Annotated in this window: 234 protein-coding genes, 4 tRNA genes and 5 pseudogenes (2 of these 243 cut by a window edge); 104 read left to right on the plus strand and 139 right to left on the minus strand. The window is 59.3% G+C overall.

Annotated features, from left to right (window positions below):
* The 6 genes from alaS to V3390_RS08220 all read right to left on the minus strand — a co-directional run.
* Positions 1 to 1,962: the 5' portion of an alanine--tRNA ligase gene (gene alaS, locus V3390_RS08195; protein WP_331704062.1), read on the minus strand. Its footprint begins 678 nt before the window's first position; the window shows 1,962 of its 2,640 coding nt (coding positions 1-1,962); the start codon lies at positions 1,960 to 1,962; the stop codon falls past the left edge of the window.
* A gap of 66 nt (positions 1,963 to 2,028) precedes the next feature.
* Positions 2,029 to 2,502, minus strand: coding sequence for a regulatory protein RecX (locus V3390_RS08200; protein ID WP_331704063.1), 474 nt, complete (start codon positions 2,500 to 2,502; stop codon positions 2,029 to 2,031).
* Between the two features lie 2 nt (positions 2,503 to 2,504).
* Positions 2,505 to 3,548: a recombinase RecA gene (gene recA, locus V3390_RS08205; protein ID WP_331688819.1), complete on the minus strand. Its 1,044-nt coding sequence runs from the start codon at positions 3,546 to 3,548 to the stop codon at positions 2,505 to 2,507.
* Positions 3,549 to 3,631: 83 nt separating this feature from the next.
* Complete coding sequence (locus tag V3390_RS08210) at positions 3,632 to 3,766, minus strand: hypothetical protein (RefSeq protein WP_331688820.1); 135 nt, start codon at positions 3,764 to 3,766, stop codon at positions 3,632 to 3,634.
* 43 nt (positions 3,767 to 3,809) lie between these two features.
* Complete coding sequence (lexA, locus tag V3390_RS08215) at positions 3,810 to 4,502, minus strand: transcriptional repressor LexA (RefSeq protein WP_331688821.1); 693 nt, start codon at positions 4,500 to 4,502, stop codon at positions 3,810 to 3,812.
* 60 nt (positions 4,503 to 4,562) lie between these two features.
* Positions 4,563 to 5,072 carry a CinA family protein gene (locus tag V3390_RS08220; protein WP_406805105.1) on the minus strand — a complete coding sequence of 170 codons (510 nt, stop codon included), beginning with the start codon at positions 5,070 to 5,072 and terminating at the stop codon, positions 4,563 to 4,565.
* Positions 5,073 to 5,114: 42 nt separating this feature from the next.
* Here V3390_RS08220 and arsC point away from each other — a divergent pair, with 42 nt between their 5' ends.
* On the plus strand, positions 5,115 to 5,528 hold the full coding sequence (arsC, locus tag V3390_RS08225) for an arsenate reductase (glutaredoxin) (protein WP_331688823.1): 414 nt from the start codon (positions 5,115 to 5,117) through the stop codon (positions 5,526 to 5,528).
* Here arsC and V3390_RS08230 read toward each other — a convergent pair.
* From V3390_RS08230 to V3390_RS08245, 4 genes are all read right to left on the minus strand, one after another.
* Positions 5,525 to 5,734: a type II toxin-antitoxin system antitoxin gene (locus tag V3390_RS08230; protein WP_331688824.1), complete on the minus strand. Its 210-nt coding sequence runs from the start codon at positions 5,732 to 5,734 to the stop codon at positions 5,525 to 5,527. The two genes, arsC and V3390_RS08230, sit on opposite strands and share 4 nt — an antisense overlap.
* A 19-nt stretch (positions 5,735 to 5,753) precedes the next feature.
* On the minus strand, positions 5,754 to 6,665 hold the full coding sequence (locus V3390_RS08235) for an SPFH domain-containing protein (protein ID WP_331704064.1): 912 nt from the start codon (positions 6,663 to 6,665) through the stop codon (positions 5,754 to 5,756).
* Positions 6,666 to 6,865: 200 nt separating this feature from the next.
* Positions 6,866 to 7,945 (minus strand): alkene reductase, encoded by a 1,080-nt coding sequence (locus V3390_RS08240; RefSeq protein ID WP_331688826.1) that lies wholly within the window; start codon positions 7,943 to 7,945, stop codon positions 6,866 to 6,868.
* 196 nt (positions 7,946 to 8,141) lie between these two features.
* Positions 8,142 to 8,474 carry a hypothetical protein gene (locus V3390_RS08245; RefSeq protein ID WP_331704065.1) on the minus strand — a complete coding sequence of 111 codons (333 nt, stop codon included), beginning with the start codon at positions 8,472 to 8,474 and terminating at the stop codon, positions 8,142 to 8,144.
* Positions 8,475 to 8,817: 343 nt separating this feature from the next.
* Here V3390_RS08245 and mutS point away from each other — a divergent pair, with 343 nt between their 5' ends.
* A complete protein-coding gene (gene mutS / locus V3390_RS08250; protein ID WP_425493029.1) occupies positions 8,818 to 11,466 on the plus strand; it encodes a DNA mismatch repair protein MutS in 2,649 nt (882 codons plus the stop codon).
* Between the two features lie 71 nt (positions 11,467 to 11,537).
* Positions 11,538 to 12,164, plus strand: a complete 627-nt coding sequence (locus V3390_RS08255; protein WP_331704066.1) for a DUF937 domain-containing protein — start codon at positions 11,538 to 11,540, stop codon at positions 12,162 to 12,164.
* A 38-nt stretch (positions 12,165 to 12,202) separates the two neighbouring features.
* Here the strand turns inward: V3390_RS08255 and V3390_RS08260 are convergent, their stop codons facing one another.
* From V3390_RS08260 to ffh, 6 genes are all read right to left on the minus strand, one after another.
* A complete protein-coding gene (locus V3390_RS08260) occupies positions 12,203 to 12,604 on the minus strand; it encodes an RNA-binding S4 domain-containing protein (protein WP_331688829.1) in 402 nt (133 codons plus the stop codon).
* Positions 12,605 to 12,687: 83 nt separating this feature from the next.
* Positions 12,688 to 13,098, minus strand: coding sequence for a 50S ribosomal protein L19 (rplS, locus tag V3390_RS08265; protein ID WP_331688830.1), 411 nt, complete (start codon positions 13,096 to 13,098; stop codon positions 12,688 to 12,690).
* 132 nt (positions 13,099 to 13,230) lie between these two features.
* Positions 13,231 to 13,980: a tRNA (guanosine(37)-N1)-methyltransferase TrmD gene (gene trmD / locus V3390_RS08270; RefSeq protein ID WP_331688831.1), complete on the minus strand. Its 750-nt coding sequence runs from the start codon at positions 13,978 to 13,980 to the stop codon at positions 13,231 to 13,233.
* 4 nt (positions 13,981 to 13,984) lie between these two features.
* Positions 13,985 to 14,572, minus strand: coding sequence for a ribosome maturation factor RimM (rimM, locus tag V3390_RS08275; RefSeq protein ID WP_331704067.1), 588 nt, complete (start codon positions 14,570 to 14,572; stop codon positions 13,985 to 13,987).
* A 17-nt stretch (positions 14,573 to 14,589) separates the two neighbouring features.
* Positions 14,590 to 14,853 (minus strand): 30S ribosomal protein S16, encoded by a 264-nt coding sequence (rpsP, locus tag V3390_RS08280; RefSeq protein WP_331688833.1) that lies wholly within the window; start codon positions 14,851 to 14,853, stop codon positions 14,590 to 14,592.
* Between the two features lie 99 nt (positions 14,854 to 14,952).
* Positions 14,953 to 16,326, minus strand: a complete 1,374-nt coding sequence (gene ffh / locus V3390_RS08285) for a signal recognition particle protein (RefSeq protein ID WP_331688834.1) — start codon at positions 16,324 to 16,326, stop codon at positions 14,953 to 14,955.
* Positions 16,327 to 16,398: 72 nt separating this feature from the next.
* On the opposite strand from ffh, the gene V3390_RS08290 reads away from it, so the two are divergent.
* Entirely contained in the window at positions 16,399 to 17,223 is an 825-nt protein-coding gene (locus tag V3390_RS08290; protein ID WP_331704068.1) for a cytochrome C assembly family protein, read from the plus strand.
* Positions 17,224 to 17,282: 59 nt separating this feature from the next.
* Here the strand turns inward: V3390_RS08290 and radA are convergent, their stop codons facing one another.
* Positions 17,283 to 18,680 carry a DNA repair protein RadA gene (gene radA / locus V3390_RS08295; protein ID WP_331704069.1) on the minus strand — a complete coding sequence of 466 codons (1,398 nt, stop codon included), beginning with the start codon at positions 18,678 to 18,680 and terminating at the stop codon, positions 17,283 to 17,285.
* Between the two features lie 77 nt (positions 18,681 to 18,757).
* Here radA and V3390_RS08300 point away from each other — a divergent pair, with 77 nt between their 5' ends.
* The gene (locus tag V3390_RS08300; protein WP_331704070.1) at positions 18,758 to 19,204 is read left to right on the plus strand and encodes a GNAT family N-acetyltransferase; all 447 of its coding nucleotides are present in this window, start codon (positions 18,758 to 18,760) and stop codon (positions 19,202 to 19,204) included.
* Here V3390_RS08300 and V3390_RS08305 read toward each other — a convergent pair.
* Genes V3390_RS08305 through V3390_RS08315 form a run of 3 tightly spaced genes read right to left on the minus strand, consistent with a single transcriptional unit; the run spans position 19,201 to position 21,526 of the window.
* The gene (locus V3390_RS08305; protein ID WP_331704071.1) at positions 19,201 to 19,431 is read right to left on the minus strand and encodes a DUF6587 family protein; all 231 of its coding nucleotides are present in this window, start codon (positions 19,429 to 19,431) and stop codon (positions 19,201 to 19,203) included. The two genes, V3390_RS08300 and V3390_RS08305, sit on opposite strands and share 4 nt — an antisense overlap.
* Positions 19,431 to 21,290: a ferrous iron transporter B gene (gene feoB / locus V3390_RS08310; protein WP_331704072.1), complete on the minus strand. Its 1,860-nt coding sequence runs from the start codon at positions 21,288 to 21,290 to the stop codon at positions 19,431 to 19,433. Before feoB ends, V3390_RS08305 begins: the two co-directional genes overlap by 1 nt.
* Positions 21,287 to 21,526 (minus strand): FeoA family protein, encoded by a 240-nt coding sequence (locus V3390_RS08315; protein ID WP_406805107.1) that lies wholly within the window; start codon positions 21,524 to 21,526, stop codon positions 21,287 to 21,289. Before V3390_RS08315 ends, feoB begins: the two co-directional genes overlap by 4 nt.
* Before the next feature lie 99 nt (positions 21,527 to 21,625).
* Between V3390_RS08315 and V3390_RS08320 the strand changes: the two genes are divergently transcribed.
* The 5 genes from V3390_RS08320 to efpL are packed head-to-tail and all read left to right on the plus strand — an operon-like array spanning position 21,626 to position 26,677.
* On the plus strand, positions 21,626 to 22,408 hold the full coding sequence (locus V3390_RS08320; RefSeq protein ID WP_331704073.1) for an enoyl-CoA hydratase-related protein: 783 nt from the start codon (positions 21,626 to 21,628) through the stop codon (positions 22,406 to 22,408).
* Positions 22,408 to 24,396: an acetyl/propionyl/methylcrotonyl-CoA carboxylase subunit alpha gene (locus V3390_RS08325; protein WP_331704074.1), complete on the plus strand. Its 1,989-nt coding sequence runs from the start codon at positions 22,408 to 22,410 to the stop codon at positions 24,394 to 24,396. The genes V3390_RS08320 and V3390_RS08325 overlap by 1 nt, the downstream gene beginning before the upstream one ends.
* Positions 24,393 to 25,301, plus strand: coding sequence for a hydroxymethylglutaryl-CoA lyase (locus V3390_RS08330; RefSeq protein WP_331704075.1), 909 nt, complete (start codon positions 24,393 to 24,395; stop codon positions 25,299 to 25,301). The genes V3390_RS08325 and V3390_RS08330 overlap by 4 nt, the downstream gene beginning before the upstream one ends.
* Positions 25,302 to 25,319: 18 nt before the next feature.
* Positions 25,320 to 26,090 carry an SDR family NAD(P)-dependent oxidoreductase gene (locus V3390_RS08335; RefSeq protein ID WP_331704076.1) on the plus strand — a complete coding sequence of 257 codons (771 nt, stop codon included), beginning with the start codon at positions 25,320 to 25,322 and terminating at the stop codon, positions 26,088 to 26,090.
* A gap of 20 nt (positions 26,091 to 26,110) precedes the next feature.
* Positions 26,111 to 26,677 (plus strand): elongation factor P-like protein EfpL, encoded by a 567-nt coding sequence (gene efpL, locus V3390_RS08340; protein ID WP_331688844.1) that lies wholly within the window; start codon positions 26,111 to 26,113, stop codon positions 26,675 to 26,677.
* A gap of 52 nt (positions 26,678 to 26,729) precedes the next feature.
* On the opposite strand, the gene V3390_RS08345 is transcribed toward efpL, so the two are convergent.
* Positions 26,730 to 27,308: an NUDIX hydrolase gene (locus V3390_RS08345; protein ID WP_331704077.1), complete on the minus strand. Its 579-nt coding sequence runs from the start codon at positions 27,306 to 27,308 to the stop codon at positions 26,730 to 26,732.
* A gap of 117 nt (positions 27,309 to 27,425) precedes the next feature.
* Here V3390_RS08345 and V3390_RS08350 point away from each other — a divergent pair, with 117 nt between their 5' ends.
* From V3390_RS08350 to mtnC, 4 genes are all read left to right on the plus strand, one after another.
* Positions 27,426 to 28,979: an amino acid permease gene (locus V3390_RS08350; protein WP_331704078.1), complete on the plus strand. Its 1,554-nt coding sequence runs from the start codon at positions 27,426 to 27,428 to the stop codon at positions 28,977 to 28,979.
* Between the two features lie 89 nt (positions 28,980 to 29,068).
* Positions 29,069 to 29,713: a methylthioribulose 1-phosphate dehydratase gene (locus V3390_RS08355; RefSeq protein WP_331688847.1), complete on the plus strand. Its 645-nt coding sequence runs from the start codon at positions 29,069 to 29,071 to the stop codon at positions 29,711 to 29,713.
* On the plus strand, positions 29,710 to 30,267 hold the full coding sequence (locus V3390_RS08360) for a 1,2-dihydroxy-3-keto-5-methylthiopentene dioxygenase (protein ID WP_331688848.1): 558 nt from the start codon (positions 29,710 to 29,712) through the stop codon (positions 30,265 to 30,267). Before V3390_RS08355 ends, V3390_RS08360 begins: the two co-directional genes overlap by 4 nt.
* Positions 30,264 to 30,953 carry an acireductone synthase gene (mtnC, locus tag V3390_RS08365; protein ID WP_331704079.1) on the plus strand — a complete coding sequence of 230 codons (690 nt, stop codon included), beginning with the start codon at positions 30,264 to 30,266 and terminating at the stop codon, positions 30,951 to 30,953. The genes V3390_RS08360 and mtnC overlap by 4 nt, the downstream gene beginning before the upstream one ends.
* 18 nt (positions 30,954 to 30,971) lie before the next feature.
* Here mtnC and V3390_RS08370 read toward each other — a convergent pair whose 3' ends face one another.
* A complete protein-coding gene (locus V3390_RS08370) occupies positions 30,972 to 32,867 on the minus strand; it encodes an HAL/PAL/TAL family ammonia-lyase (protein ID WP_331704080.1) in 1,896 nt (631 codons plus the stop codon).
* A complete protein-coding gene (gene hisS, locus V3390_RS08375; protein WP_331688851.1) occupies positions 32,864 to 34,222 on the minus strand; it encodes a histidine--tRNA ligase in 1,359 nt (452 codons plus the stop codon). The genes V3390_RS08370 and hisS overlap by 4 nt, the downstream gene beginning before the upstream one ends.
* Positions 34,223 to 34,317: 95 nt before the next feature.
* Between hisS and V3390_RS08380 the strand changes: the two genes are divergently transcribed.
* The gene (locus V3390_RS08380; RefSeq protein WP_331704081.1) at positions 34,318 to 35,571 is read left to right on the plus strand and encodes an esterase-like activity of phytase family protein; all 1,254 of its coding nucleotides are present in this window, start codon (positions 34,318 to 34,320) and stop codon (positions 35,569 to 35,571) included.
* Here V3390_RS08380 and V3390_RS08385 read toward each other — a convergent pair.
* The 7 genes from V3390_RS08385 to V3390_RS08415 form a co-directional block, all read right to left on the minus strand.
* Entirely contained in the window at positions 35,542 to 36,852 is a 1,311-nt protein-coding gene (locus V3390_RS08385; protein ID WP_331704082.1) for an argininosuccinate lyase, read from the minus strand. The two genes, V3390_RS08380 and V3390_RS08385, sit on opposite strands and share 30 nt — an antisense overlap.
* Complete coding sequence (argC, locus tag V3390_RS08390; protein ID WP_331704083.1) at positions 36,849 to 37,802, minus strand: N-acetyl-gamma-glutamyl-phosphate reductase; 954 nt, start codon at positions 37,800 to 37,802, stop codon at positions 36,849 to 36,851. Before argC ends, V3390_RS08385 begins: the two co-directional genes overlap by 4 nt.
* Complete coding sequence (locus tag V3390_RS08395) at positions 37,799 to 39,163, minus strand: acetylglutamate kinase (protein ID WP_331704340.1); 1,365 nt, start codon at positions 39,161 to 39,163, stop codon at positions 37,799 to 37,801. Before V3390_RS08395 ends, argC begins: the two co-directional genes overlap by 4 nt.
* A 5-nt stretch (positions 39,164 to 39,168) precedes the next feature.
* The gene (locus V3390_RS08400; protein ID WP_425493048.1) at positions 39,169 to 40,269 is read right to left on the minus strand and encodes an acetylornithine deacetylase; all 1,101 of its coding nucleotides are present in this window, start codon (positions 40,267 to 40,269) and stop codon (positions 39,169 to 39,171) included.
* The gene (locus tag V3390_RS08405; RefSeq protein WP_331704084.1) at positions 40,262 to 41,458 is read right to left on the minus strand and encodes an argininosuccinate synthase; all 1,197 of its coding nucleotides are present in this window, start codon (positions 41,456 to 41,458) and stop codon (positions 40,262 to 40,264) included. The genes V3390_RS08400 and V3390_RS08405 overlap by 8 nt, the downstream gene beginning before the upstream one ends.
* A 35-nt stretch (positions 41,459 to 41,493) precedes the next feature.
* Positions 41,494 to 42,498, minus strand: coding sequence for an N-acetylornithine carbamoyltransferase (locus tag V3390_RS08410; protein WP_331688856.1), 1,005 nt, complete (start codon positions 42,496 to 42,498; stop codon positions 41,494 to 41,496).
* Positions 42,499 to 42,753: 255 nt separating this feature from the next.
* On the minus strand, positions 42,754 to 43,221 hold the full coding sequence (locus V3390_RS08415; RefSeq protein WP_331704085.1) for a hypothetical protein: 468 nt from the start codon (positions 43,219 to 43,221) through the stop codon (positions 42,754 to 42,756).
* A gap of 97 nt (positions 43,222 to 43,318) precedes the next feature.
* Between V3390_RS08415 and cysS the strand changes: the two genes are divergently transcribed.
* From cysS to V3390_RS08430, 3 genes are read left to right on the plus strand one after another with little or no spacing between them, the layout of a single operon-like run.
* Positions 43,319 to 44,728: a cysteine--tRNA ligase gene (gene cysS / locus V3390_RS08420; RefSeq protein ID WP_331704342.1), complete on the plus strand. Its 1,410-nt coding sequence runs from the start codon at positions 43,319 to 43,321 to the stop codon at positions 44,726 to 44,728.
* Positions 44,725 to 45,165 carry a SufE family protein gene (locus V3390_RS08425; protein WP_331688858.1) on the plus strand — a complete coding sequence of 147 codons (441 nt, stop codon included), beginning with the start codon at positions 44,725 to 44,727 and terminating at the stop codon, positions 45,163 to 45,165. The genes cysS and V3390_RS08425 overlap by 4 nt, the downstream gene beginning before the upstream one ends.
* Positions 45,158 to 46,414 (plus strand): MFS transporter, encoded by a 1,257-nt coding sequence (locus V3390_RS08430; protein ID WP_331704086.1) that lies wholly within the window; start codon positions 45,158 to 45,160, stop codon positions 46,412 to 46,414. Before V3390_RS08425 ends, V3390_RS08430 begins: the two co-directional genes overlap by 8 nt.
* A gap of 54 nt (positions 46,415 to 46,468) precedes the next feature.
* Here the strand turns inward: V3390_RS08430 and dksA are convergent, their stop codons facing one another.
* Complete coding sequence (dksA, locus tag V3390_RS08435) at positions 46,469 to 47,728, minus strand: RNA polymerase-binding protein DksA (RefSeq protein ID WP_331704087.1); 1,260 nt, start codon at positions 47,726 to 47,728, stop codon at positions 46,469 to 46,471.
* 116 nt (positions 47,729 to 47,844) lie between these two features.
* On the opposite strand from dksA, the gene yidD reads away from it, so the two are divergent.
* Genes yidD through V3390_RS08450 form a run of 3 tightly spaced genes read left to right on the plus strand, consistent with a single transcriptional unit; the run spans position 47,845 to position 50,266 of the window.
* Positions 47,845 to 48,099 (plus strand): membrane protein insertion efficiency factor YidD, encoded by a 255-nt coding sequence (gene yidD / locus V3390_RS08440; RefSeq protein ID WP_331688861.1) that lies wholly within the window; start codon positions 47,845 to 47,847, stop codon positions 48,097 to 48,099.
* Complete coding sequence (locus tag V3390_RS08445; protein WP_331704088.1) at positions 48,096 to 49,445, plus strand: dihydroorotase; 1,350 nt, start codon at positions 48,096 to 48,098, stop codon at positions 49,443 to 49,445. Before yidD ends, V3390_RS08445 begins: the two co-directional genes overlap by 4 nt.
* A complete protein-coding gene (locus tag V3390_RS08450; RefSeq protein WP_331704089.1) occupies positions 49,445 to 50,266 on the plus strand; it encodes a M23 family metallopeptidase in 822 nt (273 codons plus the stop codon). The genes V3390_RS08445 and V3390_RS08450 overlap by 1 nt, the downstream gene beginning before the upstream one ends.
* Positions 50,267 to 50,278: 12 nt before the next feature.
* Here the strand turns inward: V3390_RS08450 and folE2 are convergent, their stop codons facing one another.
* Genes folE2 through efp form a run of 6 tightly spaced genes read right to left on the minus strand, consistent with a single transcriptional unit; the run spans position 50,279 to position 55,087 of the window.
* Positions 50,279 to 51,196, minus strand: a complete 918-nt coding sequence (folE2, locus tag V3390_RS08455) for a GTP cyclohydrolase FolE2 (RefSeq protein WP_331704090.1) — start codon at positions 51,194 to 51,196, stop codon at positions 50,279 to 50,281.
* On the minus strand, positions 51,196 to 51,798 hold the full coding sequence (locus V3390_RS08460; RefSeq protein WP_331704091.1) for a hypothetical protein: 603 nt from the start codon (positions 51,796 to 51,798) through the stop codon (positions 51,196 to 51,198). The genes folE2 and V3390_RS08460 overlap by 1 nt, the downstream gene beginning before the upstream one ends.
* Entirely contained in the window at positions 51,783 to 52,448 is a 666-nt protein-coding gene (gene gph, locus V3390_RS08465) for a phosphoglycolate phosphatase (RefSeq protein WP_331704092.1), read from the minus strand. Before gph ends, V3390_RS08460 begins: the two co-directional genes overlap by 16 nt.
* Positions 52,445 to 53,149, minus strand: a complete 705-nt coding sequence (gene ubiG / locus V3390_RS08470; RefSeq protein ID WP_331688867.1) for a bifunctional 2-polyprenyl-6-hydroxyphenol methylase/3-demethylubiquinol 3-O-methyltransferase UbiG — start codon at positions 53,147 to 53,149, stop codon at positions 52,445 to 52,447. Before ubiG ends, gph begins: the two co-directional genes overlap by 4 nt.
* A 15-nt stretch (positions 53,150 to 53,164) precedes the next feature.
* Complete coding sequence (locus V3390_RS08475) at positions 53,165 to 54,502, minus strand: TRZ/ATZ family hydrolase (protein WP_331704093.1); 1,338 nt, start codon at positions 54,500 to 54,502, stop codon at positions 53,165 to 53,167.
* 18 nt (positions 54,503 to 54,520) lie between these two features.
* Positions 54,521 to 55,087, minus strand: coding sequence for an elongation factor P (gene efp / locus V3390_RS08480; protein ID WP_331688869.1), 567 nt, complete (start codon positions 55,085 to 55,087; stop codon positions 54,521 to 54,523).
* Positions 55,088 to 55,122: 35 nt separating this feature from the next.
* Here efp and epmB point away from each other — a divergent pair, with 35 nt between their 5' ends.
* Positions 55,123 to 56,142 (plus strand): EF-P beta-lysylation protein EpmB, encoded by a 1,020-nt coding sequence (epmB, locus tag V3390_RS08485; RefSeq protein ID WP_331704094.1) that lies wholly within the window; start codon positions 55,123 to 55,125, stop codon positions 56,140 to 56,142.
* A gap of 30 nt (positions 56,143 to 56,172) precedes the next feature.
* On the opposite strand, the gene htpX is transcribed toward epmB, so the two are convergent.
* Complete coding sequence (htpX, locus tag V3390_RS08490) at positions 56,173 to 57,042, minus strand: protease HtpX (protein WP_331688871.1); 870 nt, start codon at positions 57,040 to 57,042, stop codon at positions 56,173 to 56,175.
* A 125-nt stretch (positions 57,043 to 57,167) separates the two neighbouring features.
* Here htpX and gluQRS point away from each other — a divergent pair, with 125 nt between their 5' ends.
* The 3 genes from gluQRS (at position 57,168) to phaR (ending at position 59,484) form a co-directional block, all read left to right on the plus strand.
* A complete protein-coding gene (gluQRS, locus tag V3390_RS08495; protein ID WP_331704095.1) occupies positions 57,168 to 58,028 on the plus strand; it encodes a tRNA glutamyl-Q(34) synthetase GluQRS in 861 nt (286 codons plus the stop codon).
* 116 nt (positions 58,029 to 58,144) lie between these two features.
* Positions 58,145 to 58,885, plus strand: coding sequence for an acetoacetyl-CoA reductase (phbB, locus tag V3390_RS08500; protein WP_331704096.1), 741 nt, complete (start codon positions 58,145 to 58,147; stop codon positions 58,883 to 58,885).
* 77 nt (positions 58,886 to 58,962) lie between these two features.
* Positions 58,963 to 59,484, plus strand: coding sequence for a polyhydroxyalkanoate synthesis repressor PhaR (gene phaR / locus V3390_RS08505; protein ID WP_331704097.1), 522 nt, complete (start codon positions 58,963 to 58,965; stop codon positions 59,482 to 59,484).
* 86 nt (positions 59,485 to 59,570) lie between these two features.
* Here phaR and V3390_RS08510 read toward each other — a convergent pair whose 3' ends face one another.
* The 3 genes from V3390_RS08510 to V3390_RS08520 form a co-directional block, all read right to left on the minus strand.
* A complete protein-coding gene (locus V3390_RS08510; RefSeq protein ID WP_331704098.1) occupies positions 59,571 to 60,515 on the minus strand; it encodes a M48 family metallopeptidase in 945 nt (314 codons plus the stop codon).
* 84 nt (positions 60,516 to 60,599) lie between these two features.
* A complete protein-coding gene (locus tag V3390_RS08515) occupies positions 60,600 to 62,456 on the minus strand; it encodes a formylglycine-generating enzyme family protein (protein ID WP_331704099.1) in 1,857 nt (618 codons plus the stop codon).
* A gap of 74 nt (positions 62,457 to 62,530) precedes the next feature.
* Positions 62,531 to 62,606 (minus strand) — tRNA-Thr (locus V3390_RS08520).
* Positions 62,607 to 62,742: 136 nt separating this feature from the next.
* Between V3390_RS08520 and V3390_RS08525 the strand changes: the two genes are divergently transcribed.
* On the plus strand, positions 62,743 to 62,985 hold the full coding sequence (locus tag V3390_RS08525; RefSeq protein WP_331704100.1) for a hypothetical protein: 243 nt from the start codon (positions 62,743 to 62,745) through the stop codon (positions 62,983 to 62,985).
* Here V3390_RS08525 and V3390_RS08530 read toward each other — a convergent pair.
* Genes V3390_RS08530 through murJ form a run of 6 tightly spaced genes read right to left on the minus strand, consistent with a single transcriptional unit; the run spans position 62,945 to position 71,011 of the window.
* Positions 62,945 to 64,063, minus strand: a complete 1,119-nt coding sequence (locus V3390_RS08530) for a ribonuclease D (RefSeq protein WP_331704101.1) — start codon at positions 64,061 to 64,063, stop codon at positions 62,945 to 62,947. The genes V3390_RS08525 and V3390_RS08530 overlap by 41 nt on opposite strands.
* A 3-nt stretch (positions 64,064 to 64,066) precedes the next feature.
* Complete coding sequence (gene ispH, locus V3390_RS08535) at positions 64,067 to 65,020, minus strand: 4-hydroxy-3-methylbut-2-enyl diphosphate reductase (protein WP_331704102.1); 954 nt, start codon at positions 65,018 to 65,020, stop codon at positions 64,067 to 64,069.
* Between the two features lie 11 nt (positions 65,021 to 65,031).
* Positions 65,032 to 65,520 carry a signal peptidase II gene (lspA, locus tag V3390_RS08540; protein ID WP_331704103.1) on the minus strand — a complete coding sequence of 163 codons (489 nt, stop codon included), beginning with the start codon at positions 65,518 to 65,520 and terminating at the stop codon, positions 65,032 to 65,034.
* A gap of 26 nt (positions 65,521 to 65,546) precedes the next feature.
* On the minus strand, positions 65,547 to 68,348 hold the full coding sequence (gene ileS / locus V3390_RS08545) for an isoleucine--tRNA ligase (protein ID WP_331704343.1): 2,802 nt from the start codon (positions 68,346 to 68,348) through the stop codon (positions 65,547 to 65,549).
* 59 nt (positions 68,349 to 68,407) lie between these two features.
* A complete protein-coding gene (locus tag V3390_RS08550; protein WP_331704104.1) occupies positions 68,408 to 69,367 on the minus strand; it encodes a bifunctional riboflavin kinase/FAD synthetase in 960 nt (319 codons plus the stop codon).
* A 27-nt stretch (positions 69,368 to 69,394) separates the two neighbouring features.
* Positions 69,395 to 71,011 carry a murein biosynthesis integral membrane protein MurJ gene (gene murJ / locus V3390_RS08555; protein WP_331704105.1) on the minus strand — a complete coding sequence of 539 codons (1,617 nt, stop codon included), beginning with the start codon at positions 71,009 to 71,011 and terminating at the stop codon, positions 69,395 to 69,397.
* Between the two features lie 109 nt (positions 71,012 to 71,120).
* Between murJ and rpsT the strand changes: the two genes are divergently transcribed.
* A complete protein-coding gene (gene rpsT / locus V3390_RS08560; protein WP_331688894.1) occupies positions 71,121 to 71,393 on the plus strand; it encodes a 30S ribosomal protein S20 in 273 nt (90 codons plus the stop codon).
* Between the two features lie 80 nt (positions 71,394 to 71,473).
* Here the strand turns inward: rpsT and V3390_RS08565 are convergent, their stop codons facing one another.
* The 4 genes from V3390_RS08565 to rplU all read right to left on the minus strand — a co-directional run bounded on the left by V3390_RS08565 (position 71,474) and on the right by rplU (position 73,689).
* Positions 71,474 to 71,836: a DUF1428 domain-containing protein gene (locus V3390_RS08565; RefSeq protein ID WP_331688895.1), complete on the minus strand. Its 363-nt coding sequence runs from the start codon at positions 71,834 to 71,836 to the stop codon at positions 71,474 to 71,476.
* 67 nt (positions 71,837 to 71,903) lie between these two features.
* Positions 71,904 to 72,968, minus strand: coding sequence for an Obg family GTPase CgtA (gene cgtA, locus V3390_RS08570; RefSeq protein WP_331688896.1), 1,065 nt, complete (start codon positions 72,966 to 72,968; stop codon positions 71,904 to 71,906).
* A gap of 121 nt (positions 72,969 to 73,089) precedes the next feature.
* The gene (rpmA, locus tag V3390_RS08575; protein WP_331688897.1) at positions 73,090 to 73,347 is read right to left on the minus strand and encodes a 50S ribosomal protein L27; all 258 of its coding nucleotides are present in this window, start codon (positions 73,345 to 73,347) and stop codon (positions 73,090 to 73,092) included.
* Positions 73,348 to 73,368: 21 nt separating this feature from the next.
* A complete protein-coding gene (gene rplU, locus V3390_RS08580) occupies positions 73,369 to 73,689 on the minus strand; it encodes a 50S ribosomal protein L21 (protein WP_331688898.1) in 321 nt (106 codons plus the stop codon).
* A 268-nt stretch (positions 73,690 to 73,957) separates the two neighbouring features.
* On the opposite strand from rplU, the gene V3390_RS08585 reads away from it, so the two are divergent.
* From V3390_RS08585 to V3390_RS08595, 3 genes and pseudogenes are all read left to right on the plus strand, one after another.
* Positions 73,958 to 75,130, plus strand: coding sequence for an OmpA family protein (locus V3390_RS08585; protein WP_331704106.1), 1,173 nt, complete (start codon positions 73,958 to 73,960; stop codon positions 75,128 to 75,130).
* A 109-nt stretch (positions 75,131 to 75,239) separates the two neighbouring features.
* Positions 75,240 to 78,131: pseudogene (gene uvrA, locus V3390_RS08590) on the plus strand (excinuclease ABC subunit UvrA); the annotation flags it as partial.
* Positions 78,132 to 78,142: 11 nt separating this feature from the next.
* Positions 78,143 to 78,541, plus strand: a complete 399-nt coding sequence (locus V3390_RS08595) for an acyl-CoA thioesterase (RefSeq protein ID WP_331704107.1) — start codon at positions 78,143 to 78,145, stop codon at positions 78,539 to 78,541.
* Positions 78,542 to 78,577: 36 nt separating this feature from the next.
* On the opposite strand, the gene V3390_RS08600 is transcribed toward V3390_RS08595, so the two are convergent.
* From V3390_RS08600 to V3390_RS08615, 5 genes and pseudogenes are all read right to left on the minus strand, one after another.
* A complete protein-coding gene (locus tag V3390_RS08600; RefSeq protein WP_331704108.1) occupies positions 78,578 to 79,045 on the minus strand; it encodes a copper chaperone PCu(A)C in 468 nt (155 codons plus the stop codon).
* The gene (locus tag V3390_RS08605) at positions 79,045 to 79,914 is read right to left on the minus strand and encodes a sulfurtransferase (protein WP_331704109.1); all 870 of its coding nucleotides are present in this window, start codon (positions 79,912 to 79,914) and stop codon (positions 79,045 to 79,047) included. The genes V3390_RS08600 and V3390_RS08605 overlap by 1 nt, the downstream gene beginning before the upstream one ends.
* A complete protein-coding gene (locus V3390_RS08610; RefSeq protein WP_331704110.1) occupies positions 79,911 to 80,579 on the minus strand; it encodes a CoA pyrophosphatase in 669 nt (222 codons plus the stop codon). The genes V3390_RS08605 and V3390_RS08610 overlap by 4 nt, the downstream gene beginning before the upstream one ends.
* A pseudogene (locus tag V3390_RS10240) lies at positions 80,580 to 80,717 on the minus strand (DUF1289 domain-containing protein); the annotation flags it as partial.
* Positions 80,718 to 80,791: 74 nt separating this feature from the next.
* Positions 80,792 to 81,472: an FKBP-type peptidyl-prolyl cis-trans isomerase N-terminal domain-containing protein gene (locus tag V3390_RS08615; RefSeq protein ID WP_331688904.1), complete on the minus strand. Its 681-nt coding sequence runs from the start codon at positions 81,470 to 81,472 to the stop codon at positions 80,792 to 80,794.
* Positions 81,473 to 81,664: 192 nt separating this feature from the next.
* On the opposite strand from V3390_RS08615, the gene V3390_RS08620 reads away from it, so the two are divergent.
* The 13 genes from V3390_RS08620 to V3390_RS08680 all read left to right on the plus strand — a co-directional run bounded on the left by V3390_RS08620 (position 81,665) and on the right by V3390_RS08680 (position 92,483).
* On the plus strand, positions 81,665 to 82,447 hold the full coding sequence (locus tag V3390_RS08620; RefSeq protein WP_331704111.1) for an enoyl-CoA hydratase/isomerase family protein: 783 nt from the start codon (positions 81,665 to 81,667) through the stop codon (positions 82,445 to 82,447).
* Between the two features lie 8 nt (positions 82,448 to 82,455).
* On the plus strand, positions 82,456 to 82,809 hold the full coding sequence (locus V3390_RS08625; RefSeq protein WP_331688906.1) for a hypothetical protein: 354 nt from the start codon (positions 82,456 to 82,458) through the stop codon (positions 82,807 to 82,809).
* 20 nt (positions 82,810 to 82,829) lie between these two features.
* Positions 82,830 to 83,549 carry an endonuclease III gene (gene nth, locus V3390_RS08630; RefSeq protein WP_331688907.1) on the plus strand — a complete coding sequence of 240 codons (720 nt, stop codon included), beginning with the start codon at positions 82,830 to 82,832 and terminating at the stop codon, positions 83,547 to 83,549.
* An 82-nt stretch (positions 83,550 to 83,631) separates the two neighbouring features.
* On the plus strand, positions 83,632 to 84,825 hold the full coding sequence (locus V3390_RS08635) for an OprO/OprP family phosphate-selective porin (protein ID WP_331704112.1): 1,194 nt from the start codon (positions 83,632 to 83,634) through the stop codon (positions 84,823 to 84,825).
* Positions 84,826 to 84,887: 62 nt separating this feature from the next.
* Positions 84,888 to 85,904 (plus strand): phosphate ABC transporter substrate-binding protein PstS, encoded by a 1,017-nt coding sequence (gene pstS / locus V3390_RS08640; RefSeq protein WP_331704113.1) that lies wholly within the window; start codon positions 84,888 to 84,890, stop codon positions 85,902 to 85,904.
* Positions 85,905 to 86,129: 225 nt separating this feature from the next.
* The gene (gene pstS / locus V3390_RS08645; protein WP_331704114.1) at positions 86,130 to 87,215 is read left to right on the plus strand and encodes a phosphate ABC transporter substrate-binding protein PstS; all 1,086 of its coding nucleotides are present in this window, start codon (positions 86,130 to 86,132) and stop codon (positions 87,213 to 87,215) included.
* A gap of 85 nt (positions 87,216 to 87,300) precedes the next feature.
* Positions 87,301 to 88,269, plus strand: coding sequence for a phosphate ABC transporter permease subunit PstC (pstC, locus tag V3390_RS08650; RefSeq protein ID WP_331704115.1), 969 nt, complete (start codon positions 87,301 to 87,303; stop codon positions 88,267 to 88,269).
* Positions 88,269 to 89,120, plus strand: a complete 852-nt coding sequence (gene pstA / locus V3390_RS08655) for a phosphate ABC transporter permease PstA (RefSeq protein WP_331688912.1) — start codon at positions 88,269 to 88,271, stop codon at positions 89,118 to 89,120. Before pstC ends, pstA begins: the two co-directional genes overlap by 1 nt.
* 77 nt (positions 89,121 to 89,197) lie before the next feature.
* Positions 89,198 to 89,962: a phosphate ABC transporter ATP-binding protein PstB gene (pstB, locus tag V3390_RS08660; protein ID WP_331704344.1), complete on the plus strand. Its 765-nt coding sequence runs from the start codon at positions 89,198 to 89,200 to the stop codon at positions 89,960 to 89,962.
* Between the two features lie 19 nt (positions 89,963 to 89,981).
* On the plus strand, positions 89,982 to 90,689 hold the full coding sequence (gene phoU, locus V3390_RS08665) for a phosphate signaling complex protein PhoU (protein ID WP_331704116.1): 708 nt from the start codon (positions 89,982 to 89,984) through the stop codon (positions 90,687 to 90,689).
* 71 nt (positions 90,690 to 90,760) lie between these two features.
* Positions 90,761 to 91,093 carry an EF-hand domain-containing protein gene (locus V3390_RS08670; protein ID WP_331688915.1) on the plus strand — a complete coding sequence of 111 codons (333 nt, stop codon included), beginning with the start codon at positions 90,761 to 90,763 and terminating at the stop codon, positions 91,091 to 91,093.
* Positions 91,094 to 91,110: 17 nt separating this feature from the next.
* Complete coding sequence (locus V3390_RS08675) at positions 91,111 to 91,956, plus strand: MbnB/TglH/ChrH family RiPP precursor modification enzyme (RefSeq protein WP_331704117.1); 846 nt, start codon at positions 91,111 to 91,113, stop codon at positions 91,954 to 91,956.
* Positions 91,953 to 92,483 carry an HvfC/BufC family peptide modification chaperone gene (locus V3390_RS08680; protein WP_331704118.1) on the plus strand — a complete coding sequence of 177 codons (531 nt, stop codon included), beginning with the start codon at positions 91,953 to 91,955 and terminating at the stop codon, positions 92,481 to 92,483. Before V3390_RS08675 ends, V3390_RS08680 begins: the two co-directional genes overlap by 4 nt.
* Positions 92,484 to 92,521: 38 nt before the next feature.
* Here V3390_RS08680 and rnt read toward each other — a convergent pair.
* The 3 genes and pseudogenes from rnt to rnr form a co-directional block, all read right to left on the minus strand.
* Positions 92,522 to 93,124 (minus strand): annotated as a pseudogene (gene rnt / locus V3390_RS08685) (ribonuclease T); the annotation flags it as partial.
* A 13-nt stretch (positions 93,125 to 93,137) separates the two neighbouring features.
* Positions 93,138 to 93,887 carry a 23S rRNA (guanosine(2251)-2'-O)-methyltransferase RlmB gene (gene rlmB / locus V3390_RS08690; RefSeq protein ID WP_331704119.1) on the minus strand — a complete coding sequence of 250 codons (750 nt, stop codon included), beginning with the start codon at positions 93,885 to 93,887 and terminating at the stop codon, positions 93,138 to 93,140.
* Complete coding sequence (rnr, locus tag V3390_RS08695; RefSeq protein ID WP_331704120.1) at positions 93,884 to 96,325, minus strand: ribonuclease R; 2,442 nt, start codon at positions 96,323 to 96,325, stop codon at positions 93,884 to 93,886. Before rnr ends, rlmB begins: the two co-directional genes overlap by 4 nt.
* A 123-nt stretch (positions 96,326 to 96,448) precedes the next feature.
* Here rnr and V3390_RS08700 point away from each other — a divergent pair.
* Positions 96,449 to 96,533, plus strand: a tRNA-Leu gene (locus V3390_RS08700).
* Positions 96,534 to 96,660: 127 nt separating this feature from the next.
* Positions 96,661 to 98,913 (plus strand): DNA topoisomerase IV subunit A, encoded by a 2,253-nt coding sequence (gene parC, locus V3390_RS08705; RefSeq protein WP_331704345.1) that lies wholly within the window; start codon positions 96,661 to 96,663, stop codon positions 98,911 to 98,913.
* A 29-nt stretch (positions 98,914 to 98,942) separates the two neighbouring features.
* On the opposite strand, the gene dapE is transcribed toward parC, so the two are convergent.
* The 5 genes from dapE to map are packed head-to-tail and all read right to left on the minus strand — an operon-like array spanning position 98,943 to position 104,597.
* A complete protein-coding gene (gene dapE / locus V3390_RS08710; RefSeq protein WP_331688920.1) occupies positions 98,943 to 100,061 on the minus strand; it encodes a succinyl-diaminopimelate desuccinylase in 1,119 nt (372 codons plus the stop codon).
* Positions 100,054 to 100,359: an ArsC/Spx/MgsR family protein gene (locus V3390_RS08715; RefSeq protein ID WP_331704121.1), complete on the minus strand. Its 306-nt coding sequence runs from the start codon at positions 100,357 to 100,359 to the stop codon at positions 100,054 to 100,056. Before V3390_RS08715 ends, dapE begins: the two co-directional genes overlap by 8 nt.
* 4 nt (positions 100,360 to 100,363) lie before the next feature.
* On the minus strand, positions 100,364 to 101,194 hold the full coding sequence (gene dapD / locus V3390_RS08720; RefSeq protein ID WP_331688922.1) for a 2,3,4,5-tetrahydropyridine-2,6-dicarboxylate N-succinyltransferase: 831 nt from the start codon (positions 101,192 to 101,194) through the stop codon (positions 100,364 to 100,366).
* Positions 101,191 to 103,824: a [protein-PII] uridylyltransferase gene (glnD, locus tag V3390_RS08725; protein WP_331704122.1), complete on the minus strand. Its 2,634-nt coding sequence runs from the start codon at positions 103,822 to 103,824 to the stop codon at positions 101,191 to 101,193. Before glnD ends, dapD begins: the two co-directional genes overlap by 4 nt.
* Positions 103,821 to 104,597: a type I methionyl aminopeptidase gene (gene map, locus V3390_RS08730; RefSeq protein ID WP_331704123.1), complete on the minus strand. Its 777-nt coding sequence runs from the start codon at positions 104,595 to 104,597 to the stop codon at positions 103,821 to 103,823. Before map ends, glnD begins: the two co-directional genes overlap by 4 nt.
* Before the next feature lie 298 nt (positions 104,598 to 104,895).
* Here map and rpsB point away from each other — a divergent pair, with 298 nt between their 5' ends.
* The 3 genes from rpsB to V3390_RS08745 all read left to right on the plus strand — a co-directional run bounded on the left by rpsB (position 104,896) and on the right by V3390_RS08745 (position 107,796).
* Positions 104,896 to 105,663: a 30S ribosomal protein S2 gene (gene rpsB / locus V3390_RS08735; protein WP_331688925.1), complete on the plus strand. Its 768-nt coding sequence runs from the start codon at positions 104,896 to 104,898 to the stop codon at positions 105,661 to 105,663.
* Between the two features lie 25 nt (positions 105,664 to 105,688).
* Positions 105,689 to 106,567 carry a translation elongation factor Ts gene (gene tsf / locus V3390_RS08740; protein WP_331688926.1) on the plus strand — a complete coding sequence of 293 codons (879 nt, stop codon included), beginning with the start codon at positions 105,689 to 105,691 and terminating at the stop codon, positions 106,565 to 106,567.
* Between the two features lie 137 nt (positions 106,568 to 106,704).
* Positions 106,705 to 107,796 carry a PA0069 family radical SAM protein gene (locus V3390_RS08745; protein WP_331688927.1) on the plus strand — a complete coding sequence of 364 codons (1,092 nt, stop codon included), beginning with the start codon at positions 106,705 to 106,707 and terminating at the stop codon, positions 107,794 to 107,796.
* A gap of 150 nt (positions 107,797 to 107,946) precedes the next feature.
* Here V3390_RS08745 and V3390_RS08750 read toward each other — a convergent pair whose 3' ends face one another.
* Complete coding sequence (locus V3390_RS08750; protein ID WP_331704124.1) at positions 107,947 to 110,997, minus strand: TonB-dependent receptor; 3,051 nt, start codon at positions 110,995 to 110,997, stop codon at positions 107,947 to 107,949.
* A gap of 283 nt (positions 110,998 to 111,280) precedes the next feature.
* Between V3390_RS08750 and pyrH the strand changes: the two genes are divergently transcribed.
* The 17 genes from pyrH to V3390_RS08835 all read left to right on the plus strand — a co-directional run bounded on the left by pyrH (position 111,281) and on the right by V3390_RS08835 (position 130,391).
* Positions 111,281 to 111,997 (plus strand): UMP kinase, encoded by a 717-nt coding sequence (gene pyrH, locus V3390_RS08755; RefSeq protein WP_331704125.1) that lies wholly within the window; start codon positions 111,281 to 111,283, stop codon positions 111,995 to 111,997.
* 75 nt (positions 111,998 to 112,072) lie between these two features.
* Entirely contained in the window at positions 112,073 to 112,630 is a 558-nt protein-coding gene (gene frr / locus V3390_RS08760; RefSeq protein ID WP_331688930.1) for a ribosome recycling factor, read from the plus strand.
* 19 nt (positions 112,631 to 112,649) lie between these two features.
* Complete coding sequence (uppS, locus tag V3390_RS08765; protein WP_331688931.1) at positions 112,650 to 113,393, plus strand: polyprenyl diphosphate synthase; 744 nt, start codon at positions 112,650 to 112,652, stop codon at positions 113,391 to 113,393.
* A gap of 10 nt (positions 113,394 to 113,403) precedes the next feature.
* The gene (locus tag V3390_RS08770; RefSeq protein ID WP_331704126.1) at positions 113,404 to 114,237 is read left to right on the plus strand and encodes a phosphatidate cytidylyltransferase; all 834 of its coding nucleotides are present in this window, start codon (positions 113,404 to 113,406) and stop codon (positions 114,235 to 114,237) included.
* Positions 114,238 to 114,239: 2 nt separating this feature from the next.
* Positions 114,240 to 115,421, plus strand: coding sequence for a 1-deoxy-D-xylulose-5-phosphate reductoisomerase (dxr, locus tag V3390_RS08775; RefSeq protein WP_331704127.1), 1,182 nt, complete (start codon positions 114,240 to 114,242; stop codon positions 115,419 to 115,421).
* A gap of 70 nt (positions 115,422 to 115,491) precedes the next feature.
* Positions 115,492 to 116,796, plus strand: a complete 1,305-nt coding sequence (gene rseP, locus V3390_RS08780) for an RIP metalloprotease RseP (RefSeq protein WP_331704128.1) — start codon at positions 115,492 to 115,494, stop codon at positions 116,794 to 116,796.
* A 34-nt stretch (positions 116,797 to 116,830) separates the two neighbouring features.
* Positions 116,831 to 119,287 (plus strand): outer membrane protein assembly factor BamA, encoded by a 2,457-nt coding sequence (gene bamA, locus V3390_RS08785; RefSeq protein WP_425493031.1) that lies wholly within the window; start codon positions 116,831 to 116,833, stop codon positions 119,285 to 119,287.
* A 3-nt stretch (positions 119,288 to 119,290) separates the two neighbouring features.
* A complete protein-coding gene (gene lpxD / locus V3390_RS08790; RefSeq protein WP_425493032.1) occupies positions 119,291 to 120,349 on the plus strand; it encodes a UDP-3-O-(3-hydroxymyristoyl)glucosamine N-acyltransferase in 1,059 nt (352 codons plus the stop codon).
* A gap of 39 nt (positions 120,350 to 120,388) precedes the next feature.
* On the plus strand, positions 120,389 to 120,862 hold the full coding sequence (gene fabZ, locus V3390_RS08795) for a 3-hydroxyacyl-ACP dehydratase FabZ (RefSeq protein ID WP_331688936.1): 474 nt from the start codon (positions 120,389 to 120,391) through the stop codon (positions 120,860 to 120,862).
* A 2-nt stretch (positions 120,863 to 120,864) separates the two neighbouring features.
* Positions 120,865 to 121,653 carry an acyl-ACP--UDP-N-acetylglucosamine O-acyltransferase gene (gene lpxA, locus V3390_RS08800; protein WP_331704129.1) on the plus strand — a complete coding sequence of 263 codons (789 nt, stop codon included), beginning with the start codon at positions 120,865 to 120,867 and terminating at the stop codon, positions 121,651 to 121,653.
* Positions 121,650 to 122,831: a lipid-A-disaccharide synthase gene (gene lpxB, locus V3390_RS08805; protein WP_331704130.1), complete on the plus strand. Its 1,182-nt coding sequence runs from the start codon at positions 121,650 to 121,652 to the stop codon at positions 122,829 to 122,831. The genes lpxA and lpxB overlap by 4 nt, the downstream gene beginning before the upstream one ends.
* Positions 122,828 to 123,430 carry a ribonuclease HII gene (locus V3390_RS08810; protein WP_331688939.1) on the plus strand — a complete coding sequence of 201 codons (603 nt, stop codon included), beginning with the start codon at positions 122,828 to 122,830 and terminating at the stop codon, positions 123,428 to 123,430. Before lpxB ends, V3390_RS08810 begins: the two co-directional genes overlap by 4 nt.
* A 23-nt stretch (positions 123,431 to 123,453) precedes the next feature.
* On the plus strand, positions 123,454 to 126,990 hold the full coding sequence (dnaE, locus tag V3390_RS08815; RefSeq protein ID WP_331704131.1) for a DNA polymerase III subunit alpha: 3,537 nt from the start codon (positions 123,454 to 123,456) through the stop codon (positions 126,988 to 126,990).
* A gap of 59 nt (positions 126,991 to 127,049) precedes the next feature.
* A complete protein-coding gene (locus V3390_RS08820) occupies positions 127,050 to 128,000 on the plus strand; it encodes an acetyl-CoA carboxylase carboxyltransferase subunit alpha (RefSeq protein WP_331688941.1) in 951 nt (316 codons plus the stop codon).
* Complete coding sequence (gene tilS, locus V3390_RS08825; RefSeq protein WP_331704348.1) at positions 127,921 to 129,258, plus strand: tRNA lysidine(34) synthetase TilS; 1,338 nt, start codon at positions 127,921 to 127,923, stop codon at positions 129,256 to 129,258. The genes V3390_RS08820 and tilS overlap by 80 nt, the downstream gene beginning before the upstream one ends.
* 4 nt (positions 129,259 to 129,262) lie before the next feature.
* Positions 129,263 to 129,502 carry an exodeoxyribonuclease VII small subunit gene (locus V3390_RS08830; protein WP_331688943.1) on the plus strand — a complete coding sequence of 80 codons (240 nt, stop codon included), beginning with the start codon at positions 129,263 to 129,265 and terminating at the stop codon, positions 129,500 to 129,502.
* 7 nt (positions 129,503 to 129,509) lie between these two features.
* Positions 129,510 to 130,391 (plus strand): polyprenyl synthetase family protein, encoded by an 882-nt coding sequence (locus V3390_RS08835; protein ID WP_331704349.1) that lies wholly within the window; start codon positions 129,510 to 129,512, stop codon positions 130,389 to 130,391.
* Here V3390_RS08835 and V3390_RS08840 read toward each other — a convergent pair whose 3' ends face one another.
* Together V3390_RS08840 and pmbA are read right to left on the minus strand one after the other, a co-directional pair.
* Positions 130,392 to 130,838 (minus strand): DUF4870 domain-containing protein, encoded by a 447-nt coding sequence (locus tag V3390_RS08840; RefSeq protein ID WP_331688944.1) that lies wholly within the window; start codon positions 130,836 to 130,838, stop codon positions 130,392 to 130,394. It lies immediately after the preceding gene.
* Positions 130,839 to 130,944: 106 nt separating this feature from the next.
* Positions 130,945 to 132,258 (minus strand): metalloprotease PmbA, encoded by a 1,314-nt coding sequence (pmbA, locus tag V3390_RS08845; RefSeq protein WP_406805115.1) that lies wholly within the window; start codon positions 132,256 to 132,258, stop codon positions 130,945 to 130,947.
* Between the two features lie 112 nt (positions 132,259 to 132,370).
* On the opposite strand from pmbA, the gene yjgA reads away from it, so the two are divergent.
* On the plus strand, positions 132,371 to 132,964 hold the full coding sequence (gene yjgA, locus V3390_RS08850; protein WP_331688946.1) for a ribosome biogenesis factor YjgA: 594 nt from the start codon (positions 132,371 to 132,373) through the stop codon (positions 132,962 to 132,964).
* On the opposite strand, the gene tldD is transcribed toward yjgA, so the two are convergent.
* Genes tldD through V3390_RS08870 form a run of 4 tightly spaced genes read right to left on the minus strand, consistent with a single transcriptional unit; the run spans position 132,955 to position 140,345 of the window.
* Complete coding sequence (gene tldD / locus V3390_RS08855) at positions 132,955 to 134,400, minus strand: metalloprotease TldD (RefSeq protein ID WP_331688947.1); 1,446 nt, start codon at positions 134,398 to 134,400, stop codon at positions 132,955 to 132,957. The genes yjgA and tldD overlap by 10 nt on opposite strands.
* Positions 134,401 to 134,446: 46 nt before the next feature.
* Positions 134,447 to 138,283: a YhdP family protein gene (locus tag V3390_RS08860; RefSeq protein WP_331704132.1), complete on the minus strand. Its 3,837-nt coding sequence runs from the start codon at positions 138,281 to 138,283 to the stop codon at positions 134,447 to 134,449.
* Between the two features lie 2 nt (positions 138,284 to 138,285).
* Positions 138,286 to 139,779 (minus strand): ribonuclease G, encoded by a 1,494-nt coding sequence (gene rng / locus V3390_RS08865; RefSeq protein WP_331704133.1) that lies wholly within the window; start codon positions 139,777 to 139,779, stop codon positions 138,286 to 138,288.
* Positions 139,776 to 140,345 (minus strand): Maf family protein, encoded by a 570-nt coding sequence (locus V3390_RS08870; RefSeq protein ID WP_331704134.1) that lies wholly within the window; start codon positions 140,343 to 140,345, stop codon positions 139,776 to 139,778. The genes rng and V3390_RS08870 overlap by 4 nt, the downstream gene beginning before the upstream one ends.
* A gap of 143 nt (positions 140,346 to 140,488) precedes the next feature.
* Between V3390_RS08870 and V3390_RS08875 the strand changes: the two genes are divergently transcribed.
* Positions 140,489 to 141,235: an SIMPL domain-containing protein gene (locus V3390_RS08875; protein WP_331704135.1), complete on the plus strand. Its 747-nt coding sequence runs from the start codon at positions 140,489 to 140,491 to the stop codon at positions 141,233 to 141,235.
* Positions 141,236 to 141,302: 67 nt separating this feature from the next.
* On the opposite strand, the gene rlmH is transcribed toward V3390_RS08875, so the two are convergent.
* The 7 genes from rlmH to V3390_RS08910 form a co-directional block, all read right to left on the minus strand.
* Positions 141,303 to 141,773: a 23S rRNA (pseudouridine(1915)-N(3))-methyltransferase RlmH gene (gene rlmH / locus V3390_RS08880; protein WP_331704136.1), complete on the minus strand. Its 471-nt coding sequence runs from the start codon at positions 141,771 to 141,773 to the stop codon at positions 141,303 to 141,305.
* Positions 141,774 to 141,782: 9 nt separating this feature from the next.
* The gene (gene rsfS, locus V3390_RS08885) at positions 141,783 to 142,199 is read right to left on the minus strand and encodes a ribosome silencing factor (protein ID WP_331689979.1); all 417 of its coding nucleotides are present in this window, start codon (positions 142,197 to 142,199) and stop codon (positions 141,783 to 141,785) included.
* Positions 142,200 to 142,227: 28 nt separating this feature from the next.
* Complete coding sequence (gene nadD, locus V3390_RS08890; RefSeq protein WP_331704137.1) at positions 142,228 to 142,905, minus strand: nicotinate-nucleotide adenylyltransferase; 678 nt, start codon at positions 142,903 to 142,905, stop codon at positions 142,228 to 142,230.
* Positions 142,902 to 143,975 carry a DNA polymerase III subunit delta gene (gene holA / locus V3390_RS08895; protein ID WP_331704138.1) on the minus strand — a complete coding sequence of 358 codons (1,074 nt, stop codon included), beginning with the start codon at positions 143,973 to 143,975 and terminating at the stop codon, positions 142,902 to 142,904. The genes nadD and holA overlap by 4 nt, the downstream gene beginning before the upstream one ends.
* Positions 143,976 to 143,980: 5 nt before the next feature.
* The gene (locus V3390_RS08900; RefSeq protein WP_331704139.1) at positions 143,981 to 144,565 is read right to left on the minus strand and encodes an LPS-assembly lipoprotein LptE; all 585 of its coding nucleotides are present in this window, start codon (positions 144,563 to 144,565) and stop codon (positions 143,981 to 143,983) included.
* A gap of 65 nt (positions 144,566 to 144,630) precedes the next feature.
* Positions 144,631 to 147,267, minus strand: a complete 2,637-nt coding sequence (leuS, locus tag V3390_RS08905) for a leucine--tRNA ligase (protein ID WP_331704140.1) — start codon at positions 147,265 to 147,267, stop codon at positions 144,631 to 144,633.
* A complete protein-coding gene (locus tag V3390_RS08910; protein ID WP_331704141.1) occupies positions 147,264 to 147,893 on the minus strand; it encodes a hypothetical protein in 630 nt (209 codons plus the stop codon). Before V3390_RS08910 ends, leuS begins: the two co-directional genes overlap by 4 nt.
* Positions 147,894 to 147,927: 34 nt before the next feature.
* On the opposite strand from V3390_RS08910, the gene trxA reads away from it, so the two are divergent.
* Together trxA and V3390_RS08920 are read left to right on the plus strand one after the other, a co-directional pair.
* Positions 147,928 to 148,788, plus strand: coding sequence for a thioredoxin (trxA, locus tag V3390_RS08915; protein WP_331704142.1), 861 nt, complete (start codon positions 147,928 to 147,930; stop codon positions 148,786 to 148,788).
* A 15-nt stretch (positions 148,789 to 148,803) separates the two neighbouring features.
* Positions 148,804 to 149,499, plus strand: a complete 696-nt coding sequence (locus V3390_RS08920; protein ID WP_331704143.1) for a DUF502 domain-containing protein — start codon at positions 148,804 to 148,806, stop codon at positions 149,497 to 149,499.
* On the opposite strand, the gene V3390_RS08925 is transcribed toward V3390_RS08920, so the two are convergent.
* Positions 149,496 to 150,872 carry an MBL fold metallo-hydrolase gene (locus V3390_RS08925; protein WP_331704144.1) on the minus strand — a complete coding sequence of 459 codons (1,377 nt, stop codon included), beginning with the start codon at positions 150,870 to 150,872 and terminating at the stop codon, positions 149,496 to 149,498. The genes V3390_RS08920 and V3390_RS08925 overlap by 4 nt on opposite strands.
* 139 nt (positions 150,873 to 151,011) lie before the next feature.
* On the opposite strand from V3390_RS08925, the gene V3390_RS08930 reads away from it, so the two are divergent.
* Both V3390_RS08930 and V3390_RS08935 read left to right on the plus strand, forming a co-directional pair.
* On the plus strand, positions 151,012 to 153,108 hold the full coding sequence (locus V3390_RS08930) for a M13 family metallopeptidase (RefSeq protein WP_331704145.1): 2,097 nt from the start codon (positions 151,012 to 151,014) through the stop codon (positions 153,106 to 153,108).
* A 117-nt stretch (positions 153,109 to 153,225) separates the two neighbouring features.
* Entirely contained in the window at positions 153,226 to 155,289 is a 2,064-nt protein-coding gene (locus V3390_RS08935; RefSeq protein WP_331704146.1) for a M13 family metallopeptidase, read from the plus strand.
* Between the two features lie 58 nt (positions 155,290 to 155,347).
* Here V3390_RS08935 and V3390_RS08940 read toward each other — a convergent pair whose 3' ends face one another.
* Both V3390_RS08940 and V3390_RS08945 read right to left on the minus strand, forming a co-directional pair.
* Positions 155,348 to 155,965, minus strand: coding sequence for a rhomboid family intramembrane serine protease (locus V3390_RS08940; RefSeq protein ID WP_331689968.1), 618 nt, complete (start codon positions 155,963 to 155,965; stop codon positions 155,348 to 155,350).
* Between the two features lie 63 nt (positions 155,966 to 156,028).
* A complete protein-coding gene (locus V3390_RS08945; protein WP_331689967.1) occupies positions 156,029 to 156,361 on the minus strand; it encodes an MGMT family protein in 333 nt (110 codons plus the stop codon).
* A 32-nt stretch (positions 156,362 to 156,393) separates the two neighbouring features.
* Here V3390_RS08945 and V3390_RS08950 point away from each other — a divergent pair, with 32 nt between their 5' ends.
* The gene (locus tag V3390_RS08950) at positions 156,394 to 157,707 is read left to right on the plus strand and encodes a hemolysin family protein (RefSeq protein WP_331689966.1); all 1,314 of its coding nucleotides are present in this window, start codon (positions 156,394 to 156,396) and stop codon (positions 157,705 to 157,707) included.
* A gap of 9 nt (positions 157,708 to 157,716) precedes the next feature.
* Entirely contained in the window at positions 157,717 to 158,346 is a 630-nt protein-coding gene (locus V3390_RS08955) for an exopolysaccharide biosynthesis protein (RefSeq protein ID WP_331689965.1), read from the plus strand.
* Between the two features lie 8 nt (positions 158,347 to 158,354).
* On the opposite strand, the gene V3390_RS08960 is transcribed toward V3390_RS08955, so the two are convergent.
* Positions 158,355 to 159,137 carry an RNA methyltransferase gene (locus tag V3390_RS08960; RefSeq protein ID WP_331704147.1) on the minus strand — a complete coding sequence of 261 codons (783 nt, stop codon included), beginning with the start codon at positions 159,135 to 159,137 and terminating at the stop codon, positions 158,355 to 158,357.
* Positions 159,138 to 159,225: 88 nt separating this feature from the next.
* On the opposite strand from V3390_RS08960, the gene V3390_RS08965 reads away from it, so the two are divergent.
* Complete coding sequence (locus V3390_RS08965; RefSeq protein ID WP_331704148.1) at positions 159,226 to 160,050, plus strand: inositol monophosphatase family protein; 825 nt, start codon at positions 159,226 to 159,228, stop codon at positions 160,048 to 160,050.
* A gap of 67 nt (positions 160,051 to 160,117) precedes the next feature.
* Here V3390_RS08965 and secF read toward each other — a convergent pair whose 3' ends face one another.
* From secF to queA, 5 genes are all read right to left on the minus strand, one after another.
* The gene (secF, locus tag V3390_RS08970; RefSeq protein WP_331689962.1) at positions 160,118 to 161,080 is read right to left on the minus strand and encodes a protein translocase subunit SecF; all 963 of its coding nucleotides are present in this window, start codon (positions 161,078 to 161,080) and stop codon (positions 160,118 to 160,120) included.
* A gap of 18 nt (positions 161,081 to 161,098) precedes the next feature.
* Positions 161,099 to 162,964: a protein translocase subunit SecD gene (gene secD / locus V3390_RS08975; RefSeq protein WP_331704149.1), complete on the minus strand. Its 1,866-nt coding sequence runs from the start codon at positions 162,962 to 162,964 to the stop codon at positions 161,099 to 161,101.
* Positions 162,965 to 163,021: 57 nt separating this feature from the next.
* Positions 163,022 to 163,366, minus strand: coding sequence for a preprotein translocase subunit YajC (gene yajC / locus V3390_RS08980; RefSeq protein WP_331704150.1), 345 nt, complete (start codon positions 163,364 to 163,366; stop codon positions 163,022 to 163,024).
* A gap of 80 nt (positions 163,367 to 163,446) precedes the next feature.
* On the minus strand, positions 163,447 to 164,589 hold the full coding sequence (tgt, locus tag V3390_RS08985) for a tRNA guanosine(34) transglycosylase Tgt (RefSeq protein ID WP_331704151.1): 1,143 nt from the start codon (positions 164,587 to 164,589) through the stop codon (positions 163,447 to 163,449).
* On the minus strand, positions 164,586 to 165,659 hold the full coding sequence (gene queA, locus V3390_RS08990; RefSeq protein ID WP_331704152.1) for a tRNA preQ1(34) S-adenosylmethionine ribosyltransferase-isomerase QueA: 1,074 nt from the start codon (positions 165,657 to 165,659) through the stop codon (positions 164,586 to 164,588). The genes tgt and queA overlap by 4 nt, the downstream gene beginning before the upstream one ends.
* A gap of 100 nt (positions 165,660 to 165,759) precedes the next feature.
* Here queA and V3390_RS08995 point away from each other — a divergent pair, with 100 nt between their 5' ends.
* Positions 165,760 to 167,271 carry an aminotransferase class III-fold pyridoxal phosphate-dependent enzyme gene (locus V3390_RS08995; RefSeq protein ID WP_331704153.1) on the plus strand — a complete coding sequence of 504 codons (1,512 nt, stop codon included), beginning with the start codon at positions 165,760 to 165,762 and terminating at the stop codon, positions 167,269 to 167,271.
* A 39-nt stretch (positions 167,272 to 167,310) separates the two neighbouring features.
* On the opposite strand, the gene V3390_RS09000 is transcribed toward V3390_RS08995, so the two are convergent.
* From V3390_RS09000 to rsmD, 7 genes are all read right to left on the minus strand, one after another.
* Positions 167,311 to 168,093: a hypothetical protein gene (locus V3390_RS09000; RefSeq protein ID WP_331704154.1), complete on the minus strand. Its 783-nt coding sequence runs from the start codon at positions 168,091 to 168,093 to the stop codon at positions 167,311 to 167,313.
* The gene (locus tag V3390_RS09005; protein WP_331704155.1) at positions 168,090 to 168,971 is read right to left on the minus strand and encodes an MBL fold metallo-hydrolase; all 882 of its coding nucleotides are present in this window, start codon (positions 168,969 to 168,971) and stop codon (positions 168,090 to 168,092) included. The genes V3390_RS09000 and V3390_RS09005 overlap by 4 nt, the downstream gene beginning before the upstream one ends.
* Positions 168,971 to 170,671 carry a gamma-glutamyltransferase gene (gene ggt, locus V3390_RS09010; RefSeq protein WP_331704350.1) on the minus strand — a complete coding sequence of 567 codons (1,701 nt, stop codon included), beginning with the start codon at positions 170,669 to 170,671 and terminating at the stop codon, positions 168,971 to 168,973. The genes V3390_RS09005 and ggt overlap by 1 nt, the downstream gene beginning before the upstream one ends.
* A 108-nt stretch (positions 170,672 to 170,779) precedes the next feature.
* Positions 170,780 to 171,064 carry a YfhL family 4Fe-4S dicluster ferredoxin gene (locus V3390_RS09015; RefSeq protein ID WP_331689954.1) on the minus strand — a complete coding sequence of 95 codons (285 nt, stop codon included), beginning with the start codon at positions 171,062 to 171,064 and terminating at the stop codon, positions 170,780 to 170,782.
* A gap of 89 nt (positions 171,065 to 171,153) precedes the next feature.
* Positions 171,154 to 171,654 (minus strand): hypothetical protein, encoded by a 501-nt coding sequence (locus V3390_RS09020; RefSeq protein ID WP_331689953.1) that lies wholly within the window; start codon positions 171,652 to 171,654, stop codon positions 171,154 to 171,156.
* Positions 171,655 to 171,697: 43 nt separating this feature from the next.
* Positions 171,698 to 172,195 (minus strand): pantetheine-phosphate adenylyltransferase, encoded by a 498-nt coding sequence (gene coaD / locus V3390_RS09025; protein WP_331689952.1) that lies wholly within the window; start codon positions 172,193 to 172,195, stop codon positions 171,698 to 171,700.
* A 40-nt stretch (positions 172,196 to 172,235) separates the two neighbouring features.
* Complete coding sequence (rsmD, locus tag V3390_RS09030) at positions 172,236 to 172,832, minus strand: 16S rRNA (guanine(966)-N(2))-methyltransferase RsmD (RefSeq protein WP_331704156.1); 597 nt, start codon at positions 172,830 to 172,832, stop codon at positions 172,236 to 172,238.
* A gap of 120 nt (positions 172,833 to 172,952) precedes the next feature.
* Between rsmD and ftsY the strand changes: the two are divergent.
* The 3 genes and pseudogenes from ftsY to V3390_RS09045 form a co-directional block, all read left to right on the plus strand.
* Positions 172,953 to 173,876: pseudogene (gene ftsY / locus V3390_RS09035) on the plus strand (signal recognition particle-docking protein FtsY); the annotation flags it as partial.
* Complete coding sequence (mutY, locus tag V3390_RS09040) at positions 173,863 to 174,924, plus strand: A/G-specific adenine glycosylase (RefSeq protein ID WP_331704157.1); 1,062 nt, start codon at positions 173,863 to 173,865, stop codon at positions 174,922 to 174,924. The pseudogene ftsY and the gene mutY, both read left to right, overlap by 14 nt.
* Complete coding sequence (locus V3390_RS09045; protein WP_331704158.1) at positions 174,921 to 175,190, plus strand: oxidative damage protection protein; 270 nt, start codon at positions 174,921 to 174,923, stop codon at positions 175,188 to 175,190. Before mutY ends, V3390_RS09045 begins: the two co-directional genes overlap by 4 nt.
* A gap of 5 nt (positions 175,191 to 175,195) precedes the next feature.
* Here the strand turns inward: V3390_RS09045 and V3390_RS09050 are convergent, their stop codons facing one another.
* Complete coding sequence (locus tag V3390_RS09050) at positions 175,196 to 176,107, minus strand: pirin family protein (protein ID WP_331704159.1); 912 nt, start codon at positions 176,105 to 176,107, stop codon at positions 175,196 to 175,198.
* 144 nt (positions 176,108 to 176,251) lie between these two features.
* A complete protein-coding gene (locus V3390_RS09055; protein WP_331704160.1) occupies positions 176,252 to 177,160 on the minus strand; it encodes a LysR family transcriptional regulator in 909 nt (302 codons plus the stop codon).
* Positions 177,161 to 177,297: 137 nt separating this feature from the next.
* Here V3390_RS09055 and V3390_RS09060 point away from each other — a divergent pair, with 137 nt between their 5' ends.
* The 3 genes from V3390_RS09060 to V3390_RS09070 all read left to right on the plus strand — a co-directional run bounded on the left by V3390_RS09060 (position 177,298) and on the right by V3390_RS09070 (position 179,355).
* Entirely contained in the window at positions 177,298 to 177,501 is a 204-nt protein-coding gene (locus V3390_RS09060; RefSeq protein ID WP_331704161.1) for a tautomerase family protein, read from the plus strand.
* Positions 177,502 to 177,790: 289 nt separating this feature from the next.
* Positions 177,791 to 178,810 (plus strand): hypothetical protein, encoded by a 1,020-nt coding sequence (locus V3390_RS09065; RefSeq protein ID WP_331704162.1) that lies wholly within the window; start codon positions 177,791 to 177,793, stop codon positions 178,808 to 178,810.
* 332 nt (positions 178,811 to 179,142) lie between these two features.
* Entirely contained in the window at positions 179,143 to 179,355 is a 213-nt protein-coding gene (locus V3390_RS09070) for a hypothetical protein (RefSeq protein WP_331704163.1), read from the plus strand.
* Here V3390_RS09070 and V3390_RS09075 read toward each other — a convergent pair whose 3' ends face one another.
* Positions 179,356 to 179,547 carry a site-specific integrase gene (locus tag V3390_RS09075; protein ID WP_331704164.1) on the minus strand — a complete coding sequence of 64 codons (192 nt, stop codon included), beginning with the start codon at positions 179,545 to 179,547 and terminating at the stop codon, positions 179,356 to 179,358.
* A gap of 239 nt (positions 179,548 to 179,786) precedes the next feature.
* Between V3390_RS09075 and V3390_RS09080 the strand changes: the two genes are divergently transcribed.
* Positions 179,787 to 180,299 (plus strand): hypothetical protein, encoded by a 513-nt coding sequence (locus V3390_RS09080; protein WP_331704165.1) that lies wholly within the window; start codon positions 179,787 to 179,789, stop codon positions 180,297 to 180,299.
* A 403-nt stretch (positions 180,300 to 180,702) separates the two neighbouring features.
* On the opposite strand, the gene V3390_RS09085 is transcribed toward V3390_RS09080, so the two are convergent.
* Entirely contained in the window at positions 180,703 to 181,278 is a 576-nt protein-coding gene (locus tag V3390_RS09085; protein ID WP_331704166.1) for a site-specific integrase, read from the minus strand.
* 78 nt (positions 181,279 to 181,356) lie between these two features.
* On the opposite strand from V3390_RS09085, the gene V3390_RS09090 reads away from it, so the two are divergent.
* From V3390_RS09090 to V3390_RS09100, 3 genes and pseudogenes are all read left to right on the plus strand, one after another.
* The gene (locus tag V3390_RS09090; RefSeq protein WP_331704167.1) at positions 181,357 to 181,671 is read left to right on the plus strand and encodes a transposase; all 315 of its coding nucleotides are present in this window, start codon (positions 181,357 to 181,359) and stop codon (positions 181,669 to 181,671) included.
* Positions 181,668 to 182,489, plus strand: a complete 822-nt coding sequence (locus tag V3390_RS09095) for an IS3 family transposase (RefSeq protein ID WP_331704168.1) — start codon at positions 181,668 to 181,670, stop codon at positions 182,487 to 182,489. The genes V3390_RS09090 and V3390_RS09095 overlap by 4 nt, the downstream gene beginning before the upstream one ends.
* 21 nt (positions 182,490 to 182,510) lie before the next feature.
* Positions 182,511 to 182,774, plus strand: a pseudogene (locus V3390_RS09100) (integrase core domain-containing protein); the annotation flags it as partial.
* Between the two features lie 161 nt (positions 182,775 to 182,935).
* Here the strand turns inward: V3390_RS09100 and V3390_RS09105 are convergent.
* The 3 genes from V3390_RS09105 to V3390_RS09115 form a co-directional block, all read right to left on the minus strand.
* On the minus strand, positions 182,936 to 183,751 hold the full coding sequence (locus V3390_RS09105; RefSeq protein WP_331704169.1) for a class I SAM-dependent methyltransferase: 816 nt from the start codon (positions 183,749 to 183,751) through the stop codon (positions 182,936 to 182,938).
* Positions 183,752 to 183,782: 31 nt separating this feature from the next.
* Positions 183,783 to 184,760 carry a hypothetical protein gene (locus V3390_RS09110; protein WP_331704170.1) on the minus strand — a complete coding sequence of 326 codons (978 nt, stop codon included), beginning with the start codon at positions 184,758 to 184,760 and terminating at the stop codon, positions 183,783 to 183,785.
* 213 nt (positions 184,761 to 184,973) lie between these two features.
* Positions 184,974 to 185,049, minus strand: a tRNA-Phe gene (locus tag V3390_RS09115).
* Between the two features lie 189 nt (positions 185,050 to 185,238).
* Here V3390_RS09115 and V3390_RS09120 point away from each other — a divergent pair.
* Positions 185,239 to 185,688, plus strand: coding sequence for a DUF6491 family protein (locus tag V3390_RS09120; RefSeq protein WP_331704171.1), 450 nt, complete (start codon positions 185,239 to 185,241; stop codon positions 185,686 to 185,688).
* Positions 185,689 to 185,727: 39 nt separating this feature from the next.
* The gene (locus V3390_RS09125; protein ID WP_331704172.1) at positions 185,728 to 186,162 is read left to right on the plus strand and encodes a DUF6491 family protein; all 435 of its coding nucleotides are present in this window, start codon (positions 185,728 to 185,730) and stop codon (positions 186,160 to 186,162) included.
* A gap of 67 nt (positions 186,163 to 186,229) precedes the next feature.
* Here V3390_RS09125 and V3390_RS09130 read toward each other — a convergent pair whose 3' ends face one another.
* The gene (locus V3390_RS09130) at positions 186,230 to 186,970 is read right to left on the minus strand and encodes a DUF2800 domain-containing protein (protein ID WP_331704173.1); all 741 of its coding nucleotides are present in this window, start codon (positions 186,968 to 186,970) and stop codon (positions 186,230 to 186,232) included.
* Positions 186,971 to 187,015: 45 nt separating this feature from the next.
* Between V3390_RS09130 and V3390_RS09135 the strand changes: the two genes are divergently transcribed.
* The 4 genes from V3390_RS09135 (at position 187,016) to dxs (ending at position 192,052) form a co-directional block, all read left to right on the plus strand.
* Positions 187,016 to 187,486 (plus strand): hypothetical protein, encoded by a 471-nt coding sequence (locus V3390_RS09135; protein WP_331704174.1) that lies wholly within the window; start codon positions 187,016 to 187,018, stop codon positions 187,484 to 187,486.
* A 72-nt stretch (positions 187,487 to 187,558) separates the two neighbouring features.
* Positions 187,559 to 189,355: an acyl-CoA dehydrogenase C-terminal domain-containing protein gene (locus tag V3390_RS09140; protein WP_331704175.1), complete on the plus strand. Its 1,797-nt coding sequence runs from the start codon at positions 187,559 to 187,561 to the stop codon at positions 189,353 to 189,355.
* Between the two features lie 46 nt (positions 189,356 to 189,401).
* Complete coding sequence (locus V3390_RS09145) at positions 189,402 to 190,097, plus strand: HNH endonuclease (RefSeq protein WP_331689940.1); 696 nt, start codon at positions 189,402 to 189,404, stop codon at positions 190,095 to 190,097.
* Between the two features lie 68 nt (positions 190,098 to 190,165).
* A complete protein-coding gene (dxs, locus tag V3390_RS09150) occupies positions 190,166 to 192,052 on the plus strand; it encodes a 1-deoxy-D-xylulose-5-phosphate synthase (protein WP_331704176.1) in 1,887 nt (628 codons plus the stop codon).
* Here the strand turns inward: dxs and V3390_RS09155 are convergent.
* The 35 genes from V3390_RS09155 to V3390_RS09325 all read right to left on the minus strand — a co-directional run bounded on the left by V3390_RS09155 (position 192,049) and on the right by V3390_RS09325 (position 218,313).
* A complete protein-coding gene (locus V3390_RS09155) occupies positions 192,049 to 192,927 on the minus strand; it encodes a DUF2608 domain-containing protein (protein ID WP_331689938.1) in 879 nt (292 codons plus the stop codon). The genes dxs and V3390_RS09155 overlap by 4 nt on opposite strands.
* Positions 192,928 to 193,374: 447 nt before the next feature.
* Positions 193,375 to 194,958 (minus strand): glycosyl hydrolase family 28-related protein, encoded by a 1,584-nt coding sequence (locus tag V3390_RS09160; protein ID WP_331704177.1) that lies wholly within the window; start codon positions 194,956 to 194,958, stop codon positions 193,375 to 193,377.
* 192 nt (positions 194,959 to 195,150) lie between these two features.
* Entirely contained in the window at positions 195,151 to 196,767 is a 1,617-nt protein-coding gene (locus V3390_RS09165; protein ID WP_331704178.1) for a hypothetical protein, read from the minus strand.
* Entirely contained in the window at positions 196,767 to 198,482 is a 1,716-nt protein-coding gene (locus tag V3390_RS09170; RefSeq protein ID WP_331704179.1) for a hypothetical protein, read from the minus strand. Before V3390_RS09170 ends, V3390_RS09165 begins: the two co-directional genes overlap by 1 nt.
* Entirely contained in the window at positions 198,483 to 199,394 is a 912-nt protein-coding gene (locus V3390_RS09175) for a hypothetical protein (protein WP_331704180.1), read from the minus strand. It abuts the gene before it with no gap.
* On the minus strand, positions 199,395 to 199,835 hold the full coding sequence (locus tag V3390_RS09180) for a GNAT family N-acetyltransferase (RefSeq protein WP_331704181.1): 441 nt from the start codon (positions 199,833 to 199,835) through the stop codon (positions 199,395 to 199,397).
* The gene (locus V3390_RS09185) at positions 199,832 to 200,932 is read right to left on the minus strand and encodes a hypothetical protein (protein WP_331704182.1); all 1,101 of its coding nucleotides are present in this window, start codon (positions 200,930 to 200,932) and stop codon (positions 199,832 to 199,834) included. Before V3390_RS09185 ends, V3390_RS09180 begins: the two co-directional genes overlap by 4 nt.
* On the minus strand, positions 200,929 to 202,323 hold the full coding sequence (locus V3390_RS09190; RefSeq protein ID WP_331704183.1) for a hypothetical protein: 1,395 nt from the start codon (positions 202,321 to 202,323) through the stop codon (positions 200,929 to 200,931). Before V3390_RS09190 ends, V3390_RS09185 begins: the two co-directional genes overlap by 4 nt.
* Complete coding sequence (locus V3390_RS09195; RefSeq protein WP_484463099.1) at positions 202,320 to 202,883, minus strand: phage adaptor protein; 564 nt, start codon at positions 202,881 to 202,883, stop codon at positions 202,320 to 202,322. The genes V3390_RS09190 and V3390_RS09195 overlap by 4 nt, the downstream gene beginning before the upstream one ends.
* Positions 202,880 to 203,182 carry a hypothetical protein gene (locus V3390_RS09200; protein ID WP_331704185.1) on the minus strand — a complete coding sequence of 101 codons (303 nt, stop codon included), beginning with the start codon at positions 203,180 to 203,182 and terminating at the stop codon, positions 202,880 to 202,882. Before V3390_RS09200 ends, V3390_RS09195 begins: the two co-directional genes overlap by 4 nt.
* 65 nt (positions 203,183 to 203,247) lie before the next feature.
* A complete protein-coding gene (locus V3390_RS09205) occupies positions 203,248 to 204,216 on the minus strand; it encodes an SU10 major capsid protein (RefSeq protein ID WP_331704186.1) in 969 nt (322 codons plus the stop codon).
* 12 nt (positions 204,217 to 204,228) lie between these two features.
* Positions 204,229 to 205,152 carry a hypothetical protein gene (locus tag V3390_RS09210; protein WP_331704187.1) on the minus strand — a complete coding sequence of 308 codons (924 nt, stop codon included), beginning with the start codon at positions 205,150 to 205,152 and terminating at the stop codon, positions 204,229 to 204,231.
* Positions 205,153 to 205,170: 18 nt separating this feature from the next.
* A complete protein-coding gene (locus V3390_RS09215; protein WP_331704188.1) occupies positions 205,171 to 205,329 on the minus strand; it encodes a hypothetical protein in 159 nt (52 codons plus the stop codon).
* Positions 205,326 to 205,580, minus strand: a complete 255-nt coding sequence (locus V3390_RS09220; RefSeq protein WP_331704189.1) for a hypothetical protein — start codon at positions 205,578 to 205,580, stop codon at positions 205,326 to 205,328. The genes V3390_RS09215 and V3390_RS09220 overlap by 4 nt, the downstream gene beginning before the upstream one ends.
* Positions 205,577 to 207,688, minus strand: a complete 2,112-nt coding sequence (locus tag V3390_RS09225; RefSeq protein ID WP_331704190.1) for a portal protein — start codon at positions 207,686 to 207,688, stop codon at positions 205,577 to 205,579. The genes V3390_RS09220 and V3390_RS09225 overlap by 4 nt, the downstream gene beginning before the upstream one ends.
* On the minus strand, positions 207,689 to 209,002 hold the full coding sequence (locus V3390_RS09230) for a PBSX family phage terminase large subunit (RefSeq protein WP_331704191.1): 1,314 nt from the start codon (positions 209,000 to 209,002) through the stop codon (positions 207,689 to 207,691). It abuts the gene before it with no gap.
* The gene (locus V3390_RS09235; protein ID WP_331704192.1) at positions 208,980 to 209,327 is read right to left on the minus strand and encodes a DUF5681 domain-containing protein; all 348 of its coding nucleotides are present in this window, start codon (positions 209,325 to 209,327) and stop codon (positions 208,980 to 208,982) included. The genes V3390_RS09230 and V3390_RS09235 overlap by 23 nt, the downstream gene beginning before the upstream one ends.
* 72 nt (positions 209,328 to 209,399) lie before the next feature.
* Complete coding sequence (locus tag V3390_RS09240; protein WP_331704193.1) at positions 209,400 to 209,687, minus strand: hypothetical protein; 288 nt, start codon at positions 209,685 to 209,687, stop codon at positions 209,400 to 209,402.
* Positions 209,684 to 210,181 carry a hypothetical protein gene (locus tag V3390_RS09245; protein WP_331704194.1) on the minus strand — a complete coding sequence of 166 codons (498 nt, stop codon included), beginning with the start codon at positions 210,179 to 210,181 and terminating at the stop codon, positions 209,684 to 209,686. The genes V3390_RS09240 and V3390_RS09245 overlap by 4 nt, the downstream gene beginning before the upstream one ends.
* Positions 210,178 to 210,438, minus strand: a complete 261-nt coding sequence (locus tag V3390_RS09250; RefSeq protein WP_331704195.1) for a hypothetical protein — start codon at positions 210,436 to 210,438, stop codon at positions 210,178 to 210,180. Before V3390_RS09250 ends, V3390_RS09245 begins: the two co-directional genes overlap by 4 nt.
* The gene (locus V3390_RS09255) at positions 210,435 to 210,890 is read right to left on the minus strand and encodes a hypothetical protein (RefSeq protein WP_331704196.1); all 456 of its coding nucleotides are present in this window, start codon (positions 210,888 to 210,890) and stop codon (positions 210,435 to 210,437) included. The genes V3390_RS09250 and V3390_RS09255 overlap by 4 nt, the downstream gene beginning before the upstream one ends.
* 11 nt (positions 210,891 to 210,901) lie before the next feature.
* Positions 210,902 to 211,399 carry a lysozyme gene (locus V3390_RS09260; protein WP_331704197.1) on the minus strand — a complete coding sequence of 166 codons (498 nt, stop codon included), beginning with the start codon at positions 211,397 to 211,399 and terminating at the stop codon, positions 210,902 to 210,904.
* A 45-nt stretch (positions 211,400 to 211,444) separates the two neighbouring features.
* Positions 211,445 to 211,520: transfer RNA gene (locus tag V3390_RS09265), tRNA-Gly, on the minus strand.
* Positions 211,521 to 211,635: 115 nt separating this feature from the next.
* Positions 211,636 to 212,322 (minus strand): hypothetical protein, encoded by a 687-nt coding sequence (locus tag V3390_RS09270; protein WP_331704198.1) that lies wholly within the window; start codon positions 212,320 to 212,322, stop codon positions 211,636 to 211,638.
* A gap of 4 nt (positions 212,323 to 212,326) precedes the next feature.
* Positions 212,327 to 212,776 carry a hypothetical protein gene (locus tag V3390_RS09275; protein ID WP_331704199.1) on the minus strand — a complete coding sequence of 150 codons (450 nt, stop codon included), beginning with the start codon at positions 212,774 to 212,776 and terminating at the stop codon, positions 212,327 to 212,329.
* A gap of 99 nt (positions 212,777 to 212,875) precedes the next feature.
* On the minus strand, positions 212,876 to 213,355 hold the full coding sequence (locus tag V3390_RS09280; protein WP_331704200.1) for a hypothetical protein: 480 nt from the start codon (positions 213,353 to 213,355) through the stop codon (positions 212,876 to 212,878).
* Positions 213,352 to 213,696, minus strand: coding sequence for a Ref family recombination enhancement nuclease (locus tag V3390_RS09285; RefSeq protein WP_331704201.1), 345 nt, complete (start codon positions 213,694 to 213,696; stop codon positions 213,352 to 213,354). Before V3390_RS09285 ends, V3390_RS09280 begins: the two co-directional genes overlap by 4 nt.
* Positions 213,693 to 214,121, minus strand: coding sequence for a NinB/YbcN family protein (locus V3390_RS09290; RefSeq protein WP_331704202.1), 429 nt, complete (start codon positions 214,119 to 214,121; stop codon positions 213,693 to 213,695). Before V3390_RS09290 ends, V3390_RS09285 begins: the two co-directional genes overlap by 4 nt.
* Positions 214,118 to 214,954, minus strand: a complete 837-nt coding sequence (locus V3390_RS09295) for a DNA adenine methylase (protein WP_331704203.1) — start codon at positions 214,952 to 214,954, stop codon at positions 214,118 to 214,120. The genes V3390_RS09290 and V3390_RS09295 overlap by 4 nt, the downstream gene beginning before the upstream one ends.
* Positions 214,954 to 215,172 carry a hypothetical protein gene (locus V3390_RS09300; protein WP_331704204.1) on the minus strand — a complete coding sequence of 73 codons (219 nt, stop codon included), beginning with the start codon at positions 215,170 to 215,172 and terminating at the stop codon, positions 214,954 to 214,956. Before V3390_RS09300 ends, V3390_RS09295 begins: the two co-directional genes overlap by 1 nt.
* Positions 215,169 to 216,488 carry a replicative DNA helicase gene (locus tag V3390_RS09305; protein WP_331704205.1) on the minus strand — a complete coding sequence of 440 codons (1,320 nt, stop codon included), beginning with the start codon at positions 216,486 to 216,488 and terminating at the stop codon, positions 215,169 to 215,171. Before V3390_RS09305 ends, V3390_RS09300 begins: the two co-directional genes overlap by 4 nt.
* Positions 216,472 to 217,281 carry a hypothetical protein gene (locus V3390_RS09310; RefSeq protein ID WP_331704206.1) on the minus strand — a complete coding sequence of 270 codons (810 nt, stop codon included), beginning with the start codon at positions 217,279 to 217,281 and terminating at the stop codon, positions 216,472 to 216,474. The genes V3390_RS09305 and V3390_RS09310 overlap by 17 nt, the downstream gene beginning before the upstream one ends.
* Positions 217,278 to 217,826: an HNH endonuclease gene (locus V3390_RS09315; protein WP_331704207.1), complete on the minus strand. Its 549-nt coding sequence runs from the start codon at positions 217,824 to 217,826 to the stop codon at positions 217,278 to 217,280. Before V3390_RS09315 ends, V3390_RS09310 begins: the two co-directional genes overlap by 4 nt.
* Entirely contained in the window at positions 217,823 to 218,005 is a 183-nt protein-coding gene (locus tag V3390_RS09320; RefSeq protein WP_331704208.1) for a hypothetical protein, read from the minus strand. Before V3390_RS09320 ends, V3390_RS09315 begins: the two co-directional genes overlap by 4 nt.
* Positions 218,002 to 218,313, minus strand: coding sequence for a hypothetical protein (locus V3390_RS09325; RefSeq protein ID WP_331704209.1), 312 nt, complete (start codon positions 218,311 to 218,313; stop codon positions 218,002 to 218,004). The genes V3390_RS09320 and V3390_RS09325 overlap by 4 nt, the downstream gene beginning before the upstream one ends.
* A 114-nt stretch (positions 218,314 to 218,427) precedes the next feature.
* Here V3390_RS09325 and V3390_RS09330 point away from each other — a divergent pair, with 114 nt between their 5' ends.
* Complete coding sequence (locus V3390_RS09330) at positions 218,428 to 218,667, plus strand: hypothetical protein (RefSeq protein ID WP_331704210.1); 240 nt, start codon at positions 218,428 to 218,430, stop codon at positions 218,665 to 218,667.
* Positions 218,668 to 218,781: 114 nt separating this feature from the next.
* On the opposite strand, the gene V3390_RS09335 is transcribed toward V3390_RS09330, so the two are convergent.
* Both V3390_RS09335 and V3390_RS10245 read right to left on the minus strand, forming a co-directional pair.
* Positions 218,782 to 219,171 (minus strand): hypothetical protein, encoded by a 390-nt coding sequence (locus V3390_RS09335; protein WP_331704211.1) that lies wholly within the window; start codon positions 219,169 to 219,171, stop codon positions 218,782 to 218,784.
* Positions 219,172 to 219,268: 97 nt separating this feature from the next.
* Positions 219,269 to 219,493 (minus strand): transcriptional regulator, encoded by a 225-nt coding sequence (locus V3390_RS10245; RefSeq protein ID WP_425493034.1) that lies wholly within the window; start codon positions 219,491 to 219,493, stop codon positions 219,269 to 219,271.
* Between the two features lie 123 nt (positions 219,494 to 219,616).
* Here V3390_RS10245 and V3390_RS10250 point away from each other — a divergent pair, with 123 nt between their 5' ends.
* The 12 genes from V3390_RS10250 to V3390_RS09395 form a co-directional block, all read left to right on the plus strand.
* A complete protein-coding gene (locus tag V3390_RS10250; RefSeq protein WP_425493049.1) occupies positions 219,617 to 220,255 on the plus strand; it encodes a LexA family transcriptional regulator in 639 nt (212 codons plus the stop codon).
* Positions 220,231 to 220,944 (plus strand): hypothetical protein, encoded by a 714-nt coding sequence (locus V3390_RS09345; RefSeq protein ID WP_331704213.1) that lies wholly within the window; start codon positions 220,231 to 220,233, stop codon positions 220,942 to 220,944. The genes V3390_RS10250 and V3390_RS09345 overlap by 25 nt, the downstream gene beginning before the upstream one ends.
* Positions 220,945 to 221,027: 83 nt before the next feature.
* Positions 221,028 to 221,882 (plus strand): ATP-dependent Clp protease proteolytic subunit, encoded by an 855-nt coding sequence (locus tag V3390_RS09350; RefSeq protein ID WP_331704214.1) that lies wholly within the window; start codon positions 221,028 to 221,030, stop codon positions 221,880 to 221,882.
* A gap of 337 nt (positions 221,883 to 222,219) precedes the next feature.
* The gene (locus V3390_RS09355) at positions 222,220 to 222,543 is read left to right on the plus strand and encodes a hypothetical protein (protein ID WP_331704215.1); all 324 of its coding nucleotides are present in this window, start codon (positions 222,220 to 222,222) and stop codon (positions 222,541 to 222,543) included.
* Entirely contained in the window at positions 222,540 to 222,716 is a 177-nt protein-coding gene (locus tag V3390_RS09360) for a hypothetical protein (protein WP_331704216.1), read from the plus strand. The genes V3390_RS09355 and V3390_RS09360 overlap by 4 nt, the downstream gene beginning before the upstream one ends.
* Before the next feature lies 1 nt (position 222,717).
* Complete coding sequence (locus tag V3390_RS09365) at positions 222,718 to 222,870, plus strand: hypothetical protein (RefSeq protein WP_331704217.1); 153 nt, start codon at positions 222,718 to 222,720, stop codon at positions 222,868 to 222,870.
* 175 nt (positions 222,871 to 223,045) lie between these two features.
* A complete protein-coding gene (gene bet, locus V3390_RS09370) occupies positions 223,046 to 223,921 on the plus strand; it encodes a phage recombination protein Bet (protein ID WP_331704218.1) in 876 nt (291 codons plus the stop codon).
* The gene (locus tag V3390_RS09375) at positions 223,918 to 224,505 is read left to right on the plus strand and encodes a PD-(D/E)XK nuclease family protein (protein WP_331704219.1); all 588 of its coding nucleotides are present in this window, start codon (positions 223,918 to 223,920) and stop codon (positions 224,503 to 224,505) included. Before bet ends, V3390_RS09375 begins: the two co-directional genes overlap by 4 nt.
* Positions 224,502 to 225,257: a hypothetical protein gene (locus V3390_RS09380; RefSeq protein ID WP_331704220.1), complete on the plus strand. Its 756-nt coding sequence runs from the start codon at positions 224,502 to 224,504 to the stop codon at positions 225,255 to 225,257. The genes V3390_RS09375 and V3390_RS09380 overlap by 4 nt, the downstream gene beginning before the upstream one ends.
* 78 nt (positions 225,258 to 225,335) lie before the next feature.
* A complete protein-coding gene (locus tag V3390_RS09385) occupies positions 225,336 to 225,542 on the plus strand; it encodes a hypothetical protein (RefSeq protein ID WP_331704221.1) in 207 nt (68 codons plus the stop codon).
* 84 nt (positions 225,543 to 225,626) lie between these two features.
* Positions 225,627 to 226,040, plus strand: a complete 414-nt coding sequence (locus V3390_RS09390; RefSeq protein ID WP_331704222.1) for a hypothetical protein — start codon at positions 225,627 to 225,629, stop codon at positions 226,038 to 226,040.
* A gap of 94 nt (positions 226,041 to 226,134) precedes the next feature.
* Positions 226,135 to 226,515, plus strand: partial view of a hypothetical protein gene (locus V3390_RS09395; protein ID WP_331704223.1) — the 5' portion only. It continues 429 nt past the right edge of the window; the window shows 381 of its 810 coding nt (coding positions 1-381); the start codon lies at positions 226,135 to 226,137; the stop codon falls past the right edge of the window.

The following is a 226,515-nucleotide window of genomic DNA, read 5'->3' on the forward strand; positions in this document are numbered from 1 at the left end:
TTCGTCACCGTATTTTTCACCAAACAGGGCCATGGCGCCGGCGGCCTTGGCATCGTTCATGGTCATGTGGCGGACTTGGGTGGCGGTGTTGGCGAGCACTTCGTCATTGACGATGCGCTCCACCTGCGCAATCTGCTCGCGCGTGACGGGCTGGTTGTGCGAGAAGTCAAAACGCAGACGATCCGGAGCGACCAGCGAGCCCTTTTGGACGACGTGTTCGCCCAGAACTCGACGAAGCGCCTCATGCATCAGATGGGTGGCACTGTGATTGCGCACCACACGCTGACGGCGATCGGTATCCACTTCGGCACTGAGTTGCATGCCTTTTTGCACCACGCCGCCGGTCACCTGACCCGAATGGCCATGGAACTGGCCGGCCAGCTTGATCGTCGCATCCGTGTCGAAGCGCACGCCGCCACCGGACAACACACCGGCATCGCCGATTTGGCCGCCGCTCTCGGCATAGAACGGGGTGCGGTCGAGAATGATCACGCCCTGTTCGCCTTCGCTCAAGGTATCGACCTCCTGGCCATCGCGCAAAATCGCGACGACCGTCAGGTCAGAGGCAGACAGTTGTTCGTAGCCCAGGAACTGCGTCGGCTGCAACGCTGCCGCCAGCTCTGCAGAGATCGTGACGCCACCACCGAACTTGCCGGCCGCGCGAGCCTTGCTGCGTTGTTCTTGCATCGCGGCATCAAAACCGGCGACGTCAATTTCGAGATTGCGTTCACGCGCGATGTCCTGCGTCAGGTCGAGCGGGAATCCGTAGGTGTCGTACAACTTGAATGCATCGGCGCCGGCCAACACGCCGTTAGGCGCACCCGCGGCCATGTCGTCGAAAATCTTCATGCCCGATTCAAGCGTTTCAGCAAAGCGCTCTTCCTCGGTCTTGAGTGCGCTCATGACGGCATCTTGCTTGGCTGCCAGCTCCGGATACGCCTCGCCCATCAGTGACACCAGTGTCGGCACCAGCTGATGGAAGAACGGGCGCTTTTGGCCGAGCATGTAGCCATGGCGCAGCGCACGACGGATGATTCGACGCAGCACGTAGCCACGGCCCTCGTTGCTCGGCAGAATGCCATCAACCACCAGGAACGAGCAGGCGCGGATGTGATCGGCAATCACGCGCAGGGACTTGTTGTCGAGATCCGTGGTGCCGGTCAGTTCAGCTGCCTTGGCGATCAGGGCGCGAAACAGGTCAATGTCATAGTTGCCGTGCACGCCCTGCAGCACTGCAGCGATACGCTCCAGGCCCATGCCGGTATCCACACATGGTGCCGGCAGTGGCAGCAGCGTGCCGTCGGGCTGACGGTCAAACTGCATGAACACGTTGTTCCAGATTTCGATGTATCGGTCGCCGTCTTCATCGGGCGAGCCCGGCGGGCCACCAGCGATATGTTCACCGTGGTCGTAGAAAATCTCGGTGCACGGACCGCAAGGACCGGTATCGGCCATCTGCCAGAAGTTGTCCGATGCAAACGGCGCCCCCTTGTTATCGCCGATGCGGATGATGCGCTCGGCCGGCAGTCCGATCACCTGATTCCAGATGTCGAAGGATTCGTCATCGGTGTGATAGATAGTGACCAGCAGACGCTCGGCAGGCAATTTCCAGACGCCCGTCAGCAGTTCCCACGCCCACTCAATCGCCTCGCGCTTGAAATAGTCGCCAAACGACCAGTTGCCCAGCATCTCAAAGAACGTGTGGTGACGGGCGGTATAACCGACTTGATCCAAGTCGTTGTGCTTCCCACCCGCACGAAGGCAGCGCTGCACGTCAGCCGCGCGGACATACGGGAGTTTCTCGGAACCCAGGAATACGTTCTTGAATTGCACCATGCCCGAATTGGTGAACAGCAAGGTCGGGTCATTGGCGGGAATCAGCGGTGCGGAAGGCACAATCGTGTGCCCGCGCTCGCGGAAGAAATTAAGAAAGTCGCTGCGGATTTCGCTGGTGGTTTTCATGGAATCTTTGGGCTGGCCGCAAATGCGCGGCGAATCGCTCCAGAATACCAGTTTAAGCGCTTGAATTTAAGCGATTTCTGTCTCTGCAGCCGCCCGGAGGGCATTGTGCATGACCCCGACCTCAAAGCCCCGGCGCAGCAGAAAATCACCGGCTTTGCGGCGCATGGCATGATCGGCGGCAAACTCCGCTCCGCCACCGTAACGCCGCACTACCCACTCGGTGGCAATGTCTGTCCAGCGCGGCCCGTAGGGATCCAGGATCTGATCGGCCATGCGATCGCCTAAACCATGCTTTGAGAGTTCATGCCGTATCCGCAGCGGGCCGTAGCCCGACACTGCCCGCATTCGTACCAGCGCCTGGGCGAAACGGGTGTCATCTTGCCAGCCCTCGGCCACTAGCCGATCGAGCGCGGTGCCGACCTCGGACGTCTCATAGCCGCAATCAATCAGCCGACGCGAGAGCTCCTGACGAGAGTACTCGCGCCGGCTGAGATAGGCGATGCCCTGCTGCAGAGCAGTGCGGCGACGACCGACCGACATTATTAGTCGTCCAGTTCGTCCGCTCTATCCGCTGCGGCTGGTACGGGCTCAATCGGCGTGAACAGCTTTTCGCGAACGGCAGCCTCGAGACGATCACGCATTGCGCGATTGTCCTTTAGGAACTGACGGGCATTTTCCTTGCCTTGGCCGATGCGTTCGCCATCGTAGCTGTACCAAGAACCGGACTTTTCAACCAGCTTGGCGTCTGCGCCAAGCTCCAGCAGTTCACCCTCACGGGAGATGCCCTCGCCGTACAGAATTTCCGTAACGACTTGCTTGAACGGAGGTGCCATCTTGTTCTTAACGACCTTGATGCGGGTCTGGTTACCGATGATCTCGTCGCCCTTTTTGATGGCACCGATGCGGCGGATATCCAGACGGACCGATGCGTAGAACTTGAGGGCATTACCACCGGTAGTGGTTTCCGGGCTTTGACCAGGCATCATGACGCCGATCTTCATACGCAGTTGGTTGATGAAGATGACCAGGCAGTTGGAACGCTTGATGTTACCGGTCAGCTTGCGCAGAGCCTGGCTCATCAGACGGGCTTGCAGGCCCGGCAGCTGATCGCCCATTTCGCCCTCAATTTCAGCGCGTGGCGTCAGTGCGGCGACCGAGTCGACCACCACCATGTCAACGGCATTGGAACGCACCAGCATGTCGGCAATTTCCAGCGCCTGTTCACCGGTGTCGGGTTGCGAGACCAGCAGGTCATCAATATTGACGCCGAGCTTGGTGGCGTAAATCGGATCCAGGGCATGTTCGGCGTCGATAAAGGCGCAGGTGCCGCCGGTCTTTTGGCATTCTGCAATGGCTTGCAGGGTCAGCGTGGTCTTGCCCGAGGACTCAGGACCGTAGATTTCTACGACACGGCCCTTGGGCAGGCCGCCAATGCCGAGGGCGACATCGAGCATGATCGAACCGGTACCGATGACCTCGGCAGCCTCGACAATGCGATCACCCATACGGATGACAGAGCCCTTGCCGAACTGCTTTTCAATCTGACCGAGGGCGGCGGTCAGTGCGCGTTTCTTGTTGTCATCCATCTTTGTGTTCCTTAAGAAAAATAGGGTTGAAACCGGGGACTGAAATCCATGCTACGGGGTGTGCGTCTCATGGAATGAAACAGTCAGTCGGCAATCCAGCGTGCCGCGCGGGCACTGCGAACGCGATCGGAAAACCACTCGGCAGTGACTAGGACGGCACCGAGCAGAACATTGCTCAAGCGGACTTGCTGGGGATTATGGCGATAGGAAGAATTCATGCGTGTACTCTCCAATTCAATTTCTGTCTGTAAAAGCGAACTATCAGGCCGCTTGGCCGTTGGGACGAATCAGGCCGCAATACAAGCCCTCGATCGCGAAATCGGCGTCGACCGGCACCTCGATCGGTTCGTAGTCGGGATTGCGCGGCAGCAGGTAGATGCGATCTTTAGTGCGCTTGAGCAACTTGACGGTGATTTCATCCTCGATACGGGCGATGACGATCTGACCGTTACGGGCCTCAGTAGTACGGTGCACGCCGATGAGGTCGCCGTCGAAGATGCCCTCGTCAATCATGGAGTCGCCTTTGACGCGCAGCAGGTAGTCCGGCATCAGCGAGAACAGCACGCGGTCGAACAGCAGCTGTTCGTCACTGTGCACATCGGCGCCGATTGGCACGCCGGCAGCAACCCGCCCCAGCACCGGCAGCATCAGGCCGTGGGCCGCCAGGCTGCGCTCAATGGTGGTGACTACGGGACCGAGGAAATCGGAGTCCACGCTCGTGTCTCGACCCAGCATGGCAAAGCCAGTGGAAGTGACGCGTAGGCCGCGTGCCTTGCCGGGGATCTTGTAGACGGCACCTTGGGCCTCGAGCGCCTCTAGGTGGTATTGGGCGGCGCGAACGCCGGCAAAGCCCATAGCTTGGGCAATTTCGGCCTGGCTCGGCGGGAGACCATCTTGACTGATGCGGTCCGCAACTAGAGCGAGGATCTGCAATTGGGTTTCGGTCGTGTCCATGGTTAGTAGTAATACTACTAACTTTTGACTAACGCAAGTGTCTCGTGAAAAAAATTTTGCCTAGGCCGACAACAGTCGGTGCAGGCCGCGCAGAGCCTGGCTCACAGCCTGGCGACGAACGGCGTCACGATCGCCTTCGAAATGGAACATCTCGGCGGTGGTGTAGCTGCCGCGGGATTTCCAGGCGACCCAGACGGTGCCAACGGGCTTGTCCGCAGTGCCCCCGCCCGGCCCTGCGATACCGGTCACGGCCACGGCCAAGGTACCCCCGCTCCGCGAGATCGCGCCGGAGACCATCTCCATCACGGTTTCGCGCGAGACGGCGCCATGGGCCTCCAGCGTTTCGGGACGGACACCGAGCAGCGCCTGTTTCGCCTCGTACGAATAGACCGCCACGCCCGACTCGAACCAGGCCGAGGAACCGGCGACATCGGTCAGACATTTAGCAATCCAGCCGGCGGTGCAGCTTTCGGCCGTTACCAGCATGTGGTGTTTGTCACGCGCGAGCTCGCCGATTTGGCGCGAGAGGGTCTGGAGCTCGTCGTCAGAAGGCGGTGTCGGCATGGTCATCGCTACACTATAGCGGTTCCTTTGCTTGTCCACGAGCGACTTATGAGCGTCACGATTTATCACAATCCCAAATGCAGCACGTCGCGTAACACGCTGGCTCTGGTGCGTCATCTTGGCGAAGAGCCGACCGTCATCGAATACCTTCATGAGGTGCCCGACCCCGCCACGCTCAAGGATCTGGTGGCGCGTGCAGGTCTGCAGGTGCGTGATGTCCTGCGGCGGAAAGAAGCCGTGTATAGCGAGCTGGGGCTGGACGATCCTTCGCTCAGTGACGATGAGTTACTGGCCGCGGTGCAGCTGCATCCGATTCTGCTGGAGCGCCCGGTGCTAGTGACCGAACGCGGCGTGCGCTGGTGCCGCCCGATTGAGACCGCACTGGAGATTCTGCCGCCGATGAGCGAGCCCTTCTGCAAAGAGAACGGGGATCGACTCGTTGCAGATGTTAAGGGAAATTAATTCCCTCCGTCCCCATTTTTTTTGCGGCCGCGTTTGAGGGTGAGCGGGGGCGCGAGCTTGACGCCCCGGCGCTCGAGGGCCTCGCGTAACAGGACCTCGATCTGGGCGTTGACGCTGCGCAGATCCGTCGCGGCACTGCGTTCCAGTGCCGCATGCAGGGACGGATCCAGGCGCAGGGCAAACGCTTTGCGCGCGCTGTCGTTCACGGCAGTGACTGCCTGACCATTACTGGTACAGCGAACCGGCGTTGACGATCGGCTGCGTGTCGCGCTCGCCGCACAGCACCACCATCAGGTTGGAGACCATGGCGGCGCGGCGCTCGTCGTCGAGTTCGACGACATTCTTGGCCGACAGTTGTTCCAGGGCCATTTCGACCATGCCGACCGCGCCCTCGACCAGGGTGTGGCGGGCCGCGACGACGGCTTGCGCCTGCTGGCGGCGGAGCATCGCACCGGCGATTTCCTGTGCGTAGGCCAAGTGCGTCAGGCGGGTTTCGTCAATGATGACACCGGCGGCGCGCACGCGTTCCTGCAGTTCGGCGGCCATTTCGTTGGCGACGTGATCGCCGTCGCCGCGAAGGGTCAGCTCATCGTGGTCGAAATCATCGTAGGGATACTTGGACCCGATGGCGCGCACGGCCGATTCGATCTGGATGTTGACGAACTCGCGGTAGTCATCCACGTCGAACAGTGCCTGTGCGGTGTCGTCGACGCGCCAGACGACGTTAGCCGCGATTTCGACGGGGTTGCCGCGCTTGTCGTTGACCTTGAGACGCTCAGACGTCACGTTGTGAATGCGTACCGAGATCTTGCGCTTGGACAGCCACGGCCAAGTCCAGCGCAGACCGGTGTTGCGGTCAGTACCCTGATAGGCACCAAACAGCTGGATCGCTGCCGCCTGGTTGGGCTGCAGCAGGAAGAAGCCCTTGGCGATCAACGCCACAAGGACTGGCCCCAGGATGCGCGGCACAACCTGAGCCAATGAAGGATCACCGTCGAACTGGGACAGACTGACGATGCCATAGATACTGGCCGCTGCCACGGCTAACAGCACGACCAGCAGAATGTAGCCGCTGAAAGTCCGTGCCGGCGTTTCGCGGTTCAGCACCAGGCGGTTGTCACGTGGTTTGGATTCCATCTGTTGCGCTCCTTCACAAGGGGTGTAAATTGATGATATCACTTTTATATCATCTCACCCTGCCGCCGCGAAAAAAAACACACCAGCCCGCCCGCCGCCAAAAAAAACACACCCGACGGATGCCGGGTGTGTTGGGTGGTAGCTATTCCCAAATGGATTCGAAGCGGCTGCGGGCGCGTGGCCGAATCAGTCTGCCGCGCTTAGTCCATCGGCGGGTAGTCGATATACCCTTCGGCGCCCTGGCCGTACAAAGTTGCCGGGTTGAAGTTGACCAGTTCAGCCCCCGTACGCAGACGTTCGACCAGATCCGGGTTGCCGATAAAGGGACGACCGAAAGCAATCAGGTCGGCCGTGCCGGCGTCCAGATGCTCGTTGGCCATCTCCAGTGTGTAACCGTTGTTGGCCATGTAGGTGTTCTTGAACTTGCTGCGCAGGGCATCGAAGTCAAACGGTGCGACGTCGCGCGGACCGCCGGTGGCGCCTTCGACGACGTGCAGATAGACCAGGTTCAAGTCGCTCAGCTTTTCAACGATGTAATTGAACTGGGCTTGCGGATCGCCGGTGGAAACACCGTTGGCCGGCGAGACCGGCGAGATGCGGATACCGGTGCGTTCGGCGCCGATTTCGTTGACGATGGCTTCGGCCACTTCGAGCATCAGGCGCGCGCGGTTTTCGATCGAGCCGCCGTAGGCATCGGTACGCACGTTGGCGCCATCCTTTGCGAACTGATCCAGCAGGTAGCCGTTGGCACCGTGAATTTCGACACCATCAAAACCGGCCGCAATTGCATTGGCTGCCGCCTGGCGGAAGTCATTGATGATGCCCGGCAGTTCATCGAGTTCGAGTGCGCGCGGCTCGGACACATCAACGAACGTGTTGTTGACATAGGTCTTTGCCTCGGCCCTGATGGCCGATGGCGCCACCGGGGCACCACCTTGCGGCTGCAGGTCCACGTGCGAGATGCGGCCGACGTGCCACAGTTGCAGAAAGATCCTGCCGCCCTTGGCGTGCACGGCATCGGTGACTTCGCGCCAGCCGTCAATCTGTGCCTGAGTGTAGATGCCAGGGGTGTCCTGATAGCCCTGGCCCTGCTGCGAGATCTGCGTGGCTTCGGCGATGATCAGACCGGCGCCGGCACGTTGGCTGTAATACTCGGCAGCGAATTCGCTGGGAACGAAGCCTTTGCCGGCACGGTTGCGGGTCAGAGGGGCCATCACGACGCGATTGGACAGCGTGATGTCACCGAGGGTATAGGGTTCAAACAGTTTTGAAGCGGTCATGCGTTGTTCCCATAGCGGGGATTGAGTACTGAAAGAACTGGGGCGCTCCCGGCGCACATTCAAGTGCCCTACCCTGTGCATACGATCGTCATGCATCAGAACGCAAGCCTAGCCCGTCACTGAGACGCAAGAAGGCCCCGACGAGTGCCGGGGCCTGTTCGAGCAACAGATGACGCTACAGTAGTACCGCTAGCGCTTAGCGGCCGTCGTTATCGGCATCGCCCGGCATTGCCCTTTCGAGACGATCCCAACCGGCACGAACGGCATCCTTGGCTTGTTCCCAGGCCATGCGGCTTTCACCCTTGGCCTTGTCCCAACCCTGTTCCAGTTCGCTCTTCACTTCTTCCCACTTGCGACCGGTTGCTGACGCATACTGGTCATAACCGTACTTATAGGCCGGCTCGTAGTCTTGCCAGGATTGGCCGTCACGGTAATACGGGGCCTTTTCGTACGACTGCTGGAACTCCTGCTGATAGCGATCGTAAGGGATGCTGGCGTTTGCGCGAGCTTCTTCGAGACGCTGATTCATGTGAATTCTCCTGTTCGGTGGTTTTATTTCGAATTGCCCTAAGGCATAGCCAGTGTCTCCCGCGCCCCTGTAAGGAACTGTTCAAAACACGCAGGCGAACGTATACAGTCGCTTTACATCCGCCACAAAACCCCTGAAAACAAGGGCTTTTCTGCACCCAAACCGTTCGAAGCGCAATCAGCGGGCGTTCAGATCCGCAGCCAATTGCTGTAAATGTTCCCCTTGCTCTTCGACTTTCCGGTGCGCAACGGAATCTCGACGGAAGGTGCCGGTCAGGCGATACTTGCAGTATCCGGTTCGCCGCCGCGCTCCAGCCGGTGATCCCACCGTTTTTGAGTCCGCAATGCACGAATCCGAGTCCACTTCGCCCGCTGAAACCGCAACGAGCCGCGCCAAAACAGGCGCTGCCACCGGAACGCCTGAGCATACCCCGCTCATGAAGCAGTTCTTTGCGGCCAAGGCGGACCATCCCGATGTGCTGGTGTTCTTTCGCATGGGCGACTTCTACGAATTGTTCTATGACGACGCGCGCAAGGCGGCCAAACTCCTCGATATTACGCTGACACAGCGCGGGTCCTCGGCGGGAGCGCCGATTCCGATGGCCGGTGTTCCGTACCACGCTGCCGAAGGCTATCTGGCGCGGCTGGTGGCCCTGGGTGAATCCGTGGCCATATGCGAACAGATTGGTGATCCCGCCCAGTCGAAAGGACTGGTCGAGCGCAAAGTCGTGCGGATCGTGACACCGGGCACCGTCACCGACGAGGCCCTGCTCCCCGACCGTCGTGACAACTTGCTGCTGGCGATCTCGCGCGGCAAACAGGGCTACGGTCTGGCCTGGGCCGAACTGTCGGCCGGACGGTTTCTGGCCGCCGAGGTCGCAGGGACCGATCAGCTCGAGACCGAGCTGGCACGCCTGCAACCCGCCGAACTGTTGATTCCCGATGACGGCGACTGGCCCGAATGGTTGACCGCGCAGCGCGGCGCCCGTTTGCGCGCGCCGTGGCTATTTGACAGCGATAGCGGTCGCGGACAGATCGAACGCTTCTTTGGCCTGCATGACTTGCAGCCGTTCGGTCTGCAGGACAAGCCCTTGGCGATCGGTGCGGCGGCCGGTCTGCTCGCCTATCTGCAGGAGACGCAAAAACAGAGCCTGCCGCACTTGCGTTCGATCGTGGTGGAAACGGGCGACGATGCCATCGCCATGAATGCGGCAACGCGTCGGCATCTGGAACTGGACACGCGCGCCGATGGCGAAGTGCGCCACACCCTTCTCGGCATTCTCGATCGCACGCGCTCGCCGATGGGGGCACGCATGTTGCGTCGGTGGTTGCATCGCCCCTTGCGCGATCAGTCCACGGTGCGGCAACGCACACAGGCGGTCCAAGCCCTGCTCGATGCCAACGCTCCGGAATCGCTACGCTCACCGCTGAGCGGTTTGGGCGACGTGGAACGCATCCTGTCGCGCATTGCCCTTCGTTCTGCACGGCCTAAAGACCTGACGACGCTACGCGATGCCTTGCACACCCTGCCCGAGCTGGCTACCGCGCTGCAGGGAATCGACTCGCCGCGCCTGCAGGCACTACGCGCTCCATTAGATGGCCAACACGCCGAACTCGCTGCGCATTTGCAGGCTGCGTTGGTACCCATCGCCCCGTTGACGGTCCGCGATGGAGGCGTCTTCGCCGATGGTTTTGATGCCGAGCTCGATGAGCTCAAGATGCTGTCGTCGAATGCGGATCAGTTTCTGGTCGATCTCGAAGTGCGCGAACGCGAGCAGTCCGGAATTTCCGGTCTCAAGGTTGGCTATAACCGGGTGCACGGCTACTACATCGAAATCACCAAGGCGCAGGCGGTGGGTGCGACGATTCCGGTGCATTACACGCGGCGCCAGACGCTGGCCAATGCCGAGCGCTACATTACCGAAGAACTTAAATCGTTCGAAGACAAGGTCCTCTCGGCACGTGAGCGGGCCCTGAGTCGCGAGAAGTTTCTGTACGAGCAGTTGCTGGATCGGCTGCAGGTGGAGCTGGATGCCTTGCGCGAGTGCGCGTTGGCCCTGGCCGAGCTCGATGTGCTCGGCACGTTTGCGACAGTGGCCGAGGCCAATGACTGGCGTGCGGCGCAATTGCGCGACGAACCCGGACTGCAGATTGTGGCCGGCCGTCACCCGGTGGTCGAGGCCGTGCGCGACGAACCCTTCGAACCGAACGATCTGGTCCTTGGCGATGACGAGGCGCAGTTGCAGCGCCGTCTGCTGATCATTACCGGTCCGAATATGGGTGGTAAATCGACCTTTATGCGGCAGAACGCCCTGATTGTGCTGTTGGCGCATATCGGCAGTTTCGTGCCGGCAACGCAGGCGGTCATCGGCCCCATCGACCGTATCCTGACGCGGATCGGCGCCGGCGATGACTTGGCCAAGGGCCAGTCCACCTTCATGGTAGAGATGTCGGAAACGGCGTACATCCTGCACCATGCCACCGATCAGTCCCTGGTGCTGATGGATGAGATTGGCCGCGGCACTTCAACCTACGACGGCCTGGCACTGGCCGAAGCGAGCGCCCTGCATCTGGCCCAGCACAATCGGGCCTACACGCTGTTCGCAACCCACTATTTTGAGCTGACGACCTTAGCCAACGACGTGCCCGGTGTCGCCAACGTGCACTTGGACGCCGTGGAACATGGCGACGGACTCGTGTTCATGCATGCCGTCAAGGAAGGCCCTGCCTCGCGCTCATACGGTCTGCAGGTGGCAGCGCTCGCCGGCCTGCCGAAGACCGTGCTGGCCGCCGCACGCGGTCGCCTGGCCGAGCTGGAATCGGCGCCTTCGTCCACGGCTCCACTGACTCCGATGCAACTCGATGCGCCGCGACAGTTCGGCCTGTTCGAGGCCGAAGATGCCCTGCGCAAGGCCATGCGCAGTCTGGATCCCGACGAGCTGACACCCAAGCAAGCGCTCGAAGCTCTCTACAGGCTGAAGAGTCTCAGCTGATCTTGGTGCCGTTTTAACGAATTGCATGCGACGATGGTGTCTGTCTTTCAACTCGCAAAGGATGCCATTCCATGAATCTCGTTAATGATCTGCTGGGCCAACTCAGCGGTGCCCCGGTGCAACAAGTCAGCCAGCAACTCGGAGTGGATCCCGGCACGGCCGAATCGGCGATCCAAGCCGCTCTGCCAATGCTGATCGGCGCACTGGGCCAAAACGCGCAACAACCGCAAGGCGCAGAGGCACTGTTCGGTGCGCTGCAGAATGATCACCAGGGTCTGGATATCGGTTCGGTGCTCGGCGCCGTTCTCGGCGGCGGCAACAGCAGCGCCGGTCTGAGCCCGCAAGCCGGCATGGCCGCCGCCGCAGCGCCCGCCATTCTCGGCCACATTTTCGGTGGCAAGCAGCAGGCCGCAGAACAGACTCTGGGCAGCGCCACGGGCCTCAATTCGCCGCAAACGCGCATGCTGATGCAAATCCTGGCACCGATTGTGATGGCCTATCTGGCCAAGCGTTTCTTTGGCGGCCAGCAAGCCGCTTCGCCGACGCAGCTGCAGTCGGTGCTGGGTCAGGAACAGGAACAAATCCGTCAGCAACCGGGCGCGGGCGGTTTGCTCGGCAATCTGCTGGATCAAGATGGCGATGGCCAACTCGGCATCGGCGACGCGCTCTCGGCTGCATCGCGTTTTCTGAAATCCTAAATCGCTGAGGTGCTAGGCGCTTAACTGCGGTTAGGCGCTTACAGCATTTCCAAGTCGCCGAGCGCACGAATCAGGCGGCGGGCCCGTTTATCCGGTTTCGTTTCCGGGGCGCGGTAACCCGTCGCCTGAGCGCGTTGTTCGGCACGTGCTTTTTCTCGCGCAGCGACAGACTCTTCGGTTTCCGAGTAGTGCTGCACGGCCTGTGCGTATGCCACGCGCTGATCCAGCAAGCCGGTCACGGTGACGTAAAAGGTCTCAATGCCACGGCGAATCACCAGCGCATCGCCGAGTTTCACCTGCCGCGAGGCCTTCGGCCGCTCGCCGGCGATTTCGACCTTGCCCGTTTCAATGGCCTGCTTGGCCAAGGCGCGCGTCTTAAAAAAGCGCGTGGCCCATAACCATAGGTCGAGTCGGACTTTGAGTTCTTGCGTCGGTTCCAATTTCAGTTCCGGAGTTCAGAAACAGGAACGGCCGCCAGAGGCGACCGTCCTTGTGCTTAAAAGCAGTTGCCGGGGCTTGCGCCTTACTCGGCAGCAGCTTCCTTCTTGGCAGCAGCGGCAGCAGCCTTGGCCTTGGCACCGGCGGCCAAGTCTTCGGTGATGCGTGCCTTGCGGCCTTCGAGACCACGCAGGTAGTACAGCTTGGCAGCGCGGACTTTACCGCGACGCTTCAGGCTGACCGAGTCGATGGTCGGGCTATGGGTTTGGAACACGCGTTCCACGCCGTAGCCGTGCGAAATCTTGCGGACGGTGAACGAAGAGTTCAGACCGGCATTCTTGATCGCGATCACAACGCCTTCGTAGGCCTGGACGCGTTCACGGTTGCCTTCCTTAACTTTGACGTTGACGACAACGGTGTCGCCTTGGCTGAATTCCGGCAGTTGGCGGGTAGCTTGGCCGGCTTCGAATTCTTGCAGCAGGGTATGAATGGACATGGTGTTTTGCCTGTTTTAAATGTTGTCGGTCCCGAATGCCGAAGATCCAGACCTGGGCTTAATGGTTTTGGGGTACAGCGAGCCCAATATTATGCATGCGTTTTCTTATGAAAACAAGCACTTACGGGGTTTTTACTTGTTCTTGTCCGTCTGTGCGCGGAGCCGGTCAAGAAATTGGCGGTCTGCGGGGCTTAACGGTGCCGATTTCAGCAGGTCCGGGCGCCGCTCAAAAGTGCGTTGCAGCTGCTGCTGACGGCGCCATTGCGCGATTTGCGCATGATTGCCGCCCAGCAGGACCGCAGGAATGTCGCCCCACTCGTCGCTATTGGGCTTGGTGAAATGCGGATGATCCAGCAGCCCGTCTTCGAAGCTATCGAGGCGCGCACTGTCCATATCGGACATCGCTCCCTCCTGCACACGCGTCACGGCATCGATCAGTACTGCGGCGGGCAACTCACCGCCGCTGAGCACGAAATCACCGAGTGAGATTTCTTCGTCAACGGCATTTGCAATGAAGCGCTCGTCCACGCCCTCGTAGCGACCGCAGATCAGAACCAGATGCGGCATGGCCGCCAGTTCACGGACCCGTGCCTGCGTCAGCGGTTTGCCTTGCGGTGAGAAATACACCACGTGCGAAGTGACCTCGGCCGCTTCGACTTTGACAGCCTGCAGACATTGGCGCAACGGCTCGAGCATCATCACCATACCGGCACCGCCGCCGGCGGTGCGGTCATCAACGCGGCGATAGTTGCCGACGGCATAGTCGCGCGGATTCCAGGTCTGCGTTTGCACCAGGGCGCGCTCGTGTGCACGACCGACGATCCCGGCTGAGGCCGCGGCCTGAATCAGTTCCGGGAACAAGGTGATGCAATCAATGCGCATGGGTCTAGAACTCAGGGTCCCAATCGACCGTGATCAAGCCTTGCTCGAACTCAATATCGGTAACGAACTGAGGCCGCACAAACGGGATCAGTCGTTCGCGCGAATCATCGCGGACTGCGATCACATCGTTGGCACCCGTACCGAACAAATGGGATACGGTACCCAAGTCTGCGCCCTCGAGATTGACGACGCGCAGGCCTTCGAGATCGATCCAGTAGAACTCGCCCTCGGCCGGTGGTGGCAGCTGAGAACGCTCGACGTAGATGTCCAGACCGACGACCGCCTCGGCTGCGTTGCGATCGGAAACACCCGGAAGACGCGCCGCCAGATGCTTGCCCTGCTCGCGCCCTTTGACGCCCTGCAAGGAGGCCACACCGTACTGCATCAGATCGGTAGAGAAATCAGCCTGCACCTGCGCCAATGTGTTGGGCGAGCGCTCATTGCGCTTTAAAGTCCAGGGCTGGTAACGGAAGATGGCATGACGAGGGTCGGTAAACGACTCGATTTTCACGTCGCCCTTAAGACCAAGGGCGCCTAAAACCCTGCCGAGCAGGATCAGACGCCCTTGATTTGCGGTTTCCGAAGAAGACATCAGAAACGGCGAAAGGATTAGGCTACGGCTTCAGTGCCGGCCTTGTTCGCTTCCTTGAACAGCACCGCAACCTTTTCGGTCATTTGAGCACCGTTGGAAACCCAATGATTCACGCGATCGATGTTCAGTTCGACGCGCTTTTCATTGCCGCGAGCAACCGGGTTGTAGAAACCCACGCGCTCGATGTTGCGACCGTCACGGGCCGAACGGCTGTCGGTGACGATGATGTGGTAGAACGGACGCTTTTTAGCGCCGCCGCGGGTCAGTCGAATCTTGACCATGGTACAGATTTCCTTGATAGGACCAGCCGCCGGAATGACGGGGTAAGCCGAATATTATAACTGGTTGTTTTTCAAAAGAAAACCCCCAGCCCGAGGCATTCAGAAGGGCATTTTGCCGCGCATACCCATCAGGGAATTCATGCCCTTCATGCCGCGCATCAGGCCCTTCATGCCGCCGCCGGAGAACTTGGCCATCATGGTTTCCATCTGCTGGTACTGCTTGAGCAGGCGGTTCACATCGGCCGGGGTCTGGCCCGAACCTAGCGCCACGCGCTTGCGTCGCGAGCCGTTCAGAATGCCCGGATTGCGGCGCTCTTTTTCGGTCATCGAGTTGATGATGGCAATCATGCGCGGCACTTCCTTGCCGGAGATCTGACCCTTGACGTTATCGGGGATCTTGCCCATGCCGGGCAGCTTGTCCATCAGACCGTGCAAGCCCCCCATGTTCTGCATCTGCTCGAGCTGATCACGCATGTCGTTCAGATTGAACTTTTTGCCCTTGGCGACCTTATCGGCCAGCTTGGCGGCCTTTTCCTTGTCAACCTTGTCGTGCACTTCTTCGACCAGTGACAGCACGTCGCCCATGTCGAGAATGCGTCCGGCAATGCGATCGGGATGGAAGACATCCAGGCCATCAGGCTTTTCGCCGATACCGACAAACTTAACCGGCCGCTCGGTAATGTAACGGACCGACAGCGCCGCACCACCGCGCGCATCACCATCGAGCTTGGTCAGCACCACACCGGTCAGCGGCAGCGCCTCACGGAAAGCCTTGGCGGTGTTGGCCGCATCCTGACCGGTCATGGCATCAACCACGAACAGGGTTTCGACCGGATCAATGGCAGCATGAAGCGCCTTGATCTCAGCCATCATCGCCGTATCAATGGCAAGACGACCGGCGGTATCGACCAGCACCACATCGGCATAGGTCTTACGCGCATGTTCGATGGCCGCACGGGCGATCGCGATCGGCGACTGATCCGTAGAACTTGGGAAGAACTCGACACCCACCTGCTTAGCCAGGGTTTCGAGCTGGGCGATGGCGGCGGGACGATACACGTCGGCCGACACCACTAGCACCTTTTTGCGATGCTTTTCCTTCAGGAACTTGCCGAGCTTGCCTACCGTGGTGGTCTTACCGGCACCTTGCAGGCCGGCCATCAGAATTACGGCCGGTGCCGGCACGTTGAGATTGAGCTGGCTCGCCTCGGAGCCCATGACTGCCGTCATCTCATCCTTAACGATCTTGATTAGCGACTGACCCGGAGTCAGTGAGGCCAGAACCTCCTGCCCGACAGCGCGTTCCTTGATGCGACGGATCAGCTCGATGACGACGGGCAACGCAACGTCAGCCTCCAACAGCGCGACACGCACTTCGCGCAATGCATCGCTGATGTTTTCTTCGGTCAGGCGGCCACGGCCGCGCAGGCGGTCGATAGTTCCGGTGAGGCGTTGTGTAAGGGACTCGAACATGAAACTTCTGCAAAGGAGCGAACTCCCTATTATAGAGTCCGCCTGCAACCGCTGGGCTATACTTGAACGCTTATGATTCTGCCGTTTCTCGCCTTTGTCTGGTACTGGCTCGCCACGTTCGCGCTGGTGATGAGCCTGCACGGCCGCCCTGCCCAAGCCACGGATGCCACTCTGCCGCCCCTGCCCCGCACCACACGCTGGTGGCCGTGGTTCGCCGGTCTGGCGGTGTTTCTGCACGCTGCGGCTCACGCCTGGGTTGCCCGTTTGCTGGGCGCGCCGGACATGCATTTCTTTGCGGCCATCTCATTGGTGACGCTTGGCATGGCCGGCATGACGCTGGCTCTAAAGCGCCAAGGCCGCATGACCAGTGCCGGGCTCGTCGTGTTCCCCCTGGCCTCGCTGGCGGTGCTCGCGTACCAAAAGGCCGGCCACACGCCGACCACTACTCCGCAGAGCTGGCCGTTGCAACTGCACGCCTGGATCGCATTGCTGTCGGCTGCAGCGCTGGCTTTGGCCGCCGTGTTTGCATTGATGCTCTGGCTTCAGGAGCGCGCCCTGCGTACGCGTCAGCGCAGCCATCTGCTGTTGGGCTTGCCGCCTTTGGTCACGATCGAGACCATGCTGTTCCGGACTATCAAACTCGGCTTTGCGCTGCTGACACTGACGCTGGTCACCGGCCTGCTCTTTGTCAGCGATCTGTTTGCGCAGCATCTGGCACACAAAACCATTTTGAGTATTGTCTCGTGGCTGATCTTTGGCGGCCTGCTGCTGGGCCGCTGGAAATACGGCTGGCGCGGCGTGCGTGCCGCCAAATGGACACTAGTGGCATTTGCGTTTCTGGCCTTGGCGTTCTTTGGGGTGACGTACATCCTGGAACAGCGCTACGGCCCGAACTGAGGACTTTGCGCCTGCGACGCAGGTCAAAGCACCGGTCTAAGCGCCGGTCACATCTCAGATCACAACGCGTCCAGCGCCTCGGCCAGAGTGCCGACACCAATCACTTGCAACTCCCCGATGCGACCTGCCTTGGGTGCATTGGCACGCGGCACGATGGCCTTTTTGAACCCGTGCGTCGCCGCCTCGCGTAGGCGGTCCTCGCCGCCGGGTACCGGTCGCAACTCACCCGATAAACCCACCTCGCCAAAGGCCAGCAGATTGGCCGGCAATGGCGTATCACGCAGTGACGAGTGAATTGCCAGAAGGACCGGCAAATCGGCCGCGGTCTCCTGCAGACGGATACCGCCGACAATGTTGACGAAGACATCCTGATCGCCCATGACGATACCCGCATGCCGATGCAAGACCGCCAACAGCATGGCCAGGCGATTGCCATCCAAACCTACCGCCACACGCCGCGGATTGCTGAGCGAACTGTCATCGACTAGCGATTGCACCTCGACCAGTAGTGGACGTGTGCCCTCGCGCGTGACAGTGACGCAGCTCCCCGGCTGATCGCCGGTGGCGCCCGACAGAAACATAGCCGACGGGTTGGGCACCTCGCGCAGGCCACGCTCGGCCATGGCGAACACGCCCAACTCATTGATGGCACCGAAGCGGTTCTTGAACGCGCGCAGCAGGCGCAGGCGACCACCGCTTTCGCCCTCGAAATACAGCACCGCATCAACCATGTGCTCGAGCACGCGCGGACCGGCAATGCCGCCCTCTTTGGTCACGTGCCCGACCAGGAACACCGCGATGCCCGACTCTTTGGCAAAGCGCACCAGACGCGCGGCTGACTCTCGAACTTGCGAGACGCTACCGGGAGCCGCGGTCAGCTCATCGGTCCAGATGGTTTGAATAGAGTCGATGACCAGCACCCGCGGCTTGAGCGTAGTGGCCTGATCAATGATCCGATCAATATGGGTCTCGGCCAATGCCTGCACCCCGGTCGAAGGCAACCCGAGCCGCGCCGCCCGACCGGCGACCTGACTGAGCGATTCCTCACCGGTGACATAGAGCGAACTGACCGCCGGTGCCATTTTGACGACCGCCTGCAGCAGCAAGGTCGATTTACCGATGCCCGGATCGCCGCCGACTAACACCACTGCGCCATCAACCAGTCCACCACCGAGCACCCGATCGAGTTCGGCAATGCCGGTGGAGAGCCGCGTGGACTCTTGCGTGGGCACGCTCTCGAGCGCTTGAGCGACCGCGCCGCCCTCGCCACTCCAACCTGCCCGCCGTGCCGGCGTAACTGCAGATGCACCCGGACGCGGCGGTGCCAGCGTGATTTCAGTAATGGTGTTCCAGCCACCGCATTCACCGCACTGACCTGCCCACTTACCGGACTCGGCGCCGCATTCATTGCAAACGAAAGCAGTTTGGCGTTTGCCCGATTTTTTAACGCTGGCCACTAAGCAGACTCCGGAAAAGGCGCGAGGAAAAGATACGTTTCGTATAGTAACGAATTGCCTTCGCATGACTTGAGACAATGCCACTAACGTTCCGCCGCCTGCAGACCTCCGGCACCGACTTGCAACAGGAGTACCACCTGCGCGACACGATCCTGCGCATCCCGCTCGGATTGGTCTTTCATCTGACGCCGGAGCAGATTCGCGATGAGGAGTCCGACTTCCACTTCGGCCTGTTCGACGGTGACAACCTTTGTGCCTGCGTGATTGCCACGCCGTACGGTCCGGGCCAATACAAGATTCGTCAGATGGCCGTGCGCGAGGATCTGCAGCAACAGGGCCTGGGCCGCCAATTGATGCTGCAGACCGAACAGGCCTTACGCGATGCCGGCGCCAATGAACTGACCTTGCATGCGCGCGATATCGCCACCGGCTTCTACGAAAAACTCGGCTATTTAGCCGTTGGCGACTGGTTTACCGAAGTGGGCATCCCCCACTTGAAGATGTGCAAGGCGCTGACCGACTAATCGCAGCCGTTGCAGTCCTCGCAGCCGCCCGCTTTGGATCCGGTTGAAGGCGGTGCAATCCGCTGACCCAAGCGGCGGCGCCAGGCAGGACCGGGTTGTCGCAGCAAGGCGATGGCCAATGCTTGCCGTTGCCTCTTAATCCAAGCCGGAAAATATTTACGGATAACGAACTGCAGTGCCAGTACGACAGCCACCGCCACGATGATCCATTGCAGTAGCGGACTCATTAGTTCCAGCCCAAGGCCTTAGCCACCTGGAACGTCACCATTGACGCGCCATAGGCCAAGGCGAACAGATACACCGTGGCAGCAAACATCTTGCGCCACGAATGGGTCTCGCGTTTGATCGTCGCCAGGGTTGATATGCACTGGGGCGCATAGATATACCAGACCAGCAATGACAAGGCCGTCGCCAGACTCCATTGCTCACTAATGATTGGCGTCAGCAAACGAATGGTGGAATCGTCATCGGCACCGGCCATCGAGTAAATCGTACCGAGCGAAGACACCATCACCTCGCGCGCGGCCATGCCCGGAATCAGCGCAATGGCGATTTGCCAATTAAACCCAAGCGGTGCAAACAGATGCTGCAGCCAATGACCCAACTGCCCGGCAAAGCTGTAATCAATGGCCGGAAGCGTGGCGTTAGCCGGTGGCCCCGGGAATGTCAGCAGGAACCACAGCAACACGGTCATGGCCAGAATGATGCCGCCGACGCGTTTAATAAAGATCATCGCGCGTTCCCACAGGCCAATCAGCAAATCGCGCAGATTGGGCCAACGGTAGGCAGGCAATTCTAAAATCAGTGCGTGTTCAGCCCGGTCGCGACGCCATTTCTTCAGGAACCACGACACGATCAGCGCACTGAAAATGCCGGCAAAATACAGCCCGAACAGGACTAAACCCTGCAGGTTGACCGGTCCCCAGATATCGCGCTTAGGGATGAACGCACCAATCAGCAAGGTATAAACCGGCAAGCGCGCCGAACACGTCATCAGCGGCGCGACCAGAATCGTGGCGAAGCGATCGCGCGGATCCGGAATACTCCGCGTCGCCATAATTCCGGGCACGGCGCAGGCAAAGCTCGACAGCAAGGGAATAAACGAACGACCCGACAGCCCTGCTGCGCCCATCAGCCGATCCAGCAGGAAGGCAGCGCGCGGCAGATAACCCGATTCCTCGAGCACCAGAATGAAAGCGAACAGAATCAGAATCTGCGGCAGGAATACCAGCACGCCACCGGCACCGGCGATGATGCCATCTGCAATCAGGCTACGCAGCGGACCTGCAGGCAACTGCGAACCGATGAACTCACCCAACGAGCCGAACAGCGACTCGATGCCATCCATCATCGGCGTGGCCCAGGCATAGACCGCCTGGAACATAAAGAACATCAGCACCATCAGCGTCAGCAGGCCAACGATCGGATGCAGCAGCCACGCGTCGAGACGATCATCAAGCCGTTCCCGTTGCGAAGGCATGCGCACAAATCGTCCGAACCAGTTCGAAGCAAGAACCGTGGCCGACTCAATATCCGCGCCTTCCATCGGTGTATCCCCGCGCGTTGGCATGGCAGAAGGAACCGGCGCATCGAGCTGTGCGAGCACTTGCTGCACGCCATCATTGCGGACCGCCACTGAGGTCACCACCGGAATTCCTAAGGCCGCGGACAGTCCGTTGGTGTCAATCTGAATGCCGGCCTTGGAGGCCGCATCGTGCATATTGAGGACCAGAACGGTTGGCAGACCTTGTGCCAACACCTCGGCAACCAGGCGCAAATGCATTTGCAGGTTGGTGCTATCAACAACGCACAGAATCAGATCCGGTCGCGGCTCACCCGGATAAAAGCCCCGCAAGACGTCACGCGTAACGGCCTCGTCGAGTGAGGCCGGCACCAGCGAATACGCACCGGGCAGATCCAGCAGGCGGATGCGACGGCCCTGCGACGTGGTCAGCTGGCCCTCTTTGCGCTCGACAGTCACGCCGGCGTAGTTGGCCACCTTTTGCCGACTGCCGGTCAGACGATTAAATAGCGCCGTCTTGCCGCAATTGGGCATTCCGGCCAGCGCAACACGTAACTCACTCATTCGCGATCCACCAGCACGCGGGCGGCTTCGCTGCGACGCAAGGCAAAACGACTGTCGCCGATCTGCACCATCAGCGGATCCTTACCGAACGGACCCCATGCGCGAATCACTACAGTCCGGCCTTCGACAAAACCGAGTTCACGCAGGCGCCGGGAAATCGGATCCCCCTCGTGTCGGTCTTCGACGTGGTGGACTTTGGCGAAGGCGCCTTTGGCCAGTTGATGCAGCGGACTCACGGTTGCGGTTCTGCAAATGGGAATGAATCTCAATAGTACCATTAATCCCTCCGGCAGCTTGTTAGAATGGGCGTTTGACCTGCCCGGATGCGTTTGCCGATGTCCCAAGCCCTTCTGATTGAATCCGGCAACGGCGTTTTACGTCTGCGCATGAACCGGCCGGCCGTTCACAATGCCTTCGACGATGCCTTGATTGCCGAGCTGACGGCCGCCTTGCAGGCTGCAGCCATGGGACCGGAGCGCGTGGTCGTACTCGAAAGCGAGGGCGCCTCGTTCTCGGCCGGCGCGGATTTGAATTGGATGCGCAGCCTGATCGGCGCCGATGAGCAGACCAATGTGGCAGATGCCTCGCGTCTGGCGTTGCTGATGCGAACCCTCAATGAGCTGCCCAAGCCGACTATCGCCAAGGTCCAAGGGGCTGCATTTGGCGGCGGCGTCGGGCTGATTGCCTGTTGCGATATGGCCATCGGCGCCTCGACTGCACTGTTTGCACTCAGCGAAGCCAAACTCGGTTTGTTGCCTGCTGTCATTTCGCCGTATGTGATTGAGGCCATCGGCGCCCGTCAGGCGCGTCGTTACTTTGCAAGCGCGGAACGCTTTGATGCCGGCAAGGCGCTGCAGATGGGCTTGCTGCACGACGTCGTAGCGCCCGAAGAACTGGATGCAACCGTCGAGGTGCTGATCAAGACTTTACTTTCAGCCGGCCCGGTTGCCAGTGGCAGCGCCAAGCAACTGATTCGCGACGTGCTCGCCGCCGAAGACACCACCACGCAAGATGCACTGACGGCGGCGCGGATTGCAGCGCTTCGCGTCTCCCCTGAAGGTCAGGAGGGCTTAACGGCCTTCCTTGAAAAACGCAAACCGACCTGGATGTCCTTTTGATGTTGACCAAGATTCTGATCGCCAATCGCGGCGAAATCGCCTGCCGCATCATTCGCACCGCTAAGCGTCTGGGCATTCGAACGGTGGCGGTGTACTCCACAGCCGACGCCATGGCGCAGCATGTGCTGCAAGCCGACGAAGCCTATCCGATCGGCGGTGATGCGCCGTCCGAATCGTATCTGCGTGGCGATGTAATTCTGGATGTCGCATTGCGTAGCGGCGCGCAGGCGATTCACCCGGGTTATGGCTTTCTGTCGGAGAACGCCGACTTTGCCGAGGCCGTGCAGCAGGCCGGTCTGACGTTCATCGGTCCGCGCGCCGAATCGATGCGCAAGATGGGCTCCAAAGCCGGCGCTAAGGATCTGATGCAGGCCGCCGGCGTGCCGGTCGTGCCCGGTTACACCGGTCCCAATCAGGATCCTGAGTTCCTGCAGACCCAGGCCGATGCCATCGGTTATCCGCTGATGATTAAGGCGGCCCACGGCGGTGGTGGCAAAGGTATGCGTATTGTCCGCGCGGCCGCTGAGTTTGCCGCCGCGCTGGAGAGTTGCCGTCGCGAAGCGCTCAATGCGTTTGGCCGCGACCGCGTCCTGCTGGAACGATTTATTGAATCGCCGCGCCATATCGAGATGCAGATTTTCGGCGACACGCATGGCAATGTCGTGCATCTGTTCGAACGCGAATGCAGCGCGCAGCGTCGCTATCAGAAAGTGCTCGAAGAGTCGCCCTCGCCGTTCCTGACCCCGGCCTTGCGCCAGGCCATGGGCGAAGCGGCCGTGATGGCCGGCCAAGCCATCGACTACGTCAACGCCGGCACAGTCGAGTTTATTGTCGGTACCGATGGCGGGTTCTATTTCATGGAGATCAACACACGCCTGCAGGTAGAGCATCCGGTCACCGAAATGGTGCTGGGCCAAGACCTGGTCGAATGGCAACTCCGTGTTGCCGCCGGCGAGCCGCTGCCGCCAATTCCTGCCAAGCAGACGGGGCATGCCATCGAAGTGCGCCTGTACGCCGAAGATCCGTCCGCGAACTTCCTGCCGTCCTCGGGTACCTTGAACGTGCTGCGTCTGCCCTCTCCGAGCCGTCATGTCCGTATTGACAGCGGTGTGGTTCAAGGCGATCGCGTCACGATTTACTACGACCCGATGATCGCCAAGCTCATCGTCTGGGATACCGATCGTCCTGCCGCACTGCAACGCCTGCGCGAGGCCTTGGCCCAGTGCGAAATCGTCGGACCCAAGTCGAACATTGAGTTTCTTGAGCGACTGGTGGGACATCCTTCGGTGGTTAACGCCACGATTGATACCTCGTATCTCGATCGCCACCTGACCGAGGTGCTGCCCGCAGCGGCCAGCGCACCGACTGCGGTCCGCACAGCGGCGGCCTTATGGTCCGCGTTCGCAACAAATACTGCAGCGGCCTCGGCGAACTCGCCATGGGATGCCGGCGACGGTTGGCGTACCGCTGCACCTTCCGTGCGCATTGGACTGTTTCAGGATCCGCACGACGCCGCACCAATGACCTTGCAGGTTACCGGAACACGCACCGCGGCTGCCGTTGCTTTGGACGGCCGTTCTGTAGCGGTCAGCAACGTGCGCGTCGATGCCGACAGCATCAGCTGGGTCGAAGACGATCGTCGCCATCAATACCGCATCCTCGCGTCGTCACCGCAGCTGGTTCTGCACGATGGCGAGACCCGCTTCGCGCTGCAACCGCTGTCACGTTGGCAATCCGACACCGATGCTGCCGGTTCTGCCGGTGACCGCATTACGGCGCCGATGCCGGGCCGTGTCGTGGTGTGTTCAGTGCACGAAGGCGATACGGTTCTCGCCGGCACCGAAGTCATGGTGATCGAAGCCATGAAGATGGAACTCAGCCTCAAGGCGCCGCGCGATGGCGTGATCGCTTCGATCCACGCGCAAGCCGGCCAATTCGTAGAAGCCGATACGGTGCTGGTCAGTCTGCAAACAGGAGATGCCGCATGAGTGATTACGTTCGCCTCGTCGAGATGTCCGCGCGTGATGGGCTGCAGAACGAATCGGCGCCCATCAACACTGCCGACAAAATCGAGCTGATCAATCGCCTCTCGGAAACAGGACTGCCTTCGATCGAAGCAACCGCGTTCGTGAGCCCGAAATGGGTTCCGCAAATGGCCGATGCCACCGAAGTCCTGACCGGCATCCGCCGCAAGCCCGGCGTCGACTACCCGGTCCTTACACCCAATCTGCAGGGCTATCAGCGCGCGATCGAAGCCGGCGCTCGCGAAGTGGCTGTGTTTACCGCCGCATCGGAAGGGTTCTCGCTGAAAAATACCAATGCCAGCATTGCGCAGACATTGGAGCGCTTCGCCCCCATCATGGAAGCCGCACGCGCTGACAACGTCAAGGTTCGCGGTTATGTTTCAACCGTGCTGGGCTGTCCGATTCAAGGCGAGGTTGCCGTGAGTGAAGTGGTGCGCGTCGCCACCGCGATGCATGAACTCGGCTGTTACGAAATTTCGCTGGGCGACACCATCGGTGTCGGCACACCGGCCAAAGCGCGCGCAATGCTGCGTGCGGTTGCACAGCAAGTACCGGTCGAGCGCCTCGCTCTGCATTTCCACGACACCTATGGTCAGGCCCTGGCCAATATCCTGGTCTGCCTTGAAGAAGGTGCTCGCGTGATCGACGCCTCAGCGGCCGGTACCGGCGGCTGTCCTTACGCCAAGGGCGCCACCGGCAACGTCGCCACCGAAGACGTGATCTATTTCCTGCATGGCCAAGGCCTGCGCACCGGTGTGGATCTGGATGCCCTGACCGACGTCGGGCATTGGCTGTCTGAACGCTTAGGCCGCGCTTCGCAAAGCCGTGCCGGACGCGCCCTCTACGTCAAACGTCATTCCTCTAATTAGTCACTCGGAGTTTTATCAATGCAACTATCAAACGCACGGGCCGTCATCACCGGCGGCGTCAGCGGACTGGGTCTGGCTGTTGCGCAATACCTGGTCGCTAACGGCGGCAAGGTCGCACTGTTTGACGTCAATGCCGACAAAGGTGCGAGCGCAGTAGCCGAATTGGGCGAAGGCAATGCCCGCTTCTGGTCCACTGACGTCACCGACGAGGCCGCAGTCGTTGCCAATGTCAACGAAGCCAAGGAGTTTCTCGGCGGTCTGAACGTCGTCATGAACTGCGCCGGCATTCTCGGTGCAGGTCGTGTACTGGGCAAGGAAGGCGCGATGCCTTTGGCCAATTTCCGCAATACCGTGTTGGTGAACCTGGTCGGCAGCTTCAACGTCGCCAAGGCCGGCGCCGCACTGATGCAAACCAACGAGACCGGCACCGACGGCGAACGCGGCGTCATTATCAATACCGCCTCGGTCGCAGCGTACGAAGGCCAGATCGGTCAGGCCGCCTATTCCGCATCGAAAGGTGGCGTGGTCGGCATGACATTGCCGATGGCGCGTGAACTGTCGCGTTTCGGCATCCGTGTCATGACCATTGCACCGGGCGTGTTCTGGACACCGATGGTGGACAGCATGCCGCCGCAAGTGCAGGAATCGCTGGCGGCTACGATCCCCTTCCCGTCGCGTCTGGGCAAGCCGGAAGATTTTGCCGCCCTAGTCGGCACGATTCTCACCAACACCTACCTCAACGGCGAAACCATCCGTCTCGATGGCGCCACCCGTCTCACCGCTAAATAAGTCCAACGGAACACTCTCCAATGAAAGCCTACGACATGAAGAAAGGCACGGTTGTCGAACACAACGGCCAGGCCTACCAGATTCGCGATATCGAACGCAGCTCGCCGCAGGGCCGTGGCGGTAACGTGAACTACCGCTTCACCATGTACTCCGTGCCCGGAGGTACCAAGATCGATCTTTCGCTCAAGGCCGAAGATGAACTGCGTGAAGTCGAGCTGCAGCGCCGACTGGCCACCTTCTCGTATATGGACGGCGATGAGTTCGTGTTCTTGGATGACGAGGACTACACGTCGTACAGCTTGAAGCCCGAGTCCGTGGGTGACAACGCGCCGTACGTGCTGCCCGATCTGCAGGGCTATTACGTGCAGATTATCGACGACCAACCGGTTGGCGTGCAGGTGCCGCAGAACATCACGGTCGAAGTTACCGAAACCCCGCCGGAACTCAAGGGCGGTACGGCTACCAAGCGTCCTAAACCCGCCACACTGAGCAACGGCATGGAAATCATGGTGCCGGAATATATTGCCGGCGGCGAGCGCATCATCATCAATACGACCACGGGCGAATTTGCCGGCCGCGCCGACTAATCTCCCCCGCGGTTCCGCACTCTGAAAAAGCACTGCATTTGCAGTGCTTTTTTTACATCCACCGATCGCGAAGGCCAAGCCATCGCTGTGCCATCCGCAGCATTGATGCATCGCCGCTGCGGTCCGCGGCCAGCTCGGTGATGTCGCACCAGGCCAGATCGAGGGATTCCTCGGACACGGTGGGTGTCAGCGAGCCCATCGCCACGATGACGTAACGCACGTCGAAATGATCGTGCTCAGGTTCGGCGCCGCGTGCGGGAATGGTGTGCCGGTCCACATCAAAGATGCCGGGCAGCACCTGCAGATCCGACAGGCCGGATTCCTCTTCGGCCTCCTTCAGTGCCGCCAAGGCCAAATCGGATTCGCCGTCGGCATGGCCACCGAGCTGCAGCCAGCGGTCCAGTTTGCGGTGATGGGTCAGCAGCACGCGCTCACCCTTAGGCTCCACTAGCCAGCACGAAGCGGTGAAATGCCCTGACAGTCGCTCCCGTACAAACGGATTGAGCGGATCGCGCAGCAAGGCCGTGAATTCTTCGATCGCATCACGTTGCTGCGGAAAAGAATCGGCAAAGGCATGCAGCTCTGCCGTTAGGCGGCTGGTCTCGGTGACGTGCGATTGCGTATGGATCATGGGGTGGCGGTGCGGCGCTTGTATTTACGGAGAGTTAACGATAAGGTCAGGAACAGGCTATTGCTACACGTCGGTCCCTGACCGGCACCCTTCCATTTTAGACTCGGAGCCGATTACATGCTCTTTCAGCGCGTCAAACCGCTCGACCAGATTCTGGCCACTGCCGAAAAGAAATCCTTAAAACGACAACTCGGTGCATTCCAGCTCACCATGCTGGGAATCGGGGCGATCATCGGCACCGGCATCTTTGTTCTGACTGCCGAGGCCGGCCAAAAAGCCGGTCCGGGCATGATGTACGCCTTTGTTATCGCCGCCGTGGTTTGCGCCCTGGCGGCGTTGTGCTATTCAGAGCTGGCTTCAATGATCCCGGTCTCGGGTTCGGCCTATACCTACTCCTACGGTGTGATGGGCGAAACCATCGCCTGGATTGTGGGTTGGGCTCTCGTCCTTGAATACGCGGTGGCTGCAGGTGCGGTTTCAGTGGGCTGGTCAGGCTACGTCAACGGCTTGCTCAAGAGCACGGGCGTCGGGTTACCGCAGTTCCTGCAGACAGGACCGTTCGATGGCGGCGGCTTCAACCTGCTCGCCTTCTTGGTCGCTCTGGTTGTCACCTGTCTGCTGGTCCTTGGTACTTCCAAGTCGGCCAAGGTCAATGCCGTCATGGTGTGCATCAAGGTCGCTGCCCTGATCGCCTTCATCGTCGTGGCCCTGCCCGCAGTGAACAAGGTCAATTTCGAGGACTTCACCCCGACCGGCTGGGGCTCGCCCATGGGTGGTATCGGCGTTCTGGGTGCTGCCGCTTCAATCTTCTTTGCATACGTTGGCTTTGATGCGGTTTCAACTGCCGCCGAAGAAACCAAGAACCCCAACCGCAATATCCCGATCGGTCTGATCGGCTCGCTGCTGGTTTGTACGGTGTTCTATCTGCTGGTCAGCTATGGTGCTGTGGGTGCCATCGGTGCCAAGCCGCTCATGGATTCCGCCGGCAACGCATTGGCTACCGGCAGCCAGGCCCTGGCCGCCGCGTGCGCATCACCTGCACACATCAACGACCTGGTCTGCTCCAAGGAGCCGCTGGCACACGTCATCCGCGAACTGAAGTTCCCGTGGTTGGCCGGCGCCATCGGTATGGCCGCCTCGCTGGCCCTGCCTTCGGTCATTCTGATGATGATCTACGGTCAGACCCGCATCTTCTTCACCATGTCGCGCGACGGCCTGCTGCCCGAAGCCTTCTCCCGCGTCCATCCCAAGTTCCACACGCCGCACGTCATTACGCTGATCACCGGTGTGTTCGTGTCGCTGTTTGCGGCGCTGTTCCCGGTCGGCATCCTGGCCGACATTTCCAATGCCGGCACGCTGTTCGCCTTTATCGCCGTGTCTGTCGGTGTGATGGTGCTGCGAATCAAGGATCCGGGTCGCAAGCGCAGCTTCCGCGCCCCGCTGATCTGGCTGGTGGGTCCGCTGGCCGTGGCCGGCTGTCTGCTGCTGTTCGCTAACCTGTCGGGCAAGACCCTGATGGTCTTTGTGGTCTGGGCACTGATCGGCCTGGTGTTCTACTTTGCCTACGGTTATCGCAAGAGCCACATGAACCCGGCCAATGCGCACATGCTGGAACCGATTCCTGCGGCAATGCCTGCAGAACCTAAGTTCCACGAGGGTCCGCAGGCCTAACTGCGACTCAGCTGCACCCGAGAACGGCGTCCTGAGTGACGCCGTTTCTTTTAGTTATTCCTAACTTCGGATTCGTTACACTAGTGCCCATGACTGACCAACTTCCTTACGATTACAAGCGGTTCTCGCACTCTGCCGGCGAGATCATCGTTAATGTTCGCGAGCTGTCCGATCTGGGCTGGACTCCCGCAACCAGCTCCAACTTTTCCGAACGAATTGATGCGAACCACATCGCCATTACGGTTAGTGGCCGCAACAAGGGCCGCCTCACCGAAAACGAAATCATGGTGATTGATCTCGACGGGAATCCCGTCGAAACCGATGCCGACAAGAAGTCCTCTGCCGAGACGCTTTTGCACACTATGCTCTACCGTCGCTTCGACGACGTGCAATGCGTGCTGCACACCCACTCCGTGAATCAGACGGTGGCCTCGCGCTTTTTTGCTGCTCAAGGATATGTGCGTCTCGAGGGCTATGAACTGCTTAAGGCCTTTGCCGGTCAAGCCACGCACGAAACGATGATCGATGTACCGGTCTTCCCCAATACACAGGACATGACGTCGCTTGCCGCACAGGTCAATGCACAGCTCGATAAGGGTCCGATGTGGGGCTACCTGATCGATGGCCACGGTCTGTACGCGTGGGGCCGCTCCATGAATGAGGCACGCCGCCATCTCGAGGCCTTTGAAACCCTGCTCACCTGCGAGCTCGAAATGAGGAAGCTGCAAAAATGAGCCGACTGCGTATTTTTGACGAGGGCCAACCGGACCAGCCGATCCTGAACACGGCCGACGCGGCATCCATAGCCGCCGAACTCGATCGCATTGGCGTGCGCTTCGAACAGTGGCAACCGCGCGCGGACGTGCAGCCGGGCGCCTCGCAGGAGGAGATCTTTGCCGCGTTCCGCGAGGACATTGATCGCGTGGTAGCAGAGCACGGCTTCACCACGGTCGATGTCGCCTCCATTGCCCCCGACAATCCGAACCGCGAAGCCGCCCGCGCAAAATTCCTTGACGAGCACTTCCATATCGAGGACGAGGTCCGACTGTTTGTGGCAGGCGCCGGTCAGTTCACGCTGCATGTCGAAGGCCGCGTCTACGAGGTACTGTGCACCAAGGGCGATTACATCGCCGTGCCGGATCGTACCCTGCACTGGTTCGATATGGGCCCCGAGCCGGCCTTCGTAGCGATTCGTTTCTTTAAGGATCCCGAGGGCTGGGTCGGTCATTTCACCGGCACCGACTGGGCCGCTAGGTTCCCGCGTTACGAGCCCGAGTCTGCGGCGTGACCCAGGTCATTCTTACCGATATCGAAGGCACGACCAGTAGTATTACGTTCGTAAAGGACGTGCTGTTTCCCTATGCACACCAGGCGATGGATCCGTTTATCCGCGCCAATGCGCAGGATCCGCAGGTGCGCGAGCGTCTCGATGCCGTGGCGCTGGAATCAGGCGTCCCTGCCGACGACCTGACCGGTCTGATCGAGGTGCTGCGCCGCTGGATTGATGAAGACCGCAAGCAAGGCGATCTGAAAGCGATACAGGGCCGCATCTGGGAGTCCGGCTATCGCAACGGCGATTTCACAGCACCCGTTTACGACGATGCCTTAGAGATGCTGCGCCAATGGCACGCTGAAGGCGTTGCACTGTATGTGTATTCTTCAGGATCGGTGCCCGCGCAGAAGCTGCTGTTTGGCCATACCCAGGCCGGTGACCTGCAGCCCCTGTTCTCGGGTTGGTTTGACACCGATGTCGGCGGCAAGCGCGAGGTCAGTTCATACCAGGTCATCACCTCGGCCATTGATGTGCCTGCCAATGAAATCCTGTTCCTGTCGGACATCGTGGCAGAACTCGATGCAGCCCGTGAGGCCGGTCTCGATACCGTTCTGCTGGATCGGCCGCAGGACTACCCGACGCCGCGGACCGGTGAGCAATGTAACGGTCATCGCCGCGTCACGGCGTTTACTGAAATCTGATGAGTTGAAACCGGCGGCCTAAGGGCCGCCGGTCACTTGTGCCTTTACTGCTGCGAGCACTTTACCCTCGCGCTCCATGCGGACTGCGGCCTGCACATCGCCATCGAGTGCGCGATCGCGATGCAGGAATGCAATCTCCTGCCGCACTGCACTCAATGCGGCTTGCACGGCAGGCGCCGGTGCTACGGTACGCAGTTGTGCCAGCTCGTCGCGCAGTGCATCGACCTCTTCCAGGAACTTGGACCAACTGTCACTGCCGGGCAGCGGCTTGCGTCGGAACTTGGTGGCGAAGCCTTCGGCATCCACAGTGCGAGCCAGCTCGCACGCCGATTCGATCATGGTCCGGCGCCAGTCCAGAGCTTGCGCGGCCGTCATCATTTCCAGACCCAGAACCTTACCCAAGTCCTCGGCCATGGAGAGCACATGACGGCCTTCGTTGGCACCCATAGAGACGTGGTCTTCGGCATTGGCGCTGGTCGGCACCGAATACACCGAGGCCGGATGCGCACGCGTCGCCAGATCGTTGACGATGGCCGCGGCGGTGTACTGCACGATCATGTAGCCGGATTCAGTCGCATCCTCATTGCCGCACAGGAAGGCCGGCAAGCCATCGTTCGTGGCAGGATCGACCAGCTTGTTCAAGCGGCGCTCTGATATCGAAGCGAGCACCGGAATCGCCGCCTTGAGGTAGCTCAGCGCCAGCGCCAACGGCATGCCATGGAAATGGCCGGCGGAGATCACCTTGTCTTCAACGTGCGGTTTGTCCGCATCGGGGAAGATAATCGGATTGTCGGTCAGCGAGTTCAGTTCAATGTCAAACACGCGTGCCGCCTGTGCGAGCGCATCGCGGAAGGCGCCGTGCACTTGCGGAGTGCAGCGCAAGGAGTAACTGTCCTGCGGCTGGTGCTTTTTGCCGCCAAGGAACGGCTTAAAGCGCGTATAGAACTTTTCACGACCGTGGCGCTGATCGGTCGGAATCCACCACCAGCTGATGTCAAACGTGGACTTAGCCAACTCCGCCGTGGGCCAGCTATCGGGCGCCCAACCTGCAAACGTCGGCACGCGGTGATACGGAATGTCGACCAATTCACTACCGGCCAGCAGTTGGCGCAGATGTGCAGCGGCCTCGACTTGGCCCGGATGCGGGCGCAGTGCGTGAACCTCCTCGGCAAAGGCGCCGGTGCGGCCGGCAAAGGCTTCGATGGTCATGGCTGCAGCGATGTCGGCCGTATCGGCAATGTCCTGCAGGCGCTGCAGAGCGAGTACACCGGTTGCCAGCATCTGCGCAGTGCCGTTGTTGAGGGCCAGGCCTTCCTTGTAGCTCAGACGGACAGGTTGCAGGCCGCGACGCTTCAAGGCCTCGGCCCCGTTCACTCGCTCGCCATCGACGAAGGCTTCACCGCCGCCGAGCAGCACAATCGCGAGGTGCGACAACGGTGCCAAATCACCGCTGGCACCGACCGAGCCCAATTGCGGGATCACCGGCACGACATCGGCATTGAGCAGGTCGACCAGCGACTGCAGCGTGGAGACGCGAATACCGGAGTGACCGCGCAGCAAAGTATTGATGCGGATGGCCATCATGGCGCGCACAACGTCGGACGCAAACGGCTCGCCCACGCAAACGGCATGCGTCACGATCAGATTGTTCTGCAGCTCCTCGTGCAGTTTCAGTCCTGCCATATCGCGGTCGGCTCGAACCGGATGGGCACCCAGCAGACGATTGGCATTGCTGCCAAAGCCGGTGGTCACGCCGTAGATGGGCTCTTGCAGCGCAACTTGCTCTGCAATAAAGTCCGCGGCTTTCTGGACCGCATCCCATTGTGCAGATGCCACCTCGACGCGCGCGCCACGGGCAATGGCAACGAGGGATTCACGGGTTAGCGAATGGCCATCGAGCGTAATCGTGCTCATGCTTGCACCGCCGTCTGAAGATACGTCACCAATTGCGATTCCTGCACTTGTGTCTGTTCCTGTGTCTGAAGGTCTTTTAGGGTCACGGTGCCGTCAGCGCGCTCTTCGTCACCGACGACGGCGACAAAGCGAATGCCCGCCTTATCCGCATATTTAAACTGTTTTGCCAGCTTGCCGAACTCAAACACCGTCTCGGTGTTGATGCCCGCATCGCGCAGGATCGAAGCCAGTCGCAGGTTGTAGGCGGCCGATTCGGGGCGCTCGTCCATTAACGCCAGTAGCACCTGTGTACTCGAGCCGGAGGGAGGCAGCAAGCCGGCTTCGCGTAGCTGATAGAACAAGCGAGTCAGACCTATCGAGATACCGACACCCGGCAATTTGGACTTGGTGTAATAGCCGGCCAGATCCTCGTAACGACCGCCGGAGCAGATCGATCCGATGCCGGGATGATCATCGAGCAAGGTCTCGTACACGGTGCCGGTGTAGTAATCCAGACCGCGAGCGATCGAGAAATTGAGTGCGTAATCGGACTCCGGCACACCCAGCATATTCAACTGCTCGATCACCAGCTTGAGTTCGGCAATGCCTTCGTCGAGTTCGGCATCTTGGCCCTGTAGCGATTGCAGTTGCTGCAGAGCCTGCTCACGCGAGGTCGAACGGAAGCCGACAAAGTCCATGATGGTCTGCACGGTAGTCGCCGGCAGCCCGAAGGACTCGCCGGTCAAGGTCGCCATCACGGCCTCAGCGCCGCGTTTGTCCAACTTATCGATCTCGCGCAGGATCAGGGCCTGCTGTTCCGAATCCGACAGATTCAGAGAATTGAAAAAGCCGCGCAGCAGCTTGCGGTTGTTCAACTGAATCGTAAAGGAACCGATCTCCAGTGCTTTAAACACCGCGTGGATTACTGCGGGCAACTCGGCATCGTAACGAACGCTCAGCTGATCCTTGCCGATGATGTCAATGTCGCACTGATAGAACTCGCGGAAGCGACCGCGCTGTTGGCGCTCACCGCGGTATACGCGCTGCATCTGATAACGGCGGAACGGAAATGCCAGTTCGCGTTCGTGCTCGGCCACGTATCGAGCCAGGGGCACGGTCAGATCAAACCGAAGTGCCAGTTCGGGAGTCTTGCCTTCGGCCAAAGCGCCCGTGGATTGCACAAAGTACACCTGCCGCTCGGTCTCGCCGCCGCTCTTGGTCAGCAGCGTGTCGGTGAGTTCAAAAACCGGCGTTTCGATCGGTGCAAAGCCAAAGCGTTCAAACGTACTGCGAATGCGGTCGAGCAGGCGCTGAAACGTCATTTGCTCGGCGGGCAGCAGTTCCATCACACCGGCAGGAGTACGAGGCTTGATCAAGTTCAGGTCCCGGAAATTGGAATAGATGCCCATTCTAAAGGCCCTAGCCATTTTTTTCCTGTTCTACAATCGGATTGGATTACCGGAGTCACGTAATGTCCCGATTTACTCTGCTTTTGCTGCTGCTTTCTCCTTTCATGGCATCCGCTGCCGAGCCGGTACAAGGCAAGCTGGTGGGGCTAGCGCTGCTCAACCGCAATGCGACCCTGAGTCTGCCGACCGACGTACCGCAGGAATTCCGGTTCAGCGGCAAATACACCAGCGGAGCACGCACAGAGCGCATTCACTCGGTCGAAGGCAAGTCCAAGGGCCGACGTACCGGTGCCTTCGTCCCGCTTCCGGGGCAGCCGCTGCAGGGCATCAGCGATGCGCAATGGATGGCGGACGGTACGGTATGGACCATCACCGATAACGGCTTTGGCGCCAAGACCAATTCGCGCGACGCGATGTTGTCGCTGACTCGACTGCGACCGAATTTTGCCAGAGGAAACGTGGCACGCGTGGAGACACTGTATCTGCGCGATCCGGATCGTGTCCTGCCCCTAGAGCACGCTGTGCAATCAAAAGAAGGATGGCTCAGTGGAGCCGATTTGGATCCCGAATCATTCCGCTTTGCCGGTGACCGTCTGTGGATTGGCGATGAGTTTGGTCCGTATGTGCTGGAGTTCACTACCGATGGCCGAGCCATTGCCGCCCACCCCGCCGTGCATGACGGTCAACGGATCTGCGCACCCGACACTACCGCGAGCGACTGCGCGATTGTCATCGGACGCTCCAAGGGCTTTGAAGGTCTGGCAGTGAGCCGCGGCGGTCACACCTTGTACGCCATGCTTGAGGCGCCGCTGCCCGGCGACCACAATCTCACGATTCTGGAATTCGATCTGCGGCAACGACGCTGGACCGGTCGTCACTGGTCGTACACGCCGCTGCGCAAAGGCAGTGCCGTGGGTGCATTGACCTGGAGCGCCGATCACGAGTTACTGCTAATCGAACGCGACGATGGCGAAGGCCTGCTCGTGCCGCCCTGCCCGCCGGAGGCGCCGGATGCTGTCTGCTTTCGCGATCCCGCCCTGCACAAACAGCTAGTGCGCGTGCGCCTGACCGCTCAGGGGCGCGCCGAACCTCTGCGCACCATGGATCTGCTCCACGTCAGCAACCCACGACGCCTCGGCGGCTTAGGCACCGAATATGCCATGCCGTTCTGGACCATCGAGACCGTGACACGCGTCGGCCGCAGCCAAGTGCTGATCGCCAATGACAACAACTTCCCGTTCTCGGCCAGTCGCCATCCGAACCGGCAGGACGACACCGAATTCGCGTTAATCGAGGCGCGCGAGCTGTTCCGCTAAGTTGTCCAGTCGGGCTTGCAACGTTTCCAGCTGCAGGTTCCCTGCACCACCCGGCGATACGCGCGCACTCAAACTCGCTTCGGGAGTACGACCCGACCAAGTCGAAGGATCAGCAGCCGCCTTATACGCATCGCGGAAGGGAGTACCTGCGGCGGCCATCTCCATGGCCACGTCCGTGGCGTACAGGCCGTCGTCGAGCACTTCGACCATTCGCTCGCCATTCCACTCGAGATTACGCAACAGATCGGGCACCAGGGCCAGGGCACCGAGTCCGCGACCAAAGCCATGACTGATGGAGCCCTTTGTGAACTGCAGATCGCGGTGGTAGCCGCTGGGCAAACTGACGGTCTGTTCAATCTCGACTCGTGCCGCGGCAACCGCCGCATAGCTGGCACGCATCAGTTCAATCACGTCGGGATTGCGTTTATTGGGCATCAGTGACGAACCGGTGGTGTACTGCGCCGGCAGCTTAACGTAACCGTATTCGTGGCTGGCAAACAGACTCAGATCCCAGGCCAGACGCCGCAAATCAAGAACCGATGCACCCAGTGCATCGAGTGCCGCCAGTTCAAACTTACCGCGCGAGAGCTGCGCATACGTGGCAATCAGTTGCGTACGATTAAAGCCTAAACGCTCACTGGCTGCATCGCGATCAAAACGCACATTGACGCCATAACCCGATGCCGATCCCAGCGGATTGCTGTTGATCCACTGCAACGTGTCGAGAGCGCGCTGCGTGTTATCAATGAAGCCCTCAGCCCAGGCGCCCCACCACATGCCCAGCGACGAGACCATCGCCCGCTGCAGATGGGTGAAGCCGGCAATCGGCTGCATCGCCTCGGATTCGGCACGGCGCAGGGCCACCTCGGCAATCTCAATGGCAATACGGGCGGTCTGCTGCAACCGATCGCGCAACCACAATCGGCTAGCGACCAGCACCTGATCATTACGACTGCGGCCGGTGTGAATCTTGCGTCCGGTATCGCCCAGACGCTCGGTCAAATACGACTCGATGGCGGAGTGCATGTCCTCATAGCGCGCATCGAGAATAAATTCCCCGGCGACGAACGCCGCGTCCAGATCCGTCAACGCCGCGTCAATGTCAGCCAGCTCGTGATCCGTCAGAATGCCAAGCTCCTGCAGCGATTGCGCCTGCGACTTGCTGGCACGGATGTCATAGCGCATCAGCTCGCGATCCAGCAACACATCGTCGCCGGCCAGAAAGGTCTGAATTTCAGCATCGACACTAACGCCGGGTTTTTGCCAAAGCAGTGCGGTCATTTTGTAGTCCTTTCAAAGCGCGGGATGCCGGTGAGTTCCTCGTGGCCCAGCGCCAAATTGATGTTTTGCATGGCTTGCGTAGCGGCACCCTTCAGCAGGTTGTCCAAGGTGGAGTGGATCACCACCCGACGGCCATTTTCGCTCACGACAATGCCACCGATGCGCGCACCGTGGGCGCCGGCGATATCACGCACCCACGGCGCCGTCTCGGTCAGCTCAAGTAGCGGCTCATCGGCGTAGGCCGCGGTCAACAGCTCGTGAACCTGTGCGGCCGTGCGTGGTGCATTGAGATGCGCGTTCACCGTCATGGTGATTCCGCTGAAAAATTCGGCGACATTCGGCATGAACTCGATGGCAGTACCCAACTGTCGCGACACTTCGCGCTCGTGCACATGGCCGATCGAGGCGTATGGCATCAGGTTGTCATGCAACAGTTCAAGGTTGTTCTTATCCGATGGCGTCGTACCTGCCCCCGAGTAACCCGACACCCCAAAGCACTGCGGCGGAAAGCTCGCGTCTAACCAGCCCGCCCGTGCCAGCGGCACCAATGCCAGTTGCATGGCGGTGGCATAGCAGCCCGGGTTGCTGATCAGGCGCGCGCCACGCAAAGCCTCGCGATGATGCTCCGGCAATCCGTATACCCATCGCTCATCGAAGCGATGATCAGCCGACAGATCAACAATGACCGCGATCGGTTGCGCCGCGGAAAACGCTTCGGCGTACATTGCAGCCTTGCCGTTGGGAACGGCGAGAAGCACCGCATCCACCGGGATCGCCGCAAGCGCCTGCGGATCGTGATCCACGTAGCGCAGGTCAAAGCCGTCCACCGATTGACCCAGACGCTCACGCGAGCTGATGAAGGCCAGCTCCAGCTGCGGATGGGCCGCAATCAGTTTCAGTAACTCCGCACCGGTGTAACCGCGTGCGCCGACTAGACCGACTCGTTTCATGCCGCACCCGTGACCGGTATCGGATCTTCGAGATTGGGGCGACGCTCGGCCGCGTCACGAACACAGGCCTCGATCTGCGAGAACTCGCCCAGACCGCACCAGAACACGCGCCAGATGCCGTGCACCATGCTGCCGTCCGACACAGAGTTGTAGAACGCATTGATCGGATTGGACGCACGGGAACGCCAATAGACCTGCGGGAACTGTTCATCCATGACGTTCCAAACCGCGCGACCCAGGCCTTCGCCCTGCGCATCGTCGGTCACGGCAAACTTATCGAGATAGGTAATGCCATCGACACCCTGAGTCAGGATGATGGCAGCCCGGTAGCTCTCGGACACATAGGCACGAGCCAGTGGTGTGCGCTCAAAGTAATCGCTAGCCAGACGCCGTTCGAAGGCCGATTCAATCAGCTGACGCATGCGCGGCAAATCGAGATCTTCCCAACGGTCGAACGACAGCACGCGTTCACCGCGGCGCACCAGGGTGCCCGAACCGGTATGCGTGAACAGTTCCTTGGCCAACTCCGACGGCTTGGTAATGGAGACCGACGTGGACAACGGCAACTCCATCAGCAGATCGTGGATCTGCGTTATTTTCAGACGCATCCCTCCATTGATCCACTCGGCCTGCATCAGGTCATCGTATTCGGTGGTCAAATTGATGGAGTCGATGATGTCGCCGTCGGTATCGAGCAAGCCGCCGGTGCCGGTCAGGAACACGACCTTATAAGGCTGTAGGCGCTTTACCAGTTCGTTGGCTGCCACGTCGGCATTGATATTGACGATCTGACCGGTGCCGGTCTCACCCAGCGAAGCGATCACCGGGATCGAACCGGCATGTAGCGCCGCCTCAATCGGTGCGGTCTCAATCGAGCACACATCGCCGACCATGCCGAGGCGCTCGGCATCCATCAGCACGGACTCAAATACGCCGCTGACGATCGATGTCGCGCGCGTATCGGCCGCTTGCAATGCCTCGACCAGACGTAAGTTCTGCGTCTGCAGTACCCGGCGCACCACCTTAAGGACCTCGGGTGGTGTCACACGCAAGCCATCAACGGTTTGTTTTTCAATACCGGCCTCCTGCAGCGCGGCATCGAGCTGCGGTCCGGCGCCGTGGACCACAATGGGGGTCAGGCCCACATCCTGCAGAAACGAGAGCGATGAGGTCAGCGCCTCGAGCTCATCGCGAATAACCGCACCACCGACTTTAACGACGGCGAAGCGTTTCGCATCCAGCTGCGAGAAGCGCTTGAGATACTGTGAAATCTCTTTGGCGCCGCCCATGGTGGACAGCAACCGGACAATAGTCTGGCGCGTCTGCAGCTCTTGCTGATCGTTGTGACGCTGCGTGTGAATTCCGTTCACTGAAACAGTCTCATCAGATGATTGGCATAGGTCGTGAGTTGGGATTTCAGCACCCACTCATCTGCCGTATGCGCTTGCGCAATATCACCGGGACCGAACACAAAAGCGGTCAGTCCGGCTTCGGAGAACAAAGAGGCCTCGGTCCAGAAATCGACGGCATTACCGATCGGTAAATCCAGTTCTTCGGCCAGATCACGTGCGCGCAAGCGACGATCCTCGGCACCCGCGATATCGCCTGCAGGCAAGGTCGGACCACGGAACGTGATCTCATATTCCGCCGGCACGATGTAGATCTCGGCAGCGGCCTGACGCAGTTGTGCGTGCACCTGATCCGGATCGGTCGAAGGCAATGGCCGGAAGTTCAGCCGCACTTCGGTACTCGGTGCAATGACGTTAGCCTTGATGCCGCCTTCAATGCGACCGATGTTGTAACGCAGACCGGTCAGGCCGCCGAAGCGCTCGCCCTGCAATGCCGCGAACTGATCCAGTGCCGAATTGCCCCAGCGCAGCGCCTGATGCAACGCACTGGCGCTCACGGCCGCTGCCGACGAGCCGTGCCCTGCCTCGCCACGAAACGCCACGCGCACCGAGGCAATACCGCGATGGGCCAGCACGGCCTCGCAGTTGGTGGGCTCGGCGATGATGGCGGCACTGAAACGCTGCCCATGCCGCGCCAGGAAGCCGGCAATGCAGCGGGCATCGTTGGCCTCTTCGTCGGTGCTGAACAGCAGCGCCACATCACCCTGCGTACGTGCGGCACATGCCAACATGGCGGCCGCTGCACCCTTGATGTCACAAACACCAAGACCAATGACGCGATCATCGCCATCACGCATCACCAGCGGATCTGCGCTCCACTGATCGGACGATGGCACCGTATCCAGGTGCACGTTGAACACAACCTTGGGGGTGCCCCGCACGGCCAATAACGACACCGCGCCGGCGCCGTGATCGACCAGGTCGAACTCAAAACCCAGCAAGTGCTGCTGCAGATAGTCAAAGATGCCACCCGTCGAAATCGCACGCGGCGGATTGCGCGTATCGAAGCCAACGAGTGCCTGCAAATGCTGCAGCACTTCGTGCTGCAAATCATTCACCACGATTGACTTCCGCCCACAGTGTCGAGCTCATGCCAAACAGGTGAATGAAGCCCTCTGCCTCTTCGACACCCCAGTCGGCCGATTGCGCATAGGTAGCACCCTTGGCGTTGAGAATATGCGGCGAACGGACGGCCACGGCGGAAACCGTTGCACCGTCGGTGCGAAGATCCACCTCACCGTTGACCTTGGCTTGCGATGCTTCGAGATACGCTTCGAGGTCGGTCTTGAGCGGATCGTGGAAGAAGCCTTCGTACACCAGCTCTACCCACTTGCGCGCCACTTCCGGCTTAAAGCGGTTCTGCTGCTTGCTCAGCACCGTTTCTTCGAGCGCCCGATGCGCAGACAGCAAGGCCGTCAGACCCGGTGCCTCATAAATGATGCGGCCTTTCAGACCGATGGTGGTATCACCGGTGTACACGCCACGGCCGACACCGTACTCGGCAAACAGACCATTAAGTTGGGCCAGAATCTGTTCGCCCGGCAGCCGTTGGCCGTTCAGGGAGACCGCTTCGCCCTTCTCAAAACCCAAGGTGATTTGCAGCGCTTGTTGCGGCCATTCGGAGCGCGGACGGCACCAGCCGACAGCACCCTCGCCCGGTGCTTCGAAACGGTCGATCTCGCCGCCCGACATGGTCAGACCCAGCAGGTTTTCGTTGATGGTGTAGGCTTTTTGCTTGGCGCGCACACCGAAACCGCGGGCTTCGAGATATTCCTGTTCGTACGCGCGGGTCTGCGTGTGTTCCTTCTGAATTTCACGGATCGGCGCGATGATTTCATAGTCGCCCAGGGCCTTGACGGTGAGGTCGAAGCGGACCTGATCGTTACCCATGCCGGTGCAACCATGCGCAATGCTGCGAGTGCCCAGCTCGTTACAGCGCTTGAGCGCGGCCTCGACAATCAGATAACGGTCCGATACCAGCAGCGGGTATTGCTGCTGATAGGCCTCGCCGGCTTGCACGAACGGGCGCACAAACGTCTTCCAGATGGCGGGGCCGCCATCGACGGTGACATGCGATGCGACGCCCAGTTCTTTGGCGCGGTCCTCGATAAACGCACGCTCTTCGGCATCGACGCCGCCGGTATCGGCAAATACGGTGTGGACGTTCCAGCCGCGCTCCTGCAGATACGGCACGCAGAAGCTGGTATCCAGCCCACCCGAAAATGCCAGTACGATGTCCTTGCTCATGTGATTGTTATTCCCAGTTCCGTTCAAAAATAGAGTTAGCGCACGACGCGGGCCATGATGGCCTTTTGCACGTGCAGGCGGTTTTCGGCTTCGTTGATGGCAATGCAGCGCGGCGAATCCATTACGGCATCGCTTGCCTTGACGTTGCGGCGCAGCGGCAGACAATGCGAGAACACACCATCGTTGGTCAGGCTCATCTTGCGCTCATCGACCATGAAATGCTTATGCTGCTCACGAATCGGCAGCTCAGGACCCCAGTTGCCGAAATACGGCAAGGCACCCCAGCTCTTGGCATAGACAATATCGGCACCGGCATAGGCGCTATCAATATCGTGGCTAACCTGCAGCGAACCGCCATGTTCGGCCACGTTCTGTGCCGCCCAACCCATGTAACGCTCATCGAGAATGTACTCGGGCGTCGGGCACAGCAGGGTCACATCCATGCCCATGCGCGTGGCAATCGTCAGCGCCGAATTGGCAACGGCCGTATTCAGAGGCTTGGGGTGATAGGTCCAGGTCAGCACGTATTTTTTGCCGCGCAGATCAGTCGTTCCGAAATGTTCCTGCAGCGCCATGATGTGCGCGAGCTCCTGACATGGATGGGTAATGGTCTCCATGTTGATCACCGGCACATCGGCATACGTGGCAATCGCGTTCAGCACGCGATCCTGACGGTCAACAGACCAGTCCACGAACTTGGGGAAGGCCCGCACGCCAATGATGTCCGCATAGCGGCTCAACACTCTAGCGACTTCGGCAATGTGTTCCTCGGCCTCGCCGTCCATGACCGTGCCGACATCGAACTCGATCGGCCAGGCATCTTTACCGGGCTGCAGCACGACAGCGTGACCGCCGAGCTGAAACGTACCCAGTTCGAAACTGGTCCGTGTGCGCATTGACGGATTAAAGAACAGCAGAGCGACGGACTTACCTCGCAGCTGATCACCGAGTTTGCTTTGCTTGAAGTGACGGGCATCATCGAGCAACGCATCGAGATCCGGGCGTGACCAGTCTTGGGTATTGAGAAAATGCAAAGGCATAGCGTTCTCGAAACGAAAGGGAAAGAGTTAGGGGGAAAATGATCAGGGCCAAACAAAAAAACCCGACACCGGAACGGGTCGGGTCTTGCACCGGGAGTACCGCGGGCAACCTGCCGGAACGGCAGGAATCAGGCGGCTTCCGGTCCGTGGACCCGGAGGAGCGTCACCCGTCGCGCACGCGAGGTCATGCCGGCGGCCATGTATGCAGCGGTCAGAATCATCGGGGCGGCATCGTGCAGTTGCATGCTGGCAAGCTTACTCGATTATGGGCTTAACGCCAACACGAATACGTAACCGCGAACCGGGGTCCTCGGGCATCCTTGTGCGGAATTTCATACCGCGAAACGCATAGTCCACATCATAGGCAATGGGTCGGCGGAACTCCCGCTCCACCCGTACTAGGCGGCAACCCTTGCCCGTCAGACGGTCACGGGTGCGGGTGTCATGGTCTTCTTTACCGAGAGAACGCAACCGATCGAGCCAGCGTTCCCGCAATGAAGTGGTCTCTGCCTGCTGTTTGTCGTCCTCACAGACCTGTTCCCAGCGACTGCCGGTCACCTTTTGGTAGATGGGGGTGACACGGAGCACATCGGCCCACTCCGTACTGACATGTTCCTTGATGATCATGCGTTCCTGGGCGGTGAGCGAAGAGGCCATGAAACTCACGGCAATCAGCAACCCGGCGATGCCGCGGTTACGTATTGCAGCTGAATTCGATTTCATGGTGGCTCCCTATCACAACGATACAACGGGATTTTAACGGGTGGACACGAACTGGCCGCTGAATCGCCGCCGTCCATTGGCCGCGGCTGACGCTAAAATAGAGGGTTCACCAGCCGAAAGGACCCGGACCTTGCATCTGTACAACTCACTGAGCCGAACCGTGGAGCCGTTTGCCCCACTCGATCCGACACGGGTGACCATGTACGTCTGCGGGCCGACGGTCTACAACTACGTCCATATCGGCAACGGCCGCGGACCGGTGGTATTCGATGTACTGGCTTCGGCACTGCGCCGTCGCTTTGTCCAGGTCATCTACGCACGCAACATCACCGATGTCGATGACAAGATCAACCAGGCCGCCAATGAACAGCAGGTCCCGATCTCGGCCATCACCGACCGTTTCACGAACGCCTATCTCCAAGATATGGCCGCTCTCGGCGTGCGTCGCCCCGACATTGAGCCCACCGCGACCGGTCACATTTCGCACATCATTGCCATGATTGAGCAGCTGATCGAGTCCGGTCACGCGTATGCGGAACAGGGCCATGTGCTGTTCTCTGTTGAGTCCTTTGCCGAATACGGTCGCCTGTCGGGCCGCAATCCCGATGAGTTGCTGGCCGGCGCCCGCGTCGATATCGCGCCCTACAAGCGCAATCCCGGCGATTTCGTGCTGTGGAAGCCCTCTGACGCAACCCAACCCGGTTGGGAGTCACCCTGGAGCGTCGGCCGTCCGGGCTGGCATATCGAGTGCTCGGCAATGGCGGCGGCCCACTTGGGTGAGACCATTGACATCCATGCCGGCGGGATCGATCTGCAGTTCCCGCACCATGAAAACGAGATTGCGCAAAGTGTCTGCGCCCACGGTGGCAAGCCCTTTGCCCGCTGGTGGCTGCACAACGGCATGCTCAATTTTGCCGGGGCCAAAATGTCCAAGTCCATTGGCAACATCGAACGGATCCGGGACCTGGTGGAGCGTCACCCGTCGGAAGCCCTTCGTTATGCCCTGTTGAGCGCTCATTATCGCCAGCCGCTGGAATGGTCGGACAATCTGATTGCCCAATCGGTTCGCACCCTTGATCGTCTGTACGGCACTTTACGTGATGTCGAAGCGATCGCGGCCAGCCCCGCCATCCCTGCTGCCGTCGAGGCCGCGCTGGACGACGATCTGAACACACCGGCAGTATTAGCGTTGATTGCCGGCTATGCGGCCGATCTGCGTAAGCGTCTGGCCGAAGGCCAAACCGACGGCCCGGAACTGGCGGCGCTCAAAGCCGACCTGCTCGGTGCGGGGCTGGCAATGGGGTTGCTGCAGCAGGCACCGGCCGAATGGCTGCAACGCGGTGCCAACACCGATGACGACGCACGCATCCAGGCCCTGGTCGATGAGCGCATTGCCGCCAAGGCCGCCCGCGATTTCACCCGCGCCGATGCCCTGCGCGATCAACTCGCCGCCGAAGGCATCCTGATCGAAGACACGCCGCAGGGCGTACGTTGGAGACGCCAATGAGCGCCATGTTTCCGATGGAGCCGACAGCCGAGCTCGCTCAACAGGCCATCGCCGAGGAATTCGCCTTCTTTGGCGACTGGTCTGAGCGTTATCAGTACCTGATCGACTTGGGTAAAAAACTGCGCGATCTGGCACCCGAGCTCAAAGTGGAATCCAATCTGCTGAAAGGCTGTCAGAGCCAGGTGTGGATCGTTCCGCACGGGGACCGCAACGCGTTGCAGTTTGATGCAATTAGCGATTCGACGATTGTGTCGGGCCTTATTTTTCTGGCGCTGCGCGTCTACAGCGGCCGCTCGGCGCAGGAAATTCTCGATACCGAGCCGCATTACCTGCAGGACATTGGTCTGAGCAAGCATCTGTCGCCCACGCGTTCTAATGGCTTGGCTGCATTACTGGCCTACATGCGCAATGCCGCGAGACAGTCGCTCCATGACTGAGACAACTGAGTCCGCAGAGACTTCTGCCGCGCGGTTCAATCCGTTCGAGAACCCGCAGTTCCTGCAACTCATGGTGTACCGCATCTTTACGATGTTGTCGTACCAGACGGTGGCAGTCGCGGTAGGCTGGCAGATCTACTCGATCACCCGCAATCCCACCGCGCTGGGCACCATTGGCCTGGCCGAAGTCATCCCCTACTTTCTGGTCGCCCCGTTCGCCGGGTACCTGGTGGATCATTTAAAGCGTCGCGTCCTGGGCATGTTCAGCTGCCTGGTATTGGCACTGACCCCACTGCTGCTGTTGCTGGTGACCACCGGCAAAGTCCATGTCGAAGGCACGTGGTTCATCTATCTGGCTATTGCGCTATCGGGCTGTGTCCGCAGCTTCCTGGGCCCGATCTACAACGCTCTGTTCGCGCAAGTCCTGCCACGCTCGGATTTTGTTCGAGGTGCCGGTTTTGGCGCTGTGATCTTTCAGTTGGGCCTGGTGTTGGGTCCGGCGTTCGCCGGTGTGTCCATCGCCAAATGGGGCCTGAGCACGACCTACTCGCTGGCCGCCGTATTTGCTGTGGCTGCTGCGATTGCCGTGCGGACTATCAAGGTCGGCGAACGACCTAGACCGGAATCGCGCCCACCAATTTTCGCCAGCATTGCCGAGGGCGGCCGTTTTGTCCTGGGCAATCAGATCCTGCTCGCCGCAATGGCTCTGGACATGTTCGCTGTGCTGTTTGGTGGCGCCATCTCCATGCTGCCCGCCTTTATCAAGGATGTCCTGAACGAGGGCCCTGAGGCGCTCGGCATCCTGCGCGCCGCGCCGGCTCTAGGCTCGGTGGTGATGGCCCTGTGGTTAGCCCGCAATCCGCTCGAACGCAATGCCGGCCGGATCCTGCTGTGGGCCGTTGCGCTGTTCGGCCTGTGCTGGTCCGCCTTCGCCCTGTCGCATTGGCTGTGGGTGTCGGCCGCGATCCTGGTCGTGTCCGGCCTGCTCGATGGTATCTCCGTCGTTCTGCGTTCCACCATCATGCAGCTCACCACGCCCGATGAAATGCGCGGCCGCGTGTCCTCCATCAACGGCATCTTTATCGGCTCGTCCAATGAGCTGGGTGCGTTTTACACCGGCTCGATGGCCGGTCTGATGGGGCTGATTCCGGCCGTATTTGTCGGCGGCATCCTGACTGTCGCCGTGGTTTTGCTTACCGCCTGGCGCGCACCGAAGTTGCGCTCGCTCGACTTGCGCTCGCTGCAATAATAAAAAAGCCCGGAATCAATCCGGGCTTTTCTCTGTTCGCAACGGCAGCGGTAATCAGTCGCCGTTCTGCTTTTGCTTGAGTTCCCAGCGTTCCTGAGCATCAAACGTCCGTTCCGCCGTCAGACGAGCCTCGAGACGTTCAAGGCCAATTTCATCACCGGTATCCACGCAGAAGCCGTACTCGCCTTCGTCAAGGCGACGCAGGGTGCTGTCAATCTTGCCGATCAGCTTGCGGTAGCGATCACGGGTACGCAGCTCGAGTGCATTTTCAGTCTCACGGGTAGCGCGCTCGGCTTCGTCACCGACGTCACGCACTTCTTCCTTGAGGTTTTCGATGGTTTGCTTGGATTCTTCGACCAGGTCAGCGCGCCAGTTCAGCAGGCGCTGGCGGAAGTACTCCAGCTGCAGCGGATTCATGTACTCCTCGGCATCGTCCGGGCGGTAACCCTTGGGCAGAATTGGACGGCCCTCGGAATCGGTTTCGTATTTCACTTGCTTGTGTTTCTTTTTGACCGGGGTCTTCAGGCTAGATGCGTCGGTGGCGACAACCACCTTATTCAGCTGCCTTGAAGTGGTGAACGGCGTGTATGGCTTGACGGGCTGCGGTTCGGAATCGACCTTGCGACCACGCTTGGCCTTGACCGGTTTGGCCGTGTCGGGCGCCGGCGAAGCAACGGGTTTAGGCGCGACTGCCGGTGCAGCCGCAGGCTGCGCCTTAACCGGCTTGGTGACAACCACTTGCGTCTTGACCGGTTGGGTCTTGACCACCGGGGTCTTTACCGGTGGGGTCTTCACTACAGCGGCCGGTGCGGCCTTGGTCACGGCTGCCTTTTTGGCGGGGGCTGCCTTTTTGGCAACCGGCGCTGCTTTCCTGACTGGCGTTGCTACTTTCTTGGCTGTGGTCTTTTTGACTTCAGCTACTTTCTTGCTTACCGCTTTTGTCACTACCTTGACGGCCTTCTTGATTGCCTTAGTGGCCTTAATAATTTTCTTGGCCGCCGCTTTCTTGGCAACGACTACCGGCTTCTTTTTAGCGACCGTCTTGACGACGGGCTTTTTAGCAACTGCCTTCTTGGCTTTGACTGCCGGAGCCGCTTTGCGTGCCGGCGCCTTAACGACCTTTTTGGCAACTGCCTTTTTGGCTTTAGCAACCGGCTTTTTGGCTGCTACGGATTTTTTAGCTGCCGGCTTTTTGGCGACAGGCTTAGCCGCCTTGACGGCTTTCTTGACGGCGGGTTTAGCCGCACGCGCCGGCGCCTTGACCGTCTTCTTGACGGTTTTTGCTGCCTTTTTGGCGATCTTTTTCACTGCCACTGGTGTGTCCTTGATAATTCGGATGCAGATCTTGCAGAAACAGCCTTTTATACTCCGATTCCCTCCCGGGTTCAAGGCGAATAGGTGGCCACGACGGATACAGGTAGAATGAAATCGTGCTTTCCAACCTCCTGCTCTCGCTGTTACGGCTCTATAAGCGGATCCTGAGCCCCTTGCTCGGCCCCCGTTGCCGTTTCTATCCATCCTGCTCGGATTACATGAGCCAGGCGATACACCTGCATGGCCCGGCAACGGGACTATGCTTGGGCGTACGTCGGCTGCTGCGCTGCCATCCGTTCCATCCGGGCGGGGTAGATCCGGTGCCGGAGGCCCCTTCGACTTGTTGCCACCATCAACGGACCCGACCATGACCGACCGCGTTCTATTTATCAATGCCATGCTGGTCAACGAGGGTCGTGAATGGCCCGGTTGCCTGCGAATTCAAGGCGATCGCATCGAGGCCGTTGCACCGAGCCTGGAACCCCTGCCCGACGAGCGCGTCATTGACCTGCAAGGTGCCTGGCTGCTACCGGGCATGATTGATGATCAGGTGCATTTTCGCGAGCCTGGTCTCGAATACAAGGCAGACATCGCTTCGGAGAGTGCGGCCTGCGTTGCAGGCGGCATTACGTCCTTTATGGACATGCCCAATACCAATCCGCCTACGCTCAGCAATGAAGCGCTGGAGGACAAGTTGCAGCGGGCCAATGGCCGCGCACGTGCAAATTACGCATTCTATTTCGGTGCTGCCAATGACAATCTGGATGCGGTTCGCAATATCAATCCGCTGCGCACGCCAGGGGTCAAGGTGTTTATGGGCGCGTCCACCGGCAACATGCTGGTTGATGACCCTGAGGTTCTCGATGGCATCTTCGCGGGCGCGCCCGTTCCGATCATCACGCACTGCGAGGACACTCCCACCATTGACGCGAACATGGTGCACTTCCAGCAGGAATTCGGTGCCAACTTAACGGCAATGCAGCATCCCGACATCCGCAGCCGCGAGGCTTGTCTGAAATCGTCGGTCCTGGCGACTGAGCTGGCCAAGCGACACGACGCCCGTCTGCATGTGCTGCACATTTCCACCGCCGAAGAACTTGACCTGTTTGAGCCCGGTCCACTGATTCGCGCCGATGGCAGTCGCAAGCGCATCACGGCAGAAACCTGCGTGCACTTTTTGCATTTTGCGCGACCGGACTACGCCAACCTGGGCAACCTGATCAAATGCAATCCGGCCATCAAGGATGAATCCGATCGCGCCGCGTTGATTCGAGCTATCGCAACGGATCGTATTGATGTACTGGCCACCGATCACGCGCCCCACACACTCGAAGAAAAGAACAAACCTTACGCGCAGGCGCCCAGCGGCTTGCCGCTGGTGCAGTTCGCCTTGCAGACCGCGCTGGATCTGGTGTTGAGCGGTCAACTGCGCGTTGAGCAAGTGGTGCAGAAGGTGTCGCACGCCCCCGCCCAGCTGTTCGATGTGAAAGAGCGCGGCTTCCTGCGACCCGGCTATTTTGCGGATCTGGCGATCGTACGGCGCGAGCCGCATCGCGTCACCCGTGACGAAATTCTCTCCAAGGTCAAATGGTCTCCGTTCGAAGGCCACACCTTCGGCACCACCATTGCCGCAACCTGGGTCAACGGCACCGAAGTCTGGCGCGACGGCCAGCTGGGCGATGCGATCGTCGGCCGCGCGTTGGAGTTCGACCGGTGATGTCGCTGCTGCTGCTTGCTCTAACTGCCGCAGCGTCCGTTCGTGCGGACTGTTCCGGCGCACAGCCGGTCTATCCGCCGACGCAACTGATTCAAGGTGGCATGGCCTATGGTCGCGCGGCACCGGGTAGCGAGGTGTCGCTGAACGGCGAACCGCTGCAGCTGAGCGCTCGTGGCGATTATGTGTTTGGTGTCGCCCGCGATGCCAAGTTCAATCAGGTCTTAAAGATCGTTCCGCCATGCGGTCCTGGCGGCGAGTATTCGATTCCGGTGGTCGAACGTTCCTTCCCGGTGGAGCGCGTGCAAGGCGTTCCGCCCAAAACTGCGAACCCGCCGCCGGCGATTGCCAAGCGGATTGAAAAGGAGCAGGCCGACGTTGCTGCGGCGCGCACCCGCAATGACGCCGATCGTCAGGACTATCTGCAGGCTTTTATCTGGCCGGTCAGAGGTAGGATTAGCGGGCGCTTCGGCAGTATGCGTTCGTACAACGGAACGCCGGGCTCCGCCCACTCCGGCATGGACATTGCCGCGCCCACAGGGATGGCAGTGAAAGCGCCGGCCGCAGGCATTGTCACGTTTGTCGGCGCGTCGTTATATCTGACGGGCGGCACCGTCGTGCTGGATCACGGCCAGGGCATCAGCAGTAACTTTCTGCATCTGTCGCGCATAGACGTCAAGGTCGGCGACCGCGTCTCGCAAAGTCAGACCATAGGCGCCGTCGGCGCGACCGGACGTGCCACGGGTCCCCATCTGCACTGGGGTATGAACTGGCTCAACGTCCGGCTCGATCCGCTGCTGATGTTGCCGACCGCCTCGGATTAATCAGCCGATCGGTTAAACGCGCGCGGCTCCACTGCCGTGCACCGTGGCCACCGCATCGTGCGCATGCAGGCTTTCGAGATGTTCAACGCGTGCGCTAAACCGCACCACATCGGTACGGGCAGACAGCACCATGGCAACGCGCCGGGCTGCATCTTCGCAGAACATGAGATGTTGCGCATTCAGACGGGCGAAGGCTTGCTCATCCGCCCGTTTCACCGCCGTCTGCACCACCGTAGCCAGCGCCGCTTCTAGCGCATCCAGCAGGCTCTCAATGGGCAAGGACTGCGTGCCGGCAGCCAGTGTGACTTCGACATGGGCATTGCTGCGTTGCGCATGCGGAGTCGCTGCCAGGCCGTCAGCTCCGGCGAGCCAATCGCTCACATGCTGCGTGGAGACCGACTCGCCTTGCGCGCCAAAGCGAGCCTCAAAGGCATCAGCATTGGCCCGACGCGAGAGCGCGGCAGAGGCCGGACAAGTCGAGGAATACTGCACCGTGAGTGCCAGACGCAAGGTGATGCCTTGCGGGCCTTGCTCGGCCGTCAGAGTGACCGGATACGAACGCCAGCCGCGATTGTCGCTGGCCAGGGCCTTGCGCGACAGCAGCGGTGAGAACCGCAGAGTCAGCCGTGCCGCATCGCTACCCTTGCCCTGCGAATCGATCAGCTGCTGCAGAACCTGCCCGAGTGTCGCGGCATTGGGCTCGGCGTCAGCAAATGCATCCTGCACGTGCAGATACAGTCGCGACATGTGAATGCCGCGGGCCTGCGCGTCAATGAGGTTCACTTCGACATCGGCGTCTGCGGCCAGCGTACGTCCCTGCCATTGCAGGGGCAAGGCCACGTGCGACATCCCGACCCAGTCGAGTGTGCGACCGTGGGCGGCGGTTTCGTGGGCCACATCGGGCAATGGTTGTGTCTTAGGTATGTCCATCACTTGGATTTGCGGGCCGCGTTCCAGCTAATCAAGAGCGCGCGAAGTGGCGAAAGTGCAACAGTGTGTCGCGCATTTGCTGATCGTGCAGCGAGAATCGAGTACTGCATGGCCCGCAGTCGCGGCAAGGGTCCCGCCGGGCGCTTACGGTTCGAAGGCCATTCCGCCGCCTCATCAACCGCAAGCAATGCCGTTTCCATGGCCAAGATCGTTTGCAGCAGTGCGTGCGGCGTGCCGATCCCGAGAATCTCAGCATCGACCTCGCTCAAGGCCTTGGCCAACAACGCATTGGAATCCTGCGACAGCGCATCGGCGACTGCATCCCAATGTGCACTAGCCGAGTGCAACTGCGCGCCCAGAGGATGACGACGCATGCCACGCGACCAGCCACGCAGCTCCTCGGCCCACCAGGCCAGCTTAGCAACGCGTGGAGTTTCATCGGCGATGGCGCGTGCGAGCCACCACTCGTTCTGCAGGGCTAAGTAATCCAACTGCTGCCCACGCGAATCCGCCGGCAGAAAACCTGCGGCCAATTGCCATTCGGGGGTCCGCTGCCAGTGCTTGGCGACGAAATCGTTTTCAGGTTTCAGCGAGCCGGCCATTGCACATCATGAAGCATTTCGCTGAGATCGCCGGCAAGGCGATCGGCGCCCCATTGATCCGGATGGTCGTCGGGCAAGCGATAACCCCACAGGGCCGCAATGGACGGCATGCCCGCAGCACGGGCCGCAATGATGTCACGCTCGTCATCGCCGACGTAAACAACGGCAGCAGGCTCAAGTCCCAGTCGCTCCACCGCAACCAGCAAGGGCTGCGGATCGGGCTTGCGGGTCGACAAGGTATCACCGCCAATCAGCACCGCGCAGCGCTCGGACCAACCGAGTTTGTCCAGCACTTGTACGGCCAGATACTCGGGTTTGTTGGTCACGATGCCCCACGGCGTGCGGGTGGCATCGAGCTGGTCGAGCATGTCTGCGACCCCGGCAAACGGCGGCGCAAAGTCACCGAGCAATTGCTCGTAAGTATCCAGAAACTCCGGGATCCACTGCTCGCGTTCGACTTCATCAATCTGCCCGAACGCCGCAGCCAACATGGCGCGCGAACCCTTGGAGACGTGCGGACGCAACTGCTCCGAGCTCACCGGCGGCAAGCCGCGTGCGGCGGCCATGATTTCCAGGGTCGCCACAAAATCGGGTGCGCTATCTACCAAGGTCCCGTCGAGATCGAACAGAACGCCTTGCCATGCCGTCATGCAGCTTTGTCCGCCACCGCGATGTAGTTCACATCGGGCCGGGGAATCTCGCGCGCTGTACTGTTCCACGGCTGATACAACAGGCCACGCACATCACCCATGGACAGACCGGCAGCGCGACACCAGCGTGCCAACTCGGCCGGTTGAATGAACTGACTGTAGCTATGGGTACCCGTCGGCAGCAGACGCGCAATGTATTCGGCACCGACAACCGCCAATGCGAATGCCGCCGGCGTGCGATTCAAGGTGGAAAGGAACAGTTTGCCGCCCGGTTTCAGCAAGGTGGCGCAAGCTTGAATAATGGACGAAGGATCGGGCACATGTTCAAGCATTTCCATGCAGGTCACGGCATCAAAGGTGCCCGGCATTTCGGCAGCTAAGGCCTCGACACTGACCACTCGATACTCCGCTTTAACGCCGGTCTCCAGGCCATGCAGACGCGCGACCTTGGTGAGCTCAGGCGCCAGGTCGATGCCCAGCACATTGGCACCGCGACCGGCCATCGCTTCGGACAGCAAGCCGGCACCGCAACCGACATCGAGTACGCGAGCACCGGTCAGATCAACACGATCGGCCACATATTGCAGGCGTACCGGATTGAGTGCGTGCAGCGGTTTTTGCGGACCATCAGGGTCCCACCAGCGATTAGCCAGCGCGCCGAACTTATCCAGCTCGGATTGCAAAAAATTGGTATCGGTCATTGCAAAACTCCGCCGTCAGGCATTAGAGATGCGCGCGCCCCAGCTGCGGGCATTGGCGACAATCGCATCGAGATCCATATCAACCAGAACGCGGCTACGCAGTTTGGCCACACCGTCAATCCAGACGTCGGTAACGTGCTGACGGCCCGTGGAGTACACCAGCTGCGACAGGACGTGATAGATCGGCTGCGTTTCCAGCGCGCCCAGATCGACACAAACCAAGTCCGCGCGCTTACCGCACTCAATCGAGCCGACGCGTTCAGCCAGACCCATGGCGAGTGCACCACCCATGGTGGCGGCGTACAAGGCATCACCGGCCTGCAACGCTGTCGCATCGCCGGCCACCGCCTTCGCGAGCAGCGCTGCGGTACGCATCTCACCGAACATGTCCAGATCGTTATTGGAGGCCGCACCGTCAGTACCGATCGCGATATTGATGCCGGCCTCCTGCAAACGAGCCACCGGACAGAAACCGGAGGCCAGTTTGAGATTGCTTTCCGGACAATGCACCACGCTCACGCCCTTGTCCGCGCACAGTGCGATATCGGCGTCATTAACTGCCGTCATATGCACCGCAATGAGACGCTCCGAAACGACGCCGAGGCGATCAAGACGTGCCAGCGGCCGCAGACCGGTCGCACTCATGGCGTCATCAACCTCGCCCTGTGTCTCGTGCACGTGGCAATGTACGGGGATATCGAGCTGCTCGGCCAGCATGGCCATACGCTCAAAGCTCGAGTCTTTAACCGTATACGGCGCGTGCGGCGCGAAGGCCGTTCCGATTAACGGATCACCCAGCCACTGGTCGTGCACTTGTCGTGCCTTATCGAAGTACTCGTCATCGTCCTTAGCCCACGCCGTGGGGAAGTCAATGACAGGCAATCCGACCACCGCCCGGAAGCCGTGGCGCTTATAGACCTGCGCCTGCACATCAGGGAAGAAATAGTTTTCGTTGCAGGTCGTAGTGCCGCCGCGCAGCATCTCGGCAATGGCCAAGGTCACACCATCGGCCACCATATCCGTGCCGATGATGCGGCCTTCGATCGGCCAGATGTGATCGTTGAGCCAGGTCATCAACGGCAGATCATCGGCCACACCACGCATCAGCGTCATGGGGTTATGCGTATGCGCGTTGATGAGCCCGGGGATCAGTGCCGCATCGGGTCGCTTGACGTGCTCGGCCGGCAAATACAGCTCGCGAGCCTCGGCAATCGGGTGGATGCCGATGACGGCGCCGTCACGGACGGCGACGGCATGATCTGCCAGCACCACGCCGCGCGGCACCACGGGCACCACCCATCCGGCCTCGATTAGAACATCGCAAACTTGCGGATCACGCGGACCGATACTCATGCGGGCACGGCCTACCGATTACTTGACGCGCGAGACGTATTCGCCCGAACGCGTATCGACCTTGATCATTTCGTCGGTAGCGACGAACAGCGGCACGCGGACCACGGCACCGGTTTCGAGCGTAGCGGGCTTGCCGCCACCACCCGAGGTATCGCCACGGACACCCGGATCGGTTTCGGTGATCTTGAGTTCAACGAAGTTCGGCGGTTGCACCATGATCGGGGAGCCATTCCACAAGGTCACGACGCACTCTTCCTCGCCCTTCAGCCACTTGTCAGCGCCGCCCATGCCGGCTTTGTCAGCCTGCACTTGCTCAAAGCTCTCCGGATTCATGAAGTGCCAGTATTCGCCATCGGCGTACAGGAATTGCATGTCAACGTCGACCACATCAGCGGCTTCGAGGTCGTCGGTCGCCTTCATGGTCAGTTCGACCACGCGGCCGGTCTTGATGTTGCGGTACTTAACACGCGTGAAGGCCTGGCCCTTACCCGGCTTTACGTATTCTGTGTCGGTGATCACACACGGCTCACCGTTCACGAGAATGCGCATACCGTTCTTGACGTCGTTCATGCCATAGCTGGCCATGTGGAGGGCTCCTGAATTGATACAATTAGCCCGCTATGATACCAGCTCCACTCACCCCGCTGCGTGAGCTGGGCGCCGCCCGGGGGTGGCAAGCCGCCTATCGCGATGCCGTTTCCGATCCGTTCGAACTGCTCGATTTGCTCGGCCTCCCCCATTCGCTTCTCGGCCCCGCCGCCCATGCCCAGTTTCCGACCCGTGTTCCGCGGTCGTTCGTCGCACGCATGCGTCCCGGGGATGCCAACGATCCGCTATTACTGCAAGTCCTGCCCTTGCAGTCCGAAATGGACTCGGTTCCGGGATTCAACCTACTCGATCCGGTTGGCGATTCGCTGGCCAAGTCCGCCACCGGCGTTATCCAGAAATACCGTGGTCGCGCGCTGCTGATCACCACCGGGGCCTGCGCCATTCATTGTCGCTACTGTTTCCGCCGCCATTTCCCCTATGCCGAAGAATCGGCCGCCGGCGGACAATGGGCCGACACCCTGCAAGCCCTGCAGGCCGACGACAGCATCGACGAGGTGATCCTGTCCGGCGGCGATCCGCTGTCGCTGTCCACACGCAAATTACGTGAACTGACCGAAGGCCTACGCCGGATCCCGCACATCCGCCGTCTGCGAATCCATTCGCGCCTGCCCGTCACGCTGCCCGAACGCATCGACGAAGAGCTGATCGCATGGCTTGTCGAATTGCCGTGGCCGGTCACCATGGTCATCCACGCCAACCACGCCAACGAGTTCGACTCGCAGGTTGATCACGCCATGAGATATCTACGCGCGACCGGTGTGACCTTGCTCAACCAGGCCGTCCTGCTGAAAGGTATCAATGATTCGGTCAACGCCCTGCGCGACTTGAGCGAGCGCGGCTTCCGGGCCGGTGTTCTGCCCTACTACCTGCACGTCCTGGACAAGGTTCAAGGTGCCGGCCACTTTGCCGTTACCGATCAGCAAGCCATCGCCCTGCATCAGGAACTGGCGGCACAGCTATCGGGCTACTTGGTTCCCAAGTTAGTTCGCGAGATCCAAGGTCATCCGGGCAAGACCCCGATTCACGGATAAAAAAAGCGGGCCGAAGCCCGCTTTTTTCGATTACTGCACCGACGCCTGCAACGCAGCAATGCGTTTTTCCAGTGGCGGATGGGTCATGAACAGCTCGGAAAAACCGCCGGTGTAACGACCATTGATCGCGAAAGCGGCGATCGCTTTCGGCATCTCGTCCGGTTCGTGACGCGACTTCAGACGTTGCAGTGCGGCGATCATTTTCTCGCGACCGGCCAGACGTGCGCCGCCGATATCGGCACGGAACTCACGATGACGCGAGAACCACATCTGCACCAGCGAGGCCAGCAGACCGAACACAATCTGCAGCACCATCACCACGGCGAAATACATCATGCCGCCGCTATTTTCTCCGTCACGCCCACCGGCGACCAGGTTGGCCACCACGCGCGACAGCATGATCACGAAGGCGTTCAACACACCCTGAATCAGCGCCATGGTCACCATGTCACCATTGGCAACGTGGCTCACTTCGTGACCGAGCACGGCTTCGGCCTCGTCAGCAGTCATCGACTGCAACAGACCCGTCGAGACGGCAACCAGCGAGTTATTGCGGCTCGGACCTGTGGCGAAGGCATTGACGTCCGGCGAATCGTAGATCGCGACTTGCGGCATCTTGATGCCGGCGGTCTGGGCCTGGCGTGCAATCACATCGACCAGCCAGCGTTCGCTTTCATTAGCCGGTTGCTCAATGACTCGACCACCGACACCGCGTAGCGCAATCCACTTGGACATCCAGAGGGAGATGAAGGAACCACCCATGCCGTAGATCAGTGCAAACAGCATGCCGTTGGTCGGCACCTGGATGCCGAAAAACGTGCGCAGAACAAACAGCACAATAGAGATCATTGCCAGTACGGCAACGTTGGTCAGAATGAAAAAGAAAATTCGCTTCAACATGTGGATGCTACTTCCGCAATTTGGCCACCGCCACCCGGTTAGCCTTCCCCAATAAAATGGGGTAATTTCACGACAAACTCAACCACCACCTGAACGGATTGTTCCACTTGATTCAGCCCGCTCCCATGCCTGCGACTGTCCGCGGTCGATTTGCACCCTCGCCCTCGGGGCCTCTGCACTTTGGCTCCGTGATGGCCGCACTGGGTAGCTGGCTGTTCGCTAAACAGTTCGGTGGCGAATGGTGGATCCGCGTCGAAGATGTGGACCGCGATCGTTGTCGCTTGCGGCATGAGCAAACGCAGCTTGGTGATCTGGAGCTCCTGGGACTGCATTCCGATGGCCCGATCGTGCGCCAATCCGAGCGCACCGCACAGTATCAGGTAGCACTCGATCAGCTGCTCTCAGCCGGCCATGCGTTTGAGTGCCGCTGTTCGCGCGCCGAGGTGGCGGCCATGGGCGGATCGCATCATCGCTGCCTAAACCCGCAGCGTAGGGGACCTGCTTCGATCCGCCTGCAGGTTCCGGCGGGCACTGTGATTCATTTCCGCGATCGGCTGTTGGGTGCAATGCAACAGGATGTGCATGCTGACATCGGCGATTACACGCTGCGCCGCGCCGATGGCCAGTGGACCTATCAGATGGCCGTGGTGGTCGACGATGCCCTGCAAGGTATGACGCAAGTAGTCCGCGGTGCCGATTTACTGGATTCGACAGCTCGTCAGATCTACTTGCAGTCGCTACTGAACTACCCGACGCCGGAATACGCGCACTTGCCTCTGCAGTTGGATCGCAATGGCCGCAAGCTCTCCAAACGCGACGAGGACCCGCGCGCCGTCAATCTGCACGACGCACCGGTGAGCATGTTGCAACGCGCGTGGCTGGCCTTAGGGCAAACTCCTGTTACGGCTATTCGCAACGCCGACACGGTGGCTGAATTTCTTGAGATCGCCCGTAATCACTTCGATGAGTACCTGATCCCGCGTTAACTCAGAATTGTGTTTTTGCGCTGCACCAACGAAAGTTTCGCTCCGCGCTTTCAAATTGAATACTCAGCTGTCAGGATGGAACGGTCCATTTTTCAGTGTGATAAGGATTCTTGAACATGACGACACGAGTTGCACTAGTCACAGGCGGCACCGGTGGTATCGGCACGGCAATCATTAAGCGTCTGGCTCAGCAAGGATGCAAAGTTGCCACCAATTATCGTGATGAGACCAAGGCCAAAGCCTGGCAGGAGCAACTCAAGTCCGAGGGCATCGAGGTCTACCTCGCCAAGGGCGATGTCAGTGATCCGGCCCAGTGCGAGACGATGATCAGGGATATCGAATCCAATGTCGGCCCCATTGAAATTCTCGTCAACAATGCCGGTATCACCCGCGATTCGACCTTCCACAAAATGAAGACCGAACAGTGGAAGGATGTGATCAACACGAACCTCAACTCGTGCTTCAACGTAACGCGCCCCGTGATCGAGGGCATGCGTGAACGCAAGTGGGGCCGCATCATTCAGATCGCTTCGATCAACGGCCAGAAGGGTCAGTATGGTCAGGCCAACTACGCCGCTGCCAAAGCCGGCATGCATGGTTTTACGATTTCACTGGCGCAGGAAAATGCCAAGTTCGGCATTACCGTCAACACAGTATCCCCCGGCTACATCGGCACTGACATGGTGATGGCCGTGCCCGAGGATGTCCGTAACAAAATCATCCAGCAAATCCCGACCGGCCGTCTGGGCATGCCCGATGAAATTGCCTATGCCGTCAGCTTCTTTATCCCCGACCAGGCAGCCTGGATCACCGGCACCAACCTGTCTGCCAATGGCGGCCAGTACATGGGCTGGTAATCCGCTTGTTTTAGCGTATAGACTGAAAGGGCGTCCCTAGCGGTTCGCCCTTTTCGCGTCTATACAGAGTGATTGCCATGTCGGACACCAACCGTGTCATCAAAAAGTACCCGAATCGCCGTCTGTATGACACGGCCATCTCCAGCTACATCACGCTGGATGATGTCCGCAGACTCATTATCGAAGGCGAGTCCGTGCAAGTGCTCGATGTCCGCTCCGGCGAGGATCTGACGCGCCAGGTGCTGCTGCAGATTATCAGCGAGCACGAACAGCAGGGACAGCCGGTTCTGTCCGAGCGCATGCTGAGCCAGATCATTCGTTTTTACGGTGACTCCATGCAGGGCTTTATGGGCAATTATCTGGAGCGTTCCATGCAGCTGTTTATGGATCAGCAACAGCAGCTGCGTTCGCAGTTCAGCGGCCTGATCGAACAGACCCCATGGAATCTCATGAATCAGCTGACTGAGCGCAATATGGCCCTCTGGAAAGACTTCCAGCGCAATATTGTCGGCAGTATGCGGACACCGACCGAATCGGCCTCCACCGATGACGCGCCCAAGTCCAAGTCCTCTGCAGGTAGCAGCAAGAAATCGAACTAGCTTTTAGCCGCCTGTTGTGAGTCATAAAAAATCCCCGCCGAATGGCGGGGATTTGTTTTGTGCAATCTTACGGCGCTAGTGCAGGCTTAAAACGTAGAGCCTGTCGCCGCCGCACCGCCACCGCAGTACTTCGAATAGAACGCCTTGGCCGCCGGCATCAGCTGGCTCAGACGTTGCATGCGATTGGCGGGATCGGGGTGCGTCGAAGCAAATTCCGGCGGACGTTCACCGCCACCGATTTGCCCCATGCGTTCCCACAGCGGAATGGCTTCTTCGGGGTTGTAGCAGGCAGCAGCAGCCAGCATCAGACCCACCTGATCGGCCTGCGACTCCTGATTGCGACCGTAGGGCAGGATCAGACCGTATTGCGCACCGGCGCCCAGGGCACCCATGATGGCGCGCTGCGAACCGGGATCCATGCCGGACATCGCCACGCCGGTTGCCATTTGGCCCATTTGGATCAGCTTGTCCTGCGCCATGCGCTGCGAGCTATGGCGCAACAGGGCGTGCGCAATTTCATGACCCATCACAACGGCCATGGCGTTTTCATTTTGCGTCACCGGCAACAGACCCGTGTACACCGCCATCTTGCCGCCCGGCAAGCAGAACGCGTTTTCCTGATCCGACTGGATCACGGCCACATTCCACTCAAAATTCTTGTAGCTATCCGGCACCGGCTGCTTGTTCTGCGTCGCCAGTTCGGTTGCGACCGCCGGCACCTTGTTGATTAGCCGCTGCGCAATAGTCCGAATCTGTTGCGAGACCTGCGTGTTCTCAGGCAACAGTGCGCCTTGCTGCTGCGCCTCGCCAACAACTTGCTGGAAGGCCTGCCCTCCCAACACTTTATCTTCCTCAGGCGTCGTGCCGTAGTGCGCTTTCTCACCGGTGTAAGGATCGACTTGCGCCGAACCGAACCAACTGAAGGCTGCGTAGGCCGCAAACAGCAGCGGAATAATCCAGCGCAGACTGAAACCACCACCACCGGAGCGGCGGCCAAACGGCGAACCCGAAGAATTGCCAATAGTATTCATGAAATAAGAGACTCCGATTTTCCGGTGCTCCGCACCGCCCCCTCACTATACCCAATGCTTAGTGAAGCAAAATGAAGGCGATCTTCACAAATCGCGAACCACCCGAAAGCCGATCTTAGCGTTGGTAGTATCGGCGTCAATGCCGACCCGGAAGGCGCTGCGAGTCTGCGCGGGAGAACTGGCCCAGGACCCGCCTTTCGTCACATACGACCGACAGCCCGAGTTGACCCAGGCCTTGCCGTCCTTGGGCGCGCGCCGAAAACTGGCGTGGATACAATCCGCCGTCCATTCACTCAAATTGCCGCCCATATCACGCAGGCCGAAGGCATTGGCCGCAAACTGCTCCACCGGCGCGGGTCCCCAATAGCCATCGCCGTAGCCTTCGAAACCGTTGGCCCAGCGACGGCCACTGACTGACACATCGCGCAGGCCCGTCAGGTTTTCTATCGGTGACTTTGGCGAGCCACTGCCCCACGGGAACACATCGGCGCTGCCTGCTCGCAATGCGTACTCAAATTCCGCCTCGGACGGCAGTCGGTATTCGTGTCCGGTTTTTTCAGTAAGCCACTGCACATAGGCCAGGGCATCGCGCACGCTGACGTGCATCACCGGCGCATTCATGGCTGCCTTGGCACCGTGAAAATCCGAATACCAGTCCACAAAACTCTGGCGTGCGTAGTTGCCGGACGACTCGCTGTAAATGGTGCTGAAACCTCGCCGCGAAGCTCGCGTCCTGTGTTGTGTTGCCGCGATGAATCGACCGAACTCGGCCACCGTCACCTCGTGCTCGGCCATCGCAAAGCCACGGGCGAATCGCACTTCGTGCGCCGGTTTCTCGTTCTTGTTCGCTTGCGGATCGGCATCCGTCGAACCCATGATGAAGGCACCATGCGGCACCACCACCATGCGCGGTCCGCGTCCGCCGCTCGGCATCTCATCGGTAAAGGTCTGACCGGGGCGATAAGGACCGTAATGCTGAAACAGCTCGATGCGCGTGCTGAGCTCCGCCACCAGCGGCTCGCCCGGCTGCGAGACGCGAATCATCTCGACCAGTTGGGCGCGTGCCAGCTTTAGGTCGCCGCGATCCGCCAATCCGGCAATGCCCTGCGCTTTCAACAGCTGCAGATAACGGGTGCGATGAGTCTGCAGTTCCTTAGTCGCTGCAGCGACATTGCCATCGGCATCGGAACGTACTTGCGAGCCCTGACGCAGCGCCCGTGCGGACAGGTGATAAAGCCGTCGGTTGGCCTCGAATCGAGCGCGATCAATGAAGGCCTGTTCGACTTGCGCCAAGCCCTGCTGAGCCACGACGTTGGTCGGATCGGTACGCAGCACTTGCCGATACAAACCCTGCGCGCCCTGATCGGGGGCATCGCCCAAGTCTTTACGCTGCAGCGCGGCCAGTGCCTGACCGTTGAGTAATGCCGCCACCTGGCGCCGCTCAAATTCATCGAGGAAGGCAAACGTCCGCTCCTCGCCCGGTGCGGCAGACCGTATAACCGCTGCTATGGTCCGCGCCTGGTCTAACGCCGTCGGATTGCTGTCGAGTTGCGGCAATAGTGCCTGCCCGTCCACGAGAAGCGCGTCGATTGCTCTCTTGCGCAAACTCTTGGCGCGCTGCAGTTGCCCAGGCGTATTGGTGGCATTGGACTCCACGGCGAGCACAATCGGCAATACCGACTCAGAATCCAGGAACCATTGGTGATTCTTGGCCGCAAGATCGGCCTGATCGAGCGCGGTGTCAACCTGCTCGGGACCCACAGTTACTGTGGGCGGAATCCAGCGCTCCAGTGCCGGCCCCTCAGTCACGCGAACCCGACCCGCAGTATCGGCTTTGGCCGCCACCGCCTTGGGCGTTGCATCGCGGTCGCATCCTGCCGGCGACAAGGCCGCCAGCAGCGACAGACACAGAGCCGGCAGTGGAGTCAGACGATTGCGCATGCCCGTTTACTTTAGCCTATTGCACTGTCCGCCCCAACAAAAAAGCCCCCGCCGAAGCAGGGGCCTTAATTTTGTGGTGCCGGAAATAGGAATCGAACCTACGACCCCATCATTACGAATGACGTGCTCTACCAACTGAGCTATTCCGGCGTGCCGAATAGTATAACTGCAAGCCCAAACCGGGGCAAGATGAGGCCGTTTTTCATGAATTGCGGCAGCGGTCTCGTCGCTGTCTCATTGCAGGAGATTGAGCGATCGCATAGTGGTGAAAACGGAGGATTTCACCATGCTCGCCATTGCCCTAATTTCCAGCGCCCTACAGTCTTACCTAGTCGTCGGGGCCCTCACCTGCCTGATCCTGCCGCGGGTGCGTCACGGCCTGTTCCGCGCCCTTAACCCTACCCGCTGGCACCGTCACCCCAAGGCCGCCTATTTGGCGTTTGTGGTGGCAGTGGCGGCCAGTGCCACGGTGGCCTGGCCCTGGCTACTCAGGAATCGCTACCTGCAACCGGCGTCGCTGCGCCTGTAAAGACCGGTTCCAGCACCGATCGCCGCCAACCCGCCAGCAAGCCAAGCCATTCGCCGGTATCCATCCAGGATTCGATCCAGCGGCGAGATGCCAGAAAACTGTCGCTAAAGCCGTGCGCGTCACTGACTTGCTTGACCGCCACCTGCAAATCCTTGAGTCGCTGCTTGTCGCGCTGCTCGTACAGACGGGCATCGGGCAAGTCGGCCTCGTCCGGTAAGGGCTTGCTCACCACGGATTGCAGAATGCCGGCAATTTTCAGCGGTGCCTTCGGCATCTTTTCCAGCACACGGCGCAGGTCGGCCTCGGATTGCGGCTGTGCGCGCGCCAACTCCAGAGCGGCATCATTGGCCAGCACCCAGGTCCGCGGCAGGTTGTTCTGACGCGCGCGCTGCTCGCGCCAGGTTAGCAACCGATGCAGCACTTGCTGTTGCGGGATGTTGAGCAGGCCCGAGCCGCGCAGGGACAGATGCGGCCAGGTTTCCAGGCGATCGGCGCGCGCCTGTTCCAGGGCGTAGGCCATGTCCTCCGCAAACCAGTCCGTGTAGCCCTTGGCGGCCAACTGCGGCGCCAGCACGGCATAGGCATCGAGCAGGTAGGACACATCCGCCGCGGCGTATATCTTCTGCGAGTCGGTCAAGGGGCGACGCAGCCAGTCGGAGCGTTGCTCCCCTTTCTCCAGCGCCACACCCAATGTTGTTTCGATCAGTTTGAGGTAGCTCATGCCACCGCCCATGCCGAGCATGGCGGCCGCCTGTTGCGTATCGAACGTATGACGCGGAATGGCGCCAATGTTCTCGCGCAGTGCTACCCAGTCCTCGGACGGGCTATGCACTACGGCCAGCAAATCGTCGCGTTCAAACAGAGATCGCAGAGTCTCGTGCACGCCCGATTGCAGCGGATCCACCAGCAGGACCAACGGCGGCTCACCCTCGACTGCAGCCGGGATACCGATTTGCACCAGGGCCAATTGCGGCCAGAACGTGCGCTCGCGCATGAACTCGGTATCGAGCGTGTAGTGATCGGTAATGCCTGCCAGTGCTTCGCGTAGCGGGGCTTCGCCTTCGATCCATTGCATCATGGGTCAGGACACCAGATTGATGCGCAGCTCTTTGGGCAAGGCAAACACCATGTCCTCGGGCTCGCCGTGCAGTTCGCGGACGTTGGCGCCGCCATTAATGTCCTGCACACGATCGATCACGCCGCGGACCAGAATGTCGGGAGCGCTGGCGCCGGCCGTAAGGCCGATCTTGGACTTACCGACCAGCCATTGCGGATCAATATCGTCAGCGCCGTCAATCAGGTAGGAAACGACGCCCTCGCGCTCTGCCAGCTCACGCAGACGATTGGAGTTGGAGCTGTTGACGGAGCCGACCACCAACACGATATCGGCAACAGACGCTAACTCGCGCACAGCGTCCTGCCGGTTCTGAGTGGCGTAGCAGATGTCGTCGTTGCGCGGCCCCTGAATTGCGGGGTATTTCTGCCGCAGGGCCTCGATCACGGCACGCGTGTCATCTACCGACAAGGTGGTCTGCGAGGTGTAGGCCAACTTCTCGGGCTGCGAGACGACGAGCGCTTCCACGTCTTCGACGTCCTCGACCAGATACATGCTGCCGGTCGCGCCAAGACGCTCCCACTGACCCATTGTGCCTTCGACTTCGGGATGGCCTTCGTGGCCGATGAGAATGACATCGTCACCTGCACGGCAATGACGTGACACCTCGAGGTGGACCTTGGTCACCAGGGGGCAAGTCGCATCAAATACGCTCAGCCCGCGCTCCTGCGCCTCGACACGTACGGCTTTCGAGACACCGTGGGCCGAAAATATCACGGTGGCGCCATCGGGAACTTCGTTGAGCTCCTCGACAAAAATAGCACCGCGCTCGCGAAGGTCATTGACGACGAAGCGGTTGTGCACCACTTCGTGACGGACGTAGATCGGCGCGCCCAACAGCTCAATGGCGCGGTTGACGATCTCGATGGCGCGATCCACGCCGGCGCAGAAGCCGCGCGGATTGGCCAGAATGATTTCCATGACAGATGACCTCAACGTTGATTTTTGTTCCGGTCAGCAAACAGACTGCCGACAGCAATCAGTATCGCGCCCATCACAATGGACGTATCGGCAATATTGAAAGCGGGCCAGTAGAAACCGCGATAGTGCCACTGGATAAAGTCGACCACATGACCGAAGCGCAAACGGTCGATGACATTACCGATCGCACCGCCAATGACCAGCGCGAACGGCATGGCAACGTTCCACTCGCGGCGCGGAGTACGAGCCAGCCAATATGTCAGCAGCCCGCTGATGGCAACGGCGAGCAGACTGAAGAACCACAGCTGCCATCCGCCCGCGTTGCTCAGAAAACTGAAGGCCGCGCCTTTGTTGTAGGTGCGAAACCAGTTCCAGAATCCCTCGATGACCACGACCGGCCGATATTCGGGCAGCGTTGTCAGAACCCAAAGCTTGGTCCACTGATCGAGAAGAATGATCGCGGCGGAGAGCACCAGCCAGATGAGTGCATTAGGACGCATGGTTGCAGGTTTTCCATTTGACATACTCAGAACCAATCCCGTTGTTCGCCGTCGCCGGCCACGTTATCTACACAGCGCACACACAAGCCCGCGTATGCAGCCACCGTACCGACATCAGCGCGGTGTTGCCAGCAACGCACGCACTTGGGCTTGTCGGTCTTGGCTGCAAGGATTTCAATGCCATCCTGCACGTCTCCTGCAGGCTCGATGCGCACATCGCCCGAGATGAAGAAGAATCGCAATTCATCGATCATTGGCGCCAGCCAGTTGGCATCGGCGACATTGACACGCAACGTAATCTCAGCGTCCAGTGCGGCACCGATCTCGCCATTAGCGCGCATCGGTTCCAGTACCTTGGAGACCTGCTCACGCAGATCGAACAGTCGCTCGAAGTCATTGGCATCGAGTCGCGGCGCCGACAGTTGCGCTTGCGGAATGTCGTACCAGGTGGTGAACCACAACTCCTCTTCGCGGGTGCCGGGCAGATAGCCCCAGATCTCATCGGCTGTAAACGACAGAATGGGCGCCATCCAGCGCACCATGGCCTCGATCACGTGCAGCATCGCCGTTTGTGACGAGCGACGGGCCGGTGCGTTTTCCTGCAGGGTGTACAGACGGTCCTTGGTGATGTCCACATATTGCGAACCCAAGTCAACGGAACAGAAGTTAGCGAGCAACTGCACGACCGTCGCAAAGTCGTACCGCTCGTAGGCCGCCGTGATTTGCTGCTGCAGCTCTGCCGTGCGATTGACGACCCACTGATCCAGCGGCAACAGATCGGCCGGTGCAACCGCATGGACAGTCGGATCGAACCCGTTAAGGTTCGCCAGCAGGATGCGCGCGGTGTTACGAATGCGGCGATAGATCTCCGAGGTGCGCTTAAAGATTTCCTTGGAGACGGCAATCTCGGCCGAGTAATCCGCCGATGCCACCCACAGACGCAGAACGTCGGCACCCATGGTGTCCATGATTTCCTGCGGCGGAATCACGTTGCCGATCGACTTGGACATCTTGCGTCCCTTTTCGTCGACTGTGAAGCCGTGCGTCAGCACCTGCCGATACGGGGCGTTGCCGTACATTGCATTCGAAGTGAGCAAGGACGACTGGAACCAACCGCGGTGCTGATCGGAGCCTTCGAGATACAGATCGGCCGGACGATACAAACCGTCTTCCGGACGTTGCGCCAGCACCGTTTCATGCGTACTGCCCGAATCGAACCAGACATCCAGCACGTCGGTCGTTTTTTCGTAATCGGCGGCTTCGGCACCGAGCAGTTCGGCGGCATCGAGCTGCCACCAGACGTCAATGCCTTCGGCCTCGATGCGCTGTGCGACCAGCTCGATCAGCTCCGGTGTACGCGGATGCGGCTCCGCCGTCTCGCGATGAATAAAGAACGGAATCGGTACGCCCCAGGTGCGCTGGCGCGAAATAGTCCAGTCCGGACGGCCTTCGACCATGCCGTGGATGCGCGCCTCGCCCCATGCCGGTGTCCATTGCACCGTAGCGATGGAACGCAGCGCCTGATCGCGCAGGCCTTCCTTGTCCATAGAGATAAACCACTGTGGCGTGGCACGAAAAACAACGGGCTTCTTGTGGCGCCAGCAGTTCGGATAGCTGTGCGTGATGCGATTCTGTGCCAGCAGTGCCCCGCTCTCCTGCAGGACCGGCACGATGACGGTGTCGGCCTTCCAGATGTGCGTACCGACCAGCTCCGTTTCACCAACAGCCGGAGTACCGGGCAGATATTTGCCTTGACCGTCGATCGGTGTGATTTGGGCGGCGGTGTATTGCGGCAGGATGCCTGCGCGTTGCGAGACGGCATAGTCGTCGGCGCCGTGACCCGGTGCGGTGTGCACCACGCCGGTGCCGTCATCGGCAGTGACGTGATCGCCCAACAGGACCGGCACCGTGCGTTCGGCATAGAACGGATGGCGCAGGCGTTCGCCTTCGAGATCGCTGCCATTGACGGTGGCAAGAACAGTAGCGTTTTCCAGACCGTAACGTTGCGCAGCGCGATCGGCCAAGGTGGCGGCGACGATCAGCCAGCGGGCGCGGCCATCGGGCAACGAAGGGCCTTCGATCAGTGCGTATTCCAGATCCGGGCCAATGGATACCGCCAACGAGGCCGGCAAGGTCCAGACCGTGGTGGTCCAGATCGGCATGGCAATGACGGCATTGTCGGGCAGCGAAACGCCAAACAGCCCGGCGAGACGTGAGCTCTCGACGGCCTCATAGGCGACGTCAACGGCCAGCGATTGCTTGTCGGCGTATTCGATTTCGGCTTCGGCGAGTGCGGAGCCGCAATCAAAGCACCAGTACACCGGCTTGGCACCGCGAACGATGTGACCGCGGCTGAAGATCTTGCCGAGACCGCGCACCATGTCGGCCTCAAAGCGACGATCCATGGACAGATACGGACGCTCCCAGTCACCCAACACACCAAGACGCTTAAAACCATGACGTTGAATGTCAACCTGTTCGGCAGCGTACTCACGACACTTGTCGCGGAACTGCTCCGGCGTCAGCGGATTGCCGACTTTGCCGAATTTCTTTTCGATGGCGATCTCGATCGGTAGACCATGGCAATCCCAACCGGGAACATACGGTGCATGGTGATTGTCCATCCACTTGGACTTGACGATGATGTCCTTGAGAATCTTGTTCAGGGCATGGCCGATGTGAATCACGCCATTGGCATACGGCGGACCATCGTGCAGCACAAAGGTCTTGCTGCGATCGCGCGTAAAGGCCTGCACGCGATCGTACAGACGCGACTGCTCCCACTCCGCCAGCCGTTGCGGCTCGCGCTTGGGTAGATCGCCACGCATCGGAAACTCGGTTTCCGGCAGCAGCAAAGTGGATTTGTACGGATTGGTGTCGTCGTTGCTCACGCCGTCGCTCGTAATGTGAAATGGGAGTTCAACACCTGACGTGCCTCATCGGCATCGCGGTGCATTTGCGCAGTGAGCGCTTCCAGTGAATCGAATTTTTTCTCGTCCCGCAGTTTGGCTGCAAAATCCACGCCGATGCGTTGGCCGTAGAGATCGCCTTCGAAATCGAACAGATGGACCTCGAGGAGCGGTTCGTGATGCGTGCCGTTGACCGTAGGACGCGTGCCGAAACTTGCAACCGCAGGAAGGCGGCGCCCGTCCGCCAAGTCAACCCAGCAGGCATAGATGCCATGCAGCACCGGCTGATAACGGCTGTAGCGAATATTGGCCGTAGGGAAGCCTAAGGTGCGGCCGAGTTTGGCACCGTGAACGACCTTGCCTTCGATGCGGTACGGCCTGCCTAGCAGTTGCTCTGCAGCTGCAAACTCACCGGCGCCCAACTGCTGTCGAATGACTGAACTGGAGATGCGTTCGCCGGCCAGGTGTTGCGGTTCAATCTCGTGCGCCGTAAAGCCGAGCCTGCTGCCCTGCTCCTGCAAGGTGTCCAGATTGCCGCCACGGCGATGGCCGTACGCAAATTCCGGCCCCACCCACACCTCGCGCGCCTGCAGCCGATCGTGCAGGATGCGGCGGGCAAATTCGTCGGCCGTCATACGCGTCATGGATTCGTTGAAGCGCAGCAGGCCAACGGAGTCGATCCCGAGTTGGTGCAAGCTGCGCACACGTTGCGAGGACAGCATCAGACGCGGCTGGCGCTGCTCGCGGGCAAACCACTCGCGCGGCAAGGGCTCAAACGTCAGCGCAACCGATGGCAAGTCAAGGGCTTGCGCACGCTCCACCGTGCGGCGCACCAACGCTGCATGACCCAAATGAAGACCGTCAAACGCGCCGATGCAAACCACACTGCCCTGCGGGAATAAAAGGTCCCCGTCAACGTCGCGAAATAGCCTGCTCATGAACCCCACAGTATAGCGCAGGCGCCTCTAGTGCCCTTTGAAATCCCGTGGCCGCACGCCCATCGCCAGCAGGCTCAGACCGTAGATGGCAACCCCGGCGCCAATCAGCAGCGCCAGACGCCAAATCCGCGAACCGAAGTGCCAAGCGCTCCAGTCGGACCAGTGCGTTCCGAGCGCCCAGACCGTCGCCGCCATCAGCGTCGCCGCCAGCGCGATCTTGACCAGGAAGCGCAGCCAGCCGCTCTGTGGCTCGAACAGTTGATAGCGGTGCAGTGCGATCCCCAACGCAATGGCATTGACCCAGGCGGCGAACGCAATCGCCAGCGACAGAACGACGTGTACACCGGGCGTGGATCCGGCAGCGCTGAGCCAATTGTGATCGTGCATCTGCAGGGCCTGACGACCGGCCTCGGTAGCCAGCATCCAGGTGGCGGCGCCGGCGAACACGAACAGCGCATTGGCCAACAAGGAGGCCAGTGCAGCGCGCATCGGCGTGCGTGCATCCTGTCGTGCGTAGAACGCGGGCGCCAGCACTTTGACGAGCAAAAATGCGGGTATTGCCAGGGCTTGAGCTACGATGCTGCGCGAAGTCATCTCCAGATCCGTCGCGTTAAAGCGACCGTACTGAAACAGCGTGGCCACCACCGGTTTTGCACACAGTGCCAGGCCGATACAAGCCGGAATGCCAATCAGCAGACATAAGCGAAAGCCCCAGTCGAGACTTCGCGAATATCCCTGTCGGTCCGCCTGCACGTAATGGCTGGCCAGATTCGGCAAAATCACCGTGCCGATGGCGACCCCGAAAATCCCCAGCGGAAACTCCAGCAAGCGATCGGCGTAATACAGCCAGGTCACGCTGCCGGCCGCCAGCATCGTCGCGACCACAGTATTGAGCAGCAGATTCACTTGCGCGACCGACGAGCCCAGGATGCCCGGCCCCATGCGCCGCAGCACTGCACGCACGCCGGCATCACCCGCTCCCCATTTGGGCTTGGGCAGCAACCCCAATCGCATCAGGGACGGAATGTGGAAGGCGAGCTGCAGCACGCCGGCGATCGTCACGCCCCACGCCAACGCCCGCACTGGAATCTGCAAGCGACTCGACACGGCCAATGCCGCAACAATCAGCGACAAATTCAGCAGCAATGGTGACAACGCGGGCACCGCAAAGCGACCGTAGCTGTTGAGAATGCCGCCGGCCATCGCGGTCAGCGAAATCAGCAGGACATAGGGGAACGTAATGCGCAGCAGTTCGGTAGCCAGACGGAACTGCTCACCATCGGGCGCAAAGCCCGGAGCAAACCAACGCATCAGTAGCGGGGCCAATGCAAGTGCCAGACCCGTCAGCACCAGCAGTCCGGCAATCAGGGTGCCGGCCACCTTATCAATGAACTCGCGAACTTCACGCTCAGAGCTGCTGTCGCGGTATGCTTGCAGCACCGGGACAAAGGCCATGCTGAAGGCGCCTTCGCCGCTGATTCTACGCATGAAATTGGGGATGCGGAAAGCGACCAGAAAGGCGTCCATGGCGGCGCCGGCACCGAAATGAGTGGCGTAGATCTGGTCGCGCACCAGGCCGGAAATCCGCGATAGCAGGGTCATGCTGCTATGGATGCCGGCCGACTTGGCCAAACCCTTAGACATTTCAGCCACTTACCTTGACTTTCGGAAAAATACAGGTCATACTTTCCCGTCTGATTGTTCAGAAACCAACATTCTAACCAGCTTCACTACCGTTTTCAGGAATTTCACAGTGGCAAACATCAAATCCGCCAAGAAGCGCGCCAAGCAAGCTGTCGTTCGCAATGCGCGTAACGCCAGCCAACGCTCCATGCTCCGCACTTCTGTGAAGAAGGTGATTAAGGCCCTGGCCGCAAACGATGCTGACGCTGCGCAAGCCGCCTTCAACATCGCTCAGCCGGTGCTGGATCGCCTGAGCTCGCGTGGCCTCATCCATAAGAACAAGGCCGCCCGTCACAAGTCGCGCCTTTCGGCCCGCATCAAGGCTCTGAAGACCGCTGCTTAATCTCTTAAGCACGGAATTCTGCACCACTAAAAACCCGGCCATGTGCCGGGTTTTTGTTTGTCTTAAGCTCAGGTCCCTATTCACTCGGCACTGAGTTCGATCAGCCCTTTGAAGCCGCCGTAAATCATGCGCGCGCCGTTAAACGGCGCCGTGGTCATATCGACGCTCAGGACCTCGGGGTCCGACATGATGATCTTGTTGACCTTATCGCGCGTGCGTTTGTTCGGGTAGACCACGTACGAAAAGAACACGGTCTCGCCCGGCTCTTTCTTTACAGCCAGATCAAACGAAGTGACCTTGCCCGACGGGACATCATCGCCTTGGGCCTCAATGTACTGCAGCGCCCCGAGCTGGATCAGCTTCTTGCCGAACTTGCGCCCCCATTTCCGGTATTCGGCGATCCGGTCGGAATAGACGGGAATGACGAATCCATCAATGTACATGGCGCAGACTCCTGAACTGGAAAAGGGTATACCAGTAGACACCCGATCGACGGCGCAACACAAGCCCTTATGGCTGGTACGGCGCCTCATTCAGACGTTCGGCTTCCTGCTCTTCGCGCTGAGCGTCAAAGAAGGCCATCACATCCTTCATGATCGGCCAGGTGCCATCGCGGCCGATGGCGCTGACGCGATACCAGCGATCCTTCCAGTCGAGCTCCTGCAGGATGCCTTGGGTGACTTCTTCCCACTCGTCCTCGAGAATCAGGTCGGACTTGTTGAGAATCAGCCAACGCGGTTTTTGCATCAGCTCGGGATCGTGTTTGATCAACTCCCGCTCGATGGCGCGGACCTGATCAGCCGGTGACATTTCGACGCCGCCTTCCATGGGTGCCATGTCCACTAGGTGCAGCAGCAATCGCGTGCGCTGCAAATGGCGCAGGAACTGGGCCCCGAGACCTGCACCGTCGGCAGCGCCTTCGATCAGACCCGGAATATCGGCGATCACAAAGCTGCGATGCGGTTCGACGCTGACCACGCCCAGGTTCGGGTACAAAGTGGTGAAGGGATAATCGGCCACTTTGGGCGTTGCTGCCGACACGGCGCGGATCAAGGTGGATTTACCGGCGTTAGGGAAGCCGAGCAAGCCGACATCGGCCAGCAGTTTGAGTTCGAGTTTGAGCTCCCGTTCCTCGCCCTCGGTACCCGAGGTGGCGCGCTGCGGCGCACGGTTCGTAGAACTCTTGAAGTGCATATTGCCGAGACCACCCTGGCCGCCCTGCGCAACCAGCAGGCGCTGGCCGTGTCGGGTCAGGTCGCCGATGATTTCATCGGTCGCCACATTGATGATGACGGTACCGACCGGCACGCCGACCGTGAGATCCTGGCCGCCTTTGCCGTACATTTGCCGCCCCATGCCATCTTGACCGCGTTCGGCCTTGAAGCGGGTCTGGTGACGGAAATCAACCAGAGTGTTGAGGTTCTCGTCGGCCTGCAGGTATACGCTGCCGCCATCGCCGCCGTCGCCGCCGTCGGGGCCACCGAGCGGAATGAATTTCTCGCGGCGGAATCCGACACAGCCGTTGCCGCCGTTACCGGCCCGGACTTGGATGTTTGCTTCGTCTACTAATTTCATGCGGTCAGTGTATTACGGTTTGGTGGCAGCACGACGCTGCGATGAGCAAACAAAAGCCCCGCGCAGGCGGGGCTCTTGCGAAATCGGCATCCGGCCTTGACCGGTGCCGAAGCGAATCGGCTTATTCGCCGATGACGCTGACGGTGCGACGCTTCTTCAGGCCCTTGGTCGAGAACTCGACCTTGCCGTCGACAAGCGCAAACAGCGTGTGGTCACGGCCAATACCAACGCCGGCACCGGCGTGGAATTGCGTGCCGCGCTGACGCACGATGATGTTACCGGCTTCAATCGCCTGACCGCCGTAGATCTTCACACCCAGGTATTTCGGGTTGGAGTCACGGCCGTTACGGGTCGAGCCTACGCCTTTTTTCTGTGCCATGGTTCGTTCTCCCTGTAACGATTATTTGCTGTCACCACCGGTGATACCGGTGATTTCAATTTCGGTGAAATGCTGACGGTGACCCATCTGCTTACGGTGGTGCTTACGACGACGGAACTTGACGATGCGGACCTTGTCGGCGCGGCCATGGCCAACGACCTTGGCTGCAACAGTGGCGCCCTTCAGCGCGTCACCAACGGACACGCCGTTGTCACCGCCGATCATCAGAACGTTGTCGAACTTAATTTCATTGCCGGCTTCGGCATCGAGCAATTCAACACGCAGGGTTTCACCCTGCATGACGCGGTATTGCTTACCGCCAGTCACGATAACTGCGTACATGAGACCAGATTCCTCTGTAGTTATTTTGGTCAGTTCTACCGCACGGCCGTGGGTAGAAGCGGAATTATACCCGCCCTGTCGCCGCGACGCAAGTCATTGTCTACGTTACGATTTTTGACCCAACCACTGCATCAAGCTGAACAGATGCGAACCGAGCATTTAACAAATGCCCCCGCGTTTTCATGGTCTTTACATCTGCTGTGCTGAAGTGGTCCCAGGCAATCACTTTGTGGTTCGCCCCCACTTTCTCCTTTTAGGGACATTTACCATGTTTGAATCCTTAGTATCTCAAGTCGGTGGCCGCTTCGGCCTGACCGAGGACAAGACCAAGCAATTGCTGGGCCTGCTGATCGGCCTGATCTTCAACGAAGGCCGTGGCGGTCCGACCGCCTTCCTGCAATCGTTCCGCGACAAGGGCCTGGGCGATGTCGTAGCCTCCTGGCTCGGCACCGGCGACAACCTACCGGTCAACGGCAGCCAAATCAGCAATGTGCTGGGTTCGGACGTAATCAACAGCTTCGGTAACCGACTCGGCTTGCCGGGTGCCACCGTGAGCGACGCCGCCGCCGCACTGCTGCCGACCGCCGTCTCGACGCTGGCCAGCAACGGCACCCTGGAACTGGGCGCTCTGGACCGCATCCGCGGCTGGTTTGGCAGCCTGTGGGATGATGGCGACGCCGCCGTGCGCACCGCCGCTGTCGGTGCCGGCGCTGTTGGTGCCTCGGCTGCTGCCGCAACCGCTGCTGCTGTGGACCGCGAACCGGTGACCCGCACCACCACGACCGAATCGGTGCCGCCGCGTACCACCTACACTACGACCCAACCGGAACGTACATCGGGTGGCTGGTGGAAGTGGCTGCTGCCGCTGCTGGCTCTGCTGGTCGCCATTTGGGCCTTCCGCAGCTGCGACACCACGGACAAGGACGCCGCCATTGCTCCGACCACCGCAGAGACCCCGGCTGTTGCGCCGGTCGACACGACGGCTACCGACACCGTGGCTGCTGCGGGTGATTCCGCCGCTGCCGCGCTCCAGGAAGCCGAAGCCAAGGCTCGCACCGCACTGGGTGCTTTGACGGCCGACTCCTCGACCGCCGACTTCAAGGCCGCTCTGGACATGGTACCGATCCAGTTCGACACCGCCAAGTCGACCATCAAGACTGAATCCAATGCGATTCTCGATGAAGCCGCCAACACCATCAAGAACATGAAGGCCGGCTCCAAGATCGAGATCCAGGGCTACACGGATTCGGACGGTGACGACGCCGCCAACCTGAAGCTGTCGCAAGAACGCGCCGATGCTGTCAAGGCCGCTCTGGCGCAACGCGGTGTGTCGGCTGACATCCTGTCCACCAAGGGTTACGGCGAAGCCAACCCGATCGGTGATAACGCCACTGCTGAAGGCAAAGCCAAGAACCGTCGCATCGCTTACGACATCAAGTAAGCCCTCGCGACCCTTCGCTAAGCAGGAACAGGCGCCCGGATCACTCCGGGCGCTTTTTTGTTACCATTTTTGATTGATTTTGCGCGGCTTAGCCCCCACTGTTCAGAACATGTCCCTGACCCACATTCGCGTACGCGGCGCCCGCACACACAATCTCAAGAACGTGGATCTGGATCTGCCTCGTGATCAGTTAATCGTGATCACCGGTCTGTCCGGCTCGGGTAAATCCTCTTTAGCCTTCGATACGATCTACGCCGAAGGCCAGCGCCGCTACGTCGAGTCGCTCTCGGCTTACGCGCGGCAGTTCCTTAGCGTCATGGAAAAGCCCGATGTCGACCACATCGAAGGCCTGTCGCCGGCCATCTCGATCGAGCAAAAATCGACATCGCACAATCCGCGCTCTACCGTCGGCACTATCACCGAGATCTACGATTACCTGCGTCTGCTGTTTGCACGCGTCGGTTCTCCCAAGTGCCCCGATCACGGTTTCGGCCTGCAGGCGCAAACTGTTTCGCAAATGGTCGACCAGGTTGTGGCCCTGGCCGATGACCCGGCGACAGCGCAAAGTCGTTATATGTTGCTGGCTCCGGTCATTCGCGACCGCAAGGGCGAACACCTCCAGTTGATCGATCAGTTGCGCGCGCAAGGATTTGTGCGTTTGCGCGTAGATGGCGAGATTTACGAAATTGATGCGGTGCCCAAGCTGTCTCTGCGCACCAAGCACACAATCGAGGCCGTGGTCGATCGGTTCCGCCCTTCGGCCGATCATGCTCAACGTCTCGCAGAATCGTTTGAAACTGCGTTAAAGCTCGCCGATGGCGTCGCCTTCCTGCAATCCATGGACGACCCGAAGGCCGAACCGCGCATGTTCAGCTCGCGCTACTCCTGCCCGGTCTGCGATTACTCACTGCCGGAGTTGGAACCGCGTCTGTTCTCATTCAACTCGCCCAGCGGTGCCTGCCCGACCTGCGATGGCCTGGGCGTGGCACAGTACTTCGACCCCGAGCGAATCGTGGTGCATCCCGAGTTGTCGCTGGCGGCCGGTGCGATCCGCAGTTGGGATCGCCGTAATCATTATTATTTTGCGCTGGTGCAATCGCTCGCCAAGCACTACAACTTTGATGTGGACACGCACTGGGAAGATCTCCCGGAACACGTGCGCAACGCCGTGCTGTTCGGCAGCGGCAAGGAAATCATCGCTTTCAATTACCTCAGCGATGCCGGTACGCGTCATCAGCGCAAACATGCCTTCGAAGGCATTGTCTACAATCTCGAACGCCGCTATCGCGACACGGAGTCCAGCGCCGTCCGCGAGGAGCTCAGCAAGTACATCGCCGAACGTCCCTGCCCCGATTGTCAGGGCATGCGCCTGAACCGTGAGGCCCGCAACGTGTTTGTCGCGGACCGCAATCTCCCCTCACTGGTGGTTCTGCCGATCGATGAAACTCTGGACTTCTTCCGGAATCTGCACCTGGACGGCTGGCGCGGTGAAATCGCGGCCAAGATCGTCAAGGAAATTGCCGAGCGCCTGCGCTTTCTGGTGGATGTCGGCCTGGACTATCTGACTTTGGAACGCAAGGCCGACTCGCTGTCCGGCGGTGAGGCACAACGCATCCGACTCGCTTCGCAGATTGGTGCCGGCCTGGTCGGTGTGATGTACGTGCTCGATGAGCCCTCGATCGGTTTGCATCAGCGCGATAACGAGCGACTGCTGGGCACACTAACCCGTCTGCGCGACCTCGGCAACACCGTGATCGTGGTGGAACACGACGAGGATGCGATTCGCCTTGCCGATTACATTGTCGACATCGGTCCGTATGCAGGTGTTCATGGCGGACGCGTTATCGCGCAGGGCACATTGAGTGAGCTGCTTGAGGCACCCGAATCCATCACAGCCAAATACCTGACCGGTGAACTGCGCATCGAGGTACCCCAACAGCGCAGACCAATGAATCCCGACGCTACCCTCAAGGTGTATGGCGCGACGGGCAACAACCTGCGCGAGGTCGATCTGCAGATTCCCGTCGGGCTGATGACTTGCGTGACCGGCGTTTCGGGTTCGGGTAAATCCACGTTAATCAACGACACCCTCTTCCCCCTGGCCGCCAATGAACTCAACGGCGCCTCGCACACGATCGCACCTCATCGCGAGATCAAAGGCCTGGAACAGTTCGATAAGGTCGTTGACATTGATCAGTCGCCGATCGGCCGTACGCCGCGCTCCAATCCTGCCACCTACACCGGGTTGTTCACGCCTTTGCGTGAGCTGTTCGCCCAAGTGCCCGAGTCGCGTGCGCGCGGTTATTCACCGGGCCGATTTAGCTTTAACGTGCGCGGCGGCCGTTGCGAGGCCTGTCAGGGCGATGGCCTGATCAAGGTCGAGATGCACTTCCTGCCCGATGTGTACGTGCCGTGCGACGTGTGCGGCGGCAAGCGCTACAACCGGGAAACCCTCGAGATCCGCTACAAGGGGCACAACATTAGCGATGTGCTGAACATGACCGTCAGCGAGGCCCTGACGCTGTTCGAAGCCATTCCGTCCATCTCGCGCAAGCTGGAGACACTGGTTGATGTCGGCCTGGGTTATATCCGACTGGGACAGAGCGCAACGACGCTGTCCGGCGGTGAAGCGCAACGCGTCAAGCTCTCCAAGGAACTGTCACGTCGCGGTACCGGCCAAACCCTATACATTCTCGATGAACCCACCACCGGCCTGCACTTCCACGACATTGCCCATCTGCTGGAGATCTTGCATCGCCTGCGCGACAACGGCAATACTGTGGTGGTGATTGAACACAATCTCGATGTGATCAAGACGGCCGACTGGATCGTGGACATGGGGCCGGAAGGCGGTCATCGCGGCGGTACCGTGGTTGCAGTCGGTACGCCCGAAGACGTCGCTGCGCATCCGCATTCACACACCGGGCGATTCCTGGCGCCGCTGGTCGGCGTCCAGTCCCAACAAAAAGCCGCAGCCCAACCTAAAGCCGCGGCAAAGAAAAGGAAAACAAAATGAGTGGCGAGCTGTTGCTGGACACCCTCTTACCCATTCGCTGGCGCGACCTGGATGCGTTCAATCACGTCAACAATTCGACGTATCTGACGTATCTCGAAGAATCGCGACTGCAGTGGATGCTCGGTGTCGCCGGCCTTAGCATGGACGATCGCGCCGTGCCGGTTATGGTCGCCAGCCAACTCAACTATCGCCGTCCGCTGCTGTGGCCGGGCTCCGTGCGGATCCTGTTAACGGCAGAGCGCATCGGTCAGTCGAGCGTCACCATTGCGCATCAGATGGTGCATCCGGAACGTCAGGACGAACTGTACTGCGACGGAAGCGTTACTGTGGTCTGGATTGATTCCGCGACAGGCCAGAGTGTTCCGCTGCCGCAAGCCGTGCGCGACGCGATGTAACGTAAAGTGATGCGCTGAAACGTCAAAGCCTGTAACTCAGCCGGCCATGCCCTTCACATCAAACATCACCTGCAGGCTCCAGCCGGGACCGGACATTCGAATCGGAATCCGGCTGCCGATTTTTAAATTGGACTTCGGCTTCATCAGCATCAGGTGCAAGCCACCCGGTCGAAAGACCACACGATCTCCCGGTGCTACTGTGAGTGCCGGAACGTAACGCATGCGTGCTACGTTATCGCGCTCGACCGTCTCATGGATGCTGACCTCACCAAAGTCGGAACTGCGCACCGTGTTGAGCACAATGGCATTGCGACAGCCATTATCGAGCTGAAAATAACCGGCCATCATGCGTGGCTTTCCCGGCGGCACTCGCACTACAGCTTGAGAGACCTTGGGTACGCATGCCGGCAATACGGCCTGTGCCGTCTGCGGGGCCGCCATCAGGGCCACCGTAATCATGCACGACCACATGGTTAACGACTTAGCTATCAGTTCAATTTTCATTAGGGTTGTTCTCCGGTTGCAACGGGATGGTCGGCATTCTCTATCCAACCACTCCACGATGGCGGGTACATGGCGGCACCCGGTAGGCCAGCCAATTCCATCGCCAACAGATTGTGCGCGGCAGTTACTCCCGATCCGCAGTAAAACACCGGCGCCTGATCACTGTTCGAGCCTCGCAGCAGCTCGGTCAGTTCGCGCCGCAAATCGTCAGCAGGCTTTATCCGACCATCGGGCAACAGGTTCAAGCCAAAGGGTCGATTCAGGGCACCCGGAATGTGTCCGGCCTTTGCATCAATGGTTTCGTTCTCGCCACGGTAGCGATCGGCCGCACGCGAATCAATAATCGGTCGGCCCGCATCACGCGCATCCACCAGCTGCTCCGCTGTCAGCAGACGCGTGCGGTCGAACTCTATGTCCGCAACCGACTCAAGCGAAGCCGCCGGCTCCTGTTGCGTAACGCCGGACTCCAGCAGACGCCCTTCTTGTGTCCAAGCGCGGAACCCGCCATCGAGCACAGCCACCTGATCGTGACCGGAGACCTTAAGCAACCACCAGGCTCTTGCGGCAAACATACCGGAGTGCTGGTCGTAAACCACCACCGGCGTATCGCGTGTGATTCGCCATGTTGCCAACTGCGCCCGCCATTGCTCGATAGAGGGCCATGGATGACGCCCTGCTCCCACCGAATGCGGGCCGGACAGAACGTCGTCCATAGAGGCAAGAATGGCGCCGGGCAGATGCGAATCGACAAACACATCGCATGCCCAGTCGGGCTGCGCCAAATCATGCCGGCAATCAAGGATGACCGGCGCACGACCTGCGTCCAGCAACTCCTGCAACTGCGCAGTCGAAATCAGATCACGAATCATGGCGAAGGGCTCCCTCGCACGATTGCCGTCCGCAACATCCGCAGCATGGCCGCTGTCGCGCCCCACACTCGGTGTGGCGCCTGCGGATGCGATTTAAACTCACCGACGTGTCGGACATGGCCGCCGAAATCGACAGCCTGTTCAAAATACTGTGCCTCATCCAGCAGATGCGCTAGCGGGATCTCAAACACCTCGGAGACTTCCTGCGGGTTCGGGACGGCGCGGTAATCACTATCAAGCCAAGCCACGACCGGTGTCACGACATAACGCGAAATGGTCGCAAAGCGGTCGAGGAACCCGACCGGATGAAACTTTCGTGGAGAGACACCGACTTCCTCCTGCGCTTCACGCAGTGCGGTCGCAACGATATCGGCATCGGCGGCGTCACGCGCACCGCCCGGAAAGCTTACCTGTCCACTGTGCTGGCGCAACGTCTCGGTACGGCGAGTCAGCAGCACATGAATGCCCGTTTCTCTCGCGACTAGCGGGATCAGGACTGCAGCCTCACGCCAGTCTGCAGGCACGTCAGGTTCGCCCTGTAATTCGAACAAGGGGCCGAGATCTGCCCAGTTGACGGCCGGCGCTTGCGGCGGATGCAATACCGGATGCAAAGTGCGCAGCAAACCCGTCGTGACGCGCTCCCGCTCGGGCAATACCTTTGACATGACCTGGCGACGGCGGGACTCGTCCCACTGCGACCAGAAACCGATTTCGTTGCCTGACCGAAAACAACCCGTGCACAATCCGTCGGCACCAATAGTGCAGACGTTGATGCAAGGCGTTGAGATGGACTGCAGCGTCATCAGATTTCCGGTTTCCTAAATGACGATGCGCCGGACAGCCGGCGCATCGCGGGTACTGCTATGTCTAGTATCGCTTACTTGAACGAAACCATTTCCACTTCGTATTGCAGAACGGCGTTCGGCATACGCGAATCCTTACCATTGCCCAGTGCCGGCGGCAACGTGATTTCCCACTTGGAACCGGTCGGCATCATGGTCAGAGCCTGACGCAGGCCAGCCAGCGGAATGTCGCTGATCTTGAGGTCATTGCCCGGCTTTGCAGCGAGAGCTTGCGGATCCTGCGGACGCTGACCGAACGGGAACGGACCGGCGACCTTGATATTGACGGCGCTAGTAGTGGTCGGCTTGGCACCCTTACCGGCAGTGATCACGCGATACTGCAGGCCGTTCGGCAGCGTTTGCACGCCGGCCTTGGCCTTGTTTGCGGCCAGGAACTTGGTGCTCTCAGCCGCATTGCTGGCGGCAACCTTTTCAAACTCGGCCTTGGCACGTGCTTGCACGCGTTTGTCGTAGGCTTCGAGTGCAACCTTCAATTGGTCTTCAGGGATGGCCGGTGCCTTCTTGGCGATGGCATCGTTCACACCCTTGAGAACGGAGTTGGCATCAACCGACTCACCGACTTCAACGATACGGGCGGCCAGATCATAGCCGAGGTAATAGCTGACTTTGCCCTTTTCAGACGACAGATCTTGAGCGGCAGCGGAGCCCGCAACGGAAGCGGCGGCCAATGCGATGGCCAAAACGCGATACTTCATGAATTGAAACTCTCCAAAAATTAAAATGTACTTGTGCGTAGTTGCCGGAGCACGCTACAGGCTCCATAAAGGCCCGACCTGTCAGGGAAGGAGCCAGACACGCTAGGATAAACGCAACGGAGCCTGTTCTCCATTTTGTCTGTTCGTTTGGACCGCCCCCATTCAAAAAAGTTTCTCTCGGAGCCACGATTCATGCCTTTTGCCAACCTACTCATCGAAAATCACGGTCCCATTCGTAAGATTTTCGTTAATCGCCCCGACAAGCTGAACGCGCTCAATGCGGCCACGCTAGATGAGCTGGATCGGGCGTTCCAGGACGCCGGAGCCGATCCGACGGTACGGGTGGTGATATTGACCGGTTCCGGTCCCAAGGCATTCGTCGCCGGCGCCGACATCGCGCAAATGAATGCGCTGACGCCGGTTCAAGGGCGTGATTTCTCCAAGCGTGGCACCGCCATGATGCGACGCGTCGAGCTGCTGGGCAAACCGGTCATTGCCATGATCAACGGTTTTGCACTCGGCGGTGGTCTGGAGTTGGCCATGTGCTGTCATCTGCGCATTGCCGCGGACACGGCTAAGATCGGACAACCGGAAATTAATCTAGGTCTGGTGCCCGGTTTTGGTGGCACGCAGCGTCTGCTGCGACTGGCCGGTCGCGCTGCAACTCTGGAACTCTGTCTGCTTGGCGCACCGATTTCCGCACAACGCGGATATGAGCTCGGCATCGTGCATCGAGTCGTCCCCGCCGATGCGCTGGAATCGACGGTTGAACAGATCGCCGATCAACTGGCGAAGGCGGCGCCGCTCGCAGTGCGCTCCATTCTGGATTGCGTACTCCATGGCGAAGAGATGCCCATGTCCGAGGCCCTATCGTACGAGTCCACGCAGTTCGGTCTGATCTTCAGCACTAACGACATGCGCGAAGGCACCACCGCGTTTCTGGGCAAACGTGCTGCTGAATTCAAAGGCGAATGACCGCAGCAATGGAAGCGGATATTCGCACGGCCCTGATAGACGCGGCGCAGGCAGGCGATCTCGATGCCGCCATGGAGATCGGCCTGCTCGATGTCGATCTCGTGCCGACACCACCGACAGGCGCGGGCACAGAATGGCTAACGGTCTTGCCGCAACTCATGCAATGGCAGACCGAACGTAAGAGCGCCCTGGCGGCACGCGAGCGCTATCGGGCCAAGCAGGCACGTGAGCTTGCTAAGCAAGAGGAACGTGCCGCCCGGCGTGCAGGCAAAGCTGCAGCGAGCGGCCCGTCGAGCTTGCCAAGTGCAGCGCAAGCCGCGCTGGAACGTGCCAAGGCACGCGCAGCCGCCCGCAAGTCCTAAGCTTAAAACAAGAACTTGTAATGTCGAAAGTTGCGGATACAAAAAAGAAGCCACGCAAGGCTGCACTCAAGCGCCCGGCACGCCCCACCCGCTGGACCCGCGCAGCGGTCGCCGAAGCCTTCCGACGTTTTCAGGAGCACAACCCCAAACCAACGACGGAGCTGGAATACGGCAATACCTATCAGTTGCTGGTGGCCGTCGCCCTCAGCGCGCAATCCACCGACGTTGGCGTCAACAAAGCGACGCGCGCGTTATTTCACAAAGTGGAAACGCCGCAACAGCTACTGGATTTGGGCAAGGACGAACTGATCCGTCACATCGCGACGATCGGCCTGTTCAATACGAAAGCGGCAAATCTCATCAAGGCTGCACAAATCCTCGTGGATTTGCATGATGGCGAGGTACCGCAAAGCCGGAACGCGCTCGAGGCATTGCCCGGTGTCGGACGCAAGACCGCCAACGTCATTCTCAATACGGCATTTGGTCAGCCAACATTGGCCGTGGATACGCATATCTTTAGAGTGGCGAATCGAACCGGACTTGCACCGGGTGCCAATGTCGATCAGGTCGAACGGAATCTGCTCAAAATCATTCCGGAGCCTTATCTGTCTGACGCACATCATTGGCTGATATTGCACGGGCGCTACGTGTGCAAAGCCCAGCGCCCCTTATGCGGCAACTGCCTGATCTCCGACTTATGCAAGTTTGCTGAAAAGCAAAAATATGTCGCAGAACCGTAAATATTTCATTTTGTGTAACAGAAGTGCAATACGGGCCGCCTAAGATTTCGTCATCTCGACAAGCCAAAAGGCACCCCTCCCCATGTTGCACACTCGCAAAATCATCGCCGTCGCTCTGGCTGCGGCTCTGCTCGCCCCGGCTGCCAAAGCTGAAATCGCGTTCGACGTGATCGGTGGTTCGGAAATCTCGTTCGAAGGTCTGGTTCAAGCCGACGGCAACTGGTTCTCCAATGACATCGTTGACCAGAACGGTCAAGCGCTGAACGGTAAAGATACCGAATTCGAACTGCGCCGCGCCGAACTCGTGTTCAAGGGCAAGGGCCCGGGCGCCATCAACTGGGTTGTCGGTCATGACCTCAAGGCCAAGAAGTGGCTGGACGTGAATGCCAAGTACACCATCGGTGGCAACTCCAATAACTACGTCCAGATCGGTCAGTACAAGCAACCGCACAGCCTGGAAGAACTGACTTCGACCAAGCACAATGACTTCATCGCCAAGGCTTCGATCACCAACGGCATGACCGTTGCTCGCCGTCTGGGCGTGGCCGCCGGTACCGGTGACCAGAACTGGTCGTTGATGGGCTCGTGGTTCACCCGCGAACTGACCCGCAATGGCAACCACGGCGTCGGTTACGGCGTCCGCGGCACCTTCGCCCCGATCAACGCAGGCGGCAACGTGCTGCACCTGGGTCTGTCCTATATCAGCCGTGACACCGATGGCGACGCCCTGCGTATGCGCGTTCGTCCGATGGCCGATCTAGCAACTGCCTACCTCGTAGACACCGGCAACGTCACCAATGTGGATAGCGCTGCTACCACCGGCCTCGAAGCCATGTACATTAGCGGCCCGTTCAAGCTGCAGGGTGAATACATGCAAACCAAGGTGTCGGGTGTAACCTCGGCACGCGATTTTGACACCGATGGCGGTTACGTCAGCGCCTTGTGGAATGTCACCGGTGAGAAGTTCGGTTATAAGGGCGGCACGCCGTCGCTGGGTCTGCCGGACAGCCCGGCTGCCGGCATGTTCCAAATCGGCCTGCGTTACGACACCATCAACCTGAATGACGGCTCGTTCGCCGGCACCCCGCCGAAGGGCACCGGCGTGCTGGGCGGTGAGCAAGACACCTGGACCCTGGGTGCCAACTGGTACTGGCGCTCCAACTTCAAGTTCGCTCTGAACTACAACAAGGTCACCTCGAGCAAGTTCAGGACGAACGTCGGCAACGTCAATGACGACCCGAGCTCGATCACCGCTCGCGCACAAATTTACTGGTAAGTCCTAACCGGCGGCCCACCTGTGTATGTCGCCGGTCTCTGCAACTCCCAAAGGAAATCAAGATGAAATTCGTCAAGACTCAAATCGTTGCCGCCGTTGCCGGCGCACTGCTGGCCGGTCAGGCCTTCGCAGCTGACGTGACCGGTGCCGGCGCATCGTTCGTGTTCCCGGTGATGTCCAAGTGGTCGTCGGACTACTCCAAGGCCACCGGCAAGAAGGTGAACTACCAATCGATCGGTTCGGGTGGTGGTATCGCTCAAATCAAGGCCAAGACCGTCGACTTCGGCTCGTCGGATGCCCCGTTGGCTCCGGCTGAACTGGACAAGGCCGGCCTGATCCAATTCCCGTCGGTTATTGGCGGCGTGGTTCCGGTGTTCAACCTGCCGGGCGTCCCGGCCGGTGCCATGAAGATGGACGGCGCCACTCTGGCCGATATCTTCTTGGGCAAGATCAAGAAGTGGAATGACCCGCGCATTGCTGCCAGCAACGGCGGCGTTAACCTCCCCGACCTGCCGATCCGCATCGTGCACCGCTCGGACGGTTCGGGCACCACTTTTAACTACACCAACTACCTGTCCAAGGTCTCGCCGGAATGGAAGTCCAAGGTCGGTCAAGGGACCTCGGTCAACTGGCCGGGCGGTATCGGCGGTAAGGGCAACGAAGGCGTTGCAGCTTACGTCAAGCAAATCAAGGGCGCAATCGGCTATGTCGAACTGTCCTATGCTCTGCAAAACAAGATGCCCTACAGCCGTCTGAAGAACCGCGCCGGCAACTACATCATCCCTAGCGACAAGAGCTTTGCCGCCGCTGCTGCCAGCGCACAATGGGGCTCGTCCAAGGACTTCAATCTGGTCATCACCGACGCTCCGGGCGAAGAAGCATGGCCGATCACGGCTACCAACTTCATCCTGATGCAAAAGCAACCGAAGAACCCGCAAGGTTCGAAGAACACTATCGAGTTCTTCCGCTGGGTGTACGCCAAGGGTGATGCTGCCGCTTCCGCTCTCGATTACGTCCCGCTGCCGGCCTCGCTGGTTAAGCAAATCGAAGACTACTGGGCAACCGAAGCCAAGTTCTGATCTCTACCTCTCGTAGTGATTCGGCGAACGCCGGTACCGCAAGGTACCGGCGTTTTCTATTGTGCCGGACCCCAAGTTGCCACTCATTATTTATACACGGGTGAAATAAAACAACCACCAGTGTCATTAAGGCGTAACATAATTATCATTTCATATTGGCAACCCGAACCGGGCTCCGATATGGAGCTCTATTCTTTCCCGGACCCTGAATCAAGGACACACGAAATGCAAACGCGCACCCGCCTCATTGCACTCGCCATTGCCTCTACCCTCGTCATTGCCGGCTGCAAGCAGGCTGAAGCCCCGAAGACCGGCGCCGACTCCTCGACCGCTGCAACCGCAGGTGCTAAGAGCGAAGCCTCGATCACCGGCGCCGGCGCTACTTTTATTTTTCCGCTGCTGAGCCGCTGGTCCTCGTCCTATAACAAGGAAACCGGCGCCGAGATCAACTACCAGTCGATCGGTTCCGGCGGCGGCATCCAGCAAATCAAGGCGGGCACGGTCGATTTCGGCTCCTCCGACAAGCCACTGAAGTCCGAAGAACTGGCTGAAGCCGGTCTGGCCCAGTTCCCGTCCGCCATGGGCGGCGTGGTGCCCGTTATCAATGTCGAAGGCATCGCGGCCGGTTCGCTGAAGCTGACCGGCCCGGTCCTGGCCGACATCTTTGCAGGCAAGATCACCCAGTGGAACGATGCCAAGATTGCTGCCGTCAACGCCGGCACCACCTTGCCGAGCAGCAAGATCAACCTGGTCGTACGTTCGGACAGCTCGGGCACCACTTATAACTTCACCAACTACCTGACCAAGGTCAGCCCGGAATTCAAGACTACCGTCGGCGAAGATTCCAAGGTGAACTTCCCGGCCGGATCGCTGGGTGGCAAGGGTAACGAAGGTGTGGCCAGCTACGTCAAGCAAGCCAAGAACTCGATCGGTTACGTCGAACTGGCCTACGCGCTCGAGAACAGCATGAATACCGTCCAGCTGCAGAACGCCGCCGGCAACTTCGTCACGCCGACGATCGAATCGTTCCAGGCTGCTGCGTCCAGCGCCGACTGGACGAACTCGAAGGACTTTAACCTGGTGATCACCAACGCACCGGGCGCCGATGCATGGCCGATCGCCGCAACTAACTTCATCCTGGTCCATAAGGATCCGAAGGACAAGAAGCGCGTCGCCGATGCACTGGCCTTCTTTAAGTGGGCTTACACCAACGGTGGCGAACAGGCTAAGGAACTGCATTATGTTCCGCTGCCCGCCGCTCTGGTGCAGCAAGTAGAAGCGTACTGGGCTCAAAACGTCAAGACGCAGTAACGGTTACTCTCCGTTGAAGGCAGTCATTCGTCTCCCGAGGTTGCGGATGACTGCCCTTTTTTTGCGTGACTAAGGATTGCACTGCATGAGCGTGACTGCTCTCGATAAAACACCACCATCCTCCCGTGACTCGAAGGATGCCCGGCACGATCGGTGGTTCCGGATGGCCCTTTTGGCCGTCGTCATTTTTGTTCTCGTCGCACTGGCCAGTGCTGCACTCACGATGCTTTGGGGTGGCCGTCATACTCTGATGAGTTCGGGCGTCGACTTCTTCACTACGACCGAGTGGAATCCCGTAGAGAACAAGTACGGCGCACTGATCCCGATTTTCGGTACCGTGGTCACGGCGCTGATCGCCATGATCATCGCGGTGCCAATATCGTTCGGCATTGCATTCTTTCTGACCGAAGTCGCCCCGCGCTGGATGCGTACACCGGTCGGTACCGCTGTCGAACTGCTGGCAGGTATTCCCTCCATCATTTACGGCATGTGGGGTCTGTTCGTGTTCGTCCCGCTGATGACCGAGTACTTCATTCCCGTCATTGACAACACGCTGGCTAAATTGCCGGTTATCGGTTCTCTGTTTCAATCGGCCGGTATCGGTATCGGTCTGTTCACTGCCGGCATCGTGCTGGCCATCATGGTGATACCGTTTATCACGTCCACCATGCGCGAAGTGTTCCTGACCGTCCCGACTCGCCTCAAGGAATCAGCTTATGCACTGGGCTCGACCAAGTGGGAAGTCAGTTGGGACATCGTGCTGCCCTACACGCGCTCCGCTGTGATCGGCGGTATTTTCCTTGGCTTGGGTCGCGCACTGGGTGAAACCATGGCCGTCGCCTACGTGGTCGGCAATAGCGTGGATATGCCCACATCGCTGATGTCGCCGGGCACCACGATTGCAGCACTGATCGCCAATGACTTCGGTGAAGCGACCGAAGAGTATCGCGGCGCTCTGCTGCTGCTAGGCTTCGTGCTGTTTGTCGTCACCTTCATCGTGCTTGCCATTGCCCGTCTGATGCTGCAACGCCTGTCCCGTAAGGAGGGCAACTGATGTCCGCCATCTACGCACGACGTGCAATTACCAATGTTGTTGCTATTTTGCTGGCAACGGTAGCTGCCATCATCGGCCTTACCTTTCTCGGCTGGATTCTCTACACGGTTTTCATGAAGGGCCTGCCGAACCTGGGCCTCGACCTGTTCACTAAGATGACCCCTCCACCCGGCGAAAAGGGCGGCATGCTCAACGCCTTCGTCGGCAGCTTGATCATGTGCGGCATTGCCATCGGTATCGGCGCGCCATTGGGCGTTGCGGCCGGTACCTGGCTGGCTGAGTACGGCGGTGCCCGCAAGTTCGGTACGGTGGTGCGCTTCGTCAATGACATCCTGATGTCGGCCCCCTCGATCGTGCTGGGCCTGTTCGTTTACGCCATGCTGGTGCTGCAGACCGGCGGATCGTTCTCGGGTTTCGCAGGTGCCATCGCGCTGGCCTTTATCGTGCTGCCTGTGGTGGTTCGTACCACCGATGAAATGCTGCGCCTGGTTCCGACCCAAATGCGCGAAGCCGCCTTGTCACTTGGTATCCCCCAATGGAAGGTGATCGTGCAAGTGCTGTATCGTGGCGCCTCGGCAGGTATCGTGACCGGTATTTTGCTGGCCCTGGCCCGCATCAGCGGCGAGACGGCGCCCTTGCTGTTTACGGCGCTGAACAATCAGTACTGGAGTCTGGACCTTGGCGCCCCGATGGCCTCGGTTCCGGTCACCATGAACAGCTTTGCCAATACACCCGATGAGAACTGGAACGCATTGGCCTGGGCCGCCGCCCTGGTCCTGACTCTGTTCGTGCTGTGTGTCAGCCTGTTCGCCCGCCTATTCCTTCTCCGCAAGCGCATCGCCAACGACTGATGCACGAGACTATGACCATGAATCTGCAAACGCCGTTTAATACTGTTGCCTCGAACACAGCAACGACCCATCCGAGCATGGGACAGGAGAGCATCAAGCTCGAAGCGCGCAACCTGGACTTTTACTACAGCAAGTACCATGCGCTGAAGAACATCAACTTGCCGATCCCGGAAAAGAAGGTGACGGCGCTGATCGGCCCGTCGGGCTGCGGTAAGTCCACCTTGCTGCGCACCTTCAACCGCATCTACTCACTGTATCCGGGTCTCAACGCCACCGGTGAGATTCTGCTCGACGGCGAAAACATCCTGGATGCCAAGTACCCCATGAACCGTCTGCGCAGCCAGGTCGGCATGGTGTTCCAGAAGCCGGTCCCCTTCCCCATGACCATTTTCGAGAATATTGCGTACGGCATTCGTCACCACGAACGTCTGGGCAAGTCCGAGATGAACGATCGCGTCGAGCTGGCGCTGCGTCAAAGCGCACTGTGGGATGAGGTTAAGGACAAACTGTCGCAATCGGCGCTCGGCCTGTCCGGCGGCCAGCAGCAACGTCTGTGTATTGCGCGTGCTGTCGCTTTGCGTCCGTCGGTGCTGCTGCTCGACGAGCCGACCTCGGCACTGGATCCGATCTCGACCAGCCGCATTGAGCAACTGGTCGAAGAGCTGAAGAAAGATTTCACCATCGCCATCGTCACGCACAACATGCAGCAGGCGGCACGCGTCTCCGACTACACCGCCTTTATGTATCTTGGCGATCTCATCGAACATGACGCCACGGCCACGATCTTCTCGAATCCGTCAAATAAGCAGACGGAAGACTACATTACCGGCCGCTTCGGCTAAGCCCTCAGGAGCCTGCGACATGCCACAAATTTCCGATCACATTCTGCAGTCCAGCAACACGGAATATCAGCGTCTCACCAATGAAACGCTCAAGATGGGCGAAATGGCCGCATCCCAACTCGAAGCGGCATTGGACGTCGTGGAGCGCCGCGACACCAACGCGGCCGAGCGACTGATCATGAACGACGAAGCCATCGACCAGCTTGAGGCGATCATCAGCCACGACGTCATGCAGCTGGCGCTGCGAGGCCCGATGGCGCGTGACTTGCGTGAGATCCTGGCGACTATCCGAATTGCAAGCGACATTGAGCGAATTGGCGACTATGCCGCCAACCTCGCCAAACGATCCACGGTGCTTAATGCCGTAACGCCGGTTCCGCAGGTCGCCTCGCTGCGCAATCTCGGCCGTCTGGTGGTTGAACAGTTCCGTATGGCGTTGGATTCGTACCGTACCAACGATACCGAGCTGGCTCTGAAGGTGCGTGACAACGACAAGAATATTGATGCGGCGTACACGTCGCTGTTCCGCGACTTGCTGACCTACATGATGGAAGATCCGCGTAACATCACGCCCTGTACGCATTTGCAGTTCATGGCCAAGAATCTGGAACGTGCCGGCGATCACGCAACCAACATTGCGGAAAACGTCTGGTTTCGCGAAAAGTCGGAACACCCGCTGCCGCCACGGGAAAAGGACGACAGCGCCAACACGACCGCAGCCCCTTAAGCCAAAGCACCGCGGTCTTCGCAGTAGCGGCGTATACTGATGCGAACTGCCCTCCCCATGAGTCGAACATCATGAACAAAGTGCACACCCGTCTCTCTGCAGCCATGCTGGCAACTCTGGTTGCCGCCGTGCCGGCCGCTCAAGCCGCTGCCGGTGCCCCGTTGGCTAAGACGCATCATAGTTTTGACGATATTGACACGAACAAGGACGGCATGATTTCCCGTACCGAGTTCGACGCAGCACACGCCAAGACCGACAAAAGCGCTGCTAAGGCAGCCGAGCATGCCTGCGGTGAGGGCAAGTGCGGTGAAGGCAAATGCGGCGGTGACAAAAAGGCTGCCTCCGGCGATGCCAAAGCAGCAGAGCACAGCTGCGGCGCGGATCACAAACCGACCAAGCCGTAAGCCGTTGCGCGCAACCTATGCGTGAACCGGATCAACGCGCCGTAGGCCTTGGCTTGCGGCGCGCTTTGTTTCAGGACCTGCTCGATGCGCCCGCCGGCGCGATCGACTTTGTCGAGTGCGCACCGGAGAACTGGATTGGACTCGGTGGACGTTACGCCGGCATGCTGTCCGAGATTACCGCTCGTTATCCCCTGACTTGCCACGGCTTATCGCTCGACCTCGGCGGTCTGACTCCTTTTGACGATGCGCATCTGAACGATCTGCGGACGTTTCTGCGCGAGCATCAGGTGCAACTGTATTCCGAGCACCTGAGCTGGAGCGGCGACAACGCACGCCTGCATGAGTTGTTTCCGCTGCCCTTTAGCGACGAATCCGTGCGCCATGTCAGCGCGCGCATCCGTGAGGCGCAGGATCGGCTGGAACGCCGCATTGCCATCGAAAACGTGTCGTACTATCTGACCATGCCGACCGGTGCCGCGTCGCCGATGTCAGAGCCGGAATTCGTGCACGCCGTAGCAGAGACGGCTGACTGCGATGTCCTGCTCGACGTGAATAATCTGTACGTGAATCACCGCAATCACGGCACGGATCCGCTGGCGTTGCTGCATCTGCTCGATCCCCGCCGCATTGTCTGCATGCACATTGCAGGACATTTCGTCGAGAGCAACGACCTGGTGATCGACAGCCACGGCGCGGCCGTCACCGATACGGTATGGGACTTGCTGGATCAGACCGTCGCGCAAATCGGCCCCCGCGCCACCGTGTTGGAGCGCGATTTCCACTTTCCTCCCTTTGAGCAATTGCTGGACGAAGCGCAACGCATCCGCCTGACTCTGCAACGCACGATGAGTTCAACGCAATGAAGGATGCATTGCGCGAGTTCGCAGGGTATTTGCGCGGCCTCTCCGAGCGCCCTGCTGCGATCCCGCCTGAGCGTGGGGAGATTTATCGGGAGCTGGTACGCGCCAATCTGGCGAGCTTGCTGCGCACTCAGCTGCCACGTACGGCTGCCACACTCGGTGAGAGCGGATGGACTGCTGCCATCGAGCAGTTCTTAGGCGCGATGACGCAACGATCGCCCTACTTCAAGGACTTGGCGGAAGAGTTCATCGCAACCCTGAACGCAGTCGATGCCGTACTGGACCTGGCCCATTACGAAGCCCTGCAACTCGAGGTCGAAACGACAACGGATCCCGATACGCGGAGACTAGCGGCTTATGCGCATCGTGTGCAGCAAGATCCCGTTATCGAAGGCATGACCTTGCTGCTGCTGCGAAGAGATGCAGAAAACGACCGTGTACTGGCGCGCGAACTGTCGCACGCGGAGTACGTTTATCTGGCGTCGGAGCTGGGCGAACCGCTGACGTCTTCGGACTCGATCGGCGCGTAAGGCGGCAGCAGATTATCCTTGCCGGCGCTGCGGGCAATCGCGTTAAGCGCATCGCAGAACACTTGCGCGGTCTGCTCGGTGTCATAGATCGCGGAGTGCGCATTGTGGCCATCCCACTCCATGCCGTTGGCGATGGCAACCCGCGCCAGCACCGTCTGACCCCAAAGCGCGCCGCCTAGCGTCACGGTATCAAACACGCTAAACGGATGAAACGGACAGCGCTTATGTTGAGTACGTTCGACGGCGGCATTGACGAAATTCAGGTCAAACACGGCGTTGTGGCCGACCAGAATGGCTCGCTTGCAGTTGTGCTTTTTCATGGCAGCGCGGATGTGTGCAAACACCTTATCCAACGCCTCCTTTTCGGAAAGCGCCCGCCGCAACGGATGATCCAGCTTGATTTTGGTGATCTCAAGCGATTTCGGATCGACCTCAGTGCCTTCTGCCGGTGCCACATGTGCACTGACGGTCTCTCCGGGGATCAGCATGCCATTGGCATCCAGGTCAACCGGGATGGCCGCAATCTCAAGCAACGCATGTTTACGGCTGTCAAAACCGCCGGTCTCGACATCAACCACCACCGGCAAAAAACCGCGGAAGCGCTGGTGCAGTGAATGATGCAGCGGTGCAGTATCAGTCATGATGCATGCAGTCTCAGGCTTGGCGCTGACGAACGGCTTCGAACACGCAAATGCCCGCAGCAACGGAAACGTTTAACGACTCGACATCGGCCGCACCGGGCATCGGAATCGAAATCAGACTGTCGCAGGTCTCACGGGTCAGGCGCCGCAGGCCATCGGATTCGCCGCCCATGACCAGGCCGACATTGCCGCGCAAGTCGGTCTTGTACAGCGATCCGCCGGCATCACCGGCCAGACCGTACAGCCAGACGCCCTGCTGCTGCAGCGACTTCATGGTGCGTGCCAAGTTGGTCACGGCCACTACCGGAATTGAATCGGCCGCACCGGCCGACGTCTTGCGCACCGTGGCATTGACCTGCACGGCCTTGTCGCGCGGAATGACCACGGCCGTTACCGCTGCTGCTGCTGCAGACCGCAAACAGGCACCGAGATTATGCGGATCCTGGACCCCGTCCAGAATCAGCAGCAGTGCGGAGCCCGCAGCCACTTCGACGAGTTCAATCAGGTCGGACTCGTTATAGGTCTTGGCCGCCGCATAGCGCGCAATGACGCCCTGGTGACGCAGATTGCCGACGACACCATCGATGGCCGTCTTAGGCACCTTGCGGACCGACACATCGAGCCGCTGCGCCCGCGATTCAATCTCCGCCAGACGCGTGTTTTTGGCACCCGCCTCGATCAGAACCTCGCGGACATTTTCCGCATCGTGTTCGAGTGCTGCGCCGACGGCATTAATGCCGGCAATCCATTGCTTGGAACTCATCGTTTACCTTTTTTACGTGCCGGCGGACCGGACTCCTTGCTGCCGTCAGCGGCCAGCTTGAAGTCAATTTTACGTTCTTCGACGGAGGCTTTCATGACGATAATTTCCAGGCGATCGCCGAGTCGGAATTCGCGCCCTGTACGTTCACCCGTCAGGGTTTTGCGGATCGCATCGAAATGGTAGTAATCGCGCGGCAAGGCAGTGACGTGCACCAGCCCGTTAACCTTGGACTCGTCGAGTTCGACAAACAGACCGAAGGACGTGACACCGCTGATCACACCCGAGAAGCGTCCACCAACGTGTTCGGACATCCATGCGGCGCGATAGCGGTCATCCACTTCACGTTCGGCTTCTTCGGCACGACGCGAGCGCTCGGACACCGCCAAGGCCAGATTGGCCATATTGCTCGGCGAATAGGTGAAGCGCTCAGCCGGCTCACCCGATAGCGCATGCTTGATAGCCCGATGCAACAGCAAGTCGGCGTAACGGCGAATCGGTGAAGTAAAGTGCGCGTACGCGTCCAGGGCCAAACCGAAGTGACCGTCGCTTGCCGTCGAGTACACCGCCAGCGACTGCGAGCGCAGCAGCACGGATTCGATCAGCGCGTAATCGGGGCGATCGCGGATCTTGAGCAGCAGATTGCGGTAGTCCTTGGGCGTCACACGTGCCCATGCAGGCAGACGCAAGCCGAACTCGGACAGGAACTCGACCAGATCGTTGTATTTGCGTTCCGGTGGTCGCTCATGCACGCGATGCGGCGCCGGCATCTGCGCACGATCAACAAAGCGGGCTGCCTCAACGTTGGCCGCAATCATGCATTCTTCGATCAGCTTGTGGGCATCGTTTCTTTGCAGCATGCCGGCCTGCAGCACCTTGCCGGAATTATCCAGCACGAAGCGCACTTCGCCACTTTCAAATTCAATGGCACCACGACGGGCACGCGCTGCAACCAGAATCTTGTACAGACCATGCAGGGCCTGCACGTGTGGCATTAGCGGGCCGACGTATTCCACGGCCGCTGCATGATCCTCGGCGCTGACGGACTCATCGCCCAATGCGTTCCAGACCTGCGTATAGGTCAGACGGGCATGCGAATGCATAACGGCTGTATAGAAGCTGCTCTTGGTGGTAACGCCGTTCGGATCAATGTGCAGATCGCATACAAAGCACAGGCGGTCGACCTTGGGCTTCAGCGAGCAGATGCCGTTCGACAACACTTCGGGCAACATCGGCACGACAAAGCCCGGGAAATAAACGGAAGTACCGCGAGTCTGCGCCTCGGTATCCAGTGGCGAACCCGGACGCACATAATGCGACACGTCGGCGATGGCCACGATCAGACGATAGCCACCATCGGTCTGACGCTCGCACCACACCGCATCGTCGAAGTCCTTGGCATCCTCACCGTCAATGGTGACCAAGGGCAGCCAGCGCAAATCGACACGGCCTTCGATATCGGCCTCTGTCACTTCGAGCGGAACGGCCTCAGCCTGCGCGGTCACTTCGGGCGGGAATTCATGCGGAATATTGTGGCCGTGGATGGCGGCCTGCACCGCCAGCGATGCCGTTAGCTTGTCACCGAGCACGGCGACAATACGTCCGATCGGCGGCTTGCGGTCGTCGGGCATTTGCGTGATTTCGGCGACGACCAGCTGGCCATCTACTGCATCCAGACGCGCATCCACCGGAATCAGGATGTTGCGTTGAATCCGACGGTCATCGGGCACGACAAAACTGATGCCGTTTTCAATCGTCAGATAACCGATTAAGCGCGTAACGCCGCGCTCCAGGACGCGTGAGATCTTGCCTTCTTCGCGACCACGGCGATCGACACCGACAATCTGCACCAGCACGCGATCGCCATTAATGACTTTGCGCATTTCGGCCGGCGGGAGAAAGATATCGTCTTCGATGCCGGAATCGACATCGGGACGTAAAAAGCCGAAACCCTCGGGGTTGGCAATCACTCGGCCCGGAATCAGATCCAGATGAAGCGTGGGCGCCAGTTCACCGCTGCGGTTCTGCACAAGCTGGCCATCGCGCAGCATCGCCTTGATGCGATTGCGGAATGCGTTCTGGTCGCTTTCGTCGGAAATGTGCAGCTGTGCGCCAAGTTCCTCGAACTGCAGAGGGCCGTCGGCAGCCAGTAGCGTCTGCAAAATCAGTTCGCGGCTGGCGATCGGCTTTTCATAGCGCGCCGCCTCGCGATTGGCATACGGGTCCGTCTCGGGTTTGCCGGCGGGCACAACCTGCGGCATCCATGGCGGCAACGAGCTTTTGGCTCCGCGCCGGCCCGGTGTGCGGGACTGCAGTCCGCCACTCCCATCCTTGCGGTCGGCGCTGCGACTTGTGACTCCTGATGTCTTGCCCGCCTTGCCGGCCGGCGTTAATCCCTTATTGGCCTTGGCAGGCCCCTTCCGTGTGGTCCTTTTCTTCATCTGCCCAGTGTCTCATGCCCGAGCGCACCATTTCGTGAATACGAATTGGATTTCGGGTATTGACAAGCAAAAAAACGGTCTCCATAATGTCTAGCTACTCGGGGCCAACGCCCTGAACACCTTGCCCAGGTGGCGGAATTGGTAGACGCACTAGTTTCAGGTACTAGCGCCGCGAGGCGTGGAGGTTCAAGTCCTCTCTTGGGCACCATATATAAAGACCCGCTTCAGTAATGAGGCGGGTTTTTTCTTGCTCCGAATAAAGCTAGGAAAATCGCGGCGAACGGTTCAAAATTGATGCTTGTCCCGCTTTGACTGTTCCAGTGACTGACTCCCCGATTGATTCACCCGTCCGCCCTGCCTTCCACGGTTTTGAGCAGATTCCGTTAAAGGAATACGCCGAAAAGGCCTATCTCGACTACTCCATGTATGTAGTGCTCGATCGGGCACTGCCGTTCCTGGGTGACGGCCTCAAGCCGGTCCAGCGCCGCATTATTTATTCGATGAGCGAACTGGGGCTGAGCTCTTCCTCCAAGCCCAAGAAATCGGCACGGACAGTCGGTGACGTCATCGGTAAGTTCCACCCGCACGGCGACAGCGCCTGTTACGAAGCAATGGTGCTGATGGCGCAGCCGTTTAGCTATCGCTATCCGCTGATCGACGGTCAGGGCAACTTCGGCTCCAGCGACGATCCGAAATCGTTCGCGGCCATGCGCTACACCGAATCCAAACTCACCCCCATCGCCGAAGTGCTGTTGGGCGAGCTCGGCCAAGGCACCGTCGACTGGGATCCCAACTTTGACGGCACGCTCGAGGAACCGACCTGGCTGCCGGCACGCTTGCCGCATCTGCTACTCAACGGTACGACCGGCATCGCCGTCGGCATGGCCACTGATGTTCCGCCGCACAATCTGCGTGAAGTAGTCAACGCCACCGTACACCTGCTCGACAACCCCAAGGCCACTACACAGGAACTGTGCGAGTTTCTGCCCGCACCGGACTACCCGACCGAGGCCGAGATCATTTCGCCAAGGCGTGATCTTCTCAGCATCTATGAGACCGGTAACGGCAGCGTGCGCGCTCGCGGCGTCTACAAAAAAGAGGGCGCCAACATCGTGATCACGGCACTGCCCCATCAGGTCTCCCCTAGCAAGGTGATTGAACAGATCGCCGCACAGATGCGCAACAAGAAACTGCCGTGGCTCGAGGACGTGCGCGACGAATCCGATCACGCCAATCCGACTCGCATCGTGCTAATCACACGCTCCAGTCGTGTCGATGCCGAACAGCTGATGGGACATCTGTTTGCAACGACCGACATCGAACGCACGTTCCGAGTCAACTTCAATGTCATCGGCCTCAACGGCCGACCACAGGTTAAGAGCCTCAGAGCGTTCCTGACCGAATGGCTGCAGTTCCGTACCGATACGGTTACGCGCCGCCTGAAGTACCGCCTTGCTCGTGTCGAACGTCGCCTGCATTTGCTCGACGGCTTGCTGACCGCCTTCCTCAACCTCGACGAAGTCATTCGCATTATTCGCTCCGAGGACGAGCCCAAGCCGGTCCTGATTGCACGCTTTGACCTGTCCGAAGAACAGGCCGAATACATCCTCGAGACCAAACTGCGCCAACTGGCACGTCTCGAGGAAATGAGGATCCGCGAAGAGCAGGACAAGCTCGACGCCGAGCGTGACCGACTCATTGCCACCTTAGGCTCGCCGACTAAGCTGAAACGGCTAATCCGCGATGAACTGATCGCCGATGCCGCAAAGTTCGGTGACGACCGCCGCTCGCCGCTGGTCGAACGCGAGTCCGCCCAAGCCCTGTCCGAAACCGAGCTGGCGCCGTCGGAACCGATGACCGTTATTCTTTCCGAAAAGGGCTGGATTCGCGCGGCAAAAGGCCACGATGTCAACGCCGAGACCATGTCCTATCGCGAAGGCGACAAACTGCTGGCGGTTACCAATGCCCGTTCCAACCAGCAAGTGGCGTTCTTAGGCTCCGATGGCCGCGCGTTCTCCACGGTGGTGCATTCATTGCCCTCCGCTCGCGGCAACGGCGAACCCTTGACGGGACGCTTCACGCCGGCGGCCGGCACCACCTTCCAGGCTTTGGTTGCAGGCGAACCCGCGACTCCGGTCGTCCTGCTAACCTCGCACGGCTACGGCTTTGTTACGCGCTTTGAAAATCTGCTGTCGCGACAAAAGGCCGGTAAATCCATGCTCAATTTGACACCACAGGCCAAGGTCTTGACCCCGATCGCCGTGAACGCTTCGGAATCTGCTGAGACATTGCGTCTGGCGGTCGTGACCACTGCCGGTCATCTGCTGGTGTATCCGCTTTCCGAATTGCCGGAGCTCGATAAAGGCAAGGGCAACAAGCTGATTGAGATCCCCAAGGCCAAACTGGGAACCGAACAGGTGGTGGCTGCGGCGGTGCTGTCAGCGGGCAACAAGCTCCTGGTGCAATCAGGTGCACGGACGATGACCCTGACGGTTGCGGACCTCAACGATTACGTCGGTAAGCGCGCCTCGCGCGGTGGTCTGCTGCCGCGCGGCTGGCAAAAGGTCGACGGCTTGAGCGTGGCCTGATCGGCCGCGCTCAAACTTAAGCCTTAAGCCTAGAGCAGCAATTCCCGGATCAGCTCGCCGTATAGGGCTGGCAGCCGTTCGAGTTCATCCAATGCAATGCGCTCGTCCACCTGGTGGATGGTGGCATTAACCGGACCGACTTCGACGCACTCCACGCCTAGTGGCGCGATAAAGCGCGCATCGGATGTGCCGCCGCCGGTGCTCTCAACAGGTTTCGTGCCGTTGTTAAAGCGCGTCAGCACCTTGACGCAGGCGCTACGCAGAGCGCCCTCGGGCGTGTAGAACGGTTCACCGCTCTCATGCCAGAACCAGTCGCACTCGACCCGGTGCGTTGCAAATAAGGCTTCAATTTCAGCGCGCAACGCCGCTGCAGTCCAGTTCGGGTTGTAGCGCAGATTGAATTCGATGACGGCCGTGCCGGGAATGACATTGTTGGCACCCGTGCCCGCACGCACATTACTGATCTGCAGCGAGGTCGGCGGAAACGATGCATAACCCTCATCCCATTGCCGCGCCGTCAGTTCCGTCAATGCCGGAACCACGCGGTGGATGGGATTGTCGGCCTTCTCCGGGTAGGCAACATGCCCCTGCACCCCTTTAACCGTAAGCGTCGCAGACAGCGAGCCACGACGACCCACACGCAGCAGATCACCCAGCTGCGCCGTCGACGAAGGCTCACCGGTGATGCACCACGTCAAGGGCTCATTGCGTTCGGCAAAGACCCGGGCCACGCGGCGCACGCCATCAAGGGCGATGCCCTCTTCGTCCGAGGTGACCAGCACCGCAATGCGGCCCGCATGATTCGGATGCTCGCGCACGAAGTCGCGTGCTGCCAGTACAAACGCAGCCACCGAGACTTTCATGTCGGCAGCACCGCGCGCGTACAGATGGCCATCGCGGATCGTCGGCGCGAACGGCGGCGAGGTCCAGCCATCGCCAGGCGGCACCACATCGGTGTGACCGACAAACAGCAAGGTCGGCCCATCCGTACCGTGCACCGCGTACAGGTTATCGACCTCACCAAAGCGCAGATGTTCGACGGTAAAGCCTTCGAGCAGATCGGCGATGCGCTGCTGACAACCGGCGTCCAGCGGCGTCACGGACTCGCGCTGCAACAGATCAAGGGACAGTGAGAGAATCTCAGACATCGCGTCCCTGCCGAATCTGACCGTCGTCGAGCAACAGGACCGGCCGCTTAATCAGCGTCGGATTCTCAGCCAGTGCCTGCAACCAGGCCTGATTGTCAGCAAAATCGTGCGAAGGCAACCCGCGCCATGTCGGGCTGGCCTTGTTGATCAGCTTTTCAAAACCGCCCACTTGGCCCGCCCAGTCCAGCAACATTGAGGGAGCAATCAGCTCATCCCGATAGTCCACGAATTGCGCATCGGGATAACGTTTGCGTGCCTTGCGGCAGGTATCGCAGTTGGCGAGGCCGAAAAGCTTCATGGAATCAGTCAGCCAGACCGCGCAGCAAATCGTTGATCGAAGTCTTGGAGCGCGTCTTTTCATCGACTTGCTTGACGATCACGGCGCAGTACAGCGAATGCGACCCATCGGCGGCCGGCAAGTTACCGGCTACCACCACCGAACCCGGCGGAATGTAACCGTAGCTAACCTCGCCGGTCATACGGTTATAGATCTTGGTGCTTTGGCCCAGATACACGCCCATGCCAATTACGGAGTGGTGACCGACCACGACGCCTTCGACCACTTCGGAACGGGCGCCAATAAAACAATGATCCTCGATGATGGTCGGAGATGCCTGCAGCGGCTCCAGCACGCCACCGATGCCGACGCCGCCGCTCAGGTGCACGTGCTTGCCGATCTGAGCACAGGAGCCAACGGTGGCCCAGGTATCGACCATGGTGCCCTCGCCCACGTAGGCACCAATATTCACGAACGAAGGCATCAGCACGACATCCTTGCCGATATAGGTACCGCGGCGAACCACTGCACCCGGAACCACGCGTACGCCGTCGCGCCGGAACGCGTCAACGTCATAGCCTTCAAAGCGCGCGGGCACTTTGTCCCAGAACGGCGCCGGCTGCGCATCAATGACGCGCATGTCATTGGCACGGAAGAACAGCAACACCGCTTTTTTCAGCCATTCGTTGACTTGCCAGTCACCGTTAGCGCTCGGCTCGGCAACCCGCAAGCTGCCCGCCTCGAGACCTTGCATGGCCTGTTCGATGGCATCGCGAGTCGCGTCGCTGATACCGGTATCGCGTTGCTCCCAGCCTGCTTCAATCGTGTCGCGCAGGGCTTGAATGGAATTGGTCATTGCGTTCGTTCTCCGTCAATGCAAAGGCGCAATGCTTCCTGCAGGGAATGCATCGCATCGGGTTGTTCTGTAGCCGGAGTCAGCGCAGGTCCGCTGATCCGGAAAATATCTTCGGCCCGTTCACCGAACGTGGCGATTCGCGCATCATGCACGGCAATGCCCAGTTCACGCAAGCAGCAGCTGAGATCGGCGAGCAGTCCTACCCGGTCGTTACAGATAATACTCAGCAGAAAATGACCTGCCTGAGTACCCTGGCCCGGGCGAATATCGACTGCAGTCGGAATCCGGAAATGCTGCAGATGTGCAGGCGCCCTTCGCCGAGTTGGCTTTAATCGGGTCCAGTCGCCCTGCAACGCCTTGTGCAAGGACTGCTCCAAACGTGTCGGATCCATGCCGCTCCGCAAATCCAGCGGCCGCACCACAAAGATGTCGAAGATATCGCCGACATTGCCGTCGAGCACGCGCGCCTGCTGGATTTCAAGACCTAGACGATCGAGCGAAATCACAATCGCGCTGAAGATGCCTTCGACATCGGCGGCATGCACTAGCACTTCGAGATCGTTGCTCTCGCCGCGCAGACGACGCGCACGCACCAGCGGTAAATCCCCGTCAATCTCCAGCAGGGATTCGGCAATCCATGCGATCTGATCGGCGCCGGCACGGACGAACAGCGTCTGGGGTACTTGCGTCAGTGCGTGCTGCACCGGCTCGGCCGCATGACCGCGCAACACCAGCAGCTGCTGCACTTCGGCTCGAGTCTCGTGTGCGTTCTCGGCATCGCTCATGGGGTTCTCGAGACCGCGACGCATGGCCAACCGGGTTCGCGTATACGCCTTGGCCAGCACTTGGTCTTTCCAGTCCGTCCAAAGTTTCGGCGATGTCGCGGCGATATCGGCAATGGTCAGCAGGTACAGGTTATCCAGCCGATCACGGTCCGCAACCTGCAATGCAAAGGCACGGATCACCTCAGGATCATCAATGTCCTGTTTCTGCGCGGTCTGGCTCATCAGCAGATGCTGACGCACCAGCCACTCGACCAGTCCGGCCTGCGTTTCCGAATACCCCATCGCCAGACAGAACTCGCGCGCATCGACCGCGCCGAGTTCGGAGTGATCGCCGTTGCGGCCTTTTGCAATGTCATGAAACAGCGCGGCCAGATACAGCAACTCCGGTCGGCGAACTGCAGGGAACACATCGTTAGCGATGGAGAAGCGACGATCTTCGAGTTGGCGGGCAAAGCCTTCGAGATTGGATAGAACTGACAGGGTGTGCTGATCGACAGTGAATGCGTGAAACAGATCAAACTGCATTCGGCCCGAAACACCCTTAAATGCAGGGATGAACTGCTGCAGGACACCCAGTCGCGCCATGCGCGCCAGGGTCTTGGCAGGACGTTCCAGTCGCAGGACCTGCAGAAAGCGATGCTTGAGCGACTCATCAGCATTCCAATATGCAGGCACCTGCTGCAGGTTCTCACCCAAAGCACGTGCAGTCTGCGAATGCAGTCCTTTGACGTTGGCCTGCTCGCCCCAGGCAATAAACAGATCCAGGATCTCAAGCGCTGACCGCGGCCACTCCGAATCCAGTGCGCCAAGATAGCGGTTATTCAGACCAAACCGGGCGTCACTCAAGGGCGCCCACGCCGCAGTGCCCTTTAACTGTTCTTCGAATCGCTGCAGCAAGCGCTCCCCGATGCGTCGCACCAACGCCGCTGCACGGTAAAACGCCTGCATCATGTCCTCGACCGGACGATTGCGCTCGCCCTGATAGCCAAGGCGCTGTGCCAACTCGCGCTGGTGATCAAAGCGCAGCCGCTCTTCACGTCGACCGGCAACCAGACCTAAACCAAAACGCAGTCGCGCTAGAATCACGTGCTGGGTCCGCAAGGTCTGGATTTCATCGGCGCCGCTATGACCGATATCGATCAGGCCCTGCAAGTCCGCCACACCCACGACACGCTTGGCAATCCATTCGAGCGTCTGCAAATCACGAAGGCCACCCGGGCCCTCCTTGATATTGGGCTCCAGATTGTCCGACGTATTACCGAACCGCTCATGACGCTGTCGCAACTCCTGCAGTTTGGCGCTGAAATAGGCGTCGGCAGGCCACAACTCAGGATCGGACAATGCTGCACGCAAATCACGGATAGCCGTCTCATCGGCAACTAGGGGTCGCGAATCGAGCAATGCCGTCATTACGGTGATATCGGCCACCGCCTCGCGCGTCTGCACGGCGTTTCGCACCGACAAGCCCACCGGCAAACCGATATCCCACAAACTCTGCGTGAAACGTTCGATTGCCTGCTGCGCGGCAAAGTCCGGGTCGCTAGCGGCCGCCAGATAGATCAGCAGATCCACATCGGACTGCGGATACATTTCGGCACGACCAAATCCGCCCACGGCAAACAGATGAAGCCCGCACGCAGAGCAGGCGGCTTGTTGCCAGGCCTGCACAATCAGTTGTTCGATCCGCGCCGCGCGACTGCGCAGCAACCATTCGATGTCGCAATCAGGGCCGAACTGTTCTGCCGCAACGCTATCGGCAGATTTCAGCGATTGCCGCGCCAAACTGACCCAGTCCGCCGCCGAGAGCGAGGTCACTGGCTCAGCCGGAGCGGCATCCTGACTCATGCGTCGTTGTCGTCACCCGGCAGGCGCGTCAGGATTTCAAACCCGTCATCGGTAACCAGAATGGTGTGCTCCCACTGCGCGGACAACTTGCGGTCACGCGTCACGACGGTCCAGCCGTCGGGCAATACCTTGGTGTGGTACGTGCCTTCGTTGATCATCGGCTCGATCGTAAAGGTCATGCCCGGCTGCAGCACCATGCCGGTACCGGGACGGCCGTAATGCATCACTTGCGGTTCATCGTGATAGATCTTGTTGATGCCATGGCCGCAGTACTCACGCACCACGCTGAATCGCTCGGACTCGGCATAACTTTGGATGGCATGGCCGATATCGCCCAGCGTCGCGCCCGGACGCACAGCCCGGATACCGCGGAACATGGCCTCACGGGTGACACGAACCAGGCGCTCCGCCATCACGGTCGGCTTGCCCACGACATACATGCGCGAGGTGTCGCCGTGGTAGCCGTCTTTGATGACCGTCACGTCAATATTGACGATATCGCCATCTTTCAGCACCTTGGCCGTGCTGGGGATACCGTGGCAGATGACGTTGTTGACGCTGGTGCAGACCGTCTTCGGGAAGCCCTTGTAGCCCACGTTGGCCGGAATAGCGCCCTGCACGTTCACAATGTGATCGTGGCAAATGCGGTCCAACTCCTCGGTGGTGACACCGGGCTTTACAAAGGGGGCGACGACCTGCAGCACTTCGGCGGCCAAACGGCCGGCGACGCGCATGCCTTCGATATCCTGGGGCGTATTGATATAGACACTCATGCGTTCATTATCCCCCACCCGGGGTCAACTTGCCATATTTGGGCGTTCTCGTTACAATATGGCTCCCCATTTGGGGGCGGCCCTGTCTGGCCATCAACGGACAAATTCACACCTGGCGCAACAACACTGATCCGGGGTGCCCTTATCCACTTATGTGATTTGGGCCGGTCTCAGTGGCGCCAGGGAGGACTAACCCCGGGACTCATCGTTCTGTCATGTTACCTGCGTAACATGCAGGCAGCACCATTTCCCCGCAAACGCGGCGGTGTCAATTGGGGTCCCCCATCGGAGCAATATCATGCCTCAAATCACTATGCGCCAAATGCTCGAAGCAGGCGTTCACTTCGGTCACCAAACCCGTTACTGGAACCCCAAGATGGGTCCCTACATTTTCGGTGCCCGCGGCAAGATCCACATCATCAACCTCGAAAAGACCGTTCCGCTGTTTAACGACGCGATGAACTTCATTTCGGGCGTTGCCCAAAAGCGCGGCATCGTGCTGTTTATCGGCACCAAGCGCTCGGCCCGTGACGCCATCGCCGAAGAAGCAGATCGTTGCGGCATGCCGTACATGAACCAGCGTTGGCTGGGCGGTACGCTGACCAACTTCCGCACGGTCAAGCAATCGGTTTCGCGCCTGAAGGAACTCGAAGACGCTGAAACCAACGGCACCTTTGAAAAGCTGGTCAAGCACGAAGTGCTGACCCTGCGCCGTGAGCGTGACAAGCTGCAAGCTTCGCTGGGCGGCATCAAGGACATGGCCCGTCTGCCCGACGCGCTGTTCGTTATTGACATCGGTCACGAAGACATCGCCATCAAGGAAGCCAAGAAGCTCGGTATTCCGGTGATCGCCGTTGTTGATACCAACTACGATCCGGACCTGGTCGATTACGCCATCCCGGGTAACGACGACGCCATCCGCGCCGTGCAACTGTACGCCCGCGCTGCCGCTGACGCCGTGCTCGAAGGCAAGGCTGCCGCTCCGGGTGCCGCTTCGGTCGCACAGGAAGACTTCGCTGCTGCTGACGCCGACGCCGCTGCTGTCGCTGCTCCGGCCGCCGAATAATTCACTCATCCATTAGGAAAATCCCATGGCAGAAATTACCGCCTCATTGGTTAAGGAACTGCGCGAGCGCACCGGCGCCGGCATGATGGAATGCAAGAAAGCCCTGACCGAAAACAACGGTGACATCGACGCCGCTGCCGAATGGCTGCGCAAGTCGGGCTTGGCTAAGGCCGACAAGAAGGCCGACCGCGTTGCCGCCGAAGGTCGCATTGCAGTTGCTCAAGAGGGTAACAAGGCCGTTCTGGTTGAAATCAACTCGGAAACCGACTTTGTTGCCAAGGATGACAACTTCCTGGCCTTCACCGACACCGTCGCCAAGACGGCTCTGTCGTCCGGCGCTGCCGATGCCGAAGCGCTGAAGTCGGTGCAAACCGCCGATGGCGCAACGGTTGAAGAAACCCGCGCTGCCGTTATCGCCAAGGTCGGTGAGAACGTGCAGGTTCGTCGCCTGGTCTCGATCGATTCCACCAACAACGTCGCTGCCTACGTGCACGGCGGCCGTATCGGTGTGCTGGTCGAACTGCAAGGTGGCGACATGGAACTGGCTCGCGGCATTGCTATGCACGTCGCCGCCATGAACCCGCCGTACATCAAAGCCGCTGACGTTCCGACTGACTTTGTCGAGAAGGAAAAGGAAATCGAACTGGCGAAGATGTCCGAAAAGGACAAGCAAAAGCCGGCCGACATCCTGGAAAAGATCATTTCGGGCAAGATCAACAAGATCGTCAACGAAGTGACCCTGTATGGCCAACCGTACGTTCTGAACACCGATCAGACCGTCGAGCAAGCTGTTAAGGCTGCCGGCGCTGAAGTCCTGTCGGTTAAGCGTCTGGCCGTCGGCGAAGGCATCGAGAAGGTCGTCGAAGACTACGCTGCTGAAGTCGCCAAGGCGATGCAAGTCTGATTTAAGTCCGCAGCATCCTAACGGTGCCTGCTGCTTAAAACCAGATGCAGAAAACACCCGGCCAGTACGCCGGGTGTTTTTTTGGCTGTTATTAGTCAGAGTCACGAATTCAGCCGCCTAAGCGCATACTGCATCTTATGAGTCAGGCACAGGGCTACCGCAAAGGGCGCGGCGCCACCGACAACGTCACCGGCCGCTTCGAACAGCAGACCGCCCACCGCACCGATGACGGTTGGGATTCGCTCGCCACTGAGTTCGAGCTGCAGGCAGAGTCCACTCTCCCTACTCGCATTTCCGATGAGCAGGCGCGTTCCATCATCTCCCGTAATCAGTCACCGGATGTACCGTTTAGCCAATCGGTCAACCCGTATCGCGGTTGCGAGCACGGTTGCGTATATTGTTTCGCGCGGCCTTCGCACAGTTACTTAGGTCTCTCACCGGGCCTGGATTTTGAGACGCAGATTTTCGCTAAACGCAATGCCGCCGAACTCTTAGCTCGCGAGATCGCCAAACCCTCGTATCGGCCCTTGCCGATAGCGCTGGGCATCAACACCGATGGCTATCAACCGACTGAACGTAACTTGCAAATCACACGTGAGTGTCTGCAGGTTCTGGCCGACGCCAATCATCCGTTGAGCATCGTCACCAAGTCCGCACTCGTTACGCGCGATCTCGATTTGCTGGCCCCAATGGCGGCCAAGGGTTTGGCACACGTCTTTATCTCCGTGACCACCTTGGATAATCGCCTTTCCGCCAAGTTGGAACCGCGGGCCGCAGCACCCCACACTCGACTAAAGACCATTCGCACCCTGAGCGAGGCCGGCATCCCGACCGGCGTGCTGATTGCACCGGTCATCCCGATGCTGACAGATATGGAGTTAGAACGCATGATGCAGGCATGCGCCGTGCATGGCGCGCATGCAGCCGGCTATGTCCTGTTGCGACTGCCGCATGAGCTGAAGGATCTCTGGCACGGTTGGCTGCAAACGCACTACCCGGAGCGCGCTGATCACATCATCAGCCTGCTGAAACAGATGCATGGCGGCAAGGAATACGACAGCGCACATCACACGCGCATGAAAGGCCAAGGTCCGTTTGCCGACCTAATTCGGTTGCGCTTTGCTAAAGCCAAACAGCGTTTCGGTCTCGCATCCAATTTGCCGGCACTCGACACCACGCAATTCAGGACGCCCGCAACGCAATCACCGCAGCCGGACCTGTTCGGATAGCGGCAGACGCTTCCGCACCAATCGCAAAAAAGCAGTGGGCCCCGTAAAGAGCCCACTGCTATTTCTTGTCCGGGAGAATTGCCCCCTTAACAAAGGAAAAGAGACGCATCCATGCGCCCCAATCCCTTCGGAGAGAACTCCTGGTGCCGCTTAGAAGTCGTAGCGGACCGAGAAACGGACCGAACGCGGAGCGTTGTAGCTCACGACCTGGCGGGCAGTTGCCGAAGCAACACCGGGTGCCTTTTCGTTACGTTCAATCACGTTTTGTGCGACTTGCGTATTGGTGACGTTGAACACGTCGACACCAAAGCGCAGCTTCTTGTCAGCCCAAGCCGGGATGTAGTTCACACCCAGATCCAGGGTGTTGGTCCAGGGCAGACGACCTGCCGAACCGCGAGGCGAAGGCTGATTGTTGCAGTAGTGATGGTAGTTGCCGTACGACAGTTCCGATGCGTAGAACGGGTCCAGCGCGGTCGGACGGTAGCCCATGCAGTTCAGCGGACGACCGGCCATGGCGCGAATCGTAGCGGACGTTTGCCATTCCGGAGTCCATTGGTAGAAACCAAAGGCCTTCAGGTAATGCGGACGATCGTTCGGCAGATCACCATCGGCGTACTCCATCAGTTCCGGCAAGTCGAAGTCGGCGGTAACCGAAACGTCGACCTGACCGATATCCGACTTCAGCTGACCTTCGGCATTACCGTAGTTGCGCGAGTAGGTGTAGTCGATGCGACCGTACCACTTGCCGTTGAACGGATGCTCGATGTACAGGTCCAGACCCTGATAAATACGCTTCAGCTTATCGAAGCCGAGGTCTTCGGCACTGATCGTGGCCTGATGGTAATTGCCGGCCAGGTCAACCAGGTTGAAGGTATTGTCTTCGCCCGGGTTGTACAGGGCGCAGCTATACAGCGTATTGGCCATGCTCATGGCATCGGAGTCTACGCCGCTGTGGTAGTCATCTTCGAAGGTTGCTTCACCGCTGAAGCCGTTATCCTTGGCCCACTTGTAGGCAGCACGCGGATCGCAGATATCGTCAATGGCGCTACGCAGCGTACGGTACACATAACGCGCACCCCAGCTGTAGTCGGTGCCCAGCTTGGACTGGAAGCCGAATGCTGCTTCGTCCTGGAAGTGCGGTTGCAGGTCGGCAGCCGAAACGATGTTCGGATCGCGAGCTTGACCGTATTCCTGGTTCGGCGAGAACGGGCCGTTGCCAAGTGCACGCAAACCGGTCGGTGCGCCGGTAGTCGGATCAATGCCGGTGAAGGCAAAATACTCAGTGGTGTTCAGCGACGAACCGGCACCGCGGAATGCGACGTTGTTCGGCATGGCCAAGTGGTAACGGCCAACGTTGGCGAAGACCTTGAGCGATGAATCGCCACGGACGTCCCAGGTGGCGCCGATACGCGGAGCCCACTGATTCTTTTGCTCAACATAGGCAATACCGTCACCGTTGTAGTTGGTGAACGAGTCATTACGGACGCCCAGCGACAGCAGGAGGTTGTCGGTGACTTGCCAACGGTCTTCGAGGTAGTAAGCCTTTTGCTTGGTCTGAACCGTACCGGCGTTGCTGGCCATGACCTTCATGACGTAGTCGCCATTACCGCCCGGAGCCACTGCACCACCGGCCGACGGCAGCAGCGGTTCAGAGAAGTTCGGACCGACCGAGGCGTAAGTCCAACGATAGCCCGGACCCGAGGTACCGCTACCGCGACGGGAAGTGGCATCCTGACCGTCATAACCCAGACGGAAGGTATGCGAACCCAGCACGTATTCCAAGTCGAGACGGGTGGCCTTGACCTTGTCGAACTGATTCGGGTCCACAACGGTAGCGACCGTGCCCTTGCTGATCCGGTTAGCGACCGAGCGCGTATCTGACACATAGACTACGCTCGGGTCATAACCGCTCGGCAGGTTGATGTGATCCTGATCCTGCTCACCGTACATGGCCGACACGGTGAAGTTATCACCGAAGTGACCCGTGTACTTGCCGATATAGGTGTTGCCGCCATCCTTAAAGTAGCCACCGGCCTTGCGAACAGTGCCCGGGGCATCCGGCGGAGTTGCACCGGTATACTGATAGGCGTACTGGTCACGATAGACCTCGGTGACATCACCGATACCGGTGAATTCCAGTGCATGGTTAGCCGAGATGTTCCAGTCCAACTTCACCAACCAGCGCGGAATGGCGTACTTGTCCTGCGTCCAACCGGTGCTGGCGCTGCCCGGACGTGCCGCGGCATAGTTGTCCTGGTTGCGGTTGAATTCACCGCTTGCATAGAAGAACAGCTTGTCCTTGACGATGGGACCGGTGACATACATGCCGGCCTGCATCTGGTCATAGGTATCGTTTTCTTTGTAGCGATAGAGCGTACCGTCGGTGGCCGGGTTGGCGCCGGTGTTTTCGTAGTAGATATTGGTGTACTTGGAACGCAGGTTTTCCGGCGTCCAGAACACAGCAGCACCATGATGGAATTCATTGGTACCGCGCTTGGTCACCACGTTGACCACGCCGCCGGTCGAACGACCGAATTCAGCGCCGTAACCGCCGGTGATCACCTGTTGCTGCGAAATGCCGTCGAACGGCAAGGTGGTGGAACCCAAGTTGGTCAGCGGGTTGGTAACCGGGAAGCCGTTGATGTAGAAGGCGTTTTCCGATGCTGCCGAACCACCGAACGATGCGGTGTTGCCGTAGCGGGAGTCAGCCTGCACCACGCCCGGCGCCAGCAGTGCAACGGCCGCGATGCTGTTCTGCACCGGGATGTTTTTCAGCTGTTCCGAGGTAAACACGGACCGCGTATCCGTTTGCGATACGTCGATACCCTGGCCGATACGGGTGCCGCGAACGCGGACCGTACCAACGCTAACGGCGTCCGAGTTGCCCTTGGCGCCGCCGAAGTTGACTTCTGCACCACCGCCGATCACGACGGTAACAGTGCGAGGTTCGGTGGTCTTGTCTGACGTGACTGAGTAGTTACCGACCGGCAACGAACCGACGCGGTAACGACCATCCGCACCGACAACAACGTTGCGTTGCAGGCCTGAGTCGTTCTGGATGGTGACGGTCGTGCCAGGTTCCGCCGTACCGTACACGGTACCGGTGGTGTTGGACTGGGCAAGCGCCGTGGAGGCGAGGCACATGCCCAGGGCTGCAGCCAAGGCGCTATGGCGAATGGCTCGATTAATGGACTTTGACACGCTGTTGGGTCCCTTGAAATGTGGAGATATTTTTGAAACTGAACCGCGCCTTCAGAATTCGGCGGTTCCATCGAACCTACGCCGTTAAAAATCCGTAAGCAACGGGTTAATCTTTGTTCATGTCATTTCTGTGATGCATATCACTGAAAATGACCAAAGTCATGCTCTTGTGCACTTGTATATCAAATTGAAACCTGCGCTCGCCATGTTGCTTTGCGCAACGTTGCGCAAAATTCAGCTGCAGTCCATACTATCGGCGCCCGCACCATCCAAGGAATGCCCCATGTCCGACCTCGCCTATCGCCGTATTCTGCTCAAGCTTTCAGGTGAGGCGCTGATGGGATCCGAGGACTACGGCATTGACCCCAAGGTCATCCATCGGCTCGCCGCAGAGGTCGTTGAGGCCCAGCAGGCCGGTGTCGAGATCGCCGTTGTGATCGGCGGCGGCAACATCTTCCGCGGTGCCGGCTTGGCAGCAGGTGGCATGGATCGCGTGACCGGCGATCACATGGGCATGCTCGCAACCGTCATCAATGCCCTGGCCATGCAGGATGCCGTCGAGAAGCTCGGCGCCAAGGCGCGTGTAATGAGCGCCATCAAGATTAATGACGTATGCGAAGACTTTATTCGCCGCCGTGCCATCCGGCACCTGGAAAAAGGTCGCATCGTGATTTTTGCTGCCGGCACCGGTAGCCCCTTCTTTACGACCGATAGCGGTGCGGCCCTGCGCGCCATCGAAATCAGTGCGGATCTGCTGCTCAAGGCCACCAAGGTCGACGGCGTCTACGACAAAGATCCGAAAAAGTACCCGGATGCCACGCGTTTTGAGTCGCTAACCTATGAGGAAACGATTCGCCGCAATTTACAGGTCATGGACACGACGGCCTTTGCACTGGCGCGCGATTCCGATTTGCCGCTGCGCATTTTTGACATGGATGAGCCGGGCACCTTGCTGAAGATCATCAAGGGCGCACCGATCGGCACCTTGGTCCATAACTGAAAAACAGCGCGCGGCAGTCCCCGTTGCGGGATTGGGTATAATGCCCCGTTACCGCGCCAACGCAGGATTTACCGCATGATCAACGATATTAAAGCCGACGCCCAAAACCGCATGAAGAAGTCGGTTGAGGCCTTCCGCCAGGAGCTGACCAAGCTGCGCACCGGTCGCGCCAGCACTGCCATCGTCGATCACTTGCGTATCGATTACCACGGATCCGAAATGCCGCTGAATCAGGTGGCCAGCGTGTCGGTGAGCGATGCGCGCAGCCTGACGATCTCCCCGTGGGAAAAGCAAATGGTCAGTGCCATCGAAAAGGCCATCATCAATTCGGACCTGGGTCTGAACCCGACTACGGCCGGTATGACCATTCGTATCAATCTGCCCCCGCTGACCGAGGAACGCCGCAAGGAGCTGTCCAAGCACGTCCATTCGGGTGGTGAGGATGCCAAGGTTGCCATCCGTAATATCCGTCGCGATGCCAACAGCTCCGTCAAGGATCTTCTCAAAGAAAAGACCGTGACCGAAGACGAAGTGCGTCGTGCCGAAGATGACATCCAAAAGCTGACCGACGGCGCGATCAAAGACATTGACGAAGTCGTCAAGGCGAAAGAACAGGAACTGATGGCAGTCTGATTTCAGATTGCACGTCTGCATGGATTCCGATTCCGCCGCAAGAGTTCCGCAACATCTCGCCGTCATCATGGACGGCAACGGGCGTTGGGCTCAGCGTCGTCGCCGTCCGCGCCTGCTAGGACATCGTGCCGGTGCGCATGCGGCCAATCGCTGCATTGATTTCTGTTTAGCGCGCGGCATTGGTGCCCTCACCCTGTATGCGTTCTCCAGTGAAAACTGGGGCCGACCGGCCGATGAAGTCAACGGCCTCATGAAGCTGTTTTTGCAGGCATTGGATAGCGAATTGCCGAGCATGATCGAGCGCGGCATTCGCGTTCGTTTTATCGGTGAACGTCAGCGTTTTAGTGTGGCAATTCGCGAACGCATGGAGTTGGCTGAGCAGCGCACAGCAGTCAATTCGCGTCTGCATCTGAACATTGCGGCCAGTTACGGCGGCCGTGGTGACATCGTCAATGCCGCACGCACCTTGGCCCTGCAGGTTCACCAGGGCGTACTCGCGCTAAATGACATCACTGAAGATTTATTCGGTCAGCAGACCGCGCTCGCCGACCTGCCCGCACCGGACCTGCTGATTCGTACCGGTGGTGACTGTCGCATCTCTAATTTTCTCCTTTGGCAAATGGCCTACACTGAGTTTTGGTTTACCGAAGCCCTGTGGCCCGAAGTCGACGAGCAACTCCTGCAGCATGCACTCGATGACTTCGCCAAGCGTGAGCGCCGCTATGGGCTAACCGGGGAACAGGCCCGAGGTGAAATTCAATGAGTCATTCAACATGAAGCAACGTATACTCTCCGCGCTGTTGATGACGCCGGTCGCCATCGCACTGATCCTGCTGGTACCGACGCCATGGTTCATTGCCTTGGTGGCGGTTGTTCTCGCGGTTGGCTTGTGGGAATGGTTCACCTTGTCGGCAGTGACGGACACCCTGTCGCGTTCGCTGCTGGTTGCCGCCAATCTTGCGGTCATGACTGCCATGGTGTGGTCCTCGCGCACAGATGCCGGTAACTCGACAGCGCTGTTCGAGCTGTTCGTTCTGTTCGCAGCCATCTGGTGGGTGGTCTCGCCATTGTGGTTCCGCTTCCGGCACATCGGTACCAATCACCACAGCTGGGCACGCGTCGGCAAGCTACTGGTCGGCTCGATCGCCACCTTAGGCGCCTGGGCGGCTATGGCATGGATTCATGGCAGTGAGCCCATGGGTCGTCAATGGCTGCTGGCTGCTCTAGTCAGCGTCTGGTCTGCTGATACCGGTGCGTACTTTGCCGGCAAGTACCTGGGCAAACGCAAACTGGCGCCGAACATCAGCCCCAATAAAACAATCGAAGGCCTGATCGGCGGTCTGGTTGCGTGCATCGCAGTGGGCCTGCTATTTGCGCTGTTTGCAGGCATGACCGCAGCACAGGTGCCCAAGGTGGCGCTGGCTCTGTTGATTGCCGGCGCCTACTCCGTAATCGGCGATCTGGTCGAGAGCCTGCTCAAACGTCAGATCGGCGCCAAGGATTCCGGCAACGTGATTCCGGGCCATGGTGGCGTGCTCGATCGCGTTGATGGCGTGCTGGCTGCCATGCCGATATTTGCCTTGTGCAAGGCCCTGCTGGGCTTCTGATCATGCAATCACAACGCATTGCGGTACTCGGCGCCACCGGTTCCATCGGCGCCTCGGCGCTCGATATTTGTCGCCGCCATCCTGACACTTTACGTGTCGCTCTGCTGTCGGCTGGAACGCGCATACAGGAGCTGGCCGACTTGTGTCTGGAGTTCCGCCCGCGCTTTGCGCACATCGCCGATCCGTACTTACTGTCGGCCCTGCAGCAGGCATTGGATCACCATGGACTGAGTTCCACCGTCGCCGTCGCAGGCGATGCGGATCTGTGCAGCCTGGTCGCATCCGATCACTGCGACACGGTAGTCGCCGCCATCGTCGGAGCCGCGGGATTGAACAGCACCCTTGCTGCTGCACGTGCCGGCAAGCGCCTTCTGCTGGCCAACAAGGAATCGCTGGTCGTTGCCGGTGAGCTGCTGATGCAGGCCGCCCGTCAAGGTGGGGCGACGATTGTGCCGATCGACAGCGAGCACAACGCGGTGTTTCAGTGTCTGGCATCGTGCAATGCGCCCGACCAGGTTGCCAAGGTCACACTAACGGCATCAGGTGGACCGTTCCGTGGTCGCACCAAAGCGGATCTCGCTACCATCACACCCGAGCAGGCCGTCAAACATCCCAAATGGTCGATGGGCCGCAAGATTTCTGTCGACTCCGCCACACTGATGAACAAAGGCCTTGAAGTGATCGAGGCCCACCATCTGTTCGCGCTGCCACCTGCGCAAATTGACGTACTGGTGCACCCGCAATCCCTGGTGCATTCGCTGGTGGAATTTGTCGATGGCTCGACCATGGCTCAACTCGGTCTGCCCGATATGCGCACCGCGCTGGCCGTCGGTTTTGCCTGGCCCTCACGGGTTGCATCCGGTGTTGGCGGTCTGGATTTACTGGCGCAAGGCGGACAGCTGACCTTTGAACCGCCCGACCTGGATACATTCACCTGTCTGGCGCATGCCTTCGCAGCGTTGCGTGCCGGTGGGACTGCACCGACGATTCTCAATGCGGCCAATGAGGTTGCCGTCGATGCCTTCTTGAACGGACGGTTAAGCTTTCCGGGCATCGCAGCGGTCGTCGGCGATACACTGGAGGCTCTGGATTCCACGCCGGCAGAGCACATCGAGCATTTGCTGGAGACGGACCGGCAGGCACGACTCATCGCAACCCGCCGGGTCGAACTGACGGCCGCGTAATCCTTCTTTAACTGCGCCGAGTGTTACCCGTTTGGAAGCAATCTCCTCCTTCTTCTGGCTGTTAGTGACTATGTCCGTAATCGTGGGTTTCCACGAGTTCGGTCATTTTCAGGTTGCCCGTTGGGTCGGCGTCCAGGTGACGCGCTTCTCGCTCGGCTTTGGCCCGCGCCTGTTTTCGCGCACCGATCGCCACGGCACCGAGTTTCAGGTCGCTGCCATTCCGTTGGGCGGCTACGTCAAAATGACGGACACGCGCGAAGGCGATGTGGACCCTTCGAACTGGTCGCGCGCCTTTGACCGCCAATCTGTCGGCCGTCGAATGGCGGTGGTTGCGGCCGGACCCGGCGCCAATATCGTGCTGACCGTGGTGCTGTTCTGGCTAGTTGCGATCATTGGCACCCCGTTCTATGCGGCCAAAGTCGGCGAAGCATCAGCAGCACTCCAATCCATGGGGCTTCGCACAGGCGATGTGGTAACAGCGGTCGATGGCCAAACAGTCGCCGATGCCGAAACACTCAACACCGAACTGCTCTCTGCGGCGATTGACCGGCGCGATGCCTTGCTGCGCGTCGAGGGCGCCGATGGCTCACAGCGCAGCGCGACATTGCCCTATTCCAAACTGCCGCGCACTGCGTCTACGGTCGAGGCGTTCAACGCCTACCGCTTCCCGCTGGCGCATGAGCTCGTTCCTGCAGTCATTGGCGTCCTGCCCGCGCAATCACCCAATCAGAGTCGCCTGCAGGCCGGTGACCGCCTACTGCAACTGAACGGTGTGCCGGTGCGGTACTGGCACGAGCTGGCGCCGGTGCTGCGCACTCTTCCGGCGACTGCCACTACCGTTTCCGCGGCGATCGAGCGTGACGGACTCCGCAAGTCGGTCGACCTGGCCCTGCTGCGCACGCCGGACTCGGCCACGCCAAAGCTCGGGATTCAAGCTGTTACACAGGCCCCGAAGGCCGACGGCGTGCGGCGCCTGAACCCGCTTACAGCGGTTCCAAAGGCCCTGCGAGATACCTGGGCTGCCACCCGAATGATGGGTGACATGGCCTACAAAGCCTTTACCGGCAAGCTCGAATTGAACTTAACCGTGGCCGGCCCGGTCACTACCGCCAGGGTCAGCAATGCCGTCGCCCAGTCGGGTGCGGCGCAATACCTTAAACTATTGGCCTTGCTGTCCTTAAGTGTAGCGATCCTGAATCTGCTGCCGATCCCGGTCTTGGATGGCGGCCACTTGCTGTATTACCTTATCGAATGGGTCAAAGGAAGCCCGGTTCATGAGCGAATCCAACGCCTCGGCAATGCCGTTGGCTTGGCACTGATCTTCAGCCTGATGGGGCTGGCGTTCTTTAATGACTTCGTTAACAACTTCCGCTGATCTACTAACTGCCTTGCTTTTACCGGACCCACTGATGACGCGAACCACCAGCCGCCACCTGCTCTCTGTTGCCATTTGCGGCGCGCTAGCCTCCCTTTCGGCGCCCGCCTACGCACAGACCATGGATATCCTCAGCCCCACTTCGGCGGCCGCTGATACCACCACCGCCTTGGGTGCCGACGCCTTCCAGGTTACGGACATCCGTGTCGACGGTCTGCAGCGCATTACTCCCGGCACCGTGTTCACGTACCTGCCAATTCGCCGTGGCGACATGGCCGATCAGAACAAGGCCGGCGACGCCATCAAAGCCCTGTACAAGACCGGCTTCTTTGAGTCGATCAACATTGACCGCCAAGGCTCGATCCTGGTGGTCACGGTGGTCGAACGGCCTTCGATCAATAAGTTGACGCTGGCCGGCAATAAGGACATCAAGACCGAAGAGCTGACCAAGGGCCTGAGCGATATCGGCCTGTCCGAGGGCGGTACCCTCGACCGTCTGGCTCTGGACCGCGTAACGCAGGAACTGACCCGCCAGTACAACAACCGCGGCAAATACAACGTCGAAGTGACCCCTACGGTCACCAAGCTCGATCGCAACCGTGTCGACCTGCTGATCACCGTTAAAGAGGGCAAAGCCGCGCGCATCAGGCACATCAACCTGGTGGGCAACGATCTGTTCTCGGACAAGTTGCTGACCAAGGAATGGGAATCGCGCACGAGCTCCTGGAAGAGCTGGTACAGCCGCGACGATCAGTACTCGCGTGAAAAGCTTTCCGGCGATCTGGAAAAGCTCAACAACTTCTATCTCGACCGCGGCTATATTGATGTCGCCGTCGACTCGCCGCAAGTCAGCATCAGCCCTGACCGTCAGCAGATGTACATCACCGCCGGCATCGTCGAGGGCGAGCAGTACAAGATCAGCGACATCAGTATCAGCGGCGACACCATCCTTCCTAAGGAAGAGGTCGAAAAATACCTGTTCCTGCGCAAGGGCACGATTTTCTCGCGCCGTCTGCTGGAACTGACGCAAGATGCCATCACCGCTCAACTCGGCAACATCGGCTATTCGTCGGCACAGGTCACGCCCGAGCCGCAGGTAGATCGCGAAAACAAAACAGTTGCCATCAATCTCAAGGTCTCGCCGGGCCCGCGCATGATGGTTCGTCGCGTCGTCTTTAAGGGCAACGACCGCACTTCCGACGAGGTGTTGCGTCGCGAAATGCGCCAGTTCGAAGGAACCTGGTACTCGCAGGCGGCTATCGACCGTTCCAAGTTGCGTCTGCAAGGCCTGGGCTTCTTCGATGAAGTCAATGTCGAAAACAAAGAAGTTGCCGGCACCACCGATCAGGTTGATGTCGTCTATTCCGTCAAGGAGACTCAGTCCGGCCAGTTCATGTTCGGCCTCGGCTATTCGCAGCTGTCGGGCCTGACGACGTCGGTCCAGCTGTCGCAGAATAACTTCCTGGGGACCGGTAACCGCATGGCGGTCCAGGCGCAGCGCAGTTCGTATGAGCGCCGCTTCGACTTCTCCTTCACCAATCCGTACTTCACCGATACCGGTGTCTCGCTGGGCTACAACGTCTGGTACCGCGATTACGATTCGTCCTCGTTCAACACCGCGCAATACTCGACCAAGAGCTATGCGGCGCAGACCGTGCTCAGCGTGCCGCTGACCGAGACCGATTCGATTACCGGTCTGTTCGGTATTGACTCCAATCAGGTCAACACGCTTGACGGGTATACCCCGCAGATCATCACCGATTACATCAATGCAGTCGGCCAGCGTACCTTCCACAGCTGGCGCGCCGAGCTGGGCTGGGGTCGTAATACGCTCAACCACGCTCTGATGCCAACGGCCGGCACATCGCAACGGATTTGGCTCGAAGCCACGTTACCCGGCTCCACGGTCGAGTACTTCAAGCTTAACTACACCATCAACCGTTTCTGGCCGATTTCGCGCCATCTCGTGATCAATACACGTGCTGAACTGGGCTATGGCGACAGCTACAGCGACGACATCACCCGTGACTTGTGTCAGCCGTACAGCGACACCTGCACCCCGCAGGCCGCCGGTTACGTTAAGAGCGTGACCGCATCGGGACTGCCGTTCTTCGAGAACTTCTATGCCGGTGGTGCGTCGTCGGTTCGCGGCTTCACTGACAACACGCTGGGCCCACGCGCTCCTGCCTATGTCGGTTCGACGTACCTGCAGCCACTGGGCGGCGCGTTCAAGACGGTCGGTTCAATCGAAGCGTTCTTCCCGTCCCTGCTGGATTCACCGTCGGCCCGTTTCTCGGCCTTCGTCGACTTCGGTAACGTCTATCCCAAGTTCGATGATTTCGATGCCGGCAAGCTCCGTGCCTCCACCGGTGTGGCCATGATGTGGCGTTCGCCGATGGGACCGATTTCGATCTCGTATGCCCTGCCGATTCGCAAGGAAGACGATGACGACATCGAACGTCTGCAATTCACGTTCGGCGGCAACTTCTAAACCATGGTGGCTGCAGGCAAAGCGGATTTGCGGTTCCACTCTGCTGCGGATCTGGCGGCCCGCTTTGGCCTGGAGCTTAGCGGTAACGGGTTAATTGAGATCACCGGCGTTGCTCCGCTGGATCGCGCGGGGGCCGGTGACCTGTCGTTTCTTTCTAACGGCAAGTACGCCGGCCAGCTGGAGACCACCAAGGCGGGCGTCGTCGTCATGCGCCAAGCCGATAGTGGCCGCCTGCCTGCCGGCGCCACGGCACTCTTTGCAAAAGATCCCTACTCTGCGTTTGCCCGCATCTCCGCCCTATTCGAGCCGGTAGCGGCGTTCGATGCCGGTATCCATCCCAGCGCGGTTGTGGATCCGACTGCCGTGATCGATCCGGGTGCAATGATCGGCCCGCAGGTCGTGATTGGTGCTCGTGCAACGGTGGCCGCAGGCGCGCGCATCGGTGCGCAGTGCTATATCGGTGACGACTGCCACGTGGGCGAAGACTGCGAGCTGCAGGCGCGTGTCACATTGTGGCTGCGGGTACGGCTCGGCAAGCGCGTTCGGATTCTGCCGGGTGCCGTGCTTGGCGCCGCAGGCTTTGGCCTGGCAATGGATCAGGGTGCATGGATCAATGTGCCGCAACTGGGTGGTGTGGTTATCGGCGATGATTGCGAAATCGGCGCCAACACCACCATTGATCGTGGCGCCATGGGCGATACCGTGCTCGGCAACGATGTGCGTCTGGACAACCAGATTCAAATTGCACATAACGTGCAAATCGGGGATCACACCGCCATGGCCGGCTGCTCGGCGGTTGCGGGTAGCGCGGTGATTGGCCGATACTGTCTGATTGGCGGCAATGCCGGGATTCTCGGTCACCTTACGGTTGCAGATCGCGTCACTGTGACTTCCAAGAGTCTGGTGACCCATAGCATCCGAGAGCCCGGTGAATACTCGTCCGGCACACCGCTAATGGAAAACCGCGAGTGGCGCAAAAACGCTGCTCGTTTTAAGCAACTCGACGCCCTTGCGCGCCGACTCGGTCAACTGGTCAGGTCGAGCGGCGCTTCGGGCGACTAAACGCCGGCTCACCTCAGGCTCGGCCAAGGAAATACCCGCATGACAACGCCTTCCACCATTGAACTACCGGTCAAGATCGAAACGATTGAGACCCTGCTGCCGCATCGTTATCCGTTCCTGCTGGTGGATCGCGTCACCGAATTCGAACCGGGCAAACGCCTGTGCGGCTACAAGAACGTCTCCAACAACGAGCCGTTTTTTCAGGGCCATTTTCCCGGTCATCCGGTCATGCCGGGCGTGCTGGTGGTTGAGGCCATGGCCCAATGCGGTGGCCTGCTTACACAGCTGACGGCGCAGCAGAACGGCACCCACATTGCCGGACAGGAACAGCTGTTCTACATGGTCAAGATTGACAACGCGCGTTTCTCGCGCATGGTCCAACCCGGTGACAAACTGGAGATGGAGGTCGTGCTGAGCCGCACCATCCGTAATATGGCATTGTACAGCTGCAAGGCGATGGTCGACGGCGAACTTGCCGCCTCGGCCGACGTGCTGTGTGCCGCCGCCAGCTAAACATGGAACCGCTCATTCATCCCAATGCCGTCATCTCTCCGGGCGCAAAAATCGGCGCCGATGTTCGCATCGGACCGTTCTGCACCATTGGTGATGAGGTCGAAATCGGTGACCGCTGTGTCATCGGCCCCAACTGCACGATTACGGGGCCGACCCGCATCGGACCCGACAACACCTTTGCCGGTCACTGCTCCATCGGCAGCGATCCGCAGGATAAGAAATACAAGGGCGAACGCGTTGAACTGGTCATCGGTGCCGGCAACTGTTTCCGCGAGTTCTGTACCGTCAATCGGGGAACGGGCGAAGGCGGTGGCATCACGCGGATCGGCGACCGCAACTGGTTCCTGGCCTATGTGCATGTCGCGCACGACTGTATCGTCGGTGATGACTGTGTGTTTTCCAACAACGCGACGTTGGCGGGCCATGTCGAGATTGGCAATCACGTCATCCTGTCGGGTTTTGCCGGTGTGCATCAGTTCTGCCGCATTGGCGATCATGCCTTCATTGGCATGGGCGCCTTCGTCAATGGCGATGTGCCGCCGTTTGTGATCGTTGCGCAGGAGTCCTACTCCCGACCGCGCGGAATCAATGCCGAGGGCCTCAAGCGCCGTGGCTTTGATGCCGAACGCATCGCACTGATCAAGCGCGCCTACCGTAGCCTGTTTGTTTCCGGCGCCACCCTCAGCGATGCGCGCGAAATCATTGCGACGCTGCAGACCGAGACCGGTAACTCCGATCTGAAACTGCTGCTGGACTTCCTGGACAGCGCGCAACGCCCATTGCTGCGGTGAGCACTTCACACCGCCCGCTGCGCATCGCCCTCATTGCGGGCGAGAGTTCCGGGGATGTGCTGGGCGCCGCCTTGCTCGCTGAATTGCGCCGCCGACATCCGGACGCCGAATTTGCCGGGATCGGCGGGCCGCATCTGGCATCGGCCGGTATGCAGTGCTGGGCCGATGCCGAAGAACTGGCCGTAATGGGCCTGAGCGAAGTGCTACGCCACCTGCCGCGGCTGTTGCGCCTTCGTCGGCAAATCCGTGAGCGAATTCTGGCCTGGCAGCCCGATGTGATGATTGGCGTTGATGCGCCCGACTTTAACTTGGGTGTGGAACGCTGGCTCAAGCAACGCGGCGTGCGCACCATTCATTTCATCAGCCCTTCGGTCTGGGCTTGGCGCGAACAACGTGCCGAGAAGATCGGCGAATCCGCTGACCGCGTCCTGTGTCTGTTTCCGATGGAACCCGCGATCTACGCGCGCCATGGCGTTGATGCGGTCTTCGTCGGCCACCCGCTGGCCGATCAGATGCCGCTGGAGCCGCAAGTCACTGCTGCACGTTCCGCCTTGAACTTGCCGCCCGATGCCACCGTACTGGGCATGTTGCCCGGCTCGCGCGGCTCCGAACTGCGCATGCTGGCGCCGACCTTTCTGTCCGCTGCCGCTCTGCTGCTACGCGAGAATCCGCAGTTGCTGATTGCGGTCCCGCTAGCCACACCCGCCATCGAGCATAAGTGGGAGGCACTGCTCGCCGCCCATCCCGATCGGGAACTGCTGCAGCCGGCACTGCACGTGTATACGCGCCACGCACAGGAAGTGCTGACCGCCGCCGATGCCACCGTGCTTGCGTCCGGCACCGCCGCCCTCGAAGCAATGATGGCCAAGCGCCCAATGGTTGTTGCACATCGCATCTCGCCCGTCACCTATGCCATCGTCAAAATGTTTGGCATGCTCAAAACCGATGTGTATTCCCTGCCGAACGTTCTTGCCGGCCGCCAACTGATCCCTGAGCTGATGCAGGACCGCTGCACGCCTGAATTAATCGCGCAGGAGCTGCGCCGGGCGCTGGCCTCCACATCGGACTTTGAACGCAACGTACTACCGACTCTGACGGCGCTGCATCAGCAGCTAAGGCGTGATGCCGCCTCCCGAGCGGCCGAATCGGTCCTTGAACTGACCGGTTTGACGGCATGATTGCGGGCATTGACGAAGCCGGTCGCGGCCCTCTTGCCGGCCCGGTGGTCGTGAGTGCGGTGATCCTGGATCCGGACCGCCCGATCGACGGTTTGAACGACTCGAAACAGCTCAAAGCGTCCACGCGCGATCGGCTCTATGACCGCATCATCGAATGCGCGGCCGCCTATAGCGTCGTCATCGTCGAGCCCGAGTTCATCGATCAGCACAACATTCTGCAGGCCACGCTATGGGGCATGCGCGAGTCCGCAGTCCGGTTGAACCGCCCGCTGACGGAGTGCCTAATCGACGGCAACCGCGTCCCGACCGACATGCCGGCGTCGAGCCGAGCCATCGTCAAGGGCGATGCAACTGAACCCGCGATCATGGCCGCCTCGATTCTGGCCAAAGTAACGCGCGACCGCCTAATGTGCGAGTTGGCGCTGCAGTATCCCCAATACGGCTTCGAAGTGCACAAGGGCTACCCGACCCCCGCCCATTTGCAGGCCCTGCGCCAATTTGGCCCATGCGACCGGCATCGCCGCAGCTTTGGACCGGTGCGCGCTCTGCTTCCTGAGCTTGTCAAGACTGCCCCCGCGCAAGCCGACCTGTTACCCTGAACGCTTCCGCCGCTGCAGCCGTCATGACGCCGTTCGTTCACCTCAACGTCCATAGCGAATACTCGCTCGTCGATTCGACGGTGCGGATCAAACCGCTGGTCGCAAGAGCGGCAGCCCTGGGTCAGCCGGCCCTGGCGATCACCGATGTCAACAACCTCTTCGCTGCGGTTAAGTTCTACCGCGCGGCCGATAGTGCGGGCATCAAACCGATTCTCGGCGCCGAGCTCGATGTCGCCAACGGCAACGAACCCGCTTCGCGCCTGACCCTGCTGTGCCGCAATCACCAGGGCTATCTGACACTATCGCGCCTGATCACTCGGATGTGGATGGAAGGCCACCGCACCGACGGTGTCGTTCTGCGCCCCGAATGGTTGCGCGCCGACCGCAACGGTTTATTCCTGCTGGCCGGTCGTCAGTCGCCGGGCGCCAAGCTGCTGCACGATGGCAAGGACGAGCTCGCTCTGGCCTGGCTTGCCGACTGGCAGACCGAATTCGGCGATGATCTGTTTCTGGCACTGTCCCGCTGCGGTCACGCCGACGATGCGCACTTCAATCCGTTTGCGCTGCATGCCTCCGGCCGTCGCGGCATTCCGGTCGTTGCCACCAACGCCGTAGAGTTCCTGGATGCCGACGGATTCGAGGCTCACGAGGCGCGCGTCTGTATCGCGACCAAGCACGTGCTGGCCGATCCGCGTCGCCCAAAACTGTTCACACCCGAGCAATACCTGAAAGATGGCGATGCCATGGCGGCATTGTTCGAGGATGCGCCCGACGCCATTGCCAATTCGGTCGCTCTGGCGCAGGCCTGCAACGTGCATCTGTCATTGGGCAAGGTGTCGCTCCCCGCGTTTCCGGTGCCCGATGACCAGACCGTCGAGTCGTGGTTGCGCCGGCAGGCACGCGAAGGCTTGCAGGCACGTTTAGAGCGTCAACCGCTGGCGCGGGGCAAGACCCGCGAAGATTACGATGCCCGTCTGGAAACCGAGCTGGATGTGATCATCCGCATGGATTTCCCGGGCTACTTTCTGATCGTGGCCGACTTTATCAACTGGTCCAAAGATCACGGCATTCCGGTGGGACCGGGCCGTGGTTCGGGTGCCGGCTCGCTGGTGGCTTGGGCGCTGGGCATTACCGATCTCGATCCGCTGCCCTACGATCTTCTGTTCGAACGCTTCCTCAATCCCGAACGCGTTTCGATGCCCGACTTCGACATTGACTTCTGCATGGACCGCCGTGACGAAGTCATCGAATACGTGTCGCGCAAGTACGGTCGCGATCGGGTGTCGCAGATCATCACCTACGGCACCATGGCCGCCAAGGCTGCAGTGCGCGATACCGGTCGTGTGCTTGGCCATCCCTTCCCCGTAGTCGATGGCATCTCCAAACTCATTCCCAACGTGCTTGGCATTGGCCTGCCGGACGCACTGGGCCTGAGTGCCGATTCCGAACGCGATCCGGAAAAGCGCAAAAAACTGCTGGAAAACAAGTCCGAAGAACTCCGCCAGCGCTACGACGATGAGGACGACGTCCGAGATCATCTTGATCTGGCGATGGAGCTTGAGGATCTAACCCGCAACGCCGGCAAGCACGCCGGTGGTGTGGTCATCGCACCCTCACCGCTGTCGGACTTCTGCCCGCTCTACGCCGAGCATGACGAAGGCAGTCTCGGCCGCAATCCGGTCACCCAATTCGATAAGGACGACGTCGAAGCCGTGGGTCTGGTCAAGTTCGACTTCCTCGGCCTGCGCACGCTAACGATCATCGACTGGGCGGTCAAGTCCATCAATCGCCGTCGTGCTGCAGCCAAGGAGCCGCTGCTCGATATCGCGTTGCTGGAACTGACCGACGCACCGACGTATCGCCTGTTTGCCCGCGGCCAGACCGTGGCAGTGTTCCAGTTCGAATCGCCCGGCATGCGTAAGATGCTGGTGCAGGCCAAACCCGATACCTTCGAAGATCTCATCGCGCTCGTGTCGCTGTATCGGCCGGGCCCGATGGATCTGATCCCCAGCTTCGTGGCACGTAAGCACGGTGAAGAAGCCATCGAATATCCTCACGCATTGCTGGAGCCCGTACTCGCGCCGACATACGGCGTGGTGGTGTACCAGGAACAGGTGATGCAGACCGCGCAGATACTGGCCGGTTATTCACTGGGTGGTGCCGACATTCTGCGTCGTGCAATGGGCAAGAAAAAGCCCGAAGAAATGGTCAAGGAACGGGCCAAGTTCGAAGCCGGTGCCTTGGAGCATCACGGTATTGAGCCGCGCCAGTCCGGACCGATCTTTGACCTGCTCGAAAAGTTTGCAGGCTACGGCTTCAACAAATCGCACGCCGCCGCGTATTCGCTGGTGGCGTATCAGACTGCCTGGTTAAAGGTTCATTACCCGGCTGACTTTATGGCGGCCACGCTGTCTTCGGATATGGACAGCACCGACAAGGTGGTCAACTTCCTGCGCGAATGTGCCGCTCTGGAGCTGGACGTTCAGCCGCCCCACGTCAACGCTTCGAACTACCGTTTTGACGCACTCGATCCGCGCACGATCCGTTACGGTCTCGGTGCGATTAAGGGCGTCGGTCAGGGCATTTGCGATGCGATCTCGGCGGCCCGCTCCGCCGCAGGCCCATTCCGTGATCTGGCGGATTTCCTGCAGCGTCTGGCCGAGTCGCGGATCTCACGCAACACCTTCGAAGCGCTGGTCAATGCCGGTGCGCTCGATGGCTTGGCTGACACGAGAGCATCGCTGTTAGGCCTGTGGCCATCGGCCGCGAAAGCACTCGACCAGTGGCTGCACGAAAAATCGAGCGGACAGCAAGGTCTGTTCGGTGGCGGCGGTACGACACCCGATCTGCACATCCCGACCTTGTCGTTGCCGGAGCTGCCCAAATCGCAATTGCTGCAACGGGAGTTTGCGCAACTCGGACATTACCAGTCCGGTCACCCGTTCGATGATGCAGCGCTGGATGCGATCCCGCTGCTTGGTCGCCATCTGGGCAATCTCGAATCGCTGTGGATTGCACGGACTGCAAGCACCAACAGCAACGGCTTCTCGCGCGGCATTGACATGGTGATTGCCGGCATGGTGATGGAAGTGCGCAACCGCGGCGACCGCCAGCAGATCGTCAAACTCGAAGATGGGCACGGCGTCATCGAAGTGCTGTTCTTTAACGATGCCGCGGCGGAATTCGCGCATTTGCTAACGCGTGACAGGCCACTGCTGATCCAAGGCAGCCTGAACGAAGATCGCTTTAACGGCGGTCTGAATTTCCGCGCCAAACAGGCCTGGGATTTTGATCTGTTCTTTGCGCGTTACGCCCGCCATGCGCAATTGAGCGTGGATCTGGGCGCAGCCGACGTCAACAGTCTGAACGATATGTTGCGTGCACATCGCAACGGACCGGTGGCGTTACGCTGGGATCTGCATCTGGCCGATGGCACGCGCGGCGTCGTAGATCAGGCCGGTACGCAGGGCATTGCGCTCGACCGCGCCACTGCAGAACAACTGCGCGCGCAGCCCGGTGTGCGCCGACTCCGCCTTCGTTTCGATAGGCCCTGGGATTGAGCGGTACGGATCGGCCGAACGGGTTAAAATGATCGGTCTGACATCCAAGGAACAACCCCTTGCAGTATCTGGATTTTGAACGGCCCATCGCCGACCTGGAAACCAAGATCAACGATTTGCGCCAAGCCGCTCTGGGCGGTGCTAGCGTCAATGTCGATGCGGAGTTGCACGCCCTGCAGGATAAAATGCGCAAGCGCACCGCACAGATCTTCCGCGATCTGACGCCGTGGCAAGTGGCGCAACTGGCGCGTCATCCGTCGCGCCCGTACACACTCGACTACATCGAAGCCATGTGCGATGAATTCCAGGAGCTGGCCGGTGACCGCGCGTTTGCTAACGACCGTGCCATCGTCGCCGGTATCGGTCGGATCAAGGGCCGTCCCGTTGCCATTATCGGTCATGAAAAAGGTCGCGATACCAAGGCCAAGGTCCGCCGCAACTTCGGCATGCCCAAGCCCGAGGGTTATCGCAAAGCGCTGCGCATCATGAAGCTCGCAGAGCGTATGGGCCTGCCGATCCTGACGTTCATTGACACTGCCGGCGCCTGGCCCGGAATCGATGCCGAGGAGCGCGGCCAGTCCGAAGCAATTGCCCGCAACCTCATGGAAATGAGCGAACTGCGCGTGCCGATTGTCTGCACGGTCATTGGCGAAGGCGGTTCGGGCGGTGCGCTGGCCATCGGTGTCGGGGACCGCACCATCATGCTCGAATATTCGACCTACTCGGTCATCTCGCCCGAGGGCTGTGCTTCCATTCTGTGGAAGACTGCCGACAAAGCCAAGGACGCGGCCGAACAACTGGGCCTGACCGCCGACCGCCTGAAATCGCTCGGACTGATCGACAAAATCGTGCGTGAGCCCACCGGCGGCGCACATCGCAATCCGCGCCAAATGGCCGGTCGACTGCGCACCGTGCTGCTCAATGAGCTCGATGCCCTGCAGTCGCTGTCCATCAACGAGCTGCTGGAACGCCGCTACGCACGGCTTCGTTCCTACGGTGCTTACGAATAACATTCCCGCGGATGTGCCCTCGGCGCTAGCTGTCGGATACAGCGGCGGCCGGGATTCGACTGTGCTGCTGCACTGGCTGCAGCGTCTGCAGCTACCGTTTGAGGCCATCCATTGCCATCATGGCTTGCAGCCACAGGCCGATGCATGGGCCGCGCACTGTCAGCAGACTTGCGATGCGCTCGGGGTTCCGTTGCATATCGTCAGGCTCGACGCGCAGGCACTACAGGCTTCGACCGACGGCATCGAGGCGGCTGCGCGTCATGCACGCCTAGCCGCCTTCGCCCATGCCGTACCCGCTGCGACCATTGCCCTCGCCCATCACCAGGATGACCAGGCCGAGACGTTTCTGCTGCGGGCCTTGCGCGGTTCCTCGGCGCAGGGACTGGGAGCCATGCGCCGACATGCACAAGTTCGCGGCGTCCGCTTGTGGCGTCCACTGCTAACTTGCACACGCAACGACCTGCAGCGCTACGCTCTCGAGCATGGTTTGCACTGGATTGAGGATCCGAGCAACAGCGATTTGCGCTTCGACCGCAATTTTCTGCGTCAACAGATCGTTCCGTTGCTGCAGAGTCGCTGGCCTGCAGCGACGCAGCGACTGGCGCGTTCCGCCGAACTGGCCGCCCACGATGCGGATGCCCTCGACACCTTTCTGCATCGCCAAGCGCAAGGGTCTTTGCATCCGTTGCGTCTGGCGACCGATGCCTCTGCGCCCGATCGCCACCACGCCCTGCGGCGACACCTGCGTACGATGGGCCTGGCACCGTTACCCGAAACGGCTTATGGCGAACTCGACCGCCTGATTCGCGCTCCGCGGCCCGATAGCGAGTTTGCCCTGCAAGGTGATGGCTACACGCTGCGTTACTGGCGCGACCATCTGCATGTGACGCACGAGTTGCCCGATTGGACTTGTCCGATCAAGGTGCAGATCCCACCCGGCGGCAGCTTGGATGAAACGTTTACCCTGCTCGGGCGCTTGCAGGTCAGCAACCCCAGTCCGGAGACACTGATCCTGCATCTGCACCCGCGGCGCGGCGGAGAACGCATTCAGCAGCCCGGGCGCAGCCATAGCCACACCGTCAAAGACATCTTGAATACCAGCGAAGTCCCGCCCTGGGCACGTCAGCGATTGCCGCTAATCAGCGATGTCGAAGGCACACTCTGGTGGATCGGCCACATCGCAAGCTCAGAGGCTTATGAACGGGCACATCGTGAACACGAGATCACGGTGAGCTGGCAGCCGCATGATTTAAACTAGACCAATGACTGATTCCGACAACAAAGTGGCGCAGTTCGAGAGCGCTCTGCACGACCTTGAGGCCCTCGTTTCGCGCATGGAAAGCGGTGAACTCTCGCTCGAGGAGTCATTGAAATCCTACGAGCAGGGAATTGCGCTGTTCCGCCAGTGCCAGAGCGCGTTAGAGGCTGCGCAACTGCGCGTGCGTCAGCTCAATGACCCGTCCAATCCGGACCTCAGCACCGCGCTCCCCGATCGTGACTGAAGCCAAAATGCAAACGCAGCTCGAAGGTTGGCGCGCACGCGCTGATCAGGCGCTGACTGCGGCGCTGCCGGATACCACACTCGCCCCGCAGAACCTGCACAAGGCCATGCATCATGCGGTACTGCTCGGTGGCAAGCGCATGCGACCGCTGCTGGTCTACGCAGCCGCCTATGCCATTGCATCCGACGAGTTCGATACCGAGTCCTGCGATGCCGCCGCCGCAGCGGTTGAGCTGGTGCACGCCTATTCGCTAGTGCACGACGACCTGCCGTGCATGGATGACGATGCCTTGCGTCGCGGCCAACCCACCGTGCACGTCGCCTTTGACGAGGCCACCGCGGTACTGACCGGCGATGCATTGCAGACCCTAGCCTTCGAAACCTTGGCGAAGGCCGCCTGGCCCGCCACTACCACCGTCGAGACGCTACGCATCCTGGCCACCGCATCGGGTGCCAATGGCATGTGCGGCGGTCAGGCTCTGGACATGGACGCCACCGGCCAACGGATCGGACTGGATGCCCTAAAACGCCTCCACGCGCTCAAGACGGGCGCACTGATCCATGCGGCGGTCGAACTCGGCGCCGTCGTCGCGGGCGCCACCAGCGAGCAACGAGAGGCTCTCAGCCGATATAGCACGGCGCTCGGCCTGGCTTTTCAAATTCAGGATGACATTCTCGATGTCGAAGGCGATGCCTCTACCCTAGGCAAGACCGCCGGTAAGGATGCAGCGCAAGACAAGTCGACATTCGTCAGCGTGTTGGGGCTGCAAGCCTCCAAGGATCAGCTGCAATTGCTACTGGCTGAAATGGAAAAGGCGCTGGCCCCGTTCGGAACCAACGCCTTGCCCTTGCGCGCCCTGGCAGACCTGGCGGTCCGCCGCAGGCACTGATCAGCGAATCAGACGCATCGTGACCGGATAGTGGTACTCACGGCCTTCGTAGGCGCGAAGCGTGCCGATAATGGAGCACACCAGCCAAGTCAGCGCCAGCGCACAGTAGCCAAGCAGCAGAATGAAGCCGGCCGGCAAGGTCAGAATCAGGCCCAGACCTAAAGTCAGCACCGACGTTCCCAGCAGCACGATGCCGATGATCACACCGACCACAGCGTAGATAAACATGCTCAGGTTGAAGTTCATCGACTCCTTGGCATGTTGCGAGATAAAGGTTGAGCTGCGGCCCATCGTGAGCTGGATGCCCAGCGGCACCACAAAGCCGGCCACGCCGACCATCCAGGCAGTCAGAAATGCCAACAACGCTCCGCCCCAATGGGTGGCGGCGGCCCAATGCTTTTCGGACTCGGAAACAGCGTAAGGCATGTCACTGTATTGCGTATTCATGGCAGATTCTCGGTTAAACGGGGACTACAGTTCTATTTTGGACTCTATTGCGCAGTTCGCAATAGGCCGGAAGTGACAGTGACGAGCGGATGATTCAGGATCGGATTCAGCTGCCGGCGACCGTCATGTTTTCGACCAGAATGCTGCCGATACGATGCTGGCTGCGATGATCGATATCGGCGCCGATACCGACAATACGTGCGTACATGTCCCGCAGATTGCCGGCAATGGTGATGCCATCGACCGGATATTGAATCTCACCGTTCTCCACCCAGAAACCCGACGCACCACGTGAGTAATCTCCGGTGATGCCGTTGACGCCCTGCCCCATCAGCTGCGTGACCAGTACTCCGGTACCCATACGTGACAGCAATTCATTGCGATCGTTGGCATTCGTGCTGATCTGCAGGTTATGCGAGCCACCGGCATTGCCGGTGGACTGCAGACCGAGCTTACGTGCCGAATACGTGCCCAGCAGATAACGCGCAACGCGACCGTCAGTAATGATGTCCGTCGCCTGCGTCGCCACGCCATCGCCATCGAACCATGCCGAATTCAATCCGCGAAGGCGATACGGGTCCTCGGTCAGCGACACCCACTCCGGCAATACGGATTCACCAATCGAGTCCGTCAGAAAACTCGTCTTACGATATTGCGCACCGCCACTCAAAGCGCCGAGCAGATGGCCAATCAGACCGCGCGCCATTTCGCGATCGAACAGAATCGGATATTGACCGGTGGGAATGGACTGCGGATTCAGACGCGACAAGGCGCGTTCGGCGGCGTGACGGCCAATCGACTCCGGATCCTCAAGCTCGTCGCCGCGGATCCGGAAGTCGTACCAGCCTTCGCGCTGCATCAACTCACCCTCTCCCGCAATGAATGCGCAGCCGATGCTGTGATGGGTGCCCGCAGAAGCACCGCGGAAACCGTGCGAATTGCCGTACAGCGAGACGCCGCTACCGGTCGCTACGGAAGCACCTTCGCTGTTGCGAATCTCAGCGGATACCGAGCGTCCGGCGGCCTCACACGCAATGGCCTGATCGATAGCCTGCTCGACGCTGATATCCCACGGGTGCCAGAGATCAAAGTCCTGCGGCGTCGTCGCCAGCCACTCACGATCGGCCAGGCCGGATTCGGGATCGACCTCGGTGTAGGCGGCAATGGCAAGGGCCTGACGGACCGTGGCGGTGAGGCTGGCATCGCTCAGGTCGGCGGTGCTGGCACTACCCTTACGGCCATCGCGATAGACCGTAATGGCTACGGAACGGTCGCGGTTGCGCTCCAGCGTCTCGACCTCGCCCAGACGGATGCCGACGTTGAGGCCGTCGGATTCGCTGCAACCGACCTCGGCCGCATCGGCGCCCTGCGAGCGCGCATCCTCGAGCAGACGGTCCACCACGGGCGCCAGACGTGCCAGTGCGGCACGCGCCTCACTGCCGTCCGGAGCGGCATATGCAAAGTCACGGGTATCGAAAAGCGTCAATGGATTATCCTAATTGCTGTCGTATTAAAGAAACGGAACCGAACTCGTGCGTGGAATTGATCCCGAAACCGGCGAATATCTTGGTCAGAGCCGCAGTGCCAAACGGCGTGAAGCGCTCGATGTGCTCGAACTGTGTGAGGTGCTGGTGGCCATGAGCCGCACCCAGCTGTCCAAGTTGCCGATCCCCGACGACCTGATGCCGGTGATCGAGGACACGCAGCGGATCAAGTCGCACATTGCGCACAAACGCCAGCTGGCGTTTCTGGCTAAACAAATGCGGCGTCTGGACGACGAAGTGATTGATCGCCTGCGCGATGCGCTGGACGAGGACGGCGAAGCCGCGCGTCTGGAAGCGGCGCAACTGCATCGTGTCGAGCAATGGCGCGAACGCCTGCTCGATGAAAATGACGATGCGCTGACCGAGCTGCTCAGCCTGTATCCGCAGGCCGACCGGCAGAGCCTTCGCACCCTGGTCCGCAACACGCTCGAAGAACGCAAACGCAACAAACCGCCGCGCGCGTTCCGCGAACTGTTCCGCGAACTGCGCACCTTGCTGGCGAGCGATACCGACGACGGTTCGCAGACCGAAGATGACGACGGAGATCAGGAATTCGACGCGCACGACAACGATCAGGCCTGAGTGCCGCCGACGGTCAGTCCGTCAATCAGCAACGACGGCTGCCCCACACCGACCGGCACCGATTGACCGTCTTTGCCGCACACGCCTACACCTTCATCCAAGGCGAGATCGTGACCGACCATGCGCACTTGCTGCATAGTCTGCGGACCGTTGCCGATTAATGTGGCGCCCTTGACCGGCGCCGTGATCTTGCCGTCCTCGATCAGATAGGCCTCGGTCGACGAGAACACATACTTGCCGTTGGTGATGTCCACCTGGCCACCGCCGAAATTGACCGCGTACAGACCGCGTTTGACGGACTTGATCATGTCCTGCGGATCGTCCTGACCTGCCAGCATGTAGGTGTTGGTCATGCGCGGCAGCGTCATATGCGCGAACGACTCGCGGCGGCCGTTACCGGTCGGCTGCATGCCCATCAGACGCGCGTTCAAGGTGTCCTGCATGTAGCCCACCAGTTTGCCGTCCTCGATCAGCACCGTTTCCTGCGTGGGTGTGCCTTCGTCATCGACATTGAGCGAACCGCGACGTTTAGCCATCGCACCGTTGTCCACGATCGTGACGCCCTTGGATGCAACCTGCTGTCCCATGCGGCCGGCGTATGTCGATGTGCCCTTGCGGTTAAAGTCCCCCTCGAGGCCGTGGCCTACGGCCTCGTGCAGCAGCACGCCGTTCCAGCCGTTGCCGAGCACGACCGGCATCACGCCCGCCGGTGCCGGAATCGCATCGAGATTAACCAGTGCCTGCCGCAGTGCCTCGCGCGCCCAATGCTCGGGCTTGCCGCCCTCGAGCAGCTCGCGGTAATCGTAGCGGCCGCCACCACCGGTATAGCCGCTCTCGCGACGTCCATTGCGCTCAACCACCACCTGCGCATTGAAGCGCACCATCGGCCGTACGTCCGCCGCCAACACGCCGTCACTGCGGGCGATCAGCACGGTGTCCAGCGCTGCAATCAGACTCAGGGACACCTGGCGCACCGCCGGATCCGCCGCACGAATCAGGCGGTCGATGGATTGCAGCAATGCCACCTTGTCGGCGTTGTCCAAGGAGTCGACCGGATCCAGCGCGGGATACAGCGTCCCGACGCGTGGCGCACCCAGTGCATGCGGTGCGAGCCGGCGACCATCGCGCACAATGGCACGGGCAGCTTGGGCGGCTTCGGTCAGCGTCGCCTCGCGCAAATCTTCGGTGTATGAAAAACCGGTTTTCTCGCCGCTGATTGCACGCACGCCGACGCCCTGATCGATGGCATGCGAGGCATCCTTGACGATGCCATCCTCCAAGGACCAGCTCTCGCGGCGCGAGTACTGAAAATACAGATCGGCGAAATCAATACCCGGACCTTGGGCGGCACCGAGGGCTCGGTCCAGACTGTGCAGTTCCAGTCCGGTCGGCAACAATAACTGCTGTTGGGCCTGCGCCCAGACGAGTTCGCTCAAGTACCACTCCAAATTTACGGTTCTGTTTCAGTATATGGGGGCCGAATCAGGGCTTTCCAGCGCTGAGTACTTCGGTTTTTGGCGCGGTCCAGGGGCCGGTCACGCGATAGCGCTTGGTGGCCATCGCTCCGATCGGCTTTTGCAGCACGGCATTGGCAACGGCACCGACGGCGGCACCGACGGGACCACCGGCAACTGCACCGATCGCAGTCAGAAGGCCACCGGCGCGCGGCTCGACCGTGACCAGCTGATTGAAACGCTCACTCTGCAAATCGCTGGTGCCTTCGATACGGATGTTCGCAGCGGATGCATCGATCACCAGATCCTGCGCAGTGGCCTGACCGTTCGCGACCAGCACTGCGCCGCTGACACGGTTAAAGCTCAAGCCCTTGCCAAAGAAATCGCGGAAATCCAGCGTCAGCCGGCGCGGCAACTCGGCAATGCTCAACAGACCCAGAACGCGACCGACGCCCGGTTCGACTTCGGGGATGCGTCCTTCCCGCACATCCAGGCGCAGGCTGCCACGCAGTTGCGGCAACGCAAACTCCTGCGGTCCGCCGTTCCAGGACAGATCCAGATCCACGTTGCCCGAACCGTTCTCAACGCGATCGGGCGCTCCGAACACCGCTAGTGCTCGGCCGGCATTGGGAGTGGTCAGTCGTGCGGAGATGGCCGTGTGCTGCTGGCGGCCCACCTGCGTCCACTGCCCGCGACCGCCGACCGCAAACGCCGGATTCCGCACATGCATGCGCGTAACCTGCAGGCCGTTGGCCGTTGGTACCGATTCGAACTGCGCTGTGCCCAGCGCCACGCTGCCGATCTGCAGGCGCTGCGCATTGAACATCAGCGGGGGAATATTGGCCGGATTGGTCAACGCCACCGCGGCGCTATACGCCGACTGTCCGGCCTTGCCGATCGCAGCAACGGGATTCAAGGTGCGATTGGCAGCCGTTTCACTTAGGCCATCATTGGCATAGTGCACTAAAGCAAACTGTCCACGAATGGCTTCAGCCGAGCGGGCCGGCACGGACACCTGCCCCTGCAACTGCGGACCCGTTGCCAGGATCCGAACGGCACCGTCGGACACGGGCTGCAACTGAATGCGGGTGTTGCGGAAATTGCCGCCGAACAGAAACAGATTGCGGCCCAGCACATCAATCCGATTCAAGCGCAGGCTTTCACCCTTGCCGGATCCGCCGCCGTCCGAGCCACGGGTCACTGCGATCCAATCCAGCGCGGATAGGCGGTCGGCCGTGCCTTCGACAGTTAACCCCGGAAGCAGAGCAGCACTCGAGGGTCGGTTCGATCCCAGCAGCACCTGCACGCGCGGCGCGGTCTTTTCTTTGGCCAGCACGCGCATGGCCGCACGGTCGCCCAGACGAATTCGCATCTCGTGCTGACCCGCCGGCATCGGAATTTCAATGGTGGTGGGCAGCGCAATGTTCGACGGCTTGTAGAGCGGCTCCGGCAAACTGACATGGGTGCCGACCAGATCAGAGTGCAGTTCCAGTACTGCCGGCTTTGGCCCTGCGCGCTGACTGGGCAGACTGAATTGCGCCGTCCACTTCGAGGAGCCCGATACATAGGGCTTTAGCCAGTCCAACGAGCGCGTGTATTCGTCAATCGCCGATGGTTCTACGGCCGTTGCGAGCGCCACTTCGACCAGATTGCCATCGGTTGTTACGTGCTGCGGCCCAACGCGAACGGCAAGCTCAGCCGACTGTCCGCGTCGCTTGCCCTGCAGCCGCGGCGCCACAAATCCAAAGCGATCGTACTCACCGCGACCGCGCAGGTTATCCAGGGTCAGCTTGTAGCGCGGATCCGTTGCCGTCACATTCTGCAGTTCGGCAAACCCGTGGATCTCAAGCTGGGTGCTGCGGCGTAGCGGCAAGTCGAGCGCAAAGCCGGAACGTACCGGTCCACGCAGTTTCAGATTCGCAAACGTTGCCAGATCGTTCTTTGCAATCGGGCTCTTGGCCAACATTGACATTGCCGCGCTCGCATCGCCAACCGACCCTGCGCGCACCTTGAGCAGGCCGCCACGATAGTGATCGATTTCGGCCCGTAGATCTCCGACGCGAATTTGATCCACCCGCCCCGTGCCGCGCACCTGAAACCCGTCGTTGCTAAAGGTGGCGTTACCGTTCACCTGCGTCGCTGCCGGCCAGCCCGGGGCGAACTGAATCGTCGCCGAATCAATGCGTGCGCGCACCTGCAGCCCCATCCCCGCTTGCCCGGCGAACGGCCAATCCCCTAGGTTGCCGCGGAAACTTGCATCGACCTGACGAGCCGCGCCATCGAGAAACGCCTGCTGTAACCAATGCAGCGCCGGCGGTGGCAGACGATCCTGCGGCAGCAACTTACGCACAGCGGAAAGTGGCACCCGGTCCGACTGCACCTGCAGATTCAACGTCGGTTTCTTACCCCCAGTCGTAGGCCAATGCACTTGACCTTGCACCTGTGCGCTAATGCCCTCGACTACCAGCTGCAGATCGCTACTGGCGAAGGCAAATCCGTCACCCTTGCGCACGACACTCACCGTGCCCTTGGGGCGCAACGTCAGCGGCTCGCCAAAGCGTGTCGGCTGGATCCAGCGCATTGGCGCACCGCCGGAGAATCGAATCGCCCACTGGCCATGATTGCCGGAGACCGAAGCGTTCAACTTCTCGATTCCGGGGAACCCGGCAGTCGCCGCCACGCTCACGTCACGCGCTGCACCGCCTAATTTAAGGATCCGGCCGTTACGCCGCTCAAACGCGACATCGGACAAAGTGCCACTCAATTCAGACTGCTGCAGATACTGGCGAAGGCGCTCCGGAAGCCAGGGCAACAGTCCCGCGACCGGCGCCAGCATGCCGCCGTTGATGTGTCTTGCCTGCACGCGCACCCACTGCGGGCCCAAGTCCAGAGACAGATCGCCCATGTCACTGCGCAACCCGTTGCGCACCACCTGCAGCTGCGGCACATCAATGGACCAGACGGCGCCGCGGCGTTGCCAGCGGCCTAAAACCTGCAGCCGATCCAACTGCTGCATCGCGCTGCCGGCCGCAGTATTGCGCAATCCCAGTAAGCGCAAATCCGCTTCAACGGTGACGCGACGCACCTGCTGATCTGCAAGATCAAACCAGCCGCTTAAGTCACCATGACCGGACTCCACTCGCAAGTCACCAAAGCGCAGCAGCGGCGCCCAGTCACTGGCCTGCGCGTCCGGTGCAGACATCCACAAGGTCCCCTGCCGTTTGCGGCGATCGTAATGCAGGGCAGCGGCAACCGGTTTCCCGATGTTTCCGCCCGCCCATGACTGCAGGCCGGCCTGCAGATTGCGTTCGTTGCTGCGCAGACGCAGATGCGATCTCGGAAACCGCATGTCGATGCCCAGAGACGGAGCCTGCACGCGCAGTTGCGCATCAAGAATCTGCAGCTCACCCAAGCGCGACAGCGCATTCAGGGGGTCTGCCTGTGGCGTGTTATTTCTGGCCAGTCCCAGTACGTCCCAGCGCCCGTCATCGGCACGGAACAGATGCACGGACAAGCCCCGTACCCGCAGCTGTGAGAAGGCCTCGCCGGGCAGCCATCCGCGATACATGGACAGCAGCAGCTCCGCATTGCCCAGCGCCAGTGCGCGATCGGCATCACCGACCTCTAAACCCTGAACATCCAGCACTGGGCCGCCACGCGTCCAGCGCCCCTGAATCGAGCGAAAGTGAATCGGTTGATGCGCCTGCAGGCTGAGCCAGCGCTGGGCCCGTGCCGGGTCCTGTTCCGCGGCTCGCATCAGACCTTCGACCAGACCCATACCCAATACAACGGCAAGCAGGCCCAGACACACCAGGACAATTGCGATGCGGCGCAGTTGTCGACCGCTCCAGAACAGCAAGTGCATTCTTACAGTAGCACCACGTCGTACTGCTCCTGAGAGTACTGATCATCCGCCTGAAAGCGCACGGATTTACCGATAAATTCCTCTAATTCGGCGACTGCGACCGACTCGTCCTCGGTGATGTGGTGCATGACTTTGGGTGCGCCGATGACCAGTAACTTCTGCGCTTCGAACTGGCGGTTCTGCCGCACGATCTCGCGAAAGATCTCATGCGTCACTGTTTCTACGGTCTTGATCATTCCGCGACCACCGCAATGATCGCAGTGTTCACTGATCTGGCGCTCCAGACTTTCGGTGGTGCGCTTACGCGTCATCTCGACCAGACCCAGCGGCGAAAAATCATAGACCGTGGTTTTGGCGTGATCGCGCTGCAGTGATTTCTCGAGCTGACGCAGAACCTGACGCTTGTGCTCCGGATCCACCATGTCAATGAAATCAATAATGATGATGCCGCCGAGATTGCGCAGTCGCAATTGCCGGGCAATGGCGTGGGTCGCCTCCAGATTGGTTCTGTACACCGTTTCCTCGGGGTTACGCTGCCCGAGGAAGGAACCCGTGTTGATATCAATTGTGGTCATCGCCTCGGTCTGGTCAATGATCAGCGAACCGCCCGACTTTAACGGCACCTTTTTTTCCAGAGCGCGGGAGATCTCATCCTCCACTCCGTACAAATCAAAAATCGGACGATAACCCGAATAATGTTCTATCTTGTCGGCCAGCGCCGGCATGAAACGGCTAGCGAATTCCTGCAGTCGCTCATAGGATTCGCGCGAGTCCACTTTGACGCGCTCGACATCCTGACGCATCAGATCGCGAGCTGCGCGCAATGGCAGACTCAGATCCTCGTAGACGCACATTCCCACCTTAGCTGTACGCGCGTTTTCACGGATCGAATCCAGAGCCCGATCGAGATAGTCAATGTCCTCGGCCAATGACTCCGCCTGCTGCCCTTCGGCGTTGGTCCGCAGAATATAACCGCGCGGTGGCGATACCGCCGGACGCTGCGCCAGCAGTTCCAGCATCTGGCCGCGCAGACGCGAGCGTTCGGATTCCTGATCGATACGGGCCGACACCACCACTGCATCGGTCTGGGTCAACAGCACCAGATGGCGCGAAGGCACACTGATCTGCGTAGTGACGCGGGCACCTTTGGTGCCAATCGGATCTTTAACCACTTGCACCAGCAGTTCCTGACCGTCGCGAAGCAATTCGAAAATGCTGCGCGGAGCACCGGGCTCACGATCATTGGCCTCGCCCGACCCGTCGGCCCAGGCATCGGCAATGTCTCCGGCATGCAAGAAGGCAGCGCGCTCCAGACCGATATCCACGAATGCGGCCTGCATCCCCGGCATAATGCGTTGGACTTTGCCTTTGTAAATATTACCGACCACGCCGCGGGTACTGCCACGCTCGATCTGCAGCTCCTGCAGCATGCCGTTTTCGACCACGGCCACACGGGTCTCGTGCGGCGTCACGTTGATGAGAATCTCTTCGCTCACGGATGCATGCCAAAACTAAGAAGCAGGTGGGCGGTCAATTGCATCGGCAGGCCCATAACGCCCGAGTAATTGCCCTCGAGACGTCGAATCAGTCGCTCACCATGACCCTGGATGGCATAGGCGCCCGCCTTTCCCTGCCACTCGCCGGTACTGAGATACCAGGTGATCACGCCATCGTCGAGCGCATCGAACGTGACCAGCGACTCGCTGACTTCGGACTGTTCGCGGCCGGCATCAAGCACCGTGATGGCGGTCAGCACCCGATGCGTTCTACCACTGAGCAAGCGCAACATGCGTTCGGCATCAGCACGATCCGCCGGCTTACCGAACACCTGATCATCAAGGATGACCTCGGTATCCGCGCCCAGCACGATGGCGCCGGGGGTGGTCATGACGTCCATCAGGCCGGCACCCGCTTTTTCGCGCGCGACACGACGCACGTAATCATCGGCAGGTTCATTCGGGCCTTGCTGCTCCGGAATGTCCAAGTCGAGTACACCGAAAGGAACGCCGAGACGTTCAAGCAACTCACGGCGGCGGGGAGATTTGGAGGCAAGATAGAGCATTCTGAAAGGATACCAACCGCAGGCCTAACGCGGAGTACATGTCGCCGGAAGATTGGCGGTTTTAGCCGTCGAACTCACCATTCATTCACCTGCGGCCATGCAAGATGACCCTCAATCGCCTTCAAAAGGAATCGAACGTTGCTATGAATGCCTTCCACAAACTGAGCCTGGCAGTTGCCCTGGCAACGGGAGCCCTCACCATGTCTACTGCCGGTTCCGCTTCGGCACAAACCACCGTGGCCCCGCAAATTGCGGCCGACTCCACGCTGCTGACCGTCAATGCCACCGGCAAGACCAGCCGTCAGCCCGACGTTGCCAATTTCAGCACCGGTGTGGTGACACGCAATGCTGATGCCAACGCCGCCATGCGCGCCAATGCGGAACTGATGGCCAAGGTCATCGCCGCGCTCAAGAAAGAGGGTGTTGCCGCCAAGGACATTCAGACCTCGGGCATCAATCTCAATCCCGATTACACCTACCGCGATAACCAGCCGCCGGTGATCAACGGTTACAACGCCTCCAACACGGTCAACGTCAAAGTGCGTGACATGTCCCGCATCGGCAAGATCATGGATGTACTGGTTGCCAACGGTGCCAATCAGATCAATGGTCCATCCTTTGCTATCGATGACGAAACGTCCGCGCTGAACGAGGCCCGCAAGGATGCACTGAAACAGGCTCAGGCCCGTGCTCAACTGTACGCACAGACGCTGGGGCTGAACGTTCGCCGCATTGTCTCCATTGACGAAGGCAACTCGCCACGCGTGTTCTACGCGCGTCCGACGATGGCCGATGCCCGTGCCATGGGCAAAGCCGAGTCGACTCCGATTGAAACCGGCGAAACCGCCGTCGAAGTTGCGCTCAATATCGTCTTTGAACTGGGTCGCTGAGTTCTTAGCGATATCCGGGCACAGAAAAGCCGCCCTTGGGCGGCTTTTCTTTTCGGCACGATGATTGTTAGCCGCGATGATAAGGATGATTGGCCAGTTGCGCGCACGCACGATAGAGCTGTTCCGTCAGCACCAGGCGTACTAGCATGTGCGGCAAGGTAATGTGCCCCAGGGACCAGGACTCAGCGGCTGCGGACTTGACGGCGTCGGAGTGGCCTTCGGGGCCACCGATGATAAACACCAGATCGCGGCCCTGCCCTCGCCAGTATTCCATGCGATCGGCCAGCTGTTCACTGCTCCACTGGCGACCGGGGACATCGAGTGTCACCACATGGCTGCCACGCGGAATTGCGGCCAGCACGCGGGCCCCTTCATCGGTCATGGCTTTGGCGGTATCACGACCTTTGCCGCGCAGTCCGGGCTCAATTTCCGCCAGCTCCAGCGGTAACCAGTGCGACAGGCGCTTGCGGTAATCGGCAAAGCCCTCGGTCACCCATTTCGGCGGCCGCTCACCAACGGCGATCAGCTTCGCCTTCATGCAACGAACTTACGCGTCGAAATCGGACTCGTCGTCCGGCGGTTGATCACCGACCGTCCACAAGCGTTCCAGCGCGTAAAACTCACGCACGCGCGGCAGCATGACGTGGACTACGACATCGCCCAGATCCACCAGCACCCATTCGGCCTCACGCTCGCCTTCGACACCTAATGGCATCACCTGCAGACGCTTGACCATCTTGACCACTTCGTCAGCGATGGATTTGACGTGCCGCGTCGAGGTACCCGAGGTGATCACCATATGATCGGTGACCGAGCTCTTGCCACGCACATCGATAACGACGGTGTCCTTGGCTTTGAGATTATCAACTGCCTCTTCAACGGCCTTCAGCAGCGCCTCGGGTGACGGCGGCGGATCGGGAAGTTGCGTCTTAATGACTTGGGCCTGATCGTTGTTCAAAAACATTCCTCTGCGACGTGGCATTTAATTGCCACTAGTGTATGTCAGCACGAAGGCCTTGCGGGCATCCGTACAGACCGTGCTGTTCAATATAGCGGGCGACCGCCGGCTTGACCCCCAGCCGCCATTCAGGGCCTCCGGCAGCGATCTCGCGCCGAATTCGCGTCGCCGACAGGTCCATTTCCGATTGCAGAAGGCGCAGAGCCAGCCCGGCCGGACGGCCCGACAGGTCCTGCGCTCGATCGGTAAATCGCTCAGCATAGGCTTGCCGCAATTCCGGCGACTGGCTGGTTTCGGTGTGATGGCCGGGCCGCTCGGCAATGACCAGATGCGCCAGATCGGCCAGTTCCTGCCAGCGGTACCAGCTGGGCAAGCTCAAAAAACTGTCGGCGCCAATCAGAATGGCCAAGGGTCGTTCTTTGCCGTGCTGAGCACGCCACTGCCGCAAGGTCTCCACCGTGTACGAAGGCTCATCCCGCTCCAGCTCGCGTGCATCGACCTGCAGCCCCGTCTCGTCCGCAACCGCCAGACGCACCATCGCCAGGCGCTGTGCGGCGTTTGCGCCGGTTAGCTCGCGGTGCGGCGGGTCGGCCGCCGGCATTAGCGACACGGTGGCCTGCAAACGATCGCGCGCTGCACGGGCAATGTGCAGGTGGCCAAGATGGATCGGATCGAACGTGCCGCCATACAGCACCGTCAGGGCGCTGCTCATGCGGCCGCAATCTCGCTTCGTAACAGGCCAATGCCGCCCGGCGCGGCGATAGCGACGAGCAGCCGTTGCAGGTGCACCCAGGCGTCACCGACTTCGCGTCCCTTAGAGGCCCGATCGACTTTGCCGGCCTCGACCAGGAAACGTTGCCAGCGCCGATAGCCGTGCCGCTCCAGCGCGCGGCGGTACATGGCCTGCTTAGCCGGCCATACGCGACGCTCACTGAATGCGCGATCCAAAGAGCCGGAACCGGCAGCGGCACTGAGCGCGGCAGTAATCTTGAGCTCGATGATCACCATACCCATCAGCGCCGGAATCACCTCGCCCTCCTGACGCAAGCCTTCGAGCATGCGCAGCGTTTGCGCACCCTGCCCGTTCCAGGCTGCCTCCAGCAAGCGGAACACATCGAAACGCGCCAGGTCCGCAACGAGAGCGCGAATCTGTTCGGCATTCAAAGTGGTGTCGGTGGTTCCGAGCAGCAGGCAGAGTTTGTCGACTTCCTGCGCGGCTGCGAGCAGGTTGCCGTCAACCCGATCGGCAATCACACGGATGGCGTCGGTGTCCAGTTGGAGTCCGCGCGAGCGCAGTCGCTGACCTAACCACGCGGGCAGATCGCCCGGCTTTTTTGCCCAGGCAACGCTAACCACGCCGTTCGCTTCGAACGCCCTGGACCAATTGCCCTCATGCTTTTTCGACCACTCATCGGCGAGCACCATGACGATGTCACCGCGTGGGGGCTGTTTGGCGATGCGTTCCAGAAATTTGCCGCCCTCGGTGCCGGGGCGCCCGGTGGGTAGGCGAATCTCAATTAGACGACAGGGCGAGAACAAACTGGGCGCATTCAGTGCTGCCTCGATTTCCGACCAGACCGAGTTTGTATCCTTGGCCTTGTTGGTATCGGCAGCGGTCACTTCGAAGATTACACGCTCGGTGCTGCCCGCTTGCCGCGCTGCTTTACGGACCGCATCGGCTGCCTCAATCACCAGTAGCGCCTCGGGTCCGGCAATCAGGTACAGCGACGCCGGTGGGTTTGCTGCCAGTTGCGCGACCAGCTTGTCCGGCGGCATTTCCATGCGGATTAGGGCTTCGCTTTGGCTTGAGCGCTCTCTGCCTGAATGCGGCGGTAAACGGTGTCAATGCGTAACAGGATGGAGCTCACCATGTCGCGCTGCATTTCACGGACCAGCACCTCGCGCTCACCTTCGGTACCGATGGAATTGGTCGGCGAGGCCACATAGTCACGGGACAGTTCAATGGTCTGCTCCGGCAAGGTCACCTTGCCGTCGGCATCACGCACCTCAAACACAACAGCGTATCGCAGCGAGTTTTCCTGCGCACGGCCCTGACTATCGAGTGCAATCGGCAGATCGCCCCAACGCTCGGTCTTGAGATCCAGCACGGCGTTGCCGGTGTAATCGACCGGCTTGCGCGGATCGGGGTTGAGTGGCGAACCGGCCTCGGCATCTTTTAGCGGAATCCCGGCGGCGGCCAGACGACGCTCGAGCGCATCGGCGAGGCGGCTATTGGGATCTTGCGATGCCACCAAGACCGGACCCAAATCATCCGGCAACACAAGGGCGCTACGGGGCTTAAATCCGCAGGCCGACAGCATCAGTACAGCAACGATGGCGGGGACGACGAGCTTGGGCGTGAATTTGGTCATGTGCAACAGTGTCGCCGAGGATGGCATCGGCTTCAAGCGAAAAACGTCGCGGAACTGAACGCCGGTTATTTGGCGACCAGCGACACGATCTTGCCCGGGACCACAATGGCCTTCACCAGACTCAAGCCGGCCAGCGCCCGCTGGACGCCCGCGTCGGCCAGAGCCAGCGCTTCGATGCTGGCTTTGTCCGCATCGGGCGCCACCTGTACGGTGCCGCGGAGCTTGCCATTGACCTGTACGCCCAGCGTCACGGTGGCACGCTGCAGTGCACGCTCGTCGGGGACCGGGAAGGCGACTGTCTCCAGCGCTACCGAAGAGTGCCCCAGTCGCTGCCACAGCTCAAAGGCGATGTGCGGAGCGATCGGGCTGATCATCAGCACCATGTCACGCAGGCACTCGAACTTAACGGCACGTCCTTGCTCGCTGTCATCGCGGAACTTACTGACGGCGTTATACAGCTCCATCAGCGCCGCAATCGCGGTGTTAAAGCTCAGACGGCGACCAAAGTCATCGTCAATCTTGCGAATGGTTTCGTGCAGCTTGGAGCGCAGCTCCAGTTGAGCGGCATTCAAGGTATCTACCTGCAGCTCAGGGGCGGCACCGCCTTCGGTAAATTCAACAACCTCGCGCCAGAAACGACGCAGGAAGCGGGCCATACCTTCGACACCTGCCTCGCTCCATTCCAGCGACTGCTCCGGCGGAGCAGCAAACATCGAGAACATGCGGACCGTGTCGGCGCCATATTCACCAATCAGGAACTGCGGATCGACGCCGTTGTTCTTGGACTTCGACATCTTTTCCGTGCCGCCGATCACAACCGGCGCACCGTCGGCACGCAAGGTAGCCGACGTGACCTTGGTGTCGGGATCGGTATGCACATCCACATCGGCCGGATTGAACCAGTCCTTGCTGCCATCGGCGTGCTGGCGATAAAACGTGTTGGCGACCACCATGCCTTGGCACAGCAGATTGCGCGCAGGCTCATCGCTATCGAGCAGGCCTTCGTCACGCATTAGCTTGTGGAAGAAACGGAAATACAGTAAATGCAAAATGGCGTGCTCGATACCGCCGATGTACTGATCGACCGGCGTCCAGTAACGGGCGCGCTCATCGACTAGCTGCTCGGCACCGGGCGAGGTGTAGCGCGCGTAATACCAGCTCGATTCCATAAAGGTATCGAACGTATCGGTCTCCCGCTCCGCTGCGCCACCGCATTGCGGACAGGTAGTTTGACGCCACTGCGGATCCGCCTTAATCGGCGATTGCACGCCGCTGAACGCAACGTCTTCCGGCAGCACCACCGGCAGCTGATCCTCTGGCACCGGCAAGGCACCGCAGTCCTTGCAGTAGATCACCGGAATCGGACAGCCCCAGTAACGCTGACGGCTGACGCCCCAATCGCGTAATCGGTAGTTGACCTGACGCGAACCGATACCGGCCGCACTCAATCGCTGTTCCAAGCTGTCGAAGGCCGTACCAAAGTCCAACGCGTCCAGCTCGCCGGAATTTACCAGCACGCCCTTGGTTGTGTATGCGCTGCCTTGGCGGATGGCCTGTTCGTGCGCAGCCAGATCCGTGTCAGCCGCAGGGGCAATCACGACCTTGATCGGCAAGTCGTACTTGGCTGCGAATTCGTGATCGCGCTCATCGTGCGCGGGCACGGCCATAACGGCACCGGTGCCGTAGGTCATCAGCACGAAATTGGCAACAAACACGGGCACGCGCTCGCCGCTGATCGGATGCACCGCGAACAGTCCGGTGGCCATGCCGCGTTTTTCCTGCGTTTCCAGTTCGGCTTCGGCGACACCGCCCTGACGCAGATCGTCAATAAAGGCCTTGAGTTCGGGATTGCTTTGCGCGGCATGCAGAGCCAGCGGATGATCGCCCGCTACCGACAGAAAGGTCACGCCCATCAGCGTATCGGGACGGGTGGTATAGACCGTAACCGGATCCAATGACTGGCCCGCTGCGTCTTCGACTGCAAATTGAATTTGCAGACCTTCGCTGCGACCGATCCAGTTGGCCTGCATGGTGCGCACGGCTTCCGGCCAACCCGGCAGGTCCTTCAGACCATCGAGCAGTTCCTCTGCATAGTCTGTAATGCGCAGGAACCACTGCGGAATCTCTTTCTTTTCGACGAGCGCGCCGGTGCGCCAGCCACGGCCATCGATCACTTGCTCATTGGCGAGCACGGTCTGATCAATCGGATCCCAGTTGACGACCGAATTCTTGCGGTACGCCAAGCCCTTTTTCATCAGACGCGTAAACAGACGCTGTTCGTGCACGTAGTACGCCGGCGTGCAGGTTGCAAATTCACGCGTCCAGTCGATGGCCAGACCCATCGCCTTGAGTTGGCCGCGCATCTGTTCGATGTTGGCGTACGTCCAGGTAGCGGGCGAGGTCCGGTTCTTGATTGCGGCGTTCTCGGCTGGCAGACCGAAGGCATCCCAACCCATGGGCTGCAGCACGTTGTAGCCCTTCATGCGGCGGTAGCGCGAGATCACATCGCCGATCGTGTAGTTACGCAAGTGACCGACGTGCAACGCACCTGAGGGATACGGCAGCATCGACAGGCAGAAGTACTTGGGTAAGTCCGATTGTTCGTCGACTTCGAACGTCCGCTGTTCGGCCCAATAGGCTTGTGCCTTGGACTCGACGGATTTAGGGCTATAGACGGATTCGTTGACGGCGGAGTCGCTCACGGCTGTACTTCTGGGCTTTGGCGTTGGGTGAACTCCTTAGTGTAGGTGACTCGGACCCATTGGTCCAAACCTAGCGCGAACAGGAGCAGCTGCAACCAGCCGACCAGGGCCGGGGACGTCAGGTTCAAGACGCCCGAGATCTGCAGACCGGCCAGTCCCACCAGCAGCGCCGCGATCACCGTCACGATCGGTTTTTTCAGGCCGAAGGCGGCTACCACTGCGGCGGCAGTCCCGGACAGCCACCACAACGCATATGCCAGTCCTGCCTTGGCATTGATCGGGTCCAGCGGGGTGTCCAGACGCAGCGGCCAAAGCGCCAGCGCCAGACTGCCGAGCGCCGACATCAGTATCAGCAGGGCCGCGATGCGCACCGGCGACTGCTGGGCCTTCCACCACCACCGGCCGGAGATGGCAGCGGTCAGGACGGCGGGCAACACCATCGTGCCGAGACGCCAGAGCCATGCGGCGTCACTCCCATGCGCTGCGAGTGCGCCGGGACCGACATGCATCCATCCGCGCATGCCAAGCGCGATCAGCGCCAGCAACACGACCAGGCTCAGCACGGCGAATTGCAGGCGGGCCAGAAACGGCGGCCAATGCTTGAGTTTGTAAGCCGATGTCACCATCTACAATGCAACTAGATTATTTCGGAGCCCCATCATGGCACCAAACACCCATGTATTCGACGTCACCGAGGCCGCCTTCGAGACCGAAGTGCTGCAAGCCTCGCTGCAGACGCCGATCCTGCTGGATTTCTGGGCGGAATGGTGTGGCCCCTGCAAGACCCTGGGCCCTGCACTGGAGCAACTGGCTGCGGAGTTCAACGGTGCGTTCCGTCTCGCCAAAGTCGATGTCGAGGCCAACCAGCAACTTGCTGCCATGTTCGGTATTCAATCGATTCCGACTGTTGTGCTGGTAAAAGATGGCCAACTCGCCGACGGCTTTGCGGGCGCCCTGCCCCCGGCGCAAGTGCGTCAGTTTCTGGCCAAGCACGGCATTGAACCCACAGTGCCTGCGGACGAACCCGAACCGGCAACCGACTCGGAACCTGCTGCCGATCCGCAGGAGGTGCTGACCGCCGCACGTGAGGCCGTTACTGCCGAGCCGGCCAACGATGAGCGCAAGTTGGATCTGGCCATCGCCCTGCTGATGACCGGCGATGCCGAAGAGGCCCGTCCGCTACTGACGCATTTGCCGGCCAATCTCGCTACGGATGCGCGAGCACAGCGCGCGCAATCCCATCTCGAACTGCTCGACAGCCTGCCCGCCGACCGCTCCGTTGCTGAACTGTTGAATGCCGCAGCAAACGGGGAGCCACAGGATCTGCATGCGGCCGCAGTCGCCCAACTCCTGCACGGCGAACCCGAAACCGGTCTGGAGCTGCTCATCGATTTGCTGCGTACCCATCGCAGCTATCAGGATGACCTGGCCCGCCGCACGCTAATCAATGCCTTCCGCATCCTGCCCGATACCGAGCTCGTTGCGCGCTATCGTCGCAAGATGTCGTCGCTGCTGTTCTAAACCGGAGCACCCCTCGTGGCCGATCCAAAACCCCGTTCACTGCAGTCGCTGTTTGTAGCCGGCGTACTGACCCTGCTGCCGCTGTGGCTGACATGGGTCATGCTGAGCTTTGTGTTCAAGCTGCTGTCGCGAGTCAGTAGCCCCATCGTTGGACCGGCACTGCAGACACTTGCGGGCGGTGATCCTTCACTGCAATGGATGACTCAGCCATGGGTGATGTCGGCCGTCGCCCTGATCGCAACCGTCGGCTTCATTCTGTTTACCGGCTGGATGGCACGACGCATGATCGGCCAAACCCTGTTGCGCTATTTCGAAGGCCTGATCCGCCGAATCCCCTTGGCCAACACGGTATACGGCAGCGTGCGTCAGCTGCTCAATATCCTGCAGACGAAACCCGACGGTACGCAACGTGTGGTGCTGATTGATTTTCCGAATCGCGACATGAAAACGCTGGGCATGGTCACACGCGTCATGCGCGAGCGCGACACCGGCCGCGAACTGGCTGCCGTCTACGTTCCCACGACGCCCAACCCGACTTCGGGCTATCTGGAAATCGTGCCCGTTGAATATCTGACACCGACCGACTGGACTGTGGATCAGGCGATGAGCTTTATCATCTCCGGCGGCGCTGTATCGCCCGAAGAAATCCCGTTTAGTTCGCCGTATGAACAGAGCCAACGCCAACCGGGATCGCCGGAAGTCGACTTTTAAACCGTGCGCGTCTCGCCCGGCATCGCCAGATCCACATCGGCGCCGTACAGTTCGGCGAGTTTTGCGGCCATCGCCTCGCGGGCTTTGTCTTCGCCATGAACTAGCACTACCGGCGGGCGATTTTTGATTTCGCCGTACCAGTCGGTCAGGCCTTTCTGATCGGCATGCGCCGAGAGTCCGCCCAAAGTATGCACGGTCGCTTTCACCGGAACGTCGCGTCCGTGAATCCGCACCGTCTTGGCGCCATCAACCAAGCGCCGTCCGAGCGTACCGTAACCCTGATAGCCCACGATGCACACCTGCGTCGTCGGATTCGGTAAATGATGACGCAGATGATGCAGTACGCGACCGGCATTGGCCATGCCGCTACCGGCGATGATGATGGCAGGGCCGCGCACCTCGTTGATCGCCTGTGAATCTTCGACCGATTCGCTAAGCGTCAGGTTGGGCATGCTGAAAGGATTGGGCTTCTTCTGCCAGACTTCGCGCGCGTGCTCATCGAACAGATCCTTGTTGCGCTCGTAGACATCAATCACTTTGATGGCCATCGGACTGTCGATAAAAATGCGGAACATTCGCAGGTTCCACTCCTCGTAGTATTGCGCCATCCAGTACAGCAACTCCTGCGTGCGTCCCACTGCAAACGCAGGAATGATGACTTTGCCGCCGGTGCGAGCCGCGGTGTCCAGAATCTCGCCCATTTCGCTGATCGTCATGGCCTTGTCGCGATGAAGTCGGTCACCGTAGGTGGATTCGAGCAGCACCAGATCGGCGCTCGTTGGCGGGGCCGGATCCCGCAGGATGGGTGTGTTGCGCGGACCGAGATCGCCCGAGAACAGCAGCGTCTTGCCACCGTGGCGTAGCTCAATACTGCAGGCACCCAGGATGTGGCCCGCCTCATGCAGATGCATAACCACTCCCTCGCCCAGATCGATGTCGGTCTGATCCTCGCAAGCTTGGATCAAGGACAGACATTGCTCGACATCGCGGCGGGTATACAGCGGTTCCATCGGCTGTTGACCACTGCGCAAACGCCGATTGAAGCGCTCCGCATCGCCCTCCTGAATACCGGCAGCATCCAGCAGCATGATCGGCATCAGATCGGCGGTGGCCCGTTGCGCATAGATCGGACCGCGATAACCCCGCTTGACCAGCAGCGGCAACCGACCGATGTGATCGATATGCGCATGCGAGATCAGCACCGCATCCATTGATTCGGGATCGAAATCAAACGGCAGCAGGTTGCGGCGCTCGGCATTCGCATCACCCTGGATCATGCCGCAATCGAGCAGAAACCGTCGTCCGCCCGCCTCGACGATGTGCAATGACCCCGTGACGTCGCCGCCCGCACCACCGCTGAATTGTATTTGCATGATTTTTAGCTTCCGCCGTCGAACTGACCTCCATCTTAGAGCCCCACCCATGACTTTTGGAACATTACAGTCCCCCCGGTCGCTCTATACTCGAACGTACGCGGCCCGTATTCCGGGCCATTCATCATTTGGAGTTTCTATGCAATTCCCCAAGACCTTGTCATTGGCACTGGCAGTTTCCGCTGCGCTGGCCGGATGCAACGGCAGCGTCGCCAACGGCGAAGCAAACTCCGGTTCCGGCGGTTCCGCCAGCACCGGCAAGTACACCATCGATCAGTCCAAGCTCCCGCCGATGAACTCGTTCAAGGTCGACGACCTGGACACGACCAAGAACGCGTGCGAAGACTTTGCCGGTTACGCTAACTCCAAGTTCCTGGCCGCTAACCCGGTCCCGGGCGATCGCACCTCCTGGGGTGCCTTCGAAATGCTCGATGAGCGCTCACAGGCAATTCAGAAGCAACTGGCCGAGCAGGCAGCCGCCAACAAGAGCGCTGCCGGCGTCGACAAGATTGTTGGCGATCTGTACGCCACCGGTATGGACCAAGCTGCAATCAATGCGGCAGGCTTCACCCCGATCAAGGCCGACCTGGATGCCATCAGCGCACTGAACTCCAAGGAAGCAATCGTCAGTTACCTGCGCAGCGCCGCTCGCAAGGGTGATAACTTCCTGTTCGGCTTCGGTCCTGAAGCGGACTTTAAGGATCCGGGCAATAACATCGCCTACGCCAGTCAAGGTGGCCTGGGCCTGCCTGACAAAACCTACTACACCGATGCCAAAAAGAAGGACAAGCTCGAAGCCTATCGCGCTCACGTTGCGAATGTCCTGAAGCTGATTGGCGTGCCCGCCGCTGACGCTGCCAAGCAAGCCGACGAAGTGATCACGTTTGAAACCCGCTTGGCTAAGGCTTCGTTCTCGTCCGAAGAACTCTCGCGCGACACCGAGCTGTACTACAACCCGGTCGACCTGGCTGCAGCGGACAAGCTGACGCCAAACTTCAGCTGGTCGGAATGGTTCAAGTCGCAAGGTGTTGCCGCACCGGCCAAGTTCTCGCTGGCCATGCCCAAGTTCCATCAGGAAGTGAGCGCCATGCTCGCCGACGTGCCGGCCACTACCTGGCAGTCGTATCTCAAGTACCACACTGCCGATTCCGCCTCTCCGTATCTGTCCGATGCCTTCGTGCAGGAAAACTTCAACTTCTACAGCAAGACCCTGCGCGGTCAGGCTGAAATGAAGGAACGTTCCAAGCGCGTTCTCGACTCCATCGAAAACGGTGCGGGTGAAGCCTTCGGCCAGATGTACGTTGGCGTGGCCTTCTCACCCGAATCCAAGGCCCGCATGGAGGCTCTGGTCAAGAACCTCGGCACGGCACTCAAGGCTCGCATCGAGAAACTCGAATGGATGAGCCCGGAAACCAAGGCCAAGGCCATCGAAAAATGGTCCTCGTTCACGCCCAAGATCGGTTACCCCGACAAGTGGCGTTCGTGGGAGGGTCTGAAGACCGGTCGCGACGGCTATTACAACAATCTGCAAGCGGTGCAGCAGTTCAACTACAACTGGGCACTGGACAAGATCGGCAAGCCGGTTGATCGTTCCGAATGGGGCATGCCGCCGCAAATGGTCAATGCCTACTACAACCCGCTGATGAACGAAATCGTGTTCCCGGCTGCCATCCTGCAACCGCCGTTCTTTGATCCGAAGGCTGACGATGCCGCGAACTACGGTGGTATCGGTGCCGTCATCGGTCACGAAATGATCCACGGCTATGACGATCAGGGCTCGCGCTTTGATGCAACCGGTAAATTCAGCAACTGGTGGACCGATCAGGACGCCAAGCAGTTTGCCTCGCGTACGGACAAACTGGTCAAGCAGTTCGACAGTTATGAACTGCTGGGCGAACACGTCAACGGCAAGCTGACCCTAGGTGAAAACATCGCCGACCTCGGCGGTCTGTCCACTGCTTACGATGCAATGAAAGCCGCAACCGCCGGCAAGCCCGATCCGATGATCGGTGGTCTCACCAACGATCAGCGCTTCTTCCTGAACTGGGCCACCGTGTGGCGCCGTGCCATGAAGGATGAGGAAGCCAAGGTTCGTCTGACCACTGACCCGCATGCCCCGGCCAACTTCCGAGCCATTGGTGCCCCTTCGAACCTGCCGACTTTTGCGGCCGCATTCCAGTGCAAGACCGGTCAGAAGATGGTGAACGGCGACGACACGAAAGTGAATATCTGGTAATTAACGGATAGAACTTGTCTCATGAACGGCTCGAACGCTGCGGTGTTCGGGCCGTTTTTTTATGGGGCAATGGTATGCTGGGCGTTCTGTTCCCGCCGTACTGCGGAGTGTTACTGAATGCGTTACCACTTGTCGAAAGTTGCCACCGGAATTGTATTGGGCCTGTCGCTTATCGCGACGAGCGCACCTTCTGCTCAAGCTGCCACCAAAAAGGCAACAACCAAGAAATCGGCTACTGCCAAGAAATCGGGCGTTGCCAAGACATCCGCAAAGCCCGCAGCCGCTACGACCCCAACGGCATGCACCAATTTTTATCAGTACACCAATCAGCAGTGGTTTAAGGAGAACCCGCTTGGCACCGGCGTGAGTTCGTATTCGGCTTTGAATCTGCTGCGCCTGAATGCCGAGAGCCAGCAGGCGGCGTTGCTCAACTCATTCATGACGCAACCTCAAAACAACGTGCAGAAAATTCTCGGCGATTTCTGGGCCTCAGGTCTGGACGAAGCCAGTATCGAGGCCGATGGCGCGAATCCGATTGCACCGCTGCTCAGCCGCGTCAACGGCATACGCAATGCGCGCGATGTCGCGCCCTCGGTAGCCGCCCTACATCAGATTGGCTTGCCGGTTCTGTTCAACTTTTCCGCAGACTTGGATCTCAAGGATCTCAATCGCAGCATCGGTTACTTTACACAAGGTGGCATCGGCCTTCCGGATTCGGCGATCTACAGCAACCGCAGTACTGAGATCACCAAGCTGATGCAGGAGTATCGCGCCTACGTTAGCCGCATGCTGTTGCTGTCGGGCACCACGCAGGCCAACGTCAGCAAGGAACTGAGCTGGGTCATGGCAATTGAATCCGATATCGCTGCGCTGTCCAAAGCCAATGCCGATCTCGACATTCTGCAATCGCAGTACGCCACGGTCACGACCAAGGGACTTAACCGTCGTTATCCCCTGCTGCAGCTCGAGGATTTCCTTAAGGTGCAAGGCGTCAAGGACGATGTGGTATCGATTGCGGACGAGCAATACTTTGCAGGCGTCAACGGACTCGTCGGCAAGTATTCGGCCGAGCAATGGCGCAGCTACCTGCGCTGGCGCATAGCCGATTCCATGGCACCGTATTTGTCCAGGACCTGGCGCGATGCAGCGTTTGATTTTCGCGGCCGAATTCTGCAGGGCCGCAGCAGTGCCGGTACTCGTGCACAGCAGGCGCTGGCCGCAGTGAACTCCGCTGCGGGTCCCATGTTGGGCCGTGAATATGCAGCACGCTTCATGAGCTCGCAGTCGCGCAGCAATGCCGAGCGCATTGCCGCCACGGTGCGTACTGCAATGGGGGATGCCATCGAACGCGACACCGGCTTGAGTGCCGCGGCCAAGACCGAGGCGCTGGCCAAGGTACGCCGGACTTCTATCGAGGTGGGCTATCCCAAGCGCGATCTCGACTACACCATTCAACCGATGGGTCGCGGGTCGTTTGGCAGCAACATTCTGATCGCCTCAACTTGGCAGCACGCGCAGGAAATGAAGCGCATCGGTAAGGGCAATTCCGATCGCCGTTGGGATGTGCTGCCGCAGACTCCAAGCGTGGCTTACGAGCCCGAGCACAATCGTCTGATCATTACCGCAGCTGCACTGCAGGCACCGATTTATTCTGAAACGGCCGTGCCCGCTCGCTGGTACGGCAGCCTTGGTGCCATGGTCGGTCACGAAATTTCCCGCGGCTTTGATCTCGACGGCCGGATGATCAATTCCGACGGCCGCATCGGCAACTGGTGGTCGCAGCAGGATCTCGATCGTTACGAAAGCACTGCTCGCGCCCTGTCGTCGCAGTATCAGGGCAAGCCGTACATGGCCAATCCGGCGGCACGCGTCGACGGCTCGCAGGTGCTCAATGTCGCGATGGCCGACCAGACCGGCGTGCAGCTCGCTCGTGATGCCTTCGTTAAGGCCTATCCGGGTGCAGACATGAAGCCATTTTTCGAAGGCTGGGCCGGCGTGTGGGCACAGCAACTGTCACCGGCCGTGGCGGCGGCCGATGCACGGGAAAGCGCGTTTGCGCCGGGCGAATGGCGTACCAATATTCCGCTCAGCAGTCTGCCCGAATTTGCCGCCACGTATTCGTGCCCGGCAACGGCTCCGATGGTGGTGGCGCCGGCAGCGCAAGTTCGAGTGTGGCGCTGATTCGCTAAGCCTACTTTGCTTGCAAAACAATACGCCCGGCAAATGCCGGGCGTTTTTTCTAGCGCGCGAGCGGATTGGGCCGCAGCCAGTAGCGATTAAGCAGGAACCCGGTCAGCAAACCACCTAAATGGGCGAAGTGCGCAATGCCGGGCAACCATCCCATCACACCGAACAAAGTCTCCGCAAGACCGATCAGGATGACCAGTGTGCGCGCCTTCATGGGAATCGGAGGAATTAGCAGCATCACACGCCGCTCCGGAAAATGCATACCGTAGCCGATCAGCAACCCAAACAGGGCACCGGATGCACCGACCACCGCAGCCACCTGGCCGTCGGCCTGCTGCAGGACGTATTCGCTTGCAATCAGCTGCACGATCGCGGCGCCGAGCGCGCAGGCAATGTAATAGCGCCAGTACCGTTTGGTGCCCCAGTAATGTTCCAGCGCCGATCCGAACATCACCAGCACCAGCATGTTCATGACCAGATGCCCCAGTCCACCGTGCGCAAACGCGTAGGTCAGCGGTTGCCATGGGCGTAGGCGATACGCATCGGGCAACTGATGCGTCATATCCAGCGGATGCAGAGCTAGGAGCTCCGTCAGGTCATACGGCAACAGCCATTGCGCTACGGCAACGACTACGCAAATGATCAGCACCAGACGAGTAAAAGGCGGCATATTTTTAAACATTCGCCGATTGTAACGATCCTGACGTGAGCGCGCTGCATTGTCGCTGAGTGCTTAGCCCCAGATGGCCTCGTCCAAGCCGCGCCGCGAATCGGCCGACGCGCGGCCATTGCGGACTACCACGCCCTCGGCCCGTAGCCGCTGAACCTGCTCCTCGAATTCAGGGGAGCCCGGCGGAAACGCGATGGAACCATCGGAACGGACTACGCGATGCCAGGGCAGACGTTCCGGTCCACTGCCGGAGGCAAGCACCCGCGCTACCCAGCGGGCTCGTCCCGGGTAGCCCGCCCGCAATGCGATCTGACCGTAAGAGGCCGTACTGCCTTTAGGGATGGCCTGAATGGCAAGCCATACTGGATTCGGACTGAGTTCGGGCCGCGACGCCATGGCAAGGGGCAAACTGTTAAGATGCAGCCTCTATGGTAGAACTTTTTATTGTCGCCGCTCTGATCCTCTGCAATGGCTTTTTTGCCATGTCGGAGATGGCGCTGATGACATCCCGCAAGCTGCGCCTTCGCCAGATGTCCGAGACCTCGGCCGGCGCCAAGGTCGCGCTCGAACTGTCCGAAAATCCGGACAATCTGCTCTCCACTGTGCAAGTCGGCATTACCGCCATTGGCGTGCTCACAGGTCTGTTCGGTGGCGATGCACTTGGAGCCTGGCTGAGCAGTTGGCTGGGCAGCACCTTTCCCGATGCCGTTCGCTATGCGCATCCCATTGGCATCACCACCGCCGTGGTAGTGATTACCGCGGCCAATGTGATCTTCGGCGAACTCATCCCAAAGCGTCTGGCGCTAACCAATCCGGAATCAATTGCCTCCGCAGTCGCGCGTCCTTTGCAGATTCTGTCCAATGCCGCCAAACCGGTGGTTGGCATTCTTGGCACCATCAACCGGCTGTTCCTGCGTCTGTTCGGCATACGCGATGATCGCGTCCAGGCCATCAGCGAAGAGGAAATTCGCCTTCTGGTGACCGAGAGCCATGAACAGGGCGTCATCGATGCGGACGAACGCAAGATGATGAATCGCGTGCTGTCGCTTGGCGATCGCACCACCGACTCGGTTATGACGCCGCGCAATCGAATTGTCTGGCTGGATCGCGAAGCCGCGTACGAAGAAAACCTGCAGATCATGCGCGAACGCCCCTACTCGCGCTATCCAGTACTGCGTGACGGCAGTGACAATGACATCGCCGGCATTCTTGAAACCAAGATGCTGCCTTCGAGCACCGAAAGTGCTGGCACTGAACGCCTGTTCTCGACGCTGCGTGAACCGCTGTACGTGGCCGAGTCCACCAACATTGTTCGCTTACTCGAAATCTTCCGCGAGGAACATCAGTCCGTTGCCATCGTAGTCGATGAGTATGGCGATGTGGCCGGACTGGTAACCATTAACGACATTCTGGGCGCCATTGTCGGTCGCATCGAAGACGTGACCGAGTCCGAGTCGCAACCGCACGTGGTGCAGCGTCAGGACGGCAGTTACCTGCTGGACGGCAAACTCGGCATCGAAGAGTTCAAGGAGCTCCTTCGCACTTCCTCATTGCCGCAGGAAGATGATCACGACTTCGTTACGGCTGCCGGTTTTCTGATTGCCAATCTGGGTCGCATTCCGCACGTCGGCGAGCTGTTTTCGTGGGGGCGTTGGCAACTCGAGGTGGTCGATCTCGATGGCCCGCGTGTCGACAAATTACTGCTGACCCACAAGGCGCCGCCCGAAGACGAGGCGGCCTAGCCCAAGCTCATGCAGCCGCGCTCCAAAGACTCCGGACAAAGTACGGCGCAGTTGCTCGCGCGACTGGCCGATGGCGATCCGGATGGCCGCGTGGAGATTCGCGACTTGCTCGCCGCATTCGGACGCCGTGCGTTCGCCGTACTGTTCCTCGGTGCCGGGCTTCTGGCAATGAACCCCGTTCCCGGATTGGCCGGCGGCCTGTCGGGTCCCCTGGTGATACTGGCCGGTCTGCAACTGATGTTCGGTCGCCGACGTCCGGTATTGCCCAAGTTCGTGCAACGCAAGAGCGTGCGACGTAGCTTCTTTGCGCGTGCCCGCGTCCGTGTCGAACCCTGGATTGGACGCATTGAGCGACTGATCCGCCCTCGCCTCACGTTCCTGTTTGATCAATACGGGTGGAACGCGTTTAGCGGCATTCTGCTGACCGTATTCGGGGTGCTGGTCCTGCTGCCGATTCCGTTTACCAACTTTGCCTTCGGCGTACTGCTGCTGTCGTATTGCATCGCCTATATCGAGCGCGACGGGGTCCTGCTCGTTTTGAACTGGGTCATCACCATTGGGGTCATTCTGGTCTTTGGAATTCTGTCGGGCACGCTGATTCGCGCCGCGACTGACTGGAGCGCACGCCTGCTCGGCTGACGACCCAATCAGTCGGAGTCGGTCGACTTGATTCGCAATGCCCGCTGCATGTCGTGCAGCACTCCGCGCAACATGCGCACTTCACGCTGATCCATCGGCGCGCGCAGAAATGCCCGCCGCAACTTGTACAAAGCCGAATTGGCCGAACGGCCCTTGTGAAAATCGATCAGTTCCAGAATCTCTGCCGTCTGGGCAAAGAAGCCTTCCCAGTCGGCGTGGGTTGCAGGTTGCGCGATTGCCGGCGCAGCCGTCAGTGACTCGGCACCCGAGCGGTTCAGCTCATACGCAACAATCTGCACCGCAGAGGCCAAGTTGAGGGAACTGTAATCGGGATTGGCGGGAATACATAGACCTGCGTGACAGCGTTGCAGCTCATCGTTGGTCAGCCCCGTACGCTCGCGGCCGAATACGACGGCCACCTTGGCTGTCGGGGTCGCGCTGATTTGTCCTAAGGCTGCCTCTGCGGCCTGTGGCGGCGTCCACTCGGTCAGGCCGATACGACGGCTGCGGGCCGTGGTGCCAATCACCAGCGAGCAATCCGCCAGCGCTTCGGACAGGGACTCTACGATCGTGGCGGCCTGCAGCAGGTCCTCGGCACCTGCAGCCATGGCGACCGCGGTCTCGTCAGGCCGGCGCGACGGGGCCACCAGCCACAGATCCGAGAATCCCATGGTCTTAAGGGCGCGTGCCGCGGAGCCGGTGTTGCCGGTATGTTGCGTGCCGACCAGCACAAAGCGGATTTGACGACGCCAGGAATCCTGCGCTGTATCGAATGGGGAAACTGAGCTCATGACGGTCCATGATAAACTCTCACACGGCCTGAGCGCCGACCGTTCTTACCCATTCTGTCCGCTTGCGATCGTTACGGAGACCTCTGCAATGCAAAAGCCCGCCATCACGCTGATGGTCAAAGCCGCGCGTGCCGCCGGCAATGTCCTGCTGCATCATATGAACCGCCTGGATTCGCTCAAGGTGGAGCAAAAGGCCCGTCTCGATTACGCGTCCGAAGTGGACCGCAAAGCGGAACAGGAAATCATCAAGGAATTCCGCTACGCCACGCCCGACTACGGCATCATCGCCGAAGAAAGCGGCATCACTGCACCGCGCAGGGGCAGCAAGTTCAGCTACGTCATTGATCCGCTCGACGGCACCAGCAACTACCTGCATGGCATCGGCCACTTCTGTGTTTCCATTGCCCTGTGTGAAGACGGCGAACCGGTCCACGGTCTGATCTTTGATCCGATCCGAAACGAGCTGTTCACCGCCTCCAAGGGATCGGGCGCCATGCTCAACGACAAACGCATCCGCGTCAGCGACCGCAAGTCGCTCGATGGAGCCATGATCATCACCGGCTTCCCGCCCCGTGAACGCGACCGCGTCGGCCCGCACCTGCGCACCGTCGAAAACGTCCTTGAAGTGGCCGAGGACATTCGCCGCACCGGTTCGGCTGCGCTCGATCTCGCGTACGTCGCTGCCGGTCGTGCCGAAGCGTACTTCGAAGCCGGCGTCAAACCGTGGGATATCGCAGCCGGCATTCTGATGGTCCGCGAAGCCGGCGGCAAGGTCAGTGATTTCAAGGGCAACAAGACGGCCGCAATGAGCGCAGAGCATCTCGACGGCCGCCCACTGCTGGCAGGCAATATCAAGTGTGCCGATGCCCTCCTTGCCCGTATCCAGGCCACCGGTTACGACAGGGAATTCTAGGCTCACGTGGACCCCGCAAAGAAAAGGCCGCCCTGGGCGGCCTTTTCTGTTGCAGCGGATTGCCCGATTAAGGGCGACGTGCCAACTCGGCGTCGTACGACTCCTTGGGCATCAGATCCTCCTGAGTTACGCGCAGGAAGCTCATTGTCAGCAGCGGGCATGCAATGAAGATCGACGACAGCGTGCCGATGATGATACCGATCATCTGCGCTTCGGACATGCCGCGCATCGACTGACCGCCGTACATGTACAGCGCAAAACACGACAGGAAGGCCACGAACGAAGTAATCACCGTACGTGACAGCGTCTGATTAATGGACGCATTGAGAACTTGCTCAGGATTTGCACGCATGGTTCTGAAGTTCTCACGGACCCGGTCAAACACCACGATCGTGTCGTTGATGGAGAAACCCATCACCGACAGCACGCCGGCCAGCACGGTCAGGTCGAACTCGTGCTGCGTCCAGGCAAACCAGCCCAGACAGATCAGCACGTCGTGCAAGGTGGTCAGAACGGCCGCAATAGCGAACTTCTTTTCGAACCGGAACGAGATGTAGATCAGGAAGCCGACCACCACAAAGAGCAGTGCCCAGACTCCGTTCTGAGCCAGATCCTTACCGACTTGCGGGCCGACAAACTCGCTGCTCAGAATCCGTGCCGGGTTCTCGGCAGTGTTCAGCGTCTTGAGTACGCGGTCCGCAGTGTGTTGCGTTGACGGGCCTGCACCTTGAGTTTCGCCTGCTGTTTGCATGCGAACCAGGATTTCCTGACCGTTACCGAAGGTCTGGACTTGCGCATCATCCATACCTGCAGCCTGGAGCTTGGCACGGGCCTGCTCGACATCGACCGGCTTTTCAAACACCAGCTCGGTCGCAGTACCGCCGGTAAAGTCCAGAGCAAAGTTAAAGCCCTTTACGGCAATGCCCACGACGGCAGCCACGGCCAGCAATGCAGCCAGCGAAATGCTGACCCAGCGCAGACGCATGAAGTTAATTTTGGACCCGTAAGGGAAAACATTAAACGGTTTCATATGGTTCTACTCCGGCCGTCAGATGGCGACCGACTTGATCTTGCGCTTGCCGCCGTAAATCAGCGTAGCCAAGCCGCGCGATACGGTCACAGCGGTAAACATGGAGGTCAGGATGCCGACGATCATTGAGATCGCGAAGCCCTTAACCGGACCGGTTCCGAATGCGAACAGCGCGATGCCGGCCAGAATTGCCGTCAGGTTGGCGTCGGCAATGGTGCCCGATGCGCGATCGTAACCTTCTGCAATCGCCTTCTTAGGCGGCAACCCGTCGCGAAGTTCCTCTCGGATCCGCTCGTTGATCAGCACGTTGGCATCCACCGACATACCGACGGTTAGCGCGATACCGGCCAGGCCCGGCAGGGTCAGTGTGGCACCGAACAGGCCCATCACTGCAATCAGCAGCAACAGATTCAGCAGCAGCGACAGACAGGTGATGATGCCGAACATGCGGTAGTAAATCAGGAAGAAGACCAGCGCAAAACCGAACGAGAACAGAATGGCTTTAAGGCCGTTCTCAACGTTCTGCTTGCCGAGCGAAGGACCAACGACTCGTTCTTCAACGAAGTCCATCGGTGCAGCCAAGGAACCCGAACGCAGCAGCAGCGCGAGATCCTGAGCTTCCTGCATGGAGCCCAGACCGGACGTGATGAAGTCCTTACCGAACACACCGTTGACGGTTGCGTTGGAGATCACTTGCTCGCTGACGCGGGTCGAATGCACTTCCTTGCCGTCGACCATCGTGACTTCGGGGATGCGTTCAACATACACGACCGCCATATTCTTGCCGACGTTCTGGCTAGTGAAGTCGAACATCCGCTGACCGGCTGCGTCATTGAGCTTGACGTTCACCGAAGGCGTACCCGACTGCGGATCGGTAGAGGCCGATGCGCCGACCATCTGGTCACCTGTGGCAATCAGTCGCTTGTTAAGCAGCAGCGGAATCGGCGGTTGGCCGGGTGCCTGTTGCTTGTAGTAGAACACGCGAGCATTTGGCGGAACGATGCCGGTCTGTTCGGCAGCGACTGCATCGCCATCGACAGTGGCACGCCATTCCAGCGTAGCCGTTGCACCCAGAATGCGCTTGGCTTGAGCGGTATCCTGCACACCGGCCAGCTGAACTACGATGCGGTCCTTGCCTTGACGCTGGATGATCGGCTCGGCCACGCCAAGGGCGTTAATGCGGTTACGCAGCGTGCCGACGTTCTGCTCGACCGCTTCGGTCGCAAAGCGATCCAGCGCAGCGGCAGACAGCGTCATGGTGACGGTGTCTGCGCCCGAATCGATCCGCATGTCGGGTTGCGACAGGCTCAGCTGGGTGACGGCCTTATCGAGGTCGGCGGCATTAGCCAGCTTGATCACGACGGAGTTGCCGGCACCGCGCTCGACACCGGTCACGGCGATCTTGCGATCGGCCATCAGGGTACGGACCTCTTCGGACAGAGCTTCCATGCGCTTATCCAGCGCGGCCTTCTGATCCACCTGCATGGTGAAGTGCACACCGCCCTGCAAATCCAGTCCCAACTGCATCGGCCGGGCGCCCAGCTTGCTCAACCAGTCCGGCACGTTGGACACCAGGTTCAGCGCAACAACGTAGTCCGAGCCCAACTTGGAGCGCAGCAGATCCGCAGCGCGCGATTGGTCATCGGGATTGCTCAAGCGCACCAGCAGCGATTTAGGATCAATTTCCACTGCCTTGGGCTGAATGCCGGCAGCCGTTACATCGGCCTTGACGCGTTGCTGCAGCTGGGCATTGATCGGTGCACCACGTGCGGAACTGATCTGCACGGAGCTGTCTTGAGGGTAGATATTGGGCAGCGCATACAGCAGGCCAAACAAGGTGACCAGCAGAATCAGCGCGTATTTCCAGCGGGGGAAAGTCAGCATGAGGAATACTCGGTAAAACGAAGGCGGACCGTTGCCGATCCGCCTTGGGAACTCAGGTTAAGCGGCCTTAGCCAGCGTGCCCTTAGGCAACACCATGGACAGCGCACCCTTTTGCACGCGGATGACGGTGTTATCGGCAATCTCAACGCTCACGAACTGCTCGCCCATGGCGACGACGCGACCGGCGATACCGCCGTTGGTCAGGACCTCATCGCCCTTGGCCAACGCATCGAGCATGGCCTTGTGTTCTTTTTGCTTTTTCATTTGCGGACGGATCGTCAGGAAGTACATGACGATGAACAGCAACGGAAACATCAGCAGCATGGAAGTCATGCCGCCCTGCGGCGCCGCACCGGCGGTCTGCGCATGCGCAGTGGAAATGAAGAAATCAGTCAGACTCATGAAAAGGGCTCTCTGCTCGGCTCTAAAATGACAGGTTAATCCGCCATTATAGCCTTGAATGGGGCCCTAACCACGCCGTTTCAAGCCGCCGGCGGAACGCTCTGACCGCGTCGCTCATAAAAGCGCCGGCGGAATTCGGCCAGCTCCCCGCGCTCAATGGCGGCCCGCATATCGGCCATCAGGCGCTGGTAATGGCGCAGGTTATGCAAGGTACCCAGCATCGGCCCGAGCATCTCGTTGCAACGGTCCAGATGACGCAAATACGAGCGGGAGAACCCGTTGGCGCAGGAGTAGCAGTCGCAGCCTTCCTCGATGGGACGCAGATCGTGTTCGTACTGGGCGTTGCGGACGCGGATCACACCTTCCGCGGTGAAGAAATGACCATTCCGGGCATTACGCGTTGGCATGACGCAGTCAAACATATCGACACCTCGCCACACTGCCTCGACCAGATCCTCGGGACGGCCGACGCCCATCAGATATCGAGGCGCATCCGCAGGCAGCTGCGGCACGATGAAATCCAGAACGCGATTGCGCTCTGCCTCGGGTTCGCCCACAGCCAGGCCACCGATGGCATAGCCGTTGAATCCGATCTCGGTCAGCGCACGCGCCGACTCGGTACGCAAGTCGTCGTACATCGAGCCTTGGACAATACCGAACAAAGCCGCATCATTGCCCTCGTGGGCACGCTTCGAACGCTCGGCCCAACGTAGCGACAGTTCCATGCTCTTGCGTGCGGCCGCGTGAGCGATGGGCTCACCGTTCACCAGGTACGGCGTGCATTCGTCAAAAATCATGACGATGTCCGAATCGAGCACTTTTTGGATGTGCATGCTTTCTTCGGGACCGATGAAGATTCGGCGACCGTCAGTCGGCGCGGAAAATGCAACGCCCTGCTCGGTGATCTTGCGCTTGTGCGCCAGCGAAAACACCTGAAATCCGCCCGAATCCGTGAGGATGGGGCCGTTCCACTTGCCAAAGCCGTGCAGGCCGCCGTGTTCAGCGATCACATCAAGACCGGGGCGTAAGTACAGGTGGAACGTATTGCCGAGAATGATCTCCGCACCCAATTCACGAATCTGATGCGGCAGGACGCCTTTAACAGTTCCGTAGGTACCTACCGGCATAAAGGCCGGTGTTTCAACGGTACCTCGCGGAAAGGTCAGACGACCGCGCCTTGCACGTCCATCGGTTTTTGAGACAGTAAATGACATGCGGCTCATGCAGTGATCTCCTGGGATGGCGCGGAAGGCATGGCCGGAAACAGCAACATGGCATCACCGTAAGAAAAGAAACGGTAACGTTGCGAGATGGCATGGCGGTAGGCTTCGATTACGCGGTCGAACCCTGCAAACGCGGAGATCATCATCAGCAAGGTGCTCTCCGGCAGATGGAAATTAGTGACCATGGCATCCACCGCGGTTATGCGATAGCCGGGTACGATAAACAGTTGCGATTCACCGTTAAACGCGCCAATGACCGGATTGCCGTCGGCATCACGACGGGTTGCCGATTCCAGTGCGCGGACGACCGTTGTGCCCACCGCAATGATGCGCCCACCGGCCGCACGAACCGCTGCGATTCGTTCGGCCAATTCGTCGCTGACCTCGACTCGCTCACGATGCATCACGTGCTGACTCAGGTCTTCGACACGCACAGGCTGAAAGGTGCCTGCACCGACATGCAAAGTGACATAGCCGAATTCGATACCTTGCGACTGCAAAGTGCTAAGGAGCGCGTCGTCAAAATGCAGTCCCGCGGTGGGTGCGGCCACAGCGCCGGTGTGACGCGCATAGACGGTCTGATACCGCTCGGAGTCATCGGCTTGCGGGTCGCGTTCGATATACGGCGGCAGAGGCAGCTGACCGACCGTTTCCAGATATGTCGTCAGATCCGTATCGATTTCAAATTGCAGCGTGAAGAACCCTTCCTCGCGCGCGATCACCGTGGCGAGACCACCGGCATTGAGCTCGATGAGTCCGCCGATTTTCGGGGTCTTACTGGCACCGATCTGAGCAAGGGCGGTGTGTTCATCCAGGACGCGTTCTACCAGAATCTCGACATGGCCACCTGTGGGTTTGCGCCCAAACAGGCGTGCAGGTATCACCCGCGTGTCGTTGAAGATCAGCAAATCGCCGGGACGCAGACACGATGTCAGGTCGCTGAAATGCGCATCCTGCAAGGCTTGGGGCACAGGCGGAACAACCAGCAGCCGCGAAGCGGAGCGGTTCGGTAGCGGCGCCTGCGCGATCAGTTCCGGCGGTAGGTCGTAGTGGAAATCGGATTTTTTCACAGCGGTACATTTTACTGTACCGTCACGGGGGTTACGGCATTCGAGGCGCTTTGATAAACTCGTCGGATTCCCTGAATGCAAACGATTGCAGGAGCGTTTCATGTCCGTACTCGACACCCTTAAGCCCCTTCGCGACTGCGGGGGGCATCGTCTCACCACCGGCCTGGACGATGCCACGATCGAGCAATTTGCGCTCCTGGACTCCAATCTCGGCCTGGCCATTGAGGGTGCCGGCAACGCTTTTAAGGCGGTTTCCGACGAGTTCGCCGACCTCCTGCAATTGGACGAGCGCGATCAGATCGAACAGCTGCAAGCGGATTTTATCAACTTCTACGCAACCGATGCCGTCAATCCTTACGTTGCGCTGGCTGCGGCCGGCCCCTGGATCGTGACGCTCAAAGGTGCAGTGCTCCACGACTCCGGCGGTTACGGCATGCTCGGTTTCGGCCACACGCCGCAATCCGTTCTCGATGCAATGGCCAAGCCGCAAGTGCTTGCCAACGTCATGACGCCTTCGCTGTCGCAAAGACGCTTTACGGACAGACTGCGCGGCGCCATTGGCCGCAGCCGCGGCGCTTGTCCTTACGCACGCTTTATCTGCGTCAACTCCGGCAGTGAGGCCGTAACCGTCGCAGCACGTCTGGCCGACGCCAATGCCAAAGTCATGACTGATCCCGATGGCCGCTACCCCGGCGCCACCATCAAGCGCATTGTGGTTAAAGGCAGCTTCCACGGCCGCACCGACCGCCCTGCTCTGTATTCGGACTCTTCACGCAAGGGCTATATCGCAAATCTCGCGAGCTACCGAGGTGAGGATTCGGTAATCGCCATCGAGCCCTATGACGTTCAGGCCCTGCAACAGGCCTTCGAATCGGCGCGCGCCAGTAACTGGTTCATTGAGGCCATGTTCCTGGAGCCTGTAATGGGCGAAGGCGATCCCGGCCGCAGCGTCCCCGTCGATTTCTATAACGAAGCGCGCCGCCTGACCGCGGAACACGGCTCGCTGCTGCTGGTGGACTCGATCCAGGCCGGCTTGCGCGCCCATGGCGTGTTGTCGATTGTTGACTACCCCGGTTTTGAACAATGTGACGCCCCGGATCTCGAAGCCTATTCCAAAGCACTGAATGCCGGTCAGTTCCCGCTGTCGGTACTGGCCATGACCGAACGCGCAGCCGCTACCTATCGCCCCGGTTTGTACGGCAACACGATGACCACCAACCCGCGCGCCCTGGATGTCGCCTGCGCCGTCATGGATATGGTGACGGATTCGGTCCGCGACAACATTGCCTTGCGCGGCCGCCAGTTCATCGAGCGTTTCGAGACCCTGCGCGCCGAACAGCCCGATCTGATCAGCAAGGTGCAAGGCACCGGCCTGCTGTTCTCCGTTGAATTGCCACCGCAGTACAAGTGCTACGGTGCCAACTCGACCGAGGAATGGCTGCGTATGAACGGTATTGGCGTCATTCACGGCGGCGTGAATTCGCTGCGCTTTACGCCCACCTTTACGATCACCGAGCCGGAGATCGATCTAATCGTCGGCATGGTTCGCCGTGCACTGCTCGAAGGCCCCGGCGCCGTTGCCGGTGCGGACGGCGAGCGTCAGGTCGCCTAATAAACCACCCGAGCTCTTTCGCCGATTCAGAAGCCCGCGCTAGTCGCGGGCTTTGTTATGGCGTGCTCTGCGAATCAGGACGACTCGCGCCACGATCAGCAGTGTCAGCAAACCGAAGGCTGCCAATGTCCACATGCGGCTCAACAAATCGCGCAATGATCTACGCTGCTGCGCATCCTGCAACTGCCGATTGAGTGCCCGCACTGTGGCTTCATCGAGCTGGACGGTTCCCGGCAGCTGCCACTTTCCGTCGGCCAGAATCACCTGCCGTTCCAGCGTTGGCACGAACAGTTCACTCCAGAACATGCGCACATCGCCAACCTGCGGATTCAGAGGATTATCGCTATCAGACAGACCGTCGCCATCGGGCTGAAAACGTCGCGACCAGCGAAACGGTACGCGCGAGAATCCCGGGCGCACACGGATCCACTGTCCTAGCGCCATCAGGACACCGGGATCAACCTGCTGGCCATCAATGTTGGCATCCGAGGCGAGCCAAACTGCATTCTGCAACTTAGGCATGGGCGGGTTACTGTGCTGTACATCACCGCTAACCACCGGAGCATCACGCCAGACTTTTACAAACCCGTCGCCATCGCGTTCCCACTGCAGCATCTCGACCTGACGGCGCAGACCCAGCTTGCGGGATTCGACCCGAATCTCCGGATCACGAAGAGTCTGCCGGCTCTGAATCGTCTTGGGCTCGGTGTTGGTCAGGCGCTCGGCGGTATCCGTCTCATCGGCAAGTGCATGCCCGACGGATGTCGTCATCAGAAACAGCAATGCCAACCCGATGGCGGCAAAGCGCCGGTGCACGCTCACGCCAGCTCCAGCGCCTGCACCTGCGGCCAGCGATGCGTGAGAACGAATTTGCCTTTTTCATCACGAGCAACGCGCCCCATCGCGGTCTGCGGATCGTGAGTAAAGAACAGTCCGATGTCGCGTGCCTGCATGTCTTCAAGAAACACTCGCTTCTCGTCGATCAGGAGTTCCGCATTGCGGTCATAGCCCATCGTGATGGGCACGTGCACCCATGGCTCACCCGGGATCAGATCGGCGCAAAACACCACGCCGTTCAAGTCGGAATCGGCATCTCGTCCGCGGATCTCTGCCAGCAGCAGACCGGGCGTGTGGCCATCGGAGTGATGAAAACGAACTGATTGCCCTAAAGTTTCCGAGTAATCCCCTGCGACCTTTTCCAGGCGGCCTGTGCTTTCCAGTAGCCCGGCAAGTTCCGGAATAAAACTGGCCCGATCGCGCGGATGCGGATGCGTGGCGCGTTGCCAGTGTTCCGCACCAACGACGTAACTCGCATTCTCAAAGACCAATTGCGGCGTACGACCCGGCTCATAGGCCTGCAGCAAACCGCCGGCATGGTCAAAATGCAGATGCGACAGCACCACGACATCAATATCGTTCGGACTCACGCCAATGGCAGCCAATGAATCGATTAGAACGTGGCGATCCTCGATAACGCCATAGCGTTCACGTAGAGCGGGATCAAAGAAGGCACCGATACCGGCTTCGAACAGAACGGTGCGGCCATCCAAGTCCTGAACCAGCAAGGCGCGACAGGCCAGATCGATGCGGTTGGCATCATCGGGATGCGACCAGCGCGACCACAGGGCGCGGGGGGCGTTGCCGAACATGGCACCGCCATCGAGCTTCTGTGAATTGCCAAGTAGCGAGTACAGACGCATCAGCGGGCTACCTTGATCACCGCGCGTCGCAGCGTCTGAACACTGCCTACGGGATTACGCGGATCGGTACCGCCATCGACTGTGCCATCGGTCTTGCGGTAACGCACGGTTTGCAGGTTGCCCCAGGTCTTCTGCACGGTGACCTTGTGCCCCATCTTTTCCAGATCTGCAATTTCCTGCGGCGAGAATGTATTGTGCTCGGCGTAAATCGTGTCGGGCAGCCACTGATGGTGGAAGCGCGGTAGGGCAGCGACTTGCTGTGAACTTAAACCCTGGTCGTAGCCAATGATGCCAAGCAGCACCTCAGTGATGATGCGGCTGCCACCCGGTGCGCCCAGAGCAACCACATCGGTCGGTGATTCGATAAAGGTTGGCGACATCGAACTCAGCATGCGCTTGCCGGGCTTCGGTGCGTTGGCCTCAAAGCCCATCACGCCAAACGCATTCGGAGTTCCGGGCTTGAGCGCAAAGTCATCCATTTCATCGTTGAGCAAAACGCCGGTACCCGGAGCGACCATGCCACTGCCGTACAGCAAATTCACGGTTTGGGTCGCAGCGACGCGATTGCCTTCGGAATCAATAATGGAGAAGTGCGTCGTCTCGTCGTCTTCCAGCGGTGCGGGTTGACCGATCAGCAAATCCGATGGCGTGGCCTTTTGCGGATGAATCGTTGCACGCAAACCTGCAGCGTATTCCTTGCTTTGCAGGCGCGCCATCGGCACTTTGACGAAGTCCGGATCGCCCAGATAGATGGTGCGATCACGATAAGCACGACGCATCGCCTCGGTGAGCAGATGGACCTGCTCAACTCGACTCATGGCATTCAAGTTCCAACCACCGTCAATCGTCTGCAGAATCTCCTGCATTGCAATGCCACCGGACGATGGCGGCGGAGCTGTCGTGACGCTCCAGTTGCGGTAGCTAAAACGCAGAGGTTCACGGAATTTGACCGCATAGCTGCCGAGCTCCTGCGGCGTCCAGCGACCGCCCTCGTCGGCAACCGCCTTGAGCAGCAATTGCGCTGTCTCGCCCTTGTAGAAGCCATCGTAACCACCGGCCGCGAGTCGCTCCAGGGTTCGTGCCAGATCCGGTTGTTTGAACAACTCGCCAACTTCAGGGGCATCCCCGTCCTGCCACATCAGGGCCTTGCTCGCCGGGAAGCGGTCCATGACGTCCTTGCGCTCCTCGTACCCTTTGACCATGCGTGCATACAGGGGAAAACCCTGTCGCGCAATGTGGATAGCAGGAGCCAGGCTCACATTCAGCGGCAATCGGCCGTGACGTTCTGCGAGGTGAACCAATGCAGCCGGTAAACCGGGAATACCCGCAGACCAAGGGCCGTTTTGCGATTTGTTGATGTCCAGATTGCCTTGCGCATCAAGGAACTGTTCCGGTGTGGCAGATTCAGGCGAGGTCTCCCGTGCATCCAGAAACACATCTTTGCCGGTGCGCGCGTCGTGTAGCAGGAAGAAGCCACCACCACCAATACCGGAGCTAATAGGCTCAACCACGCTCAAGGTCGAGGACACGGCCACTGCCGCGTCGAACGCATTGCCGCCCATGCGCAGCATTTGGATGCCAGCATTGGTCGCCAGCTGGTGTCCCGATGCGACAACCGCACCCTTGGGTGCTACCACTTGCTGCGTTGCGACAGGTACAGCCGAAACGGCCCCGGGTGTTTTGGCCCATGCCGAACCCATGAACACACTGCCAATGCCTAAGGCGATGCTCAAACCCAATTGCAAAGGATGGAAACTCCGCTTGGAATGAAACGGCGCATTGGTTTGCATGGGCACTCCGGTGTTCAGTTAGGCAAAGTTTGTAGTCTGCAGGTCGGCGGCGATGCCCTGCTCGCGCAATCGCTCCAGCTTGGAAAGCAGTTGCTCCTGCGTCTCGACGACGTCAGGATCGGGATCGATGCACTCGACCGGGCAGACCATGACGCATTGCGGCTCATCAAAATGGCCGACGCATTCTGTGCAGCGCGCCGGATCAATGATGTAGATCTCCGGGCCCATGGAGATGGCCTGGTTTGGACAGGCGGGCTCGCAGACATCGCAATTGACGCACAAATCGTTGATCTTGAGTGACATCAGTCCGGCACAATAAAAAATCGCGGCGAATCAGGGATTCGCCGCGATCCAGTTTAGCAAATGGAGCCCGATTAAGGCTCCCGATTGGCTTACTTAGTTTCGATAAACTTGAATGTAGCGCCTGCCTTATCAGCAGCTGCCTTAACGGCGCCCTGATCTGCAGGCTTACCGACGAACAGGACGGTCACGCCGCGCATGGAGTTCGGCTCGGCATAACCCAGGGCATCAGCAGCCATATCGGCAGCAGCCTTGGAATCCGGCGATGCGAACGCCAGCATGTTGCCTGGCAACACGCCACGAGCGACGTCATTCTGGACTTGGGTCAGCAGACGGTCTTTGGCACCTGCATAATCCGCAGAGCTCGGGCCCGGCAGGTAATACACGAACGGCGTGCCCTCAACACCCTCCATATTCGCGCGGACGACCGAAGTCAGGTAATTGCCCCAAGCAGTGTCGTCTTCGGTGGTCGGGGCGGAGCCCACCACGGGTGCTGCTGCCTGTTCAGTCTTGGCCGCATCTTCTTTCTTACATGCGGTCAATGCCGGAACCGTCAGGACGGCTGCCAGCAGCAGGGGTTTAATCAGTTTCATTAGGGCAATCCTTGATCAGATGTGAATACAGCATACAGCGCAATTATTGTGCAGATTGCCAGTGAATATGCAATGCCTGCAATACAGCTTCGGGAACAAAACCGGAAACATCGCCGCCAAGCCGCGAAATCTCCCGCACCAGCGACGAGGAAATGAAGCCGTATTTCTCGTCCGGTGTCATGAATAGGGTCTGCACTTCGGGAATCAGATGGCGATTCATTGAGGCCATCTGGAATTCGTATTCAAAGTCGCTGACTGCACGCAGTCCGCGCAACAGAATGCCGGCGCCCTGGGATCGGACAAAATGCGCGAGTAATCCGTCAAAACCCCGCACCTCTACATTTGCATGATGACCAAGGGCTTTACCGGCCAACTCTACGCGCACCGCAAGCGGCAAGGTCGGGCCCTTACCGGGGCTTTCTGCAACGCCGACGATGAGTCGTTCAAACAGCGGCGCCGCACGATCCACCAGATCAACATGGCCGTTGGTGATCGGATCAAAGGTGCCCGGATAAACGGCGACGCGTGGATTGACAGTCATGTCGGAATGGGGAGTTAGCGAATTGGTGCCAGTGTACCAGTCACTTGGACCTTCGGTACAAAGCGTAGTGGACCTCGCGCGTTTGCCCCTGACGATGCTCCTGCCAAAGTGCCGACGGCCGTGCCCCGCCCCGCAATTCCTGCTCAAGATACAGCCAGCTGCCGGCCCCGGTGATGTGGTCGACGGCCTGCAGCGCGGGTTCGTGCAGATTCAGACCAAATGGCGGATCAAGAAATATCAGGTCAAACCGCTCTGATTGCCCTGCCAGACTGCGCAGACATTGCACACCATCCGTCCGCCGCAAATCACTTCGATCCTGTGCGCCCAGCGTTTCTATATTGACTTGCAGCTGCCTTGCCGCATCGGAATCCAGCTCGCAGAAGGTAGTGTGCACCGCACCACGCGACAGCGCCTCGAGACCGAGAGCGCCGGTACCCGCGAACGGATCGAGTACACGCATCCCCGCAATCTGAAACTGAATCCAGTTAAATAAGGTCTCGCGGACACGGTCCGAAGTCGGTCGCAAACCGGGCTTGTTCAGGACGAGTAACTTGCGACCACCCCACTCGCCACCAATAATTCGGACCTGTCCTGTCGCAGTTTGCGCACGAGGTGCTCGGCTTGCATTACGGTTCACGTGGCCCCACCTGTTAAAATGCGCTGGCCAGGGCCGCGCCACTGACCTGGTTTAAGGACCAATCCGGACATGCTCAATATTCTACGCAAAAAGACCGAACTCACGCCGGAACCGGAAACTCCCGGCTGGCGCGAACGTCTTGGCAACTCCAATTTCGCACGCAGCGTAGGCGGTCTGTTTTCCGGCAACCCGCGTCTGGACGCGGCGCTGCTTGACGAGATCGAAACTGCGCTGCTGACATCCGACATGGGTGTCTCGGCGACAATGCAGGTCGTTGACAAGCTCCGACTTGAAATGAAACAGCGTCGGTTCCCGGATGTGGCTGCGCTGCACGCCCAATTGCGCGATGACCTCCGTGCCATGCTGCAACCGATTGCACGCCCGCTGATCATCAACGAATTCGACCGCCCCTTCGTGATTCTGACGGTTGGCGTCAATGGCGTCGGCAAGACCACCACCATCGGCAAGTTGGCCATGCGCCTTCGCAATCAGGGTCGCAGCCTGATGCTGGCTGCCGGTGACACCTTTCGCGCAGCAGCTGTCGCACAACTGCAGGCCTGGGGCGAAAAGAATGGCGTGACGGTAATCGCTCAGGGCCAGGATGCGGACTCCGCCTCTGTCACCTTTGATGCGATCCAAGCCTGCAAGGCACGCGACGTCAATATTCTGATCGCCGACACGGCAGGCCGCCTGCACACGCAAACCGGTCTGATGGACGAGCTCAGCAAGATCAAACGCGTCATGAAGAAAATTGATGCGAGCGCACCGCAGGAAGTTCTAATGGTGATCGATGGCACGACCGGCCAGAACGCGGTCTCGCAAGTGCGCCAGTTCCATCAGGCCGTTGGCGTAACGGGTCTGGTGGTAACCAAGCTCGACGGCACGGCCAAGGGCGGCGTTGTGTTTGCACTCGCCCGCGAATTCGGCATCCCAATTCGCTTTATCGGCGTGGGCGAGCATGTCGGCGACTTGCGCGAGTTCAATGCCAATGACTTTGTCGATGCAATTCTGCCGCCGCTAGATTCCGCCGTTGACAGAAACTGATTCCACATTTGCGCAACGCCTGTTGCGCTGGTTCGACGTCCATGGCCGCCATGACTTACCGTGGCAGATTGAACGGAGTCCGTATACCACCTGGGTCTCCGAGGTCATGCTGCAGCAGACTCAGGTCAGCGCCGTAATCCCTTATTTCCGGCAGTTTATTGACCGCTTTCCCGATGTCCATGCATTGGCTACTGCCGATGAAGACGCCGTATTCGCTCACTGGTCGGGCCTGGGTTATTACTCGCGCGCTCGCAACCTGCATGCAGCCGCCAAGCTTTGCGTCGAACTGCACGATGGGCACATCCCCAACGATCCGGATGCATTGCTGGCTTTGCCCGGCATCGGTCGCAGTACCGCGGGGGCGATTCTGGCGCAGGCGTATGGCCTTCCCTATCCGATCCTGGATGGCAACGTCCGGCGCGTGCTGGCACGTTACTTGGGCATAGAAGAGTGGCCCGGCAGCGCTGCAGCCCAACGGCGTTTATGGGATTTTGCACAGAATCGGGTTGCTGCCGATCGCACCGCGGATTACACGCAGGCACAGATGGATCTGGGCTCCATGATCTGCAAGCCGCGCAAGCCAAGGTGCGCTGAATGTCCCTTGCAATCCGACTGTCAGGCATTGGCAATGGAGCGCACGAATCGCATTCCGGTCGCCAAGCCGCGTCGCGAACGACCGACACGTCATGCAGTTGCGGCCATTCTGATGCACGAGGATCGGGTGCTGCTGATTAAGCGGCCGCCTGCAGGTATCTGGTCTTCGTTATGGACTTTGCCGCAAGCCGATACCACGGAGTCGCTGCTGGATTCCTTGCCGCGCGTAGCTGCTCAACTGGCAGCACCCGTTGCACTGGAACCGATCGAGCACGCCTTCTCGCATTATGATCTGCGCTTGCAGCCGCTGCATTTCGGCACGATCGAGTTGAGCCCGCAGATTTCCGACCGCAATGATGTGCGCTGGCTGGGCTATGCCGAATTGAACGACGTAGGTCTGCCTGCGCCCATCCGCACTTTGCTTGCCCACACTATTCTCAGGAAACCCCAATGAGCCGAACTGTCTTTTGCCAACTGCTGCAACGCGAAGCCACGGGACTGGATTACGCCCCATGGCCCGGCGAATTGGGTCAGCGTATTTTCAGCTCGATCAGCCGCGAGGGCTGGGAGCGCTGGCTAACGCATCAGACCGCACTGATTAACGAGAATCGCCTCTCGCCCATGGACCCGAACCATCGCGCCTATCTGACCGAACAGATGCAGCGTTTCCTGTTCGAAGGCGGTGCCGACGCCGTGGCTGGCCTTACGCCGGAAGCCTAATCGCGTTAGGACGCGTCAGGCGCAGTCTTGATGCGGATGCTCTCAATCGCCGGCGCTTTAAGCTCCGGTGCGGTGCTGCCCGGTACGGGTGGCGGGAATCTCGACGTTCGCTCATTCCAGTCCTGAATGGCCTGCATGAGCTCATCCTGAGTCTTTGCAACAAAGTTCCACCAGATCAGCGGCGGATCGATCGGTTCGCCGCCGACCATTAGCAGTCGGCTATTCGCATCGAGCCGGATCTGCAGCGCCTCGGCTCCCGGCGCCAGATACAGCAGCTCGCCGGTCTGCACAGATTCGTTGCCAATTTCGGCATGTCCGTATAGCAGCATGAATCCGTATTCGAAACCGGGTTGCAGATCAATGCCGATAGCACCGGCATCGTCTGTTGAACTGAAATCCGCACCGATTAGCGGCGAATAAATTTCGGCCGGTGAACGATGTCCGGCCAGTTCACCGGCCAGCACCTTTACGGTGACACCGTTTACCGTGAACTCGGGAATATCCGCGTAGTTTGCAAAGTCCGCAGGTCCATGACGACGTGACTCCGGCAATGCAATCCAAAGTTGCGCTGCATGCATTGGAGTGCCGTCGCGAATACTGTCCTCGGTATGGAAAACACCGTTACCGGAGGTCATCAGATTCACTTGGCCCGGATAGATGATCTGTTCGTTACCCAGCGAATCGCGATGCATGATCTCGCCTTCGATCATCCACGTAAATGTCTGCAAGCCGATATGCGGGTGCGGCCCGACGTGCAAGCCCTGGCCCGGCTCAAAGCTGACCGGGCCGACATGATCGAGAAAACACCAGGCGCCCACTGAGCGACGCCGAGCATTGGGCAGGGCCCGATGGATGCGGGTGTTGGTGCCCACAATGGACTTGCGGGCAGCGTAGCGTTCGAATTGAAGCGCTGTCATGGCATCAACATACACCGTCAGCGATGACACATCAAAATTTCCCCTGAGCGACGGTTGTAACAGACAAAAGAAAACCGGGCGTTGTCAAAGTTGATGCTGTCCTGTGCGCTGTCGCGCCCGGCGATTCAGCCATCCGATATCAGCTCAATCGAAGCGTCCCTGCGCAGCGCAAGCTATGAGCCCATCGACGATGTAACGCACCCGCGGGCTGAGGTGGGCGCGTTTGGGCCAAATCGCATGGATGTCAATGCGGCTGCCCGCGTATGCATCGAGCACGGAGCGAAGACGACCATCCCCCAGATGCTCGCGCACCATTGACAGGGGGAGTTGGGCCAGGCCCAGCCCTCGTGCAGCGGCATCGACCATCGCTTCGCCATCACTGATCTGATGGCTGGCCGGAGGTGTGACGCGCTTCTCCACCCCCTGGTCCTTGACCCACCAGACCATGGGTGGACCTCGCAGGGCACCAACAACGCAGCGGTGCGCCGAAAGCTCTGAAAGTGTCGTCGGCTCGCCGTGATCGCGAAGATATTCGGGCGAGGCACAGATGACACGCGGCTGGGTGGCCAGACGCCGCGCCACCAGGTGGGCGGTGTCCTTTAAGGTGCCGAATCGGATCGCGATGTCCACGTCCTCCTGCAGCAGGTCGCTGGTTGCGTCGGTGAAGGTCAGGCTCAGTTGCAGACCGGGGTGAGGCCGAGCAATCTCGATCAGCGCCGGCAGCACGACGCGGCGCCCAAACGCCACCGGCATATCAATGTGCACCCGACCATTGAGAACCCGGTTGCTTGATGACAGCGCCGCCTGCGCGGCGGTGATCTCCTCCAAAGCCAAGGTGCATGCCGCAAGGTAGGCCTCGCCATCGGCCGTAAGTCGAGTCAGGCGCGTGGTGCGGTGAAACAACTTAACGCCCAAGCGCTGCTCAAGCCGAGCAACCGTTTTGCCGACCGCTGATTTGGTCAGGCCCATGCGATCAGCCGCTTGCGTGAAATTGTCGCTGCGCGCAGCGGTCACAAAAACGGAGATGCCAGCGAGCGGGTCGACGTCTTTCATAGTAGATTTGTGCGCTACTTTGATAGTAAATATGGGTGACAATCGAAATGTATTTCTACTTTAGCATTTAACTTGCAGCCTGGACCGCCGGCATTGGCTTCCGGGTGTTGGGGTAAATCCAACTGAAGGAGTCGAAAATGCCTGTCGTACGAGTGAGCTGGTTTGAAGGCAAGGACCACGCACAAAAGCAAAAAGTCGCAGCGGAGATCACGGAGAGCATCGTGCGCAACACCGCGACCGATCCCAACTACATTTATGTGATTTTTGAAGACGTGAAGCCGTCGGACTGGGCCGGTGCCGGCAATCTGTTCGGCGCGCCTGAAAACTCCCCAGCAGGCTGAGTCCGCAATCGAGTGCGCATGTCACTGCATTACCAGATTAGCGGGCAAGAATTGGCACTGCCGCCGCGAACACTAGGCAACAAAAACCCCTGATAAATCAGGGGTTTAATCGTTTCAGGTAATGGTGGCCGGGGAGGGAATCGAACCCCCGACACGGGGATTTTCAATCACTCGAACAACGTTGTAGTATCAATGAGTTACAGAAACTTAAATTATGCACAGTCGCTTGCAAGTTATTGATTTGCATAACATCAACATCGAATTTTATGCTGAATTTCAGGGGTAGGTAATGACTATTGATGTGGCGCTAGCGACGAGCGATGCCATGGTTCTTGGTTGCGATTCGCTTTCCAGCATCAATGAAATTGCGTTCTTTCCGAAGCGCAATCCGGCGTGCGTCGTGTTGGATGAGCACGGAAATCCGAAGTGGGACGATCAGGGACGTATGCTTATTGCGATCGACCCAAATTCTCCATCGCATATCGCAACTACAAGCGTCATGGGAGGTGTACAGAAGATGTTTCTCCTGTACGAAGACGCGAATTTCGAGTGCTCTGTCGCGGCCATCACGTCTGGAATGGCTTCGATCAGTGGAATGACAATCGCAGAAGTCGCCGACCGTTATCACGCGTCCAAGCAAAACGACGGCAGCCAATTCCGTACTGCGCGAGAAGTTGTTGATGATTTCACGGTCTACGTTCGCGGACTTTGGGAAAAAGACGAATTCAGGTCCCTCCTCAATTTCCTCATCGCTGGCTTCGGGCCAGATGATACGCGCATTCGAACTTTCAGCGTAGCGATCGCGATACCGCAAGTGGTCGAGCAGTTTCGATTTCCAGAGGAAGCTCGGGACGGGTTTGGCCTTGCGTGGGACGGTCAAGCAGGGAATGCAGGGCGTTTGCTCAGCGGCGTTGATTCCAATCTCAAGTCTGAAATTGAACGTTATATCCGCTCAATGCTAGGTATCTATCGGCAGCAAGTTGCAGAGGATATGTTGGCTGGCCTAGCAGACGCTGGCGTCGAGATCCCTCCCTCATTCAGCTACGATTTACGAGAGCTCGGGTCGGTAAATTTGCCATGGGAGCTTGGCTGGCAGGACATCAATTACCGGAATCTGCCACTCCAGACTGCGGTTGAACTGACGGCGGCACTTGTAAATATCGAATCTGGTATGCAAAAATTCGCTCAGGGAATTCCGACAGTTGGTGGCAGAACTAGAATTGGGATCCTGAGGCGCGGTAAGGGTTTTCTTACCCTGAATGAGCCATCGCTTGTACATCACCACACGGGATACCATACCGATGAATAGCCTTGCAATTGAAAACGCATGCGCCGTGGCCGATCGGGAGTCCGGATCTTCCAGCTCGTCGCGAGCGATCCCAAGAAACCCCTATAAGCTTACGACGTCTGGCCAGGTGACTGTTCCCAATAAAAAAACGACGGCGCCTACTTCTGATAGGGCGAAGAAGACGACACGTTATGTGGTAACCGTCTCTGGCACAAAAGTGATCAGACAAACGCGAGATTGATTTCTCGGATTGAAGTCGAAAAGCTCGGGAATCCCCCGAGCTTTTGTTTTGCTGATCGTGAAAAAATTCGCCTTATGATGGGGACTACTCCGCCGATTAATCGATTTGAAAAATGCAAAAGATCATCACCATTGAAAACGAATTTGGCGACACGGTTGAAATCGTACAAGTTAGAGGGGGACGCATCAACACTGATTCGCTTGATGGTTCCGGCGATGTCATGTATCGCTATGCATACTTCACCAAAGACGGCCAAGAGTGCGAGCAAATGCTGAACGAGATGGATGTGCCCGGATTTGGACTAGTGCGGATTCCGCGGGTATGATTACTTAACCGGCTTCACGCGCGAGACTTTGTGGCGGTAACGGGCTGTCATTTGCTCGGTTTTATGCCCTGCACCTTCGCGGGCGTCTGCCAGCGTGCCTTCGGTGTCACTGATGCCGCGGTGCTTGAGGCCGTGGAGTTTGAAGCGGTCTTCGGGCTCGAGGTAGCCGGAGCGGAGGATGTTGCCCCACATGCGGTTCCAGGCACTGTCGGTCGCGCTTTTGCAAATTTGGTCACCTGTGGTGGTAGTCACTCATCACAGCAAAATGCACTTGATCACTACAAACGGTTAAACATGGCAACAGTAGTAACATCACACACATTTTTTTACAGATCGCCGATTAACATGTAATCTGCATCACAGTTTCGTTGAGAAAGAAAGTTCAATACTGTTGAGGAATTCGGTTTGAATTCAACAATAGGAGTTGTGTCGTGAAAGTGCATTTCTGTGCCGCATTATCAATCTCACTGTTAACGCCCACAATTTTGTTTGCCCAAGAGCCACCTCCAAGGCCGCCTGAAATCTCTACGAATCAGCCTAATCTTGCGTGTAAGGCGGCTGCTCAGTTCGCTACTGCTGCGATGGCGTATCTCGTTGCAAGAAAATTTTTAGGCGAGCCGTTAAGCTCCGCATTGGGCGCGGCGGCGGCCGGTATGACGGCGGTCGCAACGGGAGTAGGCGCTGAAGCAGGCGCAATAAAATGTCAAACACAGCTGGAATGGATGAACTATAGCCAACGTACGTCCTGGTATAACAAGAATAAGTTATTAAAGGATTGGGAGCGGGATTGCGATCTCGGCCCTTGTGGTCCCATGCCAGTTTCCCGAAACCCAGGAATGGGGATATCAGCCGACGACTTGCACTTCTTGCTGGTTAATTACAACAGTCAGCGCAACGAGTGGCTTAATGCGCATCAAGTTGGCGATGACCGAAGTGAACAATAGGCATTGAAAATGAGAATCGAACATTCTCGGGCGTTGCGGTCGCTAAGCGCATTTGCAATCTGTTTAGCTACCGCAACCGTCGCAATGGACTTGCTGTCACTCATTGGGATCGCGTTACCGTACCCCAATTTAACGAAGTACCCGATTTCTATATTTTGTCTTCTCGCAACTTACATCAAGACGCCGCATGACGAGTAGCCGATTGGGTTCGACACAAATTCCCTGGGAACATCGTCGATAGCTCGCATGAAGTATATGACTACTTATTCGTCGATTGGCACCGCGCTGTCTAGTCAGCTGCTCACCACTCCGGCTAATAACCCACATTTCTTCCCACGTGGAATGACGCGAATGACTTCCTGATCCTGATCAGGCAGTTCAGACACTTCTCATTTATTGGGTTTCACTTAACCGGCTTCACGCGCGAGACTTTGTGGCGGTAGCGGACCGTCATTTGCTCGGTCTTGTGGCCGGATGCTTCGCGGGCGTCGGCCAGCGTGCCTTCGGTGTCACTGATGCCGCGGTGCTTGAGTCCGTGGAGCTTGAAGCGGTCTTCCGGCTCAAGATAGCCGGACTGGAGGATGTTTGACCACATGCGATTCCAGGCGCTGTCGATGGCGCCCTTGCTGATTGCCTCGCCGGTGGTGCTGACAATCAACGGCCGACGGGTCGCACGCATTGGGATTGCTCGGCCGTGCCGCTCCCAGATGGCCTTGCGTTGCGCCCGCAATTCGATAACGGCCGCTTCCAGGCGCGGCGAAAATTCGGTGAAATTATCATCGGATCCTTTGAGGCGCCGGCAGTAAATCCCGTCGTCCCGGATATCCGCGTCATTGATGTCGGCAACTTCGGATCCGCGCATGCGGCACAAGTAGGCGATCTCGAGCGCTGCCCACAGATACGATGGCACCGTGTTGACCTCACCCTTGCGGGGGCGACGGCCGTTGCTGCGGGCGTGTGTCTTGGCCCACAGAATCACCGCATCATGCGCCTCGTGGGTTGTAATGACCCACTGAAATCCTGCTCAGGTATTACATTAACCTGAGGAGAGTTTGAAATGAATGTTGTCATGAACGAAGAAGTGAAGCGCTGGACCGCAAAGCGCAAGTCCGCGTTGGTTCTGGAGATCATCCAGGGGAAGACCACGGTCTCGGAAGCGAGCCGCCAGTTTGATCTGCAGCCGTCGGAGATTGAGGATTGGCTTGATCAGGGAAAGGCCGGCATGGAGAATGCATTGCGGGCCAAGCCGGAGGATGTGCGCGAACAGTACGAGCGTCAGCTGCGTGATTTGCAGGAAGCGTACGGCGAGGCAATGCTGGAGATCCGCGCGCGAAGAAAGTTGCAATCCCTGCTGGGGATCGACGAGCCATGATCGTCGAGGTCCAGCAGGGACTGAAGTCAGATGGTTACAGCGTGAGCATCAGCAAGCTGTGCCGCTGGTTTGACGTGCCACGGCGCACGCAGTACTACCGTCCCGTCAAATCCGCGCCTAAGGTTCAGGCCCGCTTTGCGGAGGCCATCAAGGCACTCATCGAAGCCGAACCTTCGTTCGGCTGCCGCACCGTTGCCGGTCTCTTGGATTTCAACAAGAATACGGTTCAGCGCATTTTCCGGATCAACGGCTGGCAAGTCATCAAGCGTGCGGTCGGAAAGCGCCCGCGCATTGAAGCGATTCCCAGTAAGGCGACACGCCCAGACGAACGCTGGGCGATGGATCTGTGCCGCGTCTGGGGTGGCGTCGATGGCTGGCTGACATTGGCTCTGGTGATCGACTGCCACACGCGTGAACTGTTGGGCTGGCATCTCTCAAAGAGCGGCAAGGCGGCAACGGCAATGGCCGCCCTGGAGCAGGCACTCATCGCGCGTTACGGCTGCCTGGGCCGGGTACCCGAACCGTTCCTTCTTCGCTCGGACAACGGGCTGGTCTTCACGAGCCGGAAGTACACACAGCTGGTACGCAGCTACGGTCTGCGACAGGAGTTCATCACACCGCACTGCCCACAGCAAAACGGCATGGTGGAACGTGTCATCCGCACCCTGAAGGAACAATGTGTCCATCGGCACCGCTTCGAAAACCTGAAGCACGCCAGCCGAATCATTGCGGACTGGATCCAGTTCTACAATCACAAAAGGCCACATCAGTCGCTGGGAATGAAAACCCCGGCACAGATGTTTAAATTAGCAGCATGAGTTGAGCAGGATCCGCTGGGGCATTACAGCGCCGCATTGCATCAATGGGCATCAAAGCACGGTATTCGCATCGAATTTATCCAGCCCGGCAATCCCCAACAGAACGCCTACATCGAGCGATTCAACCGCACGGTTCGCTACGATCTGCTCGCGGCCAACGGCTTTGAAAGCATCGAAGACAGCCAGTCCAAAGCAACTCCGTGGCTGTGGATTTACAATAACATCCGACCCAACATGTCTCTTGGAGGCATTACGCCAAGGCAGAAGATCGCTTTGGCGGCTTAACTCCACTTTTGACGCCAGCTAAAAATGGGGGCATTACCTTCCGACCGGGCTCGTTGTTTGGTCAAATTTTCACCATCTCAAAAACGCAAAAGCCCTGAGAAATCAGGCTTTAGTATGGCGACCAGGAAGGATTCGATTGCCCGCCCGGCGATTCTAAATTGTTAGGCACTTCGACGTTTCAGCACCACCGCATCCTGATGATTCTGTATACCTCCTACTTGATAATCAACGATTTCAAAATAGTCTGCCCATCTGTTACGAACATAATTCTCACTGTGGAATGTCGTCTGATAGAAGTCGGGCAATCCGTCTAGCTTAAGGAGCCCGATTCGGTCTGTCCGAAACAGAATTCCCTTGGTCCTAATCGCTTCGAGCTCCGAGGATGTACAAGTTGACCTCGCTAGTTCGCCATGTACTGTTGCAACTAAATACCCATTCGGTCTTAGAATGCGTTGAAGTTCTTTAAGCCACTGAAACTGCAGTTGCTCATCGAGATGAGTAAACAAGGATACTGTGTATATAAGATCAAAACTTTGAGAGTCGAAATGAGTTGGCGGCAAGACCTCGTTTGAGCTGAATTTAATCTCATCATTGAAACGAACTTGTGCCCATGATATGGCTTCGACATCGATATCAGTAGCAAAAAACTTAGCGTTCGGAAATCGTTGTGACAAGAATCCAGCAACTCGTCCTGGTCCGCTTGCAAAATCGAGGATGCGCGAATTGGAAATGTCTATTCTGTTGCTCTCCAGAATCTTGACAATGTCATTCGTAATTGAAACTCCGTTTGCGGTATAACTTGCTGCATCCAACGCCTTGTGAACTCGAAAGCGAAGATTCGGCGGAGGTAGTTCTAGATACTCATCGGACGACCAATATTTTTGATCAGCCCTTCGGACTTCTTGTCGGAACCTTACATAGCGAACAACGCCCACTGCCCAATACAGCGGGGTAATTCTTCTAAACAGTAGACGCAACGAATTTCTCAAGTCAAGGATGCGCCGAAAATCACAAATCACCCCAATCGGAAATTGCCGAGCTCGCCTGAGAGATTACGGTAGCAATCGTAGATGGAGTGCCAACAACTAAGAGTTTACGAGCGTGATGACGATCAAAATCTGCAATCTCACCACCTGAGTCAATCGTCAATGCAAGCATCGAAAGTGGGTATTTTGCACCAGCTCTGCGGCTAAATATATTAATTGTCTCTTTGTTGGAATACAGCCCAATGCAATTCGTCTGCGACAAGGTACACATCATTATCAACTTACCTTGTGTATATTGATTAGGTCCGATTGGCCATTTCCTGACGTCATTTGTCGGTGCACCATTTACAACGACATTAAAGGGAACAATGGTACTCCCATCAACGCTTGAATAAGCATAGGGCATGACATTCAACATTGGAAAGATGACCGGAGCTTCAGACTGCCCCTTTTGGACGATCTCCGCACCTTGCTGACGGGTGTAATACAAATCGAGAACCATTAGTTCTTTGGGTAAACTAACCGCATCGCCCAGAGTCGCACCAAATTCAAACTGAAATGGTAAGACTACACCACCAACGGAAGCGCAGGATGTTGACTCAGCATAGTCTCTCGGAGCGACATTAAACATCACTCCGTTCTGCGCATTCAATTGTAAGTCCGATGGGCTCCAGTTGCTAGAAAATGACAGCACTTGTGACGGATGTTGACGGCAATCACCAGCTTGCGTTGGATTGTACGCATTTCCTGCCGAACTCCGTGCCGTCATTTGAAATCCCGCGCCGACATTATCGTATTTCATGACTGCGGTCCCGAGAATTCTAATTTCAGAGATCATCGGAACACCGTTTGCGTTTGAATCGAAAGCAATTACACCATTATTTTTAGTCGTTACCTGTGCACCCGCATTTGCCGCAAATAGAAATGAAATTACAGAGATCACACATTTTAGATTTTTGTTAAGCTTGAAATTCTCCAACAAAAAAATGTAAATCGGCAAGCAGTCAAAGACTTTTTTGACAATACGACATTACACCCACTCCAGTTACTACACAACTTTCGTTTCCCGCGACTCAACTCACCCTTGCAACTTGGATTATTTACGGACGAGTTTTATTCCGAATTTTATTCCGAATTTTATTCTGCGCCAGTAAGCGTTCAAATCTTTGCCACCGCAGAAACGAAAAAACCCTGAAGATTCAGGGCTTTAAGATGGTGGCCGGGGAGGGAATCGAACCCCCGACACGGGGATTTTCAATCCCCTGCTCTACCAACTGAGCTACCCGGCCATTACGTGAGCCCACCATTTTAGCAAGGCTTTCGGCGCCGTGCAAGATAGTCAGAGCATTTTTGTAGTCATGAGCCACCCCGCATTCGGACAGCTCAACGGACATTAAACAAAATTCTAATACCGCGCCAATTTGGCTGCCAAGCCGGAAAATCTGGTCCATAGTGGATGCGAATCAGGAGAATCCGATATGAAAACCCCGACCTTGCTGATAGCCTCCGGGCTCGCCCTTGCCTTGACCGCCTGTGCGACGACCGCCGCTGGTGTGCCGCGCGAACAAGCCGAAGCTCAGACACTGCAAGCCTATCGCGACGCTGCGGGCGATCCCGTGAATCACTTCAACCTAGTCAACCGGTCACTGCATTCATGGGTCTCGTTCGGCACAGAACAGCTGGTGCTATACACCACGCCCTCGCGCGCTTTCCTGGTGCAGGTTGCACAATGCCCCGGGCTGGACTTTGCGCAAGCGATCCGAGTGACCGATTCCATGGGTCAGGTCCAGCGGAATTTCAGCAGGGTCTATGCGCTGGACAATAGCCCCATTGCAGAAATCGGCTGCCCGATTACCTCGATTCAACCCGTGAACATGGAAAAGTTCCGCCAGTTGCAGGCCCCGTTCCGCAACGCACGACCGGAATAACACCAACCATCAATACGAACTACTTCAGGAGTACTTACCTTGTCCACTACAACCAAAATCGCAATGTTCTGCGGTGCCATGCTAATGGCATCCGTCACGATGGCCTCGCCGCAGAAGACACCCGACCAGCTCGCCAACGATCTCGTCGCTGTGCAGACCGCAAGCGGCGCACCCGTCCCGCAATTCAGTAAGATCTCGATGGGCACGACCAAATGGGAACCCATTGATAACGAACATTTGCTGGTCTACACCCGCCACGCGACGGCCTATTTGCTCGACCTTGATGCCCATTGCGAAGGCCTGATCAACGCTCAAGGCGTCTCAGTCGGAGGCCTGTCTCGCACAGTGTATTCGGGTACGGACACCGTGCACGTGACTGGCCCCTCGAATCCTGGTGGCATCAGTTGCCGAATCGTTGAGATTCGTCCGGTCGACACCGCCAAACTGAAATCATTGCGAACTGCCAGCAAGTAAACGCACTACTTGCGCTGATACTCATCAGACCGAGACCGCCAGCCGGCGAACTGCACGCGGCTGGCGGCTACCAGGCCGGACAACCGCCACGAGCGGGACACCAACGGCATTGCCGTTCACCGCGCCGCAGGAATCGAGACGACCAGGTCTGCGCATCCATACTGCCCGCGTGAATCAGAGCATCGTGTGCCAACTGGGCACCACGACGAATTGGCATCAACGACGAGTGCAACTGCGAACGGGTCAGCGCGTAGGGTTGCACTTGCGTAGTCACCCGCGGTTGCACGATATGCAGATCCACATGCGAGATCTCCCGACCGACGCTTTCTAACGCATGCGCAAAGCCGGCGGCATAAAGTGTCAGTTGCTTGTTACGCATTGCACTGACCGGACCGCGCCCGAATTTGGCATCAATGATGTGCAGATGCGTGCCATCGAGACGGACCGCATCACAGGTGCCGAACGCAAGTTGATGATCCAACCCAAGCGGCGTGGCGTAGTTGATTTTCTGCTCAATCAGCAGATGCCCGCCGAGCGAGCGCACATGGTCCAGATAGGTTTGCACCCAATCGACATGTTCAGCGGTTACCGCAGAGCCTTGAAATAGCACGCCCAATTTGGGGTCATCATCATTGCGCAGACAATGTTCGGCAAGCGTATGCAGCCGACTGCCTTCTTCGGCGGCGGCTGATTTGCGATCGGGAATGTCCTTGCAGAGATGAATGGTGCCCGGACAGGCGAGCCAACGTTCCGCGGCACTCGCACTGAACAGTGAATGTTCCATCGCCACATTGTAGCGAACCGTCATCGATCATGGGATCATCGAAGGCCAGACCCCACCGGAACTGCCATCATGCGCATTGCCCTACTTGCTGCCACAGCCGCCATCGCCATGCTGACCTCGTGCTCGACGGGCCCGGTCCGTCGCGTCTCGGAGCCGGCAGCGAGCCTGCAACAGCTGCAAGTCCGACCGGATGGCAACTGGTCAGTCGATCTGCGCCTGCACAATTACAGCTCGATCCCTATGCAGTTCAAGCGCGTGCAATTGCAGATGTCGGTCGATGGCCAGCCGGCTGCCAACCTGGACACGGTGGCCAACCTGCAGATCGGCCCCGAGTCGCCCGACCTGATCAAACTCACCGTGACCCCGACCCTGGCCGGCAAGATTGCCGTCGCCGACAGTCTGACCCGCAAAGTGATCTTTAATTTCCGCCTGCAGGGAACAGTGATGGCGGCTCCCGAAAAGGCCGGCGAGCGCTCGTTCAAGATCAACTCGACCGGCTCGCTCTCCCCCGCCCCCGGGCTGGACGGCGTCCTCCGCTAACCCCGGTTTCAAACAACTGTTTTATTTCTAGGGCATACTGAAGGGCCATCCCAACACACGGAATTGCGCCCCATGAGTACCTATCGCGTCAACCTTAAAGACATGCAGTTCGTCTTGTTTGATGTACTCAAGGCGGACACGCAGTTTGCTGCGCTTGGCCTCGCCGATGCGAACCGCGAACTGATCTCTGCCGTACTCGAGGAATCCGCGCGCTTCTGCGAAACGCAACTGGCGCCACTGAATGCAGTCGGTGATCGCGAAGGCTGCACCTTCGTTGCGGAGACTAATGATGTGCGCACGCCGGCCGGCTTCAAGCAGGCCTACGACCAGTACGTAGATATGGGTTGGCCGAGCCTGGTGTCGCCGCCGGAGTATGGCGGTCAAGGCCTGCCGGAAACCGTCGGCATCGCCGTGAAGGAAATGATCAATGCATCGAACCTGGCGTGGGGCAATTTTCCACTGCTCTCACACGGTGCCACCAATGCCATCGAACATCACGGCAGCGACTGGCAGAAGCAAGTGGTGCTGCCGCATCTGATCAACGGCTCGTGGACCGGCACCATGTGCCTGACCGAACCGCAATGCGGCACCGACCTGGGTCTCATCAAAACGCGCGCCGTGCCGAATGCAGACGGCACCTACGCCATCACCGGCACCAAGATCTTCATTACCGCCGGCGAGCACGATCTGGCAGAAAACATCATCCATCTGGTATTGGCCAAGCTTCCGGATGCGCCCGAAGGCAGCAAGGGCATCTCCCTGTTCCTGGTTCCTAAATTCAATATTGACGCCGAAGGCCAACTCGTCGACCGCAACCATGTCAAATGCGGTTCGATTGAACACAAGATGGGCATCCATGGATCGGCCACTTGCGTGATGAACTTTGACGATGCCAAGGGCTATCTGGTCGGCCAAGCCAACAAGGGTCTGATGGCCATGTTCACCATGATGAACTCCGCGCGTCTGGGTGTGGGTCTGCAAGGCCTTGGTTTGAGTGATCGCGCCACGCAGAATGCATTGCGCTATGCGCGCGAACGTCTGCAGATGCGTGCAGCCAATCAGCCGGCCCGTCCGGACAAACCGGCCGATCCGATCATCGTGCATCCCGACGTGCGTCGCATGTTGCTCACCAATAAAGCACTGGTCGAAGGCGGCCGCATGCTGCTGTACAGTGCCGGCCTGCACGCAGATTCCTCGAGCTACGGTAAAGATGCAGCCGCTGCCGCCACCGACAATGCCGTCGTCGGCTACCTGACACCGATCGCCAAAGCCTGCATGACCGAGTGGAGCATCGAGTGCACTTACAACGCGATGCAGTGTCTCGGTGGCCATGGCTACATCGCCGAGCATGGACTCGAACAACTGGCCCGCGACGCTCGCATCACCACCTTGTACGAAGGCACCACCGGCATCCAGGCTCTCGACCTGCTGGGGCGAAAAGTGCTGCAACTCAAGGGCGAAGGCATGCAGGCCTTTGGCGCGCATCTTCTGCAACTGGTGACCGACTGCATGGCCGTGCCGCAATTGGCTTCGCATGCACAGGAACTCGGCAAGGCCGCACAGGAGCTGCAGGAGCTGACTCTGCACATTGCGCAGGCCGTACAGAAGGACGGCAACGAGGTCGGCGCCGCCGCCTATGACTATCTGATGTATTCGGGCTATGTGGTGTTGGGTTACTGGTGGTTGCGAGCAGCCAAGACCGTGCTCGATGGCGGCATCACGGCGGACGCGGAATTCAGTGCGGCCAAACTGGAAACGGCCGACTTCTACTTCGCACGCCTGTTCCCGCGGACACGGACGCATGCAGCGGCCATTCGCAGCGGCGCAGCCCCCTTAATGACCATGCCCGAATCGCATTTCGATGCCTGACCGGCGTTACACCATTTTGTAAAAAAAGTCATGTTATAGTCGGCCCATGGAGACCGACTACGCAAGACTGCGTGACGAACCCTCCGGAACGCCGAGTTGCGACTCGGCACCGGACTTCGGTCCCGACTTCGCTGCAATCGGCGACAAGGTCCACCCTTCCAACATACGACGCACGCCGCAACTGCTGGCGCTCGATGCGCATGGCCGTGTATTGAACTGGATCAGCTGGCAGGATGCGGCATGCCTCTATTCGCGCGAGGCCATCGCCTGGACCTTAGGCGAACCGTGCATTGAACTGCGCGGTGGCATCTCGCGTGAACACGGTGAACGCAGCACGCTGGCGCTGCATCCCATCATTGCCTCGCGCGGTCATGTGCGTGCCAAGGGTTGGGACCCGACTCCCAACCTGACCAATACGGCGTTGTTCGCACGTGATTTGCAGCTGTGCATGTACTGCGGTGAGCACAAGCCACGCGGACAGCTCACCCGTGACCACGTGCATCCGGTGTCCAAGGGCGGCCTGGATATCTGGGAAAATGTCGTAGCCGCCTGTATTCACTGCAATTCGCGCAAGGGCAACCGCACTCCCGCGCAGGCCCACATGCCATTGCTGGCCATTCCGTATCGGCCGTCGTGGGTCGAACATCTGATCCTGTCCAACCGCAATATCCTGGCCGATCAGATGGAGTTTCTCAGGGCGCAATTGCCCAAGGATGCACGGCTCCGCAACTTGCGGGTCTAGGCCCTGCCCGGCACAAGCGCAGCGGCGTTTCACGCTAAAATGGGTGAGTGAACGCCAACTCCGCACCAATGACCGATTCCGAACTGTTTCCGCGCCTGTCGCGCATCCATGTCCCCGCTGATTTGCGCCAAGTCCCCGAGGACGAATTGCCGGAAGTCGCCTCGGAGTTGCGCCGCTATCTGATCCAGGAAGTCTCCAAGGTCGGGGGCCACTTCGGCGCCGGCCTGGGCGTGATCGAGTTGACGGTCTCGCTGCATTGGTTGTTCGAAACGCCGCATGATCGCCTGGTCTGGGATGTCGGACATCAGACCTACCCGCACAAGATTCTGACCGGACGTCGTGACACTATTGCTACCGTCAAGCAAAAAGACGGGGTCGCACCGTTTCCCAAGCGCGAGGAATCCGAGTACGACACCTTTGGCGTCGGCCACTCTTCCACTTCAATTTCCGCAGCGCTAGGCATGGCCATTGCACTGCAGGCGCAGAACGATCCGCGCCATGTGGTGGCCATCATCGGCGACGGTGCAATGACCGGCGGTATGGCCTTCGAAGCGTTGGCTCACGGCGGTGGCCTCGCCGATGACCCGGACCGGCAGGAGCCAAATCTGCTGGTCATCGTCAATGACAACCAGATGTCCATCTCCGAGAACGTCGGTGGTGTTACCAAAATGCTGGGCAAGCTGACCAGCTCGGTCACGCTCAACAAGCTGCGTGATGGCGCCAAGCAATTGCTGGGCGACAAGCACACCGGACCGGCTAAGGTCGTCAAACGCTGGGAAGAACACTGGAAGGGTACGTTTCTGCCCTCGACCATGTTCGAACAGATGGGCTTTCATTACACCGGCCCGATTGACGGTCACGACCTGCCTGCCCTGCTAAAGGCATTGAAGCTGCTGAAGGATCGCAAAGGTCCGCAGGTGCTGCACATCATGACCACCAAGGGCAAGGGCTACGAGCTCGCCGAGGGTGATCAGATCGGCTATCACGCGGTGTCACCGTTTGATCCGGCGCAAGGCATGGTGGCCAAAGTCGGCGGCGTCAAAAAGCCAACCTACACCGATGTGTTCGGCGACTGGATCTGCGACATGGCCAAGTCCGATCCAAAGCTGATCGGCATCACACCCGCGATGCGCGAGGGCTCCGGCCTGGTCCGTTTCAGCAAGGAATATCCGCAACGCTACTACGACGTGGCCATTGCCGAGCAACACGCCGTCACGCTCGCCGCCGGTATGGCCTGCGAAGGCATGAAACCTGTCGTCGCGATCTACTCGACCTTCTTACAGCGTGGCTACGATCAGCTGGTGCACGATGTCGCGATTCAGAACCTGGACGTGATGTTTGCCATTGACCGCGCGGGCGTGGTCGGTCCCGATGGCGCGACCCATGCGGGCAATCTGGATATCTCCTTCCTGCGTTGCGTGCCGAACATGGTGCTGGCCGTGCCGTCGGACGAGAACGAATGCCGTCAGTTGCTGACCACCTGTTACCGTCACGAAGGCCCTACCGCCGTCCGCTATCCGCGCGGCACCGGCCCGGGCGCTGTCATCTCCGAGTCGCTGGACACCTTGCCCGTTGGCAAGGGCGAGGTCCGTCGCCAAGGACAGGACATTGCGCTGCTGGTGTTTGGCACACCGCTGGCCGCCGCTATGCAAGTGGCCGCCGAGTGCAACGCCACGGTCGCCAACATGCGCTTCGCCAAGCCGCTAGATCGCGATCTGATTCTCGAGCTGGCCGCCACGCACCGCGTGCTGGTCACTGTTGAGGACAATGTTGTGGCCGGTGGTGCCGGTTCCGGCGTGGCCGAGCTGCTGAGCGCTGCGGGCGTCGATACGCGCGTAGTGCATTTGGGCCTGCCCGATGCCTTCCAGCATCATGGCACGCGTGAACAGCTACTCGCCGAAGCCGGCATTGACGCCGACGGCATCCGCATGGCGCTCGCTACGCTACGCGCTTAGTAGGCGCAGCGTCCCGCCTGCAATTCTTCGTAACGGCCGGGAAACACTTCCTTGAGATAGCTGCGACTTTGCTCGTAGTCGTTCTCGGCCTGCTCTGCCAGCTCCGGATTAATCGGCTGCGGCTTGTCGATGCGAACGTAGTGAAAGCCATAGTACGGCACGCGCGCAGCAGCCAGGGCATTGCGCATGTTGTCGATGTTGGCTTTGCCGTCATCCACCAGCACGACACGATCAAAGCGGTCGCGTAGCTGCAGGCGATCCAGCAGATGCAGCAGCATCACGCCCTTATCCTGACCCGAAGTCATAAACACGCCGCGGAAATAACTGAGCGTGGAATGACGAGAGCCATCGGCACTTTGCCAGTCCCAGATCCTGCCTTCGGCACTGCCGTCCAATGCGCTTGGAAAGCTGTAGCCGTTACGATGCAGTTCGCGCTCCGTGGCACCGCGATAATTGCCGCCACGCGAGGTCAGAAACAGTTTGGGCTGCGACACGGCATTGAAAATGGCCGGCGCATCGGCCTGCGTCGGTTTCATGGTCTGCGCTTCGTAGTTCAATGCAATGTAATCGAACTTGCATTTGACCTGCTGCTCGTTAGGCAGGTCTTTGGCCTTTTGCCATTCGTACCAGTAATCGGAACCGAAGAACTGCTCCGCCGTCAGCAATGTGTCATCAATATCAAACACGAACAAGGTGCGCTGATCATGCTGTGCTGCAAAGTCACTGACCGCCGTCATGTCGTCAATGTCGGTTACCACTGAAGGGACAGTCGCATTTGCAGTCGGAGCAGTCGCGGCGGGAATCAACGGGGCGCTGACACACGCCGTCAGCATCAGTCCGGCAACAAACGCCGGAAGCCATTTAATGGATTTCATTGCAATAAGATAGGCGCATGGACGCCGCCGATAAAGAGCTCGGCAGTGCAATGATTAAAAGGATCCCCGTAAAGAATTGGTCGGGACGGCCGGATTTGAACCGACGACCACTTGTCCCCCAGACAGGCCATCAATACGGCGGTTCGGTGGCTTAGTGTAGATGAATCGAGTGCTCGGATCGTTCTATTATGCCCGTTAGTCTGGTGACTAAATCCCCGCAAATAGCCGTTAGCTTTATGGCTAATAATAGAACCTCATGATGCGCGGAATAGACTTTCCGTAGCAAGTCCCCCACCCGCCCGCCGTGGGGAGGCGGACTTACGGCGGGTGGGGAAACTCAGGTTAGTTGTTGGTGGGGTTGGTGTCTGTCAGATTAGTCTGATTTACGTGTCGGACGTCGCCCTTGCAGCGGTAAACGCATTTGTCGCCGCGGGAGTTGAGGTTGCGTTAGTTCCCGACGTAGAATCGGATGCCGTCCAGTGATGGGTTGTTGCCTGCCGCGACGACTGGAAGAACGTTGCCGTCTGGATGCACTTCAATTCGTGACGCACCGTTACTCGACTCGGCTGCAAACACCGCAATCGTTGGGGGGCGATAGGGCGCAGGCAATGTGAACAGTGCATCCGGAACCGCCCCGCCGAGAAGCATCCCACGCAGATGCACCCACCCGTTCTCGTCCTTCATGTAGCCAACCGCCGTGTAGCTAGTCTGTTGCCCCCATGAGTTCAGGTATGTCGGCGTAATCCACGGCTGACCGCCGAGCGTCCCCGTGCCCGTCTTTTGGTTTAACCCAACCGTGAACCCTTCCAGTGTTGCGGAGTCGAACACGACGGCTTGGTTGTAAATGGTGTTATGGCGGAACCGTCCGCCCTTGATGTTGGCAATGGTCGCGGTGAACCCGCCATTGGTTGCGTGCCCAAGTGCAATCCAGTTGGCTTCGATAATGATGCCTGTGCAGGTTCCGCCGAAGAAGAAGCACGCATCGTCGTGATACTCGAAATAGTTGCCGGTAATTTCAACCGAGTTGCACGAATGCAACTGGATATTAACGTTGCAGTATTCGAAGTCGTTGTCCTTGATGCCGATATTGTCGGAAGCCGCGGAAATGTTGATTGCGTGACCGCCGTTCATCACGCCGCAGGTGAAGAATCCGCAGCGCTCAACCATGAGGTTGTGACATGACGTGGATGAATAAATGCCGTAGCTGTAACACACATCGAACACGCAGCTAATCACTTCGACCGCATAACTCAATGTCATATCAATGCCGGTGACGTTGTTCTGGAACGTGCAACGCTCGATAATTACGCCATTGCCATTGGTCAGTTTGATTCCGTTGCTTGGCCATGCATACCCGCCGGGAATGAACAGGTCACGGAAAATCACACCCGCAGAGGTCACGTCGAATGTCGAACCCATATCAATCGCAATCTTTGTGGCTTGCGCACCCGCACCTTGAATTTCAATCGGCGCAGTCACGAGAATGGAGTCGCGGATGCGGTAATCGCCGTTCGGAATGAACAGCCGTGCGCCGTTCGATGATCCCGGAGTCAGCGATTGCACATAATTCACAGCTGCTTGAATGGCTGCCGTGTCATCGGTGATGCCGTCGCCCTTTGCGCCGAAGTCCTTAACGGAAATGGTTTCGCGGGCTTTGTCCAGCAAATCCCGCCCAACCGCCCCCGCCCCCGCCTGCTTGAACCCCACCATCTCCGCACCCTTGCCCGCGTCGGTGGAAGCGAGGTCGGCAAGGCCATTGCTTGCGGCAACATCAGGTTGCGTGTACACCAGCGCACCGTCGGCGCTTTCCAGCTTGAAGTCATAGACCAGCGCGGGGTCCAAGAACAGGACCGCTTCACCGCGACTGTTCAGCACGATCGGGTTCGGATTGGGTGACGAGGCGGCGCGGTTGGAATACGTCGCCTGCGGCGTGGTCGTGCCTGCGGCGTAGGTGTACAGCTTTCCACCAGCCAAGGGGACGCCTGAGTTGTTGAAGAACTGCTGTTTCGGAGAGGGGGCGAGGTCGGCCACTTTGATTCCTTCAAAAGAAAACCCCGCAAGTGCGGGGTCTGGTGTGCTGCAAAACGGGTGTAGGATGGGACTGATTAACTTCGGAGTCCGTATATGGACTTAACAACACTGCTCGGCATCATGCTTGCGCCGCTGGTATTCAAACTGGCCGATACCTACTCACCGAGCCAGGTGTTTGGGGGCTTGTGGCGCTTACTCTTGCGGCTCGTCAGCCCAAGGCATTAACGGCATGGTTGCCACGCCCATTGGCACGGATGCGTAACGACTGAGAGCTCCGAGACCTTCACTGGCCTGTTGCCGCCATGCGCCGGGATTCTCGCGGAGCATGAACCGGGCCAGTGCGTTGGAGTTTGCGGCGCGTCCAATGGTTGCACCTGCGGCGGCACCTTGAAGGAGCATCGGAATCCCGCCTGCGAGTCCAAGCGGACCGCCGACAGCCAGCATCGTCATCAGACGTTGCGCCGTGCCGCTGTCTGGGATCGGGTCTTTCAAAACAACCTGTCCGATTTTTGCCAACTCACGCATTTCAGGCGTTGCGCCGTACTTGCCGTTTGACAGGTTCCACAGCGACGCCGGACGGACATTACCCTTTGCGCCTTCGACTTGTGCGAGTGCCTTTTCCGTCAATTTGAGATTACGGTACTGCCCGCGCAGGGTCGCCAGCGCAGCCGCATCGTCGCCGCCCACGGCTCCATCGGCGATGTTATCCAATGCGCTTCGGACGCCACGCACCGCTTCACCAAGTGCGCCCCCATTGGTTTCAGCTCGCAGAAGTTGGGACCGCAATGCCTGGTACTTCGGACCGGACAGCACGCCGTTCTCAGCGGTGTTGATGATGGAATCAAGCTGCCTTGACAGCACATCGCCCTGATCGGCGGTCAGGATATCCAGCCCCTGCTGCTTGGCAGTCCCAAGTTGGGACATTGCTTCAGGTGACAGGGGGATATTGTTTCGGGAATAGATGTCGTCATAGCCCGCGCCGATGCGCGACTTTGCGCCGAGGATTAAGTCATCACTGATATTGTCCGCGCTTTCACCAAACGTCTCCGTAACCGCGCGGTTAAACGCGCCCTGCTGCGCCGCTGCCTTCCCGCTTGCGCCACTGAATGGAAGGTGCTTTGAGATAGAGCCTGCCACTTTTGCAAGCGGTGCGTCCGACACCTGAGCTGCCGTGACAGGGATGCCACGCTCAATGGCCCGCTTTGCCAGTTGGCGGTTTGTAGCGGGCACAGCCTGAGCCGCCGCGCGAGCCCCGCTGCCGCCGATTGCGCTTGCCAGGCCGTGACCAACGCCCGCCGCAGCGCCACCCCATGCGGCGTTTTGCGCACGCGATTCGCCGTCATGAATTGGCTGCAAGCCACCCGCGACAGCACCGACGCCGACATTGGCAATGGCTTGACTGGCTTTTTGCCCGGCCTTACCAATCGCGCCAATCTTACCAATCGCGCCACCGGGAGCCGCCCATGTCAGCGCGTCTCCCACAACACCGCCGACCTTACCTGCCGTTCCCAGTCCTTCGGATTCGGCATCCAGACGGTCCATTTCACGCTGCGTCCACTCGGGTGCGATGCCCAGCATTTGCGCCGCACCGACAATCGGCTTGCCGACAGCGTTGGACGCACCAGCGATAAACCGCTGCGGGGCGCTCATGCGCTGGGCTTTCTGTTTGACGACCTGCTTACGCGTCGCCTTCACGTCCTTGGTGTGCGGCGTCTGGCCCGACTGGAAGCCCGAGAGGTTCGGGCGCTCCGACTTGTTGGCGTACTCGCTCCACGGTCCGTCTTGATACTCTTCCCACGGCTTCGCCATTAGATTTTGCTCCAGCTTTTCGGGTTAGCGGGATTGCCGCCGTTGAATCGGTAGCCGTTCTTCACAGTGCCAACCGCAGGCGTTCCACGGCTTGCGCCACCGCCTGAGCCTTGGGGTTGCGGCGCAGCCTGCCCGCCGCCAATCCGCGCATCATCTTCACGGATCTGCGTCGCATACTGCCGCGCAAGGTCTGCCACAAATGCCCGCAGTTGTTTCATCGTTGCCTTGTTGACTTCGGGAGCCATTTCAAGTGACGGGAACTTCATGCCTGCAATTCGCGCTTCCATATCGGACTGCGAACCCATGCCGGGAACGCGGGTCAGTGACAGCAGGGTTTCTTGGATGCCATTCACTGCCGAGACCAATTCCTGCCCCTGCGGGGTTCGGCTCGTCACGTGCTGATCGAGAGGTCCGGTGTTCACTAATGCACCGTCCAGTTTGTCCAGTGCCGCGTCAATGCGGGTCAGCCCACGCACTGCGTTTTGCAGCAACGGGACCTTTGCCTTGCGTGCCACGGCGTCCTTCCGTTCGCCTGCCGACATTAGCGGGAGCCCTGATGCGTTACCGCCGGCTGTGGAACGTGCGCCACCGGGCTTGTTCGCAGGGCCACCGGGGATTGGCTCAAGCGCCGTTCCCGTTGCGTTCCAGCGGTAGCCAGACGGTGCACCCTTGGGCTTGTCGATTGCGGCTTTGGTGGGCTTCACGCCCATTTGCGGACCTTGTACGCGCGGAGCAACACCGACGGAGCCTTGGGTGGATGCGACCACGTTGCCACCGAATGGAACCTTTGGCGTGATGTGAATATGCGGACCACTCCACACAGCTTGACCCGGTGGGCGTGTTCGTTCGTCGCGGATATTGAACCGCCCGTCTGCGCGATAGGCTGCAATGATGCGTTCCTGTTGTTCAGACGTTTCACGGCCCATGCCCACGTCAAACGCGCCCGTTGGTCCATTATGGACGGAGTTGGTGTTGTGCCCCGCTTCGTCCATGCCGCCAGTGATGCGACCGCCGACAGTCTTTGCAACGTCATTTACTGCGCCTGCAAACGCTTGACGGCTGTGACCTGACCAATCACCCTTCGGAGCACTCGGCACCCCCGCCGAAACGCTTGGATCACCATAATTCGGGCGGCTGTACTGTCCAGTGCGCGGATCGAAGATCATCTCAACGGAACTGCCATCGGACTGCGGCACCAGACGCGGCTGCAAGTTGGTGGGCTTGTCCTTCACGCCGCCGTACACCTTTTCCGTGCCGTCATCCATGATGGCGACCATCTTGCCGTCGGCGTTGGTGTAGGTGAACTTCGGCGCAGCCGCCTTCTTCCGCGAAGCCACAATCTGCGACGCCATCTCCGCAACTTCGGGCGTGTATTCGTCGGGCAGCTGGTAGCCGAAGTGCTGATTGGTTGCCTTGAAGCTTGCATACAACTGCGGGCGCATCGCTTCGGGTGCGTTGACCAGCATTTCAGCGCCTTTGACGAGATTCTCTTCGCGCTGCGAATTGAGCTTGCCTGCGCCGTCCTGCAATGTTATGCCGAACTGGGGATCAATGCCCATTGCTTCGGCAATGTAGCCCTGCTGGTTCGCCTGCGGTGAGCTGAATACCGTACTGGCAAGGCTTGCGAGTTTGCTGTGCTTGGCTTGGGCTTCACGGTCCTGTCGGATCTTCTGCCCGTCGGCATATCCGGCGGTAAACTTTTCGTAGATGGACATTTAGAAGTACTCCGGTTGCTTGCCGAATCCGCCGAACTGCCCCAGTGCCATGCCACCAAAACCCGCAATGTCGCCCCACATGGACTGCTTCGCCTGCGCCTTGGCGTTGATACCGCTGACTCGCGCATTGGCAAGATTGCCGATTGTGTTGCCGACCTGCGTGCCGTAGTTCTGCGCGTACTGCGCGTTCTGGTTCGTAGCGGTCTGGCCCATTCCTGCCAGTGCTGCAAGGCGGTTCATGTGGCTGCCGTATTGCTGGTCTGCCACGCCTTGGCCGTATTTGGTCAAGGCTTTAGCTGCCGCGCCTGAAAAGAGTCCGCCGCGTGCCGTGGCAGACGCGTCCAGTGCCCGCTGGCCCTCGCCGAACGCGAACTCATAGCCCGGTGTAGCCCGCAGCTTGTCCGTGACCTGTTGGCCCGTGTAGCCCGCCAGAGTGGATGGCTGGGCTGCGCCTGAAGCCACCGCGCTTGGATTCCACGCACGGCCCTCGGACTGGCCGTATTGCTGGAAGTGAGCCAACGGGTTCTGTGCAAAGTAGGCGTCCTGCGCCACATCGGGATTGGCAGCCAGGTACGCACGGCCTGCAAAGTCGTTGGTGCCGCCGACAGGTGTGCCCTGCTCATAGCCCATTTGCAGCGGATTGGTTGACTGCGCCGCATAGTTCTGTGTGTCCAGACCGAGCATCCGCATGTATTCCTGCTGACCTGTCAGTCCGCCTTGGCGGAACGGTTCGTTGTCGGCGCGTTGCTGCTCATAGATGTACTTGCTGAGCGCGTTTTGCTCACGCGCTGACTGTTCGCTTGCGGCGGTTGCTTGATTGGCGGCCTTGCTTGCCGACCTGCCAGCCATTGCCGATGCGCCTGCACCGATAAGGCTGGAACCGATGATTGCGGCAGTTGTTCCAATCGCCATTTAGATCACCTTGAAGTATGAAGTTTCGGAATGTCGGTAGCCCAGACGCTGGTAAAGCAGTCCAGCCTGTTTGGGTGATGTGGCGAGGTGCATCATCTGGATGGATGTGCAGCCCTTTTGCTTGCACGCGGGTTCAACGGCGCGTAGGAGTTCAATGCCGACGCCGTTTGAACGCGCCGATTCCTCCACCCACCACACGATTTCCGTGGCGAAGGTCTGCGATGGAGAGAACAGAAACGGCGACACCATTAGGCCGACCATGCCTACAGGTTGGCCGTCCTGCTCCGCAATCAGCAGTACGTGGTCCACCAATCCGGCGACCAAATGCGTCATGGCGGTTTCGTCAAAAGGTGCGAAGTTTGCATAGTCTGTCGTGGCGTAAAACTTTCGTGCCATGTCAACGATTGCCCCAACATCGTCAAGCGTTGCGGCGCGGATCATGCACGCTCCAATGTAATCACTACGTCGGCATAGGCCGTCGCCCCGGTCGAATCCGTGGCCGTGAAGCGCCACGTCTGTTCGCGGTAGTAGTAATGCCCTGAACTGGTGAATCGGTCCGTATTGGCTGACACGAAGCCAATGGTGAAGTCCGTGCCGCCATATGCGTCAATGCGCGACCAGTTTTCGGTGTACGGCCCCGTGCCCCCGGATACAGCAGTGGTAACGAGCACTTCCGGGGTATCGGGGTTGATGACGTAGGCATTATCGAAAATCGGCGTCAGGGTGACCGTCACGCCTGCTGCCATCGTGCGCGTCAAGGTGATGTTGACGGTTGCCTGCGCGACCTTGGACGCGGAATCGGTCACCGTGCAGCGCCACCGTTGCGTTGTATTGAACGCCGTATCGCCGCTGGGAATATCGAAGGTCGGATTGCTGGCCGTTGCAGACGAGATCTGAAAACTGGTGCCGCCCGCGTCATCCCGCGCCCATGCATAGGTGAAGGGGCCTGTTCCGCCGTTGACCGTTGCCGTCACCACCACGCTGGGCGCATTGGGCGTTCCCGCATAGGCAATGCTGGCCGTTGCCGGACTGGGGGCCAGTGACACGCCCATGCCGGGGGATTGGGTCACGGACAGATACCACGTCACGCCGCCGTTGGTGGTTTGCAGGGTCACAAGGTCCACGGAGCCAATCTGCGGTGTCGGCACATAGGGCACGCCTGAAACGGGGCTCACGTTGGCGGGGAATGCAATCGTCTTACTGCCGCCCCATTGTTCGATCTCAATCGTGAGGGTTGCTGCCGTGGGAACGTTGGCAAACGACACACCCGTGACATTCTGGGCCAGTGTCAGGCGGTGCTTTTGAAATGCGGCGTTGATGGTGATGCCGCCGCCGTCGATATCCAATTCCTGTGGCTGATTGGCGGCAGTTTGCACAGCCGTCACGGATTCCTGAATCTCAGCCAGCGTGGGGCCTTGCACGCCCCCCAGCGTGTTCGCGTTCTCGGTCATGTACCGATACCAGACGGGGTTCATCTTGCCGTCCTTGCCGACCACGGGGACGTGTGCCGGCGGGAGCCAGTCTCGAACCGATTTCACTTGCTGCAAACCTCGGCTTGAAAGGTGACTTCACGGAGACAGATCGGAACCGCTGCCGTGGTGCGGATGCGGTAATCGCGGGAGCGGGCCGTACCCAGCCGCCACCAGACAATGCGCGACAGGTATTCGCCGATCTTGCCCAGGGAGCGCGAATGCTCCGAGCTCCACGTGCGCCCGCCGTCATTGCTCCAGGACAGCCAGACCTGGGGATCGGTCCAGTCGCTGGGCTGCACCCCGTCCAGGCCGATGCCGTTTTCGGCCAGCAGCTCCAGACGATGGTGCACCATGCGGCGGTTTTCGGCATCGAATTGCCGCCACGTGCGTTCGCGGTAGATTTGCTCCGAGCCGTCTAGGTAGTGCGTCATGTCCAGCGCGTACAGGCGGCCATCTTCCCAGTCGCCGACAATGTGCTGCCCGGCGAACAGCGCGTGATGCTCCGCACGGTCGCGCTTGAGAGCGCCCGTAAACGGGTCACGGTAGGCGCGTTGGTGCCATGCTTGGGTGTTGATGTCGTACGCCCACGTTGCTTCGTCAAAGTTGAAGCAGACGAAATGATGGCCGTCTTGCTGATAGGTGTACGCCGTGCACGATTCTGGATTTGCATAGCCGCCAATTGCCAGCTCGATCGCGTGAGTTGAAATGCGGACGGGCGTGTAGCCGTCGGCGCGGTACACCACGCCCTGCCCCTTGTCGTTGCGCCCCAGCCAAAACACGGAGTTGTCCTGCTTGACGGCAGACTTCGGGGCCAGAATGCCTTGCTCGATGAACGTCGTTCGCGTGAACGGCAGATCGGGATCGGTGCCGACCTGAGCAACCTCAATCGTGGATTCGCCCATCAGCCACAGTTCGCGGTGATCGGCCAGCGTGGACAGGATCTTGTCGGGACTGCCCTCGGCGGATGCAAAGGCCAGCGCGTCGATGTTGCCGAAGTTCGCCACGCTGGTCCAGACGTAAGTGCCGTTGTCGGCTGCCGCGACGCCGTAGTTGTCGATAAACGTCACGTCACAGGTCGCGGGAGCCAGCGCCGTGGTGGAGACCGTACCGGTTGGCAGGTCAATCACGGTCCAGCCATCGGGGTGCGCAATCACGACCTGCGAGTTATTGAACGCCATGCCGACTGCGCCGCTGTTGCTGGGCAAGGTGGCCAGCGTCGTGGCAGCAAAGGCCGCCGTAAGCCGCACCACGGCATTGCCTGCCACGCAGTACAGGTGCGGACCCACGGCCAGCAGGCCGCGAATCGGGCCGCCTAAAGTCGCCAGCAGGCGCTTACCGGGCGTGCCGTAGAACGCGCCACCCGTCTCCGACACTTCGGGATACAGGTTCACGCACGTCTGCGATGCCAGCGGCAAGCTGCGGACCGCATACGCTTGGCCGAGAAAGTTCGATTTCACCGTGAGCGAATCCGTAGCGGGGTGCCATTCGTAACGGCCAGCCGCTCCATGCGCTTGGCCTGCTGCAATTGCGTGGCGTAGGCTGCCGTCCACACGTCCAGTTGCGGCAAGCCCATGTGCATGGCGGCGGACAGCACGGTGGCGTACAGGTACAGCTCACGGTGACGCATGAATGTGGGATGCAAGACGGTGATTAGGTCTGCGGGCCGCGCATAGTAGGTGATTGAGACAGGCCCCGTACCGCTCACCAACAAATTGTTGCCCAGTTGGGTGCAGAACTTTTCGGACTCGTTCAGGCGCTCATGGCCGACAAACTCAAGCCGCCGTCCGTCCTGATGGATCACGCACAGTTCGAGCAGGTCGTCGGGCAGTCCGATTTGTCCGTTAATGGGCGTGGCGGCGAAGCCTTGCATCATCAAGCTGGAACGAAAATCGGACACCACGCGCGACTCACCCATGCGGATGAACTCATCCAGCGCGGCCACGCTCAAGGAACTGGCAGCCGTGTCGTCGCCATCAATCAGGCGAAGCACGGAAGATCGGAACTCGGTATAGGTCACAGCTTGCCCTGCCAAATGCGGAATGCCGCGTTATCGGGATCTTCGATGAAGCGATTGGTCAGTTCGGGGTTGCGCATGAAGTCACCCCAGGACACGCCGTGCCTGTCGCACCACGCGATGATGACCCAGCCCGGTGCGCTCATGCACCATTTGTCGTCCTTGCCTTCGCCCGCGCCAATGGAGCGCAGGTCGGCACAGTGGTTTTTCACCAAATCAATGTCAGATCGCTTGGCTTCGTGAAAAATCACTTCCTTACCATCGACGGTTTCGGCGTATGAAGTGGTCAGTGGATTGCTCATGGTTTCCCCAAAAAGAAAGGGAGCCACCCGAAGGTGACTCCCAATCTTTAGACAGCAGACTACGGTTACGAACCGCTGACGGTGATGTCGCGGATCGCGTACAGCGGACGCTCATCGCGCACGCGCAGCGAGACTTCGGTGCGGACTTGCCAGTTTTCGGCATCGCCCACGGTGGCCAGCTGCTCACGCTCGAAGCCACGCAGCTGGGCCAGTTCCAGCTTGTCGTAGTCGAGAATGTACAGGGTGTCGTTCAGGCCAACGGCAGCGGTTGCCATGACGCGGTTCGGCACCACCTTGGTCACGCCGAAGTCGGAACGGTAGAAGTCAAACGCGGCATTGAGCACCGCAGCTTGCTTGCTGCCGACTTCGTTGGTGCGCTGCACGTTGCCCGTAAAGGTCGAAATCTTGACCTTGTGAGCAGGCGAGCACATCACGACCGAACCCGAACCGCCGTTGACGTAGGCCGATTGGATGCCGTCTTTCAGCATGGTTTCGGTCAGTGCCACGTCGGTGCCGGAAATCGGCGCGGTGTTGGTGGTCGGATCGGGCGATGCACCCGTTGCGCCGAACACATCGTTGGTGATGAAGCCGTACAGACCGCGCAGTCGGCCAGCAACGGCGGAAGTGCCGGTGACGGTGGCACCCGAGGAAATGCAGGCGGCTTCGATGTCACGCTTGATTTCCACCATTTTCTTCGCGCACAGGCGCTTGGCTTCATCCTTGCGGCCGTACTTATCGACGGCTTGCGCGGTGTTGGAAACCGAAACGGTGTCTTGGAAGATCTGGGTGCGGTTGTTCAGCAGACCCGGCTGGGTTTGCGCCGAGTAGCTGGCATCCGCGCCTTCGATGGCGGCATTTGCGGCGTTCGGTGCGCGGTAGGTATCACGCTGCCATTCAAAGAAGACATTGTGAATCTTGCCACGGCCGATAGCCGAGACCAGCGGGGAATCATCCGGGGAGAAGTTGTAGATCTTGTCTTCAACGTCCACAGGGAGCTTGATGACCGAACCGGTCAGGAGGGAGTTTGCGGGCATAACAGTGGTTCCTTAATCTAAAAGGTTTGCAAGGTTGTGGATGGTCGGTTTCGCGCTGAAGGCCTTTTCCGCATTGGCGCGGCGCAGGGCTTCGGGCTGCCGGCCCGGTGCCGCCTTGGGTTTGGCGACTTTGGCAATGGTTTTCGTGGGCTTGATGTTGGCTTTCGTGGCCTGCAACGTGTCGTAGGCCTTGGCCTTGGCCAGCAGCTTCCAAAAACCTGCCGTGACGTATGGTGCGTCCACTTCGTGCGGTGCCAGTCCGTTATTGGCGGCGTACTGCGCGAGGTCTTCGGCCATTGCGTCATTCCAGCCTTCCAAGCTGCCTTTCAAATCGGCTTCCGCTGCCACGCCCCGACGCTGCAAGGTCTCTTGGCGTTCCCGCTGAGCCTGCTGCGTGAGTTGTTGGTGCATCTGCGCGATACTGCCGAGCTGGGCTTGTCGTGCTTCGTGCTGCGCTTTGAGCTCCAGGTAATAACCGGAGTTCTCATAGGCGAGAGACGGATCGGGCGCTTCCCCAAGCGATGCCTGGGCGAATTGGTAGGCGGCCTGCAATGCTTGGCTGGCCTCCTCCACGCGCGATTCGTAGTGTTGACGCTGATTGCTGACCTGCGTTCGCTCGGTATCGAATGCCTTGCGTTCTTCGGCCAGTGCCATCGTCTTTTGGGTGTAGTCAAAGCCCTTTTGGGCCAGCTCCTTGAGCTCGGACTGCTTCAGGTTGACCACCTTGCCGTTGTGTTCAATCTCAACGGTGGGATCGTCCTGCTCGTCCTCGTCCTCGTCCTCGGGGCTTTCCTCGTCTTCGGATTCCTCGGCCTCGCTGTCCTCGGTCTCCGTCACTTCCTCGTCTTCGAGTACCTCTTCTTCGGATTCTTCCGAATCCAGCGCCAGAATGTCATCGAGGGTTTCGCTTGGCTGGGTTAACTCGTCACCAAACATGGGTTTTCCTTGTGGTTGTTAAAGGGGGTGTCGCACTCCGTCACTGGTCACAGCGACGTTTTCGGGACCCTTGCGCACCTTGGCGCTGCCATAGATTCCGGCCACCAGTTGCGGTGCGCCGTGCAGATCGGTCAGGACCAAGCACAGGGGATTGTTCGGGGTTTCGATGGACTTCACGACAGCTTCAACATCCGCCCAAGTGCGCTTTGCCGCTTGAGCTCCACCTTGCCGTTGTTCATCGCCTGCGTGAGCAGCGTTTGCAGGCGCTTTGTCGCTTGCATTAGCTGCCACAGCTCGTTTCGTTTCGCTTCGTTTGGCTCGCGTTGCCATTCGTTGAATACCTCGGTGTTGATTTGTGCAAAGGCGTCCTGAAACACCTCGTTTTTCAGGACGGCTTCGGCCAGTTGTCCGCGCTCAATGTCGTTCACAGCGCGTCATCGCCCAAAGAAAAACCGCCTTGCGGCGGCTCGGGCTGTTCCATTGGTTCCATTTGAAGCGCATCAGGCTCAGGCGGCATTTCAAGCTGCGGCGGCTGGGCCAGCTGCATGACAATCTCGGTCAGCATCTCCACCTGCTGAGCCAGTTGCGCAATGGCTTCGGGCTGCTCGACCTGCGCATCGGCACGCGCCGAATCCGCAAAGCCCAGTTGCAGGCGCTGTTCGGCCTCGTACTGCTTGCCCGCCAGTTCCTGCTTCTTGAGTTCCAGCTCCGCCGCCTTGAGTTGCAAATCGCCTTGTTTGCTTTCGTTTTGCGCCTTGAGCTGCTGGTTTTCCTGCTGCATTTGTTGCAATTGCTGCTGCATTTCCTGCATTTGCTCGGGACGCGGCGCATTCTGCGGCTTCATGTCCACGAACCGTTCGGGCTGCTTGAACTCATTGGCTTCGACCAGCAGCTTGATCGTTTCGGCAATCTGTTCGGGGCGCACGATGCCCGTCGGAACGCCAGCCTTGAGCTGCGCTTCCAGCAGGGCCATCGCGCGTTGCATGGTCTGTTCCTTGGTGCCGGTTCCAAGGCCAACGCGAATCTTGACGTTGAACTGGTCCTTGAACTCGGACGGATTGATCGCCACCCAATCGCCCGACAGTTCGATCATTTCCTCGCGGTCCTGATGCGCCACTGCCAGTTTCAGGAACTTGGCGAATGCCTTGCGCACGCCGACCGCGAAATTGCGGGCGATCAGTTCCATGCGCATGTCGGCCTTTTGCGTGACAATCGAAATGCCCGTGGCCGTTTTGTTAAGAGCGGACGCATCCATGCCCTGCGAATAGCGCGTAAAGCCCGTGCGGTTTTCCTTCCAGTTTTCGATCCATTCGCTGAACTGGTACGCAGGCGCAGCCAATGACGGCTGCACGATCTGCGCGATGGCGTCGGACATGGGACCCGAACCGCGCACGATACCGCCGGGGCGTGATTCGATCAGGTCCTCGATCTGCACGTCGGCGTTTTGGTTGACGTAGGTGCGCTGATTGACGGTCAGGTACAGGTTATCCTGCAGCACGCGGATGGTATCGGTTCGCAGCTTCTGCGGCAGGATTGCCAAGTCGGCCGGGCAATCACCGAAGAAAGCGTGTGGACGCGGGATCGGACAGATCCACACGAACGGATGGTCATCCACCTGCTCGATGCTCGGCTTGCCGTCACGGATGGCCAGCTGGCCCGCAATGGTTTCGACTTTCAGCCATTCCGCCACGCCGTCACCGTCACGGTCCAGTTTAATGTAGGTCTCCGCCACTTCCACGGGACGGTGCGATTCGTGCATCTCGCCCGATGCCTGCATGGCTTCGCCCAGTTCGCCATAGTCATCGCGGAATCCGTCAAACGACACGTCCGACAGGTCGAAGCCGTCTTGCTCCAGCTCGAAGCGGCGGCGCTGATAGACGTGCGCCATTGCCGCAGGCTCACCGCCCCACTGGGCGTTGATGTCCACGCGCATTTCGGCAGGTGGCACTGCGGCGGCCTTGATGCACACGTATCTCCCGTCTTTGGTTAGCGTGACCGACAGGGTGCCGTCGTCATACTGAGCGGCGTCCTGCGCTTCCCAGCCATCCTCCAGCATCATCGCCACCTGGTCCTGCGTGACACCATCCAAGGTGCGGCGCTCGTCTTCTGATTCCTCTTCCGCCCAGATCTTCAGGAAGCCCACCTTTTGCAGCAGCGCATCCTTGAACCAGTCGTACAGGATTTCCTGCCCGTCATTGCGGGTGTAGAACAGCCAGTTGACGTATTCGGTTGCCAGTTTTGCCAGCGGTGCGGACTCGGGGCGGCGGGCTTCGAACTCAACCGCGTTATCGGAGCTGACGAACAGGCGGATCAGCTGCGGGAGCATCCACTCCACGGTGTCGGCCACGTCCGTGGCCACGAAGTCGCTGCGGTCAGCAATGTCCGGCGGTGCCAACTCACCGACGGGTTCGGCATTGTAGAAGCGCAGGTTGCGCTCCCGCAGTGTGTCAATGTCGTCGCCAGGGGAGCCCAGTGCCGTGTCAAGGAAGCTGCGAACCGCGCCCTCAATTGCCAGATCGTCCAGTTTGTCGGTCATTTATCGAAGTCGCTTGTATTGAATCGGTTGGCGGGTGCTGGTCGGCTGCTGCTGGTAATCCACGGCAAGCAATCCGAACGAGTCCGCCGAATGCGACGACCAATCGTGGTCCGGTCCTAAGCCGATGCCGCGTTTTTCGTCCTGCTTTTCGTGATACCAGCCAAGCGCCTCGCGCCCGCCTTGCGTTGTGGTTTCGTTGAATCGGCATTGCGGCAGAATGCGCCGTACCGCTTCAATGCGTTTGGTTGCCGCACCTGCGCCCATGTTGGGAATAACGCGGACGGCGAAGCCTGCTTCACGAAGCGCCGACTCGTATGTCACCTTGTACACCTTGTCGTGCGCTGCGCCGTCGTGCGGCAGGATCATCTGCGCCTTGTCGTAACCCTTGGACCGCAGCCATTCCACGTGCGTTGCCAGCGGTTGCCCGACGGCTTCGTAATGGTCCAGCACACGGATTTCCGTACCGATGAACTGCGCAATCCAGATCGCGCAGGCGTCCGCCTTGGCTCCAGTGCCGCCGATGTCCCAATAGGCTCGGGTCGTCATCAGCGGATCGGGTGCGACAAAGCCAATGCGGTTTTGCTGCTTCGCTTCGGTCAGTCCCTTGGCAAAGTACGCGCCCGCGACCAGTTTGCGGAAGTCGCCTTCCCACACCCAGTCGTATTCTTCGGGACGGGACTTCAGGTCCCGCTGCCGTTCGGCTTCCAGCACGGCTGGGAACCACGGATTGTCGCGCCAGTTCAGCTCGACAATCTTCATGTCGTCATCCATGTTGGCGCGGAACCGCTGATGCGTTGCGCTCTGTTCGCGCTCGGGGTTCCACGTCACCCAGATCTCTGAATTGTTCGCGCGGACCGTCGGCACCAGCTTCGACCAGGACAGGCTCGTCACCGTTTCCGCTTCGTCAATCCACGCCAGCAAAATGCGGGACTTGGACTTCAGGCTGTCCACATTGGTGCGAAGGCCAGCAAAGCTAAAGTCCACCCGCCCCTTGCCCGACTTGGTGCGGATGTACCGCTCCCCGATGTCGAAGTGTGGGGCCAGCCATTCCGTTTCGCGGATCGCCGCCTTGATCTCGCCCATGGAACTATCGTCCAGCGAGTTCAAAAACTCACGCCCGCACAGGATGATGCCAGACTCGCCTGCCATTGCGTGCTGATAGGCTCGAATGGCCGTCATCAGCGCAAAGCTGGCCGTCTTGCCGCTTCCCCGTCCGCCGTAGGCTCCACGGTAGCGGGCCGTTCCGGTGAACACGGGGATCAGCTTCGGCGGCAAGCGAACTTGCGCGGTCTTAGCCACCGATGAGCTCAACACGGGTGACGACGGATAGCGGGTTCTCGGAGTCGCCTGACAGTTCCGTCCGGCTCAGCTTCGGTGCGGCGTACTCTGCAAGGCTGTTGAGCACCTGCAGCGCTTTGTACGGGTCGTCTGCGGCAACGGTTTCAAGCCATTTGCCCACATTCTCGCGGTTGTCGTCCAGTAACTGCTGAACCGTTTGGCGGAACTCAGTCGTTGATTTGTTTACTGATCCCTTCGGGCGACCGTTCGGATTCCCCGAAGTGCCCTTCTTGAATTTTCCTGTTGCCATGTTGTTCTTTACAGGCTGCTTGACGCTTGGCCTGCTCCGATGATTTTCCAAAAATGCGGCTCCAGTTGTCCGCGTACGTCTCGTTATCCACTGAGAAAGGACGCGGGACGCTGCCCTTGCCGCTCACTTCGCACGCCCCTGTATGCCGCTTATCGTCTGGAGCTGGCGCTCATACTGCTCCAGACATCCCTTACGGATGACTAGCTCCGTCAGAGCCGCGCTGGGCTTCACGCCCTTGGTCCATGCGCATCGCTTGAGCAGGTCCGCATCAATAGGGACATAGACCTTACGGACCACCTCAACCTTTTCCGTCCGTACCACCACGCCAGCCGGAATCTCTTGCCGCTCGCCGAACGCTTGGCAGCCCGTCAGCATGGCAGCTATTGCCAAAATGGAAACAGCTCGGTTCATAACTCACCCACGCCTTTGCAGTACACGTCCAGCGATTCCAGTGCGGCCTTGCAGACGGCATCCTGATTCTGGATAACCTGCAACTGCTTGGTCTGGCTCTTATCGGCCTTCAGTTGGTCAGCGCGTAGGCGGGTCATTGCGTCCGCATTGTCCTTCTGCGCCTGTGCATAGGCTTCAGCGTTCGCCTTGTTTGCGGCCTCAATGTCGGCTTTCAGCGTCATAAACGACCGTTTGTATTCGTCGCGCTCCAATGTGAGCTGCCCCAACTTGAAGTTGGCAGACTGCGCTTCGCTTGCGGCCTTGGCCTGCACCACCACAATCGTGCTGCGGGCATCAATCAGCCGAATCAGCAAGGCGGATGACTTGATGCACAGCACCAGTGCCAGTGCCTTGAATCGGTTGGCGGGCTTGAATGCCCATGCCACCGCGGTTGCAACCGTTTCGGCAGCCCCTTTCAGGCCCATCCAGACGGCTTGGAGGACGGGCGTTATCATTCCTGCTCCCCCTGCAATCCGATGACCACAGCCGCCACCGCGGCGAACAGGGCATAGGCCCACGTGGCACTTGGCTGGCCCACGCTGTTCAATGCGTCAGCGCCTCGCCATGCGGCAAAGACGAACAGCAGCAGACGGGCATAGCCCAGTGCCTGATTGCTCGCCGTGTAGGTGTTGCACTGGTGTTTGAGCTGCCACAGCACGACGGAACACACCGCAAAACTGGAGCAGGCAATGGCGATCTGCAAGGCGCTCATGATCCACCTCCCAGCGTCCGCTCGATCGCGTCCACTATGATGTCGATGACCCGCTCGGCGGCGGATTGAATTTTCGCCAGCAAGTTCCTCATCAGAAACCCCGTAATTCCGCTAAGCGCAATCCAGCCCAGCGACGAATGAATCTGCGTGCCTTCAGTTTTCCAGTCGAGAATCGCAGTAATCATCCACGCCGAAAACAACGCAAAGCCAAGGACCGTAGCCAGAAAGGTGGCGGACTTCGCAATGAAAGCGATCTGCTTGCCTTCGATGTCGCCATCCATGCCCTGCAGCTTCCACACACCGAAGGCCGCACCCGCCACCGCAGCCAGAAACAGCGGCTGCGACACAATCCCAAAAAGAACGGGATCAGCGGCTTGCGCGACAGTGATTTGCCGCACCAGCTCACCCGATGCCACCGTTCCAGTGATTAGGGCGAGCGTCTTGCCGACCATCGTCTCACCGATCACATCGTCACCCCATAGCAGCGGTCGCCGTCCACGGGCGTAGCGAACAGAGCCGCCTCGCTTTTACGGCGGTTCACCAGCCCCTGCACAACCTTTCCGCCTGCGCGGGTCCAGCGGGCGAACTCGCGTTCCGCCGCATCGAAGTCGCGGGCGTTGATTTTGCGCAGCAGTGTCGATTGCAGAAACGCTGTTACGCCGATGTTGTAAGACAGCGAGACGCAAGCCGCGAACTGGCACGCATTCAATCGGGTTTTGATGCCCAAGTCGATCGCTTCAGCGCGGCGCATGACGTCGCGCTCTAGCATGTCATCGGCCATTTCCCGGGTCCAAACCGTGCCCAGCGCAATCGGCTTGTCGTTCTTGTCGCGCGTCGATCCCCAGCCAATCGTGATTGGAAGGCCATCGCTCGTTGCGGGATCCTTGTACGCCTTCAGTCGGCATCCTTCCCATCGCTTGATGCTTGCGAGCGCCAATGGCAGCCAGTCTTGGGATGTCATTGGTACTCCATGAATATAAGACCCAAGATTGCGGGTAGGAAGGGTTGGAGCGCATGTAGGGAATCGAACCCTAGGAGCCACGGCTTGGAAGGCCGGGAAGCGAACCATCGCTAACACGCGCAAAGAAAAAGCCCCGGGTTAGCGGGGCTTGGTATGGATACTGCCATCAGCCAACAGGCATCGGCGCGTATCGCATGTTGGTAGATTATCGAAGAAAGTGAACGGGCATCAACCGTTCACTGCAACGCCTTCGCCAACAGCGTTCGTGCCTCGGCCTCGGCCTCGCTGAGCTTCCGATGCAGCCACTCATATGGCCCGCGCCAGTTCTGCAAATACGTTGTCTGACTGCGACCGATTCGATGCGCCCGTGCACGATCAGATACGGGTGCAATCCCACTGCCTTCGCACTGCTCGCAAGTAACGACCAGATCCCCGTCCCGCACGTCACAGCGGCCACCACAGGCCCTGCACAGGTTGGGTTCCATCAGCTCGTCAATGACCGCATTACGCAGCGTGGCGTACACCTCGGCGCATTCCAGAGGCCAGCAATTCATCTTTGCCGTTTCGATTTGTAGCTTCGCCTTGCGGATTTCCATCTGCGTCGCATGGCTCACGAATCGGCTGCCCAGTCTCCCCTCAAGGAACGCAAGGGCCAACTTCGCATCCTGCACCGCGTGCACACGCTTCGATAGCTCCCCATGTAGGAGTTGGGCGATCTTTTCATCCAGGCCCCTGCGTGTCACCCCTGCACCGTGGGGCCACCAGATTAGGCACATCATGTCGCGGCCTATCCCATCGGGCACGAAAGCCAAAGCCGCAGCGATGTCCTGCGCCGTCAGCTCTGGCACACCGCCACCGCTGCCGATGTCGAACTTAACGGTGGTGGGGTTGAGCCTTGCAAGCAGCTTGCGAACGTCTGTCATGGGGTTAGCCCTCCGTTTGGGTTGCGGTAATCGCCACGGCCAGAGCTGACCATGCGTGTGACTTCACGTGATAGAGCGGACCGGGTTGTTTCTTATTGCCAACTGCAACGGCCTTGCCACCGTACAAGTCGATAATCGCTTGCCGAACATTTGCGTCTTTTGCCCTTGGCGAGCCACACAAGTGCAGCTTCACGTCCTTGCGGTAAACAAGGCGAACACGCTCCGCACCCGCTGCCTGCATGAAGCGCCAAATCCAGACGCAGGTTTCAAACACTTCCCTGCCGACGGCCATGCCGTAACTGGCAACCATTTCAATCGCCACGGGCAGGTTTGAGTGCGCCCTAATCTCAGCGAACACATCCTTGTTTTCCAGAACCAGTGAAGTTGTGACCGTGCCGTTTCGGGAGTAAATCACCAACCCGCTATGCGTTGTGCCAGGATCAATGGCGATCATTTACGCGTGCCTCGCATGGATTCGAAGGTCAGATGGATCGCGCACGTAAGGCACCACACGCCGTACTGGATCGGCTTTCCGCAGCGGCATGAGCGTTGCTTAGATGGCTTTCGTGACATGAATCCCCCGTGGTGACTGGATGTTGAAATGGCTGACCGGGTTCCATTCCTTCGCCACCAGCATGTTTAGGCTGCGCATGGCTTCGGCTTTCTCCGATGGCTTGGCGGTCTGCGCGACTTCGACCGCATCGCAAGATCGAGCAGCTCGCAATCTCCGAATGTATCGGGCTGCGGTCGATAAACCGATGTCGAACTCCTCGGACAGCTCCACTGCGGTCGGCAGGCTATCAGGGAATGCGGCGTCGATCTTGGCTTCCATCTGGGCTGACCGGTTGGACTGGTGCCCGCCACCGAAGCCGCACTGGCGATTCAGTCCCAACGACAACGCCTGGTTTCGGATTGCGCCTTCGTTACGGCCCAGTGCTCGCACCATCTCGGGCCACGCTGCCGCGGCGTATTGGTCGCGCAGATATGCGTTCTCTTCGACTGTCCAGCGTGCGACCTTTTTCGTGTTGCTCATAGAACCCCCAACATTTCGTTCTGCACTTCCAGTAGCTCCTTATCGGTTCCAAATGCTGCGTGAAATTCGCGCGGCGAGCACAGGCGGGACGGCCCGTACATTTCCCGCATGGAATCAAAACTCCACCCGTCATTCGGGATTCGACGGTGATGCCACTGGCACTCGCCTACCGTTGCGTCATGCGAGATGCGAAGCCCACCAGACAGTAGGTGGTTAATCTCAGGGAACAACGTGCGCTTGCCACGAATCAGGCAAGGAATGCACACGCCGTTCTTGATCGCGTCCATGCGGGCACGTTGCGCCTTTGTCGGTGCGGGAAGCGACCTTGAATAGAAACTCATTCCGGAAACTCCAGCATCACGCCCTTGTCGATGTAGTGCATCTGCACCGCTTCGCAGTATTGCGACAGTTGCAATGTCGTCATTAGCGACGTCACGGGCAAAATGTCCATTGCCAGCAGTTTCTTCTCGTAGTCCAGCGGACGTATCACCGCATCGTAGGACGTGCGGAAATCGTCGTTTTCGGCGCGTAGGATTGGAACGCCGAAGTGCAGCTTGCAGTAGCGTTTCACTTCGACAGCGGTGTTTTCGCGCAACTCATTCGCCACTTGCTGATACCAACTATGCGAAAGGGCATTCTGGTCAAGCGAACGCTTCTTCCCAAACTTCGCATTCACCGTGAAGTATTTCTTTTCACGGAACCACTCCCGCATTTGTCCGATAGCCGAGGACAGCGTTTGCTCGGAGTTGATGATGAGCTGGGTCATGCGAACAGCCTCTCTTGCTCAACATTCCCAAAACCACGGTTAAACCAAAGCACTTCGGTTCGCTTCATCGCACCGTCCGCAAATGCCACGCGCTCTGTTCGTGACCAATCGGCATACAATTCGTCGTAAAGTTCACTGTGATAACCGGATAGCACCACCATGCCTTTCAACGTCCGCAAAAACGCGGCTAACTCACGGTGATCCGCATCTGTCATTTCATGGCGATAGTCGCCACCCTTATCGCGGGTTGATGCAACGTAAGGCGGATCCACGTAATGCAGCGTTTCTTCCGTATCGTGATGCGCCATGCACTTCATCGCATCGCGGTTTTCAATCACCACGCCCTGCAATCGCTCAATCAGTGCAGCCATGCAATCAGGGTAATTTGCCCAATCGTGGGCTGGCGTCGTGCCACTACGGTTTGAATTAGCACGGAATCCCGTCTTTGGCTTACCGCCGACCTCAAGGCTCACGGCTGCACTTCCAAACCCCATAAAGCTACGGATAACGGTTCGACGCGCTTGCTCAAGTTCATCGCTTGATGGTTGCCATGCTGATTCAAATTCAGCACGTGCGAATGGCGTTAGTCGCAGCAGCTCACGCAATTCGTCGCCACGCTCGCGAGTGACGCGAAACAGGTTAACCACTTCGCCGTCTAGGTCGTTATAAACCTCGGCGTAGCTTCGCTCTTTTCGAATCAAAACCGAGCCGCCACCGCCAAACGGCTCAACGTAAGCCCGGTGCTCTGGAAAGTAAGAAATGATCCAAGGCGCGAGCCGCCACTTGCCGCCGTGGTATCGCATCAGTGGACGCTTTGGGCTACCGTCTGCCATTACAAAAACCCCTTTCCGAACATTTTTGACTGCGCCAGCACCGCGTCCTTGCCGCCTTGCAGGTAGGTGTTGCAGAAATACTCGAACACCGCCGCTTCACAGTCCTTGCACTTCCCGCAAATCTCTTTCAGGCGGGCGTAGTAATCCTTCTGCGTTTTCACCTCGCCACACATGACGTGGATCTCCGCACTGCGCTGTCCCATGTGACACATCATCATGCGAACTGCCTCCTGCGCCGGCTGCTGACAACAGCGGGCTCCCATTCGTCGTGACAGTCATCCAGTAGGCCAATATGCAGCTTGTCAGTCAGCAAAATGGCTCGGCCCGCTTCGCCCTGGCGCTGCTTGGCGATGATGCACTCGACGCGCTTGGACGTGTCGGTTTTGTCGTAGTAGCCCGGACGGTAAAGCAACAGCACCACGTCGGCATCCTGTTCGATGGCACCACTGCCACGCAAGTCGGACAGTTGCGGACGCTTGTCGCCGCGGTCCTCGACTTTGCGGTTGAGCTGGGTGAGTACCAGGACGGGAACCTTCAGCTCCTTTGCCAGCGACTTGAGCATCTGTGTCGCATTTGCCAGCTCGGTTGTCTCGCTCGCCTTGCCCGACAGCTTGACGATGTTCAGATGGTCCACGATGACAATGCTCAGCGGCGAGCGCAGGTGTTCCTTGCGGGCACGGGCGCAAATTTGTTCGGCTGTCAGGATGCCCGTCTCGTCAATCAGCAGCGGCGACTTGCGGACGGACCCGACATTCGCAGAGATACGTTGCAGCTCCTCGGTATCCGTCGAGCCCGTAAGGATTTTTTGCAGCGGGACATAGGCCAGCGAAGCGATGATACGGTCGAAAATTTCCGTGGCGGACATTTCCAGCGAGAACAGCAGGCACCGCTCGCCCCGCATGGCGGCAGACGTTGCAAGGTTGATTGCAAACGCCGACTTGCCCATGCCGGGACGGGCCGCCATAACAATCAACTGACCTTCCCGCAAGCCGTTCGTGGCGGTGTTGAGCTTGGCCCACGGTGTCATCAGGCCCTGAACGCGGCCCTCCATGCGCTGCTGAAAATCGCCCCACCACGTCAGGCCAACGGCGGCCATGCTCTCAGCAGACTTGGCGCGGGATTCAGTCAGGGCCAGTAGTTGGCTCGATGCCTCGAACGCGGTATCGGCCACACGGTCACGGGTTGGGTTCAGCAGGTTACGGGCCACCGTTTCCAGCTTGCGGCGCTTGGAGGCTTCCAGAACGATTTCCGCATGGGCTTCGACGGTTGCCGTGCTCATGACGTTCGTCGCCCAATTGACCAGCACCGAGCCGTTTTGCAGCTCCTGCTTGAGTTCGGGCAGCTGGTTGTTCACCGAGATGCAGTCGGAATCCTTACCTGCCATTGCCAGCTTGGCGATGGTGGCGAATACGCGGCTATGCAATTCAGCGGCGAAGTCATCTGGCGACAGCCAGTCGGCCACCTTGGCGAATGCGGCCTTGTCCAGCAAGCAAGCGCCCAGTACGGCGGTTTCAGCGTCAGTGGTAGTGCTCATTGCAGACCTTGGCGAAGTTTTCGGGCTTCAGCAGCCACGGGAGGTTGGCGGTAAACGGCTTGCGACCGTTGGAACTTGAAACGCGGCCCATGAGGAAGTCGGAATCTTTCACGTACAGGAACCAGTCTCGCCACCAGTCCAGCGACTGCCGAGCGGGGTTTTCTCGCCACCGGAGGCATAGCGCCTTGCGGTGGGCATCCGTGAACACCCGTGGCTGCGGCAGCTCTGGCAGGATCTCGCCGTAGAGTTTTTTTATTTCCTCCACCGGGCATAGCGGGCTCTTTGGGGGTTTTTCGTCAGCAGGGGGTTCGGTGACGGGTGGATCGTCGGCTGGCGGAGGGTCGGCAGCATCGCTGTCGACGACCGATGCGTCAGCATCGGAAGAAGGGTTAAGGGAATCAGGAATCAGGTTAAAGGAATCAGCCCGATTAGTACTGTTGGACTCTGGTGCTTGTATGGTGCTTGTATGGTGCTTTTCTGGAATGTTGCTAAGTGCTTCATTCTTATGGGGATTTTGGTGCTTGAGAAAGTTTTCGACCTGGAGGTATTGCACACCTTCGACGGTATACACCGTTACGAAGCCGAGCGACGAGAGTTGCCGCACCATCGCGTCAACGTCCGCATCGTCATACGGAAGGATTGCCGCCTTCAGGCGTTTGGGGCGATATTCCAGCCGTCCCTCACGGTCGGCTTCGCACCATAGGCCTTGAAAGAAAATGCGGGTCAGTGGATCACACTCTGCAAGGAGGTCGTTCTTGAAGAACCCCGGCTTTAGGTTGCGCGAGCGACTCATCTGGGAGACCCCCCTTGCTTGATTTTGTTCCAGCAAATTCCGCAGAAGTACTTGAAGCATTTCGTCGGGCTGTAATTGATCTTTGCGACAGCAATCTCCATTGCGTCCACGCATTCCACGACGCCAAGCTCTTCAATGAACTTCTTGATCGACTGAAAATGCGTCCTTGGGATTCCGTCAGGGTCATGGATACCCATCCAGACCTGCGCCACCTCCCATGCGTCACCCTCGATGCGCTGCTTTTGTGTCCGCAAAACTTCGTTGAAGCCCGCCAACTGCATTTCAGCTTCTTTGATCCGTGCGGCCTTGTCTTTCAGGCCCTCAGGGATAGAGGTCAGCAGGCGAGCTCCCTTGCCCCAGTTGCATTGATCGCAAGCGGTGACGAGGTTGTTTTGGGAATTGTCGCCACCCTCCGCAACCGGGTGAATGTGATCTACGTGCAGGATTGCTTTCGGCGGCGTTGCGCCACAGTACGTGCAGGAAAACCCATCGCGTTTGAAAACTTCGAACCGCGCCTTCTGTGATATCGACTTGCGCTTACTCACTTCCTTAGCCCCGCCTTGCGTTCCATACGCTCGATCTGGTTCAGGGAACGGCTCGCCACTTCCTTCCGCAATAGGTTGAATGCGGCACTCGCCGCATCGAATCGGCGGAACTTCACAAGCCACGTAATGCGCCACGACAGGGCCTTGATGCGCACTTCGCGCAGGTAATCGCGGATCACTGGAACAGCCCTCCCTGTGTAGACGGTAGGCCCCAGCAGTGTTCGGGCTTGCCAAACACGCCGACGATCTTGATTTCGGTCTGGGCCAGGTCACCCTGTCCTGTCAGCACGGTCATAGCCCGGCGCACGGACGTAATCGGCCATACCTTGCCGAACTTTTCCATTTCCCGTTGCACCATGCTTGGCGACATGGGCCGATTGCGTTGACGGAACAGGGCCAAGATTGCATCCTCCTGCCGTCTCGCCGACTCAATCGCAACAGCTAATTGATTGGCGGTTAACCCCGTTGTGTTGAAGTAGTGAGTCATTTTTGGCCCCTTGTGCTCAGTGGGCGAATCGTCGCTGCCGTCACTCCCAATAGGTGCCCTGCCCTTGGGTTACGCTGGAAGCTCTCACACAAACCAGCCCCAAGGGAGGGCGAAATGGACGAAAAGAAAGCGCTGTATGACGAAGCCATGCTTGCCGTGCATACGCAGGTGTTATTGGCGATCATTGAGACCCACCCTGACCGCGAACGGCTGATTCAGCGGATGGAATACAACCTGACTCAACTTGCTCGGATTCAGTCCTTGCATTCGGTTCGCGAAAATCGTGATCCAGATTTGGCGAATCTGATTGAAGAGCAGTCACGGTCGATTGTTTTGCTTGCCCGCGGCTCTTAGTAGACGCGCAGAAAATCGCGGATTTCTGAAACTCCAGCCAGCGTTCGTCGCGCTCACGCTCTGCGGACGTCGGCTTATTCAACCAATCCCGGACGGCAACACGGATGCGCTCGATCACGGCGTCACCCCCAGCATCCCGGCCCGTTCCATGCGCTTCGTCATCACGGCCATCGCCTTGACGGCCTCGACGTACTCACGACGAAGTGCGGCTTGTTCGTCTTCGGGCTCGACGGGCACGGGGTCGGAGTAGCCGGCATCACGCATCTCGAAGGTGGCGAGCATGTGAACACCAACTCGCCGCGATTCACGGCGGATTAGTGCCAGCTCATTGGGGCAAAGCCGTTCCCGTTTTTCCGAGTTCAGGCAGTGCGACAGTTTGCGGCCAGCCTCATCCACGGCCATTGCGGGCCAGAGCATGTTGCCGACCTTCTTAAAGCCGCCCAGCGCGGTAACGGTATCGCGCAGAGCATCCTCATATGTGTCGTAAAAGAGCTGGGATTGCATGGTTTCCTACTTAGTCCCATAACGTGGGACAACGTGGGACAGCGGTTTTGGGTTACAAAAAAGCCACCAACACCAAACGGGGTTAGTGGCAATGGAGTTATGCGGTTTTCAGCAATTCGACATCACCAAACACGTCCGGTCGGATTTGAGCCGCCGTGACCTCGCCGCCCGTCAACGCTTCAATGGCGCGGCAGTTTTTCGGGTCAACCCGTGCCGTTCCAGCGATCCAGTTGGTGACTGCGCCTTTGGTGACTCCAAGTGCTTCAGCGAAGGCGGTTTGGTTGCCGCCGAATGCTTCAATTGCTTTGATAATCGGTTCCATGACGTAAGTAAAGCACCGCTTTACCTCAATGTCAAGCGCAAGTTGCTTACAAATTTCAGCAGCTGGCGAAACAATCAACCGATGATTGACAATATGCAACTTGCTGCACGAATTACCGAAGCGATGGACGCCGCTAAAGCCCGCGATAAGCGCATGACTCAGGACTACATTGCGGAGCAAATCGGCGTGACGAAACAGGCCGTTAACGGCTGGCGGCGCACTGGAAAGATCGACAAGGCGAACCTTGCGAAGCTGGCGCAGGTAACGGGATCCGATTTAGCGGAATTGCTGGACGTTGTGCCGGCCACCACTGTCAATGACGACGAATACACCGACGTTTTGGGTTACTCGCAAGCCGCCGCACTTGGCGACGGCGAGGAGCCGATGGACTACGCTGAAACGCATAGCCTGAAGTTCAAACGCACTTCACTCGACGGGCGTGGATTGAACGCGGCCAACTGCGCAGTCTTTTATGGCAAGGGCGATTCGATGCTGCCAACCATTAAGGACGGAGCCGCAATCTTGTTTGATACCAGTAAGACGCGGCCTGTGGACGGCGGCTTGTTCGTCATTCTTGTTCCAGGTATTAATGGCTCGAATTACAGCGTGAAGCGTTGTATTGAGTTAGACGGCAGTTGGTGGTTCGATGCGCTGAACCCCGATGGTGAGCACGCATGGCGTCGCCCTAAACCAATGGAAAGCAAACGCCACCCTATCCAGATCATCGGAAAGGTGGAATGGGTAGCAAGTTGGGTGGATTGATGTCCTCGACTACGGATAACGATGGTTGCGGCACTTTTGTTGCTTTTGCCGTAGCGGCTTTGCTGATCTGGCAATTTTCAAAGGATGACTGGACGGGCTATGTCTATCCGGACTTCACTAAGAATGGCGGCGCGGTGCAATATGAAGTCGGAAAGTTCGGATCTTTGGATAAATGCCTAGATGCCGTGCGCCAGCGCACCCGCGACATCGGTCGCTCGTTTGAAGCTGATTATGCTTGTGGCAAGGATTGCGATAGCAGTTTTCTTACGCCGATATGCGATAAAGTCGCGACGCGGAAGGAGGGAAGCTGGTGGCGCGGACTGCTGGGGTTGACGGATTATGACGAAGAATATCAAGTCAACATCCGCAATCAAGCCGTACAGAGGCACATGGATAAATTGCTCCTTGCAGAGCAACTGGAGCGCGAAGCGTCAGCTCAAGCGAGTGCAGATGAAGCGCATCGAATGGCAAAGGAGGCTGCCAAGATGGCGAATGCCGTTTCCGGCGATGTTGGCACGTATGCTGGCTACAACTGCACCGTCGATTGTGGTGGACATGATGCCGGTTACGACTGGGCGATGACCAATGGCGTTTCAGACTACGGCGAGTGCAGCGGCAACAGTGATTCATTCATTGAAGGCTGCATGGCATATGTAAGCGAGCAGGAGGCCGATCAAGGGCAGGAATAGCCCCCCCCCAACGAAAACCCCCGCAGTGGGCGGTATTGGATAGCGACCCCATAGATTAAATATGCCATGGAGAACCAATTAGCATGAACAGCGGCGAAGCAGCGATTAATGCGCTTATCAACTCAGATGCGAGCCGAGACTATCTCGTGATATCCGGAAAAATTAACCGAGATTTGCATTATCGTTTGTCTAACGAGCTAGATACCAAGGCACGTAATAGCAGTTGCACTTTATTCTTAACGACGTACGGCGGCGATCCGGATGCAGCATTTCGAATCGCCAGGTGTCTGCAGCATTATTACACGTCGATTCGGATCGTCGTGACTGGATTCTGCAAAAGTGCTGGAACGTTGATTACGCTAGTCGGCAACGAAATTGCAATCGGTGACCTAGGTGAGCTTGGACCTTTAGACATACAGGTAAACAAAGGAAGTGAACTGCTTGAGCAAAGCTCTGGCCTCGACATGAACGAGGCGCTGCAGGCTGTGACAGAGCACATTCAGTTCACGTTTCATAACATCTTAGTCAAGAACAGGGAGGCCGGGCTATCGACAAAAATGGCTGCAGAGCTCGCGGCCAAGGTAAGCACATCCATTTCTGCGCCACTGCTGTCACAGCTCGACCCTTTACGAATTGGTGAGATGCAACGAAAAACACGCATCGCGTTTGATTACGGTGAGAAGTTAAATGGACAGTCAAAAATCCTTAAAGATGACGGCCTAGAGTCGTTGGTTAGAAACTACCCCTCTCACGGCTTTGTAATCGACCGGAAGGAAGCGCGATCGATCTTTAAACATGTTGACGCCCCTAATCCATCAGAACTAACATTTTTCAACTTTTTTTCGAATATCATGACATTTCCAGAAAAGGAAAAAGCGTTTGTGGAATTACTCTGCCTAACCACCGACAAACAGGATGATATAAGTGATGAAAAGTAGCGGCCAATTGTCGGCATTGAAGAAGCCGAAGGACAGCAAACCATCCAAGCAGGCGACAAATAAACAGGCTCAAGCGGCCTATGATTTCGCTGCAATGCTGAGAAAGCCTACAAAAGAGCAAAGGGAAGACAGACTGCTGAAAACAGCATCTCACTCGCTTTGATTTAATAAATCTGCCCCACCCCACCCCGCTCCGGCGGGGTTTTTTGTTGCCTCAAATTTGTGACGCATTACGCAAAATAAAACATTGCTTTACTTTTGAGTCAATCTACGCTTGACCTTAATGTAAAGCGGTGCTTTACTGTCTTTAACGAAACAAAACGTTGAGGACAGGGAAATGAACACCGATTTCAAATGGGCGCAAGACATTGAAGGCCCGCGCAACACCTGCCGCGAATGCGATGGATACGGGCGCATTTCGGACGGAAACCCGGTCCCGTGCCGCGAGACGGATTACGAATGCCGCGTATGTGCAGGCACTGGCAACCGTCACTACAAGAACGCCCCAGCGTACTACGAGGCACTTGGCCACCTCATGCCGATCGAGCACATCGTGTTCATGGGATACAAGGCCAAGATTTTTCGCGGTCGCATCCATTCAGGTAAGAACCGATTCTCAACCCATGTCGCCGCCGAAAGTGCGATTCGGAGGGCTGCATGAACGCCATTTTGCCGCTGCCTGAGAGCCTTGACACGGCTCGCTGCCTGCTGTCGGCCACGATTCAGTTGGCCGAGAAGCTGTCCCGCACAGATACAAGTCTGTACCCGTTGCTCGATTCACTGATTGAGGCGGCGGACCGATTCAATGAGACCCACCCGATTTCGGAGACCTGAGATGAAACGCGAAACCGTCCGCTTTCTCGAACACACCTTCGGCTACCGACTGGCCGCTTGGCTTGAATCGCACGACTGGTTCCTGCCGAATGCGGCCCTGACTGCCATGTGTCTGTTCGTCGTCGTCATCGGGATCGCGCGAGGTGCGCAATGAACAGCGCCGTCGCCGACTACCAGGTGACCACGCGGTTCGATCCTGATCTATACGCGCTCTACATCGCTCTCAAGATGTTCGAGCAAACCCACCCTTCACCGTCCGTCCCTGCCACTCAACCATCTGCCCATAGCCCGGCAGGGGCGGACAACTCACACGCAAAAGGAACCAACGGATGAATGCACAGCTTGCACCAATGGATGATAAAAAGTCACTGATCAAAACATTCGGTGAGCGTTACGAAATCGCCCCGTCGCGGGTGCTGGCCACCCTGAAGTCCACCGCTTTCAAACTAAAGTCGGGCGAAGTGACTGAGGATCAAATGATCCAGCTTCTTGTTGTCGCCAACCAGTACGGGTTAAACCCGTTCACGAGGGAAATATTCGCGTTCCCGGATAAGCAAAACGGCGTCACGCCAGTGGTGGGTGTGGACGGATGGAGCCGCATTATCAACTCGAACTCGCAGTTCGACGGTATGGAGTTCTCATCTCCGAACGAAATGGTTCGGCCCGATGGTGCACTGGCAGACTGTCCGGAATGGTTTGAGTGCCGGATCTACCGAAAGGACCGTTCACGCCCTACTGTGGTGCGAGAGTATCTGGACGAAGTGTACCGACCCGCGTTCAAGTCGAAGGAGGGTTACACAGTCAATGGCCCGTGGCAGTCGCACCCGAAGCGATTCCTGCGTCACAAGACCATGATCCAGTGTGCACGGTTAGCTTTCGGGTTCGTCGGCATCTACGACCAGGACGAAGCCGAGCGCATCCGAGAAGCGGACGTTCCGCTGATCCAGCAATCGAGCAATGTCTCGGATCTGATGCCGAAGGCCAAGGCCGAGTCCAAGCCTGCCGAGGTGATCGACGATGCTGAGTTTGTCGATACCGATGACGCAGACACCGAACATATGCCCGTCATCGACCTGTCGCCCGAGGCGCTGAAGGTTCTTGAAAAGAAAGCGCGGCTGGTGGGCAAGTCGATGGATGACGTTATTGCGCAGTTCGCGCCGATCCATGCCGGGAATATCACGGGCGTGCTGCAGGCCCTGAAATGACAGACCTGCAATTCGACGAATCCACGCATACCTACAAGCTCAACGGGCGCGTGATCGACTCTGTTACCACGATCCTGAAGCCGCTGTCCGAGCACATCTACCGCGGCGTTCCGCGTCCGCAGATGGAGGCAGCGGCCCAGCTTGGCACGGCAGTCCATAAGATGATCGAACTCGATTGCTTGGGCACCCTTGACGTGGACGGCCTGCATGAGCGCGTGGCCCCGTACTTTCCGACATGGCAGCGGTTCATTGCGGAAACGGGCTTCAAGGTCTTGAAGACCGAACAGCGCGTCTATTCGAAGGACTACGACTTTGCCGGGACGCTGGATCTGTACGGAGAAATGCACGGCAAGACCGTTCTGATCGACATCAAGTGCACCGCTGCCGTCCCCGCAACGGCAGGCCCGCAGACAGCAGCCTACAAGCTCGCATTGGAAGAGGCCGGTCTGTGGTGGGTTGAAGAGCGCTACGTGCTGCAACTGCCAAACCCCAACGACTACCGGCTCGCACCGCTGAAAGACCGCGGCGACATCAAGACCTTTCTGAGCTGTCTCACGATTCACAACTGGAAGAAGAACCAATGACCCAATTGAACCCCGAACAGGCGCAGCAGGCCGCCTTAGCTGTCGCCAACAACATGTACTCGCTGGTCGAGGACATGGCGATTGACAGCCCAGAAATGTTTGACATTGCAGGCCAGCAGTTGCGCGAAATCTCGACCAAGAAGAAGCACGTCGAGGAAACACGCAAGGCGATCACCGGCCCGATGGATCAGGCCAAAAAGAAAGTCATGGAGCTGTTCGCCGTTCCCATCTCGCGCCTGGACGAAGCCGAACAGATCTTGCGCCGTTCGCTGCTGGCATACAAGCAGGAGCAGGACAGGCTCGCAGCCATTGCCCAGCGCGAGGCAGAGGAAAAGGCCCGAGTCGAACGCGAGCGACTGGAAGCGGAGCGCCGCGCGGCAGAAGAAGCCAAGCGGGCTGCACTTGCATCGAACGATGTTGCAGCGATCGAGGCCGCAACCGAGAAGCTACTGGATGTTGAGGACGCTGTAGAGATCGCCGATCTAGCCCCGGTGGCGACCTTCCAAGCGCCCAAGGCCGTTGCCAAGGGCATCAGCACCACGAGGCGTTACAAGGCGCTGGACGTGGATCTGAAAGCGCTGGTGATTGCAGCAGGCAGCGCGGCAGCCAATGGCGACCTGTCCCTGCTCGGATACCTTGCGGCGGACATGAAGGCCATCAATGGCGTCATTACCTCACTCAAGGACAAGGCCAGCATCCCCGGCGTTCGCGTGGGTGTCGATGAGTCGATCTCTGCGAGGCGCATCGCATGAGCACTGACACCAAGATGCTGATTTTCATCGTCGCCGTATTCGGCGCAATCGAACTGTACAACCTTTGGAGGAACAGCCGTGGCCGCTAACCGTAAAGATCTTGAACCCGTATTTGCCGAGATGCGCCGCATTTGGGCGGCCAACGGTAAGACCGTCCTTGGCGCGTCAAAGGCAACCGGCATTCACCGCGACACCGTGAAGCAACTGTTGGAACGCAGGGTGATTTGGTATTCGGCGCAGACGCTAGACCGCTTGGGCTATGAGTACGTGCGGACCGGCAAATGACCATTTTCATTGTCTTCACGCTGCTGTGGGTCGTTATCGCGGCAGTTGTGGGCACTTTGTTTTCCATTCTCACAGGAGTTCGCAATGACTGACATCCCACAGCCCGGCAGTGTGTGGGTAGACAAGGACGATCCGAAGATTGAAGCCGTTGTTTTGTGGGCCGATGAAAAGACGGTTGTATATGACTATTCCGTTCCTGCTAATGACTCGGACAGGCACGTACGCTCCACGCCTATGTTCGTCAAATACTACACTCCCAAGCCCCGCACCATCACCGTTGCCGGCGTCGAGCTGCCCGAGCCGATGCGGGAGGCTTTGAAAGATGGCGAGCGGTATTGGCTCACTGACATTACAGAGGAGCGCGGCGTCTACAAAAACACATGGACCGATCACCCGATCCATCTACACAATCTCAAGCGTGGTGGAGTATTCCGCACGAAGGAGGACGCACAAGCGTGGTTCGAGTTTGAAGTGAGACAGCGTGGAGGTGAGGTGTGAGCGACACATATCAAGCAATTTACGATGCTGCATGCCGCAAGATTCACGGCGGCAATGTCAGCGATGCAATCGAATCCGCGCTGGGGGTGAAGTCGTGATGTACGAACCGTTCGACAAGGAAACCGCCAGCGCCCGTGATCGCGTGGCGTGGGCGCTATGCCAAATCATTGACGACGACGCACCGTTGCGCTGGACGCGCTATCGCTTTGCTGCTGCGTGTATCGCAAGTAACCCCGAAGTGATGCAAGACCTCGCCCAACTCTCAAAGGAGCAGACTTGCCAGACTCAAGCGCAAGCTGGCACGGTTCAACTCAACAACAAAAGAATGGAAGCCATGACCGACATTCTGAAAAAGCCTATGGTTAAGCGGTATGAAGTGAACTGGCATGACGGTGAATATCTGCCGTATGAGTCAGACGATGGACGTTTCACGTTGCACTCCGACTACGCTGCTCTGCAAGCTGACTATGAGCGT

The sequence above is a fragment of the Aquilutibacter rugosus genome, from assembly GCF_036541335.1.
GTDB lineage: Bacteria > Pseudomonadota > Gammaproteobacteria > Xanthomonadales > Xanthomonadaceae > Aquilutibacter > Aquilutibacter rugosus.

Coding starts and splice junctions, on each gene's coding strand:
- V3390_RS08200 (WP_331704063.1), bottom strand. CDS start 2,502: ATGTCGGTCGGTCGTCGCCGCACTGCTCTGCAGCAGGGCATCGCCTAT.
- recA (WP_331688819.1), bottom strand. CDS start 3,548: ATGGATGACAACAAGAAACGCGCACTGACCGCCGCCCTCGGTCAGATT.
- V3390_RS08210 (WP_331688820.1), bottom strand. CDS start 3,766: ATGAATTCTTCCTATCGCCATAATCCCCAGCAAGTCCGCTTGAGCAAT.
- lexA (WP_331688821.1), bottom strand. CDS start 4,502: ATGGACACGACCGAAACCCAATTGCAGATCCTCGCTCTAGTTGCGGAC.
- V3390_RS08220 (WP_406805105.1), bottom strand. CDS start 5,072: ATGACCATGCCGACACCGCCTTCTGACGACGAGCTCCAGACCCTCTCG.
- arsC (WP_331688823.1), top strand. CDS start 5,115: ATGAGCGTCACGATTTATCACAATCCCAAATGCAGCACGTCGCGTAAC.
- V3390_RS08235 (WP_331704064.1), bottom strand. CDS start 6,665: ATGGAATCCAAACCACGTGACAACCGCCTGGTGCTGAACCGCGAAACG.
- V3390_RS08240 (WP_331688826.1), bottom strand. CDS start 7,945: ATGACCGCTTCAAAACTGTTTGAACCCTATACCCTCGGTGACATCACG.
- V3390_RS08245 (WP_331704065.1), bottom strand. CDS start 8,474: ATGAATCAGCGTCTCGAAGAAGCTCGCGCAAACGCCAGCATCCCTTAC.
- mutS (WP_425493029.1), top strand. CDS start 8,818: ATGCACGAATCCGAGTCCACTTCGCCCGCTGAAACCGCAACGAGCCGC.
- V3390_RS08255 (WP_331704066.1), top strand. CDS start 11,538: ATGAATCTCGTTAATGATCTGCTGGGCCAACTCAGCGGTGCCCCGGTG.
- rplS (WP_331688830.1), bottom strand. CDS start 13,098: ATGTCCATTCATACCCTGCTGCAAGAATTCGAAGCCGGCCAAGCTACC.
- trmD (WP_331688831.1), bottom strand. CDS start 13,980: ATGCGCATTGATTGCATCACCTTGTTCCCGGAACTGATTCAGGCCGCG.
- rimM (WP_331704067.1), bottom strand. CDS start 14,572: ATGTCTTCTTCGGAAACCGCAAATCAAGGGCGTCTGATCCTGCTCGGC.
- rpsP (WP_331688833.1), bottom strand. CDS start 14,853: ATGGTCAAGATTCGACTGACCCGCGGCGGCGCTAAAAAGCGTCCGTTC.
- ffh (WP_331688834.1), bottom strand. CDS start 16,326: ATGTTCGAGTCCCTTACACAACGCCTCACCGGAACTATCGACCGCCTG.
- V3390_RS08290 (WP_331704068.1), top strand. CDS start 16,399: ATGATTCTGCCGTTTCTCGCCTTTGTCTGGTACTGGCTCGCCACGTTC.
- V3390_RS08300 (WP_331704070.1), top strand. CDS start 18,758: ATGCCACTAACGTTCCGCCGCCTGCAGACCTCCGGCACCGACTTGCAA.
- V3390_RS08305 (WP_331704071.1), bottom strand. CDS start 19,431: ATGAGTCCGCTACTGCAATGGATCATCGTGGCGGTGGCTGTCGTACTG.
- feoB (WP_331704072.1), bottom strand. CDS start 21,290: ATGAGTGAGTTACGTGTTGCGCTGGCCGGAATGCCCAATTGCGGCAAG.
- V3390_RS08320 (WP_331704073.1), top strand. CDS start 21,626: ATGTCCCAAGCCCTTCTGATTGAATCCGGCAACGGCGTTTTACGTCTG.
- V3390_RS08325 (WP_331704074.1), top strand. CDS start 22,408: ATGTTGACCAAGATTCTGATCGCCAATCGCGGCGAAATCGCCTGCCGC.
- V3390_RS08330 (WP_331704075.1), top strand. CDS start 24,393: ATGAGTGATTACGTTCGCCTCGTCGAGATGTCCGCGCGTGATGGGCTG.
- V3390_RS08335 (WP_331704076.1), top strand. CDS start 25,320: ATGCAACTATCAAACGCACGGGCCGTCATCACCGGCGGCGTCAGCGGA.
- efpL (WP_331688844.1), top strand. CDS start 26,111: ATGAAAGCCTACGACATGAAGAAAGGCACGGTTGTCGAACACAACGGC.
- V3390_RS08345 (WP_331704077.1), bottom strand. CDS start 27,308: ATGATCCATACGCAATCGCACGTCACCGAGACCAGCCGCCTAACGGCA.
- V3390_RS08350 (WP_331704078.1), top strand. CDS start 27,426: ATGCTCTTTCAGCGCGTCAAACCGCTCGACCAGATTCTGGCCACTGCC.
- V3390_RS08355 (WP_331688847.1), top strand. CDS start 29,069: ATGACTGACCAACTTCCTTACGATTACAAGCGGTTCTCGCACTCTGCC.
- V3390_RS08360 (WP_331688848.1), top strand. CDS start 29,710: ATGAGCCGACTGCGTATTTTTGACGAGGGCCAACCGGACCAGCCGATC.
- V3390_RS08370 (WP_331704080.1), bottom strand. CDS start 32,867: ATGAGCACGATTACGCTCGATGGCCATTCGCTAACCCGTGAATCCCTC.
- V3390_RS08380 (WP_331704081.1), top strand. CDS start 34,318: ATGTCCCGATTTACTCTGCTTTTGCTGCTGCTTTCTCCTTTCATGGCA.
- V3390_RS08385 (WP_331704082.1), bottom strand. CDS start 36,852: ATGACCGCACTGCTTTGGCAAAAACCCGGCGTTAGTGTCGATGCTGAA.
- argC (WP_331704083.1), bottom strand. CDS start 37,802: ATGAAACGAGTCGGTCTAGTCGGCGCACGCGGTTACACCGGTGCGGAG.
- V3390_RS08405 (WP_331704084.1), bottom strand. CDS start 41,458: ATGAGCAAGGACATCGTACTGGCATTTTCGGGTGGGCTGGATACCAGC.
- V3390_RS08410 (WP_331688856.1), bottom strand. CDS start 42,498: ATGCCTTTGCATTTTCTCAATACCCAAGACTGGTCACGCCCGGATCTC.
- V3390_RS08415 (WP_331704085.1), bottom strand. CDS start 43,221: ATGAAATCGAATTCAGCTGCAATACGTAACCGCGGCATCGCCGGGTTG.
- V3390_RS08425 (WP_331688858.1), top strand. CDS start 44,725: ATGAGCGCCATGTTTCCGATGGAGCCGACAGCCGAGCTCGCTCAACAG.
- V3390_RS08430 (WP_331704086.1), top strand. CDS start 45,158: ATGACTGAGACAACTGAGTCCGCAGAGACTTCTGCCGCGCGGTTCAAT.
- V3390_RS08445 (WP_331704088.1), top strand. CDS start 48,096: ATGACCGACCGCGTTCTATTTATCAATGCCATGCTGGTCAACGAGGGT.
- V3390_RS08450 (WP_331704089.1), top strand. CDS start 49,445: ATGTCGCTGCTGCTGCTTGCTCTAACTGCCGCAGCGTCCGTTCGTGCG.
- folE2 (WP_331704090.1), bottom strand. CDS start 51,196: ATGGACATACCTAAGACACAACCATTGCCCGATGTGGCCCACGAAACC.
- V3390_RS08460 (WP_331704091.1), bottom strand. CDS start 51,798: ATGGCCGGCTCGCTGAAACCTGAAAACGATTTCGTCGCCAAGCACTGG.
- gph (WP_331704092.1), bottom strand. CDS start 52,448: ATGACGGCATGGCAAGGCGTTCTGTTCGATCTCGACGGGACCTTGGTA.
- ubiG (WP_331688867.1), bottom strand. CDS start 53,149: ATGACCGATACCAATTTTTTGCAATCCGAGCTGGATAAGTTCGGCGCG.
- V3390_RS08475 (WP_331704093.1), bottom strand. CDS start 54,502: ATGAGTATCGGTCCGCGTGATCCGCAAGTTTGCGATGTTCTAATCGAG.
- efp (WP_331688869.1), bottom strand. CDS start 55,087: ATGGCCAGCTATGGCATGAACGACGTCAAGAACGGTATGCGCATTCTC.
- epmB (WP_331704094.1), top strand. CDS start 55,123: ATGATACCAGCTCCACTCACCCCGCTGCGTGAGCTGGGCGCCGCCCGG.
- htpX (WP_331688871.1), bottom strand. CDS start 57,042: ATGTTGAAGCGAATTTTCTTTTTCATTCTGACCAACGTTGCCGTACTG.
- gluQRS (WP_331704095.1), top strand. CDS start 57,168: ATGCCTGCGACTGTCCGCGGTCGATTTGCACCCTCGCCCTCGGGGCCT.
- phbB (WP_331704096.1), top strand. CDS start 58,145: ATGACGACACGAGTTGCACTAGTCACAGGCGGCACCGGTGGTATCGGC.
- phaR (WP_331704097.1), top strand. CDS start 58,963: ATGTCGGACACCAACCGTGTCATCAAAAAGTACCCGAATCGCCGTCTG.
- V3390_RS08510 (WP_331704098.1), bottom strand. CDS start 60,515: ATGAATACTATTGGCAATTCTTCGGGTTCGCCGTTTGGCCGCCGCTCC.
- V3390_RS08515 (WP_331704099.1), bottom strand. CDS start 62,456: ATGCGCAATCGTCTGACTCCACTGCCGGCTCTGTGTCTGTCGCTGCTG.
- V3390_RS08525 (WP_331704100.1), top strand. CDS start 62,743: ATGCTCGCCATTGCCCTAATTTCCAGCGCCCTACAGTCTTACCTAGTC.
- V3390_RS08530 (WP_331704101.1), bottom strand. CDS start 64,063: ATGATGCAATGGATCGAAGGCGAAGCCCCGCTACGCGAAGCACTGGCA.
- ispH (WP_331704102.1), bottom strand. CDS start 65,020: ATGGAAATCATTCTGGCCAATCCGCGCGGCTTCTGCGCCGGCGTGGAT.
- lspA (WP_331704103.1), bottom strand. CDS start 65,520: ATGCGTCCTAATGCACTCATCTGGCTGGTGCTCTCCGCCGCGATCATT.
- ileS (WP_331704343.1), bottom strand. CDS start 68,348: ATGCGTGGCGATCTACCCAAGCGCGAGCCGCAACGGCTGGCGGAGTGG.
- V3390_RS08550 (WP_331704104.1), bottom strand. CDS start 69,367: ATGAGCAGGCTATTTCGCGACGTTGACGGGGACCTTTTATTCCCGCAG.
- murJ (WP_331704105.1), bottom strand. CDS start 71,011: ATGTCTAAGGGTTTGGCCAAGTCGGCCGGCATCCATAGCAGCATGACC.
- V3390_RS08565 (WP_331688895.1), bottom strand. CDS start 71,836: ATGTACATTGATGGATTCGTCATTCCCGTCTATTCCGACCGGATCGCC.
- cgtA (WP_331688896.1), bottom strand. CDS start 72,968: ATGAAATTAGTAGACGAAGCAAACATCCAAGTCCGGGCCGGTAACGGC.
- rpmA (WP_331688897.1), bottom strand. CDS start 73,347: ATGGCACAGAAAAAAGGCGTAGGCTCGACCCGTAACGGCCGTGACTCC.
- rplU (WP_331688898.1), bottom strand. CDS start 73,689: ATGTACGCAGTTATCGTGACTGGCGGTAAGCAATACCGCGTCATGCAG.
- V3390_RS08585 (WP_331704106.1), top strand. CDS start 73,958: ATGTTTGAATCCTTAGTATCTCAAGTCGGTGGCCGCTTCGGCCTGACC.
- V3390_RS08595 (WP_331704107.1), top strand. CDS start 78,143: ATGAGTGGCGAGCTGTTGCTGGACACCCTCTTACCCATTCGCTGGCGC.
- V3390_RS08600 (WP_331704108.1), bottom strand. CDS start 79,045: ATGAAAATTGAACTGATAGCTAAGTCGTTAACCATGTGGTCGTGCATG.
- V3390_RS08605 (WP_331704109.1), bottom strand. CDS start 79,914: ATGATTCGTGATCTGATTTCGACTGCGCAGTTGCAGGAGTTGCTGGAC.
- V3390_RS08610 (WP_331704110.1), bottom strand. CDS start 80,579: ATGTCAAAGGTATTGCCCGAGCGGGAGCGCGTCACGACGGGTTTGCTG.
- V3390_RS08615 (WP_331688904.1), bottom strand. CDS start 81,472: ATGAAGTATCGCGTTTTGGCCATCGCATTGGCCGCCGCTTCCGTTGCG.
- V3390_RS08620 (WP_331704111.1), top strand. CDS start 81,665: ATGCCTTTTGCCAACCTACTCATCGAAAATCACGGTCCCATTCGTAAG.
- V3390_RS08625 (WP_331688906.1), top strand. CDS start 82,456: ATGGAAGCGGATATTCGCACGGCCCTGATAGACGCGGCGCAGGCAGGC.
- nth (WP_331688907.1), top strand. CDS start 82,830: ATGTCGAAAGTTGCGGATACAAAAAAGAAGCCACGCAAGGCTGCACTC.
- V3390_RS08635 (WP_331704112.1), top strand. CDS start 83,632: ATGTTGCACACTCGCAAAATCATCGCCGTCGCTCTGGCTGCGGCTCTG.
- pstS (WP_331704113.1), top strand. CDS start 84,888: ATGAAATTCGTCAAGACTCAAATCGTTGCCGCCGTTGCCGGCGCACTG.
- pstS (WP_331704114.1), top strand. CDS start 86,130: ATGCAAACGCGCACCCGCCTCATTGCACTCGCCATTGCCTCTACCCTC.
- pstC (WP_331704115.1), top strand. CDS start 87,301: ATGAGCGTGACTGCTCTCGATAAAACACCACCATCCTCCCGTGACTCG.
- pstA (WP_331688912.1), top strand. CDS start 88,269: ATGTCCGCCATCTACGCACGACGTGCAATTACCAATGTTGTTGCTATT.
- pstB (WP_331704344.1), top strand. CDS start 89,198: ATGGGACAGGAGAGCATCAAGCTCGAAGCGCGCAACCTGGACTTTTAC.
- phoU (WP_331704116.1), top strand. CDS start 89,982: ATGCCACAAATTTCCGATCACATTCTGCAGTCCAGCAACACGGAATAT.
- V3390_RS08670 (WP_331688915.1), top strand. CDS start 90,761: ATGAACAAAGTGCACACCCGTCTCTCTGCAGCCATGCTGGCAACTCTG.
- V3390_RS08675 (WP_331704117.1), top strand. CDS start 91,111: ATGCGTGAACCGGATCAACGCGCCGTAGGCCTTGGCTTGCGGCGCGCT.
- V3390_RS08680 (WP_331704118.1), top strand. CDS start 91,953: ATGAAGGATGCATTGCGCGAGTTCGCAGGGTATTTGCGCGGCCTCTCC.
- rlmB (WP_331704119.1), bottom strand. CDS start 93,887: ATGAGTTCCAAGCAATGGATTGCCGGCATTAATGCCGTCGGCGCAGCA.
- rnr (WP_331704120.1), bottom strand. CDS start 96,325: ATGAAGAAAAGGACCACACGGAAGGGGCCTGCCAAGGCCAATAAGGGA.
- dapE (WP_331688920.1), bottom strand. CDS start 100,061: ATGTCTGAGATTCTCTCACTGTCCCTTGATCTGTTGCAGCGCGAGTCC.
- V3390_RS08715 (WP_331704121.1), bottom strand. CDS start 100,359: ATGAAGCTTTTCGGCCTCGCCAACTGCGATACCTGCCGCAAGGCACGC.
- dapD (WP_331688922.1), bottom strand. CDS start 101,194: ATGACCAATTCCATTCAAGCCCTGCGCGACACGATTGAAGCAGGCTGG.
- glnD (WP_331704122.1), bottom strand. CDS start 103,824: ATGAGTCAGGATGCCGCTCCGGCTGAGCCAGTGACCTCGCTCTCGGCG.
- map (WP_331704123.1), bottom strand. CDS start 104,597: ATGAGTGTCTATATCAATACGCCCCAGGATATCGAAGGCATGCGCGTC.
- rpsB (WP_331688925.1), top strand. CDS start 104,896: ATGCCTCAAATCACTATGCGCCAAATGCTCGAAGCAGGCGTTCACTTC.
- tsf (WP_331688926.1), top strand. CDS start 105,689: ATGGCAGAAATTACCGCCTCATTGGTTAAGGAACTGCGCGAGCGCACC.
- V3390_RS08745 (WP_331688927.1), top strand. CDS start 106,705: ATGAGTCAGGCACAGGGCTACCGCAAAGGGCGCGGCGCCACCGACAAC.
- pyrH (WP_331704125.1), top strand. CDS start 111,281: ATGTCCGACCTCGCCTATCGCCGTATTCTGCTCAAGCTTTCAGGTGAG.
- frr (WP_331688930.1), top strand. CDS start 112,073: ATGATCAACGATATTAAAGCCGACGCCCAAAACCGCATGAAGAAGTCG.
- uppS (WP_331688931.1), top strand. CDS start 112,650: ATGGATTCCGATTCCGCCGCAAGAGTTCCGCAACATCTCGCCGTCATC.
- V3390_RS08770 (WP_331704126.1), top strand. CDS start 113,404: ATGAAGCAACGTATACTCTCCGCGCTGTTGATGACGCCGGTCGCCATC.
- dxr (WP_331704127.1), top strand. CDS start 114,240: ATGCAATCACAACGCATTGCGGTACTCGGCGCCACCGGTTCCATCGGC.
- rseP (WP_331704128.1), top strand. CDS start 115,492: ATGTCCGTAATCGTGGGTTTCCACGAGTTCGGTCATTTTCAGGTTGCC.
- bamA (WP_425493031.1), top strand. CDS start 116,831: ATGACGCGAACCACCAGCCGCCACCTGCTCTCTGTTGCCATTTGCGGC.
- lpxD (WP_425493032.1), top strand. CDS start 119,291: ATGGTGGCTGCAGGCAAAGCGGATTTGCGGTTCCACTCTGCTGCGGAT.
- fabZ (WP_331688936.1), top strand. CDS start 120,389: ATGACAACGCCTTCCACCATTGAACTACCGGTCAAGATCGAAACGATT.
- lpxA (WP_331704129.1), top strand. CDS start 120,865: ATGGAACCGCTCATTCATCCCAATGCCGTCATCTCTCCGGGCGCAAAA.
- V3390_RS08810 (WP_331688939.1), top strand. CDS start 122,828: ATGATTGCGGGCATTGACGAAGCCGGTCGCGGCCCTCTTGCCGGCCCG.
- dnaE (WP_331704131.1), top strand. CDS start 123,454: ATGACGCCGTTCGTTCACCTCAACGTCCATAGCGAATACTCGCTCGTC.
- tilS (WP_331704348.1), top strand. CDS start 127,921: ATGCCCTGCAGTCGCTGTCCATCAACGAGCTGCTGGAACGCCGCTACG.
- V3390_RS08830 (WP_331688943.1), top strand. CDS start 129,263: ATGACTGATTCCGACAACAAAGTGGCGCAGTTCGAGAGCGCTCTGCAC.
- V3390_RS08835 (WP_331704349.1), top strand. CDS start 129,510: ATGCAAACGCAGCTCGAAGGTTGGCGCGCACGCGCTGATCAGGCGCTG.
- V3390_RS08840 (WP_331688944.1), bottom strand. CDS start 130,838: ATGAATACGCAATACAGTGACATGCCTTACGCTGTTTCCGAGTCCGAA.
- V3390_RS08860 (WP_331704132.1), bottom strand. CDS start 138,283: ATGCACTTGCTGTTCTGGAGCGGTCGACAACTGCGCCGCATCGCAATT.
- V3390_RS08870 (WP_331704134.1), bottom strand. CDS start 140,345: ATGCTCTATCTTGCCTCCAAATCTCCCCGCCGCCGTGAGTTGCTTGAA.
- V3390_RS08875 (WP_331704135.1), top strand. CDS start 140,489: ATGAATGCCTTCCACAAACTGAGCCTGGCAGTTGCCCTGGCAACGGGA.
- rlmH (WP_331704136.1), bottom strand. CDS start 141,773: ATGAAGGCGAAGCTGATCGCCGTTGGTGAGCGGCCGCCGAAATGGGTG.
- rsfS (WP_331689979.1), bottom strand. CDS start 142,199: ATGTTTTTGAACAACGATCAGGCCCAAGTCATTAAGACGCAACTTCCC.
- nadD (WP_331704137.1), bottom strand. CDS start 142,905: ATGAGCAGCGCCCTGACGGTGCTGTATGGCGGCACGTTCGATCCGATC.
- holA (WP_331704138.1), bottom strand. CDS start 143,975: ATGGAAATGCCGCCGGACAAGCTGGTCGCGCAACTGGCAGCAAACCCA.
- V3390_RS08900 (WP_331704139.1), bottom strand. CDS start 144,565: ATGACCAAATTCACGCCCAAGCTCGTCGTCCCCGCCATCGTTGCTGTA.
- V3390_RS08910 (WP_331704141.1), bottom strand. CDS start 147,893: ATGGTGACATCGGCTTACAAACTCAAGCATTGGCCGCCGTTTCTGGCC.
- trxA (WP_331704142.1), top strand. CDS start 147,928: ATGGCACCAAACACCCATGTATTCGACGTCACCGAGGCCGCCTTCGAG.
- V3390_RS08925 (WP_331704144.1), bottom strand. CDS start 150,872: ATGCAAATACAATTCAGCGGTGGTGCGGGCGGCGACGTCACGGGGTCA.
- V3390_RS08930 (WP_331704145.1), top strand. CDS start 151,012: ATGCAATTCCCCAAGACCTTGTCATTGGCACTGGCAGTTTCCGCTGCG.
- V3390_RS08935 (WP_331704146.1), top strand. CDS start 153,226: ATGCGTTACCACTTGTCGAAAGTTGCCACCGGAATTGTATTGGGCCTG.
- V3390_RS08940 (WP_331689968.1), bottom strand. CDS start 155,965: ATGCCGCCTTTTACTCGTCTGGTGCTGATCATTTGCGTAGTCGTTGCC.
- V3390_RS08945 (WP_331689967.1), bottom strand. CDS start 156,361: ATGGCGTCGCGGCCCGAACTCAGTCCGAATCCAGTATGGCTTGCCATT.
- V3390_RS08950 (WP_331689966.1), top strand. CDS start 156,394: ATGGTAGAACTTTTTATTGTCGCCGCTCTGATCCTCTGCAATGGCTTT.
- V3390_RS08955 (WP_331689965.1), top strand. CDS start 157,717: ATGCAGCCGCGCTCCAAAGACTCCGGACAAAGTACGGCGCAGTTGCTC.
- V3390_RS08960 (WP_331704147.1), bottom strand. CDS start 159,137: ATGAGCTCAGTTTCCCCATTCGATACAGCGCAGGATTCCTGGCGTCGT.
- V3390_RS08965 (WP_331704148.1), top strand. CDS start 159,226: ATGCAAAAGCCCGCCATCACGCTGATGGTCAAAGCCGCGCGTGCCGCC.
- secF (WP_331689962.1), bottom strand. CDS start 161,080: ATGAAACCGTTTAATGTTTTCCCTTACGGGTCCAAAATTAACTTCATG.
- secD (WP_331704149.1), bottom strand. CDS start 162,964: ATGCTGACTTTCCCCCGCTGGAAATACGCGCTGATTCTGCTGGTCACC.
- yajC (WP_331704150.1), bottom strand. CDS start 163,366: ATGAGTCTGACTGATTTCTTCATTTCCACTGCGCATGCGCAGACCGCC.
- tgt (WP_331704151.1), bottom strand. CDS start 164,589: ATGAGCCGCATGTCATTTACTGTCTCAAAAACCGATGGACGTGCAAGG.
- V3390_RS08995 (WP_331704153.1), top strand. CDS start 165,760: ATGTCCGTACTCGACACCCTTAAGCCCCTTCGCGACTGCGGGGGGCAT.
- V3390_RS09005 (WP_331704155.1), bottom strand. CDS start 168,971: ATGCGTCTGTACTCGCTACTTGGCAATTCACAGAAGCTCGATGGCGGT.
- ggt (WP_331704350.1), bottom strand. CDS start 170,671: ATGGGTTCGGCATGGGCCAAAACACCCGGGGCCGTTTCGGCTGTACCT.
- V3390_RS09015 (WP_331689954.1), bottom strand. CDS start 171,064: ATGTCACTCAAGATCAACGATTTGTGCGTCAATTGCGATGTCTGCGAG.
- V3390_RS09020 (WP_331689953.1), bottom strand. CDS start 171,654: ATGAAACTGATTAAACCCCTGCTGCTGGCAGCCGTCCTGACGGTTCCG.
- coaD (WP_331689952.1), bottom strand. CDS start 172,195: ATGACTGTCAATCCACGCGTCGCCGTTTATCCGGGCACCTTTGATCCG.
- V3390_RS09045 (WP_331704158.1), top strand. CDS start 174,921: ATGAGCCGAACTGTCTTTTGCCAACTGCTGCAACGCGAAGCCACGGGA.
- V3390_RS09050 (WP_331704159.1), bottom strand. CDS start 176,107: ATGACAGCGCTTCAATTCGAACGCTACGCTGCCCGCAAGTCCATTGTG.
- V3390_RS09055 (WP_331704160.1), bottom strand. CDS start 177,160: ATGAAAGACGTCGACCCGCTCGCTGGCATCTCCGTTTTTGTGACCGCT.
- V3390_RS09060 (WP_331704161.1), top strand. CDS start 177,298: ATGCCTGTCGTACGAGTGAGCTGGTTTGAAGGCAAGGACCACGCACAA.
- V3390_RS09065 (WP_331704162.1), top strand. CDS start 177,791: ATGACTATTGATGTGGCGCTAGCGACGAGCGATGCCATGGTTCTTGGT.
- V3390_RS09070 (WP_331704163.1), top strand. CDS start 179,143: ATGCAAAAGATCATCACCATTGAAAACGAATTTGGCGACACGGTTGAA.
- V3390_RS09075 (WP_331704164.1), bottom strand. CDS start 179,547: ATGTGGGGCAACATCCTCCGCTCCGGCTACCTCGAGCCCGAAGACCGC.
- V3390_RS09090 (WP_331704167.1), top strand. CDS start 181,357: ATGAATGTTGTCATGAACGAAGAAGTGAAGCGCTGGACCGCAAAGCGC.
- V3390_RS09095 (WP_331704168.1), top strand. CDS start 181,668: ATGATCGTCGAGGTCCAGCAGGGACTGAAGTCAGATGGTTACAGCGTG.
- V3390_RS09120 (WP_331704171.1), top strand. CDS start 185,239: ATGAAAACCCCGACCTTGCTGATAGCCTCCGGGCTCGCCCTTGCCTTG.
- V3390_RS09130 (WP_331704173.1), bottom strand. CDS start 186,970: ATGACGGTTCGCTACAATGTGGCGATGGAACATTCACTGTTCAGTGCG.
- V3390_RS09135 (WP_331704174.1), top strand. CDS start 187,016: ATGCGCATTGCCCTACTTGCTGCCACAGCCGCCATCGCCATGCTGACC.
- V3390_RS09140 (WP_331704175.1), top strand. CDS start 187,559: ATGAGTACCTATCGCGTCAACCTTAAAGACATGCAGTTCGTCTTGTTT.
- V3390_RS09145 (WP_331689940.1), top strand. CDS start 189,402: ATGGAGACCGACTACGCAAGACTGCGTGACGAACCCTCCGGAACGCCG.
- dxs (WP_331704176.1), top strand. CDS start 190,166: ATGACCGATTCCGAACTGTTTCCGCGCCTGTCGCGCATCCATGTCCCC.
- V3390_RS09155 (WP_331689938.1), bottom strand. CDS start 192,927: ATGAAATCCATTAAATGGCTTCCGGCGTTTGTTGCCGGACTGATGCTG.
- V3390_RS09165 (WP_331704178.1), bottom strand. CDS start 196,767: ATGGCGAAGCCGTGGGAAGAGTATCAAGACGGACCGTGGAGCGAGTAC.
- V3390_RS09170 (WP_331704179.1), bottom strand. CDS start 198,482: ATGTCCATCTACGAAAAGTTTACCGCCGGATATGCCGACGGGCAGAAG.
- V3390_RS09175 (WP_331704180.1), bottom strand. CDS start 199,394: ATGGCGATTGGAACAACTGCCGCAATCATCGGTTCCAGCCTTATCGGT.
- V3390_RS09180 (WP_331704181.1), bottom strand. CDS start 199,835: ATGATCCGCGCCGCAACGCTTGACGATGTTGGGGCAATCGTTGACATG.
- V3390_RS09200 (WP_331704185.1), bottom strand. CDS start 203,182: ATGAGCAATCCACTGACCACTTCATACGCCGAAACCGTCGATGGTAAG.
- V3390_RS09205 (WP_331704186.1), bottom strand. CDS start 204,216: ATGCCCGCAAACTCCCTCCTGACCGGTTCGGTCATCAAGCTCCCTGTG.
- V3390_RS09210 (WP_331704187.1), bottom strand. CDS start 205,152: ATGTTTGGTGACGAGTTAACCCAGCCAAGCGAAACCCTCGATGACATT.
- V3390_RS09225 (WP_331704190.1), bottom strand. CDS start 207,688: ATGACCGACAAACTGGACGATCTGGCAATTGAGGGCGCGGTTCGCAGC.
- V3390_RS09240 (WP_331704193.1), bottom strand. CDS start 209,687: ATGAACCGAGCTGTTTCCATTTTGGCAATAGCTGCCATGCTGACGGGC.
- V3390_RS09245 (WP_331704194.1), bottom strand. CDS start 210,181: ATGATAACGCCCGTCCTCCAAGCCGTCTGGATGGGCCTGAAAGGGGCT.
- V3390_RS09250 (WP_331704195.1), bottom strand. CDS start 210,438: ATGAGCGCCTTGCAGATCGCCATTGCCTGCTCCAGTTTTGCGGTGTGT.
- V3390_RS09255 (WP_331704196.1), bottom strand. CDS start 210,890: ATGGTCGGCAAGACGCTCGCCCTAATCACTGGAACGGTGGCATCGGGT.
- V3390_RS09260 (WP_331704197.1), bottom strand. CDS start 211,399: ATGACATCCCAAGACTGGCTGCCATTGGCGCTCGCAAGCATCAAGCGA.
- V3390_RS09270 (WP_331704198.1), bottom strand. CDS start 212,322: ATGACAGACGTTCGCAAGCTGCTTGCAAGGCTCAACCCCACCACCGTT.
- V3390_RS09275 (WP_331704199.1), bottom strand. CDS start 212,776: ATGATCGCCATTGATCCTGGCACAACGCATAGCGGGTTGGTGATTTAC.
- V3390_RS09280 (WP_331704200.1), bottom strand. CDS start 213,355: ATGAGCAACACGAAAAAGGTCGCACGCTGGACAGTCGAAGAGAACGCA.
- V3390_RS09285 (WP_331704201.1), bottom strand. CDS start 213,696: ATGAGTTTCTATTCAAGGTCGCTTCCCGCACCGACAAAGGCGCAACGT.
- V3390_RS09290 (WP_331704202.1), bottom strand. CDS start 214,121: ATGACCCAGCTCATCATCAACTCCGAGCAAACGCTGTCCTCGGCTATC.
- V3390_RS09295 (WP_331704203.1), bottom strand. CDS start 214,954: ATGGCAGACGGTAGCCCAAAGCGTCCACTGATGCGATACCACGGCGGC.
- V3390_RS09300 (WP_331704204.1), bottom strand. CDS start 215,172: ATGATGATGTGTCACATGGGACAGCGCAGTGCGGAGATCCACGTCATG.
- V3390_RS09305 (WP_331704205.1), bottom strand. CDS start 216,488: ATGAGCACTACCACTGACGCTGAAACCGCCGTACTGGGCGCTTGCTTG.
- V3390_RS09310 (WP_331704206.1), bottom strand. CDS start 217,281: ATGAGTCGCTCGCGCAACCTAAAGCCGGGGTTCTTCAAGAACGACCTC.
- V3390_RS09325 (WP_331704209.1), bottom strand. CDS start 218,313: ATGACTCACTACTTCAACACAACGGGGTTAACCGCCAATCAATTAGCT.
- V3390_RS09330 (WP_331704210.1), top strand. CDS start 218,428: ATGGACGAAAAGAAAGCGCTGTATGACGAAGCCATGCTTGCCGTGCAT.
- V3390_RS09335 (WP_331704211.1), bottom strand. CDS start 219,171: ATGCAATCCCAGCTCTTTTACGACACATATGAGGATGCTCTGCGCGAT.
- V3390_RS10245 (WP_425493034.1), bottom strand. CDS start 219,493: ATGGAACCGATTATCAAAGCAATTGAAGCATTCGGCGGCAACCAAACC.
- V3390_RS10250 (WP_425493049.1), top strand. CDS start 219,617: ATGGACGCCGCTAAAGCCCGCGATAAGCGCATGACTCAGGACTACATT.
- V3390_RS09345 (WP_331704213.1), top strand. CDS start 220,231: ATGGGTAGCAAGTTGGGTGGATTGATGTCCTCGACTACGGATAACGAT.
- V3390_RS09350 (WP_331704214.1), top strand. CDS start 221,028: ATGAACAGCGGCGAAGCAGCGATTAATGCGCTTATCAACTCAGATGCG.
- V3390_RS09355 (WP_331704215.1), top strand. CDS start 222,220: ATGAACACCGATTTCAAATGGGCGCAAGACATTGAAGGCCCGCGCAAC.
- V3390_RS09360 (WP_331704216.1), top strand. CDS start 222,540: ATGAACGCCATTTTGCCGCTGCCTGAGAGCCTTGACACGGCTCGCTGC.
- V3390_RS09365 (WP_331704217.1), top strand. CDS start 222,718: ATGAAACGCGAAACCGTCCGCTTTCTCGAACACACCTTCGGCTACCGA.
- bet (WP_331704218.1), top strand. CDS start 223,046: ATGAATGCACAGCTTGCACCAATGGATGATAAAAAGTCACTGATCAAA.
- V3390_RS09375 (WP_331704219.1), top strand. CDS start 223,918: ATGACAGACCTGCAATTCGACGAATCCACGCATACCTACAAGCTCAAC.
- V3390_RS09380 (WP_331704220.1), top strand. CDS start 224,502: ATGACCCAATTGAACCCCGAACAGGCGCAGCAGGCCGCCTTAGCTGTC.
- V3390_RS09390 (WP_331704222.1), top strand. CDS start 225,627: ATGACTGACATCCCACAGCCCGGCAGTGTGTGGGTAGACAAGGACGAT.